Annotated in this window: 150 protein-coding genes (1 of these 150 only partly in view); 65 read left to right on the top strand and 85 right to left on the bottom strand. The window is 53.9% G+C overall.

The window, feature by feature from the left end:
- Positions 1-223: 223 nt before the first annotated feature.
- From NTU47_01940 to NTU47_01855, 18 genes are all read right to left on the bottom strand, one after another.
- On the bottom strand, positions 224-2,413 hold the full coding sequence (locus tag NTU47_01940) for a hypothetical protein (GenBank protein MCX6132550.1): 2,190 nt from the start codon (positions 2,411-2,413) through the stop codon (positions 224-226).
- Positions 2,410-3,237 carry a sugar phosphate isomerase/epimerase gene (locus tag NTU47_01935; GenBank protein ID MCX6132549.1) on the bottom strand — a complete coding sequence of 276 codons (828 nt, stop codon included), beginning with the start codon at positions 3,235-3,237 and terminating at the stop codon, positions 2,410-2,412. Before NTU47_01935 ends, NTU47_01940 begins: the two co-directional genes overlap by 4 nt.
- A gap of 78 nt (positions 3,238-3,315) precedes the next feature.
- Entirely contained in the window at positions 3,316-4,104 is a 789-nt protein-coding gene (locus tag NTU47_01930) for an IclR family transcriptional regulator (protein MCX6132548.1), read from the bottom strand.
- Between the two features lie 165 nt (positions 4,105-4,269).
- A complete protein-coding gene (larA, locus tag NTU47_01925) occupies positions 4,270-5,550 on the bottom strand; it encodes a nickel-dependent lactate racemase (protein MCX6132547.1) in 1,281 nt (426 codons plus the stop codon).
- A gap of 19 nt (positions 5,551-5,569) precedes the next feature.
- Positions 5,570-7,498 carry a hypothetical protein gene (locus NTU47_01920; GenBank protein ID MCX6132546.1) on the bottom strand — a complete coding sequence of 643 codons (1,929 nt, stop codon included), beginning with the start codon at positions 7,496-7,498 and terminating at the stop codon, positions 5,570-5,572.
- Between the two features lie 67 nt (positions 7,499-7,565).
- Entirely contained in the window at positions 7,566-9,083 is a 1,518-nt protein-coding gene (locus NTU47_01915) for a sugar ABC transporter ATP-binding protein (protein MCX6132545.1), read from the bottom strand.
- A 32-nt stretch (positions 9,084-9,115) separates the two neighbouring features.
- Positions 9,116-10,348, bottom strand: coding sequence for a hypothetical protein (locus NTU47_01910; GenBank protein MCX6132544.1), 1,233 nt, complete (start codon positions 10,346-10,348; stop codon positions 9,116-9,118).
- Between the two features lie 86 nt (positions 10,349-10,434).
- The gene (locus NTU47_01905) at positions 10,435-11,526 is read right to left on the bottom strand and encodes a substrate-binding domain-containing protein (protein MCX6132543.1); all 1,092 of its coding nucleotides are present in this window, start codon (positions 11,524-11,526) and stop codon (positions 10,435-10,437) included.
- Positions 11,527-11,548: 22 nt separating this feature from the next.
- Complete coding sequence (locus NTU47_01900; protein ID MCX6132542.1) at positions 11,549-13,036, bottom strand: FGGY family carbohydrate kinase; 1,488 nt, start codon at positions 13,034-13,036, stop codon at positions 11,549-11,551.
- Positions 13,037-13,082: 46 nt separating this feature from the next.
- Complete coding sequence (locus tag NTU47_01895) at positions 13,083-14,366, bottom strand: aminotransferase class V-fold PLP-dependent enzyme (protein ID MCX6132541.1); 1,284 nt, start codon at positions 14,364-14,366, stop codon at positions 13,083-13,085.
- Positions 14,367-14,369: 3 nt separating this feature from the next.
- Positions 14,370-16,649 (bottom strand): twin-arginine translocation signal domain-containing protein, encoded by a 2,280-nt coding sequence (locus NTU47_01890; GenBank protein MCX6132540.1) that lies wholly within the window; start codon positions 16,647-16,649, stop codon positions 14,370-14,372.
- An 11-nt stretch (positions 16,650-16,660) separates the two neighbouring features.
- Positions 16,661-18,241 carry a hypothetical protein gene (locus NTU47_01885; protein ID MCX6132539.1) on the bottom strand — a complete coding sequence of 527 codons (1,581 nt, stop codon included), beginning with the start codon at positions 18,239-18,241 and terminating at the stop codon, positions 16,661-16,663.
- A 15-nt stretch (positions 18,242-18,256) separates the two neighbouring features.
- On the bottom strand, positions 18,257-19,417 hold the full coding sequence (locus NTU47_01880) for a hypothetical protein (protein MCX6132538.1): 1,161 nt from the start codon (positions 19,415-19,417) through the stop codon (positions 18,257-18,259).
- A 112-nt stretch (positions 19,418-19,529) separates the two neighbouring features.
- A complete protein-coding gene (locus NTU47_01875; GenBank protein MCX6132537.1) occupies positions 19,530-21,251 on the bottom strand; it encodes a hypothetical protein in 1,722 nt (573 codons plus the stop codon).
- Between the two features lie 268 nt (positions 21,252-21,519).
- On the bottom strand, positions 21,520-22,554 hold the full coding sequence (locus NTU47_01870) for a hypothetical protein (protein ID MCX6132536.1): 1,035 nt from the start codon (positions 22,552-22,554) through the stop codon (positions 21,520-21,522).
- Positions 22,555-22,750: 196 nt separating this feature from the next.
- On the bottom strand, positions 22,751-23,791 hold the full coding sequence (locus tag NTU47_01865) for a PorV/PorQ family protein (GenBank protein MCX6132535.1): 1,041 nt from the start codon (positions 23,789-23,791) through the stop codon (positions 22,751-22,753).
- A 25-nt stretch (positions 23,792-23,816) separates the two neighbouring features.
- Positions 23,817-26,384, bottom strand: coding sequence for a hypothetical protein (locus NTU47_01860; protein ID MCX6132534.1), 2,568 nt, complete (start codon positions 26,382-26,384; stop codon positions 23,817-23,819).
- Positions 26,385-26,430: 46 nt separating this feature from the next.
- On the bottom strand, positions 26,431-29,478 hold the full coding sequence (locus NTU47_01855; protein MCX6132533.1) for a carboxypeptidase-like regulatory domain-containing protein: 3,048 nt from the start codon (positions 29,476-29,478) through the stop codon (positions 26,431-26,433).
- Positions 29,479-30,034: 556 nt separating this feature from the next.
- Between NTU47_01855 and NTU47_01850 the strand changes: the two genes are divergently transcribed.
- From NTU47_01850 to NTU47_01835, 4 genes are all read left to right on the top strand, one after another.
- Positions 30,035-30,637 (top strand): hypothetical protein, encoded by a 603-nt coding sequence (locus NTU47_01850; GenBank protein ID MCX6132532.1) that lies wholly within the window; start codon positions 30,035-30,037, stop codon positions 30,635-30,637.
- A 16-nt stretch (positions 30,638-30,653) separates the two neighbouring features.
- Complete coding sequence (locus NTU47_01845; GenBank protein ID MCX6132531.1) at positions 30,654-30,785, top strand: hypothetical protein; 132 nt, start codon at positions 30,654-30,656, stop codon at positions 30,783-30,785.
- Between the two features lie 24 nt (positions 30,786-30,809).
- Entirely contained in the window at positions 30,810-33,302 is a 2,493-nt protein-coding gene (locus NTU47_01840; protein ID MCX6132530.1) for a TonB-dependent receptor, read from the top strand.
- Positions 33,303-33,551: 249 nt separating this feature from the next.
- Positions 33,552-35,264, top strand: a complete 1,713-nt coding sequence (locus NTU47_01835) for a hypothetical protein (GenBank protein ID MCX6132529.1) — start codon at positions 33,552-33,554, stop codon at positions 35,262-35,264.
- Positions 35,265-35,403: 139 nt separating this feature from the next.
- Here NTU47_01835 and NTU47_01830 read toward each other — a convergent pair whose 3' ends face one another.
- The 11 genes from NTU47_01830 to NTU47_01780 form a co-directional block, all read right to left on the bottom strand.
- A complete protein-coding gene (locus NTU47_01830) occupies positions 35,404-36,990 on the bottom strand; it encodes a membrane dipeptidase (GenBank protein MCX6132528.1) in 1,587 nt (528 codons plus the stop codon).
- A 176-nt stretch (positions 36,991-37,166) separates the two neighbouring features.
- A complete protein-coding gene (locus tag NTU47_01825; GenBank protein MCX6132527.1) occupies positions 37,167-38,129 on the bottom strand; it encodes a PorV/PorQ family protein in 963 nt (320 codons plus the stop codon).
- A gap of 9 nt (positions 38,130-38,138) precedes the next feature.
- Positions 38,139-40,037 (bottom strand): hypothetical protein, encoded by a 1,899-nt coding sequence (locus NTU47_01820; protein ID MCX6132526.1) that lies wholly within the window; start codon positions 40,035-40,037, stop codon positions 38,139-38,141.
- Between the two features lie 8 nt (positions 40,038-40,045).
- The gene (locus tag NTU47_01815) at positions 40,046-42,799 is read right to left on the bottom strand and encodes a TonB-dependent receptor (protein MCX6132525.1); all 2,754 of its coding nucleotides are present in this window, start codon (positions 42,797-42,799) and stop codon (positions 40,046-40,048) included.
- A gap of 420 nt (positions 42,800-43,219) precedes the next feature.
- Complete coding sequence (locus tag NTU47_01810) at positions 43,220-44,854, bottom strand: S41 family peptidase (protein MCX6132524.1); 1,635 nt, start codon at positions 44,852-44,854, stop codon at positions 43,220-43,222.
- Positions 44,855-45,079: 225 nt separating this feature from the next.
- A complete protein-coding gene (locus NTU47_01805; GenBank protein ID MCX6132523.1) occupies positions 45,080-46,075 on the bottom strand; it encodes a tetratricopeptide repeat protein in 996 nt (331 codons plus the stop codon).
- 50 nt (positions 46,076-46,125) lie between these two features.
- A complete protein-coding gene (locus NTU47_01800; protein ID MCX6132522.1) occupies positions 46,126-47,250 on the bottom strand; it encodes a histidine kinase in 1,125 nt (374 codons plus the stop codon).
- 4 nt (positions 47,251-47,254) lie between these two features.
- Positions 47,255-48,733, bottom strand: coding sequence for a pyridoxal-dependent decarboxylase (locus NTU47_01795; GenBank protein ID MCX6132521.1), 1,479 nt, complete (start codon positions 48,731-48,733; stop codon positions 47,255-47,257).
- A 29-nt stretch (positions 48,734-48,762) separates the two neighbouring features.
- Complete coding sequence (locus NTU47_01790; GenBank protein ID MCX6132520.1) at positions 48,763-49,686, bottom strand: hypothetical protein; 924 nt, start codon at positions 49,684-49,686, stop codon at positions 48,763-48,765.
- Positions 49,687-49,810: 124 nt separating this feature from the next.
- Positions 49,811-51,244 (bottom strand): hypothetical protein, encoded by a 1,434-nt coding sequence (locus tag NTU47_01785; GenBank protein ID MCX6132519.1) that lies wholly within the window; start codon positions 51,242-51,244, stop codon positions 49,811-49,813.
- 41 nt (positions 51,245-51,285) lie between these two features.
- Positions 51,286-54,153 carry a TonB-dependent receptor gene (locus NTU47_01780; GenBank protein MCX6132518.1) on the bottom strand — a complete coding sequence of 956 codons (2,868 nt, stop codon included), beginning with the start codon at positions 54,151-54,153 and terminating at the stop codon, positions 51,286-51,288.
- A 184-nt stretch (positions 54,154-54,337) separates the two neighbouring features.
- Here NTU47_01780 and NTU47_01775 point away from each other — a divergent pair, with 184 nt between their 5' ends.
- Complete coding sequence (locus tag NTU47_01775; protein ID MCX6132517.1) at positions 54,338-54,700, top strand: hypothetical protein; 363 nt, start codon at positions 54,338-54,340, stop codon at positions 54,698-54,700.
- A 188-nt stretch (positions 54,701-54,888) separates the two neighbouring features.
- Here the strand turns inward: NTU47_01775 and NTU47_01770 are convergent, their stop codons facing one another.
- On the bottom strand, positions 54,889-55,017 hold the full coding sequence (locus NTU47_01770; GenBank protein MCX6132516.1) for a hypothetical protein: 129 nt from the start codon (positions 55,015-55,017) through the stop codon (positions 54,889-54,891).
- Between the two features lie 26 nt (positions 55,018-55,043).
- On the opposite strand from NTU47_01770, the gene NTU47_01765 reads away from it, so the two are divergent.
- Positions 55,044-57,971 carry a TonB-dependent receptor gene (locus NTU47_01765; protein ID MCX6132515.1) on the top strand — a complete coding sequence of 976 codons (2,928 nt, stop codon included), beginning with the start codon at positions 55,044-55,046 and terminating at the stop codon, positions 57,969-57,971.
- A 21-nt stretch (positions 57,972-57,992) separates the two neighbouring features.
- On the top strand, positions 57,993-59,264 hold the full coding sequence (locus NTU47_01760) for a hypothetical protein (protein MCX6132514.1): 1,272 nt from the start codon (positions 57,993-57,995) through the stop codon (positions 59,262-59,264).
- Between the two features lie 87 nt (positions 59,265-59,351).
- Here NTU47_01760 and NTU47_01755 read toward each other — a convergent pair whose 3' ends face one another.
- Positions 59,352-60,131 (bottom strand): LytTR family DNA-binding domain-containing protein, encoded by a 780-nt coding sequence (locus tag NTU47_01755; protein ID MCX6132513.1) that lies wholly within the window; start codon positions 60,129-60,131, stop codon positions 59,352-59,354.
- A gap of 237 nt (positions 60,132-60,368) precedes the next feature.
- The gene (locus NTU47_01750) at positions 60,369-63,626 is read right to left on the bottom strand and encodes a hypothetical protein (protein ID MCX6132512.1); all 3,258 of its coding nucleotides are present in this window, start codon (positions 63,624-63,626) and stop codon (positions 60,369-60,371) included.
- Between the two features lie 197 nt (positions 63,627-63,823).
- Between NTU47_01750 and NTU47_01745 the strand changes: the two genes are divergently transcribed.
- The 16 genes from NTU47_01745 to NTU47_01670 all read left to right on the top strand — a co-directional run bounded on the left by NTU47_01745 (position 63,824) and on the right by NTU47_01670 (position 81,950).
- Positions 63,824-64,765, top strand: coding sequence for an LD-carboxypeptidase (locus NTU47_01745; protein MCX6132511.1), 942 nt, complete (start codon positions 63,824-63,826; stop codon positions 64,763-64,765).
- 107 nt (positions 64,766-64,872) lie between these two features.
- Positions 64,873-65,487 (top strand): phosphoribosylglycinamide formyltransferase, encoded by a 615-nt coding sequence (gene purN / locus NTU47_01740; protein ID MCX6132510.1) that lies wholly within the window; start codon positions 64,873-64,875, stop codon positions 65,485-65,487.
- Positions 65,475-67,085 carry a bifunctional phosphoribosylaminoimidazolecarboxamide formyltransferase/IMP cyclohydrolase gene (purH, locus tag NTU47_01735; GenBank protein MCX6132509.1) on the top strand — a complete coding sequence of 537 codons (1,611 nt, stop codon included), beginning with the start codon at positions 65,475-65,477 and terminating at the stop codon, positions 67,083-67,085. Before purN ends, purH begins: the two co-directional genes overlap by 13 nt.
- 36 nt (positions 67,086-67,121) lie before the next feature.
- Positions 67,122-68,147 (top strand): rod shape-determining protein, encoded by a 1,026-nt coding sequence (locus NTU47_01730; GenBank protein MCX6132508.1) that lies wholly within the window; start codon positions 67,122-67,124, stop codon positions 68,145-68,147.
- A gap of 88 nt (positions 68,148-68,235) precedes the next feature.
- Complete coding sequence (gene mreC / locus NTU47_01725; protein MCX6132507.1) at positions 68,236-69,075, top strand: rod shape-determining protein MreC; 840 nt, start codon at positions 68,236-68,238, stop codon at positions 69,073-69,075.
- Positions 69,076-69,123: 48 nt separating this feature from the next.
- Positions 69,124-71,586 carry a bifunctional aspartate kinase/homoserine dehydrogenase I gene (gene thrA / locus NTU47_01720; protein ID MCX6132506.1) on the top strand — a complete coding sequence of 821 codons (2,463 nt, stop codon included), beginning with the start codon at positions 69,124-69,126 and terminating at the stop codon, positions 71,584-71,586.
- An 11-nt stretch (positions 71,587-71,597) separates the two neighbouring features.
- A complete protein-coding gene (locus tag NTU47_01715; protein ID MCX6132505.1) occupies positions 71,598-72,545 on the top strand; it encodes a homoserine kinase in 948 nt (315 codons plus the stop codon).
- Complete coding sequence (gene thrC / locus NTU47_01710) at positions 72,542-73,858, top strand: threonine synthase (protein MCX6132504.1); 1,317 nt, start codon at positions 72,542-72,544, stop codon at positions 73,856-73,858. Before NTU47_01715 ends, thrC begins: the two co-directional genes overlap by 4 nt.
- 78 nt (positions 73,859-73,936) lie before the next feature.
- Positions 73,937-74,434 carry a rod shape-determining protein MreD gene (mreD, locus tag NTU47_01705; GenBank protein ID MCX6132503.1) on the top strand — a complete coding sequence of 166 codons (498 nt, stop codon included), beginning with the start codon at positions 73,937-73,939 and terminating at the stop codon, positions 74,432-74,434.
- Positions 74,431-76,263: a penicillin-binding protein 2 gene (gene mrdA / locus NTU47_01700; GenBank protein MCX6132502.1), complete on the top strand. Its 1,833-nt coding sequence runs from the start codon at positions 74,431-74,433 to the stop codon at positions 76,261-76,263. The genes mreD and mrdA overlap by 4 nt, the downstream gene beginning before the upstream one ends.
- Positions 76,264-76,307: 44 nt before the next feature.
- Positions 76,308-77,552: a rod shape-determining protein RodA gene (gene rodA / locus NTU47_01695; protein MCX6132501.1), complete on the top strand. Its 1,245-nt coding sequence runs from the start codon at positions 76,308-76,310 to the stop codon at positions 77,550-77,552.
- Between the two features lie 150 nt (positions 77,553-77,702).
- On the top strand, positions 77,703-78,515 hold the full coding sequence (locus NTU47_01690; GenBank protein ID MCX6132500.1) for a sulfite exporter TauE/SafE family protein: 813 nt from the start codon (positions 77,703-77,705) through the stop codon (positions 78,513-78,515).
- Between the two features lie 4 nt (positions 78,516-78,519).
- Positions 78,520-78,906, top strand: a complete 387-nt coding sequence (locus NTU47_01685; GenBank protein MCX6132499.1) for a DUF1634 domain-containing protein — start codon at positions 78,520-78,522, stop codon at positions 78,904-78,906.
- Positions 78,907-78,950: 44 nt separating this feature from the next.
- On the top strand, positions 78,951-79,487 hold the full coding sequence (dcd, locus tag NTU47_01680; protein MCX6132498.1) for a dCTP deaminase: 537 nt from the start codon (positions 78,951-78,953) through the stop codon (positions 79,485-79,487).
- Between the two features lie 61 nt (positions 79,488-79,548).
- Positions 79,549-80,370 (top strand): orotidine-5'-phosphate decarboxylase, encoded by an 822-nt coding sequence (pyrF, locus tag NTU47_01675; GenBank protein MCX6132497.1) that lies wholly within the window; start codon positions 79,549-79,551, stop codon positions 80,368-80,370.
- Between the two features lie 56 nt (positions 80,371-80,426).
- Positions 80,427-81,950, top strand: a complete 1,524-nt coding sequence (locus tag NTU47_01670) for a DUF2851 family protein (GenBank protein MCX6132496.1) — start codon at positions 80,427-80,429, stop codon at positions 81,948-81,950.
- Between the two features lie 40 nt (positions 81,951-81,990).
- Here NTU47_01670 and NTU47_01665 read toward each other — a convergent pair whose 3' ends face one another.
- Both NTU47_01665 and NTU47_01660 read right to left on the bottom strand, forming a co-directional pair.
- Positions 81,991-83,271, bottom strand: a complete 1,281-nt coding sequence (locus NTU47_01665) for an asparagine synthetase B (GenBank protein MCX6132495.1) — start codon at positions 83,269-83,271, stop codon at positions 81,991-81,993.
- A 30-nt stretch (positions 83,272-83,301) separates the two neighbouring features.
- A complete protein-coding gene (locus tag NTU47_01660; protein MCX6132494.1) occupies positions 83,302-85,212 on the bottom strand; it encodes a tetratricopeptide repeat protein in 1,911 nt (636 codons plus the stop codon).
- Between the two features lie 162 nt (positions 85,213-85,374).
- Here NTU47_01660 and NTU47_01655 point away from each other — a divergent pair, with 162 nt between their 5' ends.
- The 7 genes from NTU47_01655 (at position 85,375) to NTU47_01625 (ending at position 96,051) form a co-directional block, all read left to right on the top strand.
- Entirely contained in the window at positions 85,375-86,529 is a 1,155-nt protein-coding gene (locus NTU47_01655) for a 1-deoxy-D-xylulose-5-phosphate reductoisomerase (GenBank protein MCX6132493.1), read from the top strand.
- A 65-nt stretch (positions 86,530-86,594) separates the two neighbouring features.
- Entirely contained in the window at positions 86,595-87,908 is a 1,314-nt protein-coding gene (gene rseP / locus NTU47_01650) for an RIP metalloprotease RseP (protein ID MCX6132492.1), read from the top strand.
- 90 nt (positions 87,909-87,998) lie between these two features.
- Positions 87,999-89,198, top strand: a complete 1,200-nt coding sequence (locus NTU47_01645) for a hypothetical protein (GenBank protein MCX6132491.1) — start codon at positions 87,999-88,001, stop codon at positions 89,196-89,198.
- Positions 89,199-89,221: 23 nt separating this feature from the next.
- On the top strand, positions 89,222-90,319 hold the full coding sequence (locus NTU47_01640) for a FecR domain-containing protein (GenBank protein MCX6132490.1): 1,098 nt from the start codon (positions 89,222-89,224) through the stop codon (positions 90,317-90,319).
- Positions 90,320-90,466: 147 nt separating this feature from the next.
- Positions 90,467-92,932: a hypothetical protein gene (locus NTU47_01635; protein ID MCX6132489.1), complete on the top strand. Its 2,466-nt coding sequence runs from the start codon at positions 90,467-90,469 to the stop codon at positions 92,930-92,932.
- Positions 92,933-92,954: 22 nt separating this feature from the next.
- Positions 92,955-95,156: a CHASE2 domain-containing protein gene (locus tag NTU47_01630; GenBank protein ID MCX6132488.1), complete on the top strand. Its 2,202-nt coding sequence runs from the start codon at positions 92,955-92,957 to the stop codon at positions 95,154-95,156.
- Between the two features lie 67 nt (positions 95,157-95,223).
- The gene (locus tag NTU47_01625) at positions 95,224-96,051 is read left to right on the top strand and encodes a hypothetical protein (GenBank protein ID MCX6132487.1); all 828 of its coding nucleotides are present in this window, start codon (positions 95,224-95,226) and stop codon (positions 96,049-96,051) included.
- 23 nt (positions 96,052-96,074) lie between these two features.
- Here the strand turns inward: NTU47_01625 and NTU47_01620 are convergent, their stop codons facing one another.
- On the bottom strand, positions 96,075-97,100 hold the full coding sequence (locus tag NTU47_01620) for a PorV/PorQ family protein (protein ID MCX6132486.1): 1,026 nt from the start codon (positions 97,098-97,100) through the stop codon (positions 96,075-96,077).
- A 660-nt stretch (positions 97,101-97,760) separates the two neighbouring features.
- Between NTU47_01620 and NTU47_01615 the strand changes: the two genes are divergently transcribed.
- Positions 97,761-97,970 (top strand): dodecin family protein, encoded by a 210-nt coding sequence (locus tag NTU47_01615; GenBank protein MCX6132485.1) that lies wholly within the window; start codon positions 97,761-97,763, stop codon positions 97,968-97,970.
- Positions 97,971-98,026: 56 nt separating this feature from the next.
- On the opposite strand, the gene NTU47_01610 is transcribed toward NTU47_01615, so the two are convergent.
- The 19 genes from NTU47_01610 to rpmH all read right to left on the bottom strand — a co-directional run bounded on the left by NTU47_01610 (position 98,027) and on the right by rpmH (position 115,853).
- Positions 98,027-98,809, bottom strand: coding sequence for a hypothetical protein (locus NTU47_01610; GenBank protein ID MCX6132484.1), 783 nt, complete (start codon positions 98,807-98,809; stop codon positions 98,027-98,029).
- A 45-nt stretch (positions 98,810-98,854) separates the two neighbouring features.
- Positions 98,855-99,640 carry an N-acetylmuramoyl-L-alanine amidase gene (locus NTU47_01605; protein MCX6132483.1) on the bottom strand — a complete coding sequence of 262 codons (786 nt, stop codon included), beginning with the start codon at positions 99,638-99,640 and terminating at the stop codon, positions 98,855-98,857.
- Between the two features lie 24 nt (positions 99,641-99,664).
- Positions 99,665-100,330: a YIP1 family protein gene (locus NTU47_01600; protein MCX6132482.1), complete on the bottom strand. Its 666-nt coding sequence runs from the start codon at positions 100,328-100,330 to the stop codon at positions 99,665-99,667.
- A 31-nt stretch (positions 100,331-100,361) separates the two neighbouring features.
- A complete protein-coding gene (locus NTU47_01595) occupies positions 100,362-100,898 on the bottom strand; it encodes a hypothetical protein (protein MCX6132481.1) in 537 nt (178 codons plus the stop codon).
- A 69-nt stretch (positions 100,899-100,967) separates the two neighbouring features.
- The gene (locus NTU47_01590) at positions 100,968-101,276 is read right to left on the bottom strand and encodes a hypothetical protein (GenBank protein MCX6132480.1); all 309 of its coding nucleotides are present in this window, start codon (positions 101,274-101,276) and stop codon (positions 100,968-100,970) included.
- 159 nt (positions 101,277-101,435) lie between these two features.
- A complete protein-coding gene (locus tag NTU47_01585; GenBank protein MCX6132479.1) occupies positions 101,436-101,987 on the bottom strand; it encodes a cysteine peptidase family C39 domain-containing protein in 552 nt (183 codons plus the stop codon).
- A gap of 15 nt (positions 101,988-102,002) precedes the next feature.
- On the bottom strand, positions 102,003-102,587 hold the full coding sequence (locus tag NTU47_01580; protein ID MCX6132478.1) for a TlpA disulfide reductase family protein: 585 nt from the start codon (positions 102,585-102,587) through the stop codon (positions 102,003-102,005).
- Between the two features lie 217 nt (positions 102,588-102,804).
- On the bottom strand, positions 102,805-104,613 hold the full coding sequence (gene dnaX / locus NTU47_01575; GenBank protein ID MCX6132477.1) for a DNA polymerase III subunit gamma/tau: 1,809 nt from the start codon (positions 104,611-104,613) through the stop codon (positions 102,805-102,807).
- 64 nt (positions 104,614-104,677) lie between these two features.
- On the bottom strand, positions 104,678-107,086 hold the full coding sequence (lon, locus tag NTU47_01570; protein MCX6132476.1) for an endopeptidase La: 2,409 nt from the start codon (positions 107,084-107,086) through the stop codon (positions 104,678-104,680).
- Between the two features lie 169 nt (positions 107,087-107,255).
- Positions 107,256-107,975: a DUF2461 domain-containing protein gene (locus NTU47_01565; GenBank protein ID MCX6132475.1), complete on the bottom strand. Its 720-nt coding sequence runs from the start codon at positions 107,973-107,975 to the stop codon at positions 107,256-107,258.
- A gap of 17 nt (positions 107,976-107,992) precedes the next feature.
- The gene (locus NTU47_01560) at positions 107,993-108,235 is read right to left on the bottom strand and encodes a hypothetical protein (GenBank protein ID MCX6132474.1); all 243 of its coding nucleotides are present in this window, start codon (positions 108,233-108,235) and stop codon (positions 107,993-107,995) included.
- 9 nt (positions 108,236-108,244) lie between these two features.
- Positions 108,245-108,952, bottom strand: a complete 708-nt coding sequence (locus tag NTU47_01555) for an N-acetylmuramic acid 6-phosphate etherase (GenBank protein ID MCX6132473.1) — start codon at positions 108,950-108,952, stop codon at positions 108,245-108,247.
- Entirely contained in the window at positions 108,949-109,713 is a 765-nt protein-coding gene (rsmG, locus tag NTU47_01550; GenBank protein MCX6132472.1) for a 16S rRNA (guanine(527)-N(7))-methyltransferase RsmG, read from the bottom strand. The genes NTU47_01555 and rsmG overlap by 4 nt, the downstream gene beginning before the upstream one ends.
- A gap of 48 nt (positions 109,714-109,761) precedes the next feature.
- Entirely contained in the window at positions 109,762-111,678 is a 1,917-nt protein-coding gene (gene mnmG / locus NTU47_01545) for a tRNA uridine-5-carboxymethylaminomethyl(34) synthesis enzyme MnmG (GenBank protein MCX6132471.1), read from the bottom strand.
- A gap of 31 nt (positions 111,679-111,709) precedes the next feature.
- The gene (mnmE, locus tag NTU47_01540) at positions 111,710-113,122 is read right to left on the bottom strand and encodes a tRNA uridine-5-carboxymethylaminomethyl(34) synthesis GTPase MnmE (GenBank protein MCX6132470.1); all 1,413 of its coding nucleotides are present in this window, start codon (positions 113,120-113,122) and stop codon (positions 111,710-111,712) included.
- A gap of 131 nt (positions 113,123-113,253) precedes the next feature.
- Positions 113,254-115,047 (bottom strand): membrane protein insertase YidC, encoded by a 1,794-nt coding sequence (yidC, locus tag NTU47_01535; protein MCX6132469.1) that lies wholly within the window; start codon positions 115,045-115,047, stop codon positions 113,254-113,256.
- Positions 115,048-115,071: 24 nt separating this feature from the next.
- Complete coding sequence (yidD, locus tag NTU47_01530; GenBank protein ID MCX6132468.1) at positions 115,072-115,287, bottom strand: membrane protein insertion efficiency factor YidD; 216 nt, start codon at positions 115,285-115,287, stop codon at positions 115,072-115,074.
- Positions 115,284-115,691, bottom strand: coding sequence for a ribonuclease P protein component (rnpA, locus tag NTU47_01525; protein ID MCX6132467.1), 408 nt, complete (start codon positions 115,689-115,691; stop codon positions 115,284-115,286). Before rnpA ends, yidD begins: the two co-directional genes overlap by 4 nt.
- A 15-nt stretch (positions 115,692-115,706) precedes the next feature.
- A complete protein-coding gene (gene rpmH, locus NTU47_01520) occupies positions 115,707-115,853 on the bottom strand; it encodes a 50S ribosomal protein L34 (protein ID MCX6132466.1) in 147 nt (48 codons plus the stop codon).
- Between the two features lie 496 nt (positions 115,854-116,349).
- Here rpmH and dnaA point away from each other — a divergent pair, with 496 nt between their 5' ends.
- The 8 genes from dnaA (at position 116,350) to NTU47_01480 (ending at position 132,466) form a co-directional block, all read left to right on the top strand.
- Complete coding sequence (gene dnaA, locus NTU47_01515; protein MCX6132465.1) at positions 116,350-117,837, top strand: chromosomal replication initiator protein DnaA; 1,488 nt, start codon at positions 116,350-116,352, stop codon at positions 117,835-117,837.
- Positions 117,838-118,281: 444 nt separating this feature from the next.
- Complete coding sequence (gene dnaN / locus NTU47_01510) at positions 118,282-119,397, top strand: DNA polymerase III subunit beta (protein ID MCX6132464.1); 1,116 nt, start codon at positions 118,282-118,284, stop codon at positions 119,395-119,397.
- Between the two features lie 92 nt (positions 119,398-119,489).
- Positions 119,490-120,641 carry a DNA replication/repair protein RecF gene (gene recF, locus NTU47_01505; GenBank protein MCX6132463.1) on the top strand — a complete coding sequence of 384 codons (1,152 nt, stop codon included), beginning with the start codon at positions 119,490-119,492 and terminating at the stop codon, positions 120,639-120,641.
- Positions 120,613-120,912 (top strand): DUF721 domain-containing protein, encoded by a 300-nt coding sequence (locus NTU47_01500; GenBank protein ID MCX6132462.1) that lies wholly within the window; start codon positions 120,613-120,615, stop codon positions 120,910-120,912. The genes recF and NTU47_01500 overlap by 29 nt, the downstream gene beginning before the upstream one ends.
- A gap of 8 nt (positions 120,913-120,920) precedes the next feature.
- Positions 120,921-123,014, top strand: a complete 2,094-nt coding sequence (gyrB, locus tag NTU47_01495) for a DNA topoisomerase (ATP-hydrolyzing) subunit B (protein MCX6132461.1) — start codon at positions 120,921-120,923, stop codon at positions 123,012-123,014.
- A 46-nt stretch (positions 123,015-123,060) separates the two neighbouring features.
- Positions 123,061-125,685, top strand: a complete 2,625-nt coding sequence (gene gyrA, locus NTU47_01490; GenBank protein ID MCX6132460.1) for a DNA gyrase subunit A — start codon at positions 123,061-123,063, stop codon at positions 125,683-125,685.
- Between the two features lie 133 nt (positions 125,686-125,818).
- Complete coding sequence (locus NTU47_01485; GenBank protein ID MCX6132459.1) at positions 125,819-126,808, top strand: hypothetical protein; 990 nt, start codon at positions 125,819-125,821, stop codon at positions 126,806-126,808.
- Between the two features lie 45 nt (positions 126,809-126,853).
- Positions 126,854-132,466: a pyridoxal phosphate-dependent aminotransferase gene (locus tag NTU47_01480; protein MCX6132458.1), complete on the top strand. Its 5,613-nt coding sequence runs from the start codon at positions 126,854-126,856 to the stop codon at positions 132,464-132,466.
- A gap of 100 nt (positions 132,467-132,566) precedes the next feature.
- Here the strand turns inward: NTU47_01480 and NTU47_01475 are convergent, their stop codons facing one another.
- Positions 132,567-134,975: an aldehyde dehydrogenase family protein gene (locus tag NTU47_01475; protein MCX6132457.1), complete on the bottom strand. Its 2,409-nt coding sequence runs from the start codon at positions 134,973-134,975 to the stop codon at positions 132,567-132,569.
- Positions 134,976-134,998: 23 nt separating this feature from the next.
- Positions 134,999-136,063 carry a deoxyribose-phosphate aldolase gene (gene deoC, locus NTU47_01470; GenBank protein MCX6132456.1) on the bottom strand — a complete coding sequence of 355 codons (1,065 nt, stop codon included), beginning with the start codon at positions 136,061-136,063 and terminating at the stop codon, positions 134,999-135,001.
- A gap of 524 nt (positions 136,064-136,587) precedes the next feature.
- Between deoC and rhaT the strand changes: the two genes are divergently transcribed.
- The 7 genes from rhaT (at position 136,588) to NTU47_01435 (ending at position 148,066) form a co-directional block, all read left to right on the top strand.
- The gene (gene rhaT, locus NTU47_01465; GenBank protein ID MCX6132455.1) at positions 136,588-137,706 is read left to right on the top strand and encodes an L-rhamnose/proton symporter RhaT; all 1,119 of its coding nucleotides are present in this window, start codon (positions 136,588-136,590) and stop codon (positions 137,704-137,706) included.
- Positions 137,703-139,190, top strand: coding sequence for a YiiX/YebB-like N1pC/P60 family cysteine hydrolase (locus NTU47_01460; protein MCX6132454.1), 1,488 nt, complete (start codon positions 137,703-137,705; stop codon positions 139,188-139,190). Before rhaT ends, NTU47_01460 begins: the two co-directional genes overlap by 4 nt.
- 81 nt (positions 139,191-139,271) lie before the next feature.
- Positions 139,272-140,387, top strand: a complete 1,116-nt coding sequence (locus tag NTU47_01455) for a hypothetical protein (GenBank protein MCX6132453.1) — start codon at positions 139,272-139,274, stop codon at positions 140,385-140,387.
- Positions 140,388-140,452: 65 nt separating this feature from the next.
- Positions 140,453-141,985 (top strand): M20/M25/M40 family metallo-hydrolase, encoded by a 1,533-nt coding sequence (locus NTU47_01450; GenBank protein ID MCX6132452.1) that lies wholly within the window; start codon positions 140,453-140,455, stop codon positions 141,983-141,985.
- A gap of 21 nt (positions 141,986-142,006) precedes the next feature.
- Positions 142,007-142,711 (top strand): LamG domain-containing protein, encoded by a 705-nt coding sequence (locus NTU47_01445; protein ID MCX6132451.1) that lies wholly within the window; start codon positions 142,007-142,009, stop codon positions 142,709-142,711.
- Between the two features lie 32 nt (positions 142,712-142,743).
- The gene (locus NTU47_01440; GenBank protein ID MCX6132450.1) at positions 142,744-143,292 is read left to right on the top strand and encodes a DNA-binding protein; all 549 of its coding nucleotides are present in this window, start codon (positions 142,744-142,746) and stop codon (positions 143,290-143,292) included.
- Positions 143,293-143,332: 40 nt separating this feature from the next.
- Positions 143,333-148,066: a VOC family protein gene (locus NTU47_01435; GenBank protein ID MCX6132449.1), complete on the top strand. Its 4,734-nt coding sequence runs from the start codon at positions 143,333-143,335 to the stop codon at positions 148,064-148,066.
- A 52-nt stretch (positions 148,067-148,118) separates the two neighbouring features.
- Here NTU47_01435 and NTU47_01430 read toward each other — a convergent pair whose 3' ends face one another.
- The 4 genes from NTU47_01430 to NTU47_01415 all read right to left on the bottom strand — a co-directional run bounded on the left by NTU47_01430 (position 148,119) and on the right by NTU47_01415 (position 153,386).
- Entirely contained in the window at positions 148,119-148,691 is a 573-nt protein-coding gene (locus tag NTU47_01430; GenBank protein MCX6132448.1) for a DUF192 domain-containing protein, read from the bottom strand.
- A 26-nt stretch (positions 148,692-148,717) separates the two neighbouring features.
- Entirely contained in the window at positions 148,718-150,562 is a 1,845-nt protein-coding gene (locus tag NTU47_01425) for a TIGR03545 family protein (GenBank protein MCX6132447.1), read from the bottom strand.
- A gap of 2 nt (positions 150,563-150,564) precedes the next feature.
- A complete protein-coding gene (locus NTU47_01420) occupies positions 150,565-151,089 on the bottom strand; it encodes a TIGR03546 family protein (protein MCX6132446.1) in 525 nt (174 codons plus the stop codon).
- 245 nt (positions 151,090-151,334) lie between these two features.
- On the bottom strand, positions 151,335-153,386 hold the full coding sequence (locus NTU47_01415; GenBank protein MCX6132445.1) for an FG-GAP-like repeat-containing protein: 2,052 nt from the start codon (positions 153,384-153,386) through the stop codon (positions 151,335-151,337).
- A 15-nt stretch (positions 153,387-153,401) separates the two neighbouring features.
- On the opposite strand from NTU47_01415, the gene NTU47_01410 reads away from it, so the two are divergent.
- Positions 153,402-153,578 (top strand): hypothetical protein, encoded by a 177-nt coding sequence (locus NTU47_01410; protein MCX6132444.1) that lies wholly within the window; start codon positions 153,402-153,404, stop codon positions 153,576-153,578.
- 200 nt (positions 153,579-153,778) lie between these two features.
- On the opposite strand, the gene NTU47_01405 is transcribed toward NTU47_01410, so the two are convergent.
- From NTU47_01405 to NTU47_01380, 6 genes are all read right to left on the bottom strand, one after another.
- On the bottom strand, positions 153,779-154,444 hold the full coding sequence (locus NTU47_01405) for a hypothetical protein (protein MCX6132443.1): 666 nt from the start codon (positions 154,442-154,444) through the stop codon (positions 153,779-153,781).
- Positions 154,445-154,543: 99 nt separating this feature from the next.
- Entirely contained in the window at positions 154,544-155,710 is a 1,167-nt protein-coding gene (locus NTU47_01400) for an ABC transporter permease (protein ID MCX6132442.1), read from the bottom strand.
- A gap of 31 nt (positions 155,711-155,741) precedes the next feature.
- Entirely contained in the window at positions 155,742-156,902 is a 1,161-nt protein-coding gene (locus NTU47_01395; protein MCX6132441.1) for an ABC transporter permease, read from the bottom strand.
- Positions 156,903-156,904: 2 nt separating this feature from the next.
- Positions 156,905-157,582: an ABC transporter ATP-binding protein gene (locus tag NTU47_01390; GenBank protein ID MCX6132440.1), complete on the bottom strand. Its 678-nt coding sequence runs from the start codon at positions 157,580-157,582 to the stop codon at positions 156,905-156,907.
- A 39-nt stretch (positions 157,583-157,621) separates the two neighbouring features.
- Entirely contained in the window at positions 157,622-158,815 is a 1,194-nt protein-coding gene (locus NTU47_01385) for an efflux RND transporter periplasmic adaptor subunit (GenBank protein ID MCX6132439.1), read from the bottom strand.
- A 184-nt stretch (positions 158,816-158,999) separates the two neighbouring features.
- On the bottom strand, positions 159,000-160,127 hold the full coding sequence (locus NTU47_01380) for a hypothetical protein (protein MCX6132438.1): 1,128 nt from the start codon (positions 160,125-160,127) through the stop codon (positions 159,000-159,002).
- Between the two features lie 335 nt (positions 160,128-160,462).
- Here NTU47_01380 and NTU47_01375 point away from each other — a divergent pair, with 335 nt between their 5' ends.
- Both NTU47_01375 and NTU47_01370 read left to right on the top strand, forming a co-directional pair.
- Positions 160,463-161,089, top strand: coding sequence for a DUF1579 domain-containing protein (locus NTU47_01375; protein ID MCX6132437.1), 627 nt, complete (start codon positions 160,463-160,465; stop codon positions 161,087-161,089).
- A 210-nt stretch (positions 161,090-161,299) separates the two neighbouring features.
- Positions 161,300-164,074: a SpoIIE family protein phosphatase gene (locus tag NTU47_01370; GenBank protein ID MCX6132436.1), complete on the top strand. Its 2,775-nt coding sequence runs from the start codon at positions 161,300-161,302 to the stop codon at positions 164,072-164,074.
- A gap of 28 nt (positions 164,075-164,102) precedes the next feature.
- Here NTU47_01370 and NTU47_01365 read toward each other — a convergent pair whose 3' ends face one another.
- The 8 genes from NTU47_01365 to NTU47_01330 form a co-directional block, all read right to left on the bottom strand.
- A complete protein-coding gene (locus NTU47_01365; protein ID MCX6132435.1) occupies positions 164,103-164,867 on the bottom strand; it encodes a tetratricopeptide repeat protein in 765 nt (254 codons plus the stop codon).
- Positions 164,864-166,684, bottom strand: a complete 1,821-nt coding sequence (locus NTU47_01360; protein MCX6132434.1) for a BatD family protein — start codon at positions 166,682-166,684, stop codon at positions 164,864-164,866. Before NTU47_01360 ends, NTU47_01365 begins: the two co-directional genes overlap by 4 nt.
- Positions 166,684-168,474: a VWA domain-containing protein gene (locus NTU47_01355; protein ID MCX6132433.1), complete on the bottom strand. Its 1,791-nt coding sequence runs from the start codon at positions 168,472-168,474 to the stop codon at positions 166,684-166,686. Before NTU47_01355 ends, NTU47_01360 begins: the two co-directional genes overlap by 1 nt.
- Before the next feature lie 35 nt (positions 168,475-168,509).
- The gene (locus NTU47_01350) at positions 168,510-168,863 is read right to left on the bottom strand and encodes a four helix bundle protein (GenBank protein MCX6132432.1); all 354 of its coding nucleotides are present in this window, start codon (positions 168,861-168,863) and stop codon (positions 168,510-168,512) included.
- A gap of 80 nt (positions 168,864-168,943) precedes the next feature.
- The gene (locus NTU47_01345; GenBank protein MCX6132431.1) at positions 168,944-169,936 is read right to left on the bottom strand and encodes a VWA domain-containing protein; all 993 of its coding nucleotides are present in this window, start codon (positions 169,934-169,936) and stop codon (positions 168,944-168,946) included.
- The gene (locus NTU47_01340) at positions 169,926-170,867 is read right to left on the bottom strand and encodes a hypothetical protein (protein MCX6132430.1); all 942 of its coding nucleotides are present in this window, start codon (positions 170,865-170,867) and stop codon (positions 169,926-169,928) included. The genes NTU47_01345 and NTU47_01340 overlap by 11 nt, the downstream gene beginning before the upstream one ends.
- A gap of 29 nt (positions 170,868-170,896) precedes the next feature.
- Positions 170,897-171,754: a DUF58 domain-containing protein gene (locus NTU47_01335; GenBank protein MCX6132429.1), complete on the bottom strand. Its 858-nt coding sequence runs from the start codon at positions 171,752-171,754 to the stop codon at positions 170,897-170,899.
- Positions 171,755-171,901: 147 nt separating this feature from the next.
- Entirely contained in the window at positions 171,902-172,885 is a 984-nt protein-coding gene (locus NTU47_01330; protein MCX6132428.1) for a MoxR family ATPase, read from the bottom strand.
- Between the two features lie 331 nt (positions 172,886-173,216).
- Between NTU47_01330 and NTU47_01325 the strand changes: the two genes are divergently transcribed.
- Positions 173,217-174,170 (top strand): L-lactate dehydrogenase, encoded by a 954-nt coding sequence (locus tag NTU47_01325; protein ID MCX6132427.1) that lies wholly within the window; start codon positions 173,217-173,219, stop codon positions 174,168-174,170.
- A gap of 118 nt (positions 174,171-174,288) precedes the next feature.
- On the opposite strand, the gene NTU47_01320 is transcribed toward NTU47_01325, so the two are convergent.
- The gene (locus NTU47_01320) at positions 174,289-174,669 is read right to left on the bottom strand and encodes a VOC family protein (protein MCX6132426.1); all 381 of its coding nucleotides are present in this window, start codon (positions 174,667-174,669) and stop codon (positions 174,289-174,291) included.
- A 359-nt stretch (positions 174,670-175,028) separates the two neighbouring features.
- Here NTU47_01320 and NTU47_01315 point away from each other — a divergent pair, with 359 nt between their 5' ends.
- Positions 175,029-177,347, top strand: a complete 2,319-nt coding sequence (locus NTU47_01315) for a hypothetical protein (GenBank protein MCX6132425.1) — start codon at positions 175,029-175,031, stop codon at positions 177,345-177,347.
- 235 nt (positions 177,348-177,582) lie between these two features.
- Here the strand turns inward: NTU47_01315 and NTU47_01310 are convergent, their stop codons facing one another.
- From NTU47_01310 to NTU47_01300, 3 genes are read right to left on the bottom strand one after another with little or no spacing between them, the layout of a single operon-like run.
- Positions 177,583-178,644: a hypothetical protein gene (locus NTU47_01310; GenBank protein MCX6132424.1), complete on the bottom strand. Its 1,062-nt coding sequence runs from the start codon at positions 178,642-178,644 to the stop codon at positions 177,583-177,585.
- A 3-nt stretch (positions 178,645-178,647) separates the two neighbouring features.
- Positions 178,648-179,352 carry a hypothetical protein gene (locus tag NTU47_01305; protein MCX6132423.1) on the bottom strand — a complete coding sequence of 235 codons (705 nt, stop codon included), beginning with the start codon at positions 179,350-179,352 and terminating at the stop codon, positions 178,648-178,650.
- Positions 179,349-179,936, bottom strand: a complete 588-nt coding sequence (locus NTU47_01300; protein ID MCX6132422.1) for a sigma-70 family RNA polymerase sigma factor — start codon at positions 179,934-179,936, stop codon at positions 179,349-179,351. The genes NTU47_01305 and NTU47_01300 overlap by 4 nt, the downstream gene beginning before the upstream one ends.
- 246 nt (positions 179,937-180,182) lie before the next feature.
- Between NTU47_01300 and hrpB the strand changes: the two genes are divergently transcribed.
- Positions 180,183-182,669, top strand: coding sequence for an ATP-dependent helicase HrpB (hrpB, locus tag NTU47_01295; protein ID MCX6132421.1), 2,487 nt, complete (start codon positions 180,183-180,185; stop codon positions 182,667-182,669).
- A 67-nt stretch (positions 182,670-182,736) separates the two neighbouring features.
- Here hrpB and NTU47_01290 read toward each other — a convergent pair whose 3' ends face one another.
- From NTU47_01290 to NTU47_01275, 4 genes are all read right to left on the bottom strand, one after another.
- The gene (locus tag NTU47_01290) at positions 182,737-185,787 is read right to left on the bottom strand and encodes a glycosyl hydrolase (protein ID MCX6132420.1); all 3,051 of its coding nucleotides are present in this window, start codon (positions 185,785-185,787) and stop codon (positions 182,737-182,739) included.
- Positions 185,788-185,932: 145 nt separating this feature from the next.
- The gene (locus NTU47_01285) at positions 185,933-186,244 is read right to left on the bottom strand and encodes a GxxExxY protein (protein MCX6132419.1); all 312 of its coding nucleotides are present in this window, start codon (positions 186,242-186,244) and stop codon (positions 185,933-185,935) included.
- A gap of 167 nt (positions 186,245-186,411) precedes the next feature.
- Entirely contained in the window at positions 186,412-186,879 is a 468-nt protein-coding gene (locus NTU47_01280) for a C-GCAxxG-C-C family protein (protein MCX6132418.1), read from the bottom strand.
- A gap of 35 nt (positions 186,880-186,914) precedes the next feature.
- Positions 186,915-187,532 carry a YdeI/OmpD-associated family protein gene (locus tag NTU47_01275; protein ID MCX6132417.1) on the bottom strand — a complete coding sequence of 206 codons (618 nt, stop codon included), beginning with the start codon at positions 187,530-187,532 and terminating at the stop codon, positions 186,915-186,917.
- Positions 187,533-187,811: 279 nt separating this feature from the next.
- Between NTU47_01275 and NTU47_01270 the strand changes: the two genes are divergently transcribed.
- Positions 187,812-189,155: an amidohydrolase family protein gene (locus tag NTU47_01270; GenBank protein ID MCX6132416.1), complete on the top strand. Its 1,344-nt coding sequence runs from the start codon at positions 187,812-187,814 to the stop codon at positions 189,153-189,155.
- A 469-nt stretch (positions 189,156-189,624) separates the two neighbouring features.
- Positions 189,625-190,452: a phytanoyl-CoA dioxygenase family protein gene (locus NTU47_01265; GenBank protein ID MCX6132415.1), complete on the top strand. Its 828-nt coding sequence runs from the start codon at positions 189,625-189,627 to the stop codon at positions 190,450-190,452.
- A gap of 145 nt (positions 190,453-190,597) precedes the next feature.
- Here NTU47_01265 and NTU47_01260 read toward each other — a convergent pair whose 3' ends face one another.
- The 3 genes from NTU47_01260 to NTU47_01250 all read right to left on the bottom strand — a co-directional run bounded on the left by NTU47_01260 (position 190,598) and on the right by NTU47_01250 (position 193,601).
- Positions 190,598-191,263 carry a cobalamin-dependent protein gene (locus NTU47_01260; protein ID MCX6132414.1) on the bottom strand — a complete coding sequence of 222 codons (666 nt, stop codon included), beginning with the start codon at positions 191,261-191,263 and terminating at the stop codon, positions 190,598-190,600.
- An 11-nt stretch (positions 191,264-191,274) separates the two neighbouring features.
- The gene (locus tag NTU47_01255; protein ID MCX6132413.1) at positions 191,275-192,171 is read right to left on the bottom strand and encodes a methylenetetrahydrofolate reductase; all 897 of its coding nucleotides are present in this window, start codon (positions 192,169-192,171) and stop codon (positions 191,275-191,277) included.
- A 557-nt stretch (positions 192,172-192,728) separates the two neighbouring features.
- On the bottom strand, positions 192,729-193,601 hold the full coding sequence (locus NTU47_01250) for a dihydropteroate synthase (GenBank protein MCX6132412.1): 873 nt from the start codon (positions 193,599-193,601) through the stop codon (positions 192,729-192,731).
- Between the two features lie 369 nt (positions 193,602-193,970).
- Between NTU47_01250 and NTU47_01245 the strand changes: the two genes are divergently transcribed.
- The 11 genes from NTU47_01245 to NTU47_01195 form a co-directional block, all read left to right on the top strand.
- Positions 193,971-197,120: a DUF4981 domain-containing protein gene (locus tag NTU47_01245; GenBank protein MCX6132411.1), complete on the top strand. Its 3,150-nt coding sequence runs from the start codon at positions 193,971-193,973 to the stop codon at positions 197,118-197,120.
- Positions 197,121-198,144: 1,024 nt separating this feature from the next.
- Positions 198,145-201,300, top strand: a complete 3,156-nt coding sequence (locus tag NTU47_01240; GenBank protein ID MCX6132410.1) for a glycosyl hydrolase — start codon at positions 198,145-198,147, stop codon at positions 201,298-201,300.
- 107 nt (positions 201,301-201,407) lie between these two features.
- Complete coding sequence (locus NTU47_01235; GenBank protein ID MCX6132409.1) at positions 201,408-201,971, top strand: hypothetical protein; 564 nt, start codon at positions 201,408-201,410, stop codon at positions 201,969-201,971.
- Positions 201,972-202,153: 182 nt separating this feature from the next.
- On the top strand, positions 202,154-202,807 hold the full coding sequence (locus NTU47_01230) for a site-2 protease family protein (protein MCX6132408.1): 654 nt from the start codon (positions 202,154-202,156) through the stop codon (positions 202,805-202,807).
- A 332-nt stretch (positions 202,808-203,139) separates the two neighbouring features.
- Positions 203,140-205,197, top strand: a complete 2,058-nt coding sequence (locus NTU47_01225) for a GxGYxYP family putative glycoside hydrolase (protein MCX6132407.1) — start codon at positions 203,140-203,142, stop codon at positions 205,195-205,197.
- A 157-nt stretch (positions 205,198-205,354) separates the two neighbouring features.
- Positions 205,355-206,479: a hypothetical protein gene (locus NTU47_01220; GenBank protein MCX6132406.1), complete on the top strand. Its 1,125-nt coding sequence runs from the start codon at positions 205,355-205,357 to the stop codon at positions 206,477-206,479.
- A 534-nt stretch (positions 206,480-207,013) separates the two neighbouring features.
- Positions 207,014-207,241, top strand: coding sequence for a hypothetical protein (locus NTU47_01215; GenBank protein MCX6132405.1), 228 nt, complete (start codon positions 207,014-207,016; stop codon positions 207,239-207,241).
- A gap of 242 nt (positions 207,242-207,483) precedes the next feature.
- On the top strand, positions 207,484-207,681 hold the full coding sequence (locus tag NTU47_01210; GenBank protein ID MCX6132404.1) for a hypothetical protein: 198 nt from the start codon (positions 207,484-207,486) through the stop codon (positions 207,679-207,681).
- A 229-nt stretch (positions 207,682-207,910) separates the two neighbouring features.
- The gene (locus NTU47_01205; protein ID MCX6132403.1) at positions 207,911-208,735 is read left to right on the top strand and encodes an MBL fold metallo-hydrolase; all 825 of its coding nucleotides are present in this window, start codon (positions 207,911-207,913) and stop codon (positions 208,733-208,735) included.
- Between the two features lie 58 nt (positions 208,736-208,793).
- Positions 208,794-210,278: a DUF2779 domain-containing protein gene (locus NTU47_01200; protein ID MCX6132402.1), complete on the top strand. Its 1,485-nt coding sequence runs from the start codon at positions 208,794-208,796 to the stop codon at positions 210,276-210,278.
- A gap of 323 nt (positions 210,279-210,601) precedes the next feature.
- Positions 210,602-212,366, top strand: the 5' portion of a protein-coding gene (locus tag NTU47_01195; GenBank protein MCX6132401.1) for a putative Ig domain-containing protein. The gene runs 1,010 nt beyond the window's last position; 1,765 of the gene's 2,775 nt are visible here — the first part of the coding sequence; the start codon lies at positions 210,602-210,604; its stop codon lies off the right edge, out of view.

The following is a 212,366-nucleotide window of genomic DNA, read 5'->3' as shown; positions in this document are numbered from 1 at the left end:
GAACAGTATACTGCCCTGATGTCACATCTGCAACCACGGCTTCTCTAAATGCGGAACTGTATTGACGAACTACCTTTTCCATGGTCCTGGCTCCTGTCGATCGGTAAATGATTACCTGTCAACTTTTTCCAGGACGATACAACTTGTGCCTCGTCTTCCGTCTCACTTCTCACTTTTCACCATCATGTTCTTCAACAGCCCGAAATCAGTTTCAGCCTACAACTCACACCTTCATTTCAATTGTAAGCCCTTGCTGTGGAAGCGGCAGCCTCAGTTCACCGTTGACCAACGGCACCTTCCTGCCATTGACAAGAGCAGATGGTTCTTTCTCTGCTTTCGCAATCGTGAGATCGATCTTCTGGCCGCGCAGCGTAAGCGATGTGTGGACGGTACTCAATCCCTTCAGGAGCCTCGGGTGTATAACAAGTTCATTCGGCGAAGGGCGAACACCAACGAGGTGGTGCACGAGAAACATCACTATCTCCGCCCACGTCCAGGGCACAATGCCCAGCGGTGGAAGCGGCGGGACCGGACGATCTGCATGACACTCGAACCATGCTCCCGCTTTTCCGCCTGGCGCTTTCAGCAGCCAGTCGAGCCCGCGCCATACCTTTTCGTCGTCGCCCGCCTCATAGTATGCCCGGACGATCATCATGGTCGCGAAGGGCCACGATCCGGGGGAGTCGGGTTCCGACGTCACGTTGTACCGTGCGTATCCTCCTGTGGTCCACCGCTGATTCCAGAGTATTTCCATGGATTCGAGGGTCTTGATGGAAACCGGACTTTTTGGGTCGATGAGACCAAGGATAATCGGATAGACGCTTGCGCTGTCGGGATCGCAGTAGGATACCTTTTCAACATTCAGCGGAACTCCCGGCGGCATCGACTTTCGATTCGGCGGCTCGAATGTCTTCTGGACGTCGCCGTTCATCAGTCTTCGTTTGATGAACATGCCATCATCCACGAACGAGAACTTCGGATGGTTGAGGAACGAGCTCTTCATTTTCGATGAAGCCTCAATCCATTTTTTCGCGCTCGCGTTGTCCTTCATCTGGCGGGCGAAATCTGCGGCTGCCTGCAAACCGACGATGTTCCAGACCTGATAGGTGTGTTCATAACCTTCTTTGACGCCGAACGCAGGGTCGCGCTCCCAAAACTCCCGGGAATTTTTCACGAGCCCTGTCGCAGGATCGAGGAACTCCGGTTTCAGAACATAGTTTGCCACCGCTCTGATCTTTGGCCAGTAGCGTTTGATGATCGACTGGTCGCCTGTCCACACCCAATGCATCCACAGCGCGTACAGGAGCTGACCGTTCTGATCCAGCTCGGCAGTTTCGGGTGGTCTCTGTCTGCTCGCGTCCCTCGCGCGGCCTTCGTCGTCGATCGAACGATCGAAAATTCTGCGCAGGGAAATATCGGCGACATCGATGTGGCCGGAGAGAACGCTGCCGATGGCGATCATGCTTTGATCGCGGACCCATTCAAAATTGTATTGCCAGATTCCTGCATCCATTTTGCCGGATCGGGCAACCGCCGCTCTCAATCCACGCACGGAGCTGTTGAACAGGTGGTTGAGACCCTCATGATTTGTTTCACACACCGCCCGCTGGCTCCAGTACTTCTTCGTTTCTTTCATCATGGCGGGGAGGCCTTTTTTCTCGAACTTCGCGCGGGGGACGTCGAGTGTCAGTGCGACAATGGAGGTTTTCTTGCCGCCGGCCGGAATCTCGCCGAACTTGACGTTCAGATGCCTGTCACCGGCTGTGGCCTCGCCGAGACAGAACATTTCCATCGTCCCATACCCTTTTGCCTGCAGCGTTCCCAATGCGCGATCGACATGATAATCGTCAAAGAACATCAGGTTGGGGTACAGAAGAATAGAGCCGGAAACGTTGGCGGAAACCGACCCTTTGTTCTCAATCGTCACGCTCCTCACCAGCGCGGCATCCTGGCTGGGGCACATCAGTTCTTCCCGCACAGTGCAGTTCCCTGCTTCCCATTCCATCACGATGGTCGGCACGCGATCCGGAAACTCCCATCGCACCGTCGACTTTGCAAATTCAGGCGTATAGCCCTTGCCGTCAACCATCGCCGTAAACCTGGTATTCTGCAATCCCCGTTCCGGATGAAAAAGGTATGTGCTCATCTTCCGGGCGAAATGCTCCGAAGACATGAAGAGCAATCCGCAATGAGTGCCGGACTCGGGCGTCGGGGCGGTTTGCACTGCAAAGAGAATCTGACCATTGCCGAGCATGTAATACTCAAGGCCGGGATTGTTTGTCCGAAAATCCCGGTCGATTTTTTGTTCATTCTTCAGTGGAGCATCTTGCAGCGTATCGAAAGAGGGGCGTAACGTCGTAGCGATCGCACCCATCCCGGCATACTTCAGGAAATCCCGTCGTTCCAAACTCATGTTTTGATCTCCAGTTCGGCATACACCTCAGCCAGATAGTTGTTCAGCGTGATCACGTTTTGCCTTGATTTGTCGATCAGGGGGAGGCAGTGCGTTTCGATCGTCACGTGTTGTACGATCTGATCACGGACAATAGCTTTCAACTGTCCCTTCCAATCGATCGCTCCTTCACCCACGGGGACGCATCGGATAAGGGCTCCTTCGCTCGTATCCTTCACGTGTACGTTCGCGATGAGTGCCTTCACCGAATTGTAGCCGTCAGGATACGGCGTTTCCGGCGTTCCGTATCCGTTGCACGGATCCCAGTTCGCGCGCAGCGACGGAGAATTGACGGTACCGATAAGCTTCGCCGTATTTGCACCTGAGTCACACCAGAATCCCGGCTCGTTCTCAACGACAAGCTTCACTCCTTCCTTCTGAGCGACCTCTGCCGCCCGCGCCATCAGTTCTGTTGCCCGGAAGAAATTGTCAGCACTTTCGTTCTGCTCGCGTTGAAATCCGAACACAATTATCATGGATGTGCCAAACTCACGTGCCAGGTCCAGTGTTTTCGGAAGTGTGGTCGAGAGTTCTTTCTCCAGACCGGCAGTCTGCGACAAGGGGAGTTTGAATATTCCCGGTGAGAGCGCGGTGACCGCCAGACCGTTATTCTTGACAAGTGTCTTGATTTCACGCAGCTCGGACTGATCGACTGCGGGGATGCGCCCTGTTTTCAGGACGCGGATTTCAAAGATAGAAATGCCCCATTCAGCTGCGTGGTGCGCGGCCTCACCAAAATCAGGTGACACCTCGTCACTTACGATGCCCAGCGCTATGCGATTCATGAAAGTACTTCCATTGAGTGATGTCGTCTGTTTCGCTCTGTGCGCGCGTCACCGCGGGAGCGAACAGCATTCAGGGTGTTATTCTTTGGTCGCAACTGCTTCGAAACCGATACGCCTCGAGATCAATTCCGACTCACGCTTGAGGATGGCGGCAAGAGTCTCGACGAGTTTTTTGTCCTTACTGCTGCGTTCCGAAGAAATGGCGGTCATGAGCGAAGCCACAACCTTGCCGGAGTGATCCCACAACGGGACGGCGATCGCGCACAGGTCTGCTTTATACTCGCCGTCACAGACCGCATACCCAAGGTGGCGCACTTCATTGAGACGTTTCTTGAGTTTCGCAGCGGTCGCAATCGTTTTGGGTGTGAATTTCCTGAAGCCATGGCGTTGTATCATCTCGTCGACAGCTTCGTCCGTCATGGCCGCCGCGATCACAAGCCCTGTTGCTGTGCAGTGGAAGGGAGACCTGCTGCCAAGCCGCGTCACCATTTTCCAAATCTCGGGCGTGTCGGCACGATCGACGAGAACGACCTCATCGTGATCGAGAAGCGCCAGATAGAAACTCTCCCGGGTTTCGTGGGCAAGTTTGAGGAGGTGCTGGTGTGCAATCGTCTTGAGATCGATTCGGGACAGGGCCGCGTTTCCCCAACCAAGCAGTTTCATGCCGAGGGTGAAGAGCTTTCGCTCTTTGTCCTCGGTGATGACCGAATGCTCATGAAGCGTATGGAGTATGCGAAACATCGTGCTCTTCGGTACTTTTGTCTGGGATGCGAGTTGGGCAAGCGACATGCCCTGCTGGGCGGAAGAGAGAATTTCGAGAACCTTTATCGCACGATCGACCGCGGGGACGGTGTAATTGAGTGCCATAGGGCATCATTTTGCTAATTGAATGGTGTTTAATTAAGGCGTGAAGAATGATAACAGAATAAACCGCGGATGTCAAGAAACAGCTTCGGGGAATCCCGGCGAGATTGTCCTTGAATGACGGTGCTTTTGAGTGTTCCCAACTATGAGAGGTCCGATTTGGACCCCTCACGCAGACGGATGTTCCAACTCCACGAGGGTGTAAGGACCCTTCGGTATGACGGCAATGGTCGCGTCCTCACCAAACTTTTTCAGACCTCGTTTGATCGCCTTTTCGACAGTCGATGCCGATTGAACGAAGAGCTTGTCCTTCTGCGAATCCTGAATACCGCTCGCGACGACAACAACGTCCGCCATGCGCGCCGCTTTTGCGCACTCCTGCAACTGCCACTGATCTATTTCAACGGGATTGTTGTGAATCCAATCATCGAATTCCTGTGCCGTGCCGAACCGCGTCGCCATCGTGGTGAATTGCTCTCCCCCCAATCCTTCGGCACATTCCGCCACCAGGATGAGCATTCCCCCTTTCCTGAGTACCGGAAGGGCTGCTGTCATCCCCTTGATGGCCTGATAGTAGGTAAGGTCAAGTGGAAATCCCGCACTCGTCGTGATGACGATATCCGCTGGCGCGGGTATCGTAGCTCTGACGAATCCGCGCACAGCCTCGACGCCCGCGGCATGAGCCTGGAGCGGATCCCCCGCGAATACACCCGTGATGTTCTTGCCCGCATCAAGCGACACATCGATCATGAAATCATGCCCCGCCATCCGTGCAATTTCCAGAAGTTCATGGTGCAGGGGATTGTGCTCGATGGATCCCTCCCGGCACAGTGGATCGTCAAGAAACCTAGGACTGTGGAGCACCTTGATCGTCTCCTCGCCCGCGTTTCCCGGCGCTATCAATTTGCGTCCGCCTGAAAAGCCAGCCATCAGGTGCGGCTCGATGAAACCGACAGTCAGCTTCAGGTCCGCTTCGACGTACCATTTGTCGATGAAGACCGGCGTGTTCTTCTTCGTAACGCCGAGGTACGCCTGCTCTTCACGAACACTCGCCTGATGATCGACAACCCGGTACCGAGAGACGATTTCACGACCGAGCATCAACTCCTTCTCTGCAGATGTGCTGGGCCGATGAAGCCCGGTCGCGATGAGAATCGTGATCTTCTCCTGCACAACGCCGCCTTCTTCCAGGATCCGGAGTATCGGCGGAAGCAGTTGTTTGTTCGGCACCGGGCGCGTAATGTCGCAGACCGCGATACAGACGCTCCTGGCATTCCCCGCCAGTTCGCTCAGCGGCGGTGACCCTATGGGAGTGAGAAGAGACTTCTCAATGCTCTGTTCAGGATGCGCCAGCGGCGTGGTGGTGCCGAGCGTAAGTACTTTGGCCAGATTCTTGTCCGGCACTTCAATATCCAGCCCGTGCTTGCCGTATGCAAGATGGATCTTCACAGTAATCGCACGCTCACTTTCATGTTACCGTCTGCGCCAACAAGGCTCTTTCTTCTTCCTCTTTCCGCTCAGCCCTCTTGCCAAAGATCCAGAGCGACCCCCCAAATCCCCACAGAATGAGCACCATCGCCGTTACTGCCACAAATTCCAGTTGCTCCAGGTGAGTAAAGAACGCCGCCGCTACCAGGAACCCGAGGAAGATGACCGTGCGGCCAACAAGGGGCATTGTAGAAACCTGCCGCCGTCCGCCACCGTACACTTCCTTTGCCACATCAATCGGCGTGTCCACCTTCTTGAAGAACTCTTCGACGATTTTTCGTTCCTCATCTTTCTCTGCCGCAAACAACCGCGCAAAGAAGAAAAGACTCGCTCCCAGCGAGAGAGCGCTCAGATAGGCAAGCCCAATCTGCAATTGGGGATCGAGGCCGAGCGGATTGCCGACGACTGCACGTGAAAACAGAATGGCCAAACCAATCGCAATTGTTGCAGAAATCAGACCCAAAAGAGTTTTGTTCTTCTTGTATAGCTCCGCCGTCCATTGTGACGTTGCAAAGATTCCAAACGTCATCGCAAAGGCGAGATACACTTGCGGACCAATGTCCCAGCCAAGCAAGAACTTGACCGTTGCTCCGGTGATGAGACCCCAGGTTATTGCGCCGACAGCTGACCATTTGGGGACGCGGCGGAAAATCAGACCGAATGCAAGCGGGACAACCACGGGAATATTGAAGAGTGTGAAGAACGCCTGCATAAGATTGAAGATGCCAAACTTGCTTGTAACAAAGAACACCGCGAGCGTCATCACGATGATACCGATCGTGATCGCGGCGATACGACCCACCTTCAGTAACTGTTTGTCGTCGAGGTTCGGCCGAAACATTCCTTTGTAGATGTCGTGGGAAATGATCGATGAAACCATGTTGTACACGGTGCTCAAGGTCGTCATGGTGGCCGCGAGCATCGCAGCGATGAAGACACCGATCAGCCCGTGAGGCAGGAGCTTCATGACCAACCCAACAAAGACGAGATCCTGCGGGTTCTTCCCGATGAACGGAGTGAAGAACTCAATCTCGCTCAGGTTGGGCCAGTAGACTTTCGCCACCAAAGGCGGGATTCCGAACACGAGAGGGGTGCACAACGCAAGCACCGCAGCCATCCTGCCGACCCGCTTAGCGCTCTTTTCGTCCTTGACGGAATAGAACCTCTGGGCACCTCCGGCCGCAAAGCCGAGGGTTGTAATGATGAGGATGGAGAGCAACCAGTGTTCCGTGTAGTGGACGTCGTTGTATGTATGATCGAATGAAAGCGCGGGAAGTTTATCGAACAAGGTTCCTATCCCGCCGATCAAATTCAGACTGAGGGGCATCACGATGAATGTAATGCCAACCAGGATGACCCCCTGGACAACATCCATAGCCATGTCGCCCCACAAACCGCCAAGGAAATTGTGAAGCATGACGACACTCCCGATCATGATGACGATCACCGTCAGGTCAAACCCGATGATGGGTGCGAAGAGTTTGCACGTCGATGCAAGCTGGACGCCGGCAGAAAGCGTGAAGTTTGTCGCGATCACCCAGCTGAGAAATTGCTGCGTGGTGATGTTGTAGCGCGTAAGTGTGTACTCAAGTGGAGAAATCGAGCGCGTGCGCCTCCACTTCGCAGCCGTCAGGCTTGAACCAGCCCAATAGGCAATTGGACTGATTGCGAAATAGAAAATCGTGAACCATCCGGTGGTATACGCGAACCCTGCGGCGCCCGTGAACAACCACGCGCTGAAGTTTCCCATATACAGAGAGATGCCGGACATCCACCACGGTATCATGCTGCCGCCGGTGAAATACTCCTTTCCTCCTTTGTTCACTTTCATGAAGAAGAGACCGATCCCCATAATGATCAGGAAGTACGTGAAGACCACGATCAGGTCAAAGGTGTTAACTGACTTCATGCGGTTTCCTTTCGAGGTTAGATGACGAAGGTGACAACAACTCTTTTCTCAAACGTCTTGACGGGCATCATGCTCGCGCCGATTCCTTAATTCCAATGGCAGCCAGATGCATAATCGCCTCCTGGCTTGCATCAGACCTCTGAAGCTCCCCTGTGATTGTTCCATCACGCATCACGTAAATCCGGTCTGCAAGCCTGAGTACCTCGGGGAGCTCAGAAGAGATAAGCACGACCGCAACGCCGCTCCTTGCCAACTCGATGATGAGATGATGAATCTCTGCCTTTGCCCCCACATCGATGCCCCGGGTCGGCTCGTCGAGCATCAGGATCGTGGGCTTGAGCCAGAGCCATTTTGCGAGAACCACCTTCTGCTGATTTCCGCCGCTCAGAGTCGAGACTTCTGCCTCTTCCGAAGAACTCTTGATGGAAAATTGTGCCGAACTCGTGCGCGCAAGCGTCGTCTCCGATGGTCCGTTGATAAAACCCAATCGCGAGAGAAGTCGCAGGCCGGTCAGCGAAATATTGTGCTTCACCGATTGAATGGAGATGAGTCCCTCTCCTTTCCTGTCCTCCGGCACAAGCGATATTCCACGCCGGATCGCATCCTCCGGATTCCTGATCTCCACCCGCGAGCCATTGATCTCTATGGTGCCGGAATCCATCCGGTGCAAGCCAAAGATGGTTTTTGCAACTTCGCTCCGCCCGGAACCTACCAGGCCTGCCAGCGCGACGATCTCTCCTTTGCGCACGTTGAATGAAACATTGCGCACGCGGATCGATGATTCGCTGACAGACATTCCCTGAACGTTCAGTTTCACGTCGGAAGGCTCTTTTCGCTCGGAGCCGGCGGGCATCTCTTTGAGATCCCGCCCTACCATCATTTTGATGATTTCCTTCTCAGTCGTTGTTGCCACCTCAACGGTCCCAACATAGTGGCCGTCCCGCAAAACGCTGGCGCGATGGCACAATTCGAAGATTTCCTTCAACCGATGCGAGACATAGAGAACTGTCAATCCGCCGGCGTTAAGTTTCTTCAGCAGGTCAAAGAGGATTTCCGTCTCGTGTTCTGTAATTGAGGCCGTCGGCTCGTCGAGGACAAGAATCTTCGTCGAAAACGCTATGGCTCGTGCTATTTGGACGAGCTGGATGTCGGCGGGACTCAGGTCCGCCAGTGTCGTCGTCGGAGAGATATTGAGCTCAAGCCGGGCAAGTGTTTCTTTGGTCCGCGCATTGAGCGTATTGAAGTCCACGAAGCCGGGCATCCTGGTGGGTTCCCGGCCGAGGAAGATGTTCTCGGCCACCGTCATGTGGGGAACGAGATGCGGTTCCTGATAGACCGTGCTGATGCCCTCATGTTGTGCATCGACAGCGTTCTTGAATGAAGTCTTTGTTCCAGCGACAGTGATGCTGCCGGAGTCCTTTGAGAGGACGCCGGAAAGTATTTTCATCAACGTGGATTTTCCCGCGCCGTTTTCCCCCATCAGCGCGTGGATTTCCCCTTTTCGGATGGAGAAGCTGACAGCGTCGAGCGCTGTCGTTCCACCGAACCGCTTGGTGATATGTTCGAATTCGACTATGGGTGCCATGAGTATTTCACTTCATTACACCAGAGTGTACGTTACTGGGAAGGACGCGATGTCTCTTCGTGCGGCGCAGTTCCGGGCTTGATTCGTTTCCACAACCGGCTTCGCAACCGTCGCACCCAGGGAGGGGGATTCTTTGCAATCACATCAAGCCCGACAGCGAAGACAAGAATGCTTCCGCGGACAACGAGTTGCAGCCAGTTTTCAAGGCTTGTGTAATCCATGCCCTGGATGACCGTCGCCATCACGAGTCCGCCAAGGAACGTACCGAAAATCGACCCGCGGCCGCCCAGGAGGCTCGTGCCGCCAATGATTGCCGCTGCGATCGCATACAGTTCGTAGTACTGCCCTCCGTTCTTGGTCGATCCCTGGTTTTGAGCCATCCAGACAATTCCGGCGACCGCCGCGAGGAAACCCATCAAGGCGAAGACGGCGACAGTCTTCCGCTCAACCTTGATGCCCGATACTCTTGCTGCTTCCACGTTGCCGCCTATTGCAAAAAGGTACCGGCCAAATGTTGTCTGTTTTGAGATCACATGAAGAAGGACCAGTATGCTTGCCATCACGAGCGTCTGGTTCGGAATCCCCTTGTATTCATTCATCTTGTAGACCATTCCCACCAAAAAGGCCGCGACGAGCACCATGATGCCAACGAGCGCAGGGATGTTGAGGGCCGGAAGATTCATCCGCTTGCGTTTTTTCCTCCCAACCACCAGAAGAACAGCGATGAGAAGAGTGATGAGGCAGGCGATCGCATACCCCGTTCCGGCGGGCACGTAGTCGAAACCAAGCGAGACAACCCAGTTTCCTGCCGGAATCCTCGGATCGAATTCGCTGACCTTTTGAGTAATGCCCCGAAACACGAACATGCCCCCCAGAGTCACAATGAACGATGGTATGGCGAAGTACGAAACGAGCACCCCCTGGAACGCGCCCAGAATCGTCCCAATTGCGAGCGCAATCGGGATGGCCGTGTTCGCCGGGAGTCCGGGACCATACTCAGGGTTCATCATCAGGGCTGCCGAAGCAGCAACCAGCGCAAGAAGCGAACCAACTGAGAGATCGATATAGCCCGCGATGATGACAAGCGTCATCCCTGCCGCGAGGATGGTCCAGCTCGCCATGTCGCGGCTCAGCTTCGCGATGCTCTCTCCGCTGAAATAGAACTCACCAACCTGCAGCCGAAAGAAGATCCACATCACCACCAGGATGATGATCATCGACGCCACACGAAGATTGAGTTTTACGCCGAAACGCGGTTCGCTCATGGAAATCTTCTCACGTCTTACGTTTCCCGTTTCCCGTTTCCCGCCTAACCATCATGCATTCCTCCGGTCCCGAAAAGAACTTCGGGCTACTTCGGCCACTGATTCTTTGGCACGCCTGCATAGATTTTCTCCACCGTCTGCCATCCATCTGCAACAACGGTCTTCATGATATTATCCTTTGTAACGAAAACGGGCTCGAGAAATATCGACGGCACCTTTTTGAACCCGTTGTCGAGATAGTTCACCGTGTACCCAAGCGCCCTGATGATGTCCTCCGGCCGCTCTTTCTTCGCAAGCCGGTGGGCCACCTGAGCCGAAACCTCCGCAAGCAATTGCACGGGTTTATACACAGTGACGGCTTGAGTTCCCTCAACGATTCTTTGACACGCCTGGAGTTCTGCATCCTGGCCGGAGACGGGGATTTTCCGATCCATCTTCTCGGCCTGCAGCGCAGCCACAACTCCACCGGCTGTTGCATCGTTGGAGGCAATGATAGCGTCAATCCTCTTCTTCTCGGCGTTGAATTTCGTGATCAGATTTCCAATTCGTCGGCGGGCTTCTTCGCGATCCCAATCATCGAGGAACGGATCCGCGAGGATCGTGATCTTTTTCTTTGTCTTCAGTTCGTGCTCCTTGATCGCTCTGAGCTGGCCTTCCCGCAGAAGCTTCGCATTGTTATCCGATGCTGCTCCGCCAAGCAGAATGAAGTTTCCTTCGGGGACCTTCTGCAGGACCCCCTCGGCCTGAAGATATCCTACTTTCTCGTTGTCGAAGGTGATATACATATCGAGATCGCACCCGACGATCAGCCTGTCGTACGCGAGCACCGGAACATTTTTCTCGTGCGCGCTTGTTACAATGCGGGCCGCGGTGTTCAGGTTCTTCGGTACGACAACAAGAACGTTGACCCCCTGCGTGAGAAGAGTCTCTGCCTGCTTGTTCTGTCGGTCCTGGTCGGCGTCTGCCACGGCGCGCAAGACGGTCATCCCGAACGATCGCGATTTGTCGCCGAAGTACGATTCATCCCGCTTCCACCGGTCGAGATCATATGTCTCCATCAGGAAGCCAACGGTGTAACTGCTGTCGGCTGTCGATGCGGTCTTCTGGTTGTTGCCGCCGCAGCCAACGAGCAGGAGCGATGACAAGCCGAACAAAAGTACAGCAAGAATTCTTTTCATGGTGTTTTGCCTCGGAGGGCTCTCAGTTGTGCAGAACCCGTTCTAATGGGATAAGCCAGCGATGATAGGCTTCGAGATAATCGTCTTTATTCGTTTCAGGTTCAACCCTTTGGACGCGTGAAAGACCGCGAAACGCCTCTTTCATGGATGGGACAAGCCCGGCGCCGACGCCCGCAGCGCGCGCGGCACCCTGCGCGCCGTCGGTGTTGTACAATTCGATCTGGACATCGGCGACGCTCGCCAGCGTTTTGCAGAATATTGGACTCAGAAACATGTTTGCCGCACCGGCACGCAGCACCGTGGGTTGAATACCGAGGGATTGCATGATCTCGATCCCGTATTTGAACGAGAACGCCACCCCCTCCTGCACACCTCTGAACAGCTCGGGCTTCGACTGCATATTGAAATTCAATCCGTGAACCGATCCGCCAACATCCTTGTCACGAAACATCCGCTCCGCCCCGTTGCCAAACGGCAGGATCGAAAGCCCTTTTGAACCCACGGGGGCTGACGCCGCAACCTGATTCATTCTCTCATAGGTGAGATCCACTTCACCCGCAAGCCTTCGAATCCAGCTATTCGAGATTCCGGTTCCATTGATGCACAGGAGAATTCCCACCCTCGGGGCTTCCGGCGTGTGATTGACATGCGCGAATGCATTGATGCGGGACTGCGGATCGCAGTTCAGCGACCCGCTGACAGCATAGACGACGCCCGAAGTGCCGGCCGTTGCTGCGATCTCTCCAGGCTGAAGGACGTTGAGAGACAGCGCATTGTTCGGCTGGTCGCCGGCCCGGTACGCGATTGGGATGCCTGCTTTCAATCCAAGTTCGCGGGCTGCCTGCTCTGTCAGCGCTCCCTGAAATCCCACGGTAGGAACACGCTCCGGCAAGAGGTCTTTGTTCAAGCCGTAGTACGAGAGAATTCTCTCCGACACGTCGTTCCCGGGAAAGTTCCAGAATATTCCCTCCGAGAGACCTGAAATTGTCGTCCTGCATTCACCCGTGAGACGCAAGGCCACGTATTCTCCCGGGAGGAGAATCTTGTGCACTTTTGCGTAGATCTGCGGTTCGTGTTCCTTGACCCAGCGCAGTTTTGACGCGGTGAAGTTGCCGGGTGAATTGAGCATTTCTTTCAGACACACCGGTTCGCCGATTTCGGAAAACGCCTTTCGCCCGATTTCCGTCGCGCGGCTGTCGCACCAGATAATCGAAGGTCGCAAGGCTCGACCATCTCGATCAACGAGCACGAGTCCATGCATCTGATAGGAAATTCCTATCGCCCGGATATCCTGCAGTGAGATTGACGCCCGGGATGCGGCCAGGCGGGTTGCGCCAACGATGGCATCCCACCACGAATGCGGATCTTGCTCAGCCCACCCCGCAACAGGAGAATTGATGACCATCTCCTTGTCCGGATACGAGACGGAAGATACCACTGTGCCCTGTTCCACATCGACAATTGCCGCTTTGATGAACGAACTTCCAACATCATAACCAAGAGCATACATAATAGATGCCCCCCTCTTTCATTGTAGAACTTAGAATACTAGCTGGTTACGCTTTCCACGCGCTTCGCGTGGCTTCCAGGACACGGTCTACTTCTTCCATTGAATTATAGATGTGAGTCGAAATCCGAAGCCCGTTTACTCGGCCTTCGCTCACGCCCCGCGTCCGGAGATTGAATTTGTCAAGATGGCTTTGAAGCTCCAGGTGCGGTAGTTTCTCATGCTGCATGGTAATGAGAGCGCTTCGCTCGGCATCATGTGCTGGAGAGAGAACTTTAATGAATGGTATTGCCTGCAGTCCCTTGAAAAGCCGCGTAGAAAGCGCCTGATCCCTTCTCCAGACGTTTTCCATACCAATCCGTTGCATGAACTTGATCGCCGCTCCGAGTCCAAACCGGAGAGGAACACTCACGGTCCCAAATTCGTAGCGTTGAGCTGTCGGGTGGAATTTCAATGTATCCTTGGCCAGGTCAAACTCATCGGCAGAGTATGCCCCGGTGAATTTCGGTTGTATCACATCGAGCATGGTGCTGCGAACATACAACAGACCGGTTTCTTTTGGACCGAGCAGCCACTTATGCCCGCTTGTTGCGTAGGCGTCGCAGCCAAGCTCGTGGAGGTTGAACGGAAACATTCCCGCGGTTTGCGCGCCGTCGACAAACAGCCAGATGTTCCTGGATTTCGCCAGATCGGCCAGCGCTTTGATCGGAAGGATGAGACCAACCGTCGTCGTGGCATGCGGAATACTGATCAGCCGTGTCCTCGGTGTGATGAGCTTCGCCACGCGGTCTATGTTTTCCTGTGCTGACGCTGCAGACGGCTCGAACAGCTTGACGACAACTCCCTCCCGCCGCACCAACGCCGACCAGGGGACTACATTGCCAACGTGTTCATGGGTGGTAGTAATTATTTCGTCACCACGTTTCAACGGCAATCCGTTGCAGACAATATTGATACCTTCTGTGGCATTCCGGGTGAAAGCCAGCTCCCCTGCGTCACATCCAAGCAGCGAAGCCGCGGCTGCTTTGACGTCCCTCCATAGCTCCTCCGAGTGACCCGTTTCCGAGACTTTCTCAAGCTCATCCATCTTTGCTTTGACAGCATCAATGACCGCAAAGGGAGACGCGCCAAGCCCCCCAGTGTTCATGTACGCCCGCTCATCGGTGAGGGGAAATTGCCCCCGGAGGACTTTCCAGAACAGCTCATCGTCCGGACTGGCAGTCGGCCAGACGGGAGGTGAGTTTTGATCAAGCGTGTCTTTCTGCTTGAACCCCGGAATGCTGGTAAACGCGAGCGTTCCCAGAACGGTTTTGAAGAAATCGTTTCGTTTCATGTGTCATCCTGCAATAGTAAAATCGATCGTGAGTGTCCCCTTCGATGGATAGGGAATTGAAATAGCTCCGTTTGTGACCGCAACATCTTTGCCGTTGACGCGCGCGGAAGTCTTCTCTTTGGACCGCCAGATGTGCACTGAGACTTTCGTTTTTCGAACGATGTGTGTCGAGCGGATGTCGTCAAGCCCCTTGATCAGGAGCGGACGAACAACCAGCCTGTCCAGCTCGGGCCTGAGTCCGACGATCTGATGAACATACAAAGCCATGATCTCATACCAAATCCACCCGACAATGCCAACGGGGGGCGCGGGGGGCGTGATGCTGTGTCCCAAATGTTCGAACCACGAGCCTGATTTTCCAGCCGGCAGGTTTGTCAGCCAATGAAGCACGCGCCAGACTTTTTCGTCATTGCCGGCTTCGGCATGCGCCCGGGCGACCATCACCGAGTTGAACGGCCATGCAGCCGGAGGATCGGGCTCGCTGTGCGTGTTGTAGCGCCCGTAACCGCCTTCCGGCCACTGCTGACTCCACAGTGTCTCGACCCACTCGAGTGTTTTGAGTGACAGTTCGCTCTTCGGATCGATCATCCCGAAGATGATCGGGAACGCCACCACGGTGTCCGGATCCAATGCGGGGGTTTCGTCAATCGCGAGCGGCGAACCCGGAGGCATCGCACCGCGATTGGGCGGTACGCTCAGTTTCTGCCATTCTCCATTTCTTTTCCTGCGTTTAATGAGGCGTCCATTCTCGATCATCTTGAACGTGGGGTCGGTGAGCATGGATTCTTTCATCCCGCGCGCCTTTTGTCGCCATGTGCGGGCGGTAGCGCGATCGTGAATGGCCTCGGCGATCTCGGCTCCCTTCTCCAATCCCATGATAACCCAGAACTGGTACGCCATTTCGAATCCATCTTCGATGCCATGGGGATCGCTGCGTTCCCAGAATTCTCTCTTGTTATGAACCATGCGCGCCCGCTTGTCGAAGAAAACATCCTGGAGCGGAAATTCAGCGCAGAGTTTAATCTTGTCCCAGTATTTTTTTACCAGGGCGTAATCTCCCGTCCAGCAAAGGTACTCCCATACGCTATGGACCAGGCTGCCGTTTTGATTCAGCTCCGTGTAGTCGTAACCGAACCAGCGGCTCGATTCAATCGTGCGGCCGTCGAAACCGATGGCATTTTTGAGATTACTTTCGACAAGCAGGCGCGCTTCATCCACAAACCCGGAACGGAGAAACCCGATCGCCGCCCACAGATGGTCGATCACCCACTCCATGTTGTACTCCCACACACCGGCGTCCATGCGCGCATTGTTGCCCATCACCGACCGCAGACCTGTTTTGGAGACCTTCCAGAGATCGTCAAATTCTTTGTTGCCGGTTTCCAGAATCCCCTTTGCGCTCCAATAGCGTACGGTGTTCTTCCAAAGGACCTCGAAGGTTTTTTTCTTGAATATTTTCTCTCCGTCATTCAGGCAGTACACGTATGTTGCCTGGCGTGACTCGCCCGGAGCAATGATTCCGGCGTCAACGCGCACATCGTAACGACCGGCGACGGTTGCCTCTTTTTCAAGCGTGAACAATTTCATCTTTGCAAGTCCGCGTGCGAAGGCCGCCTTCTCTTTTTCATCGACATAGATTTGATCAAAGAGACCGAAGTTCGCATACAACGACAGGCCATGACGAACACGCAGCGGTCTGGCTGACGCGTTCTTCACGGTTGCCCTCCGGAAAAGAACAGACCCCTCGCTCGGAGCAAAGAACTCCTCCTCTATCTCGCACTCTCCGGCTTTCCAGTGAAGAGAAGCAATCGGGACGTTTTCGGTGTATTTCCATTGCATCGATACGAAATTCTCGGGCGTGACCGAATACCCCTTTACGCCGGTGTACATTCCGTCTTTTTTGGGGCTGCCTGTTTCGCTTTCTTCAATTGTAACGCCAAAACGCGTGTTCGTAAAACCCCGCTCGGGATGATAGAGATAGGTGCTCCATTTTCTGCTGAAGAGCCCCGGATTCATGAACGTAAATCCGAGGAATGATCCGCTGCTGTCTTTCGGGCAGTGTTGAACCACCCCCGTGATGTCGCCATTGCCAAAGAAGAAATATTCGACACCGGGCAGGCATGTAATAAAATCCGGGTGCATGCGCTGCAGGTTCTCCGGTTTTACCTGATCCTGAGGGGTTGGCGACAATTCTTCTTTTGCGGAAACCTCTCCAAACTGGAGGCTGGTACCGAGCAGAGCTCCTGCTGCTGCGGGAGCTTTAAGAAAGTCTCTTCTTTTCATGGTGGCGCTTCCTATCGATATCGGATTTCGACGACAGCCTTCTTCTTTACCTCAACATCTGCGTCGACATAGGGACTGTCTTCGACCGTCTTATTGGTGAACCGTGTCTTCTTTCCGTTGACTGTCACTGCCGTGGCCATTGTCCCGCGCGGAAGGAGTGTGTGAAGACTTGTTGATGATGATCCGCTCAGGTCTAGCTCGATGGTCTTCGTTGATTCGTTGTGTCCAAAGGAATACTCAAACGATGCGCCCGACGCGCCGTAGGACGTGCGTACCGACGCTTCGTTTCTTCCCGCGGCAATCCATCGGGGAGAGAGCCGGACCTTCTGAAGGAGCTTGTGCTGATCCACGACTCCCGCCAACCCCTCCATCAATGCGTACAACATTGCGGAGGAACCCCAACCATCCGTTGGTGACGCGTCCGGACTTGTGCTCGTCTCGACCGTCGACTGCCTGCCGTCCGGGAAGTACCATAAGTACGTCTCATTGTTTCTTGTCAGGCTTTCATATTTCAACAATTGCTCGACGCCGTATTCTTCAAACCCGTGCTCAAAGGCCGCGCGCGCAAGTTCTCCCCCAACCAGCGGGAGAAGACCGCCATTGCAGTAGGCGCCTGCTACGAGTTTCTCGTCACCATAGATTCCGTCCGGCATCGGCGGATCGATGCTGAACCAATCTGCAAAAGCCGACAATGCCTTTCCCCTTTTCTGATATTCTTTGATGATGCTGACAGCCATGTCGTGCGTTGCCAATCCGCGATTGATGTTCATCGGATTGCTGAGACTAATTTGTTCCGCTTCGTCGACCCCGTCGATGATGACCGGAACAAGATGAACGTGGTGTGTATAGAACCGCCCGTTGAAGGAGACTTTGTTTGCGCGGCGCCGGAACGCCTCGGCGAATGTCTTCCAGTGCAGCGCACGCTTCCGGACACCAAGCGTTGAGTATATCGTCGCAACCTGGGAAAACGCTTCGTAAAAGCCCGAGCTATCGCCGTGCATAATTCCCCAGTACGTATCATCGTTGATCTGGAAATTCAGCCACGGGTGGCGTCCTGCGGTGTAATCGAAGTCCCACGTGTCGATCGTGTATCCCCTTTTCACAAGCTTTGTCTTCTTGTCCCAGCGCCAATCATCCGTCAGAACGTAGTTGAGAGCCTTCTCGACAACCGGCATGAGGCTCTTCACCCACTGGTCGTCGCCTGTCGCCTGCCACGCGAGATAGATGGCTTTGATGAACCGAAACTCTACATCCGCTTCAACCGGCACGCGGACGTACTTCGCCCAGTTTTCTCTCTCGCACGGTACTTTTTCCGGCGTCATGGTGAAGTAGTCGAAAATCCATCCCCGGGCTGTCTGGGTCTCGGCGAAGTGATCGACGATGCTCTTCATGTCGGTTTCCCAGTACCGGAAACCGCGCATCATGTCCGAGTAGTCGCGAATCCAGAGACTCGGCGTATCGGGAGTGCGATATCCCCGGACCTTTGTTCCGAACATGTTGTATTCGGTGACATCACTCATGAGGAACTTCTTGATCCTCGGATAGAGCGCATCAAGTTGTGGGTGACCGCATTGTATCGCTGTTTCTTTCATCGGGGTTCTTTGTTCTCAGGTGTGCATGTGACTCTTACCAACAGGGAGTCCAAATCGTTCGCTTGTTTTACGGACAGCGTCAAGATTGGAGAGAGGCGAAGCTGGAACAACGTTATAACCGTCACCAAGGATGATGCCGCCATGCACTGCCAATACTTCCAGTATTTTGGCCGTTTCCTGCTCAACGTCATGCACCGATCCCTCGAAAAGCGTCATCGGGTCGACATTCCCGTGTAACAGGATTTTTCCTGCAAGCACGTGCATTTCTTCGGGCGCATTCCCAGAACCGTAGCCGGTCAGTTGTGTGATGTGAAGATCATTGAGAAGAGCTTCGTGCAAATGCACGTTTCTGCCACATAAATGCATCATCCTGCCATCATGACGATCTGTGCCGAAGAGATCGTAGAGCCGCCTGCCGGAGGGTACACAGAATTCACGGTACTGATCGAGCGAAATAATCTGTGCAGAGTCATCGGAATAGCAGAGCCCGTCCTGCTCAGGGCGGCCGACCACCTTCCGGAAGCCGGTTTCGACCTCGATGAAACGGTCTGTGATCTTCTGGAGAAAGACCTTACAAAGGTCCGGCGCTTCAAGCATCCAAGTGTAGAAATTCGTGTCCACAAGGTCAATTGCCGTCATGAACGGACTGTCGGCGTTGATCCCGATCGTTACATGGATGGGAATGCGTTCTCCATTCAGTGTAAGATCCACCTCCTCCGAGAGGCGCTTCATCTCATGGAACCAACTCAGCTTTTTTCCCCACAAGCTGTCACGCCAATCCGGCAGCGTATAGACCGCAAGTTCGTCGATCGTGCCGATGCGCGGGATGACCTGCGGAGTCTCGTTCTCCTGCCAGTAGATTTCTCCCCCGCAGCCGCTGGCGTTTGTGACATTTTGAAAATCTGGAGAAATGGTAAGAATGGGTTGTGTGAACCAATCATCCGGGGTGTTTTCGATGCGCCACTTAAGGTTTTCGAGTTGGTGAATGAACTGTGTTTTGGGATCTGAAAAGTACTCCGCGAATGTCACTCCCCGCTCATGCAGAAGATAGCGCGCCTCTATCCCCAAGAACACCGGAGCCCTGTCGTACCACTGAAACCTGTGAGCTGCCTCCATCCTCCTTCTGCTCTTCTCCATCTCGCTGATTGGATATCGGATGTCTACGCGATGAAGCACGATGGTTGTCCCTGGTTAGAACAAGTGAATGGTGAAGCGTTCAACGTGAGCCTTCAAACTCCAAACTTTGAACTCAAAACTTGAAACTCGAAACTACCAACTTACACTTTGTCTACTTCATTCTCCACATGAACTCTTTGTCGATGTACGGTTCGTCATCGATGTGGTGCTGCATCAACGTAATCTTTCGGAGCACGAGATCGCCAAAGTTATCGCCATAGATGTGGAGCGATTCTCCTGACGTCGAGACCGGCAACCAATCGATACTGCTTTCATTCCACAGCTTCAGCAGGTTCTTTGCGTTCTCAAGTTCACTTGTGATCATTGCCCGGCAGAGCGACCTAAACCGTTCTTTCTCGCTCATCGATTGTGCTTCCAGATGCCCATGCACCGATTCCGTCCACGCTACACTGTTGCGCATTGTCACGAAATAGCAGAGCGCGGCACGGAGGCGGTCACGTACATCCTCAAATACCTTCCTGGTGGGTTCTGTCCGGGTCAGTCCCTGAAGCAGTGTTGTTGCCGCTTCGAGCGCCTCGATCAGCGGAGAAACAACGTTCCGGTCAATTGCTTCGCGTTTTTCCCCGGCCTCCTTCACAGTGAGGAAATTCCACATCATGTCGTTGTTGAGATCGACACGGGCCGGATTGTTGAAGGTTGCGAGGAGAAACTGTTCGTAGTACGACCGCTCTGCTTCCGGGAGCGCCCCGATATTTGGTACAAACGGCCTCACCCAGAAACGGAACCACGGAAATGCAAAGGTGCTGTATGGAACGCCCGAGGGGTAGGCGCGGACCGCCGCATCAGACAGCATCCATAATCTCACAAGGTCTTGGGCAAGCGGCGCGGCAACCCAAGCCCGTGCAGCATCGAGCAGCATGTCCTCAAACAATTGTTCCGGGTTCTGCTGGAATGATCGAAGCACTTCCCCGTTGATATCGTACGGCACGAGGGACTTTGGCGCACTATTTACCAGCAAACACGTCACGCCGGATTTGGCCGCATCCCGGAGACGTTCATGGACAAGAGCCGGATACGGGAGACCCAGCACATTGTTATCCGCAAGATCAAGTTTGGCGTGAACCAGAGCGCCCGACTTCTTCAGCGTTTCTTGTTCTTGCCTGCTCTCGGAGCCTTCGAAGCCGCCAAACGCCCCCGCGTCAAGCCCGTCGCCGAGTCCGGGTGCAATGTACTTGCGCTCCGCGTAGAATGGCCCAAGATCACAGACCACCCGGCATGCCGGATTGACCCGCCTTGTTTCATCCCGCAGAATGCGATAGTATGTCAGCACATTGTCCGCGGCTTTTCGGGCAATTTCGTCGTCCCCCTTCCACTCACGGATCAAATAGGGGCCTCCGTTCCTGCCGGCATACAGCGATGTGACAAACTCGAAACCGGACCCACTGTCGTTGGTCCAAATGTGGATAAATCCGAGCTGCGGCACCTCCGCCATCAGATTCTGGACCAATGCACGGTAATGCTGTTGCACAACGGGATGCGCCATGGCGAGCGTGTAGCGGGGCCGGAAGCTTTCTCTCGGATGATCGACCCGCGCCCCTCGCAGGAATGGATACTTCATCCAGAATTCTTCAGGCATTGAGCGAGGCGAGTTGATGTGGAGTCCCGGGACAAGTCCATGCTTCACAGCGAGAGCGGAATTTGATTTCAGAAAATCGAGATTTGCCTTGAGATACTCTTTGGGGTAGTATCCTTCGATGAGCGGGCTCGACACAAACTGATCAAGGTCGGGACTGTAGTCATAGAACCATGAATACACGTCCCCTGGTGGCCCGCTTTCGAACGGCCGGTCAACGCCTAAACCGTTGACTGTCACATGAGTGAACCCTTGTTCGGCAAGCTGGTGTATGTAGGCTTCTCCGTCGAAACGCCGGGCACTTCGGAGGCTTCCGACAAGGAAATCACTCAGGTTCCGTAGCCAGAGAAAAGTGGAAATTTGTACACCTCTAAGGCCAAATTCTAAGTTCAAGAGATAAAGATGAACCGCAAAGGGCGCCAAGGACGCTAAGCGGGTTGGAATTATGCAGAAGCAGATTCTCTCATTCTTTTCTTGGCGCCGCTTGGCGTGCTTGGCGGTTCGTTTTTCAACTTCCTGCCAGTTCTCTTCTCACGATTTTCGTTCCCTCCACCATTGCCTTCAGTTTTCCAAATGCCCGATCGCGCGGCATAAATTTCATGCCGCAGTCCGGCACGATTGTCATCTTTTCTGCAGGGATGAATTTCAACGCCTGCCGGATACGCTGCGCAACGACCTCAGGGGTTTCGACCTTTTCATCCTTCACATCAATCACACCGACGGCAATGTCTTTGTCTGTTTTGTGCTGCTGGAAGATCTCCAATCCCACGCCGTCAGACACCGCGAATTCGAGGCACAGCTGCTGGGTCTTCGTCTCCAGAATCGCGGGGAAGAGTTCTGCATACTGGCCTTTGAATAGCTTCTTGAGCTGATAGTTGCCATAGCAGACGTGCAGCGCAATCTTTGCCTGGACTCCATCAACGAGTCTGTTGAATGACTCGACAAGCCACGGCATGTCCTGCGGGAAACCGACCCAGACCGGTTCGTCGATCTGTATGAATTCACATCCGGCGGCGACAAGTCCTTTCAGTTCTTTGTTCAGAATGTCTGCCAGGTCGAAAACAAGTTCTTTCTCGTCTTTGTAGTATTCGTTCGTTGCGCGCTTGGCAAGCATCTGCGGTCCGGTGACGCAGACTTTGGTGCGCGCGACGGCGTGTTCTTTCAGAAACCTGAAATGCTCGTCCATGGTCAGGTTCTGCATCCATTGCACTTTTTCGGTGATGACGGGATCCGCCATCTGAATCGACGGATCGAGGTTTCCAATCGCGTGCATCTTGGATTGAGTAAAATCGAAACCGCGTATGCGTTTCGAAAAGAAGTACACCATCGTCTCGCGCCGGATTTCCCCGTCCGTGATGATATCGACGCCGGCCAGTTCATGGTCCTTGATCACCGACTTTACTGCGTTGTCGTGCGCCTCCCGCACCTGATCAGGCGTCAGAACGCCCGTTGCACCCAATTCACGTACGTGGTCAAGCCAGCGCGGAAAAGAATAGCTGCCGATGACGCTCGTCGGCAGCAGGGGAAGATTCTCTGGGGTCAATGGTCTCTCCTTGCAATAGATGGGGTGGTGAGGATTGTTTTCACTGAGAGTATAGGCGGATATTCATTCTGTTTCCAGCCTTTTTGCTCTCTCCGGCATTCTTCATGGAGCGTAGGCAGGAAAAACACAACGGTCAGGGCGAGATTAGTCACCCTGACCGTGAGTTGTACAAACAGCCAGCAGAAAGGGTTTCTGCTTACTTCATTGATACGTGCAGCGTAATCCGGTGTACATCGGAGAAGGAGCTGAACACCGTGTACGAATAGTCGAGAGAGAGCATCAGATCAGACATCGGCACTCGTACGCCGGCTCCCAACGATCCTTTTTCAAGGCTCGTCTGGACTCCCATGCGTTGAGATGTTCCCTGATCAATACCGTCACCCGCCATTCCGAGGTAACTGTAGTTCAGCTTCCAACCGCCACGGAGGAATATCATGTTATTGAAGTTGTATTCCATGCCGGTGTAGTAGTACTGCTGACCATCTTGCGGCTTCACGGCATCGATCGCAAACGTGATGGAATTATCTCCAACGTGAATCGGTGTCAGCGATGTTCCCATGCTGAACGTCAGCGGAATCGGGGAGGCGTAATCGTAGAACTTGATGTCGCTTCCCAGGTTGGTGATGCGGGCACCGATACTCCAGTTCAGAAGACCGATGTTGTACACCGAACCGAGGTCAAAGCCGACCGCGGTGGCGTTCATGTCATCGATCTTCTCGCTGATCAGTTTCACCGACGCGCCGAGCGTCAGGCGATCCATGACATATGTGGAGTACGTCACTTGCGCAAGCATATCCATATAGTCATAGGTATCTGCACTGGCCTGATCAATTTGTAAACCTTGGAGCACGGTGTTCCCGGGGTACACATCGCGATCGGCGATGATACCGCTCATGCCGAAAGTCATGACACCAACGCCGATCGTGCCGATCCCTTCCAGCTTGTAGGACCCGGCGAACGCGTTCTGTGACAGACCTCCAATCCATGAATTATACGTGAATGATACTTGGGCTTTCTCGTCGCGCAGAGCGACACCGGCTGGGTTCCAGAACATGTTCGTCACGTCTCCATTCGAAGATGTGACAGCTGAGCCCATGCCAACCTGCCGTGCCCCCACGCCGACCTTCAGAAACGCAGCGCTGTTGATACCAGCCTTGCGCGTCTGGGCGGTCACGATCCCGGTGGCAAAAACCACGAGGAGCAAAGCCACAATCGATAGTGAAGAGATCTTTTTCATAGATCTTGCCCTCATAGTTATTTTATTATCGTAAGATGGAGAATTGACCGATCTTCCGGTCTCCTGTCGGCGATTCGACGACGTACAGGTAGAGACCGCTCGCGACTTCAAGACCATCCTTGGAGAACATATCCCAGAATGTGCTGCCGCGGTTTGCATCGGTCGAACTGAAATTGATGACATCAATGATCTGCCCTGATACGTCGGTAATGGTGATCTTGCATGACGGCGGCAGGTTGTAGAACAGGAGCTTGTGATCATATACATTCGCCCTGTTGTCGTGCAAAGCCGCTCTCTTATACGGATTCGGACGGACTCCAACGGTGCCCACACTGCCGGCCGGAGCAAGCGCCGAGTACACGATCTGCACTGCACCGACGTTCTTCATGCCTGCAGCACTTGCGGCTGCATCAGTCGTTGCGGTCTTTCCAAAGTTGGCGTTTTGGATTGCGAACGGGTACGTGAGCGCCCATAAGCCTGTCGCGCCGTTTCTGTTGGTCGAGTGCGTCTCGATGCGTGTGGTTGTCTCACCATCCGGACCGGTAAAGGTGCCTTCTTTGTAGGCAGCAACATAGTACCAGTAGGAGAATCCGAGAACAACATCTTTGTCCTCATAACGATATGTGTATCCGGGTGAGGCCCCTGTTGCATAGGTTGACTTCGAAGCAGTCGGAATGACCGCAACCAGATCCCATGTGCCCCACGTGTCGGGCTGGTATGATCCCTGGGATGCGGTCGCATTGACCTGACCAAACGCGTCAAACTTCGGATTGACCGGTTTCTTCAGGTTTGCGGGAAGCGGTCCCGGTGTCATGTTCTCCTGATACCGGTCGGAAACGCGCATGCCATCTTCCAGGAAGTACTTCTTGAGATATTGTGAGGACTTGTAGATTTTGTATCCTGCGAAACCGGGTTCAGCTTCGGCTCGCGTATCCCATTCCACAGCAACCGACTTTGTCAACGTGTTCGTAACCTTCATGTCGGGCAACGGTGGAAGCACGGGAAGAACGTAGTTCTGTGCATATGCCCAGCGTGCTGCGCGGACTGCCTTTTGAATACCTTCGAGGCGAAATCCTGCAACGGTCGCCATGGTGATGACCATGGACTCGCCCGGGGCGAGACTGAACGGACCTACACCGGCGAACATGTCTCCATTGAAGTTCTCAGTGTTGCTTGCTCCCTTGGAGAATTTTCCCCAACCGGTCGGGTAGTTCGTCGTCGCATCAGCTTTGCCGTCTTCGTACGACGGGTTATCAAAAATGTTCGTGCTCTTGAAGTCTCCATCCGGTCGTCCGGCTCCGGTTGTTTTCGGCACAAACGTCGTCATGTCGCCTGCTATGCCGCCGGAGAAGAAGTTCGGATTGGGACTGAGATTGAAGTTGGTCGCGTCTGTTTGTCGGCTTCTTCCGGCATCGAGGAACCATGCTCCGGTCGCCGTCAGGAACTGTGCCTTCGGATTGCTGGACCCCCAAAGCTGGGCCTGGCTTCCGGAGGACATGTACCATCCACGCTGCGCACCGACGCCGATTGGGTCTGTGCCATAGATGGTTTGCTTTGTAGCATTGCCGACAACCGACTTCGAACGATCCGTCGGCAGGCTCCCGCTCTTTACGTCGATGATAACAAAGCCAGACCAGGTATCTGTATACCACTTCCTGGCACCGGTATTGAATCCGATATCGACATTTCCGGCTGTGGGGTTTAAGACCGAACAGGCGGGATACATCGTAGCAAACGCCCAGGGTGAACCGGAGGCATCAGCATCCTCGACCCATGCTCCCTGAGCTACGAGGGGCGTCAACGTAATATCATTGTTGTTTCGTCCACCGCCGCCATAACTTCCAACCGACATATATCGCTCTTCTGTGAAGCTGAACGCCAGCGCTTTGATCGTGTTGTTCACTTTCTCGGCGACACCATCCATGTTCATGTCGAGGACGCCGGTGTTCTTGAACTCGATCTCAAGTATGACGAAGTCGTTCAGGTTGTTCCAGTTCGGTCCCTGGAAACCGTGGGCGCGCATCTTTACGTCGAGACCCAGATTGCTGGGGAATGCCGCTTCGTATACCGCGTGCTGCCGCCGAGTGTTGTCGACCCAGTATGGCTCGACAGTATAGTGGCGGGCGGCATCGGTGCCACCCTGCAGTGTGGGCATATACTGCACCTGCGCGTAGTTGTTACCCCCTGCGGTCGCAGAAAAATAGCTGGGGTTGGCCTTGCCACCGATCTGTGTGGGACAGAAGTTTGGATCCGGATCGAATGCTCCGGCCCATGCGTTTTTGTACCAGTAGTTTGTATAGAACCACGCTGCCGGCCAGTGCGTAGCCGGGGTTGACCAGGCGCGGTCGAAGTTGCCAAGGCGAATGAAGTTCTTATAGCCTTGAGTCAGGTATGTACCTGCGTCGCTGTAGCTTGGCGTAAAGCTCATCGGCAGGAATGATTCCCACGTATCGCCCGCCTGAATCACACCACCACCCGGGTAATTTACCGTCGAGGTGGCGGGTGCCGTCTGGGCAAACAATGTTGCCGGAACGACAACGAGCAATAGAGCAAGAATCGCGAAGAGCAATTCTTTCTGTCTTGTCATGTTCATAATGTTACTCCCATTAATAGTATGGTTCACAGCCAGTGTCGTTCTCTTAGAAATCAATCCTCACGCCGAAGTAGTATTCACTCGGAATGTCGTAGAACGGACTTCCATCGTAGTACACCGCGCGCTTGTAGGAACCCGTAGGATCAATTGTGCCGTCATTCAACTTCGCGATTCCAGCAGCAGAATATTCCCAGAGCTGTGCGCCGGAGGCCGTGTTGTCGTAGCCGATGATGTTCTTCCAGCCGAACGCGTTCTTCAGGTCGAAGAACACCGCGAAGTGAATATTGTTGAGTGTGAACCCTTTTTCCACGCGCAAGTCAACCATCTTGTTCCACGGCGCCTGTCCAAAGTCGCGGCCGGCAACACGCGGATCGACGGTCACGCTCAACGGATAGTAGAATCCGCTTTGGAACGTGCCGACAGAGGAGACCATGACCTGGTACGGGAATTCAAGGAACAGAACATAACTGATGCGGTGAGCGCGATCGTATCCGCCTGTCAGCAGGTTACTGCCGCCGGTTACATTGGTCTCAACCTTGTTATAGGCCCAGAGATCATCAAACGGCAGCGTGTTTCCATACTTCAGGGTATCGGGACGCGAGAAGGTGGTTTGCTGCAGCGCATCGTTTCCTGTCCAGCCCGTTTGCTTGATGTAGCTGTACGAGTAGTTCAAACGACCATAGACGGTAACGAAATCGAAATAGGTCTGACGCAGCGCCTGGATGCCGAACTCAACACCGCGTGCATCAGCATATTGCCCGCTGACCCACATGGCGTTTGATCCGTTGGCCAGGTTCAGCGTCACTGCGTTCTGGCTGTAGTTCTCGATGTCACGCATGTATGCGGTGAACGTCAATCCGAACTTCTTCGGGACAAACTCCCATTGCGCACCGAGTTCGTAGTTCGAGGATCGGACTGGCTCCTGCCTCAAGCTTGCGAACTGCGGTAATTGACCGGCTGCGCCGAGAACGGCATTGTAGCTTCCGTAGAGGCGTGAGAATGGCGGCGGAATGGAGTTGCGTGAATAGGAGAAGTACATCGCAGCTTCGTCCGAGATCGGGTGCGACACACCGATACGCGGTGAGAAGAACCAGTATGGCTTTACGTCATCCTTGCCCCGGATCGGGAGCAGTTCCTTGCGCAAGCTGTCGTCAATTTGAACATTGTTCGTCAGAACGAACAGGTTGTAGTAATTGGCCCAGTCTGCTGCTTTGGGATCCCATCGGTCGATTCGCGCGCCAAGGTTGATGACGAGGCCCGCATATTCCATGCGGTCCGAAACATAGCCGCCGAATTGCGTCGGGTAGAACTGCCATTTTTCAACGAGCATTTTTCTGAGAACGTCCGTCGCATCGGAGCCAAGGCTCGAATTTCTCTGGACCTTGCTGATATCGTTGAACTGGAAGGAGACTCCAGCTTTCAACTGGTTGTTGTAGTCAACCTGGCTGGTGATATCGAACTTGGCCGTCGTAACGATGTTCTTTGTGTTCTCATAATAGAACGTTGGGCGTGTGATCAGGATCTGTCCGTTGCCCGCGGTCATTGGCTGTGTGATAAAGCTCGGACCCGCTTCGTCACCGATACGGAAGAACTTAAACAGGTCAATACCAGAGCGTGAGATGTACTTCTCGGCATCGGCCGTTTTTTCCAGCGTCAGGAACTCCCCGTTTTCATTGAGGGCACAGATCCCGTCACCGTTATCGTCGGAATACCCGTAGCGATCCTGACGATACGTGTGACTGAGCTGAATTTCATAGAACGATGACTGGGAGAGCATGTGGGTGGCCTTGAGGCTTCCAACAAAATTAAATCCATCGCTCTTGGGAACGCCTTCCAGGAAAAGCCTGGCCTTGTCATTATAGTAGGAGTTCTTCCAGCCGAAGATGTAACCTCTGTCATTCAAGATGCCAAATGCATTGATCTTGAAAGACTTGCTCAGGTTGTAGGTCGTCTTGAATGTCAGGTCGGCCTGCTGAGAGTGTTCGTTCGGCAAGCGTCCGTGGGAGTCATAGTATTTGCCGCTCAGCATGAATCCCCAATTATCGGTGATGCTGCCGCTGATCATCCCGTCGACATCGATCACGGGCTTGTCGTTGTTTAGGTATTTTCCCGTGTAGTACGTGTATTTCAAGCTCTTGATACTATCCGGGGTAATTGCCAATTGGCGGGCAGCTGTCGGTGCCGTCGCCTGGAGTGCTTTATTCGCTGCAAGACGAGCCTGCGTTGCATTCTTCTCGTCATAGTAAACCTGGTCATTCCAGTAAAGATCCGGACCGTCGTACTTGAGCCCACTCAACTGACTTACTCGGGCGGAGAAGCTGCCCGAGAGCTTTCCGCGTCCTTCACGGAGAGCGTAGTTGATGATACCAGCTGTCGCTGACGCATTGTCTGCGCCTGTGGCTCCGGTGTTTACGGAGAGCTGCTCAACCGCGTTGAAGGTGACGGTGGCGTTTGTGCTCAATTGGTAATCTCTGTAGCGAGTCACAAGCCCGGAAGAGTACAAGATTCCCTGGTTCGCCTGGTCTCCGCCGATGGCATAGTACTGATCGCTGATGTCGACACCGTCAACGATGGTCTTGGTTTCCGTGATCTTGCCGCCGCGCACGAACCCTTTGAATGCTCCGGGCGTGGTGTTCAAGACTTCCAAGGCTCCGGTGATCGGCAGTTTGTTTGACAATTCGTCTTTTCCGATGGTCGACTTGGAAGATGTTTGAGATTTGTCAACCACTCTCATCTGCGCCTGAATGACCACTTCCTTGAGTTCGATTGTTTCTTGGCGTAGATCGAAATTTAGGTCTGAGGTCTGATCGGCACGCACCTGAACACCGCCGACCTCTAAACGCGCATACCCAACAACGGATGCCTGCACGGCATACGTCCCGGGAGGTACGTTCAGGATGTAATACCGCCCCTCGGCATCTGTCGCCGCACCCATCGTCGTGCCTACGATAACCACGTTTGCACCAACAACGGCTTCCTTGGTGGTAGCGTCCTTTACCGTCCCGGAAATTTTTCCGTTCCCAGCAAACAGGAGCGCTGGGATGGCAAGGATAATCAAGAGTATCAGGAGAACTTTGCACCAGGAGGATCTCATGATGTTGCTCCTTGGATGTAGAAATATATCAGTGAGTTATTGATCGAAGTATGATACGAGAAAGGATCGAGAAGATAGTAACGCGATCGCAGTGAGTGGTAACACAAACACGGAGTAGCATGTATTCTATCCCAGCACCTCCCTTCTATCAAAGTTTCGAATGAATGGGGTTGAGACGAACGCCTATGTTGGCCGCAAATGCTCCCCGCGGCGTGTCGCTGGTCACCCTGCAGCGATGGTACGGTCTGAGAAGTACGAGAATTATCCTCTGGATAAATCTCTCAGCAAGGGTGGATGGCACTGGGTTTCAGTAATAAAACTCGGTTTCAGCGGAGGCAGTATAGAACTTTTTGCCGGGAATGTCAAGCTGTCGCACCAGTCTTCTCAAGAAAGTACGGAAGGGATTGGCGCAACGCAATGGAAATTCATTACCTCTGTCGATTCTTCCCAATTGCGCAGACAATGCGAGTTTATTCGTTTGGAAAAATCATTAGATTAGGCAATTCTCGCAGAAATCGATACTCAGGGTGTTGATATCCACCCGGGAGGCCCTCGTATGAACTCCGCACAGAAATCAATTTTCGGTTCTTTCGCGACCTTTCGACCCCTCGTAGTCTCTTTTCTGCTCTTTGCCACAGCGCTTTCGACTCAAGCCCAGGTTTTCCATGGAGGTTTGAATTTCCTCGTCGGTCTTCCGCAAGGGGCCTTAAAAGAAAATGGGGACCGGGCCGGTGTCGGCCTCACCGGCAACATCGGGCTGGCGCCCAGGGACTATGCATTCATGATCGGTCTTCAATTTGGCTACATGAACTATGGAACCGAGAAAAAGCGGGAGCCCTTCAGCATAACCATACCTGACGTAACAGTGGACGTCGCAACCGAAAATAACCTCGCCCCAGGACATCTCTTCCTCCGCCTTCAGCAGAACAGTGGTTTCTTCCGACCGTATCTTGAAGAGGCCGTCGGGGGCAACTATCTCTTCACGAAGACAACCCTTCAGAACCAGGGAAATGGGGGCGAGGAAGTGGCCAGTTCAACAAACCTCGACGACTTTGCTTTTTCCTATGGTGGCGGCGGGGGCGTCCTCATCTCCATCTACACGAAGAATGACGCGGAACCAGAGGGGGGGCAAACCGGAGTTGGGAGAAATTCTTCTTGATCTCAGGTGCAGTTACATGGCCGGTTCGCAGGCCGAGTACCTGAGAGAAGGTTCGATCAGAAGGGTTTCCGGCCAGGTCGTTTACGATATCAACAAATCCAAGACAGATCTCCTGATGATCCAGCTCGGTCTTGAATTCAGATTCTGAGATTCCACGTACCGATTACGCGCCATGCATTCACACCAATCTCACAACGTGACCTTCCGCCGATACAACGGCGGCAGTACGGGCATTTCTGCGCGAAGAGCCTGGTGTGCCGCGGTCGCTCTTGCACTCTGCTGTCTGGTCTTCATGCACTCCGCCTCAGCTCAGTCCTATGTGCTCTCCGGAACTGTTCGTGATGTTTCCACCCACGAACTTCTTCCGTTCGTGACGGTCTACATCAAGGGTCTCGCTCTCGGCACATCAACCGACGATCGTGGTGCATTCAAACTCATGCTCAAGTCCGGTTCGTACGATGTGCTCACCAGTCTGGTTGGCTACAAAACGGAAACCAGACATGTCGAAATAAGAGACAAGAATCAGGTACTCGATGTCAGGATCGTCGCCACGGACATTCTGCTGCAGGAAGTCACGGTGTATTCCAGCGCACCCGGGCAGACATCGCAGGCAGATGGCGGCGCGCTTTCCCTCCAGGGTCGCCACATTACCGAGACGACGACGGTGATCCCTGATGTTTTCCGGTCCGTGCAAACGCTTCCCGGCATATCATCGGATAACGAGTTCAGCGCAAAATTCAATGTCCGCGGCGGCACACCCGATGAGAATCTCGTTCTCGTCAACGGTGCACTGGTGTATGAACCGTTTCACGTCAAGGAAGCGCCAAATGCGAGCATCGGGATTTTCAATACCGACATGATGAGGAAGGTTACACTCGTCACCGGCGGTTTCAGCGCAAAGTACGGCGACAGGATGAGCGCTGTGATGGATATCGAATACCGCGAAGGAAGCCGTGAGCAGTTGCAGGGGGCCGGAACCCTGAGCATGACAAATTTCGACCTCCTCCTTGAAGGGCCAATGACCTCAAGTGGCTCGTTCATCGTGGGAGCCAGGAAGAGCTATGTAGAGTACGCGATGTCCCTGATGGGCATTGACGAATCCATACGCCCCTCCTTCTATGATATCCAGGGAGTCCTCGCGTATTCGCTTTCGCCGAAGGACAAACTCCAGTTCGAGTTCATCCATGCGGGTGACGCATTTACGCTCGAACCACAGTCAACGCTGGGCGGGCCGTTTACCTACAACGGCCAGTACAAGGGAAAACAGGCTGCGTTCCGCGAATCTTCGACCTCCTTTGAAGAAGAAAGCGCTCATTACATCAGCAATCTTTTCGATGTTCAGAGCACGAACTTTCTCTCGTCAACCGCTTTCCTGAAAAGCGAGATCTCCTATTATGAACAGATCGACGAGGAAAACAGCTACAATTCCAACACGTTCGCACGCGATATCAGTTCGACCCCCAACTATTTCTATCGCTCAAACCAGGAACATCTTTACTCAAACGATTTGAGGATCAGGACGATTGAATTGAAGAGTGCCTTCGAGCTGCAATTGACCCCTTACTATGAGCTCAATTGCGGCGTCAGCTACCAGTCGATCCTCTTCAACCAGCAGCTTGTCGATCGCCGCATCATCGACGAGAACATGAACACAACACGCTACCCCGACACAACGAGAACACACCGGGTCGATAGCGCCGTCGATGCGGCCAACGAGAACATCGAAGCGCGCTCATTCAAGCTGGCGTTGTACAACGAGCACGTCGTTCAGGTGAACGAGAAACTTCTCCTCAATCTTGGCGGGAGGCTCGATTACTTCGGAGTAAACAGGGACCTGAACCTGAGCCCGCGGCTGAATGTTGCGTACCGGTTCATTGACCAGACGACCCTCCGCGCTGCGTGGGGTTTCTTCTACCAGTCTCCGATCTATCGCCAGCTTGCGTACTCGGCCGCGTCGGATACAAACACGAAAGCGCAAAAAGCTATCCATTATCTTCTGGGTATTGAACATGTGTTTCTGTTCGACCCCGGAGCGGGCACGTCGCTCACCATCAAGATCGAGGGCTTCTACAAGCTGTACCCCAACCTCATTTCATCATCGCGCACCAGCAGCGGCCGTATCACCTATTCACGAAAAAACGACGCAAGCGGTTCCGCACGCGGGCTTGATGTCTACCTCGCAGTCAGCCTGGCCCGTTTCTACGGATGGGTAAGCTATGGGCTCCTTGATGCGCGCGAAGACCTGCTCACAGACAGGATCGGAGAATACCCGCGGTTCACCGATCAGCGGCATACCCTCTCGGTTGTCGGCGAATGGGATCTCGGAGGCCGGTGGAGTTCAAACCTGCGCGTACAGTACGGAAGCGGGTATGCCTACACGCCGTCCGTTTCTCAATTCAACACACAGAAGTCCCAATGGGAATGGATTCCGGGGTCCAAGAACAGCGCGACGCTTCCCGCTTATCGCCGGGTTGACATCCGCCTCGGAAAGGAATTCGATGTTGCAGGGCTCTTCGCTTCCGCCTTCTTTGATGTCAGCAATCTTTTCAATTTCACCAACATACAATCCTATCGCTACCGGTTCAGCAGCAACGGTAACCCCTATGTCGAGGAAATCAAGCTCTGGCCGATTCTTCCGACATTGGGCATGACCGTGAAGTTTTAGTCCTCCCTTCTGAAAAGGTACGCCTCGCCACAAAGACACCAGGACACAAGTAAGAACGCAGAGAAGAAAGATATTTCATACTCTTTCGCGCCTTCGTGACTTTGTGATTGCATCTTCCGATCGTTCTTCGAAGGAAACTAAACATCCCTCTTCCCGTAAGAGGAAAAGGGTCTTTCTTTCGTCCAACGCCCTACGTTCAACGTATATCCCTTGTCAATTCAACGCGCATCACTTTTTGGAGGCACCGCCATGAAACGAACGGCTTATGTACTTCCGTTCATTATCGCTTTTTTCGCGTCTCCCCTGTTTGCGCAGGGAGATCTCCTCACTGAGATCCGGCGCGTAGGAGCCTATGAAGTCAAGAACGACGGGTTCGTTCTCGAATCCAACCAGGATATTACCATCCATGCTGTCGCGGCAACCGACCGCTATCGCGGCGTCGGCACTTCGGCCTGGATTCTTGACAAAGCCACGCGCACCGTGGTGTGGAAACTCAGAAGCGCAAAGCAGCATACCCGAAGCCGCAACCTTGCCGACTACGATGACGTCGTTCAACTCCCCAAAGGAGAATACGAAGTGTACTATGCCGCGTACCCCGAACCGTCCGGCGGAGTGGAAAGCTTCAGCGACTTCATGGAACTTCTTTCGAGCAAGATCTTTGACGGCCGCAGCCGTGGCCGGGAATACAATGATCTCTCCATCACTGTTCACGGACACGGAAAAGCAGTTGGGCGCGAAGGGGTTGACCGGTGGCAGCAAGAACTGAAGAAGACCGCGGTCGTCTCGCTGACCGGTGTCTGGGACAATGACTATGTGCATCAGGGCTTCGCCCTTGAAAAACCGACCGAGGTCACGATCTACGCGCTCGGGGAAAACCAGGACGAAAGCATGGACGACTACGGCTGGATTATCAACGCGAAAACCGGCCAGCGGGTGTGGGAGATGAACGATCGCAATCTGAAGAGCGCCGGAGGGGCGGGAAAGAACAGGATGTCGCGCGAAACCCTCCAACTACAGGCGGGACAGTACGTTGCATACTTTGTCACCGATGGCTCCCACTCATACAGAGAATGGAATGCGCCTCCCCCCTACGACCCATCCTTCTGGGGTTTGACGGTGTGGGTGAAAGACGAAGCGCAGCGAAAGTACGCAAAGACGTTTGAGTACAAACCCGCAGAAGAGAAGAATGTCATTGCAGATCTCAACCGATTGGGTGATCACGAATCGAAATCAAAGCCGTTCTCTCTCAAAAAGGGGATGGACGTTCGTATCTATGCCCTCGGAGAAGGCCGGGACGGGGAGATGTCCGACTACGGATGGATCGTCGACGCCTCGACGCGGAAAAAGGTTTGGAAAATGACATTTGACGAAACCAGTCACGCTGGAGGGGACAAGAAAAACCGGCTCGTGGATAAGGTCATCCATCTTGACAAGGGGAGTTATGTCGTTCACTTCGTAACCGACGGCTCACACTCGTACCACAACTGGAATTCTTCATCCCCCTTCGATCCTGAACACTGGGGAATCACCCTCAGCGCGGTCGGCGATCCGTTTGATCCCAACGATGTCACCGCGATCGAAGAACGTGCTAATTCTCCGGCGGTAGCCAGCATACTCCGTGTCGGAAACGACGAGCGGCGGCGAAAGGAGTTTACGCTTTCGAAGACGAGCGACGTGCACATCTATGCCGTTGGCGAGGGGCGCGATGGCGAGATGTATGACTACGCGTGGATAGAGGATGTCAATTCAGGAAAGACGGTTTGGAAGATGAAGTATCGATCGACAGATCCTGCGGGTGGAGCATCCAAGAACCGCCTGTTCGACGGATCAATCTCGCTTCAGGCCGGCAAGTACATCGTCTTCTATGAGACAGACGACACCCATGCGTACGGCGACTGGAACGATGCGCCGCCTGATGATCCGGAGGGATGGGGGGTGACGATCTCGCTTGACAAGAGATAGGCGCTGTCGACAAAAGGCGCGAAGAACAGCAACCGTCGTTCTTCCACAGATTATCTGTCGAAGGTGACTCATGTCCGACAGTTCAACTGTCGGACAGCAGCCTGAGAAAAAAAGGCGGACAGCGATTTGTCTGCCTTTTCTATTTGCACACTGCCCGGAAGACGCGCATAAAATTCTCGCCAAGGATTTTCCGGACATCCTGCTTGGAATATCCCCTTTGAAGAAGCGCTTCTGTTATTGCGGGGAACTTCGTAACGTCTTCGAGGCCAATTGGTGTTGTTTCAATTCCATCAAAGTCTGAACCTAAGGCTACATAGTCAACGCCGACGAGATTCCTAATGTAATCTATATGCTGCAGGACGTTTTCCAGCCTCGCGGTTCCAGAAGAGACAAGAAACGTCGGATAGAACACAACACCGATCACCCCGCCGCGTTGAGCGACGGCCCGGATTTGCGCGTCTGTGAGATTACGATAGTGATTGCGCAACGCAGCGGCCCCTGAATGTGATGCTATGATCGGGTTCGTGGAGGTTGCAAGAATATCGGTAACCGTCTGCGGCCCGACGTGCGACACATCGATAATTATCCCGAGTGAATCCATCGTCCGAATTACTTGCTTTCCGAATTCACTGAGCCCGCCTTTGGTCCCACCGGCGGCATCCTTCGCAGAAACAGCCCACGATGTACTGTTATTCCACGTAATCGTCATCACCCGCACGCCCGCATTGTAAAAAGCGATCAGGTTATCCAATTTCTCTTCAAGGCAGTGCCCCCCCTCCACAACCACAATGCCGGCAATTTTCTGCTGACGGTTGAGCGCGTCGATGGAATCTGCTTTGGTTACCAGCTTTATATCCTTCGCGTTCCGGCTCACCTGGCCTTTGAGCGTATCAAGAAAGCGCATTGCGGTTGAGTAGTGCCTTGACGCGGCTGTATCGGGTGAGATCCAGATTGAAAATATCTGCGCATCCACTCCGCCGTCACGAAACCGTGGTATATCGGATTGAGGGTCGCCGTTACGGACAACCGTGTGCCGGTCCGCTATCTGATATGCGAAGTTCTTTCCAGCGATGAGCTCCATAAGGTCATTATGCAGATCCACGACAAACGCCCGGTCGTGGACGCTTTCCAGCCCGAAATCAACGCGGGCGGAATCGACAAACGCGACCGTGACTGTATCGGGTTCGTAGACCATCGACGAAGCGACAATGCGGCACGAATCGATCGCAAACGCCGATGCGACGCTATACGACATACGGGTGGACATGACAGAAAGGTTGGTAAGGCCGACCGAGTTGCCGCGATCGATCTGCACCATTTTCTTCGTCAGGCGCTCGCCCCCCATCTCAACAGAATAGAAAAGGACTCCAGCGCTCCCCTTCGCTTTCCAATCGATCGTATAGCTTCCCTGCTGGAGACTGTATTCTTGAGCATCAACCAATTGTCCAAGAATATTGTGCACAGTGATGCGGACGTTGCCGGACTTCACAAGGGTAAACGGAATCTTCGTCGAAGGGTTAAATGGATTGGGATAGTTCTGCTCGAGAGAAAACGTCTGCGGCAATTCTCCCTGACCGGTGATTCCTGTTGCCGGGATGCTGACCTGCCATTGCCCCTGCGCGTTCGTGGTGGTTGTCGTCAGAAGAATTCCTGACCGGTCGAAGACCTGGATGCCGGCCGATGTGATGGGCGCACCCCGATGACGATCGCGCACTGTGCCAAGCATGGTCCTCCCCCCTGCCTGGAGGAGTTGGCACGCGCTCACAATTGTTAACATTACCAGAGTGAGTTGCCGCGCTCGTGCAAGGGGGGCAATAAAAAGCCCGATGGGGCCTTGTGCCCCACCGGGTGTTTTCAACGTGCACACACCTCTATCTTCGATCACCGCGCCTCGGTCAACACTTAGAAAGAAATCCCAATCGAGAGCTTCTGCACCGACGGAAGGACTTTGAACTTCTCATACGAATAATCGAACCGCACATCCTGACCGAGGAACTTGTCCCCTTTGAATCCCACCCCTGCCGCAAACGACTCGTTGTCATAGTTCATCTTCAGGCCGCCGCGCACGACGAGGAAATCATACAGCAGCACTTCGCTGCCGAAGCAATAATGCTCAATGTTGTCGTTGGGATGAATCAGGTCGGCAATGAACCGGACGCGATATGCCTCCGAGACAATCGGCTCCATCGTGAATGATGCGCGAAACGTCACGGGAAGCGGGACCCGGGCAAACCCCTTTTGAATGTTGTTGTCGCTGTAGTCATTGTAGTTGCCTTCCAACGGGTCGAGGTCCGGTCCGAAGTTTTGAAGCGTGAGGGCCAGATGTGATCCGAGAAAGCCGAGGTCGTAGCTGCTGCCGATATCGAAGGCAAGGCCGGACGTGGAATGATCAAAGTACGATTCACGGACCAGCTTCGCCTGCATACCCATAACGAGCTTGTCGGTGATGTGCCGGGCAAACGAAACACCGAGAACGGTGTTTTGAATCGAGAATGTTTGTCCTGTGCCGTTCTCCGAGTCGATCGTGGTGATTTCCTCTTGTGCGCTGAATCCGGTCAATTGTACTCCCACCACACCGATATCCTGAAGACGGTAGGCGGCGGCGAAGGACACCATGTCAATCCCGGCGAACCATGGCACGTACGTGAACGCCATGTCGGCCTTCTGGATGCCTTCGATGCCGGCGACGTTCGTATAGAGGGCCGAAGCATTGTTCACCACAGACGCAGCTGCGTAGCCCAGCGCCGAGGCGCGGGGATCAAAATTGATCTTCAGCAGTTGCGCGCCGCTGGTGCCGACCTGCCCAAACTGCTGGGCGGCAAGGGGAACGATGGCAAGGAGAGTGAGCAGAATGATTTTTTTCATAGGGCACCCCTAGCGCATGATGACAAATTTGCCGGTGTGAGTCCCCGCCGACGATTCGACAACATAGATATACACTCCGCTGACGGTTTCCTGATTGTTCTTTGTGGTGAGATCCCACTCCGCAACACCGGTGAAGTTGCCTGTGATGCTGACATCACGGCTTTGATAGACGATATCGTTGCTGTGAATTGTCTGTACGAGATCTCCGGCGAGTGTGAAAATGGAGATCGTCGCATCAGCCGGCAGATTGATGAACCGCAAACGGTTCACCCATGGATTTGTTTCGATCGGATTGGGATTGTTGAAACGGCTCGAGCCCATGAACGGATTCGGGACCACCTTGATGCGGTCCATGCTAGCCCTCGGAGGCGCGTTTGCCATATAGACGCGCGTCGTCGGCCTGCCTCGGCCAATATTGTTCTCTAGCCGCCCGATGCCCAGAAGCGTATCGCCCTGATCGAATGCGGTCACGGCGTATGTATAAATCATGCCGTTGAGTACTCCGCGATCGAGAATCTGGTACACTGTATCTTTTCCATCAAAAACACTCGCCGGCGGCCAGCTCTTCACGAAGGGCCGTCCGAACCAGAGCGAGTCTTTCTTCTTGTCGATAGCGTTGTTCTTGACATAGACTGCAAGCGTGTCCCAAAGAGGATTACCTCCCGCGTCCTGACGCACGGTCTTGTACACGGCATATCCCGCGAAGTCTTTCGCAGCTGTCAGAGGGTCTATGCTTGCTTCAGCATTTTTCTTCCACTGGATCGCCACGGAATTCTGGCCGTTGTCCGTTGTTGTCTGGATCACATACTGAGGTTCATCCGGTGCCGCCGGAGCTTTGGAATAGTTGCCGTCGAACATATTCTGGGCAACCTGCGAGTTCTTGACCATTCCGCCGAATCCATATCCGAGGGTCCACGCAACCACGATATGGATCGAGTCGCCTGCGGGGATCGTAAACGGACCGATCGCCATGATCGCCCGATAGTCTTTTGTCTCGGTTGCGTTCGGCGCGATGCCGTAGCCTTTCATGAACTCGTACATGGCCTGCGATGTGGTCGGCTCAAAGAACCTGTACGATGGTGTTCCCATCGTTGGCTGGCCTGTATAGGTGCCGACGAAATGGCCTCTGTCCGCATGGATCAACCTGACGCCGACATACCCGGGCGAGCGCAGCACCCCCGTGACTGGATCGGGATTTCCGGTATCGTTTTCGGGGGTCGTCGGATTATCGCCATCCCACAGATACACGGTTTTGTTTGCTGCGTCGTAGCCCGCAAGGTCGTCGAGATCCCAGTAGTTGCCGTCTGTATTCGATCCATTGAACCCGGATACGTCACAGTCCATTCTGAAACCGACATAGACACCCTTCAGAGTTCTGGTGACGTCGATGGTGCCGTCCTTGTTGACGTCGTCGCCGATGTTCTTTATCCAGTAGTCGCTGATGATGAAATCATCATTGTATGACTGATCCCATGCGTAGGTACGCTCGGTGACCTCAACGCCGAGATTGACGTGGACACCGGTCGGGCTGGGCGGATTTACGTCCGTATAGCGGGTATACGTATCCTCAGCAGACAGCGAACCATCCGCGCGACGCTTCACCTGAATGGTATCAAGCGGCACAAAATGGTTGCCGTCTCCATAGGATGTGTAACCGATCGTGTCAATGACGGCACCGATCCAGATGGACGTGCGCCATCCATACACGTTGCCGCTCCCGCCGGGCCACTCGAAGTTCGGCTCGGCGTACGTGTTACCCCAATACCCGTTGTTGGTAATCATGTTCCAGAGGGCGCCAACCTTGTGGTCGAAGGTTTTCTTTGGCTTCTGGACAAGCTTGTACTGCGCTTCGCTTGCCGTTGCCCCCAGGAAGAGTACACACAGAAGTATGGTGAGTTGTCTTTTCATCGTGCACCTCAGAACTGAAGTTCAAAGCCGAGACGATATGCTCGCGGTCGCGTCGTGGTTTGCGGATCATGGTACGGGCCTGATGGATCCCCGGTCTGTTCGTACGTGGCGATTCCTTCTCGACCGCCCGCGATGTAGGAGACATTCGTCCAATTGAAGAGATTCCGCGCCTCGACGAGCAGCGAGAGTTCGAGATTCGAGACCGTAAACGATTTCCGGAATCTCATATCAACGTTCTTCGCCCACGTGAGACGCCCATCGTTGCGCAGGGCGAACAGCGGGAACACGTCACGAGTGTTGCGGGTGTACGGGTACCCCGACCGCACCAGCAGTACCAGGTCGAGTTCCGCATTCCCGATGAGTCTCTCGATTGCTCCTGTCGAGCGCAGGAAGATGTTCGCATTGATCCTGTGCCGGAGATCCCAATCGAGAGGATCCAGGCGCCGGGGAACAATTTCTCCATTGCTGCGGTAGACCGATGAAGAACGTCCGTTGGCGAACGAATAGCTGTAGTTGACCATGCCGCCGACAGCCCGGCCACCGACGGCCTCGAGCGTGAATTCAATGCCGCGTACGTTGGCATAGTCGAGATTGACGTAGGCCTGAAATGGTTCAGCCGATCCCGGAAGATCGTAGTCGGCCGCAGCGATCTGGTTTGTGATGTCTTTGAAATATCCGGTGACGTCCAGTCTCAGGAAATCCGAGAAGAGGTGTTCCCACCCTATTTCGTACGACACGGTCTTTTCGGGCTTCAACCTCGGGTTTCCGAGATCGACGTTCGTGGTGTATCTGAAATCGAGCTTCATGTTCTCATACAGGAAGCGGAGGTCGGGGCGCTGAAAGAAGTGACCATAATAGAAGTGAATTTTGTCGCGCTCCGTAATCGGATGCGAAATGCCGATGCGGGGACTTACCTGCCAGCGAGGGTCGACCTTATCGCTGGACGTAAGGCTGGCACGGCGGGCCGGGTCGGCCAACTCGGTCGGGTCCAGAGGATACAGAACCGCCGAGCCGAAACCGTTGGGGTTGTAGTAATCGAAACGGAGTCCTGCGTTCAGAATGAAACCATCGCGTACCTCGATCTTGTCCTGGACGTAGAGTGCGACGTCATACAAGTCCTGTGCCCAGACGTCGAATTTGCGTGCGAGTACAGACTCAAACGTGACCTTTTCGACATCTCCCTTGTTCCAGTTGAACTCCATGCCCCCCTTCAGAAGATTTGATGAATTGAGCTGATTGGAGTAGTCCACGCGCATCGATGCTGTGCGCGAAACCTGATTCAGATACCATCCCTCATCTCCTGTGTAATACCAATACCCTCCCTCGAACTGCCTGTCTTTATAACCAGCAGAAGTGCCATTGTACACCCAATTGAGGTCCGCACCCAGGTTGCCGGTTTTCAACTGGTCGTTGGCGTTGCGGACGACCTCGTTGAACCAGGAGGTGAAAAGAGACAACTTGACGTCGAGGAATGAGTGATTGTCGATTGTCTGCGACAGCGAGAGGCTGATGTTGTAACTGTTTTTGACAGGCCACGAAATGTGGTTCTGCATGCCTGACTGGTAGAAATTCTGGACATTTGTGTACACTTGTCCTGTCGCATCGTACTTTGCAGACTCCGGTGCCTTTGCGTTCTTGTAGTTCTGCGGATCGGGCACGAATATAAATTGTTGAAGATATTGGACACCCGATATCGTTGTAAGTTGCTGGTACTTGTCCAATTCATATCCTTCACTCAACGGACCGTATCTTGAATACCGGTGATAGTACGAATTGTCGAGGGACCATGATTTCAGGCCGCTCAGCGTCACCCTTGTGCCGGGGCTATTGTAACTCAGTTTTGTCTGATACGCTTCGTTATAGAAATCCTCATGGGCCAGAATGTCCCTGGTCTGAAACGCGATGTCGGCGGATCCCGTCAGCGAGAGCGTTGCGTTGCCGATCGTAACACTCGGTGCGCTGACATAGGCCTCGTAGTTCTTCCAATCGGCTTGACCCTTGCCATACGCGTTCGGGCGGTACTCGATTTTGCTCCACGGAAAATCCGATGTACGAACGCGCAGTTTCGCGCCGAACTTCGACGAACTCTTGGTGATGGTATTGACAATACCCGACTGCGCGTTTCCGTACTCGGCTTCAAATCCGCCGGTCGAAACCTGAATTTCCGATACGCTTAGCTGGGGAATGTCGATCGCGAAGCCCCCCGTCGTGGTTCCGCTGTAACTATTCACCGCGCTCTTGATTGCAACGCCATCCACAAGGAAGAGCGATTCGTTGAACCGGCCGCCGCGAAAATGGCTGCCACTGACGCCCGCCTGCATGCCGACAATTTCCCGGAAATCGGTCACCGGCAAGGCGTTGATCGTTTCCTCTTCGATGGTATGTTTTGTGGATGTCACATCGGGTTGAATGGGGGGACGGGTTGCGACAATGATGACTTCGTTCAACTGGACGTCTGCAGCATCCAGGCGAAAGTCTATTGTCGTTGTCATGTCGAGCATGACTTTCACGTTCGAGACAGTCTTCCCCGTATATCCGATCATCGACGCACGAAGCGTGTAGGTGCCCACGGGGACGTTGATGATGAAGTAATTTCCATCGACGTCGGTCGCCGCACCGTACGATGTTCCCACAATCTGGATATTAACCGAAGGGAGGGGCTGGCGAGTCGCAGCATCAACAACTCGTCCGGCTATTTTTCCTGTTGTCCCGGCCAGCGCAAGCTGGGACGCGAGAAGGAAGAGACAAAGGAGCCTTTTCATGGTTTCCTCACATACTATGGAACGAAGTGAATCGAGGAGAAAGAAGGACACGGAAAAATTGCTGGTCGGGCGCAGAGACGTGCACAGAATACCGAAGAGGCACAGCGCACAACCATCCGGTGTAGAAACCGATCGAAGCGTCTCTTCCTTTCGGACGTGAGCTTGATCCCTGTATGCCCGGTTTCTATGAGCGGGCCCGTGTCTCGGCGCAGGATTGCAGAAGGAAAGTAGCCATCTCTTGGAATGAAGTCAAGCCTTTGTTGGCGAGCCGGGGGATTGCAGGTGCTGACTCAGGCAGGTGATCGCGCGAAGCTCTTCTCTTCACGCAATCCCGATTCGGCGTGTATACAAAAGAGCGGGGGCCCATCGCCTGCCTGGCGATGAGCCCCACGATGAAACATCTTGGGTGTAACGCCCGCTCTAATTCAGTTTCGCGAACTTCACCGCTTCGGGCAGCAGGGTTATTGCCTTCTGGAATTGTGGATCGACCTCAAGCATGACGCGATACGAGCCAATATTTCCCCAGAATGACCGGGCAACCTCCGCCCTCAAGCGCGCCTTGACAAAGAGCATGTCCTTTTGAAGATCCTTTTCCTCAACCTTCACCCCCTTCGTGGTAACAAATGTGCGGAAATCCTGCAGCATCTCGTCTGTGACGACAAAGGTTTTGACAAATCGCTGCACATCTTCTCCGTACGTGGAACGCAACGCCTGTCCGCGTGTGTCAAGCCAGGTGGTGATGAACTGGTAGAAGACGTCGCGCCGCTGGAGGTTCTGCATGAACTCCGTTGCCGCTGGCGGCTTCACAATGTAGTCGGGTGAGATGCCCCCGCCGCCATAGACCACACGCCCTGCGTTCGTGTGAAACACGGGGCGTCCTGAATCGGCTTTGGCCGTCGCGTCCTTCTTGTGCTCCAGGTTGTCTCCCTCCTGCTCAACCCTGTCGAACGCTTCCCTCTCATACTCTGATTTGTCTTTCCCGGTGTATGACCGTTGGATGAGCCGGCCGGTCGGCGTATAGTAACGGGCGATTGTCAGTCGAAACGCCGACCCGTCGCCAAAAGCCCATTGTCGCTGCACCAATCCTTTGCCGAAACTTGTCTCACCAACGATGAGCCCGCGATCCCAGTCCTGAATTGCGCCGGCGACAATTTCACTTGCGCTGGCGGAAGCATGATTGATCAAGACAATGAGGGGCAGTTGTTCGTATTCCTGACCGCTCGTAGCGGTAAAGCTCTCTTCCAGCTCTGTGGCGCGGGCCTTGGTATACACAATCTGCCGCGGCTTTGACTTCGAGCCGGCATCGAGGAACAGATCTGCCATCCTCACCGCTTCTTCCATGACGCCGCCGGGATTGTACCGGAGGTCCAGGATGAGACGCTTCATACCCTTGCTGCGGAGGTCACGCATGGCGGTTTGCATTTCCTCGCTGGTTTTCGTGGAAAACTTGTTCACGGCAAGATACCCTACTTCATTGTTGATCATGAGGGCAACATCGATGCTGACGATGGAAATCTCCGCTCGTGTAATTTCATACACGAGGTTCTCCGGCACGCCCGGGCGAACAATCGAAATTTTCACTTTGGACCCTTTTGGACCGCGGAGACGTTTTGACGCCTGATCGGATGTGATGCCGATTGACGTACTGTCGCCAATCCGGATAATCCGGTCGTTCGAGAGAATTCCAAGTTTCGCAGCCGGCCCTCCCCCCATGGGTTCCACAACGAAAATCGTATCATTCAGTGCGCGGATCGATAACCCGACTCCCTGGTAATTTCCCTGCATTTCCTCCGACGCCTTTTCAAATGCTTTCGGCGGGAAATACACCGAATGCGGATCGAGCTGTCCGAGCATACCGGTAATTGCGCCTTCGGTCAGCTTGCGTGTTTCCACGGGGTCGACATAGTATTTGTCCGTCAGCACGAGAATGTCCTGGAACTTCTTGAACTGCTCGTACATGTTGTCCGCAGAGATAAGGTTTCTTCCCTGGAATCCGACCAACATGCCCGCGAGCATCACCGCGGCAACAATCCACACTGAGAACTTCGTTTTCATCGCGAGACCTTTGTTTGTTGAACAACACCATCCATATCTATCAACGCCTGTAGTTCGAGGCTGGTTCCTCGTTGTCGCTTTTCAATGATAATACCTGCGCGGACTCATCAATATAGCCATAAATGCGGCAAGAGGGAAACGGTCAAGAGATCCTGACCTGACTGACAATAAAAAGAATCCCCGGGGACAGGCCGGGGATTGCACATGCGGTTGATCTTGCGGAATTTAATGCGGCAACTCCCGAATTTTCACGCGCGCATCGTCTGCGGCCCTTCCGCTTGGCACCATCGAAAGATATCGTTGATACTGTTCCCGTGCGAGCGCTTTGCTCCCCATAAATTCATGGAGCTGAGCAATTCGAAACACCAGCGGAGTACGCGATGGATCTTTTCCGAGGGCGTTCTGGAACGCTGTTATCGTTTCCGCATACATTCTTTTTTGCTGATAGGCCCGGCCGAGCTGATAATGGCTCTCTGCCTGATCCGGTGCCACTTCAACATATTTTTTGAACATCGTGATCGCGGCGTCGATCTCGCCGAGGTCGAGATAGTAATTTCCGAAATGATGATATGCCTGCCAGGACGCCGGCCGGGAGTAGATTGCCTTCTTGTAGAGATCAGCGGCTCTCTCGCTCTCCCCCTCTCCTGCATAGACACCAGCGTGCGCCAGCATTCCCAAATAGGAATCGATTTTTGAAATCTCGGCTGCCTGTTCGTGTGCTTTTTGATAGCCTCCCCCAAGAATCCCGGGAGCGTAGACGTAATAGTTCACAAGTGCCTCGCGGTACGCCGTCGAACCTGGATCGCACTGTACAGCCAGTTCAAGCTGCGCCTTCACTTTTGGCGCAAGAAATGGCATGCGAACCAGACCGGCAGACTGGAAATTCGCCATGTACGCTTCCGCGAGCATGTAGTGGTACTCGCCGTTTGCCTTATCAAGCTCGACGGCCTTTTCCAGATGTTCGATCGCCCTGTCAGAGTTCGAGGGCTCGTGCATGTTCTCCAAACCAAGCCTGTAGTGCGCGTCAGCCATTGTGAGATCTCTGACCGGCCCACTGCTTTCGAAGCGATTCTGTTCAAAAGACTTACGCTGCGGCGTTTGAGACTGTGCGGGGACACCCGGCAGAAGTACCAAGCAGGCAAAGACAAGAAGTTGTGCAGCGGTTTTCCAGACAGACGTCGAATCCATTTTCGCTTTCACCAACTCATGAATATCATTCATGAGATACGATTTCCAGGGAAGATTGTTGCGGAGCGGACACCTCAAGAAACTCAGGAGGCGACCATCGGTATGACCATGGCCACTTCCAGCCCCTTGGGCGACCTGTTCGAAAGCATAAACCGGTGATTTTCGCCGTACAGCTGCTCCAGTCGCTCGCGTGAATTCCTCAATCCCACTCCTTCATGGACCGGCAAGCCGTCTTCCATGATCAGGCCCGGTCCGTCGTCCAAAACTGAAATCCGAAGCGATCCGATGACCTGCCGCGCAGAGATTTCGATGCTCCCGCCGCTCGCCCTTGGGGCTACCGCATACCGGATGGCGTTTTCCACGAGCGGCTGCAGGATCAGGTTCGGGACTTTACAGTCCAGCACATCGGCGTCAATATTGATTTTGACCCTGAGACGGTCACCAAATCGCGTTTGTTCAATCTCCAGATAGCGCTGCAGAAAATCTATCTCTTCGCGCAGCGCCACTTCCTGTACACCAACATTGTGGAGTGAATACCGCAACAGATCGCCGAGCCTGGCAAGAACGCGATCCGCATCGTCCACATTCTTGTGCATGAGCGAGGAAATCGTGTTGAATGTGTTAAAAAGAAAGTGGGGGTGGAGCTGCATTTTCAATGACTGGAGCTGTGCCTGTGTCAGCTGCGTCTTCAACTGCGCTGCGCGCACTTCGCGTTCCCGGAACTTCCGGTAGTACTCACGCCCGTACCCGATCCCGAGGATAGCCCAGTACGTGAGAAGGTTGATGTGAAAGTACACGACAAACGTGTGCTGGATTGCCTTGAATGCCTCATACAACTGCAGTCTGTCGGGGCTGAATGACTGAACGACAATTTCGGCAATGAGAAGTTGGATGCTTGAGAGGAGCACGCTTGTCGGGAGATGGACTGCCAAGGAAATCGTCCTCGAACCGCGTTCGAATCGAAATCGTCTCCCAAGCCACAGAACCAGCGGGGCGATACACGCCCATATATAATAGAAGGACAGGTTGGTCTTCAGGGCGAGGTCCCACGTCACGGGTGTCCGGAAAACATACCGCCCCCAGAGAGCGGATTCTGACGCGAAGAAGAGTCCGGTCGCAGTCCAGACAAGGAAGTACGAGATCCATTGTACCCATTTGCGCTCGAAGAGCCCCTCTTTTCTATCGATACGTAGTGGTGTGTGTCCCATGGGATCAGGCTATGAGTGTTTTGAGTTCTCTCTGCAGTTGCTGCCACGTACGAAGCGCGTGTGATTCCTGCGTCTTGAGATGACCAATTACCATTCGAATGGTATACCGGTCGCCAAGTTTTGTATGCGAAAGAAAGGTCTCGCGGCTCCCGTTGACGGCGTTGATCAGGTCGTCGTTGAGCTTGCTGAGAGATTGTTCTGTATCCATTCCTTTGGGGTGAGCACGGAAGCACACAGCACCGAAATGAACCGGCGCCAGCACTTCGAAGTCCGGATCTGCTTCAACCCAGCGCTTGAACTCCTGCGCGAGGCGAAGATGTTCGCGGAGCCTGGCAGCGAGGCCGTCCCATCCGAAGTAGCGGAGGACAAACCAGAATTTAAGCGCCCTGAACCGTCTGCCGAGCGGGACTCCGAAATCCATGAGATTGTGGACGACATCGTCGTGTGCTGTGCGAAGATATTCAGGGACAAGTGAAAACGCACGCCGCAAGATGTCGGGCTTTCGGGTGTAGAGCACGCTGAGGTCGACGGGGACGAACATCCATTTGTGCGGATTCACCACAAACGAATCAGCCCGGTCGCACCCCTCTAGAACATAACGTTTCTCCGGAACGATTGCCGCGCTTCCGCCATACGCCGCATCAACGTGAAGCCAGAGGTTTTCTCTCTCACAGATATCTGCAATTGCCGGTATAGGGTCTATGCTGGTACACGATGTCGTACCAACCGTTGCCACGACACAGAAAGGACGCATTCCGTGGCGGCGATCGTCCGTAATGGCTTCTGCCAGTGCCTCGGGCCGCATACGGAACTCGTCATCCACGGCGATTCGTCGAATCCCATCCATGCCGAAGCCGAGCGTGATCACCGCTTTCTCGATTGATGAATGTGCAAAATCCGAAAGATAGACACGGAGCTTCGGAAGGTCTGTGCGTCCCGACATTCCATGCTCTCTTGTTTTCAGATCCGTCAACGATTCTCGTGCGGCGGCAATCGCGTGCATCGTGCTTGTCGACGCGGTGTCAAGAATCATCCCCCAGTATTCCTTCGGTAACCCCAGCATGTGACGCAGCCAGCCAAGGGTCACTTCCTCCAGTTCCGATACGGCGGGACAGGATTCCCACACCATTCCGTTTCCATTCAGCGCTGCGCTGAGCAACTCACCGAGAATTCCCGGGCTGCTGGAAGACGAATTGAAATACGCATGAAATCTCGGGTGGTTCCAATGGGTCACGGCTGGCATGATCAGGCGGTCGACATCAGCAAGAACTTGTTGCATTGGCTCCCCTTGCTGCGGGGGAAGAGCGGGAAGCGAGCGCACAAGATCACCGGGGCTTATGTTTGACCGCACCGGTCTTTGTTCGACTGTGTCCAGGTAGTCGGCCACCCAATCAACCATTTGATGGCCGAATTTCCGAAACTCTTCCGCCGGCATGTCGCCAAGCGCACCTTGTGGGTGCTGCGTATCGGCGTCTTTATTCACAGAAGTATCCATCTCTATATATGGAGCGTTTATTGTTTTGTCTTGGCCGCCTCGGGCGGCAACGGGCTCGTGACCTCGGCCACCAGTTTCCATCGGTTTGATGCATCCCGCTTCCAGGCGTGGAGGTAATATCCCTTTTCATCATCGGCAGGGTTGGGGCTATTATTGACGGTGTAGCTGCCGTACGAATATCCCAAATCGCCTGCTTCTGCTACTCTTCCATCAAGTGGTTCCCACTTTGATAGATACGGCTTGTTCGAAAAGTACGCTTGAATTGAATCGATTCCAACGACCAGGTGTGATTTTTGCCGATAGATGCGCGCTTCCGTGTTGAGGTTTTCCTCAAAGGCCTTTTTTGTTCCCTTTTGCCGGGTCGTTTCCAGAAATCTTCCTTCTGCAATCATCAGGCTCGACTGTTGTTCTTCTACACTCATGGTTGCCGCGGCGGCTTTGCTTCTGACTTCCGCTGGTGAACAGAGAATTCTAGGGCCGGTAAATGGCCCAGGCATCTCCGTTCCTACATCAAACACTACCTTCCATTCTCCCGTTGGTTGTTTCTTCCAAAATGAAAAATAGAAACCGTAATAGGTGGCGCGTTTGGCGGGACTGTGGTCTGTCCACACCGAAGGACCTGTCGTATAGCCAAGATCTCCGCTCTGCGAGACATCTGCCCAGATTGGGTCCCATTCAAGCGTTGCTTCGGTTGGGTTTTTGGGGAGCGGAACGTTCTTCATCGCTTCTTTGTATTTCACGGGGTGGGGACGGAAGACAATCGCATCATCGGTGAAATACATCATGAATGATGGACGCGCTCCTATTGAGATGCTCGTCTTCGCAAACGCACGTTCTGATTCCACAAGGGACATCAGCGAGGCATTGCTGGTCCGTGTTTGTCCTGTACAAATCGACGTCAGAACTGCCGCGGAAAAAAAGAAGACCGCACTTCTATTCATGAAGCCCCCTTGGTTTTGTAATACCATAAGCAGCCCGGAGATAAGAAGCAACAAGGCCCCCGAGAATTCCCGGAGGCCTTGTCTGTACGGCCATATCACATAGACCAGGTGCTGCCCGATCTCTCTATTGAATATTGAACGGCGAGACTCTGCTTCGGTTTGCAGCCAGCACTTTGTTCATATCCCACAAGATCGTCACCGTCGTTCCCGATGTTGTGAACCGTCGCATTTCGTCGGTCGCCGGGATGTAGTCAGGCACCACAACCGTTGTGCCCGGGCTGCCCGGGGTGATGTTCGGGTTTCCGTCGATCTGTCGTTGTGTCACTGGCAGGCGGATGCCGAGATCGATCATCCGACGTCCTTCCAGGAAGAAGATCTCCTGGCGGAGCAGGTAGAGGGTTCTGAAGTGCGAGTACACAGACGACAAGGTATCGACCATTGCTGTTGTCACACTCGTTCCCGATGTAGAGTAGATGGTAACTATGGACGCGCCGCCGCGCTTCTGAATCAGTCCTGCGATCGCCGGATCGCTGGCATCCGATTTCACTACCATGGCTGCATCGTTCGGATGCCCGGGTCTCGTATCCTTGTCGTTGTACGTGACCGTCGCCCGTCCTCTTGCGGTGGTGATGGCGTTCTTCATGTACGTTTTCGTACCCGCCAGGTCTCCGTTTGCCAACGAAACCTCCGCCAGTATGAGGTACGCTTCTTCGGCTTTCAACACGGGAACCTGGGTCCCGTTGGTATTGTACTTGGGATCAAGGAAATCAAGCCGGGGGAGTGGCTGGATGTCGTTTGTCGACCGACCGACCATGGCCGCGTACGTTGTCGACGTCAACTGCGCCGGGTCGTACTGCGCCGCGAACAAATATGTTGATCCGCCGAGTGCCAGCGCTGCGTTCGCTTCCGCAACAGCGTTTGCCTTGTCTCCGAGCATCCGGAACGTCCGGGCCCGGGCCATCCGGCAGTTGGTCTTCATGGCTGTCTGTGTGGTTAGATTGAAAGCAGTCTGGAATTGGTCGTTTGCCGTTTGAAGCGCCTGGTGTGCTGTCACCGCCGGCCCTTTCTCGGTGATGGGGAAGTTCGTGAACCCCTCCCCAAGAATCAGCAATGCCATTCCCTTGTAGAAATAGACTTCCGCTTTCTGGTCGTTGCTAGCGAAGATGTCCCCCGGCAGAATTGATTTGATCCCGAAGTCTGCGAGGGCGTTCACCTGCAGCGCGTTTTCGTACATCGGGCCATAGGTGAATGAGTTGCCCGAGATCGTCCTTGGAAACGACAGCGTGTTGTCATAGAACGAGGTCCTGTTGTCAAGGTTGTCCGATACTAAGTCGCCGATGAACGACGAGATCCCGATCATGTTGGAATAATACCGCCGCATGCCGGTGACGAGCGACGTTGTCCCGCCAACAGGGTTTTCGAGCAGGTTGTCAGACGTGATGGCCGGGTTCTCCACCTTCGATGGATCGACCAGGTCACACGCCGCCATAAGAATGACGAGCAGGGGAACCATCATCCTGACTGCAAATCGTTTTGTAAACTTTATTTTCGTACGCATAATAAGTCTCTCCTTTATGTGAAGTACCAGTCGTTATCCGGTTAGAAATTGAAATCGAGTCCGAGGCGGTATTGACGGGGCGATTCAACTGTTGCGCCAGCTATACCTCCAACTTCGATCGTCGTGCTTGGAATGAAACTGGTCTCCGGATCAATATTAGTGACCTTGATGCCAAAACTCGCCACGTTGCGTACGCTTGCAGTAACCGACAACCCATTTACTAATCCGCCGATGATTGAGCGGGGCACCCTATAGCGAACTGAAATCTCGCGAATCTTGAACCAATCACCCGGTTCCACAAGAACCGCAGAGGCTGAATTCCGGTTGTAGGGCGTGCTTCCGGCTTCGACTTTCGGCACCAGTGCGGTCTCCGTCGGATAGAGCGCCGGGTTGGCAAGACCGTTTACGATCCTGCGAGAAAGTGATTGATTGAGAATGAAATGTCCCCACGCTCCTTCGAACAACCCGGAGATCGTGAGGTCTTTGAAGATGGTGACATCGGCGCCGAAGGAGATCGTGTTTTTCGGAACAGGCGAACCGACATAGACTGTGTCAAACTTTCCGCGATACACACCGTCGGCCTCAAGCCGCGGTTTGCTGACACGGATAATCCCTACTTCTTTCCCCTCTTCCACGCGCTGGGGAGCAAACGAAAAGCCCGCAACTGTAAATGGAGCCGCGCCGCCGAGGCTGTTCACTCTGTTCTTGAGCGTCGTATAGAATCCGCGCAGGTTCAACTGGAGATCTTCATTATCCAAAACGACAGCTCTCGCGCTAATTTCAAATCCCTCGTTGAAGATTTCTCCGACGTTCCTTCGCTGCGTCCCCAGTCCCGCGGCGGGATCTTCGGTCACAGTGAACATCGCGTCTTTCGTGATCTGCCGGTACCATGAAAACTCGACTGAGATGCGGTCGTCCAGAAGTCCGGCATCGAACCCGGCATCAATGGAGGTCGTGTTCTCCGGTTTCAAACTCGTGTTCCCCGGGTTGCCAAAGGTAAGCGCCGACTCGTTGAAGAAGATGTTTGACAGGAACGTCCTGTCCCGTGTGAAGGGGGGCGGAAAGGTACCAGTCTTTCCCCATGAAGCCCGAACCTTGAAACTGCCGAGATATGGCTTGAGCATATCGGGATAAAAAGACTCTTCGGACACGTTGTAGGCGACGCCGACTTTCGGATACGTCTGAATGCCAATGGCCGTTCCGAAGGTGGAGTTGCCGTCAAACCGGACTCCAACGTCAAAAAACAATTTGTTCCAGAGACCGATTTGATCCTGAGCGAGATATCCGTAACTGAACAACTCGCGGTTGCTTTCCAGTGCCGTGACCACCGACGCGTTGTTGAAGAGCTGCGTCCCGGGGATCCTGAACGTTGTCCCCGTTCCGTTTACTTCGCGGTCATCGATCCTGAATCCCTGTGCACCGACGATAACCCGCTGCGTGACGGGTCCCACGTCCGGCACTTTGAATGTCGCCGTGTAATTCATGGTGATCGTCTTGTATTCACGATCCGATCGTGACAACAATCCGCCCACGGTTCCCCAGAACGCGCCCTGTTCGATCGGAACAAACTGCCTGTTTTCGTTCTTGCGGTAGTCAACGCCGAGCGTCACCTTGTTGTCCCACCACGCCAATGGCGTATAGGTGAAGTTTGTTGAAAAGATCCAGCGGTTGATGTTCTCTTTCCATTCTCCCAGAAGGTGTTGGTTGAACAGGCTGTCCTTCGCCGCCTGATTGTTGAGGAGGTCAAACGCGCCTTCAATTTCGAGGTTTGAAAGAAGCGACTGGCTCGAGTTGTCATTCGAAAGGACACCATATTGGTCGTGTGTGTAGCTCGCCGACACTTCCACGCTGGCAAGATCGGAGACAACGACCCGCAGACCTGTCGAGAGGTTGTAAAGTTTCTCAGACAATGCATCCTGCGTGACGACGCCCTTGTTCTCCGACATTTTTCCGGATACGTTGTACGTGATCACGTCGCTTCCACCGATCGCACCCAGTCGATATCCCTGATACATGCCGGTCCGGAAGAATTTGTCTTTCGTCATGTCGCTCGACCAATCTTTCATCGGCTCCACGTCGGTACCGGAAGTGACATTAGCACTCCATCGGATGGCTCCGGGCACCCCTTTTTTCGTGAATACCTGGATGACACCGTTCGCAGCCTCTGCGCCGTACAACGTTGCCGCTGCGCCGCCTTTGATCACTTCAATGTGATCAATATCGCCGGAGAGAATGTCCGAGATCGACGAAGAAAGCTGACCGCCGGTTGCGTTTGAAAGACGTCCCTGAAGATTGTTGTCGACGCGGACGCCATCAACGTAGATCACCGGCGTTGGCTGGCCCAAGGCGGACTTGATGCCGCGGGTCATGATGCGGGCGGACGATCCAGGGGCGCCGCCGGGTGAATATGCCATGAGACCGGGCACGCGGCCTTGCAGAAGCTGATCCACGGATTTCGCGGGGCTGAGGTCGATATCCTTGGACGAAATTGATTCCACAACCGAAGGCAGTCTTTTCTTCTCCGTGGCAACGCCCTGACCGGTAACCACGACTTCGCCGAGCTGAACTGCTGTCGCGACAAGGGCAAAGTCCAGCGTGGCTGTTTCACCCGCCACGACTTTGACCTCGCGCGAGAGTTCTTTATAACCGACGTAGCGGGCGCGCACCGTATAGGTTCCCGGCGGCACCTGTTTGATAATGTATTGTCCCTCAAGATTCGTGGAAGCGCCAAGGCTTGTGCCAACCATGAACACGTTGGCTCCAATGAGCACCTCTGCTCTGCCCGTTTCTGATACCGACCCGCGAATTTCCCCGGTCTTCACCTGAGCGTTAACCTGCGATCCCGCCAGACTAAGCAAGACGACCAATGCGAGCAATCCGGCGACGAGACGTAGGAGCAATTCTTTCATAATCTCTCCTTAGTTAGTGATGATGAATCGTTGAGTTAGTGTGTACTGAAGAAAAACGGGGTGAAACTCACCGATTGGGGCAATCAGCGCTTTTGAGTGAATTTACATACGTGGCCAACAGGGAAGAAGCAGAAAGCCATGAAGCGGCCTTTTTCGCTTGTGAGTAAACGCTGGAGACTGATGAATGAACGCGCGCGCGAGCGTTCTCGTGACCAACCGTCAAGTTTTGGGAACATCGACGAGGGGCTGCGGTTTCTGCAACTATTCGGGCATCTTGAAATGTGATTTGTTATTCACGGTCAGCGCTGCGAAAACAGCGCTCCTCATGGTGGGAAAGAAACGGTGGAACGGAATGGATTTCTGCGAGACGGTGCTCGTTCACCACGGCTTTGGGCCGGCGAGTGTCTTCCTTCAAAAGTTCCGTGCTGAGTCTGTGCTCTTCGGATTGTCATTTTTGGCAATGCGCGATCGCCATCTTGACACTGCAAGTCGGCAGAGCGGTGGGAACAATACCGGTGCACAAAAAAAACTCGTCCTTCGCAGTTGATTCCGAGCATTTCATATATTAAAATCTCGAAAGTACCGGTTCGTCACACCTTCACACTTCTTGGTCTCAATCCGGTTGCATCGGCGTCCGGCCGTCGGCGGATTGATTGTGGCGGGTGACGGGCGGTCTCGTTTTTAGAGTATTTCTGCACCTGAACGGCGGCCGTGTTCAGGTCTTCGTTCACGGTTTTACGAGAGCACCGTCTCGTCCTGGTCCCAGAGAATCACCCTGCTGTTCGCTACGCGATACACTTCGCTTGTGTGGTGGGGAGCTCTGTCGTTTTTTTCAACCAACAACCCGGCTTCATGTTGAAGCATTCACCAATCACTCCAGGGAGGAGCACATGCACAGGCTAACATTTCTTGCTCTCCTGATATCGATACCTGCGTTGCTATTCGCGCAGGGATTGAAAATATCGGGAAAAGTATCCGACACGAAGGGCGAAGTAATCGTCGGAGCCCAGGTGTACATCCAAACATTGGGGATCGGTTCGGTCACCGGCATAACGGGTGAGTACTCCCTCACCGTCCGAGAATCCGATGTTCGGGGACAGCAGGTTGAGTTGACCGCCTCGATTGTCGGCAGCAAAAAGAAGGCCGTCAAGATCATCTTGCGTGGAGAAAAGATAACGACGAATTTCCAATTGGAAGAAGACATCTTCCAGGCGGAGGCTGTCGTTGTCACGGGTATTGCTTCCAAAACGACGAAATCTGTTGCCGAAGTTTCCGTATCCAGAATTCCCGTTGCGGATATCACTTCGGTCCAGGGTTTTCAGGGATTCTCCCAGCTTATCTCCGGAAAGGTTTCCGGTGTAAACGTGCAAATCGCATCCGGAAATGCCGGCTCGGGATGGAATTTCTTCGTCCGCGGTGGCGCCGGTCTCACGGGTTCTGGACAGCCCCTCATTTATATTGACGGTGTACGAATTGAGAGCGGCAATATCAGTCCGGGTGGACTGGGTGGACAGCAAATCAGCATGCTCTCCAGTTTGAATCCGAATGACATAGAAAACGTTGAAATTCTGAAAGGACCCGCCGCGGCATCGACGTACGGAACGAGTGCCTCGAACGGTGTCGTGCTCATCACGACGAAGTCAGGCAAGGGTACGCGCGCTCTCGCGGGGGGAAAACCATATTCAATTGACTACCAGTTCACATTTGGCGAGAACGAGCAGCCCTTCAAGTACAAACCGGATTTTCTGAATGCAGACACAATCAACGGCGTTTTGAAAACACCCGGATTCATCAGAGAGCATTCGCTGAGCATCACTGGTGGTACGCCGGCCCTTCGCTACTTCGCTTCATTCCAGAATCGGTTTGATGAGGGCGTTATCGGCTTCCAGAACTATCTCGATCGAAACAATCTCAAGGCGAGCCTTGCCGCCGTGCCGACAGACAACCTCAGCATCAAGGTCAGCTCGTCCTACAATTGGTCGAAAATTCGCCGGCCACCCAACGACAACATTATCTATGGTTGGCTTCTCAATGCGCTGAGCTATTATCCGGCATATGTCACCTGCGCCAAGCCTGCGATCGAAGCCATTAAAGACATGCATTATATGAACCAGTTCCTTGGTTCGGCCAATATTTCGTATAGACCTTTAACTAATCTGGAGATTTCGGGGAATGGTGGCGTAGAGTTCAATCAGTATACGCAAGACCAGCTCTATCCATACGGCTTCCAATACAACCAGATTTTCGGAAACCGATATCTTTATAACCGCAACAGCCGGACGATGACGTACGATCTCAACGCCCGGTATACATACAAAGATTTTCTGACCGACAATCTCACGTTCATTCCGACAATTGGATCTCAGGTGGTCAGCAGGCTTACCAGAACGCAATCGATTTCGGTGCAGGAATTCGGAAGCGCCGATATCTATGACGTCGGTGCCGCTGTGACGCTTAACTCCAAAAACGATAGTCAGGCTGAACGCCGAGAGGCTGGTATTTTCGCTACTCTGCCGTTCAATTACGACAATACGTTTTTCTGGACGCTCGGTGCCCGCCAAGACTACGTGAGTGCATCAGGGACCTCCTCGCCGTCCATAATGTATCCCAGCGCGAGTCTGGGCGTACGACTTGACCGGTTTGGATTCCTTCCCGCTGATATTACCATGCTGAAACTTCGAGGCGCTTACGGCGAATCCGGGCAGCTCCCGAACAACACCGATGGATTGCCGCTGATGTACAGAACTGTTGCTGGCGGTGCCGGATCCGGTATTATGTTCAACATGATGGGTAATCCGGAGATCGAACCCGAGCGTATCAAAGAGTTCGAGGTTGGCATCGACGCCGAGTTTCTGAACATGTTCTCGCTCGAATTGACGTTCTACCGATCGGATGCGACGAAATCAATCGTTCGTTCGGCATTTGCACCATCAACCGGTTTGGGTGGGTATACATTTCCTTACAACGTTGGTTCCGTTTGGGGCCAGGGACTCGAGTCCCTCCTCCAATTCAATCCGATCAGGGGAGCCAATTACGATCTCAATTTGTCTCTTATCTGGAATTATCAAACAAACGAAGTGAGGGACCTTGGAACAACAACCCAGATTCTCACGGGGTTCGAGAACGTAATAAAACCCGGCTTGCCGAAGTATCAGTTCTACGATTACAAAGTCAACGGTGCTACGTTCAATGCTGACGGAACATACAAGGGCGTCGACGTAACTTCGACCTATCAAGATCTCGAAGCGAACCCGATTCCGAAGCACACCGGATCTCTCACGGTCAATTTCCGATTCCTGAAGGATTTCCAGTTCTACGCAATGACTGAATGGGCGCTTGGGCATCACGCCTGGAGTTACACGATCCGCCGTGCGATCGCTGCCTACTCGTACATGCCGTATCTCATGCTGAGGAAGAACCTCGGCATCGCCATGCCCGCCATCATCACGACCAACAACGTCCAGGTCGACGCTCCAACGTATGCAGTCGGAACTCCGGAGTATGTTGATGCGGCCAATAAATATGCCAAAATGAACTCCAGCTATTATGCCAACTTCATATATCCGGCAGACCTTCTGTCGATTCGGGAAATCAGCTTAAGCTACAACTTTACTGATCTCATGAAGGAATTCATGCCGGTTAGCTATATCAGCGGCGTTCAGGGTGGTTTCACTGTGCGCAACGCCTTCAAATGGACAAAATTCCCCCTGGATCCGGAGGTAAACACCGGTGGTGGAGACTTGAGCACCTCGTCTTCGGAGTTCGCAACTCTTCCACAACCACGGACCTACAACGCATGGCTACGGTTTACCTTCTAACCTGAGAATGGAGAATTGAACATGAAAAAACTAATAATCCTTGTGTGTGTACTCAGCGCTGTAGTCGTCACGTCCTGTGAAGACTACGTGTCGAATATTGAACCTTACTACAACATGACGAAGGATACCGACCTTAACCAGCAGAAGTACGTTGATGGCTTTGTTGTCGGTCTTCAGGATCAGTTGTCCTACACAATCGATGATCTCACCTTGAATGTCGGCGGCCTGTCAGATGAACTCCTCTTTGACATGCGCAATTCACAGGCAACGTTTAGTTCATATCAAAATACCGACAACGGCAACCCGATGGACAGCGAAGAAGCGGCTGGTATGTTCACTCTTGCCCATGAGCTTCGCCAGTTGGCGGATACGCTTATCTTCCGCATCAACAACCTCATTACGTTCTCCGATAACACCGTCAAAGAGCGTGGATTATATAACGCAAATCTCTATGGTGGTGTTGGTCGCTACTTCGTCGCAGCCTATTTTGGCAAAGACCAGACGACCGGCGGGTCCCCGATGAATCTCAGTCGCTTTGTTCCATCTGCACAACTTTACCAGGATGCGATCGCGAAATGGAAAGAAGCTATCAACCATACAACAAGCGCATACGAGAAAAAAGTCGCTAATTCGCTCATCGCAAGGGCATATTTGTTCCTGGGTGACTATGCCAATGCTGCGACGTACGTTCAACTCGGACTCATCAAGGGAGACAATCCGCTTACGGCAAAATACAACGCCACAAATGACAACCTCTGGAGAGGCTCTGCCGGAGAGACCCGGACCCAGTTCAGCGTCGATCCTCGGTTCTATGCTTATCTGACAAAAGATCCAACGGAGTCAGCCCGGGTTATAATTACTCAAAGGACCGGGACGGGCGGATTCTTGTTCTACCGCCAACTCAAGTACATCATGCAGCCTGATAAGGTCACGGAGACCCCGATCGAAGTCATCGATTGGCAGGAAAACAATCTCATGAAGGCTGAGTTAGTGGTTCGTGGCGCGATGGCTGGAAACGCTCTGACGCTGATCAACGAAGTGCGGGCTTCAAGGATTGACGCAACAACGAAGCTGCCGGTCTCGGCTCTTGCAGGAACTACCACGATCACGCTCGCCGATCCCGTCACCGCCACCTCCTATAGCATCTTTGTTGAAAGAGACAAAGAGTTGATGCTGAGAGGCAATCGGCTGATTGACCAGCGACGGTTTGGTAAGATGCACCTTGCTGGTATGTGGCAGAATTTTCCAATTTCATCGGCTGAAAAAGCCCGCAATCCTTTGTGGAATCAGTAAGCTGTCCGTGCTAAAGCAAAAGCCGTCCCGGGAATCGGGACGGCTTTTTTTTGGACTTGCACCACCAATACTCAAAAAACAGAACCGCTAGAGCGTTGTGCCCAAGAGGTCGGGAAGATTCGTGCGGTAGCTCCTGCTCATCGTCAGCTGCGTCCCATCCCGCATGATGACCACGTACTCGCCATGAAACCAGGGCTGGAGTTCCTTGACTTTTTCTATGTTCACAAAAGTCGACCGGTGAATACGTATAAAGAGCGCCGGATCGAGTTTCTTCTGGATGGCACTCATGGTTTCTCTCAGCAAGTGCGTTTCGGTACCAACGTGCAGCCGGATATAGTTGCCGGCGGCTTCAATCCAGTCGATCTCATCGTTCTTCAGGAAGAAGACCCGGCCGCCTGATTTTACAATCAATCTGTCTGCCTGTTTCTTCGGCCCTTTGATTTGCCGGAGAAGCGTATCCAATTGCTGGTTCAACTCATCCCGGCGGTTGGGTTCCAGGTGTTCCCTGACGCGGTTCAGCGCCGTTTGAAAACGCTGCCGATCAAAAGGCTTCAACAGATAGTCCACAGCATGAACTTCAAAAGCCTGCACCGCATAATGATCATACGCTGTCACGAAGATCACAGCGGGGAGGTGTTCCGGTCCGATTGCCTCAATTACACCGAAACCGTCAAGCTCGGGCATTTGAATGTCGAGGAAAACCAGGTCGGGCGAGTTGGCGGTAATCGATTGTACCGCCTCCCTTCCATTCGCGCATTCGTCAACCACATCTATGTCTGATTCGGCTTTCAGCAATTCGCGGATCTTGTTCCGCGCCGGGGACTCATCGTCTACAATAATGGCTCGGAGTCTTTTCGGGTCTGCCATATGCAATTCCTTCGTTCTTCCGTTGGCTTTCAGCAACCGTTTCTTGGCCGCAGCGAGGAATACCTGCCGGCATTCCGGAAAAAGCACAAATTACACTATCCTACTGTGAGACGACTCCTCCTGCGAAAAAGTTGCAGGCTGGACGACTCGAGACATAAAAGAAAGTCCCGGCGAGCTCCTCGTTTTCGAGAGATCTCACAGCCGGGACCAGTTAACACCTCGAGTATTGGGAGTATTCTATTCTTTCTTTGTTGGCTTCCAGTTCACGTCGAGCGTGTCGCCTTCCGGAAAGAGAGTAAGCTTTGCCTGTTCCACTTTTGCCTTGTATGCCGAGACCTCCCCGGAGAAGACCTTGTTGAAATCCTTGAGGGCTGCTTCAAGAACTGATTCTGCCTGTCGCAAGGATGTCAATTGAGTCGGAGTCGGTGCATCCCATGACGAGCCGAGCGAGCGAAGGACAGAGCCCAGCCTTGACGACACCGTGTTGGGGCTTCGTGTCATTCCTTGCACTGCATTCGGATCATCCACGAACCTGTCTGCAATCTTTGTCAGGGTTTTCTTCAGATCCGAGGATTCCTTCCTGAGGTTCTTCGACACCTCATCTTTTCGATCTTTCAGCTGGCCAAGGGCCGCATCGATTGCCTTGCGTGTCTTCTGGATCCGGTCGATGGCCTCGGCGGCAACCTCAAGGTGTTTGCTGAGCGTAAGAATTAATTCGGCCTTCTGCTGACGCGCTTCGAATGGAACCGCCACGCGCGGATCCGGTAACACTTCAACCGTTTGTGTTGCTTCTTCCTTGCCCATTTTGATCCGAACGGTGTATTTCCCGGGAAGCACCTCCGGACCCTGTGGTGCAAACTCATCGTCCTGCTGCTGCGGCGCCTCAAGCTGCGGGCGCTTGAACCCATCCCTTCGCAAGTTCCAGGCTACGCGATTGATCCCTTTTTCCATTGGGCCGTCCATCTTGCGGATCACCGTCCCGCTTGAGTCGAGGATTTCCATTTTTACCGTTTTCTTTTTCGCTGCCGGGCGACCCCCTTCCCCCAGCTCACTCCCTTCACCTCTTCTTGTTGTTTCATCAATGCCCTCTTCCGCAGCGTTCTCTTTCTGTTCTTTCGGCGGAGTTGTGATATAGGTGATGAGCGCACCATAGGGACGGTTGTCACCCCTGAACATCGCATCACCGGGGAAATGGTAGCCGTCCATTTGTTTCACCTGGTGTTGATACGTCGTTGGTATACTGAACAGGTGCAGCGGTTTTCCGAGGAGTTCGCTCGTGACGGTCCGGAGCGGCCGAATATCGTCCAGTATATATGCTGATCGGCCATGTGTGCCGATCACCAGATCATGATCGCGGGGGTGAACCATCAGCGCCATGGCGGAAACCGTGGGAAAACCATGTGTCCATTTCATCCAGTTCTTTCCGTCGTCGATACTCATCCAGAGGCCGAACTCGGTCCCCAAATAGAGAAGTTCTTTCTTCACCGGATCCTGCTCAATCACCAGTGCGTACCCCCACATCGATTGTGACCCTGCGGTGGGATCGTTTTTCGTCAGGCTTTTCCAGCTCTTTCCAAAATCTTCGGTCTTGAACACGTATGTTTTGAAGTTGCTCCGCCGATGATCGTCGAAGGTGACGTACGCCGCTCCCGCTTCGAATTTGGATGCTTCAATGTGAGGAACCCATGTGTTTTTCGGAACGTCGGGAATCCGCTCAACCACGTTGGTCCATGTCTTTCCACCATCCTGGGTGACCTGGAGGTTACCGTCATCGGTCCCAACCCAGAGAACACCGCGCTGTACGGGGCTTGGCGCGATCGTGAGAATTGTGGTATGATTTTCTGCGCCGGTGACATCCTTCGTGATGCCGCCGCTCTCATCCTGTTTCTGTTTCAATGGATCGTTGGTTGTCAGGTCGGGGCTCATGATCGTCCAGCTGTCGCCCCGGTCTGTGCTCTTGTGTACGAATTGACTCCCGTAGTAGATCGTCTTCGGATCAAACGGATCGCCGGCGATCCCTGCATTCCAATTGAAACGCAGTTCGACTTCGTCGGGTCCCCACGGCCGAATGTCTTTTCGCTCACCGGTCTTCCGGTTGAAGCGAATGAGCCACCCCGTCTGCGACATGGAATATCCGCAGTTCGCGTCGGACGCGTCAACAAGAGTTGCGAACCCGTCTCCGAAGCCGACCTCGTTCCAATGCCAATTCCGGATCCCGCCGTTTTCCCATAGTTCACCGGGCCCGCGCCACGAACCGTTATCCTGCATGCCACCATAGACGTTGTAGGGAGTTTCCATGTCGACATTGATGTGGTAGAATTGCCCGAGCGGAAGGTTCTCGACAAAACGCCACGTTTTTCCCCTGTCGTTGCTGACTGCCAGGCCGCCGTCGTTTCCGTCGATCAACTGGCTTCCGTCGAGCGGGTTGATCCAGAGCGCATGGTGATCAGAATGGACCCGATTGCCGGGTGTAATATTGCTGAAGGTCTTTCCACCGTCGGTGCTTACGGTAAGATTTGTCTGCAGGCTGTAGATGCGATTTTCATTCTGAGGATCAACGCGGATGTCGGCGTAATAGAACGGCCGGCCATTCACACTGCGGGAGTCGTTCACCATTTTCCATGATTGTCCGCCATCTTCTGATCGATAGAGCGCGTTGCGTTTCGCTTCCACGAGTGCATAGACAACATCGGGATTCGATTTCGCGATGCCGATACCGATTCGCCCCAATTCTCCCTTCGGCAGCCCTTCGTCGGAGCCAAGCCGTTTCCAGGTTTCTCCGCCATCGTACGTAGTATAGAGGCCGCTGCCAGAACCACCGGATTTGAAGAACCATGGCCAGCGACGGTACTCCCACATCGCCGCGATGAGTTTGTTCGGATTCGCCGGATCCATGACCAACTCGCCGCAACCGGTCTTGTCGTCAACAGAGAGTACTTTTCTCCATGTTTTGCCCCCATCGGTTGTTTTGTAAACACCCCGCTCCGGATTCTCTCCCCACATCTGGCCCATCGCCGCGACGTAGGCCACATTCGGATCACCCGGGTGGAGGAGAACGCGATGGATGCGTTCTGTTCGATCTAACCCCAAATGGCTCCACGTCTGACCGCCATCCATGCTCTTGTACATGCCGTTGCCGATACTCACACTGTTGCGCGGGTTTCCCTCCCCCGTTCCCACCCATACGATTGCCGGGTTCGGTTGAAAAATCGCGACCGACCCGATGGCGGCCACCGGCTGTGTGTCGAACAGTGGTTTCCATGTTGTCCCGCTGTTAGTGCTTTTCCAGACACCTCCGGTCGACACACCGACATACACGATTTCAGGATTCGCGATGACTGCATCGATACCGCCGATCCGTCCGCTCATGCCCGCCGGTCCGATGCTGCGGGCCTTCATGCCGGAGAAGAGAGCGGTGTCAAGCTGTGCCTGCGCAACGCTCACGGCACAAAGGAGAAGGAAGCAACACAGGGAACGAAAAGTGCTGGTGTTCACGAGAACCTCCAGGGGAGTATTGAGACGAGGAATGATGAAATTGTGCTGCCGTTGAATTCTGCTGGCGTGTGCCGTGCAGGTTATCCAATTCTCCATAGAAAATCAAGCACTTCGCCGGGCGCCTCTACATTGCATTCCTTGTTATTCTTTATATCTTTCCCACATTATCCCAACCGGACAATTCTCGGGCACAACACATGAAGACACTGAAACCTCCCCGCCTCCGAAGAGGCGATCTCATCGGGATTATCTCTCCTGCGAGCGCGCCGTCCGCTCAGGAAAAAATCGACAAAGGGGTGCAGTATCTCGAACATCTTGGCTACCGTGTGAAGGTCGGCCGGCATGTCATGGCCCAGTATGGCTATCTCGCCGGTACCGATGAACAACGGGTGGAAGATCTCAACGATATGCTCCGCGATCCGGGCGTGAAGGCTGTTTTCGCGATCCGGGGCGGCTACGGAACACCCCGGCTCCTTCATCTGGTGGATTACAAAGCCGCCCGGCGTAATCCCAAGATTCTCGTCGGCTACAGCGATCTCACCGGTTTGCAGCTTGCTCTCTATAGTAAGACCGGCCTGGTGACGTTTTCAGGCCCCATGGTCGGCGTGGAAATGTGGGACACCATTGACCCGTTCACAGAGGAACATTTCTGGCGTGTCGTCACATCGGCATCGCGCATCGGCAACCTGCAGAATCCTGACGGGGAGTTGTTGGCCAGCTATAATAGTGCAAAGGCTACGGGCCCGCTTCTTGGCGGCAACTTCTCTCTTCTTGCGTCGCTGTTGGGGACTCCCTACCTGCCGAAGCTCCGCGATGCGCTCCTTGTTCTCGAAGATGTCGACGAGGCACCTCATCGCGTCGACCGCATGTTCACGCAACTGCATCATGCGGGTATCACAACGTCCATTGGTGGCCTCATCCTCGGGAAGTTTACCGACTGCGTTCCTTCCGATCCCTCCAAACCGCACCTGACTATCGATCAGGTCATCGAGGACGCGGTGCGACGGATCACCTGTCCCGTTCTCGCGAACCTCCAATACGGACACATACCAAAAAAACTGACGCTGCCGTTCGGCGTTCAGGCGCTTCTGGACTCACGAAACGGCGTGTTGAAGATTCTCGAGGGAGCTGTGAGTTAACCGGCGGGCATCCCAATGTCCGCGCCTTCATTGTACTTCATTGACTATCCCTCAACTTATCGCTACATTTTGTTCAACTTTGAATGTCGCGGTGTGATTCTGGCTTGATGAACATCGGTGTGTTTGCTTCCGGACGCGGGTCAAATTTCCAGGCCATTTTCGACGCTATTCAACAGGAACTTCTCCCTGCACGTGTGACGCTTGTGTTGAGCAATAAGGGAGACGCGGGCGTGCTGGAACTTGCACGCGCACTCTCTCTTCCCGCCGTGCATCTCAGCCACAAGCAGTTTCCGGACGAGGCCTCGTTTGCTTCGGCCATGCTCGATGCGCTGAAAAAGCACGACGTGCACATCATCGCACTTGCCGGATATCTCAGGAAGATCCCGTCGGGTGTCGTTCGCGAATACCGGAACCGCATTCTCAATATTCATCCCGCCTTGCTTCCTTTGTTCGGGGGCGAGGGGATGTATGGTCACCACGTCCACGAAGCGGTCATTGCATCCGGCGCGCAGTTCAGCGGCGCCACGGTTCATCTCGTCGATGAAGAGTACGACCGTGGTCCCGTTGTTCTTCAAAAGACTGTGCCGGTTGAAAAGGGTGACACTCCGGAGACGCTGGCGGCAAGGGTGTTGAAGATTGAGCACGAGATTTATCCTCTCGCTCTCAAAGCCTTCGCTGAAAACAGGGTAATCATCAACGAAAGGTCCGTGTGGATACATTGACATCGTTCAAGGTGCCGACCCTCGAACACGAATCATTGGGTGGAACCAGGGAGGAATCATTGCTGAACGTTCGACGCGCACTGATCAGTGTTTCCGACAAACGCGGGATTGTCGATCTGGCAAAAGGTCTCCGGCGATTCGGCGTCGAGCTCATCTCGACAGGCGGAACACATCAGGCATTAAAAGATGCCGGCGTTGAAGTCAAATCCGTTTCCGATGTCACCGGCTTTCCCGAGATCCTCGATGGCCGCGTGAAGACGCTCCATCCAGCCATCCATGCCGGTATTCTCGCCGCTGCCGATAATCCGCTTCACCTGAAACAGCTCGCGCAGCATCACATTAAACCGATCGACCTCGTCGTCGTCAACCTGTATCCTTTCGAGCAAACCATCGCAGGGGAGAACGTTACCATTGATCAGGCGATCGAGCAGATCGACATCGGTGGTCCCGCCATGGTCAGGGCGGCCGCGAAGAATTATCGCCACACAGTTGTCATGGTTAATCCGGATCGCTACGCATCCCTTCTCGAAGAGCTGACAAAGAACAGCGGCAGTGTTTCCTCTCACACGCGCTTTGAGCTTGCGCGCGAGGCCTTTCAGCATACGGCGACCTACGATACAATTGTCGCGTCGTATTTCACCGGACTCCAGTCGTCGCGGAGCCTTCCCGACGTCGTCACGGTGTCCATGAAGAAGAATACCGCGCTGCGGTACGGAGAAAACCCTCATCAGGCTGCTGCGCTCTACGGAAAGTTCGACACGTATTTCAAGAAGCTTCACGGAAAAGAACTCTCCTACAACAACATCCTGGACATCAACGCCGCTGTTCTGTTGAGTGCAGAGTTTGAAAAACCGACGGCGGTGATTGTCAAACACAACAATCCTTGCGGAGTCGGTTCAGGCGAAACGCTGCTCGATGCTTACAAGAAAGCCTTTGTGACCGATCAAAAGTCGGCGTTCGGGGGCATCGTGGCGGTCAACCGCGTGCTCGACATGAGCACCGCCGAAGCAGTCAACGACATCTTCACCGAAGTGGTGATTGCCCCTGACTTCGGGGACGGCGTTCTCGATTTTCTGATGAAGAAGCGGGACCGCCGGTTGATCCAGCAGCTGATCGATGTTCGCTCTGCGCGGACGTTCGATATTCGCGGAGTGATCGAAGGGCTCTTGGTTCAGGAGCAGGATCAGCACCGCATTACGCGGGAAGGCCTGCGCACCGTTACCAATCGAAAACCTACCGAAGAAGAATTCGAAGCGCTGATCTTTGCATGGCGGGTAGCCAAGCACGTCAAGTCCAACGCGATCGTCTATGCGCGTAAAGACCGCACGCTCGGCATCGGGGCCGGCCAAATGTCGCGTGTTGACTCAGCAAAAATAGCGGTTTTGAAGGCGGCTGACGCTGGTTTAAGTCTTGCCGGCTGTGCGGTGGCGTCGGATGCGTTTTTTCCTTTTGCAGACGGGCTCCTCGAGGCTGTCAAGGGGGGCGCAACGTGTGTCATTCAACCCGGCGGCTCGGTGCGTGATGAGGAAGTCATCAAGGCGGCCGACGAGCACAATGTGGCGATGGCGTTCACGGCCATCAGACACTTCCGACACTAATTCTCTTTCACTCAAACTCAATTCACAACGTACGCAATGGGCCTCTTCTCATTATTTTCTGCAGACATCGCTGTCGACCTCGGCACAGCCAATACCGTCATTTGGATGAAGGGAAAGGGCATCGTGCTCAACGAACCCTCCATCGTCGCGTTCGACCGCAACACAAAAAAAATTATCGCCATCGGACACGAAGCGCGTGAGATGCTCGGCCGCACACACCGGGATATCAGGACGATTCGTCCTATGAAAGACGGAGTCATTGCGGATTTTGAAATTGCCGAGGGCATGCTGCGCGAGTTTATCCGGAAGACCAGTGTGGGATGGGTACCCAGCCGTCGCATCGTCGTCTCTGTCCCGTCTGGAATCACGGAAGTTGAAAAACGTGCCGTTCGGGACGCCGCGGAACATGCCGGAGCGAAAGAAGTTCACCTCCTCGCGGAGCCGATGGCCTCCGCTATCGGTATCGGACTTGACGTCGACGCTCCGGTTGGAAACATGGTGGTGGATATTGGCGGCGGAACGACGGAAATTGCCGTCATTGCGCTTTCGGGTATTGTCACGGAAGAATCCATCCGCGTAGCGGGAGACGAAAAAAACAACGCCATCATCCAGTTCTTCAAACGGAATCACAATATTCTCATCGGCGAACGGACGGCTGAGGCAATCAAATGCGAAGTGGGTTCGGCGATGCCCCTGAAAGAGGAAATCACCATACAGGTGAAGGGCCGCGATCTCGTCAACGGCGTCCCCAAGACAACAGAAGTCAGCTCTGTAGAAATCCGCGAAGCGCTCAATGAACCCATCGCACAGATTGTCGAAGCGGTCAAGGTTACGCTCGAACGCACCCCGCCAGAGTTGTCGGCAGACATTTTGGACCGCGGCATCATGCTCACCGGCGGCGGCGCTTTGTTGAAGGGGCTCGACGAGCGTATCCGGCTCGAGACGAATCTTCCTGTACACGTGGCAGAAGACCCGCTTACCGCTGTGGTGCGCGGTACCGGCCGGGTGCTGGAAGACCTCAGGCATTTTTCAAAAGTACTGATTAAAAGCAAACGGTACTAAGGCGCGCGATCCTGGCTCGCCGAACTCGTGAGCGAGCCTTCTCCCTCCCGGCGACGGCTCCTCCCCCATAGAACGTTCAACCACCCGCATGTTCAAACGTCTCTACAATCTGGCGTTGATCTTCAAGGAGTACGCGGTACTTTCCGCTCTCCTTGTTGTATCGCTTATTCTGATGGCTCTTGGTGACAACACCCAGGTACGACATATCCGGAGCGTCGCGACCGTCGCATTCGGTGTCGTACAGGAGCAGATCTCCTTTGTGCCCCGATACTTTGCTCTCCGCAGCGAAAACGACATGCTTCGCCGGATGAATATTGATCTTGCCGACGAGGCAAGCCGCCTGCGCGAAGCCCGGCAGGAAAACGACAGACTCGCGAAGCTTCTCAACCTGAAAGAGTCGTACCACTATCCCACGATTGCCGGAAAAGTTGTCGGGAAGAGCCTCACCCTGCTTCGCAATACCGTGACGCTCAACGTCGGAAAACTCAACGGTGTGCTTTCCCGCATGCCGGTTGTCGGTGACGGCGGGCTCGTGGGTGTGGTTTCAAGCGTCAACGATCATTACTGCGTTGTCAGGGTTCTTCTCAATACCGATTTTCGTGCCAGCGCAAAAATTCAGCGCAGCCGCGTGGACGGCATCATCGCCTGGGATGGTGATGATCTGATGCTTACGAACGTTGCAAAAACTCTGGATGTGGCGGCCGGTGATACCGTCCTGACGTCCGATTACAGCAGTACCTACCCCCCGAATATCCGTATAGGTGTTGTGCGCGAGGTGAGCGGACAACAGGGATCGCTCTTTAAGAAGGTCTATGTTTCACCGGGCGTGAATTTCGTGAAGCTGGAAGAGGTTTTTGTTCTTTCTTTTCTCCCCGATTCTGAGCGGACAGAGCTGGATCAGCCCACGCCTCAGAAGACGCGACGATAACCTTTCGGGAACTCGTCACCGTTTCATCATCTTAAAATGGATTTTTCTATGAAAGTATTGAAATTTGGCGGCTCATCGGTCGCCGATGCCAAGCGTATCCGTTCTGTTGCACACATTGTGCTTGCTGCAGCGAAACGGGACCGCGTCGTTGTGGTTGTCTCTGCGTTTCAGGGTGTCACGAACCAGCTTTTGCAGTGTGCCCGTGCGGCTGAAAAGGGAGACGCCAGTTATCAACAACTCTATAATCAGATCGCTCACAAACACCGCGAAGCCATCGACGCGCTGCTCGAGCGAGGAAAACGCAAGGGCACGCTCGACGCCGTTGACGGGCTTCTGGACGAGCTCAGAAATGTTCTTCTTGGGATATCCCTCTTGCGCGATTGCCCTCCAAGGGCGCTGGACCTGACCGCCAGCTTTGGCGAACGGCTTTCCGCTACAATTATTTCAGCCTATCTTCAGCAACTTTGCCGCGCGGTGTTTGTCGACGCACGCCAGTTCACAGTCACCGATGATCAGTTCACACACGCGATGGTGCTCTTCGACCAGACGAACAAGAAGATCCGGACGTACTTCAACCAGCTCATGAAGAAAAGCGGACCAGCCCCGATACCGGTTGTTACCGGCTTTATCGGCTCGACAGAAGACGGCCGCACAACCACTATCGGCCGCAATGGCTCAGACTACACGGCAGCTATTGTCGGTGCAGCGCTGAACGCTGCGGTCATCGAGATATGGACTGATGTCGACGGCATCCTGAGCGCCGACCCGCGCGCTGTCCCGTCCGCGTTTGTTCTTTCCCAGATGTCGTATGAAGAAGCGATGGAGCTGTCGTATTTCGGCGCAAAGGTGCTCCACCCCGCGACGATCGCTCCTGCCGTTGCGAAGAAAATCCCGATTGACATTAAGAACACGCTGAACCCGGGTGCACCGGGTACGCGTATTTCCGAAAAGGCCGGGGACTGGGAGGGGGCAGCCAAAGGAATTGCTTCCGTCGATAACATTGCTCTTTTAACGCTGCGCGGCCTGAGCATGGTGGGTGTCCCGGGAACAGCGGAACGCCTTTTCCGGGCCCTTGCATCGCACCGTGTCAACGTCATTCTCATCTCGCAGGCGTCGTCTGAACATACAATTTGTTTCGCGGTGAGCACATCCGATCTCGCCGCGGCCCGCCGGGCGCTGGCGAGCGAATTCCACTACGAGCTCCAAAGCAAGTTGACGTCGCTGGACGAAAAAACCAACCAAACGATCGTTGCGATTGTCGGGGAAGGAATGAGGGGCACGCCGGGAGTGTCTGGAAAAGTATTCCAGGCGCTCGGCAATAACGGCATCAATGTTTCTGCGATTGCTCAGGGAGCGTCGGAACGCAACATTTCGTTTGTGATTCAATCCGATCAGATGAACCGCGCCCTGAACGTCATTCACGAAGCCTTCTTTGAGAAGAACAAGCATCTTGCTGTCATTCTTGTGGGCGTCGGCAATATCGGCTCCACGCTGCTGCGTCAACTGCACCAGCAGCGGGACTTTCTTTTGTCCCAAGGGTATGATGTCCGGGTGTGCGGCATCGCGAACAGCAAACAATACATTCTCGACCCGGCAGGAATCGATCTGACATCGTGGCGGGACAAGCTCAACCGGTCACACCGAAAAATGTCCCTCAGCGACCTGGCACGCCAGATAAGCCGTCTCGAGCTTATCAACGCCGTGCTTGTTGATTGCACGGCGAGTTCCGATGTTGTGGATGCCTACCCGGAGTTCGTCAACGCGAATCTTCATATCGTCACGCCAAACAAAAAGGCGAACGTCCTCCCGTGGAGCCGGTACAGCGCATTGCTGGACCTCATGAAGAGCAGGAAGAAACACTTTCTGTATGAAGCCAACGTCGGAGCCGGATTACCTGTGATATCGACGCTGACCGATCTTATCTCCAGCGGAGACCAGATCGTGAAAGTCGAGGGAATTTTCTCCGGCACATTGAGCTATCTGTTCAACCACTTTGACGGTGCAAAACCGTTCAGCGAGTTTGTCCGTGAGGCGCACCAGCTTGGGTTCACAGAGCCCGATCCGCGTGAAGACCTTTCCGGCGGCGATGTCGCCCGGAAGCTGCTCATCCTTGCGCGCCACCTGGGGATGAAGCTTGATATGAAAGATATCCAGGTGGAAAGCCTCGTTCCCCCATCGCTGCGAAAAGGGGGGTTCTCGGACGCTTTCTACTCTCGATTTGCCGGGTTCGACCGGACGATACAGCAACGATTTCAGAAAGCGCGCACGCGGGGCAACGCGCTCCGGTATGTTGGCACTTTGCGGGGGCGTGAGGCTTCCGCTGAGTTGAAAGAGGTTCCGCCTGATCATCCGTTCGCGGGAACGAAAGGGAGTGACAACATTATTGCCATCACTACAAATCGTTACTCGCGGACCCCGCTCGTTGTTCAGGGTCCGGGGGCCGGGGCGGATGTGACCGCAATGGGCGTGTTTTCAGATATTCTCAAGCTTCTTCATTACTTGCCGTATTGAGTATGAGCACAATGATCCCAAGATCAGTCAAGACGTTCGCGCCCGCAACCGTTTCCAATCTCGGCCCCGGATTTGATGTCCTTGGCGTTGCTCTGTACCGGCCCGGGGATTTTGTTCTCGCGAGCCGCCAACGGCAACCCGGGCTCGCGTTCTCTGTGAAGACTTCCCAAACACAGGTTCCTCTCGATTCAAAGAGAAATGTCGCAGCCTATGTCGCAGACTGCATGCTTCAGGAAATGAAACCGTCCTTCGGCGTTCGCATGGTTCTACATAAGTCCATGCCCATCGGTTCCGGACTCGGCAGTTCGGCAGCAAGCAGCGTTGCGGCAGCGATGGCTGTGAACGCGTTGCTGGCAAAACCACTTCAGAAACCCGACTTACTCCGGTTCGCACTCGACGGTGAGTTGTTTGCCTGCGGCTCCATGCATGCAGACAACGCGGCCCCCTCTCTTCTGGGTGGTGGATGCCTCATCCGCAGTTACAATCCCGTCGACGTCATTCCAATTCCCGTGGATCACTCCCTCGTCTGGATCGTCGTTCACCCGCACGTGGTTGTTCTCACGAAGAAGGCCAGGGCAATGTTACCGCGGCAGATACCCTTGCGTACCGCGGTACGCCAGTGGGGTAATGTTGCCGGACTCGTCCTGGGACTCGCAAGCGGAGATCACAGTCTGATTCGCCGATCTGTTGAGGATGTCATCATGGAGCCGTTGCGCTCCAAACTGATCCCGGGATTCGACGCCGTCAAAGAGGCGGCTCTCAGAGCGGGGGCGCTTGGCTGCTCAATTTCGGGCTCGGGCCCGTCTGTTTTTTCCATTGCCCCCTCGATGCGAGCAGCGCGTGTCATTAGTGCTGCCATGGTCCGGACTTTTCGCCGCTCAGCCGGTGTCACGAGCGATGTGTTCATTTCGAAGACTAATCCGTACGGCGCACGCGTTGTCTGGAGAAGAGACCGATGAAGTTCCGCTCTGTCCTTGGTGAAAGCCCTTCGGTAAGTTTTCGTGAAGCTCTGTTCCGCGGTCTTGCACCCGATGGAAGCCTGTACATTCCCGAACACATTCCGCAGCTGCCGCTACCGAGCGAACACGGCGGTGCTGTTCAACGATTGCCCGTGGTAGCCTCCGAGGTGTTGGGTGCATTCATCGACGATATTCCGATGGAAGAGATTCGGGCTATGGCCGAACGGGCGTTCAACTTCCCGATCCCGCTTGTCAGGCTCGAACAGAACCTCTTCCTCCTCGAATTGTTTCATGGTCCTACACTCGCCTTCAAAGATGTGGGCGCCCGCTTTATGGCACGCGCCCTCTCATACTTTCTGGAGCGAGAGAGACAGGATTTGACAATAGTCGTTGCGACGTCGGGCGATACGGGAAGCGCTGTCGCCCATGGATTTTTCAATGTTCCGAACATCTCCGTATTTGTCTTCTATCCGTCCGGCAAGATCAGCCGGCTGCAGGAACAGCAGATGACCACCCTCGGGGGTAATATTCATGCCGTTGAGGTAGAGGGAACATTCGACGATTGCCAGCGACTTGTGAAAAGCGCTCTCGCAGATCGCGATCTCGTGCGAGCGCTGAACCTCACCACCGCAAATTCTATCAACCTCGGCAGGCTGATTCCGCAGATTATGTACTACGCCTGGGCTGCAATTCTGTACGGGCAGATGCCCGGTGAAGCCGGGCGCCGCGATCGGGGACCGGTGTTCGCTGTTCCGAGCGGAAATTTTGGGAACCTGACAGCCGCGACATATTCCAAGCATATGGGGGTCCCGATTGTAGGCCTGATCTCGGCGAGCAACTCAAATGACGTTGTGCCGGAGTACTTCAAGACCGGCCTTTTCACACCGCGCCGATCGCAACAAACGTTTTCGAACGCCATGGATGTGGGAAACCCGAGCAACTTCGACCGCCTTCGGGCTCTCTACGGAAACGATCTTCAGCGAATCCGGAACGAGATCACCGCTCTCAGCGTCGGGGATGACGAAACGCTGACCGAAATGCGCCGCACCTATGATCGGTGCGGTTACGTGCTTGACCCACACACCGCCGTGGGTGTCGTGGCGGCGCGCGGGAAGAGCCCGTCGGGATCGCCGATCGAGCCCACGATTGTCGCCGCGACGGCGCACCCCGCGAAGTTTCCCGAGGTGGTGACCAAAGCTCTGGGCATAACGATTCCTCTTCCTCCACAACTTGAAGAGGCGATGAATCGTCCAAAACAAAGCGTGCGCATCCACGCAGAGTACGAACAGGCAAGAGAACTGCTGCGCTCGTGATCGGTTACACGGTCGTGAAATTGCTTCTCGCGTGTTTTCTCAATGAGTTTTGTCCGTCGATTTGACGAGGGTTTTTGCATGGAACACTACATACGGTCGGCTTTGGTTGCCCTGGCGTTGTTGCTGCTCCAGACAACGTTTATTCCTTTTCTTTCCATCGGTGGATTTCTCCCCGATGTGTTCCTTATTTGGGTGGTGTATGTCGCTGTCAGGTACGGCCAGATGGAGGCAACCATCACGGGATTTCTCGTCGGATTGCTACAGGACGCCGTCGCAATGCAATTCTTCGGCTTGAGCGCGTTGACGATGACCATCGCAGGGTTCGTAGCCGGGTATTTCTTCAATGACAACAGCACAGAACAAACACTCGCGTCCTACCGCTTCCTGACGATCCTCGTGCTGTCATCGTTTGTCCACAACGTTATCTATTACGGTGTGTTTCTTCAGGGCATACAGGATTCTGTGTTTACGACGATGATTGAATTCAGCGTTTTCACAAGTCTGTACACTTTGATGGTGGGCGTCTTTCCCATGTTCGCGTTTGTCCGCAAGTACCGGTTCTCTCAATCACTATGATTCACGACGAACAATTTGGATCCCTTGAGCGGCGCAGAGCGCTTACGATTTTCGTTCTGGCCGTGTTCGCGCTGCTGATGATGAGGCTGTACCAGCTTCAGTTGTTGTACCATGTGGAGTTGGACAAGAAGTCGGAAGAGAACAGTGTCCGCGGCCTCGTCAAAGATCCGGTGCGCGGGTACATCTATGACCGGAACGGTAAACTGATCGTCGATGTCGGTCCGGCATATTCCGTCACGCTCGTACCGGCGGAGTTCGAAAAGCGGAACATTCCCCTTCTTTCTTCCATCCTGCAAATGGAACCGCAAACGCTTGAGGAACGTATCGCCCGCGCGCGCGCCTATTCTCCGTTTATTCCTGCGCGCATCAAACGCGATATCGACATGAAGACGCTCGCCGCGATTGAAGAACACCTCACAACGCTGCGCGGTGTCTCCTTCCAGGTGGAATCGAAGCGCGTCTACCCCACGGGCGCCTATGCGTCGCACCTCCTTGGATATCGTCGTGAGATTTCTGATGCGCAGCTCTCCGACGCGGGTGAAGGTTACCGACAAGGGGATCTCGTCGGCGTCGCCGGACTCGAAGCGCGCTATGAGCAGCTGCTCAAGGGAATAAAGGGCTTTGAATATGTTTCGGTGAACTCGAAGGGTCAGATCATTGGAAGCTTCGAAGATGGAAGACGGGATGTAGGGCCAAAAGAAGGGGACGACCTCCTTCTGAGCGTCGATGTCGGGCTCCAGGCTTTCGCTGAATCCCTGATGACCAACTACAGCGGGGGGATTGTCGCCATGGACCCGAGGGACGGCGGCATTCTCGCTCTCGTCAGCAAGCCCGACTACGATCCGTCCATTATGAGCGGTGTGACCCCCGCTGATCTTTGGTACAATCTCCAAACGAATCCGGCGAAACCGCTCTATAACCGCGCCACGCTCACGCGCTATCCTCCCGGTTCAACATTCAAGATGGTCCTTGCTGCCGCGGCTCTTCAGGAGGGAGTTATCGACGAGAACTTCCGCATTCACTGTACCGGCGGCTTCCGATTCGGCAACAGGGTGTTCAAAGATCTTCACGTTCATGGCTCTGTGAATGTGGTCGAAGCGATCCAGAAATCATGCAACGTCTTTTTCTATCAGCTAATGCTGAAGGTTGGATTCGATAGATGGACTGAGTACGGACGGCGTTTCGGCTTCGGACAGACAACAAACACCGACACGGGCGAAGAAACGACCGGACTGCTTCCGTCGACGCAGTACTACGATTCACGCTACGGCAAGGGGAAGTGGACGCAGGGATATCTGATCAGTCTCGCCATCGGTCAGGGCGAAGTCGGGGTTTCACCTTTGCAGATGGCCCGTTACGCCTCAGCGCTCGCGAACGGAGGCACGGTGTATCAGCCACACGCTGTGGAACTGGTTCGAAACAAGAAAAGACAGACCATCGATTCTGTTCCGCACGATTCATCACTCGTCGGCTTGTCTCCGCACGTCATGGAGCTGATCCGGGAGGGCATGCAACGCGTTGTTCACGCACCGGGAGGCACCGGCAGTCTTGCGCGCATTCCGGGCGTTATCTCGGCGGGCAAGACCGGCACTGCGGAGAACACGCACGGAAAAGATCATGCCTGGTATGTCGGATTTGCCCCATTCGAGAATCCAAAGATTGCCGTGGCGGTGATGCTTGAGAACTCAGGCTTTGGCGGTGCAAAGGCTGCCCCTCTGGCGGGCCTGGTTATGGAACGATATCTGTACGGCGAACTGATCCGCAACAAACCAAAAGCGGTGCAAGCACAGAAATCTGTTGCCGGAGCAACTGCGCCTGTTGCTCACTGATGTGAGCCGCAGTGCAACATTGAGAACCTGAAGCGTAAGGACATATGTACGATTATCTGCGGGAATATTTTGACTTCAAAGCTTTCCTGATATGCCTTGCCCTGGTGGTCTTTGGCCTCCTTTCCGTGTACAGCGCGACGTTCGATGTGGGCGCGGCGTCAGCATTCAGGAAGCAGATGGTCTGGGCTGGAATCGGACTCCTCGCGCTGTTTGTCATGGCCTTCTTCCCCATCAAGACGCTCCAGCGAATTGCCCTGCCCGTCTACGCGCTCAACCTCCTGCTCCTCTTCATCGTGCTTGTTGTTGGGGAACGGGTTTCCGGATCAAAAAGCTGGTTCGGTCTGGGAGGATCCGGGGCCTCGGGCGGACCCTCATCGTTCGGGGGGCAACCATCTGAATTCGCGAAGGTCGCCACCGTGCTGGCGCTCTCGGCGTTCCTTGCCCGGTCGTCCATCTCTCTGTCCAACGTCAAACATCTCATCATCGTTTTCGGTATCGTCGGCGTTCCCATGATGCTCATTCTTGCCCAGCCCGATCTTGGAACGGCCCTGGTCTTTTTTGCAATGCTGCTGCCGGTTTTATTCTGGGCGGGCTCTTCCAATTTTGTCCTCGCCGCAATTCTTGCACCTATCATCGCTGCCGCAGGTGCGCTGTTCGGAACTTTCGTTTTTCTTTTCTCTCTCATCGTCAGCGGTACGCTGCTCTATCTTGCCCGGCAGAACCGTTTCGCTGCTGCCGTTGTTTTTGCTCTCACGCTGGGTGTCGGATTGTCTGTTCAGGCGGTGTATGAACGCATGCCATCATATCAGCAGAAACGGATCTCGACGTTCATGAATCCCGGCGCGGATCAGAAGGGGGCGGGGTACAACGTCTATCAATCAAAGGTTGCGATTGGGTCCGGCGGATTTTTCGGCAAGGGGTACCTGCAGGGAACTCAAACGCAACTGAATTTCATCCCCGAACAATGGACTGATTTCATTTTTTGTGTCCCCGGTGAGGAGTTTGGGTTCGTCGGGGCGTCGCTTGTGATTGGTTTGTTCACGGCGCTTCTGCTCCATGGGATTAATGTGGCCGGACTCTCGAAAAACAAATTTGCCAGTGCCGCCGCAATCGGCATCACAGGAATATTCGGGTTCCATGTCCTTGTGAATATTGGCATGTCGATGGGATTGCTCCCCGTCATTGGCATTCCGCTCCCCTTCCTCAGCTATGGGGGCTCAGCTCTTATCGCAAACATGGCCATGGTCGGCCTCCTGATGAATTTTTACGCCAATCGAAAAGAGCATTAACCGCCTCGCTACGAGCAACTCAGAACTATTCTCCTTCTCTCCTCGGGCTATTGTCCCCCGCACAATTTCCTTTTGCCAAGCTCCTTTGATTGAAACTCACACCTCTTTTTGTTATCCTGACATAGATCTTCAATGTGGGCAATCATAACCATGTCAACGGTTTCATTTCTTCTACTCATGCTCGGCGGAGGTATTGCGGGCACCATCGGGGCGATGCTTGGCCTTGGCGGCGGCGTCTTCCTAACGCCGTTCCTGCTGCTCGTCTTCGGTCTCCCCATGCACCAGGCGATCGCTACCAGCATCCTCGCTGTCATTGCCACCTCAAGCGCAGGAGCTGCGATGAACATGGAGCGGCAGACCGTAAATATACGGTTGGGGATGGTGCTTGAAATCGCGACTGTCGCGGGAGCCATCTTCGGCGGTGTGACGGCTAACCTCCTTAGCGGTGAGGTGCTGTCCCGCATCTTTGCATCTCTTCTTCTCTTTGTTTCTTTCATGATGATATGGAGATCGAAGCATTCGAACGACACAGCACCGGCTGTGACCGACGGGGCGTTTCCGTCGAGCTACAAGGATGAAGCAACCGGATTGGTTGTGCCGTATTCCGCCAGGCGGATACCGGCGGTTCTGTTTGTATCGTTGATTGCCGGTAATATCTCCGGGTTGCTTGGGGTCGGTGGAGGAATCTTCAAGGTCCCGGCAATGCACATGCTTTCCGGAATTCCTATGAAAGCGGCAACGGCGACAAGTAATTTCATGATTGGGGTCACCGCCGCCGCAAGCGCATTCATTTACTTCGCACATGGACATTTGAATCCCTACATCGTTGCCCCCGCCGTCCTCGGCGTCCTCGGTGGATCGTTTCTCGGCGTCAAGGTCAACCGGCGCGTCAAGGGATCGTTTCTCACGTGGATCTTCGCCGGCGTTTTACTTCTCGTCTCTTTGAGGATGTTCTGGAGATAATGGGATGAGCACCACAACAATGACACCCTCTGAGAAGCTTGCGCTTGAACATACGGTTGAACGCTGGGTGGGCTGGGTGCTGCGCATCGGAGTGTGGGCCAGCGCCGGCCTGATGATGACGGGGCTCCTCGTGGCATGGCTTGCGAGCGGCTCCCTTCAGGTGCCGCGCGAAAACCCGACGCCGGGTGAAATTCTGAGAAACCTCGCCGCTGGTTCATTCGATCCCACCACCCTCATTTTTGCGGGATTGCTGCTCCTGATGCTGACGCCGTTCATCAGGGTCTTGACGGCTGCCATTGGATTTGCCGCTGAAAAGGACAAGCCGTTCGTGGCCGTTGCCCTTGTTGTCCTGGCCATGCTTCTCGGTGAGCTTGTGTTCTCGCTCCGTTAGCGTGATTTCACTGGATCTCACAACCTTCAACAAACAAGGAACCCATGATACTTTCCGATAGCAGGATTCTCGAAGAGATGAAGCGCGGTTCCATAGTGATCAGGCCGTTTCGGCGAAAGTATCTTGGATCGAACAGCTACGACGTGCACCTTGGCGAGTGGCTCGCGATGTACAAGGAAGAGATTCTCGACTGCCGGAAACACAACAAGGTTCAGCATTTCAAAATCCCCCGGGGCGGAATGCTTCTCGTCCCGAGTATGCTCTACCTCGGTGTCACGCAGGAATACACGGAAACCCACGCTCACGTTCCTTTCCTCGAGGGAAAAAGCAGTATCGGTCGGCTCGGGATTGACATTCACGCCACCGCCGGAAAGGGCGACGTCGGCTTCTGCAATACATGGACTCTTGAGATCTCCGTCCGCCACCCAGTCAAAATCTACGCCGGCATGCCAATTGGGCAGTTGATCTACTTTGAGATCTCTGGCGACGTGGATGTTGCCTACAGCAAGAAGCGCGGGGCGAAATACAACAAGAAAACCACAAAGCCCGTTGAATCAATGATGTGGAAGAATTTCAAATAGAACGCCTCTGTAACCGAGGATCCTGCACACGCGTACGCAGACGAGAGGAAAGCGGTGTCACATGAAATTCGTCGATAAACTCCTGAAGGTCCAACGCAAAAATCGATCGCTCCTGTGCGTGGGTCTTGATACCGACCCGGCCAAACTACCGCGGCATCTCGGATCTTCCAGGAATGCCGTCCTGAAGTTTAATCGTGAAATCATCGAAGCCACGAGCGATCTCGTGTGCGCATACAAGCTCAACCTCGCATTCTATGAGGCACTCGGAGAGAAGGGGTGGCACATTCTCCGGGAAACGCTGGCGGTGATTCCCAAAGCCATCGTGACCATTGGCGATGGAAAGCGCGGGGACATCGGCAACACGGCGGAACGGTATGCTCGCGCGCTCTATGATGAGCTGGGTTTCGACTCGGCGACAGTGAGTCCGTACCTGGGGTACGATTCTGTTGAACCGTTTATCCAAAACGACCAGCATTGCGCTTTTGTTCTTGCCTTGACTTCGAATAAGGGCTCCAACGACTTTCAACGACTCATTATTCATGGACGCCCGCTCTATGAGAAAATTGTCCAGACAACGCTGAAGTGGAATACCAAACAAAACATCGGACTCGTTGTCGGCGCAACCCACCCGGCCGAGTTGAAACCGATTCGCGACCTCGCACCAACAATGCCTATCCTCATTCCCGGGATTGGTTCGCAGGGAGGAGATCTGGAAGCGGCTGTCCGGTTCGGCTGCGATAAAAGTGGCCTGCTCGCCATCATCAACGCCAGCCGAAGCGTTCTGTACGCCTCCTCCGGCAAGGATTTCGCCAACGCCGCACGCGCCGAGGCACAACAACTCCGCAAACAGATGCAGCAATTCCGCACACAGCACTTCTCGTAGTCCCGGCGGCCGGACGTGTCCGGCCGTGCACCTTCATTTGCCTCTTTTCTTACTCTGTGGGAAAGCTCACGTTCAATATTCATGAACGGTTCCTCCGCCATATCTGGAGCCGTCAATATCTCAACCACTTCGCCCTCAGGACAACCGACAATCAGACGATTCAGGTGTTCCGGTCGGGGAGGATGAATGCCGATGGGGGACCTGATTTTCGCGATGCGGTCATTCAGATCGGGGAAACCACATTTCACGGCGACGTGGAGTTTCACCGTACCATTGCTGATTGGCAACTTCATAGACACTTTGAAGATCCGCGATACAATAAAGTAATACTCCATGTGGTCTTTGAACGCGGGTCCGGGCCTGTGACGACGCGTGTCGCGAGCGGGCGCAGCATCCCCACCCTCCTCCTTGAGCCTCATCTCAACGAGTCCATACGAACGCTTTGGCACAAGACCATCCTGGATGAACAGTTGTTGCGGAAGAAGACTTTACCCTGTTCCGATTTGAATCATGATGTCGACACGGCGCTTCTTTCCCGGTGGATCAAGCGGCTTGCTGTCGAACGGCTGGAATTGAAATTGCGCCGATTCGACGAACGCCTGAAAGAGCTGGCGCAACTCCGGCTTCTGGCCGTCCACGATTCTCATGGCCAGCATGGTCCATGGCGCGTACAGGGTGATCCCGACGATCTACCTCCTCCTCATTGGGAGCTCACGCACACCCAGCTTGCGCCACGCGACTTCTGGGACCAGCTGCTGTATGAAGGATTCATGGAATGCCTTGGATACAGCAAGAACCAGGAACCGTTCGTCCGGCTTGCACGCGCGGTTACGCTCCGCGTGATTCGGTCGCACCGCGTCGAGAGCAACGAAGAGGCTTTACAGGCACTGCTTTTCGGTGCCGCGGGCTTGCTCCCGAAGCTCAAGACGGTGAAGGACGTGGAATCGCGGAAATTTGCCCGCCGACTCTCTCATGAGTGGAGGGTGCAAAAGACTCTCTATCGGGGTTCAATTCTCCATGCAGCCGATTGGCAGTTGTTTCCAACCCGTCCGGTTAATTTTCCCACGCTGAGGATTGCGGCAGCAACTCCACTGATTCGTGCCATCCTCTGCGACGATTTGTTCCGGCGTATCATCGAAAACTTGAAGACAACAAACACGGGGGGTTTGGAGGTTCGCGCCCTCCGCAAGCTCCTTGCAATAACACCTTTGCCGTATTGGACTCATCACTACCGCTTCGACCAAGCAATTTCGAAACCCGTCCATCCATTTGGTCTCGAACGAACGGACGCTGCCATTGCGAACGTCGTGATTCCTCTCGCGTTGTTGTATGCCCGCATCTTTAAAGACAGACTTGTGAGAGAGGGGGCTCTTCGATTGTTCGAATCGATGCCCCCCGCCGCGGAGAATTCCGTCACGCGTTTCATGGAAAGTCAGTTACTCAGAGGGCGCGTCGTGTTGAGATCTGTTAGCACTCAGCAGGGCGTGATTCAACTGTACAAATGCTACTGCAGTGAAGAGCGGTGTGTGGAGTGCGATGTGGGGGCGGTGGTCTTCGGCAGATTCTCAAAACCACGATAGTGCCGCGATGCACCATGCCCGGACTCGGTGAGGGGCGTGCCTATGTTTTCTGTTGTTTTTTCTTTGCCGCAGGAAACAACACGTTATTGAGGATCAGGCGGTATCCCGGAGAGTTTTTGTGAAGTGAAAGGTCCGTCGGGGGATCGCCGACAGCGTGTTGATAGTCTTCGGGATCATGTCCGCCGAACCAGGTAAACGTCCCGCGGCCAAAATTGCCATGGATGTACTTCACTTCGGAAGTCCCCTCCCGCTGCGCCAGCAGTGTCACCGTTCGCTTGATCAGGTCCTTCTTGAATCCCGTTGTTTGCCCCATGAACCCCCTGATGATCGAGACGTGGTCCTGTGTCAGCATGGATGGAACGGGATCATACTTCGCGGAGAACTCGAACAATGTAAAATAATCTGTGTTTGGATCGCGGATGGGCTGCGGATCGCTCGGCGGAATGTCAATGTCTGAGTATTCGTAGCGCATCGGGTTCATGTCGAGTTTGAAATTTTCAAATGCGAGCGTTTTGCTGAAGTCCAGTTTCTTCTGCGCCTCTGGATCAGGGGGGTCTCCGTCAAACATCACATCGCAGATGTCTACTCTGTCAGCCGCCAGGGCGATGTCATAGCTGTCGGTGGCTGAACACATCGCGAACATGAAACCGCCGTTGCCAACGAAGTCCTTAATTGTGCGCACGACCGCTTTCTTCTCGTCTGAGACCTTTTTGAAACCGAGGCGCTTTGCCTCTTTTTCATAGAGAAGCTGCTGATCGACGTACCATTGAGCAAATCGGTAGTTCGAGTAGAACTTCCCGTACTGCCCAGTGAAATCTTCATGGTGCAGGTGCAGCCAGTCGTACTCTGCCATCTTCCCGGAGAGCACCTCCTCGTCCCATATCTTTGTATAGGGAATCTCTGCATATTCGAGCGCGAGCGTCACAGCATCATCCCACGGTTTGAAGTTCGGCGGAACATAGACTGCGATTTTCGGCGCCTTTTCGAGGCGCACGACGTCCATGTTGTTGTCCTCTCGCTGCACTTCGGCGTATGCCGACGCCGCCTCGGCAGCGCTCGCCGGTTCAAAGAGAACCCCCCGGATTCTGCACTCGCGCGCCAGCACGTCGCTGTAGTCCGCCAGGAACGATCCGCCCCTGTAATTGAGAAGCCAATCTACCTCACCGTTGCGTTGCAGCACCCAGAATGCGATCCCGTACGCCTTCAGATGATTCGTCTGTTTCAGATCCATCGGAATGAGAAGCTTGGATTGTCCAAACACAACGCCCGCGGCCTCTATCACGATCAACAGGAACAGCAGAGACCATCTTGGGGCTTTCATTGTTCGCATCGTCATTGTTTCTCCACTGCTCTAGATCGAGTCTCCGCGTAGGAGCCGAATTCGTCTCCTCGCCTCTTCAACATACAGGGATGCGGGGTGGTTTGCCAGAACTTCCTCGTACGCTTCTATAGCCTTTTGCTTGTTCTTTACTTTGTATTCATAGACTTCGCCGACGCGCATCTGCGCCTTGTCGCGCAGGACGCTTGACGGCATGTCATTGATCACCCTACGGAAGAAAACGAGCGCCTCGTCGGGGCGGTTGAGGAGCAGCTCCATTTCTCCGCTTCGCATGGTTGCATCATCCACCAGGGTTGTTGCCGGATAGCGAAGCGTCACAGATTGAAAGCGTGCAAGTGCCTCCGAGTATTTCCGCTGGCGGACCAGCAGGTCGGCGGCTGAAAATTCTTTCAGAGCCGGTTGCCCGGCCCCCTTGTTTTCCTGGATGAAATAGAGAAGTTGCAGGGCGTCGTTTGTCAGGTCGTTCGACGCATTTGTGCTTATCCGTTGCAGGAGCGCGCTCGCCGAGTCGAACCGAGCTTCAAAAAAATCAAGTTCGGCTAGCCGAAAAAGGATCTGGTCGCGGTATGGATCCGGCGAGTTCTTCGCCAGGCGACTGTATTCGTCGCGTGCCTTCACAAGATCGTTTTGCGCCGTTTGAACTTCTGCCAGACTCAGCGTGGCTTCGTACACAAGATTTGAGCTGAACGGCATGGATCTGATTCTGTCGAATGCTGCCGCGGCTCCGTTAAGGTCAAAGAATCGCAAGAATCTGATTGTCCCGATCCGATAAAGGGCCTGCATCGCCGTCTCCGTATTCGGCTGATCGTTGATGAGCGATTCGTAGAGCCCCAGGGCCCATTGAAAGGTTGGTTGTGTTTCCGAGACGGTTGATCCGCGTCCAACGGGGGAAGGCCGCGGGGTGGTGAGACGGGCAAGTGTGTCGTTCTCCCCGCTGAGCTCCTCAATCGCGCGTGCGTACCCAAACCGCGCGTACCCGATAATATTCTGCGCGGGTTTCCCTTCTACAACTTCCCGAAATGCTTTTGCCGCCGTGAAATGCACATGCTCCTGCGCGGCCCGCTGGGCGAATTGAAAGAGCTCGAAGCCGTTTGCTTTCGTGAGACGATCAATGATCCGATATTGATCCAGCGCCGCGTCAAACTGTTTCCCTTCCATATAAAGCCACGCCAGAACAGAATGAAGCGGCACCTCGTCCGGAAAACGGGTCACCTCGGCTTTGATCACTCCGAGAGCGGCAAGCCGTCCTTCATCGCGACCCGTAAACGCTGAAAGGCGTGATTGAATGTACGTTGCTTGCTGAGGGTTGGACCGCAGGATTTTAACAAGCTCATGCGTCGCGGATTCAAACTGGTGCAGGGCGCCATAGAGGGACGCGAGCTCCTCCATAAAGAGCGTTTGATTCTTTGCCCCGTCGCGTCCTTCCAGATACATCGCGATTGCTTTGTCGTATTGACGGTGCTCAATCAATTGTGACGCAATCATCCGGTAGAGGTTCACGTTTTTTGGATCTTTTCGGAGAACAACATGCCAGATGGAGTCTGCCACCTGCGGCTCACCGGCCAAGTCATACAGACCGCCAAGGATCGAGAGAAGGTTCTCGTCGTTGTTTTTTGCCAGCAGCTGTCCACGAACAAGCTCTTTCGCCTTGTCGTATTGTTTGAGTTCGGTATATCCCCTGCGCAGACCCTCGAGAATAACAAAATTCTGGGGATTCGTTTCAAGCAGCGACTCATACAGGGCCACTGCGCGCTCCCATTCACCCGCCTGCTCGAAGCTTTGCGCCAACCGCAGTTTCGTCACGACGTCGACCTCTTGTGCCGTAACAGACAGTGTGCAAACACAAAGAGCCGCGATGACGAACCCTGCGAGTCGTACCTTGACAGGATGGCCCGAACGTATTTTTTGTGCGACCGAGTTCATTGTTATATTCTTGATAACTTATCAAAAAACACCGCAGTAATCAAACAAACGCATACTCTCCTCTTTTAACACCGTTTATGTTCGATTGCGTTCCGTGGTTTCTGTTCTGTCGGTTCGTTTGGTTGATTTGCCCTGTGAATTTGCTTACCTTTTTTAACGAGCATGAGTGTACAGAAAAACATAGCGATCCTCGGTTCGACCGGATCGATCGGCACAAGCAGCCTGGACGTGATCAGGAGTTTTCCCGGGCACTTCCGAGCCACATACCTTACCACCAACCGGAATATTGATTTGCTGCACGAACAAATCAATCAGTTTCATCCGAGGGGCGTTGTGGTGCTGGACGAGGAAAAGGCCGTCGAACTTCGATCGCGGGTTGATGCTTCTGTAGAGGTGTTGTCTGGTACGTCGGGACTGGAGCAAGTGGTAACGCGGGATGATGTTGATACCGTCATAAGCGCTCTGGTCGGATTTGCCGGCCTGAAGCCGACGATTGCCGCCATCCGTCACCGGAAGCGGATCGCCCTCGCGAACAAGGAAACGCTCGTCGTCGCCGGCGGCTTCATCACCTCGCTCGCACGCGAATATGGCGTTGATCTTCTCCCCGTCGATAGCGAGCATAGCGCAATTTTTCAGTGTCTCGTCGGCGAAGATCGCTCCAAGCTGGCAAAATTGATCCTGACTGCATCCGGAGGGCCTTTTCTTGATGTTCCCGCCGCGTCGTTTTCCGTTTTGACGGTCGAGCAGGCCCTCAATCACCCAAAATGGAAAATGGGGAATAAGATAACGATTGATTCCTCAACCCTTATGAACAAGGGGCTGGAAGTCATCGAGGCGCATTGGCTGTTCGGCCTGCCTGGCGAACAGATTCATGTGGTCATCCATCCGCAGTCTGTCATTCACTCCATGGTCGAATTTGTCGACGGCTCCGTCAAAGCCCAACTCGGGCTCCCCGACATGAAGCTGCCTATTCAGTACGCCCTCACGTATCCCGAGCGCTGGCCGATGAATGGAGCACGCATCGATTTTCCGGCGCTTCAGTCCATGACGTTTTTTGAACCCGACAGAGACAAGTTCCGCTGCCTGGGACTCGCGTACGATGCTCTTGCGCTGGGCGGAACAGCCCCTGCCGTCCTCAATGCGGCCAACGAGGTCGCCGTCAATTCTTTTTTGAGTCGCAAGATTTCGTTCGAGAAGATTCCGACGGTAATAGAGCGGGCTTTGACCCTCCATAAAACCCGATTGAATCCCGATATTCACGATATTATTGAAGCAGATCGGCAAACACGTGATTTTGTAGGAACTCTTTTGCACTAAATTGGGTAGTACAGGTGGGCCCGGGCACCGGGTGCTTTCCTGACATTCATTATATCGAGACTTCTATGGATTTCTTCCCAACCCTCTTTTACTTCCTCGTTGTCATCGGCGTCCTCGTGCTTGTGCATGAGCTCGGCCACTTTCTGGCAGCGAAGTTCTTCGGAATGCGTGTGGATCGCTTCAGCATCGGTTTTCCTCCACGCGCCTTCGGCAAGAAAATCGGAGACACAGACTATTGCGTTTCCTGGATTCCCATTGGCGGGTACGTGAAGATCGCCGGTATGGTGGATGAGAGTTTTGACACCGAGTTCATGAATGAAGATCCGAAACCATGGGAGTTTCGCGCAAAGCCGATCTGGCAACGCATGATCGTGATCTGCGCCGGCGTCGTGATGAACGTCCTCTTGGCGATTGTCATCTTCTGGGGAATCATCATGTATCAGGGCAAGACCGTCAAGCCGGTCACCGAGGTCGGCTACGTGGCTGCGGAAAGCCCCGCGGCAAAAGCCGGGTTTCAGGTACGCGACGTTATCGTCAGCGTCAACGGTGAACCGGCTGCGAACTGGGAAGAAATAGAGAACCTTCTCTATTCAACCGCTCTTTCCGGGAATCTTATTGTCAACCTGAAGCGCAACGGCGAGGCGACAAGTCTGAAGATCGGGCGACCAATTACCTCCGAAATGCTCGAGAGTGGTCTCGGGTTGTTTCCGGCAGGAATCGTTGCGCTCGTTGGAAGCGTTGAGGCTGGCAAACCGGCCGACCTGGCGGGTCTGAAGGCGGGGGATGTGATTCTGGATCTGGGCAATCAGAAAATCTCTTATCACTCTTTGCCCGAGACGGTCAAGCGCTTTGCGGGCAAAGAGGTAACGATCACGTGGAAGCGTGACGGGGAGGTCAAGGAAGCTCGTCTTGTGCCAACCGGCGAGGGGAAAATCGGCGTTGGGTACACGCCCCTTTATAATGGTCCGTATGCAAACGTTCATTATTCCGTTTTCGCTGCGTTGCCGGAAGGGATCAAAGATGCCTGGAACATGAGCTGGATGAATGTGAAAAGCATCTACCAGATATTCGTCGGGCGGGTCTCTCTTTCAAAATCAGTTGCCGGTCCGATCATGATCGCCAAGATGGCGACACGGTCCGCAGAGGTTGGCGTTATCAACTTCCTTGGATTCATGGCGCTGCTGAGCATGAACCTTGCGATTCTGAATCTTTTTCCGTTCCCGGCCCTCGACGGCGGGCATGCCATGTTTTTGATCTATGAAGCCATCTTCCGTCGCGAGATCCCGGCGAAGGTGAAGATCGCTCTTCAGCAGGTGGGCTTTGTCCTTTTGCTTGTTTTTATGGCCTTCGTTCTGTATAATGACATCATTCGTTTTTGACCTCTTTCTGTGTGACTGTGCTCACCTCTATTGAATCGTAAGATTCTTACTTTTCTGACAAACTATCTTAACCATTAAGGAGGGATGTTCATGAAAAAACTCTTGTTGGCCGGTGGGGAGAGTTTGTTACGCATCGGTGCCGTCTTTGCCGTTGTCACTCTTGCGTGCGTCTTTGCTCCCTCCTCCCACGCCCAAACACCGGGCCAAACCTATAACCTCGTGTTCGACGGGTTTCCAAACGGCAGTATTGAACTCAGTACGTACATCGGTCTTGATCGAAAACTCAAGACAAACGTGCCCGGTCACACCCTGCACATTCAGGCAATCCCCGCGTTGACCAAAGCACAGCGGGTTCGACTTTCGATCGCCGTTTCAGCGCAAGGATCCGGCGTAACCGAGTGTAACAGACAAATCGCCACAGCCGTGACGGTGCCTTTTGATATCGTCGGTGCGGGACGCGATCTTGGCGCTTCCGATTTTACCGGCTCGTCGGGTATCGGCGTACAGACATCAAATACAGATCAGACCTGTATTGATGCGTTGGCAGACAAGATCACCCAGGGAGTTGCCGCAATTCCAACCGGCATCTACCGGTTAGATGTAGTTGTCAACGATGCAACAACCGGAGCGGTGCTCGGATCCGGCAATCATACGATCACCATCCTCGGCGCATCCACCACCGAAGCAACGCTGAGCCTTTCCTCTCCCCAGAATGGTGAGCAGGTCACTCAGTCTGCAAGCGTTGTCTTCAATTTTGAGAATTCCATCAGCGGGCGCCTCCTGGTATTCGAACATTCAAGCCTGACACAATCGCCCGATGACGCTACGCGGGACCTCAATTCACCGTTGAAGGTGGTTGATGTGGCGTTCGCGCAAAACCAAACCGGCAGCAATCAGGTGAACGCCGTCAGTCCGGGCCTTGCCACTCGTCCCTGGACCGCAGGCAAAAAGTATTCATGGTACTTCCTTGGATCGTACGCTTCTTCAACCTCTGTCGCTGCGGGAACCGGCGAAGTGAAAAAGAGCCCGGTCTGGTCCTTCACGGTTGTGTCCAGCGATCCGTTCTACGGTCGCCTCGTCGACGCCCTCGCGGGTGCCCCCGATCCGATTGGCTCCACATATCAAAACCTGGTTAACTCAGGTTACACGCTCAATCTTACAAGCCCATTTTACCTCCAAGAGGGGGACAACGGCGCGAAGCAATCTATCGACCTCACGCAGGTGCTTTCATTTCTCAGGGGCCTTGCGAGTCGAAACGTCCAATTCAAAGCCGGCATTGTAACCCAATAACTTCTTGGATGGAGGAATTTCCGATGAAACGATCATTCATGCTTGTCATTATTGTCGTTGTTGCAGCCCTCCTCGCGGCTCCTGCCTGGAACTTCCAGGACAAGAAGCCGATCGCGGCCTACATCATGAAGGTTGTCAACAATGTCGAGCGCAGGGGCGGTCCTTCTCAGGGCTGGACAAAGGCGGTGCAACTTTCCGAGCTCAAGGCCGGTTATGAGGTCCGCACACAAGAGAAGTCGTTTGCGATGATCAAGTTCGCCGACGATTCAAAGGTTGCTGTACGCGAGAAGTCGATCATCACGATCTCGGGCGAGGTTGCCGGCGGGAAGATTCTCAATCGCGACGTCTACATCGAACGCGGGCGAACATCCTTCGACATCAAAAAGCAGCAGACCGAGCAATTCCGGTTTACCTCACCGATCTCTGTTGCATCCATCCGCGGCACAGAGGGAGGAACGGGATTCGATCCGGCAACCACGTTTGCCGACATCACAATTATTACCGGTGTCGCTGAATTCTCGAGCACGCGGAGCGGCTGTAAAGTAGATGTCAAGGCTGGCATGACCGGAACGATTGACAGCAGCGCCAGCTGCAAGACGGACACTGCGTCCCACCGCGAGCTGAACAACAACAACCCGGGCTCCGGACTCAATCAGGGAACCGTCATCGATACCACAAAGCAGGGTGGCAACAGCCAACCTCCGCCGCCCCCTGCGACGAACAAATTTACGCTGAACTCCTCGTTGAGCGGGACGTTGACATCCGGCGCAGGAGCGCTGATCAAGATTGCTCTCGCGAATCCGCCCGAGGAAATCGGCCAGGTAACACTGTTCTACAGGAACCAGGGCGAGCCGTCGTTCAAGCAGCTCTCAATGGCCATCAGCGGCCCCAACATCTCGGGTACTGTGCCACCTGGAGACATTAAAGCGGGGACTGCGAAGATATTCGAATATTACTTCTCCATGCGCGGCTCCAACGGAACGACGTATACCTTCCCGGATACAAGCCCTGAGTCGGCGCCATACACGCTGCCGGTCAAACCCAGGGTGGTGTACCTCAAGATCCCGGTTACCTCTCCCACGGGAGAGCAGCGCTTTCTGCAAATCTCTTATGAAGAGTAGGTCTGCCGGACAATCGGGACCGTTTATTGCTTCTCTTGGTCGCTTTTAATACATTGACGGCAGGTCCAACGACCTGCCGTCTTCGCTTCAACTCAATCTGTCAATTCGCCTTTCCTCGTTCATTTCTAACATCACGGGAGATCACCCATGAATCGCGCCTTTGTTGTCTTTGCGACCGTTCTTTGCCTGTTTTTTGTGACGTTCCTCGACGTCGAGGCACAGGTGAGTTCTGTCGTGCTGCGCGTGAGCGCGCCGATGGTCAGTCAAAACCAGCCGTTACCGATCAGTGTCGAGTTTACACCGAGCGGCAGCGTTGAGCGTGTGATGCTTCGGTATCGCGGCTTTGGGGAAAGCGAATACCGGCAGCAGGAAATGCTTCTGGCTGGGAACTCTGCTTCGCTGACCATTGCGGGACAGTATGTTCTCCCTCCATATGTTGAGTATTACATCATCGTTCAGATGTCGGGCGGGCGGATGGAAACCTATCCGATTGAAAATGCTGAATCCACCCCCTTGAAAGCGACCGTGAAACCAGTTGATGCAAAGGAGCTCGAGGTCCGGCTCCTGAGCCCCGAACAGGGGGAAACGGTTGCCAGCGAAGATCTCGTGATCGCGGTTTCACTGTACTACGCATCGGAAAATGTAGACCGGAAGGCCACAAAGGTTTTCCTGAACGGTATCGATGTCACACCCCAGGCCTTGTTCTCCGACGACGTTATACTGTATTCCCCCGCGAATTTCCCCCGGCCATTGAGCCTCGGGGTGCAATTCCTGCGTGTCGATCTGTATGATACGAAGGGTTCCGCCTACCATTCGATCGAATCGAACTTCAACCTCTCCACTGCTGCCGCGATCGCCGCCCGCGAGTCCCGTTTCAAGATGGGCCTTGACGGCCAGCTTGAGTTCCGCAACGAAGATGTCGCTGCGACGAAGAACACGTTCATTCGCGGTCAGTTGCGTGCGCTCGGCACCTATGGGTCGCTCAACTTCGGCTCTAACGTGTTTCTGACAAACGAGGAAAAGCCCGACCGCCAGCCGCAGGATCGCTTCATGGCGTATGCGGACCTTGATTTCATCAAGGTGCAGGTGGGCGATGTGTTTCCGAAATTCCCGACTAATATTGTGAGTGGAAAACGGGTGCGCGGCGTTGCCGGCAACCTGTTCCTGAAGTTCTTCAATGTCGATGTGGCATACGGCCAGACGATGCGCAGCATCGAGGGCCTTGTCCTTCGCGACACCACATTCAAAGATTCAACAGCGCTGCTCTCGCGGCCAAGCAATGCGCTCCAGAAATCCGGTCTCACGTATTCTTTGTTTCAGGCTGGCACGTATACTCGCAATTTCTTCGCGGTCAGACCGAGTTTCGGCTCCGGCGAGAACTTCCAGTTCGGGCTCACATATATGAGCGCGAAAGATGATATCGCGTCGATCCGCTACGGCCTCACACCGCAACAAAACCTCGTTGCCGGTTCGGATATCGTGATCGCATTCGATGATCAGCATTTCCGTCTCGAGGGACAGGCAGAGTTGAGTCTGACGAACACCGACATTACAAATGGAAGCTTCAAGCAGGCCGACTATGATCTCATGGCGGGCAAGAACGATCCGGGCTTGACGGCGAGTCAGAAAGCCGAGCGGCAAAAAGATGCCGATGATCTGAAGAAAATTGGTGACGCCGCCAGCGCATACATGACGGTCAACCAGTACTTGTTCCCGCTCAACCCCGTCGGCACCGGACTCCCGGGTGTTGCCTACGAAGGCTTGCTGACGATGAACTATTTCAACAACTTCATCCGCGCGCAATACTACCAGCGCGGTAATGCATATCTATCGTTCGGAAACGAGTTTCTCCAGTCCGATATTCAAGGCCTTGCCGTATCTGACCGTATTCGCATGTTTCAAAACAGGGCGCTGCTGAGCCTGTCCTACGAACAACGCAAAGACAATACCGCGAAAACGAAGGTCGCAACCACAACATACGGCAACATCAACGGCTCGCTTACCCTGTTCCCTGCGAACAATTTCCCGTCGTTCACTGTCGGCTATGGAATCCTCACTCGCAAGAGCGACGCAAACTTCACAGATCCGCTGCAAAAACTCTTCGCGGCCGACGACCAGACGAATCGTATCTCTATCCAGCTTAACTATGATTTCAATGCCGGCGCGCGCCACAATCTTTCGCTCGGCGCGAACATCTCCGACAAGACAGACAATCTTCCTGCCGCACTCAACCGCGGCGGCCAGAAGAACAACAGCTATTTCGGCTCGCTCACATCAATTTTCCAGATACCGCTGCAGACAACCGTTTCGTTCAACACCAACATGACTCAGAGCGCGGCTCTGGCTTCCACACCGCTCGCCAATCTGCCGCAAATCGAATTCAAACTCACAGCGATTTCGCTGAACGCACAGTACCGGCTCCTCGAAGATAAGCTGCGCGTTGTCACGACGGTCAGCACCTCCACGGGCGATCTCAACCGTACCCTGGTTCAGGGAGGGCTCGACTACGCTATTACCGTCAGCCACGCCCTGGCGCTGCAATATGATTACATCCAGAACTCCGGATACAAAGACGACAACATCATGAGCCTCGTCTACCGCTTTAATTTCTGAGTTCGATTTCTGAAAGGTGTCCATGGCATCCTACTCATTCAAAAAAAACATCCTCCCTGTTCTGCTTAAAGCCGGAATCGGACTGGGGATTGGCATTCTTGTCGCCCTCATCCGCGTCGCGGATCCCGGGTTTATTCAAAATGTCGATCACCTCACCACCGACTATCGCTATCAACAGAGATATGATCGGCAGAAGAGCGGCGGTGAGCAGTGGGATCGGAACCTTGCCAATGTCATAATCATCGGCATCAACGATAAAGACCTCACAGCGCTTCCCGAGACGTTCCCGTTCCCCCGTTCATATTATGCGCATGTGATTGAAAACCTTGAAAAGGCCGGCGTTCTTGGGGTTGTGCTTGACGTGACTTTTGACTCGAAGCGCGATAGCGTTACCGATGCGGCGTTCGAGAACGTCATGACCAAATACAACAATGTTGTGCTTGCTGCAAAAAGTGAGGAGTCTACAGGCGGCGGGAAGTACACGCTGAGCACTCTGGAGCGGGCATACGGCAACTACTTTTACAAACCGGGCCGGCGAGTCGGCCTCACCAATATCGCCGGGAAAGACCGGGATGATGTAGCTCGGCGCTATTATCCGATGATGGCCGTTGGAAATTTTCTGACGCCCACGCTCGGCTTCGCGGCGCTCAACCTCGCGCTGAACCTCGCTGACACGGCTGTGGTGGATGTTCGTGGTCGAAACCTTGTGCTCGGCGACCGGGTCATACCCACGATCGACGGGCGCTCATTCATGCTTAATTATTACGGCCCGAGCGGCACCTTCCGGTATTTGAAGTTTCAGGAAGTCATAGATGACTCCACGTTCAAAACGAAAGAAGAGCTGGAAGTCGAAGCAGACATCAACCAGTTCGATATCGACCCCGAGGTGCCCAAAGCTCTAAAGGGGAAGATTGTCATCATCGGTTCCACGATGCCGGAAGAGCGCGATTACCACGCTATTCCCATACTGAATCCCGATGGAACTTCTCTGATGTACGGAGTGGAGATTCACGCAACAGCGATACAGAATGTTCTGGACCAGAATTACATACGCCGCGCTGATCCAAACCTCGAGCTGGGCCTGATCGTGTTTCTCTCCCTTATTTCGTTTCTCGTGATTCTGAGGGTCAGACAGATAAAGGTCCGTTTTGTCGCCCTGCTGGAGGTTGCGTCCCTCGCTATCGTGGCGCTGCTGGTGTTCGCTGTGTTCGAGATCGCCGTTCGTTCTTTCATGAACGACAGCACGCTCGTCAATATTGTGTATCCCGGCCTGGCTGTTGTCCTCGCCTATCTCGGCGCTGCCGTCTATCAATATCTCTCCGAACGACAGCAGAAAGCCCTGATCAAGAACGTCTTCAGCAAGTACATCAGCGCAGCGGTCGTCAATGAACTCGTCGCAAACCCGGAAAAGGCAAAACTCGGCGGCGATCGTCGTGAGTTGACGGTTTTCTTCTCTGATATTGCCGGCTTCACAACAATCTCTGAGCAGTTCTACACTCGGCCGGAAGGTTTGGTGGAATTACTCAATGAGTATCTCGACGAAATGACCACCATCGTTCTGAACCATCAGGGAACGCTGGATAAATACGAGGGGGATGCAATCATGGCCTTCTGGGGGGCGCCGATCCCTCAAAAAGACCACGCCCTTCGTACGTGCCTCGCGTCGCTTGATATGCAAAAACGTCTCGCCGCGTTGCGACCGAAATGGAAGAAAGAAGGAAGACCGGCTCTCGAGGTCCGGATCGGTATCAACTCGGGAACAATGATTGTCGGCAATATGGGAGGAAGGGACCGGTTCGACTACACTGTTATCGGTGACAGCGTCAACCTCGCGTCCCGCCTGGAAGGAGCAAACAAGCAATATGGCTCCAGTATCATGATCAGCGATTTCACCTACCAGCATGTAAAGGGGCAGGTGATGGTTCGCGAACTCGATCTCATTCAGGTAAAAGGAAAGACGGCGCCGGTGAAGGTGTGGGAACTGCTCGGCACGGCCGACATGCACATGACCGACGACCAAAAGCAGTCGCTGGAAATTTATCACGAAGGGCTTCGGCTCTACCGTGAACGGAGCTGGCAGGAAGCCATCGCGTACTTCCAACAGGCAAAGCAACTTGATCCAACCTGCCGGGTGTCGGAAATCTACGAACAGCGGGCGAATCTCTATCAACTCAATCCGCCCCCTGCAGATTGGACCGGCGTCTTCGTGATGACAACAAAATAGACTGCAGAAGTCCGAACTCAACAGGAGAAGAGCCGGAAAGTGACACCTTTCCGGCTCTGTTTTTTCTATGGACATTCTCAACCAGCTTTCGCCCCGGCGGTTTCGTGAGGTTGACGATCTTCTGGCGTTCATCTCGATCTACGATGACTCGCTCCGGACGCGTTCCTACCGGTCACTGCTTCGCTCTCACGCAAAGCTCGTTCGCGGCGCCGTCTGTGTTGAGGGGGGCTGCGGACTGGGCCTTTTTGCTGTTGAGCTGGCTCGCCTGGGAGCGCGCAAGGTGTACGCTGTCGAGCACAATCCTCTTCTGGTAAGACTCGCCCGGGAGCGTTTTCAGCGTCTCCCCGCGAGCGTCTCCCGGCGGATCGAACTGGTTGAACTCCCGCTTCAGCAATTCTGTCCGCCAGAACACGTTCACCTGCTCGTGCACGAATTCTACGGACAGTTGCTATATGACGAGGACCTCTGGGTTCTCGATCACCTTCGGTTCCAGCCGGATATCGTGATTCCTGACGGTGGTGAGTTGCGCGGGGGGACGGTTTCATCTCTGTTGTACAGAGACCGGGTTGTCACCCCGGGGGTCATCGAAAGACTCGATGGCGTGCTTGTTTCGGGCCTTTTCGAGGGGGAGTCAAGAGACCTTCGTCAACCGGTCCTTCGCTGGAGTTTTGGCAAAGGGCTTACCTCGGTCAAACACAGCCTCCTGCGCAGCAAGGGTGACTTGCTCTGTCTGGGGTTGATGGTAACACATAAAGGAAAAAGAGTCTGCGAAGCCGGCAGCGGTTCAAATTGGTCGCACGTATGGACAAAGAGGGCGGGAAACGAAATCTCGCTGCGATTCCGTAAGCCGGCTGATGGGGTTGGAATGGATTGTCGCTTCGGATGGAAGCGCTAGGCGATCCGAAACGTTCTTCGGTCTTATTGCCGCGCCGCTGCTCTCACAAACCTTTCATCCTGCAACATAAACCGCAACGAAATACGATGAGTGTTCCCCAGGGTCTCGTCAGCGGCGAACTTCGCAAACGAATAGTCGACGTCGAGCATACGCAAATGAAGTCCGGCTCCGAGAGTGAGCTGTTTGATGTCGTTGTATCCAACGCGCAACGCCAGGGTCTTCTTGTAGTCAAATTCCAATCCGGCATGCGGATCAAAACTCACCGGACCGAGATTTGCGATGGACGCGAAGCGGCGGTTTTCAAAGTGAACATCAATATCGACAACCGGTGTGAACCGGCCGTTAAGAGCGTCAATTCCATATGCCGCGCCGATTTTCATGGTCGGTGATACAAGTTCGTTGCGCCCGGTGCTCCATGCCACGAGTGTTGTCGTGACATCCTGGATGTTTATGCCGAGCGACAAGTCGTCGGTTGGCGCATAGAGAGCCCCAACATCAAACCCGATACCCGTCGCAGACTGATCTGCCAGGTCGCGACGGATAATTTTGACGTTCGCTCCGTACTTGAATTCTCTCGACGATCGTTTTGCATACGTGAAATACAGCGCCCAATCTGCCGCGTTGAAATAGCTGATCTTGTCATAATCCAGACGATCGGCCTTGTCGAAAACGCCGTTGCCGTTGCCGTCGATCCAAGCATCTCTGGTGTCCGGGATTCCGTCAACGCCAAGCCTCAGGACGCTTAATCCCAGGCTCGCATCCGGACCATACGGGATTGCCACCCCGGCAAAGTCATAGTTCACAAGGCTTCCAAAGCGCTCATCGTGCATGACGATGCCTTCGGGGTAGTTGATCCGAGCAAGCGCCGCCGGATTCCAATAGCCAGCCGTCGCGTCGTTGACCATGGCAACGTGCGCGCCGCCAAGCCCGAGCGCCCGGCCCCCAACACCAATTGCCATGAACTCGCCGGCGTATTTGGCGATTGTTTGCGCGCCCACGATGGCGTGAAGCGCCAGTATTATAGCAATAATATTCCCGTATCTTCGCATGGTGTTTCCCGTCTTCTTGCAGCGAAAGGACATGAAACAAAAAACCGAATTCACCCTCATGCAATGAATTCGGCAGGCATGCATTGCTAGAGTGATTTGCCTTGAAGCTGGTATCGCACCACCTCACGCTCTAGCAATTTTCGATGTTCTTGTGCCCTTTCTGACATGAAGATAACGGAAAATCGCAGAGATTGTCAAGCCGCCGCCCCGAGGCAAACTCTCGCGGCGGATATTGTTGATTTTACCGCCAAAAAATCTTAAGCTCTTGCTGTTTTGGAGCCGTCGCCGCGGAAAGAACGGCGCTCCTCTCGCGGCTCTCAGGAAGAACCCTCATGAACAAGATTCAGGATGCTTCCTTCTCGGGTCTTTGCTCCGCCCGCCACCAGCGTTGCGGCCGGTCTATTGAACGCACCGATTTTCGGGTTGTGACGCGGCAAGATCTGTTTCGGTGGTCGCAAGACTTCGTTACACCGGATTCCTTCCAGCCGCTTCCCTTGCGCTGCGATGTGTGCGCCGGGAAAATGCTGCCAACTCATGTGAGGATCACGAAAGATGTAGATTAAGTTACGAGAAGGGTTGTGCCCGAGGTGGAAATCACTAAATTAAATCCGGATGACTGGCGCATTGTTATAGAAGAAGCTATTTGAAAGGAGCTGTCCTATGCCAAACAGGGTTTACAAACACATTGAACTGACGGGGACGTCAAGCACATCGATCGAAGACGCTGTCCAGAGCGCTGTTGCGCGCGCTTCCAGGACTGTGCGAAACATCCGATGGCTGCAAATCCTTGAGACGCGGGGCCAGGTCGACGAAGGAAAGGTGGTTCAGTGGCAGGTTACGCTGAAGGCGGGGTTCACGCTGGACGAGTGATCTCTTCGAATGGCGAGTATCGAAGCCCGGTCTGTTCTCTGCCGGGCTTTCCTTTTTCACAACTTGTATTGTTCGGGCTTTCGATCTGCAAGCAGGTCGTTATGATTGTTGATTTTCTTTTCTCTCGATTCCCCAAGATCGATTTTTACGACTGCAACGCCCGCCTCATCTGTTCCCAGTCGCACCAGTAGTTTTCCCCGTGGCGAGACAATTTCGCTCGTCCCAATAAAACGAAGATCCGTCGAGCCCCGGTTTTCTCTTCCCACCCTGTCGGCCGTCGCCGCAAACACATGATTCTCCAGACAGCGCGTGATCATGGCGTCCGGGCAATATGGCAGGACCAGGTTTGAGGGATGGAGAATCAACTCCGCTCCGTTGAGTGCCAAAGTTCTTGCCGATTCCGGATAGATCCAGTCGAAGCAAATCATCATCCCCACCCTCCCGAACGGAAGATCGAATACCGGAAAACCAAGATCTCCCGGCTCGAAGAAAAGCGTTTCTCTATCGAAGAGGTGGACTTTTCGATACAGACCGATCAGCCCGTCTGGACCGATGAGCGAAGCGGAGTTGTAGATACCACCCGCTCTCTCTGCAAATCCGTATGCTATGAAGCATGAATGACGCTGTGCGAAGTCCAGGAGGGTTCGAAACGTCGGACCGTCCGCCTGTTCGGCGACGGCTTCCACCTCCCGTCGCTCCAGGAAATTGTATCCCGTGTTGAACAGCTCGGGCAACACAAACAGGTCTGCCGCCGAACCTTCCATCAGTTCGATTGCAGACCGAACGTTGGGTTCGGTTGTGCCGAAATCCGGGTCCGTTTGCACAATAGCAATGCGCATAATGCTTGGTGTTGTTCTCTTGTGATCTGGCGTGAGAACTGATGCTCAGGGTTTGGCTTTGCCGAATCGTTGTTCGATAATTTTCTGAATCGCCACGCCGATTTTTTTCTGCACCGCCGGATCCATCAATAATTCGAAACTTACTTTATTGTCGCCGATCTCGAGAAGTACTCTGATCGGCGACGAGTTGATGTTTTCATCAAGACTGTAAAATGAGAGCTTACCGGAGTTTTTGCATCTGTAGTCGTTCCGGTTTGGCGAACTGTCTCCAAGCACTCCTCCGTTCTCGAGGCCCGAAGCTTCGCAAACGGCCGCCACGAGCTCGCCGGCCAATTCCCTGTTCTGCGTTTCACCCGCATCTCCTTCGTGCACGTACCCCCAGCAAGCATTCCGGTTGGTCGCGCCGTTGTTGTGGAGAGCAACAAACACATCGGGGCGCAATTTGTTTGTCTCCCGGAGCTCGTATGCATAACCCGAGATTCGCCCCAACGAATCTATCATAGCCGTGTGGTCGACTTTTGTGTTGCTCCCTTCTCTGGCATGGTGCAATCCCTCGGAATTGTAACTCCACACCTTATGAACCTCCACGGCTCCTGTTGACGCCGCCAGGGCTGCTTCCGCAATGCTGTTGCAAACGGCCGCCTCGTTGAAATTGACACCTGTATCGCTCTGATGAGATGGCTGAAACACAACCACGGCTTTCTTTGAAGTATGGCGTGCGGCAGGTTGTCCGCCCGTGCTACAACCCGCAGTAATCAACGCAAGCGCTAGTGTGGCGGCCGGCATTCCGAAGCGCCGGCATGTTCTCTGGGTGCGTGTTTCGATCGTCATGAGCTTCTCCTCGGATGTTGGCAATCACTCCATTCTAATCCTTATGACCGTTCCGCCTCCGGCTGCATATGCCAGGCTCATCGCTGTTGCGACTGCGACGAACCAGAGGCTGGCGGCGATCAGACCGGATCTCAACCTGCTTGATGCAGTGAGAACCGCCATCCCCTTCGCGAGCACGAACAAATACCAGAGGACGAACACGCTCGTGCTGTGAAGAAGTATCGTCGCATACGGGCCTGGATTGCCAAAGATGAAGAAGAAAAGGTCCAGTCCGGCGGGAAAACGATTCGGCAATGCGAATTCCGAATCACCAAGAACGTTTGCACGAACCATCAGGAAGTTGAAAATTTCGCCAAGGAGAATGATCGCCGCGCAGTGAATGTTGAGCGAGAATATCATCCTAAACCCTGGCGCCTCTCCCCTTTCTCCCCAGACCACCATGTTCATGAGGTAAAGGAACGTCGTACTTCCTAGAGAGACGATACCAACAATCATGGGAGAAATCAAGGCGGGCCCAAGAAGATATGACAACGTGAAACCGTCTGTCACGTTCTTCCAACATCCGGCCAGCCATACGAGTACGAAAAATGTCACCAGGCACGTCAACGATGCAAGGAACCACCGGGGGCGTGTTCTGATTTCCTCGAAGGCGTCTGATGGTGCAACAAGAATGTTCGAAAGGGTGCTCATGCTTTTCCTCCGCTGTTCCTGTGGGCTACAACTATTTCGTTACTCCGGTGCTCTGTTGCACTGTCGGGGGAAAGAGGACCAGGCTGGCGTTAAAGAGAGACTCTCCCCGCGTTGCTGTTACAAGATTCACCATCCCCGCAGCCGTTCTCCAAAGAGCCATTTCCATCCGGACTGTAATGATGAGCAGGCTCTTTTCCTTTGCTGTCCGCACGGGGCCGCGGCCTAGCGCTCGAGTAAGATAGCTGGTGAGTGAATCTGCGAGGATTTTTGTCGGTTCGCCGAATTTTGCCTGGACAAGTTTCAAGGTCTTTTGTTTCTCATCGAATTGCAGTTCCGTGCGCGACGCAAATCCGAGAACCGGAAGCGTGATGACTATCGCGCTGTCTGTGGCTGTCATGGCCACGCCATGTCGCTCGCAGAGACTCTGCACTTCGCTCATCGTCGATTCCCATCGCAACTCGTTGATGATTGGAAAGTGTGCGTCGCCGTTGAGCAATTGCCCGCTTGCCGAGACAGCAACACACAACAGCAGAAATGAACCACATACACACCGAGGTCGTATCATCATCTTTCTCCTTCTAACAAAGCCGGGGGCCAGCCGCTCTCGGCTTAGCCCCTGGCGAATTCGGCATCGTGCCTACAGGAAGGGTATCGCCCTCTCGACGGCACTCCAATTGACAGCGACACATATTGCAAAGATCCACAAATCCAGACAGCAGGTAACATACACATCGCCGCTCGCGTCCTTTGTTTGATAACAGCCGGTGAGTCCGGCACCAACGGCGCCTTGCATTTCTGCTGTGTTCAGGGCTTGTGGTGTTGCCTGTTGTGTGGCTGTAACGACCACGGCGTTGTTGAAAGCTTCGACGTTGGCTGCAATGTGCGTCGGTTGGGGCCGCAGAAGCATGCCAACCGAGAGCAGTGCTACAATTATTGACGTTTTCATTTCTATCTCCTTCTGGAAAATGGTGACTTGATCTAAGTGCTCGCTGCGGCCCGCCCGTTGAGCGTAAACTCCGATGTCGAGCCCGGGGGCCGGCCGGACGCTTCATCATCGTTTACACTCAATAGACCAGCGAGCAACTTCATTCTCTTTCTCAATACTCTAATCGGATCGTCGCCCCTCACCGCACCACACAAGAGCCTGTCCCCGCCATCGATCCGCCATCTTATTACTCGGAATTCTTAACCTTCCGACAGAGGGATCTCGCACGAACAGATTTCCCCTTCTATCTACGCTGTCCACTACGATGAAATGATTATCCTCAACGAGAAAGATAAGCGGGAACGGCGTACCCGAAAGATCTTTGAACCCGAGCTTCCATCCGCAGAGCTCAAGACCACACAACTGTCCCAACTCCTTCACGGTCGCCATGCTCGTCCCCTTGCGCTGCCATTGGACCTTACGAGCCAGCTCTCCCACCGAGGTTTTGATGCCGTGATGGTCGAGCACCATTACCAGCGCCGCTAAACCACAATCATTTGTCCGCTGTTGGAACGCGACGCCGTTGGATCCAAGATAGATGACTTCGGATTCGCCGACTGGATGGTTCACCGCGTCAGTTGGCGGGCTTCCGCTTGCAAGCTTCCACGAAACCGCAAATCCGACAGCCAGAAAACCAACAACGCTGAAGCTTATTGCGGCTTTACCGTGCATTTTTTCTTTTTACCGTCAGTCTTTTGTTTGCGTTGTCGTATTCGAGAGTTTTAGCAATAGCTGCTCTCGGGATCCAAGGCTTTTCTCCCCCGACTCGCCGTAGATGATGGTTCCATCGGCGCCGACAAGAAAGAGGGCTGGAACAATGTCAACACCAAAGTCGGTGCATCCCGCCTGGTTGTAGTCCAACACCGTCTGTATGTCGAGTTGGTTGACGCCGAGAAGTTCTGATGTCTTGGACTTGCTGCTCGTCGAGATAGCAAGAAATCGTATCGTATCTCCGAACCGTCTGTTCAATCGATCGAAGTTGGAGATTTCGCGCAGGCAGTGGGGACAATCGGCGCTGAAGAAGAGCAGGGCCGCTGGCTTACCTTTGAAACCGATCTGGTGAATTGTGCTTGAATCAAGGTCGATGACGGTCAGGGCCGGAGCTTGATCACCGGGGGCAAGAAGGTGTGGTTTGTTCGTATGAAGAATGCCGACCACGAAAGCTGCGGGCAGGCACACGAGAAGCGCAAGCCCGATTGCCGCCGGGAGTTTTCCCGCGGCAGCACGGTCAGCGTCTTGACTCTTGTTTTCTGTTCTTTGAGGCGTGGACACGGTGGAGAACTCTGCTTGCGAATCACATGTCGGGAAGTCCGCGGAGAGTGCGGTGCGTGGCGTCTGCGGCAATCTAATAAATCAGGAAACCAGTGTCAAGGATTCTGACGGAATAAATCGGAAATTCTACGGAGAATGACTTGGCAAGAAGATGGGGTGATAGCGAACTAACAACGAGGGGAAATGGAGAAAGAGTATTGAAGCAAACGTCAGACGTTTACTCGACCGGCTCCGCCCCGAGTTCGCGGCGAAGAGCCTGGAGTACGGGGTGTTCTCCGCCTCCATTGTTTCCATGATTCTGATCGGTCGTTTGGGGAATGGTGGGTGACTGCGTTGTTGTGCCCGTCTGCTGCGTTCCATGTCCGTTACCGGGCTTGGAACTCAGGACGGGCTCGATGCGGATTTTGACTCCGGTGACTTTATGAAAAGAATCGGTGAGAAATTCTTTATGCCGTTTGAGCGATGAGAGGTGGTAATCGTCGGGACAGCCGATGCGCATTGCGCCGTCTTCGATGTCAAGTATGTGGCTCCCGCCCAGAAGTGTGCCAATACCAATTTTCGTCTTTCTTACTTCACTTACCCATGGAGACCATTGCTCGAACGCTTCCTCCACGGTGATTTTGCGCATAGGTTCTGCTTGTCGTCCTGTTTCCACGGAAGGGCTCTCGTGTACTAGGGGGGCCTGTACAGGAGAGGTAAGGATCGCTGGAAGAGCGGCCTTCTGCGATGTGAACTCCCTGGGGGCGTCGCCGTACGAAATATTCGACGCACTGCGCAACTTCCCGGCATTGACCTGCCCGACAACCTTCAGCTCTGTGCTGGAATCGTCGTCTTGCGGAGTCCGCGTGCTTGCCGCCTGTCCGCTGCTGTTTTCCCGGCCTGGACTAAGTTTTTTTTTCAACTGATCAATCTGACCCAGCAACGCGTCAATCTGCACCGAGCGTTCCAGCTTGATCATCTGCAGAAGTCCCGCTTCCAGTTTGAAGCGCGGTTGCGGCGACCATCGGATCGCTTGCTCGAGTTCGTTCACCAGTTTCAGAAGGCGGAGAATGTCATTTTGCTGGAAGCGTGTTGCCTCTTCTCTGTAACGCTTTCGATACGGCTCGGAAGTCTCCACAAGCTCTGTCGCCTCTGTTGTCAACACAACCAGGAGGTTCCTGAGGTGTTCCGACAATCCTCCAAGAAACTCGCGCAGATCGTATCCGCCTTTGACGATTTCATCAACCAGTTGAATGCCGCCGCGGGCATCATGGTTCTTGATGAGATCGGTAACCTTAAAGAACAGCTCCTGGTCTACTACGTTCAGGACCTTCAGGACGTCGGCAACGGTAATCTCATTTCCACAGAAGGCGCGGATTTGATCGAAAATGCTCTGTGCATCGCGAAGCGATCCGTCCCCCTTTTTTGCCACCACCATGAGGGCTTCCTCGTCGATCGTCACCCCTTCCCCGCGTGCAACGCTTTGGAGATTGCCGCTAATCTCTTCTATTGAGATCCGCCTGAAATCGAATCGCTGGCAACGCGACAGGATTGTCATTGGAATCTTGTGGACTTCTGTTGTCGCAAAGATGAAAACAACATGTTCAGGGGGTTCTTCAAGCGTCTTGAGGAGCGCGTTGAACGCCTCCTTTGTCAGCATGTGTACTTCATCGATGATGTAGACTTTGTACTTGCCGCGCGCCGGCGTATACCGTACCGACTCCCGGAGGTTTCGAATCTCTTCCACTCCCCGGTTCGAGGCGCCGTCGATTTCGATGACGTCCAGGCTTCGACCAGCCGTGATCTCTTTGCAGATCTCGCATTCATTGTCCGGGTTGGAATCCTTCGGCGACTGACAGTTGATCGCCTTTGCGAGAATCCGCGCGGTTGTTGTCTTGCCGGTACCGCGCACACCGCTGAAAATATACGCGTGGGCAAGGCGCTTCGACGCAATCGCATTGCGCAGCGTGCTGGTCACGTGCGATTGACCGACAACGTCTTCAAAAACTAACGGTCGCCACTTACGGGCTGTAACCTGGTAGGACATGTTGAACCGAACTTAAGAAGTAATGTCGAAAAAGGGAAATCGCCGCCGCCGCATTCGGCGTGTATTATCGGGTTCTCTTTGTTTTCGCCGTAAATACGAGTTTTGCTGCTTCCTCGATTGTTTCAACGGGAATGATCTTCAATCCTTCTTTTACTTTGTCCTGAATTTCGGCAAGATCCTGCACGTTCTCTTTTGGTATGATGACGGTTTTGATTCCGCTCCGTTGTGCTGCGAGAAGTTTTTCGTTGAGACCCCCAATCGGGAGCACGTTGCCGCGCAGCGTTATTTCACCCGTCATCGCAACATCGTTGCGGGCGGGCCTGTTGCTTGCTGCTGAGATGATCGCCATCGCCATGGTGATACCGGCTGATGGGCCGTCTTTTGGAATCGCTCCCTCCGGCAGGTGAATGTGAATCTCTTTTCCCTTTGTGAATTCCGGGTTAATGCCGAAACGCTTTGCGTTAGACCGGATATAGCTCAACGCGGCCTGCGCCGACTCTTTCATCACCTCTCCCAGTTGGCCTGTCAGTGTCAGCTTCTGTGCACCGCTCATGATGGTCACATCGACGTTGAGAATGTCGCCCCCCACACTCGTCCAGGCCAGGCCGGTCACAGAACCCACGCGGCGTTCGCGCTCGGCTTCCTTCTTGCGGAATTTCGGTACACCGAGGTATCGCTCGATCATTTCTCCGGTCACCGTAATGCCGGCGGCAGTTTTGCGTTTGTGTTTTGCCGTTCCGTTTTTTCTCTTGATGAGAACGATTTCCTTCGCGGCTTTTCGGCACACCGACGCAAGCTCGCGTTCCACGTTACGTACACCCGCCTCCCGTGTGTACTCGTTGATGATCTTGTCGATGGATTCATCGGTGAATTTCAGCAGTTTCTCCGTCAATCCATGCGCTGCAAGCTGTTTCGGAAGGATGTGGCGCTTCGCGATCTCTCTCTTGTCATAGTCAAGATATCCGGAGAGCTCGATAATTTCCATGCGATCCTGGAGCGGCAGTGGAATCGCATACCGGACATTTGCTGTCGTCACAAACATCACTTTCGAAAGATCGTAGTCCACGTCGAGATAGTGATCGCTGAATGTGTTGTTCTGTTCGGGGTCCAGAACCTCGAGGAGCGCTGAAGAGGGATCACCGCGAAAATCCATGCTCATCTTGTCCACTTCGTCCATCAGCAATACAGGGTTCACGACGCCCGCCCGCTTCATGGATTGAATGATTTTGCCCGGCATGGAACCAATGTACGTCCGCCGGTGACCTCGGATCTCTGCCTCGTCGCGCACGCCGCCCAGAGAAATGCGCACGAACTTTCGCCCCAGCGCCCGGGCAATAGACTTTGCCAGAGAGGTTTTCCCGACACCCGGGGGTCCAACAAAACAGAGGATCTGCCCCTTCATTTCCTTCACGAGATTCAGAACAGCGATGTGTTCCAGTATCCGCTCTTTTGGCTTCTCGAGTCCAAAATGGTCCTCGTCAAGAATTCGTTTCACATGCTCGACATCAAGGTCGTCCTTCGTCCGCTTCATCCATGGAACGGCGATCAACCAGTCGAGATAATTCCGCGTCACGGTGAATTCGGGTGACATCGGGGGGGTCTTCTTGAGCTTGTTGAACTCCTCCATCGCCTTCTCTTCGACCTCCTTTGGCATCTTTGCCTTCTGGAGTTGCTCTTTCAGTTTCGCCAGCTCAGGGGACGCCTCATCATCCCCAAGCTCGTCTTGCAGAATGCGGATCTGTTCCTGGATGAAGAACTTCCGCTGCGACTTCTGGATGTTGTCTTGAACCTTCGTGTCGATTTCCCGCTCGATTTTCAGAATGTCAATTTCGGTGGTGAGGATCTTCGACAATTCGTAGAGTTGCTCGCGGAGATGCTGCGTCTGAAGGATGCGCTGCTTCACGTCCACGCTCTGAACGAGATTTGCCGCCATATAATACAGTTTCCGGGGGGGCTCTTTGATTCCTTCAAACGCCATGAGCACTTCCGGGGGGACGTTCCGGCTCAGTTTTACATATTCCTGGAACAGTGTCGACGCGTGCCTCACAAGGGCGTCAATGTCGTGCCCCGACGGTACCTCTGCGTCGTTGATGATAATTTCAGCCTCAAGGTATGCTGTCGTCGGCAGGAAACGCTTCACCGTGGCCTGCACCGTCCCGTCCACAAGGATTTTCATCAAGCCGTTTGGAAGCTTCAACATCTGAATGATCTTCGCAACCGTGCCATGAACATAGACGTCGTCCGACGTGGGTTCGTCAACCGAAGCGCTTTTCTGCGCAACCAGGAAAATGTTTTTTCCACGCTCCAACGCCTCGTTTGCCGCTTTGAGAGAGCTTTCCCGCCCCACCAGGACCGGAAAAATCATGTAGGGGAACAAAACAACATCGCGCAGGGGCAATACCGGCAGGGTTCTTGGAATGTTGTCTATTGTTTCTATGGTGGGGTCGCTAAATTTGACTGGTGTTTCGGTCATAATCCTTCATCACTTCGTTGTCTGTCCCTAAAACAAAAAGAGTCCCGGGCATCGGGACGTTAAGTAATCAAAATATACCCACAAATGGAGGGAGAAGCAAGGTAACCTCCCCGCCGGTTTGGGCGCCGGAAAAGCTTCTTGAGCATGAGGGTCTGGTGGCGCAATCTTTCTAGCTCACCGCTTCATTGAGAAATCGCAAAAGCGGCGTTGCCGCTTCGAACACAGATGCGATCTCCGGTACAAACTTTTCCTTCAGGCACCTTGACACCGGCCACTCCACTCCGACAAAGAATTGTTTGTACTTGAGCCATTCCGCCATGGCATGATCTGGCTCGTACCCCTTGGGCGCTTTTTGGAGTTTTGCCCCCTCGAGTTTTCCAAAGATCTTTATAAATCGCTGATGCTGAACAATGGAGAGAAACCGTTCGGGTTTGTCTGCAATTGCGCTGCGGATTTTCTTCAACTGGTCACCGTCGGGCATATAGAGGCCGCCACCGAGAAAAATCTCGCCTGGCTCGATGTGCAGATAGTAGCCTGATCCCTCAACGCCTTTGGGTTTGCCGCGTAGCACAAAATGCGCTGCGACGTGCGTTTTGTAGGGCGTCTTGTCTTTGCTGAAACGTACATCCCGATAGATCCGAAAAATGGACCGTTTGGGATTGATGTCGAACTCAGGCGCGAATCGCTCAAAGTGCGGTCGGAGCGCCACAATGAGGGATTGCATTGGAGTCTTTACGAAAGACTCATAATCCGGTTTATGTTTTTCAAACCATGGCCGGTTATTGTTCCGCTTCAGGCGTTTCATGAACTCAATTCCTTCCCGCGGAAATCCTTCGAAGGGGGGGTAGAATTCTACGTCTGAAAGGGAGATTTTTCCTGCTGCTACCATTTTCGATGCCTCGCTCTCTACAATGATGTGTACTCTTTCCCTTCAATGGCGGCTCGCACAAACCCGTCTGCTTTCTCCAGCCGCAGCCGGGCCTCGTCCTTGCCAACCCCGGCTTTGATCATCACCAGCGCCGTTTTTACGTGTCCATCTGCCTTTTCCAGATACTCTGCGGCCTGCTCGTACTCAACCCCCGTAATCGTCATCACCACTCTTTTTGCCCTCTCCTTGAGTTTCAGATTCGTCATCTGAAGATCTATCATCATGTTCTCTTAGACCTTCCCCAGCCTCACCATTGCCGTTGTCGTGATCATGTTGAGCACGAGTTTTTGCGCTGTCCCGGACTTCATCCTGGTTGAACCCATAATAACTTCCGGTCCAACTTCCGGACAAATCGCGATATCAAGGACCCGCGCAATCTCCGCAAATTCCGGCGAATACATCCGGCTTCTGGGGTTTGTGGTTACATAGAGGGTTTTTGCTCCCAACTGTTTTGCTCGCTTCACCGCCCCGATGACGTATGGAGTTCTCAGGCTTGCCGCTATTCCACATACAACATCCCGTTCTCCGACTTTTCTCTCGTCGATATCCCGCGCGCCATTCTCTTCTTTGTCTTCCGCCCCCTCCTGGGCGCGGAACATCGCCTTTTCCCCGCCGGCGATCATTCCCTGGACCATCTCGAATGGAACACCATAGGTCGGCGGACACTCGACGGCATCCAGGACGCCTAGGCGTCCACTTGTCCCCGCTCCCGCATACAACAGCCGCCCCCCGTTTTTGAAGGCGCGCACCACAAGCTCGACTGCCTTCGCGATGTACGGCAGCTCGACCTCGACGGCCAGCGCGACCTTTTTGTCTTCCGAGTTTATGATGCGGAGAGCATCCTCAATTGAGAGCGCGTCGATATCCATGCTGGCCGGATTGCGCTGTTCTGTGCTAAGCCGGGTGAGCTGTTCAAATAGTTTTTTCTCGTCCGTCACTGTCTGTCTGCTTTCTGCTTTGGGGTACCCGTGATTTCCACCAGCACAATTTTCTTCTCGCTCCCGTCAAACTGACTGGAGCCTTTCAACGTTAGATCTAGAACGGTGATTGTCTTTACCTGCGGCAGCTTTTGTATTTGCTCAATTTCTCCGTTGAGGTCGCCCCCTTTGAGCGCAATGAGCGTGGGCTTCTCCATCCTTCTTCTTGTCTGATCACCCGCGATGGCGGCGGTCGGCAATGTTGTTGTGCTGCCCGTTTTCAGGAACGGCTCCGACCATCGGACAAGATCTTTCAACGAAGCGACAGCGCGAGCGACAACAATATCATAGCGGTGATTGTGCTCCTTTGTTTTGCTGAGTTCCTCTGCGCGGCCCCATACGGCGTTAATTCCTCTCAGGCCAAGCACTGCGATGATATCGTTAACAACATTTATTTTTTTGTGAGTAGAATCAAGAAGTGTGAACAAAAGATCCGGCCGCGCGATTTTCAGCGGAAGACCGGGAAGCCCTCCGCCGGTACCAAGATCCAGGATGGTTGCATCGGCCGGAAGGTCAACCTTGAACAGAAGAGAAAGGCAATGAAGGATGTGGCTGGTCCAAAAATTTTCTTCGTCCCGTCTGGAAACCAGGTTGATCTTCTTGTTCCAGTCGAGCAGAAGCGTTGCGAGCAACTCGATTGATTGCAGCTGCTCGTCGCTTAAACGAAGGCCATTCTGAGCGCAGATCTTACCGATCCACTGTTTTGGGTGTGCGGCTTCCATAACCTGTTGATTTATAACAACTTGCGGTTGTCGTTCCACGTGAAACAGCTATCCCCGGAGGGACACCATCAGGATCGAAACGTCCGACGGTGTAACGCCGCTGATGCGAGAAGCTTGTCCAATGGACTCGGGTTTCACTTTGCTCAATTTCTCTATTCCTTCGGCAGAGAGTGATTTTATTTTCGAATAGTCATAATCGACCGGGATTTTCTGATCTTCGAACTTGTCAAACTTCTGAATTTGCTCGATCTGACGCTGAATGTATCCTTCGTACTTCAGATCGATTTCGATTTGTTCTATGATCTCGGCCCTCAGTCCGGAGTCCGTCACCTCAGAGAGCTTGCGGGAGATCGCTTGACTTGACAGCGAGTCTAGTTCGAGTAGCTTTCCCAACCTGACCCCGGTTCGTTTCAGGAGTTTTGACAATCGTTCTCGCTCGTCTAGTCTGACTTCCTCGACGCTCTCAAGATACGGGTTCACGGTTTCAGGCGACAGGGAAAATTGGCCGGCAAAGGCAATGAACTCCGCCGTCAATTCCTCTTTTTTCTTAAGCCTTTCCAACGTCAAGCCTTCGACCAGCCCAAGGTCGAACCCCTTTCTCATGAGCCGGCGGTCGGCGTTGTCCTGGCGCAACACCAGTCTGTGTTCCGCTCTTGAGGTGAACATTCTGTACGGCTCATCCGTGCTCTTGTTGACTAGGTCGTCTATCAACACGCCAATGTATGCTTCGGATCGTTTGAGTATGAATGGATCCTGGTGCTTCACCTGAAGAGCGGCGTTTATGCCGGCAACCAGCCCCTGCGCAGCCGCTTCTTCGTAGCCGGAGGTCCCGTTTACCTGGCCCGCCAAGAAAAGGCCGTCAACTCTTTTTGTCTCCAGGGAAAGCTTGACTTGATGCGGTGGAAAATAGTCGTACTCCACGGCGTATCCGGGCCTCAACATTCTGACCTTTTCAAGACCGATGATCGATCTCAATCCTTCAAGTTGAACTTCCTCGGGAAGGCTTGTCGAGAATCCATTGACATAAACAACGTTTGTATCGTATCCCTCTGGTTCAAGGAAGATCTGGTGGCGCTCCTTCTCCTCGAACCGTACGACCTTGTCTTCAATGGACGGGCAGTATCTTGGACCAACCCCTTTGATGACCCCCGTGAAAAGTGGGGACCGATCGAACCCCTTCCTGAGTATTCGGTGGGTTTCCGGGTTGGTGTACGTAAGATACATCGGGATGAGTCGATTGGTAATTGCCCTCGTCGAATAAGAAAACGTCTGTGGTGGATCGTCGCTGTGCTGTTCCTCGGTCATTGAGAGGTCAAGAGTCGAGAGATCGATGCGTGGTGGCGTTCCCGTCTTAAGCCTTCCACTGACAATTCCGAGATCTGCGAGATTCTCGGTCAACCCCTTCGATGCCGCCTCTCCGTACCGCCCACCCTCGCGGTTCTTCAATCCTGTATGCATCAGGGCGCGAAGAAACGTGCCAGCGCTTAGGATTACCACTTTACAGGGAATCCTGGACCGGGACTTGGTTACAACTCCGACAATTTTCCTCTGCCTGCTGTTTGGCACAGCTACAGTCTCAACGCTCTCAATTGAATCTTCAAGTATTGACAGACCGCCTTGGTACTCGAGTCGTTTTCTTGCCTCACGGGAGTACCATTCTCGATCGTTCTGGCACCTTGGACTCCAAACGGCTGGACCTTTGGACCGGTTCAGGAGTCGGAATTGAATCCCGGTGGCGTCTGCGATCTTCCCCATTTCTCCGCCGAGAGCGTCAATTTCTCGAACCAGGTGCCCCTTTGCGGTGCCTCCAATAGCCGGGTTACACGACATCCTGCCAATGGCTTCTTTGCTCATTGTTATCATGAGAACGCGGCACCCCATCCTGGCCGCAGCCAGCGATGCCTCAACGCCGGCGTGCCCTCCGCCAACGACTATAATGTCGGTATTTGTCTTAATATCAAGCATTTCTCACTGAGTGTTCCACGTGAAACGATTTCTACTTGCCTATGCAGAACTTGCCAAAAATAGAATTCAGAATGTCTTCTGTTGTTGTAATTCCAACAACCTCTCCAATAGCATCAAGCCCAACCCTAAGATCCAAGGCAATAAACTCGCTGCTCCTTCGCGAAAGCGTAGATTCGAGAGCCAGTTCCAGGCTCCGCTTAACCTTCTTGAGGGCTGAAAAGTGCCTCGCGTTGGTGATCATGACACCGCTTTCACTCGTTGCCGTCGATCCTCCGGTTGCAAGCCTCACAAGTTCTGCCTCTAGCCTGTCAAATCCCAAGAGTGTCCTTGCTGATATCTCTAACACGGGGTGATTCGAGAAAATTTCGGACATACTAGAAAAAATGTCTCCCGGGTGGGGCGCAATGTCGACCTTGTTGATCACCAGCAGGCAGGTAGCACCCCTTGCCTCAACCTCTGCTATGAGCTTGATGGCTGATGAGCCTTCGGCCGGATTAAGCGGCCTTGTTCTGTCCAGCATTAAGAGTAGAATGTCACAACTCTTGAGCTTTTCTTCGGCCCTTCTGACTCCCTCTCGCTCAATTGGATCTGTGGTTTCCCTGAGGCCAGCCGTGTCGGAAAGAATGAACAGGATTCCGTCGAGCGAAAGGGACTCTTCAATAATGTCCCTTGTCGTGCCCGGGAGGCTTGTGACAATCGCCCGCTCTTCCTTTAAGAAGGCGTTGAGCAAGCTCGATTTCCCAACATTGGGGGCTCCAGCCAAGGCAACCTGGACCCCGTCCCGGTAGATTTTTCCGACCCGGTAGCTGGCGATGAGTTCGTCTACCTGCGCGATCAGGCCTTTGAGTTGGTTGGCCACCCTGGTCTTTTCTGTGAACTCGTACCCGTCTTCGGCAAAATCCAATTCCAACTCGAGCAACCCCAGGCTTTCTATCAGCTGACCCCTCAGCCCATTCATTTTCTCCGATAGGGCTCCGTTGAGTTGAACCAATGACGATTGGTGGGCGCGCTCAGAGCGGCAACGAATCAGATCCGCGACGGCCTCGGCTTGCGTGAGATCAATCCGGCCATTCAGAAATGCGCGTTTGGTAAACTCGCCGGCTTGCGCTGCGCGGGCTCCATAACGAATCACCGCCTCCAGAATTTGTTTTACGAGAAACTGGCCGCCATGGCAGCTCAGTTCTACGGTGTCCTCTCCGGTGTATGAGTGGGGGTTTCTGAAGACCAAGCCAACCACGTTATCGATCAGCGCCCCTTTCTCGTTGACGAATCTCCCGTAGTGGGCGGTGTGGGATGGCGCTTCGGAGAGTGAGCGTTTTCCTCTGAATCCAAGATCAGCGATTCGAAACGCGTCATCCCCGCTGATTCTGATAACGGAAAGGCCCCCCTCCCCAATCGGTGTCGCGACCGCGGCGATGGTGTCTGCTTCGTGGATAATGGACATGGTCATCTCTTGAGGGTCGTGGGAGAAGAAGGGGAATGTACAAAATCACCGACCGACATACAACCGCGCGTCTATAAACAAAAAAGCCCTGCCGGTTTGCCGGCGGGGCTTTTTCGGAAATGCTTGTTCTTTTATTTCTTCAGCCTGGGAAGGTCCTTGCCGAGTCTTGCGAAGATGCCTCCCCCTTTCTTCTTTTTCGGTTCGACTTTTCGGAGCGGCTGATCGTCTGACTGGCGATTGATGATCATCTGCTGCCCAATAGAAAGGACGTTGAAGACGAAATAGTAGAGGTTCAGTCCCGATGGAAAACTGTTGAAGAGCAGCGTCATCATCACCGGCATCATCCATATCATCGCCTTCTGTCGCGGATCCTTCACCGTCTGCTTCTGTTGCACGAACATCGTAATACCCATGAGCAGCGCCAACCCGCTGACGTCTCGAATACCGAAAAACGGGATTTCGAATGGAAGGGTAGCTATCCGGTCGGGAATCGAAAGATCCGTAATCCACCAGACAAAGCTCCCTTGGCGCAACTCGATGGTTGCGCGAAACACATTGTATAACGCAATCAAGATTGGAAATTGAAGCAGGACGGGTAGACATCCGCCCGCCGGGTTCACGCCATACTCTTTATACAGATTCAAAACCTGTTGGTTCATCTTCTGCGGGTCATCTTTATACTTCTCTTTTATCTCGGTCATCAGGGGCTGCAGCGCCTGCATCTTCTTCATTGAGCGCATGCTGCTCCGCGTCAGCGGGTGCAGGACAATTTTGATGATGATCGAGAAGACGACAATGACGAGCCCCCAGTTCGGCACGACATAATGAATGAAGCTCATGAGCGGCAGCAAGACGTATTCCGAGATCGGCCGGATGAGCCACGTCCATCCCAACCCGACAATTTTGTCCAATCCAATATTGTACATCTTCAACAAGCTCAAGTCGGCCGGTCCAAAGAAAATCCTGAACGAGGCCCCTTCTTCCGCCCCTCCCTTGAAGGGCATTTTCACTGCGATGCTGTAGGCTTCTACGGCGCCCTTGTCCGGCGCTTGTGCCCGCGAACCGGCGAGATATGCTCCGTCGCTTGTTTTTTCCGTCGGCATGAGTGCGAGGGCAAAATACTTTGTCCTCATCGCAACCCAGTCGACCGTTCCTGTGATGTTTTTCTCGGGCCGGTTGTCAAAATTCGCAGCATCTATTTCTGTCAGCTCTTTTCCAGCATAAGCGTAGGCTGCTGAAAAGCTCGACTCATCGATGCTGTTTTGCTCGGCGTATCGTAATCCGCTTTCCCAGATAACCTGGTATTCAAAGTTCGCGACCACACTAGCTGTTCTTATGAATTTCGCGTCAAACCCAACGCCGTACTCCCCGTTCTTGAACTTCAGCGTCTTGCTGATCTGCCCTCCTCCAACAACCGGCAGCACCAGTTGCAAGTCATACTCTTCACCTGCTCCAACCACATGTTCGCTGAAGCCGTTGTCGCCCACGTCGAAGTACAAATCCCGCGTGTTGATCAAGCGGCCGTCCGACGTTGCGAACAACAGACTCAGGTCTCCCCCTTTTTTCAGATCAACAAGTTGAACGGGGTGACCATCCCACGTTTTGTACTTTTTCAGCTCCCACCGCTTGATCAGTCCGCCTCTTGACGCGATTTCCGCGATGTAGAGGTCGGTTTCAATCCTGATTGTGCGATCGACACCCTTGTCCCGACCAGCGAAAAATTTTCCAAGCGGGTCTGCCTGTGTGTTTTCTTTCTGCTGAACGCGAAGCGTGTCCACGCGTTTTGAAGAATCTTGTGGTGCGATCTGCGTTGCGACCGCTTTCTGCTGCTGCGGTTGCTGGGTCTGCTTCGGAGAGTTCATCCACATCCAGACAACCAGGAGGACGAAGATGAGGATGTAGCCGAGTATTGATTGACGATCCATTGAGTATCCCTACAACAATGTGGATTACGGCACCGGGTCGTAGCCCGCGTGTTTATGAAAAGGGTGACACCGAGCGATCCGCTTCAGCGCGTACCAGCCTCCCTTGGGGACGCCATGTTTCGCAATGGCTTCCTCGGCATAGTGCGAGCAGGACGGAGAAAAGCGACAGCTGTTAAATGGAAGAAGTGGTGAGACGAGTAGTTGATAAAATCGGATGACAAAAATGAGCAGGCGTCTCATGGTTTTTCGGAAAGGTGATGATGGAGCTCTTTCAGGAGAGCTACAATTGCCTGATCAATTGCGGCGCGGGCGTTTTCCATTCGCGACAACCGCCCCCGCACGCGCAGCATGAAGACAATGTCCGTGGACTTTTGTGCTGGCACTAGCGAATCGATGAGGAGGTTCTTGTTTTTTCGGTACGCCTCTTTCATCCACCGTCGTGCGCGGTTGCGTTCGACCGCGTTTCGCACGCTTCGGCTAACAGAAAAACCGATCCGCACGGAGTTGTGTGGCCTGGGCGCCGGTGAAAAGAAACACCTGACGACGCCTTGCTGCAGAGATTTCCCCTCTGTAATCACTCGCGAAAAGGTATGGTACCCTCGGAGGATTTCTTGCTTCTTCAGGGATGCGCGAGGCGGTTTCACGGTTTGTAGCGAATCTTACTTCTCGTCGCTCACGGTAAGACGGCGGCGCCCTTTTGCCCTGCGGCGCGATAGAACTTTTCGCCCGTTTTTCGTGGCCATGCGCGCCCTGAAACCGTGTTTATTTGTCCGTTTGCGCTGATGTGGCTGGTAGGTTCGTTTCACGTTGATACTCCGCGAGATTTCGTTGAACTATTACAAAGCTTTACAAGGTAAGACAATTTGATCGCGAATACAAGGATCTTGTAATTCTGTGGAGGGACTCTCGGTTCGAAACCAGGCAGCGTTGGTTCTCTTGAATTTTTCTCCCTCAAATGGTCGATTTATGAATTTTTCGCTTGCACTCGAGGTTCTATGATATTATCATCAGGAGGTGCCCACACACCGTCCGTCCTGTTGATAACGTGTGGACAACGGTTGCCCGGCTCAGCAACCTCGTTTTTCTGAGTTATTCTATGGTTTTAAATTGTTACTCTTGCCTGTTGATAACTATGTTCTTAACAATGGAATCGGCTTGTTTTTTAACGCGTTACGAGCTTCTTGTAATGTTTACAAGTTGAAGAGTTGTATAAAGTTAAGAAATTCCGTTTATTCTACGCGGTTAACTACTTTGTTCTTCGTGTGTTAACAACCCTCGCCTTCTTTTGCTAATATGGATGTTATGGCTACCGAGAATACAAGCGATTTATTCCAAAACCCTATAGAAACTCCGAATTCGACAGACCCTTTGTTGTCCGTCTGGGACCAGTGCTTGGAGAAAATTCAACGGCAAGTGACGAGCCTGGGTTACAAGACCTGGTTTCAGCCGATTACGCCAGTTAAATTAGTGGAAAAGGAAATTACCGTACAGGTCCCAAGTCAGTTCTTCTATGACTGGGTGGATCAACACTACAATGCACTCATACGCGAGACGATCTCGTCGGTCCTTGGCGAGGGTGCTAAGCTGTACTACTCGATTGCTTCGGAGGAGGTCGATCAGGAACAAAGCCCTCCTCGGCTCAATTCACAGTCCTTGCTGTCGGCGTCGCCCACGCACGATGTCCCGTCTTCTTTTCAACAGCCTCAGACGTTTTTTCCCCCGCGGGCGGCGTTCCGGCAGACCGAGCAGCCAATAGCACAGAGCAACCTGAACCCCCGTTATACATTTGAAAACTTCATCAAGGGGGACAGCAACCAACTTGCTCGTGCCGCGGCTCTTGCGGTCGGCAACAACCCGGGCGGAACCTCGTTTAATCCGCTGGTTATCTATGGCGGCACCGGGCTTGGGAAGACTCACCTCATGCATGCTCTTGGCAACCATGCTATCGCCCTTGGCAAAGCAAAGCGTGTTGTCTATGTTTCGAGCGAGAAGTTTACTATTGAGTTTGTTGAAGCTATTCAGTCGGATCGGGTAAATGAGTTTTCCTACTTTTATCGGAGCGTAGACCTTCTGATCGTTGACGACATTCAGTTCTTTTCCGGGAAGGAAAAGACTCAGGACAATTTCTTCCACACGTTTAACACTCTCTATCAGCTGGGGAAGCAGATTGTACTTTCCTCTGATGTCCCACCAAAAGAACTGAGGGGTCTCGACGAGCGGTTGATCTCCAGGTTCCAGTCTGGTTTGACCGCCGACATCCAACCCCCCGATCTAGAGACAAGAATCGCTATTCTCCGCAAGAAAAGTGAGGATAACAGCTTTGAGTTGAGTCAGGAGGTTGTTGATTTCATCGCCTCCAACGTTACCAGCAACATCCGTGAATTGGAGGGGTGTCTTATCAGCCTTATAGCCAGATCTTCTCTCGAAGGCCGGGAAATAACCGTTGACCTGGCAAGGGAGGTTTTGCGGATGGTTGTTAACGAGTCAAAATCGCCTATAAACATTGATCAGATTCAACGTACCGTTTGTGACTTTTACGACATACCCGAAGATCTCTTGAGAGCCAAAACGAGGAAACAAGAAGTGGTGAATGCTCGTCAGGTCGCAATGTATCTCTCGAAGGAGCTTACAAACTCATCGCTCAAGACAATCGGACTGCACTTCGGCGGCAGAGATCATAGCACGGTAATTCATTCTTGTCAGGCTATTCAGGATCGTCTTAGGAGTGATTCCGCTTTCAAGCAAAACGTCGACCAATTGCGGCGGCGCGTTGAACTGTCGGGTCGATAAACCCCTCTCTTCACTTGCTTCAATATACCTTGTATTCCCTAGCCTCTCTTTGTTTGCCCGGCTGTCGGTTTTGTTCATATCTCCGGACAAACCGCGTGGATAACTGTTCGTGAATTGTTTATAAAAAAACAAAAGAGGGGACTCTCTTCAGTTTCTCGTTTGATTGTTAATATGAGGGGTAACCATCAACACTTTACTAACACTTTTACTAACTCCAATAATCCGGTTTTAAGTTGTAACGCTTGGTTTTAATATTTACATAAATAGTTATTAACAGTATCAACAGCCTTATTATAAGTCTTATCTTATATCTTCCTTATATTATTACTATTAGATATAACAACTCTTGTGTAATTCCCAATCTTCGTTTGTAAATACCCAAATTTTTAGGTATTTTTCCCTATCAATGCCCAATTGCCCATCTCGCCAAAGAAGGAGATAGGAATGAAATTCACCGTTGCAAGTAATGAACTACAAAAGGCACTGGCTAAGGTCAGTGGCGTTGTTCCGTCGAAATCGACACTCCCAATACTAGAAAATATATTATTCAGGCTTTCCAAAAATGTGCTGCAACTTGTAGCAACGGATCTTGAAGTATCTATGTCTGCTTCCCTTGATGTAAAAGGGAATGAAGAGGGATCAATTGCGGTACCGGCCAAACGATTGATGGAAACCATCCGAGCCTTGCCGGATATACAACTTGTGTTTAATGCAGATATGTCATCCAACAAGGTGAAGATGATTACCGAGATGGGTGAATATGTTCTGATGGGAGAATCAAGCGAAGAATTTCCTACCATTCCGCAGGTAAAGGGTGAAGATAAAATAACACTGAGCGGTGAAATGCTAAAAAGCATGATTCACCGTACCTTGTTTGCCGTCAGCACCGATGAATTGCGGCCTGCTATGACAGGAATACTGATGCAGGTAAAAGACGGAGATCTGCGAACCGTTTCCACCGACGGACACCGGCTTGTTCGAATTCAATATACCGGCCTGAAGCAGCCAAAAGTGAAGTGGGATATAATTGTCCCCGCAAAAGCCCTCAATCTCGTTTCTCGGTCTGTCGACAGCGAGACCAATACCATTGCCGTCGACGCAACGCACGTTCAGTTCACTTTTGGAACAACCACGCTGACATCGCGAGTAATAGAGGAGGGTTATCCCAACTATGAATCCGTTATACCTCTTGACAACGACAAAAAACTTGTTGTAGCGAGAGATCTTCTTCTTGCAGCCGTCCGCCGCGTGGCGTTGTATTCAAGTTCGACCACACACCAGGTTCGTTGTTCGCTTCGGAAGAACGAACTGCGCGTGATGGCGGAAGACATTGATTTCGGGGGAGAGGCAAAAGAAAAGGTCCCGTGCGACTACAACGGGGAGGAATTGGAGATAGGTTTCAACTCGACGTATCTCATCGATATTCTTTCACACCTTGACGGCGAGGAAGCAGAATTCAAGCTGGGCACGGCCGTTCGGGCCGCAATTATAACGCCGGCACACCAAAAACCGAACGAGGACCTGCTCATGCTTGTCATGCCCATGCGGCTGAACACATAAGACTATGCCGTTGGGTTGGGTGAATTTGTGAAGGTAGCCCCATCCCGCAACGCGGGAGCGGGGCTATCGCATTGTAAGCGCCATCAGAGAATGTGAAGATCCGCGAACTCCACGCACAGAATTTCCGCAACCACACTCATACCGACGTAGTCTTCGGAGAGGGGATCAATGCGGTTCTTGGTAGAAATGGCGAGGGGAAGACCAACCTCCTCGAAGCCATCTCGTACCTGTGTCTGACGAAAAGTTTCTTTGGCAGCGCCGACGGCGTGGTTCTTCGGGTTGGGGCATCGCGGTTCAACGCCAGCGGTGAACTGGAAACGGATTCGGGATTGCGGTATCACATAGCAGTCTCCTACGATCACGAGTCCGGGGAAAAGAGATTTCTGATCAACAAAGCGCCCGTGGAGAAGTTCTCGGAAGTCGTGGGACAGTTTCCGGTCGTAGTCTTGTCGCCGGAATCGGGAGCGATTACAAGCGGGGGGCCGGCAGATCGGCGGCGATTTCTGGACTTTGTGATTGCGCAGGCGAGCAAGGTGTATCTGGAAGACCTGCTCGAATACCGCCGGGTGCTGCGGCAGCGAAACAGAGTGTTGTTTGACAGCAAGGTGCGCCGAATAGACTATGCGGATGTGATCGAGCCCTGGGATCAGGAATTGGTCGACAGCGGAGCGCGGATCACTCACCGACGCAGCCTGTTTCTCAAAGAGCTTCAGCCCATTGTCCATGAATCGTACAGCCAGATCGCAGGCAGGATTGAGCAGCCCGCGATACAGTATCAGCCATCGGTAACACATGAAGACGGGGCGTCCGAAGAGGAGCTGAAAAGTCTCTTTCAGCAAACGTTGAGGGCCAAAGCATCTGAGGAAAAGCGGCTCGGAATCACGCTGGTCGGACCGCACAGGGATGAACTCGATCTTGCAATCAACACTCTGAGCGTTCGGTCACACGCATCGCAGGGACAGCACAAAACATTCCTGATTGCCCTGAAGATTGCAGAGTTCGTCTACCTTCAGGCAAAACGGAACGAGCGGCCAATTCTCTTGCTCGACGATGTTTTCACGGAGCTTGATCACCACAGATCCGAAAGACTTCTGGCGCTGACCGGATCGGTCGGCCAGGCGTTCATCACGACGACAAGCGAAAGCGTTTTTCCTCCCGCGTTCGATTGGACGGGGGCAAACCGGCGGTTCTTGGTGAGCAAAGGAACGGTTGAGTATGCGAAACCGGCCAGTCTCGCGAATTAAGTCACTCGGCGATGCGCTCGATGAGCTCATCGAAAGCCTTGGCATCAAGAAAAAACTCCGGGAGCAGAATGTTTTTGATTTCTGGGACAGAGCCGTGGGGGAACGTATAGCTCAGGTTGCCAGACCCACGCGCATAGCAAAAGGGACGCTGTTCGTGGACGTCAAAAGCGGCGTGTGGAGAAACGAATTAAGCCTGCGGAAGACGGAAATTCTTGGCAGGCTCAACGAGGTTCTTGAAGAAGAGATCGTCAAGGACATTAAATTTCAATAGGGAAGCGCATGGCGGTTGACACGAAGAATTTGAAAAACAAAAAGAAGGCTGCACCCGAAGAGAAGAAAGCGGAAAACCCAAAGGGAACGCGCTCCTCGAACGGCGACCGCGGCTATACCGCAGACGACATCACCGTGCTGAAGGGGCTGGAAGCTGTTCGCCGCCGGCCCGCGATGTATATCGGTGATACGAGTGCCCGCGGACTCCACCACCTTGTGTACGAGGTTGTCGACAACTCCATAGACGAGGCGCTTGCAGGATACTGCAAGAACATTGCGGTTACCATGAACAGCGACGGCTCGGTGACGGTGGACGATGATGGCCGGGGAATACCGACGGACATGCATCCGCAGGAGAAACGATCGGCCCTCGAAGTCGTGATGACCGTTCTCCATGCCGGCGGCAAGTTCGACAAGAACACCTATAAAGTGTCGGGTGGACTGCATGGTGTCGGCGTATCGGTGGTGAACGCCCTCAGTGAGTGGCTCGACGTAGAGGTTCGGCGGGACGGGAAGGTGTTTTTCCAGAGGTACAAAAAGGGCGACCCGGTGGCGCCGGTGAAGGTAATCGGGAAAGATGAAAAGGCAACGACGGGGACAAAAATAACATTTCTCCCCGATAACTCGATTTTCAAAACCCGCACGTTCAAGTTCGAGACCCTGGCTGAGCGGCTGAGAGAACTCGCGTTTCTCAACCCCGAGGTGATACTGCGGATCGAAGACGCTAGGACAAAGAATGGTGAGGAAGAAGTTTTCCACTTCGAAGGTGGTCTCCGGGAGTTTGTCAAGTATATCGACGCCACGCGTCCGGCGATCACGAAGAAGCCGTTCTATGCCAAGGGACAGGACAAGGACGAAAGCGGCAGGATGGTTGAAGTGGAGATGGCCATCCAATACAACGATCAGTTCAGCGAAAACGTCTTCAGCTACGTCAATAACATCAACACGCATGAAGGCGGCACACACCTGATCGGATTCCGGACCGCGCTCACACGCACCATCAATAACTATGGCTACAAGAGCGGCCTCATGAAAGAGACGGGCGTTCAGCTTGTGGGAGACGACTTCCGCGAGGGCCTGACGGCCGTCCTCAGCGTGAAGGTGCCCGAGCCGCAATTCGAAGGACAGACGAAGACGAAGCTTGGCAACAGCGAGGTGAAGAGCATCGTCGAGTCGGTCATGGGCGCGCAGCTGCAAAGCTGGCTTGAGGAAAACCCCGCGGAAGCAAGACGCATCATCGACAAAACGCTGCGTGCCGCAGAAGCGCGCGAGGCAGCAAGAAAAGCGCGGGATCTGACGCGGCGCAAAAACGCTTTGGATGGCGGAGGGCTGCCCGGGAAACTGGCGGACTGCTCGATCAGCGATCCCGAACACTGCGAATTGTACCTGGTTGAGGGAGACTCTGCGGGTGGCAGTGCGAAACAGGGTCGCGATAGAAGGTCACAGGCAATTCTTCCGTTGAAGGGTAAAATCCTCAACGTCGAAAAAGCACGGCTCCACAAGATACTGGAGAACGATGAAATCCGAAACATTTTCACGGCAATCGGCGCCGGGGTCGGCGCGGAGTTTGATGCCTCGAAAATCCGGTATGGCAAGATCATCATCATGTGCGACGCGGACGTTGATGGATCCCACATCCGCACTCTTCTGCTTACGTTGTTCTTCCGCTACATGAAGGAACTCGTCGAACTGGGACACGTCTACATTGCCCAGCCCCCGCTCTACAAGGTTAAGAAAGGAAAGCAGGAACACTACGCTTTCGACGAGGAGGAGCGGGACGAAATCATAAAGCGCATAAAGAGCGAAAAGAAGGGGGGGCGCAAGGCGGAGGAGGAAGCGGAATTGCTGGCCGCGACCCTAGACGGAGAGGTTATGAGCAGCGACGGATTTATTATTTCGAGATTCAAAGGCCTCGGCGAGATGAACCCTGAGCAACTCTGGTCAACAACAATGAATCCGGACTCGCGAACGATTCTCCAGGTTACAATCGAAAACGCTGCGGACGCGGACAGAACCTTCTCCATTCTTATGGGAGACGAAGTTGAACCGCGGCGCGAATTCATCGAGAAGAACGCGAAGTACGTGCGAAACCTTGACGTCTAAAGCACCAGACAATTCGGATATTACACAGCTCTAAACGGGAATACGAATGGCGAATCTGAACGAGAAGATTATACCGGTTGACATCGAAGAAGAAATGAAGGGCTCCTACATCGACTATTCGATGTCGGTGATCGTTGCGCGGGCGCTGCCCGACGTGCGCGACGGCCTGAAACCGGTTCACCGTCGCGTGCTTTTTGGGATGCAAGACCTTGGCCTTGCAAGCAGCCGGGCGTACAAGAAAAGCGCGCGCATCGTTGGTGAGGTGCTTGGCAAGTATCACCCGCACGGCGACTCGGCGGTGTACGACAGCATGGTGCGCATGGTGCAGGACTTTTCCCTGCGCTATCCGCTCGTGGACGGGCAGGGCAACTTTGGTTCTGTGGACGGGGACTCGGCCGCGGCGATGCGGTATACGGAGGCGCGCCTTGCGAAGATTGCCGAAGAGATGCTGCGCGACCTGGAAAAGAACACGGTCGATTTCACGCCAAATTTTGACGATACACTCAAAGAGCCCTCAGTCCTCCCGGCTCTTTTTCCGAACCTCCTCTGTAACGGCGCCAGCGGTATCGCTGTCGGCATGGCCACAAACATTCCGCCGCACAACCTGAACGAGGTTATTGACGGATGTCTTGCCTTCATCAAAGACGCGGAGATTACCAACGCGCAGCTGATGAAGCACATCGTTGCTCCGGACTTCCCGACGGGTGGTATCATCTACGGGTACGATGGCGTACGGGACGCGTACACAACGGGACGAGGGCGCATTCTTGTGCGCGCACGCGCGAGCATCGAGACGGGCAAAGGAGACCGGCAGCGCATCATCGTCTCCGAACTTCCCTACATGGTGAACAAAGCCTCGCTGATCGAAAAAATCGCAGATCTCGTGAACGACAAGAAGATCGAAGATATTGCCGACGTGCGCGATGAATCCGATCGCGACGGCATGCGCATGGTCATCGAGCTGCGGCGGGACGCGAACGCGGAGGTTGTGCTCAACAACCTGTATATGCACACGCAGATGCAGACCACGTTCGGCATCATCATGTTGTCGCTCGTGGAGGGCCGCCCCCGCGTGCTGACGCTGAAAGAGATGATCCAGAAATTTGTCGAACATCGAAACGTTGTCGTTGTCCGCCGGTCGAAGTTCGAGTTGGATGAAGCAGAAAAACGGGCGCATATTCTCGAGGGATACATTATTGCCCTCGACAACATCGATGCGATCATCAGGCTGATCAAGCAATCGAAGGACGTCGAGGCCGCAAAGCTCGGGTTGATGAAGAAGTTCAAGCTGTCCGAGATTCAGGCAAAAGCCATTCTGGACATGCGGCTGCAGAAGTTGACCGGCCTGGAACGAAAGAAAGTTGAAGACGAGTACCGGGAAACGATCAAGCTGATTGAGAAGCTCAAGGCGATCCTGAAGAGCAAGCAGCTGCAGCTGAAGATCATCGAAGACGAACTGATCACGGTGAAAGAAAAGTACGGCGATGAGCGCCGGACCGAAATCGTCTACAAGGCTGAAGAGTTCAGCATCGAGGACATGATTGCTGAAGAAGAGGTCGTGATCACCATCAGCCACCAGGGATTGATCAAGAGGTTTCCGGTCTCCGGCTACCGGCGGCAATCGCGCGGCGGCAAAGGGGTTACGGGGGCGGCGACAAAAGAAGATGATTTTGTGGCGCACATGTTTGTCGCCAGCACACACAACTACATCCTCTTCTTCACAAACGCCGGCCGGTGTTACTGGCTGAAGGTCTTTGAGATCCCCGAAGGAGGCCGGACGGCGAAAGGGAAGTCGATCAACTCCCTGCTGTCAAAGGGCTCAGAGGAAACGATCAGCGCCTTTATAACAGTGAAGGAATTTGATGACCAGCATTACGTCTTCATGGTCACAGAAGCCGGACTTGTGAAGAAGGTCCTTCTCTCCGAGTTCAGCAATCCGCGGAAGAGCGGTATTGCGGCAATGACGCTGAAGAAGGACGACTTACTGAAAGACGCGAAACTCACAGACGGAAAACAAGACATCATTATCGGAACCAAGGAAGGCATTGCAATACGGTTCCACGAGGAAGAAGTGCGGCCAATGGGTCGAAGCGCCGCGGGTGTTCGCGGCATCAACCTGGGAAAGAAAGACAAAGTCGTCGGCGCTGTGAACCTCCGGAGAAAAGGGATCACAATTCTCGTCGCAACCAAGAACGGGTATGGGAAGCGAAGCGAGGAAGAGGAATACCGCGTCAGCCACCGCGGAGGGAAGGGGATTATTACCGTGAAGACGTCAGAAAAGACCGGGATCATGGTTGCGATCAAAGAGGCGGTTGATACCGACGACGTGGTGGTCGTGACGACCAACGGCATGGTTATCCGCCAGCATGCATCGGATATCCGCGTTGCGGGACGCAACACACAAGGGGTGCGGTTGATCCGGCTGCATGAGGGCGACACGGTTGCCGATGTTGCGATTGTTATGGCAGAGGAGGAAGAAGAGAAACGGCTCGCGGAGAAGGAGCTGGAGAAGAAAACAAACGGGATGAAGGATGGTAAGTCCGGTCCGGCGCCGACAAAACCAGTCAAGGCAAACATCAAGGAAGAGCGGAAAACCCCGGCGGCCAAGGTGGAAGCCAAGAAGGAGTCGGGCAGCAAAAAAGCGCAGAAGAAAAAGAAGAAATCGAAATAACAATTCAGGCGGAAGAATCCTCCCCGCCTTGTGTCGCTGAATCCGAACGAAACGCCGCGAAACAGCGACGCAAAAGTCCCCTTGTTCCAGATCTTCGGCAACCGGGATCATCCCAATCATCAAGGAGAAGAGCATGGAGTTCGTTGCGGGTTTCCTCGTTCTGGTGCTGTTTGCCATCCTTTTCGAGTATCGTTTCAGAAAATCCGACTACCTCATTGTCTATGAGGACAAAGCCGGCCTTGCATCCAGAAAGGGCCGACTCTATCCCCGGCACTTCAGCCTGCCGATCCGGCGCACGACCCACTCACTGCAGCTAACCGTTGACGCCACCGCCAAAGGCAACCTCGAAATCAGAGTAAAGCTTGGACTCACCGTAGCCGCCAGCCCCGCGAACCTTGCGGCCCTTATCCGTGTGGGAGGATGGAACGGCGACGCCGTTGCCCGCGCCGCGAAAGACCTCGAAGCGCTTCTTCTGGGAATAGTGAAAACCTACACTGAACAGCTCGGCATCGAGGAGCTCTCGTCGGAGAAGATTCTTGAACACCTGAAGCAGAAAACGTCGGTCACCATAACCTCGTTTGGTCTGGAAGTAATCTCGTTGACGCTTCTTGCTTTCGAGCCCGTCAACCCGCAGATCTCGGAAGCCCTGCGACAACAGGAACATGCCCGGATTCTCAAGCAGACAGAAGAATTGAACCAGCAGGCACGCGTCGCGACAGCAAAAGCGAAGCTGAAAGCGGACGAAGAAATAGCACTCCTGGAACACGAACTGGAGTTGAAAAAGCACAGCCTGAAAAAGAGCCAACTGGAGCGTGAGTCGTCGCTCTTGAACATCCGCGTCGACGAGGAACTCAAGCAGAGCCGCAAGAAACTCGAGCTGGACAAAGAAGAACTGGATGTTCTCAGGAGCAGTCCGGAGCTTCTCATGCTCACCCCGCAAGCAGCGCGCTTGGCAGAGGCAAGCCAGGGATTGAAAAACGCGCGCACCATCGTATCACTTTCTCCACAGGACCTGTCACATGGATCCGAGTTGTTGGGGACCCTGCAGAAGATCCTTCTGAGCGCCATCGAATCCTATCGAACGGAAGCGAAAAAGGTAAAACCAAAGCGCCCCGTCGAATAACTCACTAACCGGGGCCTCCCCTCACGGGGGAGTCACGCGCACTCCATGCACACACACTCCAGGGATCCCCTATCCTTGTTTAGGCTCAAGCCGCTCAAGGCCGCCAGGGTTTCGGAAATCAGCGAAACGACAGCCTCCTCGTCAGCGGCGCCGGAAGAGCGCGTCAACTTTCACATCGGCAACCCCATTCAGGACGAACGGCTCGCCTCCGCATACCTGCGGATTGTCCTCGGCATCGACATACGGCGCGAGGACCTGTCGGACGCAAACACCGAAGAAATCCTGAAATATCTTGAATGGGACGAACAGAACGAACCAAAGCTGTCGTTTCTCCGCAATCTTATCCACAAGAGCGCGCCCTACACACCCCGGGGCGGCTTTGCGCGCAACAATCCGAACAACCCCGTAAAAGTTCTTTCCGAATGGCTTCAGAGTCAACCCGAACCATTGTCGTACGACCTTGGGCAAACTTCGGGAAGGCGCGAGATCATCCTCGCGACGGGCGGTGTCGAAGAGGCGCTCCGGGTACTCTTCCATGCCCTTTCGTCATTCCTTGTGGAACAGCCCCTCCATGTCTTTCTGCACCACGCCAGGAAAGTTGTTGACGAACAGGCGTATCGCGGACTCGCGTTCACACAACTCCCTGACGACGAACAGCATGCGCTCGGCCTGCTCGGTAATCACTTTGTTCAATTTCCACAGACACCGACACTACTCATCATGGGTTCGGTTCTTGGAGAGGAGGCGCGACGGTCGCTGCGCCAGACAAGCCTCGAATTACCGCTCTTGTTCATCGAAGCCAACGATGCGCCGAACCACCTCTCTCTTGCGCGAGAAGCGAAACTAACACAACGGGTTGTGCGAATTCTTACGCCAGCCATCTTCCAGAACCGCTTCCGCGAGCTGGCGACCGTATTCCTGGCTGGTAACGCGGACATTCTCGCAGTTTTCGAATCAACACATTTTCAGTTAAAGGGAACCCCCTCGGCTTCTGAGATCGAACTTCTTTCCTATCTTCTCGAGAACAGGGAGACGGCGCAGGCAGCGAGCCATCCAACAAACGAAATTATTGTTGAACCCTCCTATCAGCCCATCTTCCAAGGAGATCGTTCAACCGACGCATTTTCCACCTTTGCGCGGCTGCTGGACGAACGCCTTGATACGTACATAACAAAGCTGTCTGAGAAGGTAGAAAACCGGATTGACCGGATAAGCGGAACGTTAAACAAGATCGCCGACAGGGCGGAAGACGTTCGCTCGCTTGCTCCTCTTGACGCGTTCGCGGAGATGGATGCCGGTGCGTTTCTCGGCGAACTGGTAAGAAAGGTAGATTCGCCGGAGTGGCAGAGGGAGCTGGAACAAAGCTTCCTTCGTGCGTTTCTGAAACACCACCCCGAGTACGAAATATCCCGAAGCGTTGTGGTGAGCGGTTCTTCAAGGAGCGCCCTCGGCCTGCTTGGATTCCATTGCGGGATTCGCGAAGTCGTGGTGCCGGACCTGAGCTGGAGTTATGAACACTGTTTTCCGGTGGTGCACCCGGTTCCGCTTACGCCATCCTTTGCCCTCGACGTGGATGCAATGATCGGCTCCGTTCGGAAACAGCTTTCCGCTGATGAGCGCTGGAATGAATACGGAGCGGTGGTTCTCAATAATCCGCACAACGCGACCGGCCGGATCTTTCATGAAGGTGAAATCAAGAGACTCCTCGGCTGGCTGCTCGACCATGGCGTGTGGGTTATTGACGATCTGTCGTATCAGGAGGTTGCCCCCGCCGACACGCTGCCGCACATCAAGACGGTGCGCCAGCTTGCAGACGAACTCGTTGCCGGGGGAAGGCTGGTCCGGGAGCAGACGGCAAAGGTTGTTACCGTCCACTCTGTTTCCAAAACGGACTCGCTGGCGGGCGCGCGCCTGGCGGTTGTTGAGATCCGACACCGCGAACTTCATCGTCGCTTTGTCCAGATGCACCATCACATCCGACCGAATCTCGGTGCGATAGCTCTTACATACCTCTTCTATCGCAGCGAGACGGAAATCGCTCGGTCTTATTGGCGCCTGCGCAACCACATTCTCCGCGAACGTACCGACGCGCTCCTCGAGGCAGTGAAAAGCCTTCCGCGGGACCGCAATCCTTTTGAAATCGACATTCTTCCCCCGGCCGGAAGCCTCTACCCGCTGCTCGTGGTTCACCAGCTACCATCAGGATTATCGCTCGACTGGCTGGCCTCGGGACTTGCGCGCCAGGGGATCGGGATGCTGCCGCTCTCGACGTTTGCACGTACGGAGCACGGCTTCGACACAGGTCGCAAGACCTTTCGCCTTACGCTTGGCGGAGCTGACGGAGCAGAAATACTCCTTAAGAAAACGCGGCGCGTTCTTATTGACCTGAACAGGCTTATTGCAGAAGAATCGGCACGGTATAACCGTCTCTACCCCGCCCTTTTGCCCGAACACACAACCACAAGCGAGAAGCGGCAGGGTGGATACGGGGATCGGTGGAACGACGTTGAACAGCGGGTGCTCACCGCATGCCGGCGAATCAGCCTGCGACAGTACGGGCAATTCCGTGCAACAGGTTCGGAGCAGCGGTTCTCCGACGGCTATGCAGTGCAGCGGCTCATCGTTTTCAAGCAACGTGGTATGGATCGGTTTTTCGAGAGCGACCAGCTTATTCAAGAAGCGCGCGCAAATGCAGGAAAAACAATGGTCCGGCGGCTTGAGCAGGAACTTTACAAGGATTCTCTTGAGCGTCGCGACCGAAGGTTTCGGCAGCGCGCCAGCGATCGAACAGTGCACCCGACTCAGATGTACTCGATTCAGACCGAGCGCTGCTTCGAAGATATTATTGCGAAACTTGTCCGCGAAGAATTGATTTCTCCGTCGAGCGTGGACCAGGCGGCGCAATATCTGCTGGAAGAATATCTCGGCATGAATGTCGCGATTACCTCCAGCGAGGAATCAGATGAGCTTATCCTGGATCTTCGATCGATGATTGCCGCAGAGAGCGCCGCGTTACTGCGGGTCGGCACGACGCAACCTCAGATCATGTCCTTCTGGGGTGATTGGGACGGAAGTAATCGCCCCTCAGGTCAAGGACACCGGCTGGTCGCGTCAGTGCTCATCGAAAACGTACGCCATCTTGCGAAACTCCTTTCGGTTCTGTTGAGTGCCGACAAAGCCGTTCGGATTGATCCGGAACTTGCCGCCGAATTACAAACGTTGGCGGAACACAATCGGCGATTTACAAAGCTGTTAAACGACATTACCGACCTGACGCACCAACTGGAAAAAAGATATCGCGGGATTCTGCCGTTCAGCGTTCGCGCCGGAGCCGTGCGCAACGTGGGGATGAAGCTTCGGCTCGCGCGGGATCCGCTGACGCTGCTGTGGCAGCACAATGACCGGTTGGAACGGAAGATGGTGGACCTTCGTATTCAACGCCGGGAAACGCTGGAGTATTACTTCTCCCTTAATAAGAAGCTCCGAAAACAGCTGTTCGCCCTTATTGCGGCGATACAGCAGAACATCGGCAACGACGAAGTGTTGGGGGAAGCGTCATTCTACCGCGATCTGCTGCGACGCATGGTTATTACGCCGCGCATTGATCAAGCGATGATCACGGCGCAAGACTCGTTTGCGATCGATACGACCGTTCACAACATATACGAGATCAATGAAATAGCGGCGAAGTACGGCACCCCGGGGATTATTCTTGCCCTGCAGGTCAGCATGTCAACGCAGGCGGAAGCCCTGATCACGGTGGACCGGAAGCTGCGCGCGCGGCGGGAACAGGTGCTGAGAAACAACCCCGGCCTTGAGCTGCCCGTCATCCAGCTTATTCCGCTTTTCGAGGACCTTGAGTCGGTCCGGTCTATTCCATCGTATCTGACAAAAATCTGGGACTATGCGCTTCAGAGCCGCCGCGTAAACCAGGAAACCGCCGACCGGTTTGCCGAGGTGATCTCGGAGGTGTTCATTGCGGGTTCAGATCTCAGCCAACAAGTGGGTCAGGCGGCCGGAGCCGCGCTCTACCGGCAGGCAAAGCACGCGACGATTCTCTGGCTGGCAGAACACCAAGTAATTGAGCGGGTCAGAATCAAACTGGGAAGTGGTGAGCCAATGCAACGGCAGGGCGGATACTATGCGGGCGTGTCGGGCGAGCCAGCGTTTGTGAAATCGCCATCTGCGCGGCAGCTTATTGCGTCGCACCTTCCGGCGGCAGCGCGGAAAAGCACGGAGTACGCAACAACTCCACTCATGGGAATCTTCACCAGTGGTGACCTTCGAACACTTCAGAGCACCATATCGGAACAACTCCGCTACCTCCCCGTTGAAGAAAGCGCGAATGTTCACTACCACATGCGCGAATCGCAGCGCAGACACCGGAATGATTTGATACGCGCTGCAGAGTCGCTCGTCGAAAGTCGGTTGCAACAAAAGAAACGGGGCGCGCAGGAGCTTGAGCGCCTGACAGTGGGAACCAGGGACGCCGTCTACGATCAATTCATCACCCTGCTGACGGAAGATTTCCGGCAGATTCTCTACGGGAGAGAAGAAGATGTGGTCGGTGTTCACATTATCTCCTACTTCATCGCCCGAACAATGCCGCAGCTCCGCGACAGGCCCACCATTCGGCCAACAACCGGAGCGGGTAGCGAGCGCGGCCAGCGCATTCTGGAACGAATCGCGAAAATCATACCGCTCTCGCGGCACGGGAGCCGGCTGCGAGCGATAGCACACAACCAGGCACAAACAGCAGTGCTTGGTTTGAACCAGCTCACGACGGGGCTCTTCCGGGCCCTGGATAGATTCCGACAGCTTGAATTCAAAGAGGGGGATTCGCGGTCGTTGATTGCCGACCGGCTGCTACCCAACCTTCCCGTATACGAGATGCTTCACACACTGAGGATTTATCACGATCCGGAGCTCACGTTCCTCAAGCGGATTGAACCAGCGTTCCCGGCCGGGATATCGGCGTTTCTCGCTCTCAGAGAAGACAACGATAGTCTTCCCCGGTACGTCGGACTTTTACAGCAGGAACTGTTGCGAAGGCACGGGCTCGACGTGAATGATTTTTTTGAGAACGGGACGTTTATAAGGGAACTTCTCCCCACACTCCGGCCCGACCTGGCCGTGCTGCTGCAGGGAGACCTTTTCAATACCGACGCAGAAAAACTGTCCGGCGGAACGCGCGGATCAACAGACGAGCAATGGCAGAAGGACGTCGATAGCCTTCTTGCTGTACCGGGGGATATCCGCTCGTGGCGTGCGAAGATCTGGGACCTTCTTGAAAACCCGATCATGCAGCGCGTTCAAAGTTTCGTTGAACTTGCGGTTGCGTTGAACACGCTTTCCCTCAATCAGCCGCTGAAAAACGACTCCAGGACTCTTCGGGCTATGAAATTATCATCAGAGCTTTCGCACTTCTTCACCGCCTCCAACCCGACGGACGATATGCGTCAGTTCCTTGCTTCGGCGTTGAACTATCTCGGAGCAATCTCAGAAGGGATGGTCGAGGTGCCGGTTGCGATCGTCCGGTCGCTGAAAGAGGTCGAAAAGATAGCAAAGATCGAAGAGCAGGCCCTCTCCCCTGAAAAGCAACAGCTTCTGCGGTTCTACATGCTGCAGATTGCACGGCTCGCGGGAGAGAACGGGTAAAACGTCGTGTAAGATCACGATCTGCAAACAACAGAAAACCCCAAACAGCACATGTCTGTCTGGGGTTTTCCAGTCTATAGCTGGCCGACAAAAACCCGGATCACACTCCGTACGGCACCCAGATGTTCTTGACCTGTGTGGATTTGAGCAGGAGTTTTTCGCTCTTCATCGTTGCCCAGTCGACCTGACCGCCATTTGTAACCCATGTCTGCTTCATGTTTCCTGTCGAGGCCTCTTCAATCGCCTTTCCGCTTTCAGAACCGCCGAACGACCAGATGGCATCAACGTCTTCATGCTCAGCAAGGACTTTGGCGACAACGTCGGGATTCTGGGCTGTGAGCAGATTGATAACGCCGGCGGGGACATCGGAGTGTTGAATAATCTGAACCAGGTCCATTGCCGTTATAGCATGCTTACCCGCGATCGCGACCGCAGTGTTTGCCATGGCAACCGCCGGAGCGAGTACGGAGATCAAGCCAAGCAACGGCGAATTGTCGGAAGCCCGCATACCGACAACACCGATTGGCTCGCGCAAGCCGACGACAAGTCTTCTGCCTAGAACCGGTTGAACCATGCCGCCAAACTTATCAGCATACGCTGCGAAGTCGAAAAGCCGGCTGATGGCCTGTTCCACCTCGATGTTTGCTGTTTCTATAGAACAACCCGTTTGAGCTGCGATCCCGTCGGCAAAACGCTCCTTCTCGACGGAGAGGTTCTCAGCCCAAAAATACAGGATCTGTGCGCGGAGGTGGGCAGCAGAGTCAAACCATGACGGAAACGCAGTTCGCGCGGCTTCGACAGCGTTACGGACATCTTTTCTGTTTGCCTCGCCGACGACGGCAAGCAGTTGACCCGACGGAGATGTCACCGAATAACTTCCAGCCTGATCCGGGCGGGCTAGCTTGCCGCCAATCAGAAACCGGAATGTGCGGTCGATGGTGGGGCTCGAAAGAGTTAATTGGTGAATGGTTAATTGGTTAATTGGTGGTTGGGAGGATGCGGGTTCGCTAATTTTCTGTTGGCCATGGTCTGCCTCCACCAGCACATCGTACATTCCCTCGCGGCCGCCTTCGCGACCATAACCACTCTCCTTGTATCCACCAAAACCAGCTGCGGCGTCGAAAAGATTTGTGGAATTGATCCAAACGGTCCCGGCTCTGATTTTGCGGGCAACGTCCATTGCCGTATCAATATCCTGCGACCAGATTGAAGCCGCCAGACCATAGCGCGTGTTATTTCCGAGCTGCACAGCCTCGGCCGGCGTCCGGAATGTCAGGGTCACCAGAACCGGACCAAAAATTTCTTCCTGCGCTATCGTATGCGAGGGCTCCACGTTTGTAAATAGCGTCGGCGGCAAGAAATAGCCCCCCTTCGGACAGACGACATTGTCCGGCTGCCACATCGTCGCCCCCTCTTTTTTTCCGACCTCCATCATTTCCGTAATCTTTTTCAGTTGCTCAGCGTTATTGATCGCCCCCATGTCGACGGTCTTGTCCAGGGGATTGCCGACGCGCAACCTGCTCATACGGCGCTTGAGGCGCTTAATGAAGTCGTCGTGGATTCCCTCCTGCACAAGAAGCCGCGATCCCGCGCAGCAGACCTGACCCTCGTTAAACCAGATTCCATTGACAACACCCTCAACAGCCGAGTCCAGGTCGGCGTTCTCGAAGACGATAAATGGCGACTTGCCGCCTAATTCCATCGTAAGGTGTTTGCGCGAGCCAGCGGTTCCCTTTCGGATAATGCGACCGACTTCAGTTGAACCCGTAAAAGTCACCTTCCACGGAACCGGGTGCTCGTACAACATGGTTCCGGTTTTCGAATCCCCGGTGAGTATATTCACGACGCCCGGAGGAAGCTTCACCTCGTTCATCAGAATATCGGCCAGCAGGAGGGCTGTAAGGGGCGTGGATTTTGACGGTTTGAGGACGACCGTGTTGCCGGCAGCGATTGCGGGGGCAATCTTCCAGGCGAGCATAAGAAAAGGAAAATTCCACGGAATAATCTGCGCAACAACACCGCCGGGACGATAGCCGGGGAACTCGTGTTCCATCGTCTGGGCCCAGCCGGCGTGGTAATAAAAATGCCGGATGACGACCGGGACGTCAATATCTCTTGTCTCGCGGATTGGTTTTCCGTTGTCGAGCGATTCCAGGACCGCGAAAATACGGCCGTGCTTTGCGACCGCGCGCGCAATGGCATAGAGATAGCGCGCACGCTTGTGTCCGGAGAGAGCGCTCCACGCGGGGAAAGCCGCCTTCGCAGCATGAATAGCAGCGTTAACGTCTTCTTGTGTACCCATCGCAATCTCGGCAAGCACCTCGTCGCTCTTCGCCGGATTGATGGTCTTGAAGTAGCCCCCTTTTTCGGGAGGCCGCCATGCGCCGTTAATGGAGTGACAAAACTTCGACCCATGATTTTTCAGCCATTCCCGGGTCTTACTTTCCTGTTCCGGCGCCGATCCGTAGTCGAGGTTGTCAAGAAGTGAAGCGAGTTTATTCTTATCCATTGTATTATCTCGGGTTTGGTTCATCAAGCCATTGGATGGTACTGAGCGTTCGAATATCGTCCGAACGCCAGATGTCTAAGCTGTCGTTCGATGTCTGTAAGCAATCCGCTTGCACCGATGCGGAAGAGGTCAGGTTTTGTCCACGCGATTCCCAACTCCTCCAGCATGAGGGTAAGCCAGAGCATGGAGTCTTTTGCGGATCGAATTCCTCCGGCCGGCTTAAAACCCACACGGCGGCCACGGAGCACGCCGAGATCCATAAACCTGCGAATTTGACGGACCATCACAAGGCCGCTCGGGAGTGCTGCATTCGTCGGTTCGAAGCCGGTTGAAGTCTTGATCGTATCCGATCCAGCCATGATCGCGACAGCGGAAGCCGCGGCAATATTGCTGAGCGTTTCCAGGTTTCCGACACCAAGGATTGTCTTCAGTTTCGCCCTTGTCCCGCAGACCTCACGATAGGCAACAATTTCGTCGTAGAGCGATTTCCACTTTCCGGTGAGCACCTTTTCGCGGCTGATGACAACATCGATTTCGGTTGCGCCCGCTTTGATGGCAAGATCAATCTCGATAAGTTTTACCCTCATGAATGTTTGGCCTGAAGGAAAACCGGTTGCAACAGACGCGACAGGAAGGCGGCCGGCGAGACACTGAGCGGCTGTTTGTACCTGCGCTGGATACACACAGACGGCGGCAGTTGTGATGTGTTCTTTGAGTCCCAGGGCCGCAATAATCTCGCGTTCCAAAGGAACAAGCGCTTTCATGCACAGGCGAGTAACCCTGCCAGGAGTATCATCCCCGGCGAGAGTTGTGAGATCGATACAGCGGATGGCGGAGAGGTACGCCGCGACCTGTGCCTCAACCTTGAATGTGCGGCGGGTTCCAAGTTCGATAGCCCTCGCTTCCACAGCGCTCCGGTTGACGCGGAGCGATTGGACGAGCCCGGGATCGAACGGTACCGGCGTATTGGTGTGTATTCCATGGGTTTGTGTCCGGCGGGCCGCAGGTCCGGAGCGATTTTGTGAGACCGCGACGGCTGGTCGTTTCCGTACAGACACAGATCGTGTTGGCAATCGTTTCTTTGGCATGAAAATCCTTGTGTTGGGACCTCTAGCGGGTTGTTGAAATTCATATTTCAAGTGACAGAATCAAACCGCCAAGACCGCAGAGAGACGCAAAGTCAATGTTTTTGGAATAGAATCAACACTCATTCTTTTCTTGGCGGCCTTCGCGGTTAGTTTTTCAACAATCCGCTAAACTGATGCGGGTATTTTGGTGCTGAGCGAGTCCCGCGGAGAAACCGAGACAACCTCCTTATGGTACCGAATTAGACAGAGAGTTTCAAATAAGAGTGCGCCGCGCGCCGATATTTCTTGTAGAGCTCCAGTACTACAATGTGACGCATTCAGTTGCCTTTCAATCTGAACTGCAGTAGCTTTGAGATGCGGAGTCAGCAGATCCACCCAATGCACCGAAGTCGACGCACTCCCGGTTCCGCGTCTTACGCAACAAGGATTTACCGATCTCCCAACAATCTTCACCGATTCCCGCTGTCTCGCGGCTCTGTGCCGCACAATAGGCCCAACAACCCGCTCTACAGGAGAACGCTACGGTGACTGCAAACCCGTTTCTTGGTGTCGTTTTCCATTGGCTTGGCGGATTAGCCTCAGGCAGCTTCTATGTTCCATATCGCGCAGTCAAGAAATGGTCGTGGGAAGTCTACTGGCTTGTGGGAGGATTCTTCAGCTGGATTATCGCGCCATGGATTCTTGCGGCCATCAACACAAACGATCTCCTGATGGTTCTGAAAGAAGCACCGCCGGAGAGCATCTGGTGGGCGTACTTCTGGGGAACGATGTGGGGGCTGGGAGGGCTCACCTTCGGATTAACAATGCGATACCTCGGCCTCTCATTGGGAATGGGGGTGGCTCTCGGGTATTGCGCCGCGTTCGGTACACTCATGCCTCCGATTTTCCACGGAGAATTTGTCGGCAAGGTGCTTGGAACACAATCGGGACAGGTCATCCTGCTCGGGGTCGGGGTGTGTCTCCTTGGTATTGCCATTGCCGGGTTAGCCGGCCGCTCCAAGGAAAAAGAAATGACCGATGAGCAAAAGAAGGAAACGATCAAAGAGTTCAATTTCACAAAAGGAATTCTTGTGGCAACGTTCTCCGGAGTCATGAGCGCATGTTTCGCCTACGGTCTCGATGCCGCGGCCCCCATTGCAGATCTTTCGGCCAGACATGGAACGACGGCCCTTTGGGTTGGGTTGCCAAAACTGTGCGTGGTTCTCTTCGGGGGCTTCACGACGAACTTCATCTGGTGTGGCGTGTTGAACGTCAGGAACCGGACCGGATATCAGTACTTCAGCCGCACCGTTCGCGCCGAGTCCACGGACAAAGACGAAACAGAAACCCACCCGCCAGGAACAACACGCGCCCCGATGCTGAACAACTACTTTTTCAGCGCGCTCGCCGGCGTCACATGGTATCTGCAGTTCTTCTTCTATACAATGGGCGAGACACAAATGGGCGAGTACAAATTTTCCAGCTGGACAATTCACATGGCCAGCATCATCATCTTCAGCTCGCTGTGGGGGATTGCGCTGCATGAGTGGAGGGGAAGCAGCACGTCCACGAGAACAAAGCTTGCAATCGGTCTACTGACACTCGTCCTCTCTACCATTGTCGTTGGCTACGGGAACTATCTCGGGGTGGTCGCGAAGCCATGAAGAAAACAATACGCCTGGTGTTTGTTGTTGTCCTGCTTGGGTGGGTGGCCCTGCTTATTCCCGACCGCGAACCAATAATCCCCCATGCCGACCCGACGAAGGGTTCTAAAAAGGCGTTTGCATGGAACCAGGATCGTTTCTGGACGCAGCTCGAAATAGAGTCTGTCGCGGCAAAGGAAGCAGGGTGTGAAAAGACACGCCATTCTTCAGATAGTCTTATGGCGCTCGCGAGAAGGGAGGTTTCCTACATTGATGGCAACCGACTTGAGCCGGGAAATCCAACATTCAGAAGACTCGAGAATTTGATATTTCGGATCGGGTCACTGGGGGCTTCATGCCCCGATCGGGTTCCGGCGTTGAAAGAAATTTCAGAGGCGAGCCGAAAAGCAATCAAACGCCAGTCAGAACACTGGGACATGAAGAGCGAGGAATCGCGGGAAACACTCTACCGGATTCTTTACGGCAGCCGTGGTGCGATCGAAGAGGTCTTGTTGCAGATTCCCACAGGCTCCACAAGTGATCCACTGACACCAGGCACAGAGGAACCCTCGCAGACACCGTGGGCCGGCATGCTTGGAGTGAAGATTCACAGCGGCGACATACTTGTTTCACGGGGAGGGGCGCCAACGTCAGCCCTGATAGCCCGGGGAAACGACTTTCCAGGCAACTTCTCACACATTGCACTTGCGTACGTTGATCCAAAAACACGACTTATCAGCATCATTGAGTCACACATTGAGCGCGGCGCGGCCATTTCAACACCGGAAGAGTACATTAAGGACACCAAATTACGAGTGATGGTCCTGCGGCCCCGCAAGGATCTTCCGCAAATTCAAGCAGATCCGATGCTGCCGCATCGGGCGGCTGAGTTAGCGCTCAAGAACGCGCGCGAGAAACACATCCCGTACGATTTCAGCATGGACTTCCAAAACTCCGACAAGTGGTTTTGCTCTGAGGTAGCCTCCAACGCATACAAGAATTACGGCGTCCAACTTTGGATGGGACTCTCCCATGTTTCATCTCCCGGTTTACGAACATGGTTAGCCGCTTTCGGGGTGGAACATTTTGAAACCCAGGAGCCGTCAGACCTTGAATATGATCCGCAGTTGCGCGTTGTGGCAGAATGGCGCGACCCCGAACAACTTCGAAAAGACCACCATGACAACGCTGTGACGGAGGCGATGCTTGAAGGAGCGGAAACTGGTGAACGCCTGACGTATCCGTGGTACATGCTTCCCACGGGAAGGATGGCGAAAGCGTACAGCCTGTTCATGAATGCGGTTGGAGGAATCGGCCCCATCCCCGAAGGAATGACCGCAGCTGCCGCCCTGAGGAATAAATATTATTCCGATAAACATGCCGCAATCAAGTCAGAGCTTGCGCGCCTGGCGGAAGAATTTACGCAGAAGAAAGGATACGCAGCGCCGTACTGGGGTCTGCTGCAATTGGCGCGGGTGGCGAAGCAAACAATTGACAAGCGTTGATCTTTGACGTGCCGCCGCAGTGAACCACTGAAGTTACAATAGCGACAGTAGCGAGTCATCTTTCCCCCTGAGGAGATTCACATGACATCGAAAGATCGCCTGATGACCGCAATCCATCGGGAAAAGCCAGACCGTTTGCCTGCAACGATTCACCAATGGCAGGGATATCACCTGGAAGAATATATGGATGGCATCAGCGATCTCGAGGCGTTTCAGCGGGTTGGTCTTGATGCACAGATTCAATACTTCGAGGACATGGCACAATTCTGGTTGGTTGATGCAGATTTTACAAAGCTGAACACATCGACCTGGAAGGACATTCCAAGCGTTATCAGCAAGAATCCGGATGATCGCATTATCCATCACACCATTGAGACGCCAGAAGGAATCCTGACATATAAAACCAGGGGCGATCGGAAAACGACCTGGATAACGGAGTACCTCATTAAACACGACAGTGATATTCAACTCATCGGGAAGTACATGCCGGTTCCGAAGTTGAAACTCGAACCGATCAGGAAAAAGTACAATGAATTGCGGGATCACGGAATCTTGCGCGGATTTGTCTGGGGCGATCAAGCCGGATGCTGGCAGCACGCGGCATGCCTGATGGATATCAGCGATCTCATCGTTTCAGCTATGGAAAGACCGGCATGGGTACACGAGCTGCTTCATGTTCTGTTGGAAAAGAAACTGCAGTTCATCGAATCGATGAAAGGCGCAGCATTCGATCTCATTGAAACCGGCGGTGGCTCGGCATCATCAACAGTAATTTCGCCGGACCTGCATAAGGAGTTTTGTCTGCCCTATGATACAGCAATGCACAAGGCGCTTCACAGCCTGAATTTTCTGGTAACATACCACACATGCGGCGGTACGCATGGCATAGAAGAACATATCGTACAGAACGGTGCAGATGCCTCGGAAACGGTCGCTCCGCCAAGCGTTGGAGGAAACCAGGAGCCCTGGGAGCTGAAGCAGAAGGTGGGTGGACGCATTGCACTGATTGGCGGAGTTGATCAACACAACACGTTAACAACCGGTTCGCCGGAGGATATACGGAACAAGGTCTTTGAGCTCTTTGAGAAAGTCGGTGTCGACGGGGGGTATGTCTGTTCTGCCTCGGACCACTTTTTCGATACTCCTGTTGAAAATCTAAAGGTCTTCGCAGCCGCTGCGAAAGAGTGCACATACTAAATGAACGCAATGCACCAGCTTGCACAGATACACTTGACCGCAAACGAAATACAAAGGATCCGTCCATGAGAAACGTTCGCACAACGATTGCCATCTTCATGTTTGTCTTACCCCTCACCCTGTTTGCGCAAAAAGACCAGGCAAGGGTTGATTGGGACGCCGTCGCCAAGATCCGCGAGGAAGGCTTCCAGCGTTCGCAGGTAACGGACATTGTTGGATATATCACGGATGTGCTTGGATCGAGACTCTCTCTCTCCGAGCACATGAAGAAGGCCCAGGGGTGGGCAAAAGTGAAGATGGAAACGATCGGTCTCACAAACGTCGTCATCGAACCATTCATGGATTATGGTGCGGCGTGGGATAACGAGTACTTCTCGCTGCACATGATCGAACCGTCGTATGTTCCCATGGTGGGATTTCCGCTTGCATACACTCCGGGGACTGCAGGAAAGCTTGTCTGCCCTGCGGTCATCGTCGACATTCAAGTTAAAGCCGATTGCGAGAAGTACCGCGGGAAACTGAAAAATGCCGCGGTGCTGATTTCCCCAATAAACACGATAGACCTCGCCAATCTCCCAAAAGGTTTTTCCCGGCTCGCCGATGAAGAACTAAAATCTCTTGAGGGCATGGCCGTACAACCGCCGCGGGTCTTCACTCCGCCCATACCAAACCCGGAACTGATGAGACCAGAAGAGCGGATTGAATTTCTCAAATCGGAAGGTGTTACCGTCATCCTCCAGCATGACGGCGGAACATTCGGACTGGTCCGGGGTTTCAGTCGGCCAGGTTCGAACAACGACAAATGGTCACGCGAGAAAGACCTGAACTCGCTTCCCATTGTCGCTGTAACGCCGGAATACTATAACCGAATGTATCGCATTCTGAAACGCGACATCCCGGTAGGAATTGAGGTAGAGGTAAGGAATCGGATTGGAGAATCGGTCGAAAAAGCATGCAACGTGATTGGTGAAATTCCCGGCACAGACCTGAAGAACGAAATCGTCATGATCGGAGCACATCTCGACAGCTGGCACGAAAGTCCGGGGGCGAGCGATAATGCGTCCGGTTGCGCTGTGGCTCTGGAGGCGGCAAGAATTCTGAAAGCGATCGGTGTTCATCCGCGGCGGACGATTCGCATTGCTCTCTGGAGCGGCGAAGAGCAGGGTTTGAACGGGTCCCGGGAGTATGTGTCAGCCCATTTCGGCGACCCGAAAAACGGTAAGAAACCGGAGTACGAGAAATTCAGCGTCTATTTCAATCAGGATTATGGGGCGGGAGCATATCGCGGAATCAACCTGCAGGGAAACGAATTCGTCCGGCGGATATTTGGCGCATGGATGGAGCCCTTTCGGGACCTTGGCATGACCACGCTCACAATCCAGAGCGTCGGGAGCACGGATCACATTCCGTTCAATAACAGCGGACTGCCGGGGTTTCAGTTTCTGCAGGACCGGGTTGGTATCGGAGGTCACTCGAACATGGATGTATTTGACACACTGGTGCAGGAAGATTTAAAGAAGAACGCCGTCATCATGGCTGCTTTTGCGTATCACGCCGCGATGAGCGATCAGCGAATTCCGCGCAAACCAACGCAATAGACCCGACCCCGGACAAACAGCATGAAGACGATTACGGCGCTGGGAATAATCATAACAGTATTACTATTGTGCGGGGAGCCGCTCTTCTCTGCGCAAACAGGCCCATTGCGAAAGGACACGGTCGTGGCAGAACAACAGCATGTGGTCGACTGGAGACTCGCAGAGCTTTACAGCTCAGAAACGAAAGACGTCACAAAAGAGGGGGCGCCGCACATCGTCGGCTGCCCGTATGGAAAGGCGCTGTGCTTTGACGGTACAAAGGACGGAATACTGCTGAACGCAAACCCACTTGAGAGGTTGACACAATTCACGATAGAAGTTTTGTTCCAACCAGACCCCAGGGCGCCGCACGAACAGAGGTTTCTCCATATGGGGGAAGCCAACGGCGACAGGCTGCTCCTCGAAACCCGCGTGACGGACGATGATCGATGGTATCTTGATGCCTTTATCAAATCAGGGGATTCTTCCCGGGCGTTGGTAGACAAGGAAAAACTTCATCAGGCGGGGAGGTGGTATCATGTCGCCCTGGTTGTCGATGGCGGGACGATGGATACCTACGTGAACGGTGAGCATGAGCTGAACGGCGTGGTTGCCTTCTCCCCCTTCAAGAAGGGCGGTGCTTCGATCGGGGTCCGCATGAACAAAGTGTCATGGTTCAAAGGGAGCATCTACAATATTCGGATTACGCCGAAATGTCTTGTGCCGACGGAATTCATGAAACGGTAGTTCGCTTAGCAGAACCATCCAGGGAGAACCACATGCGAGCACTCCTATATGCGTTGACCGCCCTGGTGATGACGGGGTCGCTGGTTGCGCAAGAGACCCGTACCGAGGTCACGAAAGCCACCACGCCATCAGAGGACAAGAAGGCCAACAACGACTCCATCCCGGACGTCTACGCGCTCAACGGCCAGTTCGAGCGCATTGTCGTGCTTCGGTTCAAATATCAGACAGACTTGCTGGCGGGCATGGAAAAGATGGTCAAAGAACAGAAAATCAGAAATGCCGTTGTTATTTCCGGCGCCGGCTCACTCACGGGATACCACTTTCACATGGTGAGCAACCGGACGTTTCCGTCAAAGAACCTTCTCGTCAAGAACCCCTCCGCCCCGGCCGACCTTGTGAGCATGAACGGTTACATCATCGATGGTCGTATTCATGCACACATGACTTTGACCAACGCGGAAAATGCTTTCGGCGGTCACCTCGAACCCGGAACGACAGTGTTCACGTTCGCGATTGTGACCCTTGGAGTCTTTAAGGACGGCATTGACCTCAGTCGTATTGATGATAAGACATACCGATGAACATGCGCCCGCACAGAACCGCCGGGCAAGGAGATTGTTTGTGTCCAAGCACCGTGTGTCACCGTCTCGCGTGTTGTATTCTCTGCTGATCCTCGGCCTGCTGTTTCCACAGCCCCGGCTGTATTCTCAGGATAAGAAGCCTCCGAACGCCCCCGAGCCTGGCCTTCTTTTTTATCTCTCAGGTGATCACGGCTTCAACGCCGACTATTCAGCAGCCGGGACAGCCACGCCAAACTTCCTTGAGAATGTAAAAATCATCCCCGACGGTGCCAAAGGCGCAGGTTTCGAGTGCGGACACAAGCAGCTCATGACTTACCGGGCGCCAGGTAACATCTACGCGGAACGAGGTACGTTGAGCTTTTTCTGGAGATCACGCGAGCCGGTCGGTGAAACCGAATTCCCGATCTTTCGGGTTGCCTATGCCGACCACTCAAGCTGGGACATGGTATGGCTCCGCATCGATTACAACGGCCATGGTTTTGACGCGTTCGTTACCGATGTCAACCTCGCACGCATAAGAATATCGCACGCCATTCAGCCGTTTCCACAACCCAAACAGTGGATACACCTTGCCCTCACCTGGGATGAGACCGCCGGGATTCGATTCTATGCTGATGGAAAACTTGTTGCGCAGAAGGACAGCACCACCGTTCTGTATGCCGGACTTGATCAATTTGGACCGCACTCCCGCATCATCAGCCCGTACCAGGTTCAAAGCGCATACAATTTTCAGCGCGGGGGAGACATCGATGAGGTACGTATTTATGATCGCATGCTTTCCGATGCGAATATTACACAGCTTGCCAAACATGCTTCGGCGGGAAACATCCCCGACCTGAAACGAAACCTCAAAGGCGCCCGCTGGCAATCAGAATGGCGATTGCGGTACGGTTGGAACCGAGCGGGAGACATCCCGCCATATCTCGATGAACGCTCCACACACGTGCGAAAAATAGAAATTCAGAACGCCTACGATCTCAAACGCTGGTGGTGGAAAGGAACAGACGGGATCCGTGAAACGTCGTGGCCGGGAGTCTATAACCGCTCTCGCCTGCCGGGCCGCAACGATTACTTCCAGTTGCCGGATTGGGATTGCTATTCGCAGTCGGGCAACGCTATCACTTTTTCGCTGCCGGACGAAACATGGAATCATGTGGAAATCTCGGGCGGAGCGTGGGGAACCATGACGCTCACCGGCGGCAACCAACAAGGAAACAGCGAGAGTGTTTTCACAAGACCCCGGGGACAGGAAAAGACCGTTCATAGACTGCAGAATACGGTGACCGGAGGAGAACTGCACTTCAAAAACGGCGAACAGGAAACACCGATCGGAGAATTGTCTGTCTATCACGTTGAACCGGGAAATGAGCCGCGAGGGGAGCGGTCACTGCGCTATTTTCTTCACGGCGGATCAGAAAACGCGGTCAACCAGGTGGCGTCAGTTTTGGGCTATATCAACGGGCGATTCGCGGCGGATGAGCGGTCAACAATGATCGCCTTGCCGGTGAAGCCGGGCATGCAAAAACCGCCGCTGAAAAATCAACAGCGCCTTCCGCTTATTCACATCATCATTCCATACGATGCTCGTGCCGGAAGTGCTGCAGGCGCCGAATCCGATTCGTCGTATGATTGGGCGACAATCAGCGGTGGTCTCGACGGCGTTGCGATCGATTTGCCGCCGTTGAGTCTACAACCGACACAGGGAACATTCATCCCGATGAACATACAAGTCAGAGACCCGCTCTGGCCGAACCGCAGCATGCTCGATTTCTCGTTCTCTGTGAAACCGGGCGAGGCGCGCACGCTGTGGCTTGATACGCGGGATCGGATTCTTCCGAAAACGAAAAGCCTCTATCTCGTCATCGCATCCGATGCGCCGGATTTTGCGCAGGGCGCACTCGAAGGAGCTCAAATCCGAGTGGTGTTCAAAGACTGGAAGGATGCGTACCGGGAGCACGTTCAAGACCGGTTCACGCAGGTGCGGGATAATTATGCGTTTCTCGTCGAAGAAAGGCCGGATGATCCGCGGTTGAATATTTATAACCGGTTTGAAGGTGATGTCAACGACCTCCTGAGGGTGGATTCAAAGCACTACCCCGGACAAAATTATTGGTACGATCTTGACCACGCTCACGGCAAGCCGCTCTACGTCCAGCCCGCAGTGCCAGAGGGAATTCCCGCCTGGGCTTTTCGGCAGATAGAGGATCTTCGGTATTTCAAACGCTTTGTATTGTGGTGGATCGACAACCGCCAGATTGGAAACGGAGAGCTTGGCGGCGGACTTTCCGATGATGACGATCTCACCAACTGCTGGCCAGGCGCCGCCCTCATGGGCTGCGAGCCGGGAAAAATCAGCGGTGCGGTGCTTCGGTTGTTGGATGCGATCTACGAGAACGGAATGTTAACACATGGTCTCTCAACAATTCAAACCGATGGTCTGCATGCACACGAAGAGGGAATCGAGGCGCAGACCCAGGCGATGCTTGTGGATTACGGAAGCCCGAAGCAGGTGGAACGAATCATGGAAACCGTCCGTGCTCTTGACGAAAAGGTGATTCTCAAGAATAAGGCGGGACACCGGCATTTTCGTTCGAGCTATTTCAGTGGAACCAGGATGGCGGACGAAAGCGTCTGGGAGTGGTCGCTCCAACCGCAGGAGTTCCTGCTGCTTCAACCCGTTCTGACTCTTGCCGACTTCAACGGCAATCCCCGCGCCCGCCAGCTGGCGATCGATGTCGCAGATGGATTGTTAGCGCACGCAAGGAAGGACAACAAAGGCAAGATTGTTCTGGATTCAGAAATCAACTTCACAAGCGATTCGACGAGGCCGTCTCCTCTGGGAACAAAGGCAATACTTTCAGCAGGCACGGGAGACGGAGCGACGATAAGCACATCGTCGGCAGCACTCCAACTGCTCTGGTGGGTCTATCGGACGACCGGAGAAGTGAAATATCTACAGCCCCTTCTGGATCTCGGCGAGAGTGTTCTCGGATTGATAAGCAACGACGCACTCAACATACTCAACCTCAAACAAACGTGGGGACATCAAATCGCAGACAAGACTACCCCGGAGAAGGGAACCGACCTGTTTCGGCATCTTGCCTGGCAGACCACGGGAAACAAAGCATTTCTGGAGCATTATTATGCCGACCAGGCCGAGGCCTCGGCGCTGAGGGAGTATATCAACACCGAAGGATCACTCTGGAGCGATCGTGTGTTTGCAGCCAACCGCGAGTTGCAGCGCTCAAGGCTTGGAGGTGTCGCGCTCGTGCGGGGGGCCATCCACTCTGGACACGCGGTAAGCTGGAAATTCAGGGCGCCGGCGACCGATCAGAGCGTAGCCATCCTCGTCCCAGAAGCAATCCCATCGGCAATCAAGGCCATCGCATACACGCTCGATCAGAAACCGGTTGAAGCGTCCATGACGCTTTGGAACATCGAGCCCGGAACATGGGAGGTGCTGCAGGGGCTTGATATGAACAACGACGACGTCGCTGACACAACCATCTCGAAACAGACGATGTACCTTGAACGGACGTTAACAATCCCGCTGAAGTTTGAACCGCGCAAGGCAACAATTCTGACTCTTCGTCTGCAATCCCGATCAACCCCATATTCTCAACGGCCGGATCTCGGGATCAGCAAGGAAGATGTTTGGCTTGAAGGGAAGACCGTGCATGTGAAGGTTCACAGTCTTGGTTCGGTTGCCAGCCCGCGGACGACAGCGGTGATCATGAAAGAGAAGAAGATAATCGCCTCGGTCGACGTGCCAGCCATCCAGGCCCCGGTTGATCTTGAGCCAAGGTTCGCTGAAGTAATCATTCCGGTGCCAACAGGAGGCGTTCCGAACGGATGCAGCGTGCAGATCGATCCAGAGAACAGCCTGAACGAAATCACCGTAATCAACAATAGCGTTGAGCTGGAGAGTAACGGTGCGGTGCCGAAAACAGCCCCTGTCAATGACGAGGTTTTCGCGTTGGCCAAAAAGCCGCGTCCCGAGCACATAGCCTTCAACGTCTCAGACCCGGTTGCAGTGGCGAAGTGGTACTGTGATAATCTGGGGATGAAGATTGTGCGCAGGAGTCCGCCCCCTGCCACAACGCACTTCATTGCTGATTCCGCTGGAACCATGACGCTTGAGCTCTATAGAAACGAGAAGGCGCCAATTCCGGATTACGCAACAATCAGCCATGTGTCCCTGCATCTCGCATTTGCAGTCGACGATGTCGACGAAATAAGAAGCCGGCTGCTCGCCGCGCGTGCGGCGATTGCCGAGGACCTCGTGACGACACCCTCCGGTGACCGGATCCTCATGCTGCGAGACCCCTGGGGGCTTCCGATTCAGTTCACAGTGAGGGTTTCTCCAATGCTGAAGCCCGGGGGCCTTCGCTTTGAGCACCTGGCGCTCAACCTTGCGGACCCGTGGTCGGCAGCGAACTGGTATGTGGAAAACCTTGGCATGCGCGTAGTCCGGCAGGGGGGTGCGCCTTCATTCACGCAGTTCGTTGCCGATGACGGAAAAAACATGATGCTCGAGTTTTCAACGAGTACATCCGCGCCAATGCTGGATCTGATAAAACTTAATACTGTGTCAATACATGTCGCGTTTGTCGTAGACGATGTTCGGTCCCTGCGGACGGGTTTGATTGAGGCGGGAGCGACGTTGGCGGACGAAATCCGTGAAACAAACGCGGGGGATCAGGTTCTTGTTCTGCGCGATCCATGGGGCTTGCCGATTCAGTTCATCAAACGCGGAGAACCGCTCTTGAAGTAGAAACCGACAACGGTTGAGCGAAAACCAAAACCCAGAACTTGAAACTCACAACTCAAAACCTACTCCACACAATCCGGTCGCCCACGGAGATCTTGTGTTTGTCTGTGTATCCAGCGTTGACCTCAACGACGAATTGTGCCGGTTTTGACGACGCGTAAGATTGTTCGGAATACGGAGTCGTGTTTTTGTGGATTGTAACAACTTCATTTTTGCTGTTCACGAAAATCATGTCCAGCGAAAGAACCGTATTCTTCATCCAAAAAGCCCTCGCCTCATCCCCCTCGAAGATAAACAACATCCCCTGGTTCTCTGCAAGCTTATCGCGATACATCAGCCCTAATTGCCGTCTTGAATCGTCCTGTGCAAGCTCAATGTCGATCGCGGAGATAAAATCCTGTTTTGCTGACTGAAAACGAAGTTCACCCTGTTTCACGAATTCGTATGCCTCCTGCTGCGCGCTTGGGGTTGGCGGTTGAGTGAGAGGAGCCGGCTTGTTCGACGGCTGATACGTCAGTACGCCGATCAGCGCAAGGATCAGGAACACGGTGCCGGCAACTGCAGCGATGGATTTCGTGTTTCTTTTCGGTGGTCGTGGAGCTTCGGCATGTTTCTGTTTTTTGCTCATGAGATTCGTTTTCCGTCAGTGCGTTGCTATTGTTTGAAGAGTCCCTTGAGGGCATCCTCAAGTCCCTTTTTCTTTGCCTGATCGACGCGCGCGTCGAGCTCCTTCTTCTTCGCGTCAAGCAGCGAAAGGTTCTGGTTTACCAGAGATTCATAGGAACGCAGCTGCGACAGCGCCTCCTCCTTTTTCTGGTTAAAGAGCTTTTCGAATTCCGCCCGTTTTTCTGCAATCACCTGGTTGACCCTGGTGCGGATGTCGTTCTGCAGCCGGGCAAGTTCGTCGCCAATAACTTTCTTCGTTCGTGCCGCCAGCTGCTCGTCAAGGTCCGTGCTGAGCGCAATATCGAGCGGTCCGCTGGTGTTCCGCATTCGGAGCCCCACGTTGAAACCGGCAATGGAGGCGAGAACATCGCGGGTGAGTCGCTCAACATCGTTTTGAGGCGGTCTGTCGAATACAAGCGAAAGCTTCCGGAAAATCATCTTCACGTTTGTATCAAACCTGTCGCCCGGCACAGTAACGTCGGCGCTGGCGTTGATCATTGCTTTGGTAATGCGCGACGGGAGGAAATCGGCCTGCCCGAACGCAATGTCCCCGCCCGGCAGATCGGATGCGGTGACGCGATACTTGTCGACCGGTATTTCAGGACGGCGGTCAAAAGAAGCGTCGATGGTAAAACTGCTTCCCCGCGCTTTTGCGGCGGCAAGCGCAATCGTGAGCGGAAGACCGGTAAGACGTTGGTTATCGGTAATATTCCGGATTTCACCCTTCACATTAAAAAACTCGGGGTTCTGGTTCTTATCTTCGCCGCCGGAGATAGCAAGCTTCTGTATCCACCACTTTGGATAGGCGCGGTCAGCGGGAAAGGGTATATCCTTTCCTTTGAAGCGTGCCGGCGGCTCGTAGTCGGGCTTTGGCGTATATTTTGGAATGTTCGTCCGCGCAAAGTCCACATACGACATGTACATGTTCACCTTCTGAAGAATCTCTCTTCCCAGTAAGAGTTTGGCGATCCCCTGTGTGCTGAGGTCCGGAAGCCGCGCAAGCCGCTTCACCATTTCATAGTCTGCCCGGGCCAGCTCATCGACAGTGCTAGCGGAAGCATACAGGCGGTTGATCTGATCGGTGACGGAGGTGCGGCGGGTTTTGAAAGTCTCATTGAGGTCCGTCAGCCCTTTGTAGGCGTTGTTTGCGTTGCCAACAGCCGCCGTGATACTTTCCACGGTCTTGAGTTCGTTTATGTTGATAGCCGCTATATTCGCCTGGATTTCAGAAACCCGCTGCTTCGACTTCTCAATATCGTTCAACGTCGCTTGCCATTGCTGGCCGGCCTCCTGAACCCGGTGCTTCAGCGTATCGATGTATTGAACGGATCGAAGATTCTGCACGTTCAGCAGACTATCGATTTTCAGTTCTTTCCGGATCTTGCCGAGGTCGAACACCGGTGCTTTTTGAGCTTCGTGAACCAGAGAGGCGGCCGCCTCTGAAAGGATAGACGACTCACCGGCAGTCGGCGGAGGTTTCGGCAGGGATCCGTCGGTTGAGCGCTTGGTTCCGAGCACGACGCCGTTAACCTCCATCGTTTCTATGATGTATTTTCCCCTCAGCAATTGCCCAAAATTCAGTGCGAAGCGAACCTTGCCGGTTTCGAATACATTCTTCCAGGGATCATGGCGGTTCGCAACCTGAAGGCGTGAGAACTGGACAGCGATGGGCGAGAGGGAAACCCTGAGATTGTCGATCTCGACCCTTGCGCCGGCGATCCCCTCACCAGCGGATTCGAGACCACTCTCAACCCACCCGTCTATAAACAGATACACCACCAGGCAGAGAAGAACAAGTGGAATGAATAAGAAGTATATGAATTTCTTGCGCATGCCTATGAGCCGAGGTTTTTAACTCTGTCGTACCACCGCACCAGGGTGCTCTTGCTGATCACCTGATAGATCTTCCACTTTTCGATTCTGGTATGGAGGTGTGCCCGGTACGCGAGTACAAATCGTGTCATACCGAAATAAATCGGAAGAAGGAGAACGAAACTACACAACAGGCTTCCCAACACAACGGTGTTGTTAAACCGCGTCAAGGGCGCGATGGGAGCGTTGTACAAGCTTGTCCAGAGTCCATGCAAGCCAGAGACATCTGTGAGAACAAGGTAGCCAAGCGCGTGGAACACGGGATCGAAAAGATAGGCAACAAGCGTGAAAAGCGTAGCCGAGAGAATTGCCGCACTGAGGTTTACGTCGAAGAGGAGAATCACCAGCCACACCAGCGGCCCCTGGAGCGTGAAGAAAGGCATCAATCCGACCATCGAGCCGAGAGCAAAGCCTGCAGCAACCTGCCGCGGGGTTTGTCCCGAGCGTAGAATTTGGATGAAGTTCTTTATGAGCTGAAGAAAGAACATAAACGGGTCTGGAGTTTCAAGTTTTCCGCCGAAGGTGGACCCCCGCCAGCCATACTAGTTCATTGAGGCGGGCCGGCGCCTCTGTCGGACAAGTTGGAAAGAACAATTGGAAAGATACAGTATGATGGGGAGGGATTCAAGGGCGGTGGCGCAGGAACGTTGAGTTTCCAGGAAGAGCAGATCCGCGACGTTACATCGCAATATCATTGAAAACCAGAAGGGCCTAGCGGGTTTGGAGACAACGGTCACTCTTTGTTGCCGACAACCTCGCTGTAGCGTCGATTCATGACCGCAGTCTTCTGCCAGCCCCCTCCATCCCAATAGAGAATATTGTTGCCGAGCTGCCGGAGGTATTCGTCTTCAGCCACCACAGGAAGTAAGTTTTCGGAGAGAGCCTTTCGTCTGAAAACACCCCACTCATTATTCGAACCCGCTTGCCGAAAATGCATGGTTGTGTCCAGGTGAAACCTCACAAAGCCCTCAACCCGGTTCTTGTGTACAAAAAAATCCCTCACCGTCCACAAGATCCCACCCCCACGTATCTTCTCTATGCTCTGTGCGTTGTTGTGAACAGTTTCACTGTAGATTTCAGCGAGGGATGACCTGGGTGCCAGCAAGTAATAAACCTCTCTTCCAAGAGGAAGACCGTCGACCACATAGTCTCCCTGTAACGGAGAATGTCCGCTCATTCTGGATGGATCGAGAACAACCATGCATCCCCGCCCGAAAGCATTATTGACCCCGCAGCCGATCAGCATCGGCTTTCCAGTATTCTTCAGGTCCATCAGTAGCAAATCGATGATATGACCAATATTGAGGTAGCAGTCGATTTCCTTTCCGGTTCTGGCATCAAGCCTGACAACGATGGAGCAAAACATGGGGTTTTGTGCGGCGAAGAAGACATCGGGTTGACGATCGCCATCGACATCATCGACAACCAGATCGGTGATTCCATATCCACCCGCTTCGGCGTCTCTATTCTTTGGAAACGAAAATCGGTTCCTTACCTCATGTCGCCAAAGGATTGTATCCGTTCCGACAATCTTGCATGCAACAAAGGAGGTTTCCGCAGATCTTTCTGCATTGGCTTCGGCCCAAATCAATTCGGGTTTCCCGTCACCGTTTACGTCAACAAGCGCGCTCAAGCTCAAATATGTCTGGTGTTGTGCCGCCGCGTCGGCGGTAGCCCGGTTGATGTGGACGGCGTCGAGCACGGCGCCGAACGCGTTCTTGACCAGGAGTTCTTCACCAACAGTTTCTGTGTACGAGGGCCTCCTGTCGACCGGACCAAACCAAAGCCTGGCAATAACGAGCAGCAAAACAGCCACAACCCCCAGAGCCAGAACGAAGGGTTTTCTTCTCCAGACCATCTTTCCCAGGTGACGGACGGGCCCGACAACAAGAAGGGCGCTCAACCGCCTGTCAACAAACACATCCCTGAGGTTTCCTAAAACGACAAGCACAAGATTTCTTCGCGGATAGGATTTTTCCAAATCACGTGTAAGGCGTTGAGCCTCTGCCAGCTGCTGGCGCGGAATAACGAGGAAATCCACAGGCGAAAAAACCGCAGCTTTGATCTTCTCCACGAGCGTCGCAGGTTCAACCGGAAGAACCTCACCGCTTTCGTTGATTCCGCCGGTGAATGCCGCCCGAGAAGAGAGTTGAAAAACCGTGCGTTGATTCGAATAACGGAGGATTTCACAGTACGTGATCGCTGCGATCGCAAGATTTGCAGAACTCCCTTCATGCAGCGCTGTCAGATCGTCAAAACGAATGCGCCCAGAGTAGAAGTGATCAACAAGATTGGGGTGCATGTCCGCTATCAAGGTTCGAACCGCAGCAAAAGCAGGAAGGACAAAGTCCTGTTCTCCCTCAGGGAGCATCGCGACATCGGCCCGAAGATCATCACTGCCATTTTTTGTTTCGCCGAAGAGTTCAACTGATACGCCGCGCAAGCGTCCGGTAGATTGCTGACCTGCTGCCACAAGGGGTTTCTCCACAGCCGGGAAAATGGTGCGACTTGGAGCCGAGCGGGTTCGCTCTTTCCATGCGCGGAGAAACTCCGTAAAAGGACCAAGCGCCGGATGTTTCAGCTCTCTTGCAGCGTGCAAGCCGAGTTCGAGGAGTTCAAAAGGAGTCAGAACGGTTTCAGCGGGGATCGTCAGCAGAAGCGGATCATCACTGAACAGGAAAGCAGCCTGCTCAACTTCCCCCGCATACACGAGCTGACGGGCGAGAAAACGCTTCAGAAGTTCAAGCGACCTGTCGAATTCTTTCACAGAACGGAGAATCGGCAAGGTTATGCCAAGTTCTTGAAGGGAACAAAGAGCGGTTCGCAATTCTTCGGGTTCGATGCCTTCCGGTTGAAGTTGTCGGAGCAAGTGAGGAAGACGCTGCACAATATCGAGGATATAGGGCTCGGAAACCTGAATCTGCCCCCGAAGGCTCTCAAGAAATCCCCGGATTTCTCGAAGCCGTTGACGGGGTGAAGAAAGAAAGGTGAGAGTAAGGAGGAGATCTTGAAAGCGACTCTCTGTTTCAAAAGGAGTTGGCTTCACGGTGGTCCCCAAAAATAGTACACAAGAACATCTGTGAGAACATAGACGCCGGAGACGGTCCGCCGGCCGGCGCCGTCCGACCTCTCATTACTCTCGAAAATCCACCGATGGAAAACAGGGGGGAATCTATGTTATTGCCCGCGGAGCCGGACGAAGGCATTCAGCATATACCAATCTGACGGACGCTTATCGGCTGGGAGCGAGAAATCCTTCTTGCCCGATTCGTCTGTGCCGAGATCCATCTCGAGCTCTGGAAAGGAAACGACGGCAAAGCGGCAGTTCTCCTGTTGTGCCCCCAGGACATAGAGCTTGTAAAGATCTTCCTCTGTGTCCTGCACGATGCGTACGACGATTTGCTGATCGACGGAAGAATACACCGCAACCGGTTTGAAGCGGTGCGGAAACGATCCCGGCGACTGAGCGGCCAGCACCGTTATACCGCGATTGTCGATGAACCCCGATCCGGGAAGATGCTTGTACGGATAGAGCCGGATAACGCTCGAAAGCTCAGAGGGTCTTTCGATAATCACCCGGACGCGGTCGGAAGCGGTGCGCGGATTGCTGTTAAGCTCGGCATGATACACCCGGAGTTCGCGTTCCACCTCCGCACAGACTGCGCACGACCGCAAGTGCTCTTCCATGAACGCGCGCGTCGCGGCATCGAAAATTGTTGGCTTGAGAACATACAATTCGATGCTGTGTTCGCTGATGTGCTTCACAAGACCCCAGGAGGCTAGAAGTTCCCCGGCAGGCCCGTCGGGCATCATTGAATATGCTTCGGAAAACCCGCAGGTCATTGGGGCTTCGCAGCCCTTCAATAGAATATAGAGAGCATCTCTCTTTCTATCAAGACGAAAGGCCGAGGGAACTCCGGCAAAAGCAATCAAAGCCGGAAATCAGGACGAACGAAGGGCGTTGACGATATTGAGGCGCGCTGCACGGACCGAGGGCAAGAACCCCCCAAGGAGACCCATCATCAAAGAAAAAAGGAGCGAGGATACAATAATGGAGGGGGAAAGAGCGAAGGAGAAGGCAAGCTCGGAAAAAGAGCCAAAATTAAGCGTTGAGATAGTCACAAACTGAAGCGTTGAAGCGAAAGCGAGACCAATGGCGCCGCCAATGAGAGACAGCAAGAGCGATTCTGTCAGAAAAGCGGCGAGCACACTGCGCCGGGGGAATCCGAGCGCACGAAGGGTCCCCACCTCAACGGTCCGGTTTGCGACCGCGGCGTACATCGTGATCATCGCACCAATGGTCGCCCCGGCACTGAAGATCACCGTGATAAAAATTCCGAGGATCCGGATGAATCCCGCCATCAATTCGGACTGTTCCTCGAAGAACCGTTTCTCAATTTTCGGCTCGAATTGCTGCAACCGCGGTTCTTTGTTGAACGCGGCAACAAAATCATTGAAGGCGTTCGGCTGGTCAAGCCGGAACGTCATGGTCGAGTACGCGCTGCGAGTAAACGCGTCGAGCAATTGCTCCGTGTCGCCCCACATTTCGGAGTCAAATCCGCTGCCGTCAGAATCGAAGAGACCCACGACGGTCCAGTTGTCTCCGGCGAAGCGCACAATGTCACCGATCTTCGATCCCGCGAAGTGCTTCGCGATCGACACTCCGGTAACAAGCTCGCGAGCCCCCCACGTAAACATTCGACCCTCTTTCAATTTCACCTGGGGTCTGAGGGTGAACACCTGTGGTGATACGCCGCGCACCGTGACGTTGCTGAGACCACCGTCCACCTTGTTCAGATTGATGACGACGACCGGTTCACCTGAGGCGATGGGTTTTCCCTCGGAGGTCTTCGCAATGTGAGGGAGAGTAAGGATAACGTTCGCAGTTTCCCTGTCGATGATGCTGGAGATCTCCCCGTTCGCCGCCTTGCGCGCGACCAGAACGTTCTCATCCGAACCGGTGGCGATAAGAGTTTTCTGAACGCCATACGCCATCATCAACACAGCCGAAAACACAAAGACGACAAGCGCGATGCCGAGGACGGTGATGCCCGTCGTCAATCGACGTGTGCCCAGGTTGCGGAGAGTATATTTAAGAGGGATCTTCACTTATTCTTTTGCCATCAATTGAGAAACCAGCTTAGCCGACATGGCGCAGCCCATCAACGATCCGCGTTGTCAACGCCCGCTGGATCGGGAAAATCGAAGCGACAAGACCAACAATGAGTGCCGAAGAGACCGCAAGAATCACGGTAACCGGCTCGACATTGAAGATTGGGAAAAATCCTTTTGGTACGGCTGCGGCGAAGGCGGCAACAAAGGGGAACGTGAAAAACAAACCAAGCGCACCACCGAGAGCGGAGATGAGCATTGATTCTCCGAGTATCAATCCGACAAGATGTCCGGCCGAGAACCCAAGGGTCTTGAACACGGCGTACTCACGGGTTCGCTCGCGGGCGGACATAATCATCGTGTTACCCACCACCAGCATGATAATACCGATGATGACGAAGGACATGAAATTCATCGCCGTGATGATTGCGCCCGCGGCCGCGATGAATCCCTGTTGGAATGCACGTTCGGTTTCAGTCTTCGTTTCTGCGCGCGAATTATTGAAAAGCCCGTCAATCTGGCTCGATATTGTCCCCGATTGTGCGGGATCGGCGATGCGGACGACATACCATCCCACCTGTCCTGCGCGGTCGGGAAAGTCTTTTCTCATCCGCTCGTCAAGATACTGCCAGTGGAAGAACATCTGCGTCGCATCGGTGGTCTTGTCGCGCGGCTTGTAGATGCCGCGCACAACAAACTGCCAGGTGCCGGGATAGATGTCCCCTTCTATCTGAACGATATCGCCGAGCTTGAAACCATACTGTTTCGCAAGATCAGCGCCGACGACGCACGAATTGCGTTCGCGTTTGAAATTCTGAAGTTGCTCGGAATCGAGCAGAAATTCCGGATATACATCAAAGACCGTCTCAGCGTCAACAGCCAGGCGGGCAAAGAACTGGTTCTTGTCGATGTAGACACCCTGAAACCAGTTTAGATACGTAACCTGCTCGACGCCGGGGATCTTCGCAATTTGATCCCTGTACGAGTAGGGGAGGGGAAAAATGAATGAGACGGCCTGGCGTGAGATAAGGCGATTCGCCGCGGAAGCTTCGACACCGGCATACCACGCGGTGACAACCGTGCGGAGCAACCCGAACGCCATCACGGCAATAGAGATACCGAGGATTGTAAGCGCTGTTCGGAGCTTATGCCTGAGGGCGTTTTTGAATATGAGCTTGAAAACTTTCATCGTCAGTCTTGGCGGAGCTCCCCTTTGTCAAGATGCCGGACTATGTGCGCCTTTTCTGCTGCCCGTGGATCGTGCGTTACCATCACAATGGTCTTCTTGAACTCCTTGTTCAACCGTTCGAGCAACGTAAGAATCTCATCCGCTGAATGTTTGTCGAGATCGCCGGTTGGCTCGTCTGCAACAAGGAGCGTCGGATCGGTGGTAATAGCGCGGGCGATCGCGACGCGCTGTTCCTGGCCCCCCGAAAGCTGTTTCGGGTAGTGGCGCATCCTGTCCTGCAAACCGACAACCGTCAGGGCTGTTTCCACATGCTGGCGCCGTTCCTGCTTTGAGAGCGAGGTAAGCAGCAGGGGCAGCTCCACGTTTTCATACGCGGTAAGAACGGGAATAAGGTTGTAAAACTGGAAGATGAAACCGACGTTCGCGGAGCGCCACTTCGCGAGCCGCGATTCGTTCAGCGAGGCAATGTCTGTCCCGGAGACGTTGATGCTTCCTTTGTCCGGCCGATCGATGCCGGCGATAAGATTCAGGAGTGTTGTCTTTCCTGATCCGGAAGGGCCCATCAACGCGAGGAACTCGCCCTCGGGTACGTCGAAAGAGATACCATTGAGAACGGGGACTTCAAAGCTGTCCCGCCAATATGATTTTGAAACATCGTGTACCCGAATGATGGGATCCATATTCTCTTTCCTGTTCCTCTGGTTCTCTCGAACGCGATACTACCGAATTTTTACCCGGGACCCGGCGGTGATTTGCTCCGTCACGTTGGAAATAACCTTGTCGCCCGAAGACAAGCCCTGCGTCACTTCCACAAACGCTCCGAACTCTTTTCCTACCACGATAGACGACTCCACGGCCTGGTTCTCGCGAACAGTGAACACAACCTTCTTGCCGCCCCGCGTCGCGACCGAGGAGAGCGGAATCGTCAGCATCGGTTTCGCTGTTGACGCGGCCGCCTCGGCAGCTTTTGTAAGAAAAAGAACCTTGGCGCTCATCTCGGGGAGCACCTTGCTGTCGTACGACCTGAAGCCGACCTTCACCATGACGGTCGCTTTTGCGCGGTCTGCTGTGGGGACGACCTTTGCCACAAATCCCCGGTAACGAATCGCGGGATACGCATCCAGCGTGATTTCGCAAGGCTGATCCGGAATGATGCGCTCAATATTGGATTCAGAGACGTCCGTCTCAACCTGCAGTGAACTCATATCCGCAATCGTCACAACGGCGGACTTGGAACTTGCGCTTGCCGCCATCGGGACGACCATTTCACCGACGTCAGCATTTTTTGTGAGAACAGTGCCGTCGAACGGGGCACGGATGAGCGTGTTTTCGAGAGAAACCTCCGCCCCGACGACCATAGCTTTTGCCACGTCGATGGACGCAAGAACCCGGCGGTAGCGAGCTTCGGCTCCGTCATAATCTGACTGGGTCGAGACTCCGCTCTGCAGAAGTTTCTTCTGACGATCGAGCCATTGGGCCGCATCCTTCAGATCGGCCTCGTACAGTTGTAGATTAGCCCGCGCCTGGTCAAGGGTAGCCTTAATATCGGTATCCTCGATGCGGGCGAGCACCTGGCCCTTTTTTGCGCGATCCCCCTCGACAACACCGAGGTACATCAGCCGGCCCGTTGCCTTGGACGCGACAGCAGCTTTACGTTGAGCGACGACATAACCGCTCGCAGTCAGCACGGCGTTTGCCTGGGATGGAGATGAAAACGAAGCCGTCGAGAGCTGGACCTCGAGAGCAGACTCAAACATACGGGAGAAGAGGATGTAACCAAGAACGACCACCACGATGGCGATGGCTGCAAAGAGAATAGTCTTGAGAGCGGAGCCTCGTCGGCGCGATTGCGGCTCCTCGTCCTGTGTGCGATTAATGCGTAAACCAGAGAGATCAGCGTTTCGATTTTCCATGACTTGAATAGTGTAAGGGAATAGCAAAAAATCGTGCCACAAAGATACGGAGATATCTGGTTATATGTTTCGAGTACTATCAACAAAACGCCTGTTCATCCGGTTCCAAGTCTTGACTAAGCCAGACCGGCGGGTATTTCTGCGCATAGATTTGGAGCGGATCAGCCGGCCCATGGACGCCGGACTACTCCTTATACATCCAGGCCCGATCGGTCGATTGCGGTGAACCGGTATAGCCTCCGACAATCAAGACACGGCCATCGTGCAAGAGGGAGGCGGTGCTGTAGTAGTGCGCCTGGTCGAAGATGGCGGTTGAAACAAACCGCTTTGTCAGAAAATCAAAGATCTCCACCGTCTTGCTCCCGCCGCAGATCAAAACGTTTCCGTTGGCAAGCCGGACGAGAGCCGTCGGAAATTTAAAGCGCGGACTTATCATGGAAGATATCGGCGTGTACTTCCCGGGTTTCCAATCATAAATTTCCGCACCGGAATACTGTCCCCCCCAGTCCCGCTCGTCGGAGCCTCCAAGTATCAGGGTGTGGCCATCGTTGAGCACGATTGCGGCATGTTTGTGCCGTGGAAACGTCATCGCGCCGGCCGGTGTGAATGTGTTTGTGGCGGGGTCAAACAATTCCGCAGAGCCGAACACTCTGCGATTGTTTGATCCTCCAAGGATGAGAACCCTGCCATCAGGCAAAAGGGTGGCCGTGTGCGCCAGGCGGGCAACGGTCATGGCGCCTGTGGGAGAGAATTGGCTGGTGGCAGGACGAAACAAATCTGCGGACGCGGTTGCGACGACATCTCCACCGCCAGCGATGAGTACATCGCCATTCGGAAGAAGGGTTGCGGTCGAGCCGTCACGCGCTGTCGACATGTTTCCAACCGGCGAAAAAATCTTTGAAGATGGGTCGTACACCTCAGCGCTTGCGGTGATTCCGTTTTCGGTGAATCCGCCTGCGATCAACACCCTGCCGTTCTGTAGTAATGTTGCGGTGTGTCCGGCGCGGCGAACATTCATGTTGGCGGTCAGCGAAAACGATCCGGTCTTTGGATCAAACAACTCCGCAGTAAGAGAATAGATCTGGCTGCGGCCGTCGGGCCCCTTCTTGAATCCTCCGGCAATGAGAACGCGACCATCCTGCAGGACTGTTGCGGTATGGCTGGCTCGCAATTCATACATCCCATGAATGGGCGAGAGCACGCCACCATGCTGTCCCGCGTTCACAGCGCACGACTGGAAGAGACAAACGAGCGGCAAGATCGTACCGAAAGAAAATAATACAACTGCCCGGGTGAACATCATGGTTTTCATATGCCGAGAACCTTCACAATACGCGGATAAGGAATCAGACTCCACGCGAAGCAAGAACGTAATGAGCACGGGTTGCCCACCATACGTCTAACACCGGAAAGGGACAGATTGATTCCCGCGGAGGCAATTCCGGGCTTCCCGGCACCTCAAAGAAGCTATCGAACGCTGGAATGAAAGTGAATGCGGAGCCCCCGGAGTATGTTGTATCGTCAACGTGGGCCTTGAGGACAGACGGGAACTCGGTGCGAGGGGATGCGGTTAATAAGTAAACCCGTTCGGAGATATTGGGCAGAAACAGCGTCCCACATTCTATCGTTAATTTAAAGGAGATCACCATGAAGAAAACACTCATGCTTCTGGGAGCAGCAATCATTGCGCTGGCAATTCTGATCGCCGGTGAGTCGGCCGCTCAGGAAAAGAAGAAAGCTGACAAGAAAAGGCCAAGCCAGGAAGAGATGATGAAGAAATGGGAAGAATCGATGACGCCCGGCGACGCGCACAAGAAGCTCGACGCAATGGTTGGCACGTGGGAAGCGGAAGTGAAGATGTGGATGAACGGCCCTGCGGGAGAGGCCACCGTCTCGAAAGGAACCTCGTTGAACAAGCTCGTTCTTGGCGGAAGATACGTACAACAGGAATTTGCAGGTGAGATGATGAACCAGCCGTTCAACGGCATCGGATATACGGGGTATGACAATTTCAACAAGAAATATGTCGCCTTCTGGATTGACAACATGAGTACGGGGATGGCCACGATGGACGGGGCTCTCGACAAAAAGGGCTCAACATTCACCATGTGGGGAAAAATGGACGAACCCATGACCGGCGAAAAAGGAAAGAAAGTAAAATATGTCACGCGGATCATTGACGCCGACAAACACATCTTCGAAGTCTATGATGTGAAAGCATACGGCGACAAGAAGCCGACCATGCTGATTACATACACGCGGAAGAAGTTATAACCGGCGTCTAAAGGGAAAGCGTTCTTGATCGGGGCCCGGTGTGATGCCGGGCTCTGGTGTTAATACGGGTAATTAGCTTTTAGCTATCGGCTATCAGCTAGCGGCCAACCGCTACCCGCCACATTGTATTCTCCCCGAAAAAGCGACACATTATACGGAACTATGCCACCCGAGTCCCGTATCCAAGAAGAGCACTTTCAAACCAGGATTATGCTTTACTTCGACCGACACCCAAATCAGTTTCGCCTCTTATTCGGGATTCTCGCGGGATATCTGCTGCTTCTGGCTGGGGTCACATTTTATCAGATCGCCACCAGACCGACCGATGAAAATCTCTTCACCAACCCGCAATCCAACCTCTATGTCACACAACAAATCCCCTCGACACTGGTCAGCGGTAAGAAAGGACCGAGCGATAACGAAATACAGCCCGGTGATTTGATCACGGGCGTGGAGAAGATGTCTGTTGTGGATCGGGATGACCTGAAGCGCGAACTCGCAAGGGCGCCGGACAGCACCTCAGAAATTACAGTCGCCCGGTACAAAGTCGGCGAGAAGAAAACCTATCGCGTTGTGAAAAGCCGCCTCGACGAAACGACCGTGCGTGATATAGGACCGACCGCGAGAGTGATTTCGGTAACGCCAGGGGGAGCGTCTGATCGGGCGGGCATGTTCGTCGGCGATCTGATACTCCGGATCAATGGCAAGAGCTTCAAGAACTCCACCGACGCAGACCGTATTCTTGCCGAGGGGCAGGTAGGCAAGGATCTTGTGTACGACGTGCTGCGGGACAACGAGGTCTTGTCGCTCCACGTGATCATTGCCGCAATTGGTATTGCCTTTCCGGTTCTCGTTTCGACTCTCACCGGCCTTGCCTTTTTCGCGATGGGGATATTCCTCGGCCTTGTCAGGTCGCGCTACATCGCGGCGAGGCTCAGCGGTCTCAGCTTCATTGCGTTTGGTTACTTCATCGTCGTACTTCTTATTCGCCCCGCATATGTCGTTTCGACGTTTGAGGTGGTACGTAACATCACCATGGCCCTTGTCCTCTACTTCGCAATCCCGCTCTCAATCCATGCGGGGCACTATTTCCCGGCAGAGCGTCCCGAATTGCTCGCCCGGAAATGGGTGCGATGGGTTCCCTATGGCATCGCAATCGTTGGGATAGCGGTCGCACTTCTTGTTGGAAACGCTGCCTTCTTTGGCACCCTTGTGGTCCTGGTCCTGTATGCCGTCGCGATCATTGTGGTGTTTCGAAAGCAGGCGAGCGAGGAATTCAAACGACTCAACATGGTTGTCCGAAACGCGTCACTCATCGCCGCCGCAGGAAGCTTTCTCTGTGCCGTCTATCTCCTGTACACCTTCCAGCAGCAGGATATCGGATATATGACGTTTCCACTGATCCTCATCCCGCTCGGTCACCTCTATACCATTGGCCGCTATCGGTTGATGGGGCTTGACCTGCGCGTTCGACGAAACGTTCAGTATATCCTGGTGACATCAGCGTGGATGGTTGTCCTTGGCCTTGTGGCGTTCAGGATCCTGTTCTGGCTGCAGGGAGCCCAACTCCCCATTCCCAACATTCATCTGACATCGACGTCGGTCGAGGTGCTCGACTCACCGCTCCGGCCGGAGCAACGGATTTGGCTGGAGAAAGGAATCCTGATGCTTCTGTCGGTTCTCGTTGTGTTTGGCGGGTGGAAGATTGCACGCCGCGGCCGGAACCTGATAGACAAACTGTATTACCGGTCACGGTACGACTACCGGCTGGCCGCCAACGAATTGGCGGAGGTCATGGCAACGAAACTGAGCATGGTCGAGCTTGCGCAGGGAATGGTGGAAAAACTTTCGGGGTTGTTGCAGTTGAAACGCGTCGGCGTGCTCTTTTTCCGGGACCAATCTGTGAGCTGTTGCCAGGAAGTGCATGGATTTGATGGTTCGTCGTGGGGAGAGTTCTGTATCCGGCACGATCAGGAACTGACGGAGGCGCTGCAGGAACTGCAGATAGAATCGAATGTGGACGCTCTTCCGGAAGATATCCGGAACGAATTTCGAAAAAACGGCTTCCTGTACGTTGCGACCATCAGATCAAAAGACAAGCTTGTCGGTGCGCTACTCGTTGGAGAGAAACGATCTGAAGCGACATTTCAGCAGGAGGATCTTGATTTCCTGGGCGTCGTGGCGAAACAGGCGTCTGTTGCCATCGAAAACGCGTTTCTCTATGAGGAACTTGCACAACAGGAGAGGATGAAGCATGAGCTGGCGATCGCGAGAAGAATTCAACTCGCTTCCCTGCCGCAGACAACGCCAACGATTGATGGGCTTGATATCGCCGGGGCATCTCACCCGGCTCTGGAAGTAGGAGGAGACTACTTTGATTATCTGAACGGAGAGGCGGACAGCATCACGATCATCGTGGGGGACGTGAGCGGGAAGGGGACCTCGGCTGCGTTGTATATGTCGAAAGTCCAGGGGATCCTGCGGTCGCTCAACGCGTTCAAACTCTCTCCGAAAGAACTCTTCGTGCGGACAAACAAGCTGCTCTGTCACGATCTCGAGAAAAGCTCATTTGTGACCGCGATTACTGGCGCTTTTGAACCGCGGAAAAGAAAGCTCGTTGTGGCCCGCGCCGGCCACCTTCCGTTGTACCACTTTGTCGCACTGACCCGCAAGGTTGAAATCGTCACACCGAAAGGCCTGGGCCTCGGCCTCGAGTCCACAGATCTTTTTGCTGCCGAACTCGAAGAACGAGTAATTCTCTATCAGCCAAACGATGTCTTTGTTCTTGCCAGCGATGGTGTGACGGAAGCAGAGGACATTTCAGGAGCGCAACTTGGAGAAGATGGTTTGATAGGTCTGATCGCGCAGCACGCGGACAAGGATGCGGTGGGCATTCTGAACGAGATCATGAACGCAACGCGTGAATTCGGCAAGGGGGGAGAACAGCACGACGATCAAACAATGGTCATCGTAAAGGTGCGTTGACAACAATAGAAGCACATCCGGCGTGGCCCTAAATTCGCTCGCACTCCTGCGATCGTATCCACCCCACCTTTCCATCCGCAAGCACAATCTTCACCCAATCTGCGACAGAATCACTCAGCTTCACTCTCAACCCCTCATGAATGACAAACGCGTCCAGGCTCTGAGAGTCGGGAGATGACTTTGCAGTCGCGACAGGCGTTGTGACAATTGCGTCGTTGCGCACACGCGTATCAGCGATTTGCGTCACAAGGAAGACGCCGATGGGAACGAGTGAGACCAGAGCGGCGATTGCAAGCGTACGGAGCAATCGCAGGATATTGGGACTCGTAAGCACGTACAGGGCTGCAAGACTCGCGAAAAGGATCAACCACGCGAAGACAAAAATCCATATTGTCGTGTGAAGCGGAACATACGAGGAGACCGTGCGCAACCACTCAATGAAAAACAATTCCGGCAGCGGCTCGATACGGTCGGCGGTCTTGAGGTTGACAAGAGCGAGATTGTGTCTGATGTCGGGATCGCTAGGGCGCAGGCGCAGTGCCCGCTCGTAAGCGATGATGGTCGGAGCCGTCCTTCCCAGACGATAGTACGAATTTCCAAGGTTGAAGTAAATCGCAGAGCTCCCGACTCCCTGTTTCAAGATGGTTTCGTACGCCGCTGCCGCCTGGTCGAACTTGCCGTCGCGATACAATGCGTTTCCGCGCTCGAACTCATCCGCCGCCGTCTGGCCCATGACAAGGGTAGACAAGCTGCAGAGAAGAACCGACACTATGATGTGGATCCGTGCCTTCATGGTTTCTTGCTGAACGTTCGTTCCACACTGTTGATAATTCCGGCGGCCGTATCGAGAACTTCCGACCGGGCCTCCTGTGTGTCGGAAGCCGGAGCAAAGCGCGCAAATTCAGCCCTCTCAATACATGACCGCAGCGATTGGACAGTCTCCTGCGGAACATGGTGCTGTTCCAGAAGCGACGCTGCATCATCAATGGTCAGTGATGCCTTGGCGATGTGAAGCTTGTCTTCGAGGTACCCCATGATCGCCTTCGAAATCTCAGCATGGTAGTTCTCTGTGTTTCCCTGGGAGAGGAGTTTTCGCGCCTGCTTCAATCGCTTCGATGCCTCGCGCCCCGCTTTGGCAAATCGTAATTGATCAATTTTGCCGGAAAGCTTCTCTTGTCGTTTTCGGTAGGCAAACGCGGCAAAGAATGCCATCGGCGGAACAACAAAGAGAGTGAATAACCAGGTGCCGGCGAAGAGTGATTGGCCGATGGGTTGCAACTCACCCATGGTGAGCTTCAGAAATCGAATATCCTCTCCAAGAAGCCGCACATCCGACTTCGCGGCAATGGAGACGCCGCCGCTCACGTCTTTTCCCTGCAGAACGGAGAAGTCGAAGCGCTGGGAATGGATTGTGCTGTACGCATTCCGGTCGAGATCGAAATACGTGAACAAAATCGGCTCGATCGCCCGATCGCCCGCATTGCGCGGAATGATGAGATACTCGGCGATCTTTTTTCCTCTGATAACACCGCCGTCGCGGGTGACCTCATCGGAGATTTTTGGATCATATGCTTCAAAATCAGCCGGGAGGTTCGGTTTCGGGGGATTCAGAAGCTTGATGTTTCCGGAACCCGTCACGGTGAGCCGCAGGGTGATCGGATCACCAGTCTTGACTTCCCTCTTGTCCACCGTTGCGGTGAATGTGAACCGTCCGACCGCGCCCGTGAATGATGCGGGGGGATTGCCCGGTAAGGGATCCACAGTGAGAGTCAGCGGGTTTGATTTGAATTCGTGCTCGATGGTTTGCGTTCGTGCAAAGAAAGGGTCATTGAAGAATGAATCGAACGGGTCATTGCTCTTTTTTTGCGACTGGACCTGATATGCGCAGCGGACTTCAAGCGGTGAGATGACGAGCTTCCCGCTTTGCGTCGGGAAGAGAGACGACTTTCGGATCGTTGCGACGCGGTACTGTTTCCCCTCGATGGTTTCATTTGTAACCGTGGGCTGTTTCGGCTGTTCAATCTCTTCTGCCCAAAAGCCCTGGTACACGGGCGCTTTGGCGATGTCATAACCATTGACCGCGAGCCGCGGATTCATAAGGAGCTTGTAGGTAATCGTCACCGGCTCTCCTTGTTTGACGCGCTGCCTGTCTGCAAAAGCCCGGATAAGGAGGTTGTCGCCGATATTCTGGATGTTATCCGGTTCCTTTTGCTGGGTCTTGGGTTTGCCCTGCACGACTTCGATCGGAACCGGTTTTGTTTGAAGCGTCGTCCCTTTGTACTCGATGCTGGCTGATGCAACGGTGTACTTGCCAACCTGTTGCGCGTATAAATAATAGGTGTAGGTCACAGACCCCGACATCTGTCCGTTGATAAATTGCATATTGGTGGATTGATTGGGTCCGCTGAGGACGACGAACGGGGCGAAATTCGGCGCCTTGAAATTCTTGATGCCGTTGACGTCAGAACCGGAAACAGTAAACGAGACCTCAAAACGATCCCCTGTTCCCACGCTCGAGCGATCAACGCTGGCGACGAATGTTCCGTTCTGTGCTGCCGCGGTCATCGCGAAGACGACGAACAGCATTATCTGTCCTACAACAGTTCTCACTACCAATCTTTCTCAATGATGATTTTTGAAGCCACCCGCTTCCTCAGCTTCTTTTGAATATCCTTTTCGTTGTTCCGGAGAGCATCGAGGATGCGTTCAGCCTGTTGCTTCTGCATCTGGTTTTTTTGCTGCTGGCTCGTCTGATCCGGTTTCGCTTGCTGTTGTTGCGGCGGTTGTTGCTGTTGCTGCTGGTTCTTTTCGTCCTGCTTGTCCTGGTTTTGTTGATCCTGATTCTTCTGCTGGTCTTGCTTGTTCTGTTGGTTCTGGTCTTGTTTGTCTTTGTTATCCTTGTTGTCTTTTTTGTCCTGCTTGTCCTGTTTCTTCTGGTCCTGCTGCTTCTTCAGGCGGTCTCTTGCGAGAAGGTAGTTATAGCGCGCGTCCTCGTCCTTCGGATCCAATCGGAGCGAACGCTTGTAGCTTTCGACGCTCTCCTCGAATTTATTCGATTTGAAGAAGGTGTTGCCGATGTTATAATAAGCCATTTCCTTGTCCGCAGGCGACTTGGAGGCCGCGAGGCGGCTTGCATAGATCCGCTGCGCCTCATCTGCGCGCTGCTGCTTGTAGTATGCATTGCCGAGATTGAACTGAGCCTCGCGGGAAGAGGTGTCTTTTGCGAGGGCTTTCTTGTATTCTGCCTCGGCGTCGGCGTATTTTGTTTTTGCGTATGCCTCATTGCCGCTCGCAACGTGCGAGCGAACCGTCTGAGCCGACGCGGACGCGATGCAGACGATCATGAGAAGCGGGACCACGCGCCCAACAGGGAGGATGCGCATGAGTCGGGTCAGGAATTTGCCGCGGCGCTCCGAAAGCAAAAGCTCGATGATGAGCAGAAGAATCGCCAGCGTGAGCGGGTACTGAAACTGATCTTCGAATCCGGTGACCTGGAGACTTGCCATCTCGGTCTTCTGCAACGAAGCGAGCTCTTTATGAATTTCGTCGATTTCGTTTCCGGCGTTTGTTGCCCGACGGTAGCTGCCGCCTGTTGCGAGGGCGATCTGCTGGAGTGCCGACTCGTCGAGTTTCGTGAGAACGATATTTCCGGCGCGGTCATGCTTGTAATCAACTCGCTCCCCGCTTGCCCCATAGATAGGGATGGGGTTTCCTTCCGGCGTTCCCATGCCGATCGTAAACACCCGTGCCCCCTCTTTCCTCGCCTTCTCCACCGCACCGGCAACATCACCTTCGGTGTTTTCGCCGTCGCTGACAACCACAATGGCCTTCTGCGTCGGAAGGTCTTTCCGGAAAGATTTCAGCGAGACTTCAATAGCGCTGCCGATCATTGTTCCCGGCACCGGCACCGCCTCGACATCGACCGCATTGAGAAACAGATCCGCTGCCGAGTAATCCGCCGTCAAAGGAAACTGAACAAAAGCCTCTCCTGCAAACACCACAAGCCCAACGCGATCCCCCTGCAATTTACGCAACAAATCGGAAACATCTCGCTTTGCTTTCTCAAGCCGGCTGGGACGGATGTCCTCGGCCTTCATGCTGAGGGAAACATCCAGCGCAATGAAGAGATCTATACCTTCCCGCTTAATCTCTTCGAGCCGCGTTCCTACCTGCGGATTCGCCGCGGCTACAATCAGGCACGCAAGCGAGAACAGGAAGAGCGCCTGTTTCACGGTTCTTTTGGCAGTGCTCGCATCGGGTGCCAGCTGAGCAACCAAGGGCTCAGAGACGAACTCGCGCAGCAACTGCTTTCGCCGGTGATGAAGGAAAAAGAAGGCGAGAGCAAGCGCTGGAATGAGCAACAAGGCCCAGAGATATGTTGAATGTGCGAAACGAAGCATAAGGGCTGTTGGCTTTTAGCTATTAGCTGCTGGCTTCAAGTTGAAAGTCTCGTGATAAAAGCGTTGAGCATCTTTTTGATCTCGGTCAACTCTTGCTGGAGTGACTCGTATTCGACATCAGTCAGGAGCTTGAGATCGTGTGAAAGCAAAAGGTGATACTCGAGCTCGGTGCCGGAGCCCAAAGCGACAACCAAGAACCGGCAAGAATCTGCATCTGTCTTTCGGCCACATCCTTCTGCGATATTGGCAGCAATCGAACTGCTTGCTCTACGGATCTGGCTTGTCAATCCGTACATTTCCTCTTTGGGAAACTTTTTTGTCACGTTGTAGACGTGTAACGTGAGGCTATGAGCTTTCTGCCATACGCGTAATTCCCGGAAATCTTTCATAGTCAGGCTTTCACACAATGGCACGAAGACAATCGGAGTTATTCGCTAACAGCTAATTGCCAACAGCTAACGGCTTTTTGCTACGGAATCTTCCTCAACACCGTAGTTGCCAATCCGAATTCCAGCATCAACATAAACAACCCCCCAAAAAGCCACCCATAAAACTTCTCCGAATACCGTTTGTAGGCGGTCACTTCAATTTTGGAACGTTCGAGCTGATCAATTTCCTTATAAATCGCCTTCAGCTTTCTGTTATCGGTGGCGCGGTAGTACTTGCCGCCGGTCATATCGGCAACCGCCGAGAGCGTTTTTTCGTCGAGGTCGACAGGAATGAGCCTTCGCTGTATGCCAAAGGGCGTTTCAACGGGATAAGGGGCTTCGCCCTGAGCTCCGACTCCAACAGTATAGACACGAATGGCAAATGTCGCCGCGATCTTCGCTGCCGTGATGGGATCAATTTCGCCCCGGTTGTTCACACCGTCCGTCAACAGGATCATCACACGACTCTTTGCCTTGCTGTCTTTGAGACGGTTGACGCCGTTGGCGAGGGCGAGCCCGATCGCTGTTCCGTCGGTGATCATGCCGTTCTTCACTTCCTTGAGGAGTGATTTCAGAACCGGATAGTCGGTTGTAAGCGGACACTGCGTGAAACTCTCGGCTGAAAAAATCACCAGGCCGATGCGGTCGTTCGCGCGCCCGTCGATGAATTCCTCGGCAACCTGTTTCGCCGCCTGCATGCGGTTCGGCGTAAAATCTTCGGCAAGCATACTGCCGGAGATGTCAAGAACAAGCACGATGTCGATTCCCTCTGTCGACACATTTTCTTTGCTGGATACCGATTGCGGGCGCGCCAGGGCGACAATAAAGAGAGCGAGCGCGGCGAGGCGGAGCCAGAGCGGTGCCAGATGCAGTCTCTCACGCAGCGTGCGGGGCGTATGGTCGAACGGCTGAAGGGAAGAGAAGGTCACCTCTGTGACCATCGTTCTTCGCCGTCTCCAGAAGACGAATCCGAGCACCGGAATCAGGAACAGGAACCAAAGCACCCATGGATATGCAAACCCGTCACCGAACATTCTCCACCTCCTGCTCTTCCGGTTGAGGTGTCGGTTTCGGGATCATGGCCCGGACAATTTCGTATGCCCAGCGAAGTTCATGGTCGTGATCCTCGGGGGCCGGGACATACTTCGCGAATTTGACGAGATCTGCCGTGGTAAAGAAGGAGCGAAATTCTTTGAGCAGCGCTTGAGCTTCAGGGAGCTTCAGGAGCTGCGCGAGGATTTCATCCGATGTCGATTCAAGGGCAAGCACGCCATATTGATCCTCGACGAATCGGCGGACGATTTCTGTCACCTCGGAATAGTACTGCTTGACCATTCCCTGCTGCCACAGGTGTTTCTCTTCAAGGACGCGTAATGCCGAGAGCGCCACCTGACCCGGAGGTATGGACGGTTTGATCGGTACAAACCCCTCCTCACGCCGTTTCTTCCACCTGCGATAGTAATAGTATCCGAGAGCAGCGAGCGCAAGAACCAGAAGAGCTATCAGGTACGGCAGGAAGTCTTCGAATCTCCACGGAGCATCCAGCGGTGGCTTGATGTCCTTGATATCCCCCTTGGGATCGAACGGTATGCTCACGATGGAAAGAGAAATTGGATTGGAATAAGCGATGCGTTGCAGGGTGTCCTGCCGGTGTTTGTACCAGAACGCCACGGGAGGAATGAACACGTCTCCCGTATCGAACATCGTAAGCTTGAAAACCCATTCCTGACGCCCGCCTGCGGCGCGAGGGGCGTCGATGGCAAGAACCTCGAAGGCGCCAACGCTGTCTCTGACCGCCGGAGCGAGGGAATCCACATCTGCCGGCAATTCAGCAGAAACGTGCAGAAGAATCCAGTCTCCGATCTTATATTGAGCGGAGTCCGTGCGCGCTGTGACCCGGGGTTCCTGAGCCCGGGCCGCCACGGCGAAAAGCACAAGCAATATGCCGGTAACGATCCGTTTCATCGTATACGATTGAGGGGAATTGACCGCACCTACCAACGCCGCTCCCGTAGTCTGAAGAAATCAACGAGAGGTTTCATGTATGGCTTGTCGAGGCGGATATCGATACTGTCTAATTTCGCTTTGATAAACGTCGTCTTTCTCGAGTCCTCCACCGCATGTCGATAGGCCCGGTATGCGGTGAGCACCCTTGGATCGGCCGTGTCAACCCATCGTTGCGCTCCCGTTTCTGCGTCGCGGAACGTCACAAGCCCCATACGCGGCAGCTCGTGTTCACGCGGGTCCAGAAGCCGGATGCCGATCAGGTCATGACGTTTTCCGGCGATGCGAAGAGAAGCCTCATAGCCGCTGTCCATGAAGTCGGAAATAACGAAAACGATACTCCGTTTCTTCAGCACGTGGTTGAGGTAGTCGAGAGCTCCCTTGATGCCGGTCGCCGAGTGCTTCGGCTCGAACGAAATGAGCTCCCGGACGATCCGCAGTACGTGCGACTGCCCCTTGCGCGGCGGAATAAATTTCTCGACCTGGTCGGAAAACAGAAGCGCCCCCACCTTGTCGTTGTTCTTCATCGCCGAGAACGCAAGGATGGCGCTGATCTCCAGTGCGATATCGCGCTTCAACTGTCCCTGTGATCCGAAAAACTGCGAGCCGCTGATGTCGACGAGCAGCATGACAGTCAGCTCACGCTCTTCCTCGAAGATCTTGATGAACGGGTGATCGAACCGTGCCGTGACGTTCCAATCGATCGTCCTCACGTCATCACCGATCTGGTATTCGCGCACCTCCGAGAAGGACATTCCCCGCCCCTTGAATACCGAGTGATATTCGCCGGAGAAGACCTGGTTCACCAGGCCGCGTGTGCGGATCTCAAGCTGGCGAACCTTTTTCAAAAGCTCTTTAGTTTCCAAAGCGGAGCAAGAACGAGTTTAGAGTCTTGGGTTTAAAGTTTCGAGTTTCAAGTTCTGGGTTTTATCGAATCGACAACTGGAAATCGACAATCGACAATTCCAGGTTTCACGCCGGGTTAATCGACAATGTTAAGGCACTTCGATGTGATTCAGAATTTCCTGGACCACATGTTCCGGCGTAATCTCCTCCGCCTCAGCTTCGTACGTAACCGCCACGCGGTGGCGCAGCACGTCGAGGCTGATTGCCCGAACGTCTTCCGGAATGACGTAGCCGCGACGCTTGATGAACGCATGGGCTTTCGACGCGAGTGCGAGGTTGATTGATGCACGGGGTGACGCACCGTAGCTGATGAGCGGTGCAATCTTCTCCAGTTTGAACTGCGCCGGCTCCCGCGTTGCGATGACGATATCGAGAATGTAGCGCTCGATCTTTTCGTCCATGTAGACGCTCTTGAGAACTTCGCGGGCAGCGAGGATTTCCTTCGGAGAAACAACGGGCTTAATGTCGCGTTGTTCACCGAGGACGTTCTGGCGCATGATCAGGAGCTCTTCTTCACGTGACGGATATCCGATTTTCACCTTTAACATGAAACGGTCGACCTGAGCCTCCGGGAGGGGATAAGTTCCTTCCTGCTCAATCGGGTTTTGTGTCGCGAGCACAAGAAATGGCTCGTCGAGTTTGAACGTCTCTTCGCCGATGGTTATCTGGCGTTCCTGCATTGCTTCGAGCAGCGCGCTCTGGACTTTTGCCGGGGCGCGGTTGATCTCGTCTGCGAGTATGAAGTTGGCGAAGATCGGTCCGCGGCGGGTGAAGAACTTCCCGTCCTTCTGGTTGTAGATCATCGTGCCGATAAGATCGGCCGGGAGGAGGTCGGGAGTGAACTGGATGCGCTGAAACTTCGCGCTGATGGCGGCCGCGAGCGTCTTAATCGTGAGCGTTTTCGCAAGACCCGGGACACCCTCCAGCAAAATGTGCCCATTGCAGAGAAGGCCGATCAGCAGCCGGTCGACCATCTGCTTCTGTCCGACGATGGCTTTGCTGATCTCGCTGGTCAAATTTTCGATGAACCCGCTCTCGCGCTGAATCATCTCATTGATTGTCTTAATATCCACTCGATCCTCCTAAGTCATTGACTCCAAAATAGTTCCGTACACGTATTGGACGAAAAAAATGGCGGAACTGTTCCGCCTTCCTCTGAAAATAAAATAATTCGACCCACGCAACAGATTCTCCGAGAACCTGGTGGGCGGCTCGGGATAGTTGTCAGCTTTCAGCCACATGTGCACTACCAATGCAAATTTAGCAATTAATGGCCGAGGATGCAATCGACGTAAGAACGGGCACGGGAGGGGAAAGGTTTCAGAAACGGAACCTTTGCATTCCGCCGGCCGTTGGCAACTGTGTGGCAGGTGAGAGACATGAAGAGTCAAGAAAGGACAAGAAATGTTAGATACTCCGGGTAAACGAAAAGTTGGCGTTGTCGGTACGGGGTTGGTGGGGTCGTCGTTTGTGTACGCGCTGATGATCCGGGAGCTGGCAACAGAAATCGTTCTCGTCGACGTCGACAACGAAAAGGCGATCGGCGAGATGATGGATTTCAATCATGGCTTGTCGTTCAGCAAGCCGGTGAAGATTGTTGCGGGAAGTTACGCTGACCTGAGCGGCGCACAGGTTGTCGTTATCGCCGCAGGAGCGTCGCAGCAGCCGGGCGAGACCCGGTTGGACCTTCTCGCCAGAAACGTAAAAATATTCCGGTCCATCGTTCCGGATGTTGTTCGACACAACCCGGACGGCATTATCCTGATCGCGACAAATCCCGTTGATATCCTCACGCACATCTCGTTGAAGGAATCACGCCTGTCGACGGCAAAAGTCATCGGGTCCGGTACAATACTGGATACTTCCCGTTTCAGATTCCTCCTCGGCCAATATTATGGCGTTGATGCCCGGAGTGTTCATGCGTACATCATCGGTGAACATGGAGACAGCGAAATCCCCCTGTGGAGCCTGGCCAACATCGGCGGCGTGCGCCTCCAGGAGTTTGCTCCGTTGCAGAACAAACAATACAACCAGTCTGACATGGACGGGCTCTTTATGAGCGTTCGCGACGCGGCGTACGAGATTATCAAGAGAAAAGGGGCGACATACTATGCGATCGGATTGGGGCTCGTGGCGATCGTGGAGACGATTCTGGGTGATTATCGGAGCGTTCTCTCGGTCTCCACGATGATGACGGGAGAGTACGGCGTGACCGACATGAGCCTCAGCCTGCCGTGTGTTGTTGGAGGGAACGGGGTGGAAGAAATCCTGACGCTGAACCTGAGCAAGGACGAAGAGAAGGGGTTTCGCTCATCCGCAGAGAAACTGAAAACAACACTGAAATCGTTTGGTGGATGACCCCGGGAAGCAGCACACAGATGACACAGAAAAAGCACGAGATCACCATAGAGCTGCCAATCAGCGGCGATCTCGTATCATCAGTGCCATCTGTGTGCCTTCTTTCGATCTGCCCGCTCTATTTCGCCGACGGGTCTGACTGCATCATGCCAAAAATGTTTCCTTCGGAGTCTTTACAGTAGGCGAGCCACCCCATGCCCGGGATCGGCATCTTCGGAACCGCCATCTGCCCTCCTTGTGCCAGCGCTTTCGCAACCGAATCGTCAAGTGACGCAACTTCAACCGTGCAGACGTAGGCGATAACCGCGGTGCCGTCGATCGTCCCCTGGCGCTTCACGAGGCCGCCATCGATACCCGGCTCCGATTTGGATCCGGTGTACACAACCCAGTATTCCACCGTTCCCCACTGTTCGAATTTCCAGCCAAAGAGATCCTGATAAAATGTAATTGCACGCCCTGGGTTCTCAGCGTGGATTTCGAAATGAATGACACGGTTCATCGGTGACCCCTTCTGTGTAATGGTTGTGTGAAAGTATTTGAATTCACGGTACAACGAAGGACAGGATGGCAAGATAGTCGCTCTCCCATGAGGTTGTCAACAGCGATCTTCACCTCGCCGTTCCCTCTGCATCGTCACAGCGCAAATTGTCCGCCGAACGCCCTCTTGTTGTCCGAGAGTTCACCCGCCCGCCGATCTATATGGCGGGACTCCCGGACTTGCCCCCTCTTCGAGAGTTTAACTCTCGAAGAACGATTGGGTGTAACATGTTTTTCCTAGTTCTCAGTTTCATTTCATCTGAACTTTGAATAAACTCCCGCATCGAAGTCACGCTCACCTCATTGATCCGGAGTTTACGTATGAAACGACGCGACGCACTTAAGCTGGCCGGAGCAACACTCGCGGCTGTTCCGTTTTCCACGCTCCCAGGGTTTGAACTGTTCGAACACAGGAAGCTCGAACTTGACAACGATGTCTTGCGGCAGCTTGACCGCTTGATTGGCGAACCCGTGTGCCGCTGCGAAGTCCGGATGGAACGGGGAGGGGCGCGTCTTTATCTTAACGGCAAGGAAGAATACCCGCTCCTGGCAGTGAGTTCGAGTCTGTTGCAAACCGTGCAATCCTACCGGAAAATGGGAATCCGATTTATCCATCCACTCATTGGCATGGAAGACGGTTGGATTGGGCCCGGCAAATATGACTGGACGCGATTCGACAAGTACTTCGCGAAACTTCTGGAGCTTGTTCCCGACGCGTTCATACTTCCGCGCCTCCATCCGTATGCACCAACCTGGTGGAAAGAAGCTCATCCCGACGAACTCATCAAGTGTGGACTTCCGATTGACCCCGGTCAATTTAAGATCGCGCCTCAGGTGATTGAAGGGGGCTTCAATTGGTCGGCGCTGGGCGATCCATACGCTGCGTCGTTTGCATCGGAAATCTATAAACAGGATGCAGCAGCGATGTTGCGTGATTTTCTGAAACACATGGAAGCCTCGCCGCTCAAGAGCAGAATGATGGGGTACCAGATTTCTGGCATGCATACTGGTGAATGGCACTATCTTGGCTGCAGGTGGATGCCGGACTACAGCGCTCCTATGGAGAGAGTCGCCGGACCGATTCCGTCGCCGGAACGGCGGATCGACAAGAACGGGCCATTAATGCGCGATCCGGAAAAAGACCGTGACGTCATCGAGTTCCTGCATAAATATCACAAGAATACCGCTGAAACGGTGGCGATGTTCGGGAAGGTTATTAAAGAAGAAACTGCACGTCGCGTCATCTGCGGCACGTTTTTCTGCTACGTGCTTGAGAACGTGATGATACAGGAAGCGGGGCACCTCGTGCCGGAGGCGGTACTCACCTCGCCGGACTTCGACTATATAGCCACTCCCTACACGTACCAACGGAGCAACGTGCCGGGCAATCAGCGTTGGAACAGCGATGTGATTGATGATGCCGGCAACTGGCTGGGCCGAGCGCGCGGGGTTGGGGGAGACGGTGCATATCGTGTCCTGAGCGAATCTATCCGGCGTAACAACAAGATGTTCATCTCGGAAATGGATCCGAGCACCTATGTCGAGCCGTACAGAAGAAGTGAAGGAGGAGACGGTTCAGACACCGTCGAAGGAACGCTCAAGATTCTTCAACGCGATCTCGGTCAGGTCTTTGCAACGGGGCATGCCGGATGGTTGTTCGACTTCGGTCACCTCATGCCGCCCTTCCAGGCGAACAAAGGATGGTTCGATACGCCGCCCATGATCAAAGTCGTCAAATCCTTTGTCGACATGGGGGCGAAGTACCGTCAGAAACTTGATATCAGTCCTGTCTCGGAAATCGCGGCGGTGTACGAACCGAAATCGTGGCTTGCGACGCAGAACTGGTGGGCGGAATCGCCCTGGGACGGTTTTGGAATCGTCATCAGCGACTACTTTGGACACTGGATGGTGAACTCGCAGGCACGCACGTTCAACCGTGTCGGCGCGCCGACAGACTTCATGTATCGTTTCGATCTGAAGCCGGACGACCGGTCAAAGTTCAAACTCTTCCTTATGGTCAACACATTCTTCCTGACACCGGATGAAGTGGAAAAACTTCAGGCTCTTTTCAAGGGGAGCGGTGCGACAGTTGTGTGGTTCTACGCTCCGGGTTACATTGGTCCCGAGCGGTTCGAGCCGAAGCAGATGGAAACGCTGACGGGATTCTCCTTCAAGCGTATGGATGAGCCCGGACCGATGATGATCCGCTGTTCAATAGACGATGCGGGGATGAAATTCTTCCGCGACTTCGGAGTAAAGAAGCCGCACTATCCGCGGTTTGCAGTGATCCCCGGAAACGACAAAGGAATCCGGATCCATGGCAGGTGGACAGACAACAATGAAATTGCTTTTGCGAGCAGGGAACACGACGGATTCACATCGTACTATGCTGGTGCCGGTCCGCTGCCGGTAGAAGTGCTTCGATGGATCGCAGAGAAGGCTGGAGTGAACATGTGGAGCTCAAAACCGGACAACGTCCGTGCGACGAAGGGGGCTGCGATGGTTGTCGCTACAGACAGAGGCGAGAGGACGGTTCGTTTTCCGAAGCCGATGGCTCCGGTTGAAGGCGGACCAGCGAAAAAAGAGCATCGTCTCTCGATGGAGTTCGGCGAGGTAAGGGTGTTTGTAGTGAAGGTGTAACAATACGCTACTTCATTATTCTACATTCGATTGTTCGATATTGATCCAGGCACAATCGGCACTCAGCGCTCAGCTATCAGCCTTCGGCAGTCAGATGGAAGGCGCCCCGTACCCGGTGAGAAACCCGACTTCTACCCGCGGGAAACCCAGCAGAAATCGGGCTTCTACCTCGTCGGTGCGTGGCACCCACCCGGCGCGCCGATTCATGTTCCAGAATCGGCCCGCATTTCCGAGGCTATATCCGCCTTCGTCTTCGGAGCATTGAAACAAGCAAGAGCGTGAGCAGGCACGCCACGACGACGCCAGCGATACCCACCGCCCACCAGTTCACCTGCCGTGACTCCACCCACATGGTGTATTCAGTGTGGTGGGCATAATCCTTGAAATCGCGCCATGTCGCCACGTTTCCTTCAACCTCTCTTGCATTGGATCCCGTAACGATTCCAGGCATCGCGACTTTTGTCACAAATTTGTGCGAGTCCGTCGTCTGTTCGAACTCGACTCTGCGCTTGATCTCATCGAACCCCGACGCATTGGCTTTCCACGCTGCATAAGCAGCTGGATTCTTCAGCACGACGGCGAAGACAACGGGCAAATTATCAATCTTTCCTTTCTCGATCGCCCCCGCCGAGCGCTTATAAAGAGAATCCTTGAGTTGCTCGACCATGGCGGTCGTGAGTGAGGAATTGTTCAGTGACCGCACGCCGCCCAGAAAGGCTTTGAAGACAGGCTCGAAACGGTTTCTCCATTGCCACTCCTGAAGGCGGGGCCAGATACTCTCGAAGGCAAGGCTGTCCCCGCGCGTCGCAAGCTCCTTGGCCGAGTCGCCGCGTAACATCATCGTATTCATCCAATCGAGTTCCGCCCTCGAAACAAACTCCGTCATGGGTATGGAAGTAAACTGGTCAAACGGAAGGTTAACCTCCCGATACCGGAAGACGGTGAAAAACCACCGGAACGATTTGTCCAGCTCGAACCTGTACTGAAGAGTCCTGCCAAAAGTACCCTTCAGGACACGGTTCATTTCGTCTGCATTCTGAAACACCCTGATTGCCGTCAGCGTGAAGTTTTTATCTTTGCCCGGAGACTTGGCAATGCTTCTGCTCCAGGAAGAGTCGAGCTCAACGGGGAAATTTCCGCCATAGACCCCGGCCGAATCGCCCGTGAATGTGATCGTCCGGACAATACTCCCATTGCTGTTCACCTGGCTTGTCGACGTGATGTCGAGGCATCCGCTGAGCAGTAGAACACACGCGCAGCAGGAGATAAGAAGTGATGAAAACCCGTTTGTTTGCATACATTAGACTCCTTCATGCCGGGCGCGGAAGGTCAGCTCGGCGGTTGCTTTCACTTCGTTCACGATTTTTTCAAATGTCTTCTTGTCAATCTGCAGGGCTGCAGTTCCCAGGATGGTCGGGAGGTTTCTTAGACTACTACCCGACAGGAAGGTGTCCACATCTTTCACCGGAACATCGATTCGATCGTTCGATACCGTGAGGGAAGCATTTTCGTGGAGAGATTTGAGCGTTTCTGATTGTGCAATTTCCTGGAGCGTCTTCGACTCCATTGTATACATTGCCTCAGCGGTTTCTTTTCGGTTCGGGGATGCCATGCGCTGTTCAAGGTCCGAGATGTCGTTCAGCATCGCGAACAACTGAAGCATGGATGTCGTGGTGATAAACAAGATAATCGCTACAGACGCGTACCGCACAGAGGGGATCAGGAAGAAATCGAGTACTTGGGCAAGGACATTCACGGGTCGTGGTGCAGTGGACTCGGCCCGTACGCGTCGAAGGATATCTGCTGTGAGTTTCTCGGGATTCTTCGGAGCTGGAATAAACGCGCCGAGGCGACCGATGAAACCGTCGGCCCGCTGGATCCGTTGCAGTTCGAGAGCACACCGCTCACAGATCCTCAAATGCTGGCGAAGCTCATCTGATTCCTGTTTGGAGATCTCCCCCGAGCGATTCAGATGCAGAAATCGCTGATACCGTTCGCAGCTCATACGTCACCCCTCACAACTCCATAATGTCGCACCAGCATATCCCGGATAGATTTCCGCGCATAGTGCAGGTTCGTCTTCACGCTTCCGATCGAAAGGCCTGTTATTTCAACAACTTCGTCCACGGTCAAATCCTGAAGATCCCGCAGGGTGAACACAAGTTTCTGTGTTCGTGAAAGCCGGTTGGAAAGTGTCTTGATAATCTCGGCCAACTGTTCGTGCGATCTCATCGTTTCCCAATTGCGTTCATCGGGCAGATCTTCCATGGCAGGGTCGCGGTCGCTCGAGAAAAAAAGGCTTCTGCTCCGCTTGAGAGATCGGAATCTGTCCACACACAAGTTGGAGACAATCTTGTAAAGCCATGTCGAGAATTTCTGATGCGGATCATAGCGATCGATGTTTTTCCAGACACGGAGGAACGATTCCTGGACCACATCAGACGCTTCCGCCTCGTCGCAAAGAAATTTCATAGCAAGAGAGAATGCGTACGGCTGGTATGTTCTAACAAGCGCTTCAAACTGCTCAAGATCTCTGCATTGTGAGCGGCTGACCACATCTGGATGAATCGCTTCTGCCGGACCTGCCATATCGTTCTTGTATTCTCTCACTGTGGATGATACGCTCGGGACTGGAAATGGTTAAAATGTGGGGTTGCTATGGTGAAATATAGCTGGAATCGAACCCGTAAGAAAGCCGATGGCCATTAGCTGTTGGCTTGAAACGCTCATTGGCTAACCGCTAATAGCTAAAAGCTAATCGCCCGCCCGTTTTCTCGTGTTTCAAAACACACATTCTATGAAACCCGCTCCATATTTCGCATATTCCTTATATAAATGGAACAGAAAGCTCCCAATTTCCCGGTCGAAGATACCCTCCCGGCGCTCATCGGAGCGCTGGCCTCGTCGCGGTGTGCCGTACTCAGCGCACCTCCCGGTGCCGGCAAGACTACGCGTGTGCCGATCGCTTTGCTCAACGCCGCGTGGCTTGGAAAGAGCAATATTCTGATGCTCGAGCCCCGTCGTCTCGCTGCCCGGCGGGCCGCATCGTTCATGGCTCAACAACTGGGGGAAAAAGTCGGGCAGACCGTCGGTTATCGCATACGAGGCGATGCCGCGGTCGGTAAAGCCACGCGCGTCGAAGTGGTGACAGAAGGAATCCTGACGCGCATGCTCCACGCTAATCCCGAACTACCCGGCGTCGGCCTCGTCATATTCGATGAGTTCCATGAGCGGAGCATTCACGCCGATCTCGGTCTGGCCTTCACACTCGAAGTTCAGAAACACCTGCGTGACGATTTGCGCGTGCTGGTCATGTCGGCTACGCTTGATGGTGTTGCGATTGCCCAATTATTGCAGGGCGCCCCAATTGTTGAAAGCGCTGGAAAAATGTTCGCGGTAGAAACGCGGTACGCTCGTTTTGCTTCAGACAAGCCGCTTGAAATCCGGATTGCAGATGTTGTTGCCCGCGCACTGTCATCGGAAGAGGGGGACGTTCTTGTCTTCCTTCCCGGCATGCGGGAGATCCGGCGCGTCGAAGAAAAACTTCAAACCCATCTGACGGACGATGTCGTTGTACACCTTCTTCACGGCGACCTGTCTGCAAGCATTCAGGAAGCAGCCCTCTCACCGGCACAATCCGGCAAACGAAAAGTGATTCTTTCCACGAGCATTGCGGAAACGAGTCTCACGATCGATGGAGTGCGTATTGTCGTCGATTCGGGGCTTGCACGAGCGGCTCGATTCGATCCGCGGCGGGGTATGTCGGGACTCGTGACGATTCCAGTCTCACGTGCAGTTGCCGATCAGCGGCGTGGCCGGGCGGGAAGACAAGGCGCCGGAGTGTGCTACAGGTTATGGAGGGAAGAAGAGCACCAGCAACTTCCAGACTATCCGGTGCCCGAAATCAGGGTCTCTGATCTGGCACACGCTGCTCTTGACCTGGCCCTGTGGGGCTCACCGACCGGTGAAGGGCTGTCATTTCTCGACCCCCCGCCAACAGCGCTTTTGTCGCAAGCGCAGGGAGTTCTCAAATCTCTCGGAGCCCTCACCGAGGATGGACGATTGACTTCGCACGGACGTACGATGGCCGCTTTGCCTTTACATCCTCGTTTCGCACATATGATCATCAAAGGAAAAGAACTCAAGCGTGGAGCGGCTGCATGTGAGCTTGCTGCCATACTTGAGGAGCGCGATCTCCTCGGGGGCGGAGCGAAATCGGATGTAGACCTGGCTTCGCGCATCGATGCATTTCGTGGTGGTCGTGGACTTGCTCCCGTCGTTCGCGACCGGATTGAAGCACAGCGGAAAAGATTGATGGATATGTTGGATATTGAAAATGGACCGGTGAACGATTCAGAGTGTGGAATCCTGGTTTCTCTTGCGTATCCGGAGCGCGTCGCGCGAAAACGACCCGAGAACGGAGGACGATATCAGCTGGCTAATGGCTCCGTCGCCGTGCTTCCTCAGGGGAATCTCGGTCGTGAGGAGTTTCTTGCGATTGCAGATGTTGATGCAGGAAGCGGCGAAGCGAAGATCTATCTGGCTGCTTCTATCAAAGAGAGCGAACTCGAGGCAGCGTTTTCGCATGAGGTTCTGAGCAGCATCGAGATTGAATGGAGTGATGCGAAACGGCAGGTGCGAGCCAGAAGAGTCCGAAAGCTCGGAGCCGTCGTGCTCAGCGAACAAGCAATAGAGCCGTCGGGAGAAGAAATTACGCGGGCATTGCTGGAAGGAATTCGGCGGGTCGGCTTATCGTGTCTCCCCTGGGAGAAGGAAGCGGATCGATTTCGGACGCGCGTTCAGTGGGTCCGGAGATCGATGAAAGAGGCGGTTGAGTGGCCAGATCTGTCTGACGAAGCGCTTGCAGTATCCCTCGAGAAGTGGCTGGCGCCGTTTGTTGACGGGATGAGGAAGCTGGATCAGTTGCTGCGGCTGGATCTTGTCGAAATCCTTCGGTCAATGTTCGATCATCAGCAATTACGTGATCTCGATCGTTTTGCTCCTTCACATCTGCAGGTGCCAAGCGGTTCCCGGGTCGCGCTTGATTATACCCCCTCCGACCATCCGGCACTGTTTGTGAAACTCCAGGAGTTGTTCGGGTTGACTGAAACGCCGCGCGTCGGCGGTGGAACAACACCCGTCACCATTCATCTGCTCTCCCCTGCTGCCCGGCCGCTGGCCGTGACACAAGATCTCCGCAGTTTCTGGCAGAATACCTATCCCGAAATCAGAAAGCAGCTCCGCGCCAAGTATCCGAAACATCCTTGGCCGGAGGATCCGCTGACAGCAACCCCCACGCGACGCACAATCAGGAAAAGGTAAGACACTTTACCTTTTCTGGCTATCAGCTATTGGCTGTTAGCTAACCGCCAACTGCGAAGGTGTTGACTTACTCCGCCGATTTGAAAATCCGCACCGGCCCCAGCAAGCCTGACGGCAGCAGCGGAGAATCCTTCGTGAAATGCCGCCACGTGGCGAACGTGTACCGCCCCTTCGATGGGCGCTGTTCGTTCTTCAACAGCCAATCGGGCCAGCGGAGCAGGTTGCCATCCTTTCCGTATTCGGTGTCAGGCGGCTGGAACTCATCACCGATCAGCCGGTTCGGCCACAGATTTGCGACCTCGATCTCGAGCTTGTTCCCGCTTTTCTGAACAGCATCGGTCATCTCCACACGCCAGGGGGCACACCAGACGATGCCGAGTTCACGACCATTGAGGCGGACACGAGCCATGTTGAAAACCGTCCCCAGGTTGAGCCACAATCGCGTGGATTTCTTTTCAACCCCGCCAAATGAAACGGGAAGATCGAATACCTTGCGATAAGTCGCTGTTCCGGAGAAATATTTTACCCCATCCTCGGGCCGCATCGTCCAATCTCCCAATGATTCAAATTTGATACTCTTTGGTCCGCCCAGATCCGGGTTGAAAAAAACATCCCAGGACCCTTCAAGAGTACCCGCAACAAGAATGTTTGGATCATTGTGCGCGTTGGATCTCTTTTCCCCCAAGGGTGCTTCGAAGAACACAAAACAAGATTGTGCGGCCTCAAACTGAAGCGTGATCGATGTCCGGCCGTTGCGCGAGGTATACTTGGGCAACTCACGTATCTCGCCGGTGACAGCATCCCAGAGCTGCGGACGTTTTCCAGCAACACGAAAAGCGCACTGTGCGGAAACAGCGCGACTTGATGGATTAGCAATGAAATAGAGATCTGTTTCTTTGAGGCGTCTGTGCGTGTAGCGAAGGGCTGCGTCGGATTCAAAATCGGGCGCGATGCTCATAGAGATCAGCAAAGAAGCTACGATACCGAAATCTCCATATTGCTCGGGTCCGGAAGCCGTCGTCTGCACTGCCGACGGAGGAATCCTCGTCGCACTCGAGTGTTTCCACACGACACGCCCTTTGCCCAGGCGGTGTTCGGTGATTCGTATCCCGTCCGAATTTCCCCAGAGCTCATCCGCAAGCCTCTTCACCTCGGTGTCGCAGTCGGGATAGCCGGACAAACCAGGCGACTTGAGGACGCGAGGGCCAACAACCGTCGCACCGGCTTCCACCAACTCTTTTATCTTGCGCAGGAGCGCCGGAGTCATTGTTTCCCGTTCCGGGAGAACAAGGATTCGATAGCTCATGCCGTCGGGTAACACCAGGCGGCCATCTTTGACGGACATTTTCGACAGGACTACTTCCGGCGCGCATCCGTCGAAGTTGTACCCAAGTCGATCCGGAGGACTTCCCCTGACGGCCGAAGTCGGCGGGCGAAATACCTGGGGAGATCCTTCGGGAACAAGAAAACACACATCCGCAACAGGAAGTCCCTGACGCAGCAGATACTGACACCGGGAAAGATATGTATGATACGCAGGAGCCATGTTCCACCAGGTCTGAGTCCGCTCCCAGTGCACACCGTACGGACCCATGGTCATTCCAGGAAGCCGGTTCAACCACGGTTGATGTTGAGACCGGTGAAAGACGAATCGATTCACGCCTGCAGCGAAAGCCCAGTCACCAAGAGTCTTCATTGTCGTCGGATACGCCAGCCAGCGCTCCTCATCGCTCGATGTGAATGACTCTGCCGCTACCACCGCCTTTCCATTCGTATGGGCAATGGACGTCGCCTCAAGAACAGAGAAGCTTGTATTGAACCCGTACATCCAGAACTCGCACATTGGCACGTCGGCGATACCGCCGAGGGTCATGTCTGCACACGGGGTCATGTCATACGGCTCGATGGACAGGCCGAAACCAGAACGTCGGCCAAGCTCCTTAAGATGAAGGGCATGATTCTTTAACAGAAGGTCCTGCGCGGTCTGGCGCAGGTCCCAGAGAAAGCGTTCGGAAATCTCGCCGCTTCCAACAACCCGGCCTGCGATTGCGGGAAGGTAGGGATAGAGATCGTACCCTCGCAAGCGCTTGAATTCCTCGCGGAAGGCAGGAGTCCAGTTTTGCGCTCCCATTTCCCAGCTGTCCATGTGAAGCCATTTCCATCCGGCTTCGCTTCCGCTGTTGCGCGGCCCAAGATCGCGGAGAAGGCTCCCGATGAATGCATCGAAGTGAGCATTGAGGGCGGTAGTATCGAGCTTGTCGGATTCCAGGCCGACGCCTGGAACGGGTGCGGGACGCGTGGTTGCCCCGGTGCTTGTGTTTCCGAAACGCATAATCGTCCAACTTCCGGCAGGCACATTCCATACGAGATTCCCGCCGGCAGTCATTGAAGATGTGACATCAACGACCTGTTTCGCGGCTATCACAGCGTTTGGTGGGATGGTTGGATAGGTCGCTGGTGCAGGAAGAGACGGTTGTACGCCCGGTTGTGATGAATACGGAGCGCGAACGTAGAGCGCTTTTTCATCGATGTTGCTGATCCTTTCGCTTCCAGCGGGAGTCGGAAAGGCGAGTACCGTGACATCGCGGTAGAATTCATTTTTGGTCTTCTCGAGTTCTGGTGGAAGCAGGCCGTCGCCGAAAAACGCCGGCCAACGTGTTGGCTGTCGAAGAAAGCCATCGAATCGCTTCGGACCCGTCAGGACCGTATCGCTCGCAACAAGGTGCATCATAGATTGTTCCGGTTTGACCCATGGTCCGCCGCTCCCCGTCCAGCCCGGTCCAGACATAAGGGTCACCTGCAGGCCAAGCCGTTCGGTCTCATTCACAACATGCTTGAAGAGCGCGCGCCATTCACTGCTCATGAAATTTATCGGTCCGCGAGGGATACCGACGTTCACCTCCATGATGATCACGCCGCCGATGCCGGCCTCTTTCATGGATTCAAGGTCTGCCGTGATCCCCTCACGCGTGATGTTTCCATCCATCCAGACCCAATAAACCCAGGGACGGGCAGACTCTGGAGGATGATGGAAATTCTCGCGCAGTTTGTCCGTTTGAGCTGAACCAAAGGACAACACGAAGAGGATCAGAGCGGAGGAGAGAAGAAGTCGTTTCATGATGGGGTTCCCCATTCGGTGGCGTGCGGAAAAAGAAGCAGAGTCACAGCAAAAGCTGAACACTGATGACACGGAAAAAGCACGCGATGACCACAGATTGATCAATCAGTGTAAATCTGTACCATCTGTCTCATCTGTGTGCCATTCACCGGTTCAAACTCTTCCTGTCATTGGTGAAAATCTTCCGCCGGATCTCTGGCTTCTTCCCAAAGTTCAACAGAATCCCAACCTCAAGATCGGTCGCTTTCAGGTAGTTGATCAGCTGCAATTCATGTTCTTCCGCCACAAATTCAGCCGCCTTGAGCTCAAGGACAATCGTATGCTCTACGATGATGTCCGCAAAATATTCTCCGACGAGCAAATCTTTGTAATGAACACCCACCGGGGCCTGGTTTTGAACAGCCAATCCCTCCTCGGCCAGGTCAATCATCAGTGCGCGTTCGTATACTTTTTCCAAGAAACCCTACCCAAGCGAGTTATATACTTCGAAAAAGCACCCAATAATTTTCCGCGTCAACTCCTCGTATAAGTAGACCATTCTTCCTCCGTCTTCGTAAGATGGACGACGAAGGAAGGAAAAACGCCGGAAGAGTAGCAACTGTTTTCGATTGGCAAGAATGGATCTTATGGCTTCCAGCGAGAATCCTGTTCCAGAACACCCGATTCTTCTAAGAGTTTGCACGCATTCTGAACACAGGGCAGGCAGACTGTTGCAGAAAGTCTCCGCTCAGCATAGTCCTTCTTCCCTTCTTCTGTATTAATGTCACACCCCAGCAATTCCCTGCGCGAGATTGAGCCATGGAGTTGATGAAAACACCGCGTGAATTCTCTGAACTCAGCGTATGTTCTTTCCTTGGCGGAGACATCGCTGGCGTCGGACATTCCATGCTTCGAGCCAATGACCATCAAAGCGCCCGTTACCGCGCCGCATACTTCCTGCTGCCTGCCCATCCCAGCGCCGAACCCCGTCGAGATTCGCAATGCATCGGCCTCCTCGATCCCCAGGAGTGGCGCGTATGCTGAGAAGACAGCCTGTGCACAATTGAATCCCCTTTTGAACCGATCGGTTGCATCGTCTACTCTTGATTTCATATGTCGTTCCGCATACGATTGACTGGGTGAATGCTTCACTTTCCGCCGCTCTTCTCCGGCCGCAACTGCGCGATCCGGTTGCCGGCCGCTGAATCGGAGATCAAGGCGGCAAGTCGTCTCTGCCGCGTCGCTTCCTGTTTCGCACTCACCACCCACCAGGTCGCTGTTTTCCGGTACGATGGGGGTTGGGATTGAAAGAATGTCCAGGCGTCCCTGTTGGCGCGGAATTGTTTCTCACAAGCGGTTCCAAGCGTAGCGCTTTTCTGCTCGTAAGCGTACAATTCTGACCTCTTCTGATCGCGTCCCTCGAACGCTTTCCTGCCGGCCGGTTGCATCAGCCCGAGCCGAATCAACTCCTGTGCGCGTTTGGTGTTCACCGCGCTCCAAGTGCTCGTAGACTTGCGCGGGGTGAAGCGTATCATGTAACTCTCAGAGTCGCAAGACTTTCTCAGCCCGTCAATCCAGCCGAAGCAGAGAGCCTGATCCACCGACTCGGGCCAGGTAATGCTCGGCTTGGCGGTGCCTTTTTTGTGAAATCCAACCCAGAATTCTTTCCCTGACACATGGTTCTTCGTGAGCCATTGCCGAAACAATGCGGGGGTGGCGAAAAACGTTGGCTTGATCTGGGCAGGTTTGCGGGGTTTTTCCGGCATGTTTGCGGGACGTTGAATTTGAATATTTGATATTGGCAATTCCCATGAACGACTATTCTTGTCCGATTGAATTTCAAATACCGAATATCGATCAACGAATCAAGAAGTATTGTTTTTCAAACGTACCCCAAGCTTGCATCAATGTCAATTATCTTTCTATCTTCGTCCAAGCCGTAGTTTCACGCAAAGCTGCAAAGACCTGCAAGAGATTCGAGGGATGTTCTTCTGTTCCTTGGCGACCTTGCGTGAGAGTTCTTTTGAACCTGTCGGAGGTACACCATGGAAAATCAAATTGGTCGTCGCAGATTTCTCCAGCGAAGCGTCTTGTCGGGTACAGGAACGTTGCTCGTTTCAATGCTCCCCAACTTCCTCAATGCGGCTGAACGAAGCCAGGAAGCGCCAGCGGAAAAAGGAGGCGATCAACTTCTTAAGCCCGCGCGCGTGTTCGATGCCGAAGACGGCAAGATCCACGAAGGGTGGGTGGTTCTGATTCGTGGAGAAAAGATTGTGGCGGTTGGTCCCCCGTCGCAGGTTCAGGTGCCCTCTGGCGCAAAAACGATCGACCTGGCCGGAACAACATTGCTCCCGGGCCTGATGGACATCCACTCTCACATCCTGCTGCATCCTTACAACGAGACACTCTGGAACGACCAGGTGCTGAAAGAACCGTTCGCCTATCGTACCATTGAGGCGGTGAAACAATGCGAGAAGACCCTGATGTCCGGATTCACGCTGCTGCGAGATCTTGGCACGGAAGGGGCGGGCTACGCGGATGTTTCCCTGCAGCGAGCAATTAACGAAGGAATAATCCCTGGTCCACGACTGCTTGTTGCCACGCGCGCAATTGTCGCGACCGCGAGCTACGGACCTGGTCCGGCAGGGTTCGCGCCGGAAGTGGAACTGCCCAAGGGAGGCCAGGAGGTCAGCGGACAGGCAGAGATGATCAAGGCGGTACGCCAGCAGATTGGCGGCGGAGCCGACTGGGTGAAAGTGTACGCAGACTATAGGCATGGTGTCAGCGGGACGGTTCCGACGTTCAGCGAAGAAGAACTGAAAACTCTCGTGGCAGAAGCGCGGTCTGCCGGAAGGCCGGTCTCGTCTCATGCGACGACACCTGAGGGCATGCGCCGCTCGATCATGGCTGGAGTTGATTCAATCGAGCACGGCTATGGCGGCACGGAAGAAGTGTTCAAACTCATGGCTCAGCACAATGTAGCCTTTCTCCCTACGCTGACCGCAGAAGAAGCCTATGGAGAATACTTCGACGGATTCAAAGCGGGCGGACCGTTATCGCCGGGTATGAAACTAGCACTGCGCGCCTTCAAGCTCGCACTGGACGCCGGCGTCACCATCGGACTCGGAAGCGATGTGGGCGTCTTTGCTCACGGAACAAATTACCGCGAGCTCGAATGGCTGGTCCGAGGCGGCATGACCACATCGCAAGCGCTCATAGCTGCAACGTCTGTGAACGCGAAGATCATCCGCATGGAGAATCAGATCGGACGCGTACGCCCCAATCTCTATGCCGACCTGATCGCGGTGAAGGGAGACCCGACGCAGGATATCAAGACCTGCCGGGATGTGAAGTTTGTGATGAAAGGGGGAAAGGTGTATAAGGGCTAGACGGAAGCAATCAGCGGTCAGCAATCAGCTGTCAGCTGTGGGCCGGTTCTTGCCTGGCACATGGAGAACTCAGCCAACCGCTCATCGCTGATCGCTAAATACCGGTGCCTGATTGCAACCGCCGCACACCGGAACTCCCTCGCCCTCCTCTGCGTTTGAAATCAGCAGGGCTAAGAGCTTCGTTCTTCCCCGAATGTCTGATTCACTTCTCTTGGCTTTGAAGCCCGGAATAACCCGCCAACACAGACATGCCGGCACCAGCTCCGCCGACCGCGAAGGAAGAAAAAGGAAAGAAGAAATAATTGTCAATTATCAACTGTCAATGGACAGTTGATAATGTACACTTGAGAATCGAGAACCCATCGTGAGAGCCTGCCCGAGAGATTCACAAGAGCTAACGGGTAGACGAAGCACGGCCAACCAACAATCTTTCATCGACAATCGGAAATCGACAATCAAAGGAACACCCATGGGCAAGCGCCTTACAGAGGACCAACAAAAATTTTACGCAACCAACGGCTACATTTTTGGTATGCCGCCGGTGTTCACGCCGCAACAAGTGAGCGGGCTCAACAAAGGACTCGAAGAGCTCATGAAGCTTCTTCGCCAGGGCGAGGACTCCAAGGAGATCCGCGAGTGGCACGAGAGCAGCCGGTTCCTCTATGATGTCTGCACGAACCCGGCGATTCTCGATTACGTTGAAGACATCCTTGGTCCCGACTTCTATCTCTGGGGGTCGAACTTCTTCATCAAGCCGCCGCGTAGCAACTCGACGGTTGGCTGGCACCAGGACACGTACTATTGGCCGCTCGAGCCCAAAATTTCCGCAACGGTGTGGCTGGCGCTGGAAGATGTCGATGAGCAGAACGCTGCGATGCAGGTGATCCCGGGATCACACAAGGTGGGCTTGCTCAAACACTCCCGTTCGTCAAGCACAGATTCTGTTCTTACCCTCGAATGCGAAGGCGGGCAATATCGTGAAGACCTCGCGGTGTCGCTCAAAGTGAGGGCCGGCGCGTTTTCTTTGCACGATGATAAACTCGTGCACGGCTCCCCCGCCAACAACTCCGACCGCCGCCGCGCCGGACTGACCATCCGCTACTCGAGCACCATCGTCAGATGCGACCTCTCTGTCAATCCGTACTTCAAAACGTATCTCTGTCGCGGCGTCGACACCTACAGGCACAACCCGGTTGGAATTGTGCCAACACAGGAATTCGGCCGACTGGACAGAAAGCACATCAGTGTGGAAGAAGCGGGCGTGGAGGCAGAGAAGAAGCTGGGGTTAGTACAATAGTGCCGAGGTCATGGAGTGGAGCTGGCGATTGGCAATTAGCTTTTAGCTTCCAGTCAAAGGCTAACCGCCAATAGCTAACAGCAATCAGCGCGCATTTCTTAGTTGATAGCTGACTGCCGACGGCTGACCGCTCACCATCCAGACACTACGACACGCTCTTATTCAAATAGTCGACCGCCCCCTGTGGATTTGGCGAATAGAAATCAGCGCCAATGTGAGCGCAAAAATCTTGTGTAATAGGGGCGCCGCCGATCAGTATCTTTGTGTCAGGATAAGCCTTCCGAATTGCCTTCACGCTGTTTTCCATGTTGGGCTTTGTTGTCGTCAGCAAGGCGGAAAGCCCGACAAAGCAGCCGGGGTTTTGAGCGATTGCGTCCAGAAACTTATTGGTCGGCACATCAACGCCGAGATCGATCACTTCAAATCCGCCGCCTTTGATAATCATGGACACAAGATTCTTTCCGATGTCGTGCATATCGCCGGCAACGGTGCCGATGACAAACTTGCCTTTGCGCTTCACCTCGCCGGATTCCAGAAACGGCTTGATATGTTTCATGACAGCGTTCATTGCTTCGGCAGATACAATGAGATTTGTCACAAACGCGGTCCCATCGCTGAACTCTTTTCCAACCCGCTCCATTCCCAACATACAACCTTCCAGCAAATCGATCGGTTGAACCCCGTTCTTCAGCGCGTCTGCAGCGATTTCATCGGCGCCATCCTGATCTTTCATGTCAGGTGGATACCAGAATGACTTGGATATTTTGCCTCGAGCAACGCACAGAGCAATTTTGTCAACAATTTCTTGCATGATCCTTCTCCCTAGTTTGTTACATCAAGTTTCGCTTCTTTTATGATCGTCGGAACAATACTTTCCCACATCGCCGGCATGAGATGAATACCCCGGACCCCCGTCATTTGTCTTAGCGTTTGAATAGTCTCAACGGCGATTTTAACGCCCTCTTCTTCGGGATCGCGCGCCTGGTGCATTCGCTGAACATACTTGTCTTGGATCCTGATGCCGGGCACTTCTTGCTTCATCCACAGTAACGTTTTTGCTGTTTTTACAGGCAGAACGCCGGCGAGAATTGCCGTTCTCTCATGAAGACCCATTTCGACGACTCGTTCCATCCATTTGGCGAAAAGTTCAAGGTCAAACACGGGCTGTGTTTGAATAAAATGCGCCCCGGCCTCAATCTTTTTATACAGGCGGATCAAGCGCATTTCGAACGGCTCGGCAAAAGGATTCGCTGCCGCGCCGATAAGAAATGCAGGGGCTTTCTTCATTTCATGGCCGGAAAGCAAGAACCCCTTGTTCATCGCGGAAACGGTGGCAACAAGCTGGATGGAATCGAGGTCAAACACCCCCTTTGCTTCGGGATGATCGCCAAATTTCTGATGGTCGCCTGTCAGGCACAGCACATTCCGGATGCCCAACGCAGCGGCGCCCATGAGATCGCTTTGAATCGCCAATCTGTTGCGGTCACGGCAGGTCATCTGTATAATCGGTTCAACGCCCTCTTCAAGCAATATCTTTGCCGAAGCGATACTCGACAGCCTGGCGACAGCTTTCTGGTTGTCGGTGATATTCACCGCATCCACGAAGCCCTTGAAGTGCTTTGATTTGTTCCGGATGACGTCGCCATCGCAGCTTTGCGGCGGGCCGATTTCTCCGCATACAACAAACTGGTTCGAGTCAATCTTTTCTTTCAACGTCATCGGAGATCAGTTCCTTCACTTTTTGTTTGTCATGACGAACAAGCCAGATTGGAGCATCAATTCGTTTTCTCCAAACATTCAGCCACGACGATGTGCCTTCAAGATTCCAATTATGGATCTTGCTAATTTTGTAGAGCAAGCTCATACGGCTTAAGAATCGTGACCGAAAATATATCTTGTACCATACGCACGTTCGCTCGGGATACACTTCGCACGATCCATCCTCGCCGGTTCCGCCGCACGGTCCATTGCGGAGCCGCTTCGGGCATCGCTGGCTGCAGATAAAAGCAGTCGACGAGAGCACGCACTCGCCGCAGTGTTGACAACCAAAAACGGGCACCTTTACAAGGTCTTCAAAAAGAAGCAGAAGACGTGAGAACTTCCGTTCTCGTGCCGTAATGGGAGGATGGTTTAGAGTAGCGAGATCTTTTGCCAAAAGTCATTCCTTGTATACAATGCGTTCACGGCGCTCGCTCTGTTGACGATCAGCGACACGTACGGCGCAGCTGCTACAAATTCAGCTTACAGCTTTGACATCGCGTGGATTCTCGGGCATTTCAGGAAAAATACTGCATCACCCTCATGATAGCCCCAACCCCCTCCAGCTTCAACACATCTCTGAGACATTGCATCGCTGGATCATCATCAGCTGGAAGTGAATATTTTCGGTGCACGGAACCAATGATAGTATTCAATCCCAGGGGCATTGCCATGGCCAGAAACGCACTTTCCAGCGGGCTTTTGACCGGGGAGCCGTCTGCCCGCTTTGAGGGAAGCATTGCTGTGAAGTTACTCAATCCAACCGACATACGCACATCAGAGAGATCATTATCCTGATGAATCAGCGCCATCGCGCCCATGAGCCGCCTGAAATCTCCTTTTGAATCGCTCCCGATTGGCATGATGCCTGGATCAAGAATAATGCGGTCGTTGGTAATCTCTTGTATGCGTTCCCGGGCGATCCTCACCATCGATTTCGCCGTTGCATGGATTTGTTCGGCCGTTGTGTTCAGGATGAATTCGCCCGACTGATCCATTCCTTCAGTGACAAGCAAAACGGGAATGAATGGCTGAATCGAGTATAAACCGAACATTTCCTGGCGTGCTTCAGAAATTGAATTCAGAATCGGTTCTTGATTTCCCGCACGCTCAGCACGATATGCTTCCAAGCCCGCGGCCGCAATTGCCGGATCGGGCGTGTCGATTGAAAGTGGCAGCGAAATATGCTCTTGAATTCTCTTCACGATTTCCGCCATGAAGCCTGGAGAACGGGACCCGACATTCACATCAATATAGGCAGCCCCCTTGTCGGCCTGCAACCGAGCCAGACTAACAATGCCCTCGATGTTGCGTTCTTCAAACAACGCATACGTGGATGGGACCGAATCGTTTATCGATTCACCAACAATAGTAAGACCGGGGATACTCATTTACAGAACTCCTTGATGAACCACCGAGAAACGCATCGGTGCGACGGTTGTGTGCGGTCCAGCGATGACATGTTCATGTAGAAATGGCGCAACAACGGATCAGAATTCTTCAGGATACAACAACGGTGCAATGGTAACCTTACTGCATTGTCGCAAAAAAATCAACACTTCGACTCGCAAATAACGCTCCCGCCTGCTTCGTGAATCAAAAAGGCGGGCAGGCGCTCAGAGCAAGTCACGGGTACCTAACCGCTAATAGTCAACAGCTAAGAGCGTTACCCGAACGCCGAATGATGATCTTGCTGGACTTGCATCAAACACGTGTTCTGCCTAACTTCTTCCACGAAAACGCACTTCTTGCAGCACAGCATGCACTCTCAACCAGGAAAAGCCATGAACAAGCTCGTTCTTGCCGTCGCCCTTCTTGCCTCCATTTCAATTTCCCGGGCCCAGACTCTCCAGCCGGATTGGGAAGACCCCGAGGTCGTTTCCATCAACCGCCTGCCGATGCGGGCATCGTACTTCCCGTTCGAATCTCTCAAAGCAGCTCAACAGGGAGACCAGTCGGCATCGTCGCGATTTCTCTCGCTCAACGGAATGTGGAAATTTTCATGGGTCGACCACCCCGGCAAAAGGCCCAAAGACTTCTACAAGCCCGGCTACGACGATTCACGCTGGGGACAATTCCCCGTTCCATCAAACTGGGAATTCAAGGGATATGGCACTCCCATCTACGTCAACATACCGTACGAATTCAGTCCGACCAATCCCCAGCCTCCCGATATTCCCGATTCCCTGAACCCCGTCGGAAGCTACCGGAAGGTTTTCACACTTCCCGACGGCTGGGATGGAATGCGGATCTATATCCATCTGGGCGGAGTCAAGTCTGTCTTCTACATCTGGGTGAACGGAGAAAAGGTCGGTTACAGCGAAGACAGCAAGCTCGAAGCGGAATTCGACATCACGCCGTACGTCAAGAAAGGTGAAAACCTTGTTGCGCTCGAAGTGTACCGATGGAGCGATGCCTCATTCCTCGAGTGTCAGGATTTCTGGAGGATCTCCGGCATCGAGCGGGATGTCTTTCTGTACGCGCGTCCGTTCGTGCATCTCTATGATGTTCGCGCCGTCACCGTACTCGATGACTCCTACAACGATGGGCTGTTCAATCTGGAATGCGAGTTGAGGAACACGGGAAGCACAGCAGCGAAGGGATATTCCTGTGTGGTGACGCTCCGGGATGCCGATGGCAGGACGATGCTCACCGACAGCAGGGCCTTTTCTCCGCTCGACGGAAAACCGTCCTCAACCATGGTTCGGATTTCCGGACGCGTCCCGACAGTTCGACAATGGTCGGCAGAAATCCCCTACCTTTATGCGCTCGACATTGTTCTTCAGAACGACAAGGGGATTGTTCAGGAAGCCATAAGAAAGAAAGTCGGATTCCGAACAGTCGAGGTCAAGGGGGCAGACCTCCTTGTCAACGGCAAGAGGATCTATGTCAAGGGAGTGAATCGCCACGAGCATGACCCGGTAACGATTCATGTGCTGAGCCGCGAACAGATGGAAAAAGATGTGCAGCTCATGAAGATGATGAACATCAACGCTGTGCGGACCTGTCACTATCCGAATAACCCCATCTGGTATGACCTGTGTGATGAGTATGGTATCTATCTGATCGACGAGGCGAACATTGAGTCGCACGGGATGGGCTACGATCTTGATAAGACGCTCGGGAACAATCCGCGCTGGCTCAAGGCGCACCTCGAACGCGCCAGCCGCATGGTTCTTCGCGACAAGAACCATGCATCAATCATAACCTGGTCGCTTGGCAACGAAGCTGGGAACGGTTCGAATTTCTATGAGTGTTACAAGTGGATCAAGGCGTACGACTCGACACGCCCCGTCCAGTATGAGCGCGCCGGGCTGGAGTGGAACACGGATATCTATTGCCCGATGTATCCGCATCCGAACTCTCTCATTCAATATTCACTGTCGAACCCAACGCGCCCGCTGATCATGTGCGAGTACGCGCACGCCATGGGAAACACACTGGGGAATTTCAGGGAATACTGGGAAATCATCGAGTCGTATCCGGCCCTTCAGGGAGGATTCATCTGGGACTGGGTTGACCAGGGGGTGTGGCTCGAAAAGAACGGAGTGAAGTTCTTTGGATACGGGGGCGATTGGGGTCCCCCCGGTACTCCGAGTGACAACAACTTCCTGTGCAATGGTCTTGTCCAGCCCGACAGGAGGCCGAATCCGCAGGCTTATGAAATGAAGAAGATGTATCAGAACATCAAGTTCCGCCTGCTGGACGCCCGGCGCGGTCTTGTGGAAGTGAAAAACGCGAACTTCTTCCGTGACCTCTCGAATTACACGCTGATCTGGACGCTGCTCGAGAACGGAAAGCAGGTTCAAAGCGGAGCGGTTCAATCAATCGACGCGTTTCCAGGGAAAAGCGTTGCGGTGAATCTTGGATTAAACCTGTCTCCTGCGGCCGGGGCGGAGTACTACCTGCAGCTTTCCGCAGTGACAAAAAAGGGTGAAGGCCTGGTGCCAGCCGGCCACGAACAGGCCAAAGAAGAGTTTTCTCTCGCGGGTCAGGCCTCGCCGGCGGCGTTCGTTGCCGACGGGACTCCTGTTACGGTGGATGAAACCAGTGGACGGGTCACTCTCAGCAACAGGAATTTTTCTCTCGAGTTCAACAAAACGTCTGGCCTCATTGAATCATACACTGTTCGGGGAAAGAAAATGTGGTCCCAGGGGCCGCGTCCAAACTTCTGGCGTCCGCCGAACGACAATGATTTCGGTGCCGGGTCACAGAAGACCATGGGTATCTGGAAGGATGTTGGAAAGGCGGAGCGTGCAAAGCGAGTCAGAGTCGATCGTGATGACCGGAATCCGAACGGATCAGTCCGCGTACGCGTGGAAACCCCGCTGCTGAAAAACGACGCGCTTGTGGTTGCGGAATACACCATTGACGGCCGGGGAGCGATAACGGTGAGCAACAGCTTCCATGCGTTGCGGGGAAAACATCCCAACCTCTTCAAAGTTGGAAGCCACCTGACGCTCCCGAAGGAGTTTGCAGCGATTCAGTGGTATGGCCGCGGACCGGACGAATCGTATTGGGACCGGAAGAGCTCGGCGCTTGTGGGGACATATGAGGGAGCGATCAAAGACCAGTATCATCCGTACGTCAGACCGCAGGAAAGCGGAAACAAAACCGATGTACGGTGGGCCAGGCTGAAACGAGGCGACGGTTCCGGATTCGAAATACAATTTGTCGACACCTATCTCAATGTGGAGGCACTTCCGTACAGCCCGGACCAGTTGTATCCCGGGGAAGCAAAGCGCCAGACACATTCGCTTGAGCTGAAACCCGATGAGTTCGTGCATCTCGACATTGATTATCAACAGATGGGTGTGGCGGGAATCGACAGCTGGTGGTCGCTGCCGCTGGAAAAGTATCGTCTGCCGTACCAGGATTACCGGTTTGGGTACAGGATTGTTCCGTTGTAGCAACCCAAACTTCAAGATTCGCTATTCGATATTCGACATAGGAAATTCCCAGGCGTTTTCTTCCGCTGTAAGCATTAGAATCAAGCATCGACATTCTCGCCTGGAGACGAAATGGCCGCATCGTCGGGGCGCGGCATGCCGTGCTCCGACCGTGCAGGCTCACCCAGGTGCAGTCTTCCCACAAGAGATTTCATAGTTTTGAAAATTTGTGGGATTTGCGTATATTTGAGTGAAGTCGTTGCGGGTGTAACTCAGTTGGTAGAGTGTCAGCTTCTTCGAAAATTACCCACGAACGAGTTGTGTGAGTGGCTGTAATTTTCAGAATCCCGACTTCCTGAGCGACGTTGAGCGAGTGCGTGCTTTCCAGCACGAGTCGAAGCGGAGTCGAAGGATCGTCGGGACCAAGCAGTAACCATTGCGTCACCCGCTCCCAAAACACACCGGGTTTGCGTTTCTTGCTAACCCTGATGTGTTTTGAGGATCCTGAGCGAGCACAGACGTTTTGTGTCGGTGCGAGACGAAGGATCTTCACACGCACAGGAGCCACCCGACAACCTTTCAGATCCCGCAGCCATGATCACACCTGAATGCGGGATTCTCAAAATGACGATGGGGTTAGCTTCTCTGTTTGAATCGTGGAGCTAACCCCAGTCATTTTGGAAGTTCGAACCTCGTCACCCGCTCCCAAAACACACAGGGTTAGCGTTTCTTGCTAACCCTGATGTGTTTTGAGGATCCTGAGCGAGCACCGACGCTTTGTCGGTGCGAGACGAAAGATCTTCACACGCACAGGAGCCACCCGATAACCTTTCAGATCCCGCAGCCATGATCACACCTAAGTGCGGGATTCTCAAAATCGCCTCGCCCCAACACTCCATCATTCCATTACCCGGCCATCCTTCTTCCCCAGCGTTCTCTTTACCTCCTTGCCCTACCAAGTAACTCCTTTCTTACCTATCTTTGCTCTGGTCGATCCCTCGGAAAGAATAATGTCCCCGCCCTCGACAAAATACGGAGGATGCCCATGTCCCGATTCCATTTGAATTGCTGTGTCCTTGCACTGCTCGTTTCTCTTAGCGGAGCTCAGGCCCAAATGAAGACCCCGGCCCCCACGCCCGACACGTACAACAAAGTCCGACAGCTTTTCCAAAATCCGCCGTCTGAGTTCAGAAGCGCGCCACTCTGGGTCTGGAACGACCAGATATCGCGGGGAGAGATCGATGAACAGCTCACCAACTTCAAAGCACGAGGCATCGGCGGCGTCTTCATCCATCCGAGGCCGGGACTCATTACCGAATATCTGTCGGATGAATGGTTCGCCCTCTGCCGTCATGCAGTCGACAAGGGGAAAAAACTTGGAATGAAGATCTGGATCTACGATGAAAACTCCTACCCGTCGGGATTCGCTGGAGGACACGTTCCCGCACAGATGCCTGACGCCGTGCGGAAGGGTCTGAGCATGAACCACGTCACCCGGCTTCCGTCAACGTGGACAGCCGAGCCGTACCTCGTCCTTCAGAAATCCGGATCGGCATTTATCGATATTTCGAAGGATCTGAAATCGAAAATCTTTGGCGCAGGAGACTATTACATCTTCACGGTCGTTTCGCAGGCGCCGAATCCGTGGTACGGCGGATTCACCTATGTCGATGTAATGCGGCGGGAGGTAACGGAGAAGTTCATCGACGTCACCATGAACGCCTACAAGCGATCATTGGGGAAGGAATTTGGCAAAACCGTTCCCGGCGTCTTTCAGGATGAGGCCGAAATCAGTCCGGCAGGCGTTCCCGGTATGCCGTCGGTCAATTATACACCGGCCCTGTTTGAGGCGTTCGAATCGAAATGGAAGTACGACCTCCGCCTGAATCTCCCTTCGCTCTATGAGGATGTCGGTGACTGGCGGCGCGTCCGGCACAATTTCTATTCGACTATACTCAACCTTTTCATCAACGGCTGGGCTAAACCGTACTTCGATTACTGCACAAAGAACAACCTCGCGTTCACCGGTCACTACTGGGAACATGAATGGCCCCGCCCAGTCGTGAATCCGGATAATCTGGCATTTGCCGCGTATTCCCACATGCCGGGAATCGACATCCTGATGAACGAGTTCCGCATGGATACACACGCCCAGTTCGGCAACGCCAGGGCGGTCAGGGAGATCCGTAGCTCGGCAAACCAGACAGGGATGCTTCGGACAATGTCAGAGACGTTCGGTGCAGGCGGATGGGATATGACGTTCTTCGATCAAAAGCGAATCGCCGACTGGGAATATGTGCTCGGCGTGAACTTCATCAATCAACACCTTTCCTACATGACCATCAAGGGAGCCCGCAAGACCGACCACCCCCTTTCGTTCTCGTACCATGAGCCGTGGTGGAGCAACTACAACGTTCTGGCAGACTATTACGGCCGGCTCTCCGTCGCGACATCACTCGGAGCACAGCAGAACAGCATCCTTGTCATCGAGCCAACAACAACTGCCTGGATGCATTATGCCGCGAAGGGGGGCCGGGGACGATTTGAAGACATTGAAAAGGGATTCCAGGGCTTCGTCAACAGCCTGGAAGCAGCGCAGATCGAATACGATCTTGGAAGTGAACAAACGATCCGTGAACTCGCGAACGTAGTGAAGGATCGCTTCATTCTTGGAAAGCGGGCGTACAATCTTGTCATCCTGCCTCCGACGCTGGAAAATCTCGATCACACAACCTTCAAATTGCTGGACGAGTTTCTTAACTCCGGAGGAAAGGTTCTGTGTTACGGGAATCCCCCCGCATTTCTCGATGGCGTGCAGTCGGACCTGATCGCGAAGTCGGCCCGGAGCCATCCGGAGAATTGGACAACGGTTTTGGATGCCGGGGATTGTTCGTCGATCGAACGGCTGTCGCCCTTGGGAATTTCATTCAACGTGACAGCTCCAACCGATCCATCGCAGCAGCTTCTGTTCCACCACAGGCGCACGTTCAAAGATTTCGAGCTGGTTCTTCTCGTCAACACCAGTGACAAAACTCCGGTGGCTGGGAGCATTACCCTTCAGGGGCGTTCGTGCGAAGAATGGGATGCTTTTGGAGGTGCCACGAAGCCATATCCATTCCAAGTCGAGAAAGGAACCGTGAAGGTTGAGTTTTCGATCCCCCGCGCCGGGAGCCTGCTTCTGTGCTTCCGCCCGACCGATGCGAAATCACCCGGCAGGGCAACAACCGAACGGACCACGATTTTGGCTCTATCCGGTTCCGAAATCAGGCGGCTTGCCAAGAATGTCCTGACGCTCGACTATTGCGATCTCACTTTGAATGGAAAGACGGGGAAGGATCTGTACTTTTATGATGCTCAGACAAAGGTGTTCCAGGCCCACGGTCTGTCGGTAAATCCCTGGGATCATGCAGTTCAGTACAAGAAGAATATCGTCGAAAAGAACACATTTGGGAAACAGACAGGGTTTGAGGCCTCGTTCTCGTTCTCGGTGCAGAGCGGCACCAGGTTGGAGGGACTCAATGCAGTGATCGAGCGGCCGGAGCTTTATCAGGTTTCAATTAACGGCGTCCGGATAGAGCCGGTGAAAAACAAATGGTGGCTCGATAAGGCGTTCGGGGTTTTCAATATCGAAATGAATGTGATTGAAGGGGAAAATCAGATTGTTCTGAAATCCTCGCCGTTCACAATTCACACCGAACTCCAGCCGGTCTTCATCCTCGGGGATTTTGCGCTCGAGGTGCGGGAGAAGGGATTCGCCATTGCTCCTGCTGTCCAGATGAAGCTTGGGAGCTGGGTTCAGCAGGGAATGCCGTTCTATGCAGAGAAGGTCGGGTACTCAAGAAAGATACGAGTCTCAGACAATGATCTAAGCGGTAGCAAGATTATGATTCGTCTCGGCATTTGGACCGGCGTTGTTGCGGAAGTTGAAGTGAACGGCAAGAAGGCGGGAGTAATCGCATTCGATCCGTTTGAGCTCGATGTCACAAAGCATCTGAAGCCTGGAATCAACGATGTATCGGTGATAGTATGCGGTTCGCTGAAGAACACACTCGGTCCGCATCACAACGATCCACAGCTCGGTCGTGCCTGGCCGGGAGCATTTCAGCAAGGGGCAAAAGACGGACATCCCGCCGGCTCAAGATACAGCGTTGTGGGATATGGGCTGATGGAGGATTTTAAGGTGGAAGCACAAAGAGAATAGCGTACCCGTCTGCCACGATGGTACAGACTTTCACTAATAATGATCTGGGGCGAGTCTCGTGCTTCATCTGCATTTTCCGCGTGCTAATCCGAGGAGGTTGAAAAGATATGGATATCCAATTCTTCAGCAACCGACAACGGCCAGTAATAACCCTGTTGTTCGTGGCGCTAATGCTTGGGGGCGCCCCTGAGAATTTTTCAGCCGGACAGGTTAATCCTGAAGTACAAACAGATCCCCGTTCAATAGAATCGCTTCTTAAGGCGTTCTACGAATCTCTTTCCTTCCCCGAGGGGAAATCGCCGGACTGGGACCGTTGGCGGAGCCTCTTCGCCTCTGCGATCAGCCCCTGCATCCGGATCGCCGGCGACAGCGTGATGCAAATAGACAGAGAACGTTTCATCGCGTTCTTCGGGGGGAGAATCAAGAATGGGACGCTCAGAAGTTTCCGCGAAAAGGAAATCGGGAGAACCGGGGAATACTATGGAAGGCTGGCGCAGATTTTCAGCGCCTATCAAAAAGAGATGAACCTGGCCGATGGAGGGAAACCAATCCGCGGGATTAACAGCTTTCACCTCCTTTTCAAGGACAACCGGTGGTGGATCACGTCGGTGACGTGGCAGGACGAGTCCCCCGACAATGTGATTCCGGAGAAATACCTGAAGCAACCCTGACAGAATGATCTGCATGGTGTTGCGCGCTGTTGTTGTCGACGTTGAATTCAACGTCGACACATGGACGCAGGGTGCGTGGCATCTACCCGGATCTTGCTTGCCAAACCTGTTGTCCCTTCTCCGATTTCTTCCTATCGTGAGTGGTAGAAACCACCTCGTCGCGCGAACAAAACAATGGGTTTATGCAAGATCTGGGAATCGAATCGATACTCCGTGTGTTGCCGGGCATCATACTTGGGCTGACGTTCCATGAATATGCCCACACGCTTGTCGCGCTCCGGTTAGGCGACGATACTGCGCAGCAAGCCGGGAGGCTGACCCTCAATCCGCTGAAGCATATTGACCCGATAGGATTCATTTTTCTTCTCGTGGCAGGATTCGGTTGGGCCAAGCCTGTGCTTATCGATCCCAGCAAACTCCGCCATCCACGGAGGGACGATATACTCATCGCCCTGGCTGGGCCGGTTTCCAATCTTCTCTTCGCTGTGTTTATTGCTCTTCTCCTGAAGATGACGCTATCGCTTTTCCCGTACGCTGGAGAGCCCCTCTACCAGGAAATCCTGACCGTAGGCATTGCAGCTCTCTATGTAAATCTGGGGTTGTTCATTTTCAATCTTCTCCCGCTCCCCCCACTCGATGGATCTCACCTCATTGTGAACCTCATCCCGGCGAAAAGCCTGGCTATGGCTCAAATCTTCTTCAAGTATGGGGCGTATGTGTTTCTCGCGATTATCGTGCTCGAACGCGTCGCGCACATCAACCTCCTGCCCATTGGCATTCTCGTTGACTTCATCGCGAAGCGGATGTTCGGCCTTCTGGGTTTGTTCCAGAGCTGACCAAACATACATCGAAAAGATTTGCCACGGATGACACAGAAACACAACGGATCGTCACGGAGGTCTATTCCGTGTAAATCCGTACCATCCGTGCCTTTCCGTGGTGATCTTTTCCCGAGGCGAGCTCGAACGGTTTTTCATTCACCGGAATTCGTTCAATACTCGAAATAGCGAAGAACGAATCATGGACTGAAAGGTCACGAAGGCCCGAAGAATGCTTGCTAAGAGACGGCCAAAATCGGTATCTTGTAGTTGCCACGCCCCGGGATGGAGGATTGTGCGGTGAATGATCAGTGGTAACCGAACATCTGCCTTACAAAATCGGAGCTCCCATGAAACGAATTCTTACTCTCGCGTGTGTCCTTTCTTTTGCTGTGACCTCTCTGTTTTCTCAGGCGTCAACCCTCGATGGAGTGTGGAATCTGATGCGAGACAGGGGGACGTATCTCGACTATTTCCGGTCGCTCGCGGTCGAGTTCTCTACCAAGAACAACGAGCTGTCAATCAAGCGATCATTCGGACCGAAGAGACCACACCAGGACCAGATGGTACTCAAGACGGGCGGAACAGTGAACGAAGTGAAAATCACCGATCCGACAATTCCGACAGCGCTCTTCCAGGCTCTGCAATATCAGGTGGGAAAGACAAAGAAAGTCACCGCCGAACTGAAGAACGGAAACGCCATCATCATAACGGAACAGTATGATGCGCTGGGCTCGCAGGGATCGAAACCAGCCAACGTCCGGTACGTGTACGAGTTGACGGGCGACAAGAACATCATGACGTGCCGGATTGAACGCAACTCCCGAACGGGAGATGACGCAATAACGTTCTGGTTCAAGAAGGCCGGTTACAACAACGCGTATGTTTACCAGATGGCCGATGACTGGGACATTTTCTCGAAGCTTCCTGAACAGGCCTGCCTCATCTCCATCCAGGGCATTGTCAATGAAAACAAACCGAACCTCTACTTCCTCTACGGTCCGCAGTTTCCATTCAACTACACCGAAGAGCTCTACACCTATCTCGAAAAAAAGCGCAACTTCACATTTACCAGACTCGGTTCGCTGGAACAGACCATCAACGTCTTCAAAGATTCGTTCAAGGGGTATATCGTCTGGGATAAGAAGGAGCGGACCTCACTGATCGTTGCCTACACGCTCGCGGGACTGGAAAAAGGGATCGTCATTACAGAGGAACTGATCCCGCTTGCGAAGAAGTACGGCCTGAAAGAGATTGATGATTTCCGAGGCAGGTTCAGCGGCTGGTCGGATTTCAAGATCTACACGTGGGCGAAAGAAAAATACTGGAGCCGCTGCAACAAGGAGCTCATCATCTGGCTCGGCGGTCCGCATGGCACGACGGTGATGCCGAACGTTGCCGACTACGGCATGATGGAGAAAGTGTTCTTCAACGACCTTTCCGCCCGGGCGACGGATACGCTGGAGTACGGACTGACGCAACAGCTTCTTTCGGAGATCAAGCCCCTGGGACGGGTGATGGGGTGGCACTCATACAAGAAAGATATGGAAGAGGAATGGGTCACCGTAACGTCGTCGCATGCGCTCACCGTTGACGGCCTGAACAGTCTGCCAAACACAAGTTTTCTCTACAAGGTCCCCGCATCACCGGGATTCAAATACACCAATCACCACAACATCAAACCGGGGGTGAAGTACGTGCCGGAGAAGAAGACGTATATCGGCCTGGTCCAGACGGATGGCCTGGGGCTTGGTGCCTGGGTCCGGCCGGGAAGAGGATCGATCCCCTTCGCGTGGGAAGTGTGCCCGAACTTCATCTGGCTCTCGCCTGCGATGATGGAATACTATTATACACAGGCAACGCCGAACGACTATTTCATAGGGGCCCTTTCGGGTTCGGGGTACATGTATCCGAAGGCGTTTCCGAAGCAATGGCTGCCGAAGGAAATCGAAAAAGCACACACGATGATGAAGGATCTCGACCTGAATGTGTACGAGATCATGGACTATTCCGGCGAGAAGACAGAAGCGGCGGAAAACAACCTGACGAAAGAGATCGTCGACGCGTACTACAAGGGAATGCCGGATGCGATCGGTTTCCTGAATGGGTACTACGCTTCCGAGACGTTTTCGGTGCGGAACAAGGTGCCGTTCGTGTCGTACGACTACTATCTCCCAGCGGATAAGCCGGAAGCGGAAGTTGCAGCGGACCTCAAGGAACTGGCGGTCATCAATTCCGATCGGCCGTACTTCATGTTGATACACGTGCGGGAGAACAGCGATGTGGCCAGGGTAAAATCGATCACTGACAGGCTTGGCAGTGGGTTCGAGATTGTTCCGCTGGACATCTTCCTGAAGATGGCCGGTGAGAATACAACGTTTAAGGAGCGGTATCTGGATAAGAAATAGCGCGGAAGAACGAAACGGCGGAACCCGTTGGGGCGGATAACTATCCGCCCTTGCAGTGCCCGCCGTTTCGTTTCCCGGCGCTCTACCGCTTCCGGTTGCGGAGAGCTTTCACTTAGTAACATCCCCACAATTTCCCGCCAATTCATCGATCGCCTTCATGAAAAAAAGAACACCCATCATCCTCTCTGCCCTGCTACTGTTCGCATTGAACGCGCATGGCCAGGTCAACAAGCCGTCGCGGCACACAAAGGTCAAACTGATATATTCATCCGATATCTATTTTCCCCCGGATGATCCTGATGACTATTTCGATTTGGCGACGCTGTTCGCCATGCCGGAGATTGAAGTTGCAGGCGTCATACTCGATCAACAACTGTACGACAGGCGCCCGAAGAGCGAGGGAACCGGCGTTGTTCCATTGCAGCAAATCTTTGAAATCTCGGGGCGTAGAGCACCCCACGCCATCGGCCTTCGCGCTGCGTTGAGAAGCATTGATGATAAGGGACTCGACCAACCCGACTCATGTCAGAAGGGAGTAGAAATGATACTGGACCTTCTGAGAAAGACGAAGGGAGAGGCCGTACTCCTGACGGTCGGGACGGAGCGTGACATCGCCGCGGCATTCAACCGGGATCCCGGACTCTTTCGCAAAAAGGTTTCGAGGATTTATCTGAACGCAGGGATCTATGGATTTCCGGAAGGGCGCATCGACGTAAACTTGCTCAAGGACCGGAACGCGTTCATTGCCATCATGAAATCCGGCTTGCCGGTCCACTGGGCTCCATGTTTTGGCGAAAACAACTACGAGACGTACTGGCAGGCAGATCAGGGAAAGGTCCTCGCATCCGCCACATGGAGAGTGCAGAACTATTTCCTCTACGCGTTTTCGAAAGGTACAGGGAAGATTGGACAGGCGGCGGGTCAGGTCATTGCTGACCCGCTCGAGTTCCTGAAGCGGCCGCTGGACCTTGAGGAACTGGGAAAAGTGTACCGCTCATCCCGCAACATGTGGTCTACCGCTTCAATCCTGGACGCCGCCGGTTTGAAGATTTACGCGAACAAGCAGGGCGAGTACACCGCCTCGCGCCGACCTGCCGGCAAGTTTACCCGGGAAGTCAAGCCGTATTCTTTCTGCAGGATCAAAGTGTTTATTGACGACCAGGGGCGCGTGCATCCCGCAAAGCCCGGCAACCTAGATGTCTTCGTCTTTCACAAGAACGATCCTGAGCAATATCGAAATTCATTGGAAAGCGTACTGAGGCAAAAGTTTGGAGGATTGTGAGGGCGGCCCCGCCAACCGAGAGAATTGAGATCAAGTTCTAAACCAAAAGAGAGCTCGACGATGCCGAAAGAACAACACTATACAAGAAAGATATCCGCGGAGGAGGCAAAAAAGGGATATATCTTCGTTCTGAAAGACAAGCTTTCATGCTTCCCGTCGACTGGAAAATCCTTCACCCTGTGTGAACAGGGGCAAGGGAAAAAGGTCATTGTGCAATCATATCACTGCACCTGCCGCGGTCCGGAGTTACCCCACGAACATTACTTCATTCGATGGGACGGTGTTCGGTTGGGCGAGAGAGTTACAATCACAAAGGACAAGAAGGTCGCTGAGAGGTACAACCTTACGTCAAAGAGGTAGCAGGGGGTAAATCCGAACGCTTGTGCGACCACCAATCATGCCGGCATGATGTGCGATCGATCCTGATGGATTTCCGGCTGAAAGCGTCTTTGGCCGAAGACGACCCCTGAAGAAGGACACGTTCCAGGCGGCAGCTTCCACAAAACCACATCACAATCGCAGACTATCACGACCATGGAAAGAGAAGCTGAAATCGTGTTGGCCGGCATCAAGCTCGCCTGCAAACACTGCAACCACGATCGGTTCAACATCCGCAATGCGTTGTTGAACACAAAAGCACTTACATTCTTCGAGTCTGATTGGCTCGCCAACAGCGCGGAGGTGTTTGTGTGTGCCCGTTGCGGTTTTCTCCATTGGGTCCTGCCGCCGGATCCGGGGGCGATTGAGAAGAAAGAGGGGTGAAGCGTGGCATGCTCTTTCCCTTCACACCCCGGGTGAAGAGAAGTGCGCCGCTACCCAGGAGAGCATCAGAGGCTCTCCAAAACCGATTGCCGAAGGATGAAGCTTGCGCCGGGGTGATACTCATTTGGGGACAACTTCTGCGACCCCACCGCGAGATACATCTTGTAACTTCGTCCAGAGTTTGTTAGGTTACAGTCGCTGCACCGGAACTCTCATCATCAACATCCGCGAAAGGTTACAGCATGGCCCAGACACTCAAGCCGAAACCAAAATCCAAGAAGACAAGCGCTCCGGTTTTGACAGCGATCACGGTTGTGACCAAAGTCGAAAAAGGATATCATGCAGGAAGCGTTCTCGTGACCACGAACCAACTGCATTTCAAGAATGGATTATTGGATAAAGTCGACCTCGAACGCCGATACGCAGTTGACGTGTCGTAAGCCGCTCTTGTGACGCTCGCAGCAATCGATTGAGAACGTCCCTCCGAATGGTGTTCAACACACAGGCTGGTTTTGTCAGCGATGTCGCAAGCAACGTCGCTCAGTAAGACACAGCCGCGAGATTTCACGCACCCCAATGAGAAATCCGGGCTCTGCCCAGTGAAACCTGGAAGAGGCCGGGCTTTTGGCGCGAGGGTGCGTTGTACCGTCCATAACCCAGGTAGCTCATTTGAATAGCAGCCTTTCAACATGCGTCCTCGGCAGCTCGAGCGCTGGGAATTCCACGCTCGTGTGGAATTCCGGGACGGCGATACTTGTCGATTGTGGTTTCAGTCCGGCGTATATCTCAAGCCAGTTGCAAAGGCTGGGACTGAGCATCCGGGACCTCGACGGAGTCTTTATTACCCACATCCACGGTGATCATGTGAATGAGTGGACCGTCAAGAAACTCGTTGATGAATATGTTCCAATCTACTGTCCTTCTGCAATCGAATCCCATCTTCAAAACAAGTATCGCGGAGTCGCGCGGGCTTCGCGCCAAAACCTTCTCAAGCCAATAAGGGATTCAGAAATCGAGTTGAATGGATTTGTTGTCCGCCCCTTCCAGGTGCCGCACGATTCAGACGGCGGGTGTTTCGGATACAGCATCGTCCATGGCGTTGACGGACGCAAGAAAAAGGTCAGCGTTACGACGGACATTGCCTTCCCAACTCAATCGGTCACGAATCACATCGCCGACTCCGACGTCATCGTCATTGAATCGAACTATGACGTGGAAATGCTCGAAAAGTCAGCCCGGCCGGATTGGCTGAAGCGCCGTATCCGCGAGGATGGGCACCTTTCCAACGACCAATGCGGTGAATCGCTGTTGCAGATCATGGATCAGTCACAGACCCTTCCCAAGAGCATCGCCCTGGCTCACATCAGTCAGGAATGCAATACGAACGCGCTTGCACTCGAATGCACGATCGCTGCGCTCGACGGGCAGGGCGTCAGCGGCATCAGCGTTTTTGAAACGCATCCCGACAGGCCGGGGTGCACGATCACGGTTTGAGCAGTCTTCCGGGGGCAAGCAGCGATTTGTCGGCGCGCGACAAACCAGAAAGCATCCCATGAAACCCTTTTCGCCTTTCCTCTCTAAATCTAAATACCTCAACGGCCTCCAATGCCAGAAGCTTCTCTGGTATTATTACAACGCCAAAGACCAGATCCCGTCGTTCGACGCGCAAACACAGGCGATATTCGATCAGGGACATCTTGTCGGCGACCTGGCGAAGCAGCTGTATCCTGGCGGAATCGAGATAGCCAAAGGTGAGCGCGACTTCGGGAAGATACTCGAACTGTCGAAGGAAGCTCTTCGCCAACGCAAGCCCTTGTTTGAACCAGCGTTCAAGTCGGGAAATGCGTACGCCCGTGCCGACATTCTAAACCCTCTCGGCAAGAACGATTGGGAAATCATCGAAGTAAAGAGCTCAACAGAAGTCAAAGATGTCAATCTGCACGATCTTGCCCTGCAGCGCTACGCGTATGAAGGAGCCGGACTTTCGATAACGAAATGCTTCATACTTCATATTAACAATGAGTATATCCGGCAAGGCGAAGTTGAGCCGAAGAAACTCTTCATGAAAACGGAAGTGACGAACGAGGTCGACGACCTGATGAGAGGTGTCCCTTCCAACCTGCGGACAATGGTCGATGTGATCCGCCAGAAACAACATCCAGAAATCAACATCGGTCCGCATTGCAGCGATCCCTACGGCTGTCCGCTTCAGGAGCTGTGTTGGAAATTCCTGCCGGAACATAATCCGCTTACGCTCTACTACTTCAAGAAGGAAAAGGCCTTTGAGTTGATCCACGACGGCCATCTTGATATTCTTGAACTGCCGTCGTCGGTAACGCTTGGCGACAAACAGCAAATCCAGGTGGAAGCGTTGCGGACCCGGGAACCGCACATCGACAAAGAAGGGATAAGCGATTTTCTGGAACAGCTCGTATATCCGCTTTGCTATCTGGACTTTGAAACGTTTGGAACTGCGGTGCCGCTCTACGACGACGTCCGGCCGTACGAACACATCCCGTTTCAGTTTTCCCTGCACATCGTCGACTCGGATGGGAAGAAACCAAGGCATGAGAGCTTTCTTGCCGGCGGCGCGGAAGATCCAAGGCCGGAAATCCTGAAGATGCTTAAGAAGCTGCTGGGGGCGAAGGGGTCGATTGTGGCATATAACGCACCGTTCGAGAAGGACAAACTGAAGAAAGCATGTGACGTCTTTGCGGAGTACGAGAAATGGTATCAGTCGATAGAACGGCGTTTTGTGGATTTGCTTACACCGTTCAAATCATTCCATTATTATCACCCCGATCAGGGCGGCAGCGCGTCGATGAAGGCGGTGCTGCCGGCGTTGACGGGGAAGAGCTATGCGGGGTTGGAGATAGCGGAAGGGAGCACGGCGAGCAATGAATATGTGCGGGTGACATACGGCGATGTCGATGAAAAGGATCGCCAGAAGGTGAGGGACCAGCTCGAAAAGTACTGCGCGCTGGATACGGAGGGAATGATTTGGATCGTGGATGAGCTGCAGAACCTTGCGCGGTGAGATCATCAATCGCACAGGGGCTGTTTGGGCGCTGCGAATATTCGATCTCGAAGGCCAAAAGCTCAAAAATCGGTCTGAGAGATGGACGAACAAAGCTCCAACAACAGAAGACCCCCGAATTACCCTGGTATAGGCGGATGAGCAAAGGTTGACTCCCTCCAATGGAGTGGGTACATTGAAGCGTGGGTTTTCAGGCGAAATGACAGACAACAGCAATCCGGAACCAAAGTTAAGCTGCCAAACTTCGCAGTCCACAGAACAGTCGCAAATACCGGTGCCGTTGCTTCAAACGATCACGTTGCACATTCTCTTCAGGACACACCATGAGACAAAGACTCTGGATCATGCTCGGTCTGCTGATTCTGGGCACGCTCTTCATCTCTCTCCCCCTGCTGGGGCAAGCCACAAAGCCCGACTTCGTGCTGAGCGGCAAATACGATGGGGGGAAGGTGTATCTCAAATGGACGGGGCTTCCGGGGGATTCTGTCCGGATGAATTACATCTACCGCGGAATCAGCGGCACAATGACGCCGGTTGTGAGACTCGACTCCACAACGAAATTCGAATTCGTGGACCAATCGCCCCCGAAGGTCGCCCTCCCGCTCACGTACTCTGTCGGCGCGCTCATGAAGAACGGCACGTTCCGTTCGAGCAATACCGTCGAGGTACGTCCGGTTGAGAGCGTCATCATCACATCGATTCCCAGAGAAACCGGAGCGATCAACACGCCATATACATATCAGGTTATCGCAGTGTCGACAGACGCGGGCGCAACGCTGCAATACGCGCTCTCAGCGAAGCCTGAGCGAATGACGATCGATTCCGCCCGCGGACTTATTCAATGGACACCGACACAACGGGGTTTCTTCAAAACCTCTGTGGTTGTTACTTCGTCCAAAGGGGCGCGCGCCGAGCAAACGTTTACCATCACCATCAGCGGTCCAGCCGGGACGGTGAGCGGTCTCATCACGGATCTGCTCGGGAAGCCGGTCGCAAACGTGGCGGTTCTTCTGATGCCAAGAACCGCAGCACTGACACCACAGTACAAAGGATATACCGATCCGCTTGGAAAATACATGGTTGCCGGTGTTGATTCCGGCACCTACTTCGCGCGCGCCATACCGACCTCAGGCAACTTCATGGAGCAGTGGTTCGACGGTGTCACAGTGCAGGAACGCGCAACACCGATTCTTGTGAAACCGAATATCACGTCGACGGTCAATTTCGTGCTGGGCGCGAAAAATGACGTCGTTCAGATTACTTCAAGACCCCTTGAATCAGCGGCGCCAAACGTTCCCTACTCCTACCAGGTAACAGCGACTTCATCAGATCCAGCCGCCATGCTGAAGTATCAACTAAGCGTCAGGCCGGACGGCATGAACATCGACTCCGTGAGGGGGCTCATCTCATGGCTTCCCGCGGCAAAGGGGAGCTTCAAAGTAGCGATCGTTGTCGTTTCATCGAAAGGGGGACGCGCGGAACAATCCTTTGGAATCACGGTCAGTGGACCCGGCGGCTCGGTTGCAGGGAGTGTAAGAGACACACTGAACAAACCGGTTGCCGGAGTGTACATCCAGTTGTATCAGGCAAACGGGACTCAGGCGTCCGATCTCAAGATCATCTCCGATGCGGCCGGCGCCTTTATTTTCGCGCGAGTGGACTCCGGGAAGTACTTTGCCAGGGCAATCCCGACGAGAGGAGATTTCGGCGAACAATGGTACAACGGCGCGCTGACGCTCGACAAAGCAACGCCCGTCGTTGTTCTGCCAAACACAGTGACGACCGTGAATTTCACTCTGAAGGTAAAAGCGATCCCGCCGCAATTTTCGGTGAGCGGAACAGCCCTTGACGAGACGAAGAAAGTGATGCGCGAAGCGACAGTGGTGTTCACGTCGACCATGCTGACGACCGTCAACCCGACCAGCAGCATCATAAGTCCTGAAGCCGTTTACAAAGTGCGCGCCGACTCAACGGGCAAGTACGCCATCAAGCTTCCTCAGAGCACGTATACCGTGATGGCAACGGCGCCCGGATTTGTCACGATGTTTTTCGACGGCAAGCCCGATGTGTTGACCGCCACTCCTCTCA

Source organism: Ignavibacteriales bacterium (assembly GCA_026390595.1).
GTDB lineage: Bacteria > Bacteroidota > Ignavibacteria > UBA10030 > UBA10030 > UBA9647.
This window is presented reverse-complemented; position numbering and strand designations above follow the sequence as displayed.

Coding starts and splice junctions, on each gene's coding strand:
- NTU47_01940 (MCX6132550.1), bottom strand. CDS start 2,413: ATGAGTTTGGAACGACGGGATTTCCTGAAGTATGCCGGGATGGGTGCG.
- NTU47_01935 (MCX6132549.1), bottom strand. CDS start 3,237: ATGAATCGCATAGCGCTGGGCATCGTAAGTGACGAGGTGTCACCTGAT.
- NTU47_01930 (MCX6132548.1), bottom strand. CDS start 4,104: ATGGCACTCAATTACACCGTCCCCGCGGTCGATCGTGCGATAAAGGTT.
- NTU47_01920 (MCX6132546.1), bottom strand. CDS start 7,498: ATGAAGTCAGTTAACACCTTTGACCTGATCGTGGTCTTCACGTACTTC.
- NTU47_01915 (MCX6132545.1), bottom strand. CDS start 9,083: ATGGCACCCATAGTCGAATTCGAACATATCACCAAGCGGTTCGGTGGA.
- NTU47_01910 (MCX6132544.1), bottom strand. CDS start 10,348: ATGAGCGAACCGCGTTTCGGCGTAAAACTCAATCTTCGTGTGGCGTCG.
- NTU47_01905 (MCX6132543.1), bottom strand. CDS start 11,526: ATGAAAAGAATTCTTGCTGTACTTTTGTTCGGCTTGTCATCGCTCCTG.
- NTU47_01900 (MCX6132542.1), bottom strand. CDS start 13,036: ATGTATGCTCTTGGTTATGATGTTGGAAGTTCGTTCATCAAAGCGGCA.
- NTU47_01895 (MCX6132541.1), bottom strand. CDS start 14,366: ATGAAACGAAACGATTTCTTCAAAACCGTTCTGGGAACGCTCGCGTTT.
- NTU47_01890 (MCX6132540.1), bottom strand. CDS start 16,649: ATGAAAAGAAGAGACTTTCTTAAAGCTCCCGCAGCAGCAGGAGCTCTG.
- NTU47_01885 (MCX6132539.1), bottom strand. CDS start 18,241: ATGAAAGAAACAGCGATACAATGCGGTCACCCACAACTTGATGCGCTC.
- NTU47_01865 (MCX6132535.1), bottom strand. CDS start 23,791: ATGAAAAAGATCTCTTCACTATCGATTGTGGCTTTGCTCCTCGTGGTT.
- NTU47_01860 (MCX6132534.1), bottom strand. CDS start 26,384: ATGAACATGACAAGACAGAAAGAATTGCTCTTCGCGATTCTTGCTCTA.
- NTU47_01855 (MCX6132533.1), bottom strand. CDS start 29,478: ATGAGATCCTCCTGGTGCAAAGTTCTCCTGATACTCTTGATTATCCTT.
- NTU47_01850 (MCX6132532.1), top strand. CDS start 30,035: ATGAACTCCGCACAGAAATCAATTTTCGGTTCTTTCGCGACCTTTCGA.
- NTU47_01845 (MCX6132531.1), top strand. CDS start 30,654: ATGGCCGGTTCGCAGGCCGAGTACCTGAGAGAAGGTTCGATCAGAAGG.
- NTU47_01840 (MCX6132530.1), top strand. CDS start 30,810: ATGCATTCACACCAATCTCACAACGTGACCTTCCGCCGATACAACGGC.
- NTU47_01835 (MCX6132529.1), top strand. CDS start 33,552: ATGAAACGAACGGCTTATGTACTTCCGTTCATTATCGCTTTTTTCGCG.
- NTU47_01830 (MCX6132528.1), bottom strand. CDS start 36,990: ATGCTTGGCACAGTGCGCGATCGTCATCGGGGTGCGCCCATCACATCG.
- NTU47_01825 (MCX6132527.1), bottom strand. CDS start 38,129: ATGAAAAAAATCATTCTGCTCACTCTCCTTGCCATCGTTCCCCTTGCC.
- NTU47_01820 (MCX6132526.1), bottom strand. CDS start 40,037: ATGAAAAGACAACTCACCATACTTCTGTGTGTACTCTTCCTGGGGGCA.
- NTU47_01815 (MCX6132525.1), bottom strand. CDS start 42,799: ATGAAAAGGCTCCTTTGTCTCTTCCTTCTCGCGTCCCAGCTTGCGCTG.
- NTU47_01810 (MCX6132524.1), bottom strand. CDS start 44,854: ATGAAAACGAAGTTCTCAGTGTGGATTGTTGCCGCGGTGATGCTCGCG.
- NTU47_01805 (MCX6132523.1), bottom strand. CDS start 46,075: ATGAATGATATTCATGAGTTGGTGAAAGCGAAAATGGATTCGACGTCT.
- NTU47_01800 (MCX6132522.1), bottom strand. CDS start 47,250: ATGGGACACACACCACTACGTATCGATAGAAAAGAGGGGCTCTTCGAG.
- NTU47_01790 (MCX6132520.1), bottom strand. CDS start 49,686: ATGAATAGAAGTGCGGTCTTCTTTTTTTCCGCGGCAGTTCTGACGTCG.
- NTU47_01785 (MCX6132519.1), bottom strand. CDS start 51,244: ATGCGTACGAAAATAAAGTTTACAAAACGATTTGCAGTCAGGATGATG.
- NTU47_01780 (MCX6132518.1), bottom strand. CDS start 54,153: ATGAAAGAATTGCTCCTACGTCTCGTCGCCGGATTGCTCGCATTGGTC.
- NTU47_01775 (MCX6132517.1), top strand. CDS start 54,338: ATGAACGCGCGCGCGAGCGTTCTCGTGACCAACCGTCAAGTTTTGGGA.
- NTU47_01770 (MCX6132516.1), bottom strand. CDS start 55,017: ATGCTTCAACATGAAGCCGGGTTGTTGGTTGAAAAAAACGACAGAGCT.
- NTU47_01765 (MCX6132515.1), top strand. CDS start 55,044: ATGCACAGGCTAACATTTCTTGCTCTCCTGATATCGATACCTGCGTTG.
- NTU47_01760 (MCX6132514.1), top strand. CDS start 57,993: ATGAAAAAACTAATAATCCTTGTGTGTGTACTCAGCGCTGTAGTCGTC.
- NTU47_01755 (MCX6132513.1), bottom strand. CDS start 60,131: ATGGCAGACCCGAAAAGACTCCGAGCCATTATTGTAGACGATGAGTCC.
- NTU47_01745 (MCX6132511.1), top strand. CDS start 63,824: ATGAAGACACTGAAACCTCCCCGCCTCCGAAGAGGCGATCTCATCGGG.
- purN (MCX6132510.1), top strand. CDS start 64,873: ATGAACATCGGTGTGTTTGCTTCCGGACGCGGGTCAAATTTCCAGGCC.
- NTU47_01730 (MCX6132508.1), top strand. CDS start 67,122: ATGGGCCTCTTCTCATTATTTTCTGCAGACATCGCTGTCGACCTCGGC.
- mreC (MCX6132507.1), top strand. CDS start 68,236: ATGTTCAAACGTCTCTACAATCTGGCGTTGATCTTCAAGGAGTACGCG.
- thrA (MCX6132506.1), top strand. CDS start 69,124: ATGAAAGTATTGAAATTTGGCGGCTCATCGGTCGCCGATGCCAAGCGT.
- NTU47_01715 (MCX6132505.1), top strand. CDS start 71,598: ATGATCCCAAGATCAGTCAAGACGTTCGCGCCCGCAACCGTTTCCAAT.
- thrC (MCX6132504.1), top strand. CDS start 72,542: ATGAAGTTCCGCTCTGTCCTTGGTGAAAGCCCTTCGGTAAGTTTTCGT.
- mreD (MCX6132503.1), top strand. CDS start 73,937: ATGGAACACTACATACGGTCGGCTTTGGTTGCCCTGGCGTTGTTGCTG.
- mrdA (MCX6132502.1), top strand. CDS start 74,431: ATGATTCACGACGAACAATTTGGATCCCTTGAGCGGCGCAGAGCGCTT.
- rodA (MCX6132501.1), top strand. CDS start 76,308: ATGTACGATTATCTGCGGGAATATTTTGACTTCAAAGCTTTCCTGATA.
- NTU47_01690 (MCX6132500.1), top strand. CDS start 77,703: ATGTCAACGGTTTCATTTCTTCTACTCATGCTCGGCGGAGGTATTGCG.
- NTU47_01685 (MCX6132499.1), top strand. CDS start 78,520: ATGAGCACCACAACAATGACACCCTCTGAGAAGCTTGCGCTTGAACAT.
- dcd (MCX6132498.1), top strand. CDS start 78,951: ATGATACTTTCCGATAGCAGGATTCTCGAAGAGATGAAGCGCGGTTCC.
- pyrF (MCX6132497.1), top strand. CDS start 79,549: ATGAAATTCGTCGATAAACTCCTGAAGGTCCAACGCAAAAATCGATCG.
- NTU47_01665 (MCX6132495.1), bottom strand. CDS start 83,271: ATGAAAGCCCCAAGATGGTCTCTGCTGTTCCTGTTGATCGTGATAGAG.
- NTU47_01660 (MCX6132494.1), bottom strand. CDS start 85,212: ATGAACTCGGTCGCACAAAAAATACGTTCGGGCCATCCTGTCAAGGTA.
- NTU47_01655 (MCX6132493.1), top strand. CDS start 85,375: ATGAGTGTACAGAAAAACATAGCGATCCTCGGTTCGACCGGATCGATC.
- rseP (MCX6132492.1), top strand. CDS start 86,595: ATGGATTTCTTCCCAACCCTCTTTTACTTCCTCGTTGTCATCGGCGTC.
- NTU47_01645 (MCX6132491.1), top strand. CDS start 87,999: ATGAAAAAACTCTTGTTGGCCGGTGGGGAGAGTTTGTTACGCATCGGT.
- NTU47_01640 (MCX6132490.1), top strand. CDS start 89,222: ATGAAACGATCATTCATGCTTGTCATTATTGTCGTTGTTGCAGCCCTC.
- NTU47_01635 (MCX6132489.1), top strand. CDS start 90,467: ATGAATCGCGCCTTTGTTGTCTTTGCGACCGTTCTTTGCCTGTTTTTT.
- NTU47_01630 (MCX6132488.1), top strand. CDS start 92,955: ATGGCATCCTACTCATTCAAAAAAAACATCCTCCCTGTTCTGCTTAAA.
- NTU47_01625 (MCX6132487.1), top strand. CDS start 95,224: ATGGACATTCTCAACCAGCTTTCGCCCCGGCGGTTTCGTGAGGTTGAC.
- NTU47_01620 (MCX6132486.1), bottom strand. CDS start 97,100: ATGCGAAGATACGGGAATATTATTGCTATAATACTGGCGCTTCACGCC.
- NTU47_01615 (MCX6132485.1), top strand. CDS start 97,761: ATGCCAAACAGGGTTTACAAACACATTGAACTGACGGGGACGTCAAGC.
- NTU47_01610 (MCX6132484.1), bottom strand. CDS start 98,809: ATGCGCATTGCTATTGTGCAAACGGACCCGGATTTCGGCACAACCGAA.
- NTU47_01605 (MCX6132483.1), bottom strand. CDS start 99,640: ATGACGATCGAAACACGCACCCAGAGAACATGCCGGCGCTTCGGAATG.
- NTU47_01600 (MCX6132482.1), bottom strand. CDS start 100,330: ATGAGCACCCTTTCGAACATTCTTGTTGCACCATCAGACGCCTTCGAG.
- NTU47_01595 (MCX6132481.1), bottom strand. CDS start 100,898: ATGATGATACGACCTCGGTGTGTATGTGGTTCATTTCTGCTGTTGTGT.
- NTU47_01590 (MCX6132480.1), bottom strand. CDS start 101,276: ATGAAAACGTCAATAATTGTAGCACTGCTCTCGGTTGGCATGCTTCTG.
- NTU47_01585 (MCX6132479.1), bottom strand. CDS start 101,987: ATGCACGGTAAAGCCGCAATAAGCTTCAGCGTTGTTGGTTTTCTGGCT.
- dnaX (MCX6132477.1), bottom strand. CDS start 104,613: ATGTCCTACCAGGTTACAGCCCGTAAGTGGCGACCGTTAGTTTTTGAA.
- lon (MCX6132476.1), bottom strand. CDS start 107,086: ATGACCGAAACACCAGTCAAATTTAGCGACCCCACCATAGAAACAATA.
- NTU47_01565 (MCX6132475.1), bottom strand. CDS start 107,975: ATGGTAGCAGCAGGAAAAATCTCCCTTTCAGACGTAGAATTCTACCCC.
- NTU47_01560 (MCX6132474.1), bottom strand. CDS start 108,235: ATGATAGATCTTCAGATGACGAATCTGAAACTCAAGGAGAGGGCAAAA.
- rsmG (MCX6132472.1), bottom strand. CDS start 109,713: ATGGAAGCCGCACACCCAAAACAGTGGATCGGTAAGATCTGCGCTCAG.
- mnmG (MCX6132471.1), bottom strand. CDS start 111,678: ATGCTTGATATTAAGACAAATACCGACATTATAGTCGTTGGCGGAGGG.
- mnmE (MCX6132470.1), bottom strand. CDS start 113,122: ATGTCCATTATCCACGAAGCAGACACCATCGCCGCGGTCGCGACACCG.
- yidC (MCX6132469.1), bottom strand. CDS start 115,047: ATGGATCGTCAATCAATACTCGGCTACATCCTCATCTTCGTCCTCCTG.
- yidD (MCX6132468.1), bottom strand. CDS start 115,287: ATGAGACGCCTGCTCATTTTTGTCATCCGATTTTATCAACTACTCGTC.
- dnaA (MCX6132465.1), top strand. CDS start 116,350: ATGGCTACCGAGAATACAAGCGATTTATTCCAAAACCCTATAGAAACT.
- dnaN (MCX6132464.1), top strand. CDS start 118,282: ATGAAATTCACCGTTGCAAGTAATGAACTACAAAAGGCACTGGCTAAG.
- NTU47_01500 (MCX6132462.1), top strand. CDS start 120,613: ATGCGAAACCGGCCAGTCTCGCGAATTAAGTCACTCGGCGATGCGCTC.
- gyrB (MCX6132461.1), top strand. CDS start 120,921: ATGGCGGTTGACACGAAGAATTTGAAAAACAAAAAGAAGGCTGCACCC.
- gyrA (MCX6132460.1), top strand. CDS start 123,061: ATGGCGAATCTGAACGAGAAGATTATACCGGTTGACATCGAAGAAGAA.
- NTU47_01485 (MCX6132459.1), top strand. CDS start 125,819: ATGGAGTTCGTTGCGGGTTTCCTCGTTCTGGTGCTGTTTGCCATCCTT.
- NTU47_01480 (MCX6132458.1), top strand. CDS start 126,854: ATGCACACACACTCCAGGGATCCCCTATCCTTGTTTAGGCTCAAGCCG.
- NTU47_01475 (MCX6132457.1), bottom strand. CDS start 134,975: ATGGATAAGAATAAACTCGCTTCACTTCTTGACAACCTCGACTACGGA.
- deoC (MCX6132456.1), bottom strand. CDS start 136,063: ATGCCAAAGAAACGATTGCCAACACGATCTGTGTCTGTACGGAAACGA.
- NTU47_01460 (MCX6132454.1), top strand. CDS start 137,703: ATGAAGAAAACAATACGCCTGGTGTTTGTTGTTGTCCTGCTTGGGTGG.
- NTU47_01455 (MCX6132453.1), top strand. CDS start 139,272: ATGACATCGAAAGATCGCCTGATGACCGCAATCCATCGGGAAAAGCCA.
- NTU47_01450 (MCX6132452.1), top strand. CDS start 140,453: ATGAGAAACGTTCGCACAACGATTGCCATCTTCATGTTTGTCTTACCC.
- NTU47_01445 (MCX6132451.1), top strand. CDS start 142,007: ATGAAGACGATTACGGCGCTGGGAATAATCATAACAGTATTACTATTG.
- NTU47_01440 (MCX6132450.1), top strand. CDS start 142,744: ATGCGAGCACTCCTATATGCGTTGACCGCCCTGGTGATGACGGGGTCG.
- NTU47_01430 (MCX6132448.1), bottom strand. CDS start 148,691: ATGAGCAAAAAACAGAAACATGCCGAAGCTCCACGACCACCGAAAAGA.
- NTU47_01425 (MCX6132447.1), bottom strand. CDS start 150,562: ATGCGCAAGAAATTCATATACTTCTTATTCATTCCACTTGTTCTTCTC.
- NTU47_01420 (MCX6132446.1), bottom strand. CDS start 151,089: ATGTTCTTTCTTCAGCTCATAAAGAACTTCATCCAAATTCTACGCTCG.
- NTU47_01405 (MCX6132443.1), bottom strand. CDS start 154,444: ATGACCTGCGGGTTTTCCGAAGCATATTCAATGATGCCCGACGGGCCT.
- NTU47_01395 (MCX6132441.1), bottom strand. CDS start 156,902: ATGAAAGTTTTCAAGCTCATATTCAAAAACGCCCTCAGGCATAAGCTC.
- NTU47_01390 (MCX6132440.1), bottom strand. CDS start 157,582: ATGGATCCCATCATTCGGGTACACGATGTTTCAAAATCATATTGGCGG.
- NTU47_01385 (MCX6132439.1), bottom strand. CDS start 158,815: ATGGAAAATCGAAACGCTGATCTCTCTGGTTTACGCATTAATCGCACA.
- NTU47_01380 (MCX6132438.1), bottom strand. CDS start 160,127: ATGAAAACCATGATGTTCACCCGGGCAGTTGTATTATTTTCTTTCGGT.
- NTU47_01375 (MCX6132437.1), top strand. CDS start 160,463: ATGAAGAAAACACTCATGCTTCTGGGAGCAGCAATCATTGCGCTGGCA.
- NTU47_01370 (MCX6132436.1), top strand. CDS start 161,300: ATGCTTTACTTCGACCGACACCCAAATCAGTTTCGCCTCTTATTCGGG.
- NTU47_01365 (MCX6132435.1), bottom strand. CDS start 164,867: ATGAAGGCACGGATCCACATCATAGTGTCGGTTCTTCTCTGCAGCTTG.
- NTU47_01355 (MCX6132433.1), bottom strand. CDS start 168,474: ATGCTTCGTTTCGCACATTCAACATATCTCTGGGCCTTGTTGCTCATT.
- NTU47_01350 (MCX6132432.1), bottom strand. CDS start 168,863: ATGAAAGATTTCCGGGAATTACGCGTATGGCAGAAAGCTCATAGCCTC.
- NTU47_01345 (MCX6132431.1), bottom strand. CDS start 169,936: ATGTTCGGTGACGGGTTTGCATATCCATGGGTGCTTTGGTTCCTGTTC.
- NTU47_01340 (MCX6132430.1), bottom strand. CDS start 170,867: ATGAAACGGATCGTTACCGGCATATTGCTTGTGCTTTTCGCCGTGGCG.
- NTU47_01325 (MCX6132427.1), top strand. CDS start 173,217: ATGTTAGATACTCCGGGTAAACGAAAAGTTGGCGTTGTCGGTACGGGG.
- NTU47_01320 (MCX6132426.1), bottom strand. CDS start 174,669: ATGAACCGTGTCATTCATTTCGAAATCCACGCTGAGAACCCAGGGCGT.
- NTU47_01315 (MCX6132425.1), top strand. CDS start 175,029: ATGAAACGACGCGACGCACTTAAGCTGGCCGGAGCAACACTCGCGGCT.
- NTU47_01310 (MCX6132424.1), bottom strand. CDS start 178,644: ATGCAAACAAACGGGTTTTCATCACTTCTTATCTCCTGCTGCGCGTGT.
- NTU47_01305 (MCX6132423.1), bottom strand. CDS start 179,352: ATGAGCTGCGAACGGTATCAGCGATTTCTGCATCTGAATCGCTCGGGG.
- NTU47_01300 (MCX6132422.1), bottom strand. CDS start 179,936: ATGGCAGGTCCGGCAGAAGCGATTCATCCAGATGTGGTCAGCCGCTCA.
- hrpB (MCX6132421.1), top strand. CDS start 180,183: ATGGAACAGAAAGCTCCCAATTTCCCGGTCGAAGATACCCTCCCGGCG.
- NTU47_01290 (MCX6132420.1), bottom strand. CDS start 185,787: ATGAAACGACTTCTTCTCTCCTCCGCTCTGATCCTCTTCGTGTTGTCC.
- NTU47_01280 (MCX6132418.1), bottom strand. CDS start 186,879: ATGAAATCAAGAGTAGACGATGCAACCGATCGGTTCAAAAGGGGATTC.
- NTU47_01275 (MCX6132417.1), bottom strand. CDS start 187,532: ATGCCGGAAAAACCCCGCAAACCTGCCCAGATCAAGCCAACGTTTTTC.
- NTU47_01270 (MCX6132416.1), top strand. CDS start 187,812: ATGGAAAATCAAATTGGTCGTCGCAGATTTCTCCAGCGAAGCGTCTTG.
- NTU47_01265 (MCX6132415.1), top strand. CDS start 189,625: ATGGGCAAGCGCCTTACAGAGGACCAACAAAAATTTTACGCAACCAAC.
- NTU47_01260 (MCX6132414.1), bottom strand. CDS start 191,263: ATGCAAGAAATTGTTGACAAAATTGCTCTGTGCGTTGCTCGAGGCAAA.
- NTU47_01255 (MCX6132413.1), bottom strand. CDS start 192,171: ATGACGTTGAAAGAAAAGATTGACTCGAACCAGTTTGTTGTATGCGGA.
- NTU47_01250 (MCX6132412.1), bottom strand. CDS start 193,601: ATGAGTATCCCCGGTCTTACTATTGTTGGTGAATCGATAAACGATTCG.
- NTU47_01245 (MCX6132411.1), top strand. CDS start 193,971: ATGCACTCTCAACCAGGAAAAGCCATGAACAAGCTCGTTCTTGCCGTC.
- NTU47_01240 (MCX6132410.1), top strand. CDS start 198,145: ATGTCCCGATTCCATTTGAATTGCTGTGTCCTTGCACTGCTCGTTTCT.
- NTU47_01235 (MCX6132409.1), top strand. CDS start 201,408: ATGGATATCCAATTCTTCAGCAACCGACAACGGCCAGTAATAACCCTG.
- NTU47_01230 (MCX6132408.1), top strand. CDS start 202,154: ATGCAAGATCTGGGAATCGAATCGATACTCCGTGTGTTGCCGGGCATC.
- NTU47_01225 (MCX6132407.1), top strand. CDS start 203,140: ATGAAACGAATTCTTACTCTCGCGTGTGTCCTTTCTTTTGCTGTGACC.
- NTU47_01220 (MCX6132406.1), top strand. CDS start 205,355: ATGAAAAAAAGAACACCCATCATCCTCTCTGCCCTGCTACTGTTCGCA.
- NTU47_01215 (MCX6132405.1), top strand. CDS start 207,014: ATGGAAAGAGAAGCTGAAATCGTGTTGGCCGGCATCAAGCTCGCCTGC.
- NTU47_01210 (MCX6132404.1), top strand. CDS start 207,484: ATGGCCCAGACACTCAAGCCGAAACCAAAATCCAAGAAGACAAGCGCT.
- NTU47_01200 (MCX6132402.1), top strand. CDS start 208,794: ATGAAACCCTTTTCGCCTTTCCTCTCTAAATCTAAATACCTCAACGGC.